The sequence below is a fragment of the Kiloniella laminariae DSM 19542 genome (assembly GCF_000374005.1).
In the GTDB taxonomy this organism is placed as follows: domain Bacteria; phylum Pseudomonadota; class Alphaproteobacteria; order Kiloniellales; family Kiloniellaceae; genus Kiloniella; species Kiloniella laminariae.
This window is the reverse complement of the sequence record NZ_KB893146.1, coordinates 173,015-403,700: the sequence shown is the minus strand read 5'-3', so window position 1 is coordinate 403,700 and position 230,686 is coordinate 173,015. Positions and strand designations below refer to the sequence as shown.

The 230,686-nt window shown below is 52.5% G+C and carries 197 protein-coding genes and 1 other RNA gene (1 of these 198 only partly in view); 105 read left to right on the top strand and 93 right to left on the bottom strand.

Annotated features, from left to right (window positions below; all coding sequences use genetic code 11):
- A protein-coding gene (locus B152_RS23575; RefSeq protein ID WP_020592786.1) for an acyl-homoserine-lactone synthase crosses the window boundary here: on the bottom strand, positions 1-516 show its 5' portion. It extends 150 nt beyond the left edge of the window; only the first 516 of its 666 coding nucleotides appear in the window; it begins with the start codon at positions 514-516; the stop codon falls past the left edge of the window.
- A 90-nt stretch (positions 517-606) separates the two neighbouring features.
- Entirely contained in the window at positions 607-1,278 is a 672-nt protein-coding gene (locus tag B152_RS0112575; RefSeq protein WP_218044374.1) for a DUF2306 domain-containing protein, read from the bottom strand.
- A 128-nt stretch (positions 1,279-1,406) separates the two neighbouring features.
- Here B152_RS0112575 and B152_RS0112570 point away from each other — a divergent pair, with 128 nt between their 5' ends.
- On the top strand, positions 1,407-2,312 hold the full coding sequence (locus tag B152_RS0112570) for a LysR family transcriptional regulator (RefSeq protein WP_020592784.1): 906 nt from the start codon (positions 1,407-1,409) through the stop codon (positions 2,310-2,312).
- A gap of 46 nt (positions 2,313-2,358) precedes the next feature.
- On the opposite strand, the gene B152_RS0112565 is transcribed toward B152_RS0112570, so the two are convergent.
- Entirely contained in the window at positions 2,359-3,939 is a 1,581-nt protein-coding gene (locus B152_RS0112565; RefSeq protein ID WP_020592783.1) for an ABC-F family ATP-binding cassette domain-containing protein, read from the bottom strand.
- A 221-nt stretch (positions 3,940-4,160) separates the two neighbouring features.
- On the opposite strand from B152_RS0112565, the gene B152_RS0112560 reads away from it, so the two are divergent.
- Positions 4,161-5,876, top strand: a complete 1,716-nt coding sequence (locus tag B152_RS0112560; RefSeq protein ID WP_020592782.1) for a vWA domain-containing protein — start codon at positions 4,161-4,163, stop codon at positions 5,874-5,876.
- 168 nt (positions 5,877-6,044) lie between these two features.
- Here B152_RS0112560 and B152_RS0112555 read toward each other — a convergent pair whose 3' ends face one another.
- Positions 6,045-6,620: a GNAT family N-acetyltransferase gene (locus B152_RS0112555; protein WP_020592781.1), complete on the bottom strand. Its 576-nt coding sequence runs from the start codon at positions 6,618-6,620 to the stop codon at positions 6,045-6,047.
- Positions 6,610-7,218 (bottom strand): TetR/AcrR family transcriptional regulator, encoded by a 609-nt coding sequence (locus B152_RS0112550; RefSeq protein WP_020592780.1) that lies wholly within the window; start codon positions 7,216-7,218, stop codon positions 6,610-6,612. Before B152_RS0112550 ends, B152_RS0112555 begins: the two co-directional genes overlap by 11 nt.
- A gap of 241 nt (positions 7,219-7,459) precedes the next feature.
- On the opposite strand from B152_RS0112550, the gene B152_RS0112545 reads away from it, so the two are divergent.
- The 3 genes from B152_RS0112545 to gloA are packed head-to-tail and all read left to right on the top strand — an operon-like array spanning position 7,460 to position 8,812.
- The gene (locus tag B152_RS0112545) at positions 7,460-7,888 is read left to right on the top strand and encodes a hypothetical protein (protein WP_020592779.1); all 429 of its coding nucleotides are present in this window, start codon (positions 7,460-7,462) and stop codon (positions 7,886-7,888) included.
- 46 nt (positions 7,889-7,934) lie between these two features.
- Positions 7,935-8,318 carry a tautomerase family protein gene (locus B152_RS0112540; protein ID WP_020592778.1) on the top strand — a complete coding sequence of 128 codons (384 nt, stop codon included), beginning with the start codon at positions 7,935-7,937 and terminating at the stop codon, positions 8,316-8,318.
- A gap of 44 nt (positions 8,319-8,362) precedes the next feature.
- Positions 8,363-8,812 (top strand): lactoylglutathione lyase, encoded by a 450-nt coding sequence (gene gloA, locus B152_RS0112535; protein WP_051083053.1) that lies wholly within the window; start codon positions 8,363-8,365, stop codon positions 8,810-8,812.
- A 24-nt stretch (positions 8,813-8,836) separates the two neighbouring features.
- Here the strand turns inward: gloA and B152_RS0112530 are convergent, their stop codons facing one another.
- Entirely contained in the window at positions 8,837-9,595 is a 759-nt protein-coding gene (locus B152_RS0112530) for a substrate-binding periplasmic protein (protein ID WP_020592776.1), read from the bottom strand.
- A gap of 245 nt (positions 9,596-9,840) precedes the next feature.
- The gene (locus B152_RS0112525) at positions 9,841-10,731 is read right to left on the bottom strand and encodes a LysR family transcriptional regulator (protein WP_020592775.1); all 891 of its coding nucleotides are present in this window, start codon (positions 10,729-10,731) and stop codon (positions 9,841-9,843) included.
- A 124-nt stretch (positions 10,732-10,855) separates the two neighbouring features.
- On the opposite strand from B152_RS0112525, the gene B152_RS0112515 reads away from it, so the two are divergent.
- From B152_RS0112515 to B152_RS0112490, 6 genes are all read left to right on the top strand, one after another.
- Positions 10,856-11,386, top strand: coding sequence for a DUF2000 domain-containing protein (locus B152_RS0112515; RefSeq protein ID WP_020592774.1), 531 nt, complete (start codon positions 10,856-10,858; stop codon positions 11,384-11,386).
- A gap of 310 nt (positions 11,387-11,696) precedes the next feature.
- On the top strand, positions 11,697-13,277 hold the full coding sequence (locus B152_RS0112510) for an ABC transporter substrate-binding protein (RefSeq protein ID WP_020592773.1): 1,581 nt from the start codon (positions 11,697-11,699) through the stop codon (positions 13,275-13,277).
- 167 nt (positions 13,278-13,444) lie between these two features.
- Positions 13,445-14,386, top strand: coding sequence for an ABC transporter permease (locus B152_RS0112505; protein WP_020592772.1), 942 nt, complete (start codon positions 13,445-13,447; stop codon positions 14,384-14,386).
- Positions 14,383-15,240 (top strand): ABC transporter permease, encoded by an 858-nt coding sequence (locus B152_RS0112500; protein ID WP_020592771.1) that lies wholly within the window; start codon positions 14,383-14,385, stop codon positions 15,238-15,240. The genes B152_RS0112505 and B152_RS0112500 overlap by 4 nt, the downstream gene beginning before the upstream one ends.
- A 1-nt stretch (position 15,241) precedes the next feature.
- Positions 15,242-16,309, top strand: coding sequence for an ABC transporter ATP-binding protein (locus tag B152_RS0112495; protein WP_020592770.1), 1,068 nt, complete (start codon positions 15,242-15,244; stop codon positions 16,307-16,309).
- Positions 16,306-17,340 carry an ABC transporter ATP-binding protein gene (locus B152_RS0112490; protein WP_020592769.1) on the top strand — a complete coding sequence of 345 codons (1,035 nt, stop codon included), beginning with the start codon at positions 16,306-16,308 and terminating at the stop codon, positions 17,338-17,340. Before B152_RS0112495 ends, B152_RS0112490 begins: the two co-directional genes overlap by 4 nt.
- An 8-nt stretch (positions 17,341-17,348) precedes the next feature.
- Here B152_RS0112490 and B152_RS0112485 read toward each other — a convergent pair whose 3' ends face one another.
- The gene (locus B152_RS0112485; RefSeq protein ID WP_026261527.1) at positions 17,349-17,711 is read right to left on the bottom strand and encodes a diacylglycerol kinase; all 363 of its coding nucleotides are present in this window, start codon (positions 17,709-17,711) and stop codon (positions 17,349-17,351) included.
- Between the two features lie 151 nt (positions 17,712-17,862).
- On the opposite strand from B152_RS0112485, the gene B152_RS0112480 reads away from it, so the two are divergent.
- Entirely contained in the window at positions 17,863-19,122 is a 1,260-nt protein-coding gene (locus B152_RS0112480) for a cation:proton antiporter (RefSeq protein ID WP_020592767.1), read from the top strand.
- A gap of 91 nt (positions 19,123-19,213) precedes the next feature.
- On the opposite strand, the gene tenA is transcribed toward B152_RS0112480, so the two are convergent.
- The 6 genes from tenA to cysE all read right to left on the bottom strand — a co-directional run bounded on the left by tenA (position 19,214) and on the right by cysE (position 24,271).
- Positions 19,214-19,894, bottom strand: a complete 681-nt coding sequence (tenA, locus tag B152_RS0112475) for a thiaminase II (RefSeq protein WP_020592766.1) — start codon at positions 19,892-19,894, stop codon at positions 19,214-19,216.
- A 53-nt stretch (positions 19,895-19,947) separates the two neighbouring features.
- Positions 19,948-20,262: a ferredoxin family 2Fe-2S iron-sulfur cluster binding protein gene (locus B152_RS0112470; RefSeq protein WP_020592765.1), complete on the bottom strand. Its 315-nt coding sequence runs from the start codon at positions 20,260-20,262 to the stop codon at positions 19,948-19,950.
- 105 nt (positions 20,263-20,367) lie between these two features.
- A complete protein-coding gene (locus B152_RS0112465; protein ID WP_020592764.1) occupies positions 20,368-21,585 on the bottom strand; it encodes an aminotransferase class V-fold PLP-dependent enzyme in 1,218 nt (405 codons plus the stop codon).
- A gap of 55 nt (positions 21,586-21,640) precedes the next feature.
- Complete coding sequence (locus tag B152_RS0112460) at positions 21,641-22,777, bottom strand: cysteine desulfurase family protein (protein ID WP_020592763.1); 1,137 nt, start codon at positions 22,775-22,777, stop codon at positions 21,641-21,643.
- A 167-nt stretch (positions 22,778-22,944) separates the two neighbouring features.
- Positions 22,945-23,415, bottom strand: coding sequence for an Rrf2 family transcriptional regulator (locus B152_RS0112455; protein WP_020592762.1), 471 nt, complete (start codon positions 23,413-23,415; stop codon positions 22,945-22,947).
- A gap of 94 nt (positions 23,416-23,509) precedes the next feature.
- Positions 23,510-24,271 carry a serine O-acetyltransferase gene (gene cysE, locus B152_RS23570; protein ID WP_020592761.1) on the bottom strand — a complete coding sequence of 254 codons (762 nt, stop codon included), beginning with the start codon at positions 24,269-24,271 and terminating at the stop codon, positions 23,510-23,512.
- Positions 24,272-24,522: 251 nt separating this feature from the next.
- On the opposite strand from cysE, the gene B152_RS0112445 reads away from it, so the two are divergent.
- From B152_RS0112445 to B152_RS0112435, 3 genes are all read left to right on the top strand, one after another.
- Complete coding sequence (locus tag B152_RS0112445) at positions 24,523-25,173, top strand: alpha/beta hydrolase (RefSeq protein WP_020592760.1); 651 nt, start codon at positions 24,523-24,525, stop codon at positions 25,171-25,173.
- Positions 25,174-25,328: 155 nt separating this feature from the next.
- Positions 25,329-25,583: a ParB N-terminal domain-containing protein gene (locus B152_RS0112440; RefSeq protein ID WP_020592759.1), complete on the top strand. Its 255-nt coding sequence runs from the start codon at positions 25,329-25,331 to the stop codon at positions 25,581-25,583.
- A 111-nt stretch (positions 25,584-25,694) separates the two neighbouring features.
- Positions 25,695-26,255: a DinB family protein gene (locus tag B152_RS0112435; protein ID WP_020592758.1), complete on the top strand. Its 561-nt coding sequence runs from the start codon at positions 25,695-25,697 to the stop codon at positions 26,253-26,255.
- A 61-nt stretch (positions 26,256-26,316) separates the two neighbouring features.
- On the opposite strand, the gene B152_RS0112430 is transcribed toward B152_RS0112435, so the two are convergent.
- A complete protein-coding gene (locus B152_RS0112430) occupies positions 26,317-27,396 on the bottom strand; it encodes an anhydro-N-acetylmuramic acid kinase (protein WP_020592757.1) in 1,080 nt (359 codons plus the stop codon).
- Positions 27,397-27,775: 379 nt separating this feature from the next.
- Here B152_RS0112430 and tyrS point away from each other — a divergent pair, with 379 nt between their 5' ends.
- A complete protein-coding gene (gene tyrS / locus B152_RS0112420) occupies positions 27,776-29,044 on the top strand; it encodes a tyrosine--tRNA ligase (RefSeq protein WP_020592755.1) in 1,269 nt (422 codons plus the stop codon).
- A gap of 116 nt (positions 29,045-29,160) precedes the next feature.
- Here the strand turns inward: tyrS and B152_RS0112410 are convergent, their stop codons facing one another.
- Complete coding sequence (locus B152_RS0112410) at positions 29,161-32,463, bottom strand: YhdP family protein (protein ID WP_020592753.1); 3,303 nt, start codon at positions 32,461-32,463, stop codon at positions 29,161-29,163.
- A gap of 116 nt (positions 32,464-32,579) precedes the next feature.
- Between B152_RS0112410 and B152_RS0112405 the strand changes: the two genes are divergently transcribed.
- Together B152_RS0112405 and B152_RS0112395 are read left to right on the top strand one after the other, a co-directional pair.
- On the top strand, positions 32,580-35,540 hold the full coding sequence (locus B152_RS0112405) for a bifunctional [glutamine synthetase] adenylyltransferase/[glutamine synthetase]-adenylyl-L-tyrosine phosphorylase (protein WP_020592752.1): 2,961 nt from the start codon (positions 32,580-32,582) through the stop codon (positions 35,538-35,540).
- Between the two features lie 185 nt (positions 35,541-35,725).
- Positions 35,726-36,211: a PAS domain-containing protein gene (locus B152_RS0112395; RefSeq protein ID WP_083921884.1), complete on the top strand. Its 486-nt coding sequence runs from the start codon at positions 35,726-35,728 to the stop codon at positions 36,209-36,211.
- A 16-nt stretch (positions 36,212-36,227) separates the two neighbouring features.
- Here the strand turns inward: B152_RS0112395 and B152_RS0112390 are convergent, their stop codons facing one another.
- The gene (locus B152_RS0112390; RefSeq protein ID WP_157231066.1) at positions 36,228-36,809 is read right to left on the bottom strand and encodes a hypothetical protein; all 582 of its coding nucleotides are present in this window, start codon (positions 36,807-36,809) and stop codon (positions 36,228-36,230) included.
- Positions 36,810-37,260: 451 nt separating this feature from the next.
- On the opposite strand from B152_RS0112390, the gene bcp reads away from it, so the two are divergent.
- From bcp to B152_RS25380, 8 genes are all read left to right on the top strand, one after another.
- Positions 37,261-37,725 carry a thioredoxin-dependent thiol peroxidase gene (gene bcp / locus B152_RS0112385; RefSeq protein ID WP_020592748.1) on the top strand — a complete coding sequence of 155 codons (465 nt, stop codon included), beginning with the start codon at positions 37,261-37,263 and terminating at the stop codon, positions 37,723-37,725.
- A gap of 59 nt (positions 37,726-37,784) precedes the next feature.
- Positions 37,785-38,594 carry a ferritin-like domain-containing protein gene (locus B152_RS0112380; RefSeq protein ID WP_020592747.1) on the top strand — a complete coding sequence of 270 codons (810 nt, stop codon included), beginning with the start codon at positions 37,785-37,787 and terminating at the stop codon, positions 38,592-38,594.
- A 190-nt stretch (positions 38,595-38,784) separates the two neighbouring features.
- Positions 38,785-40,143 (top strand): MATE family efflux transporter, encoded by a 1,359-nt coding sequence (locus tag B152_RS0112370; protein ID WP_020592745.1) that lies wholly within the window; start codon positions 38,785-38,787, stop codon positions 40,141-40,143.
- Between the two features lie 190 nt (positions 40,144-40,333).
- Positions 40,334-41,878, top strand: coding sequence for a PAS domain-containing sensor histidine kinase (locus B152_RS0112365; RefSeq protein WP_020592744.1), 1,545 nt, complete (start codon positions 40,334-40,336; stop codon positions 41,876-41,878).
- Between the two features lie 144 nt (positions 41,879-42,022).
- Entirely contained in the window at positions 42,023-44,572 is a 2,550-nt protein-coding gene (locus B152_RS23565; protein WP_020592743.1) for a cation:proton antiporter domain-containing protein, read from the top strand.
- 62 nt (positions 44,573-44,634) lie between these two features.
- On the top strand, positions 44,635-46,056 hold the full coding sequence (locus B152_RS0112355; RefSeq protein ID WP_020592742.1) for an MATE family efflux transporter: 1,422 nt from the start codon (positions 44,635-44,637) through the stop codon (positions 46,054-46,056).
- A 48-nt stretch (positions 46,057-46,104) separates the two neighbouring features.
- Positions 46,105-47,514 carry a bifunctional metallophosphatase/5'-nucleotidase gene (locus B152_RS24775; RefSeq protein WP_051083032.1) on the top strand — a complete coding sequence of 470 codons (1,410 nt, stop codon included), beginning with the start codon at positions 46,105-46,107 and terminating at the stop codon, positions 47,512-47,514.
- On the top strand, positions 47,504-47,734 hold the full coding sequence (locus B152_RS25380) for a 5'-nucleotidase C-terminal domain-containing protein (protein ID WP_020592741.1): 231 nt from the start codon (positions 47,504-47,506) through the stop codon (positions 47,732-47,734). The genes B152_RS24775 and B152_RS25380 overlap by 11 nt, the downstream gene beginning before the upstream one ends.
- Before the next feature lie 18 nt (positions 47,735-47,752).
- Here B152_RS25380 and B152_RS0112345 read toward each other — a convergent pair whose 3' ends face one another.
- Positions 47,753-48,622, bottom strand: coding sequence for a LysR family transcriptional regulator (locus tag B152_RS0112345; protein ID WP_026261524.1), 870 nt, complete (start codon positions 48,620-48,622; stop codon positions 47,753-47,755).
- A gap of 353 nt (positions 48,623-48,975) precedes the next feature.
- On the opposite strand from B152_RS0112345, the gene B152_RS23555 reads away from it, so the two are divergent.
- Entirely contained in the window at positions 48,976-49,122 is a 147-nt protein-coding gene (locus B152_RS23555; protein WP_157231065.1) for a DUF1127 domain-containing protein, read from the top strand.
- Between the two features lie 149 nt (positions 49,123-49,271).
- On the opposite strand, the gene prfB is transcribed toward B152_RS23555, so the two are convergent.
- The 3 genes from prfB to B152_RS0112320 form a co-directional block, all read right to left on the bottom strand.
- A protein-coding gene (prfB, locus tag B152_RS0112335; RefSeq protein ID WP_157231064.1) for a peptide chain release factor 2 occupies positions 49,272-50,412 on the bottom strand; the annotation gives its coding sequence in 2 pieces (ribosomal slippage) (positions 49,272-50,342 and positions 50,344-50,412; 1,140 coding nt in all).
- 73 nt (positions 50,413-50,485) lie between these two features.
- Positions 50,486-52,879, bottom strand: coding sequence for a penicillin-binding protein 1A (locus B152_RS0112330; protein ID WP_425402029.1), 2,394 nt, complete (start codon positions 52,877-52,879; stop codon positions 50,486-50,488).
- A gap of 446 nt (positions 52,880-53,325) precedes the next feature.
- Positions 53,326-54,555, bottom strand: a complete 1,230-nt coding sequence (locus B152_RS0112320) for an N-acetylmuramoyl-L-alanine amidase (RefSeq protein WP_020592735.1) — start codon at positions 54,553-54,555, stop codon at positions 53,326-53,328.
- Positions 54,556-55,196: 641 nt separating this feature from the next.
- Here B152_RS0112320 and B152_RS0112315 point away from each other — a divergent pair.
- Positions 55,197-58,349, top strand: a complete 3,153-nt coding sequence (locus B152_RS0112315; RefSeq protein WP_020592734.1) for an Rne/Rng family ribonuclease — start codon at positions 55,197-55,199, stop codon at positions 58,347-58,349.
- A 110-nt stretch (positions 58,350-58,459) separates the two neighbouring features.
- Here B152_RS0112315 and B152_RS0112310 read toward each other — a convergent pair whose 3' ends face one another.
- On the bottom strand, positions 58,460-59,608 hold the full coding sequence (locus B152_RS0112310) for a pyridoxal phosphate-dependent aminotransferase (protein ID WP_020592733.1): 1,149 nt from the start codon (positions 59,606-59,608) through the stop codon (positions 58,460-58,462).
- Positions 59,609-59,711: 103 nt separating this feature from the next.
- Complete coding sequence (locus B152_RS25375; RefSeq protein WP_169337419.1) at positions 59,712-61,319, bottom strand: gamma-glutamyltransferase; 1,608 nt, start codon at positions 61,317-61,319, stop codon at positions 59,712-59,714.
- A 64-nt stretch (positions 61,320-61,383) separates the two neighbouring features.
- Between B152_RS25375 and B152_RS0112300 the strand changes: the two genes are divergently transcribed.
- The 6 genes from B152_RS0112300 to aat all read left to right on the top strand — a co-directional run bounded on the left by B152_RS0112300 (position 61,384) and on the right by aat (position 66,758).
- Positions 61,384-62,751 carry a M48 family metalloprotease gene (locus B152_RS0112300; protein WP_020592731.1) on the top strand — a complete coding sequence of 456 codons (1,368 nt, stop codon included), beginning with the start codon at positions 61,384-61,386 and terminating at the stop codon, positions 62,749-62,751.
- Between the two features lie 91 nt (positions 62,752-62,842).
- On the top strand, positions 62,843-63,640 hold the full coding sequence (locus B152_RS23545) for a DsbA family protein (RefSeq protein ID WP_020592729.1): 798 nt from the start codon (positions 62,843-62,845) through the stop codon (positions 63,638-63,640).
- Between the two features lie 143 nt (positions 63,641-63,783).
- Positions 63,784-64,230 carry a type II 3-dehydroquinate dehydratase gene (gene aroQ / locus B152_RS0112285; protein WP_020592728.1) on the top strand — a complete coding sequence of 149 codons (447 nt, stop codon included), beginning with the start codon at positions 63,784-63,786 and terminating at the stop codon, positions 64,228-64,230.
- Positions 64,231-64,237: 7 nt separating this feature from the next.
- A complete protein-coding gene (locus B152_RS26295; protein WP_020592727.1) occupies positions 64,238-64,678 on the top strand; it encodes an acetyl-CoA carboxylase biotin carboxyl carrier protein in 441 nt (146 codons plus the stop codon).
- Between the two features lie 20 nt (positions 64,679-64,698).
- Positions 64,699-66,048 carry an acetyl-CoA carboxylase biotin carboxylase subunit gene (gene accC, locus B152_RS0112275; protein ID WP_020592726.1) on the top strand — a complete coding sequence of 450 codons (1,350 nt, stop codon included), beginning with the start codon at positions 64,699-64,701 and terminating at the stop codon, positions 66,046-66,048.
- A 41-nt stretch (positions 66,049-66,089) separates the two neighbouring features.
- Positions 66,090-66,758 carry a leucyl/phenylalanyl-tRNA--protein transferase gene (aat, locus tag B152_RS0112270; protein ID WP_020592725.1) on the top strand — a complete coding sequence of 223 codons (669 nt, stop codon included), beginning with the start codon at positions 66,090-66,092 and terminating at the stop codon, positions 66,756-66,758.
- Between the two features lie 18 nt (positions 66,759-66,776).
- On the opposite strand, the gene B152_RS0112265 is transcribed toward aat, so the two are convergent.
- From B152_RS0112265 to B152_RS23540, 6 genes are all read right to left on the bottom strand, one after another.
- On the bottom strand, positions 66,777-67,163 hold the full coding sequence (locus tag B152_RS0112265) for a DUF2155 domain-containing protein (protein WP_020592724.1): 387 nt from the start codon (positions 67,161-67,163) through the stop codon (positions 66,777-66,779).
- A 14-nt stretch (positions 67,164-67,177) separates the two neighbouring features.
- A complete protein-coding gene (locus B152_RS0112260; RefSeq protein WP_020592723.1) occupies positions 67,178-67,417 on the bottom strand; it encodes a hypothetical protein in 240 nt (79 codons plus the stop codon).
- Positions 67,418-67,474: 57 nt separating this feature from the next.
- Positions 67,475-67,927: an outer membrane lipid asymmetry maintenance protein MlaD gene (mlaD, locus tag B152_RS0112255; protein ID WP_020592722.1), complete on the bottom strand. Its 453-nt coding sequence runs from the start codon at positions 67,925-67,927 to the stop codon at positions 67,475-67,477.
- Between the two features lie 95 nt (positions 67,928-68,022).
- Positions 68,023-68,403, bottom strand: coding sequence for an NADH:ubiquinone oxidoreductase subunit NDUFA12 (locus tag B152_RS0112250; RefSeq protein WP_020592721.1), 381 nt, complete (start codon positions 68,401-68,403; stop codon positions 68,023-68,025).
- A 168-nt stretch (positions 68,404-68,571) separates the two neighbouring features.
- Positions 68,572-69,411, bottom strand: coding sequence for a hypothetical protein (locus B152_RS0112245; RefSeq protein WP_020592720.1), 840 nt, complete (start codon positions 69,409-69,411; stop codon positions 68,572-68,574).
- A 108-nt stretch (positions 69,412-69,519) separates the two neighbouring features.
- Positions 69,520-69,939: a GFA family protein gene (locus B152_RS23540; RefSeq protein WP_211212192.1), complete on the bottom strand. Its 420-nt coding sequence runs from the start codon at positions 69,937-69,939 to the stop codon at positions 69,520-69,522.
- A gap of 224 nt (positions 69,940-70,163) precedes the next feature.
- Between B152_RS23540 and B152_RS0112235 the strand changes: the two genes are divergently transcribed.
- The 5 genes from B152_RS0112235 (at position 70,164) to B152_RS0112210 (ending at position 78,906) form a co-directional block, all read left to right on the top strand.
- Positions 70,164-71,069 (top strand): DMT family transporter, encoded by a 906-nt coding sequence (locus B152_RS0112235; RefSeq protein WP_020592718.1) that lies wholly within the window; start codon positions 70,164-70,166, stop codon positions 71,067-71,069.
- 579 nt (positions 71,070-71,648) lie between these two features.
- Complete coding sequence (locus B152_RS0112225) at positions 71,649-75,314, top strand: vitamin B12-dependent ribonucleotide reductase (RefSeq protein ID WP_020592716.1); 3,666 nt, start codon at positions 71,649-71,651, stop codon at positions 75,312-75,314.
- 388 nt (positions 75,315-75,702) lie between these two features.
- On the top strand, positions 75,703-76,170 hold the full coding sequence (locus B152_RS0112220) for a RidA family protein (protein ID WP_020592715.1): 468 nt from the start codon (positions 75,703-75,705) through the stop codon (positions 76,168-76,170).
- 128 nt (positions 76,171-76,298) lie between these two features.
- On the top strand, positions 76,299-77,483 hold the full coding sequence (locus tag B152_RS0112215) for a GNAT family N-acetyltransferase (RefSeq protein WP_020592714.1): 1,185 nt from the start codon (positions 76,299-76,301) through the stop codon (positions 77,481-77,483).
- Positions 77,484-77,631: 148 nt separating this feature from the next.
- The gene (locus tag B152_RS0112210; RefSeq protein ID WP_157231062.1) at positions 77,632-78,906 is read left to right on the top strand and encodes a M48 family metallopeptidase; all 1,275 of its coding nucleotides are present in this window, start codon (positions 77,632-77,634) and stop codon (positions 78,904-78,906) included.
- Between the two features lie 45 nt (positions 78,907-78,951).
- On the opposite strand, the gene B152_RS0112205 is transcribed toward B152_RS0112210, so the two are convergent.
- Positions 78,952-79,617 (bottom strand): DUF1287 domain-containing protein, encoded by a 666-nt coding sequence (locus B152_RS0112205; RefSeq protein WP_020592712.1) that lies wholly within the window; start codon positions 79,615-79,617, stop codon positions 78,952-78,954.
- Positions 79,618-79,866: 249 nt separating this feature from the next.
- Here B152_RS0112205 and creD point away from each other — a divergent pair, with 249 nt between their 5' ends.
- Complete coding sequence (creD, locus tag B152_RS23535; protein ID WP_020592711.1) at positions 79,867-81,345, top strand: cell envelope integrity protein CreD; 1,479 nt, start codon at positions 79,867-79,869, stop codon at positions 81,343-81,345.
- A gap of 112 nt (positions 81,346-81,457) precedes the next feature.
- Here creD and clpA read toward each other — a convergent pair whose 3' ends face one another.
- The 4 genes from clpA to B152_RS0112180 all read right to left on the bottom strand — a co-directional run bounded on the left by clpA (position 81,458) and on the right by B152_RS0112180 (position 86,328).
- The gene (gene clpA, locus B152_RS23530) at positions 81,458-83,767 is read right to left on the bottom strand and encodes an ATP-dependent Clp protease ATP-binding subunit ClpA (protein WP_033406258.1); all 2,310 of its coding nucleotides are present in this window, start codon (positions 83,765-83,767) and stop codon (positions 81,458-81,460) included.
- A 441-nt stretch (positions 83,768-84,208) separates the two neighbouring features.
- A complete protein-coding gene (gene clpS / locus B152_RS0112190; RefSeq protein ID WP_020592709.1) occupies positions 84,209-84,535 on the bottom strand; it encodes an ATP-dependent Clp protease adapter ClpS in 327 nt (108 codons plus the stop codon).
- Between the two features lie 235 nt (positions 84,536-84,770).
- Positions 84,771-85,211 carry a phasin family protein gene (locus B152_RS0112185; protein WP_169337418.1) on the bottom strand — a complete coding sequence of 147 codons (441 nt, stop codon included), beginning with the start codon at positions 85,209-85,211 and terminating at the stop codon, positions 84,771-84,773.
- 433 nt (positions 85,212-85,644) lie between these two features.
- The gene (locus tag B152_RS0112180) at positions 85,645-86,328 is read right to left on the bottom strand and encodes a hypothetical protein (RefSeq protein WP_020592707.1); all 684 of its coding nucleotides are present in this window, start codon (positions 86,326-86,328) and stop codon (positions 85,645-85,647) included.
- Positions 86,329-86,585: 257 nt separating this feature from the next.
- Here B152_RS0112180 and B152_RS0112175 point away from each other — a divergent pair, with 257 nt between their 5' ends.
- Positions 86,586-87,839 carry a D-alanyl-D-alanine carboxypeptidase family protein gene (locus B152_RS0112175; RefSeq protein WP_020592706.1) on the top strand — a complete coding sequence of 418 codons (1,254 nt, stop codon included), beginning with the start codon at positions 86,586-86,588 and terminating at the stop codon, positions 87,837-87,839.
- Positions 87,840-87,943: 104 nt separating this feature from the next.
- Here the strand turns inward: B152_RS0112175 and pgmG are convergent, their stop codons facing one another.
- From pgmG to B152_RS0112145, 6 genes are all read right to left on the bottom strand, one after another.
- Positions 87,944-89,317 carry a phosphoglucomutase/phosphomannomutase PgmG gene (gene pgmG, locus B152_RS0112170; RefSeq protein ID WP_020592705.1) on the bottom strand — a complete coding sequence of 458 codons (1,374 nt, stop codon included), beginning with the start codon at positions 89,315-89,317 and terminating at the stop codon, positions 87,944-87,946.
- 49 nt (positions 89,318-89,366) lie between these two features.
- Positions 89,367-90,692, bottom strand: coding sequence for a UDP-glucose dehydrogenase family protein (locus B152_RS0112165; RefSeq protein WP_020592704.1), 1,326 nt, complete (start codon positions 90,690-90,692; stop codon positions 89,367-89,369).
- 71 nt (positions 90,693-90,763) lie between these two features.
- The gene (gene galU / locus B152_RS0112160) at positions 90,764-91,633 is read right to left on the bottom strand and encodes a UTP--glucose-1-phosphate uridylyltransferase GalU (RefSeq protein ID WP_020592703.1); all 870 of its coding nucleotides are present in this window, start codon (positions 91,631-91,633) and stop codon (positions 90,764-90,766) included.
- 64 nt (positions 91,634-91,697) lie between these two features.
- Positions 91,698-92,426, bottom strand: coding sequence for a DnaJ domain-containing protein (locus B152_RS0112155; protein ID WP_020592702.1), 729 nt, complete (start codon positions 92,424-92,426; stop codon positions 91,698-91,700).
- Positions 92,427-92,497: 71 nt separating this feature from the next.
- Complete coding sequence (locus B152_RS0112150; RefSeq protein WP_020592701.1) at positions 92,498-93,109, bottom strand: hypothetical protein; 612 nt, start codon at positions 93,107-93,109, stop codon at positions 92,498-92,500.
- A 264-nt stretch (positions 93,110-93,373) separates the two neighbouring features.
- Positions 93,374-94,225 (bottom strand): division plane positioning ATPase MipZ, encoded by an 852-nt coding sequence (locus B152_RS0112145; RefSeq protein ID WP_020592700.1) that lies wholly within the window; start codon positions 94,223-94,225, stop codon positions 93,374-93,376.
- Between the two features lie 203 nt (positions 94,226-94,428).
- Here B152_RS0112145 and B152_RS0112140 point away from each other — a divergent pair, with 203 nt between their 5' ends.
- On the top strand, positions 94,429-95,346 hold the full coding sequence (locus B152_RS0112140; RefSeq protein ID WP_020592699.1) for a DMT family transporter: 918 nt from the start codon (positions 94,429-94,431) through the stop codon (positions 95,344-95,346).
- A gap of 64 nt (positions 95,347-95,410) precedes the next feature.
- Here the strand turns inward: B152_RS0112140 and B152_RS26290 are convergent, their stop codons facing one another.
- Positions 95,411-97,624: a methyl-accepting chemotaxis protein gene (locus tag B152_RS26290; protein ID WP_157231061.1), complete on the bottom strand. Its 2,214-nt coding sequence runs from the start codon at positions 97,622-97,624 to the stop codon at positions 95,411-95,413.
- 145 nt (positions 97,625-97,769) lie between these two features.
- Here B152_RS26290 and nth point away from each other — a divergent pair, with 145 nt between their 5' ends.
- The 4 genes from nth to B152_RS0112110 all read left to right on the top strand — a co-directional run bounded on the left by nth (position 97,770) and on the right by B152_RS0112110 (position 101,267).
- Complete coding sequence (gene nth / locus B152_RS0112130; protein WP_020592697.1) at positions 97,770-98,423, top strand: endonuclease III; 654 nt, start codon at positions 97,770-97,772, stop codon at positions 98,421-98,423.
- A gap of 192 nt (positions 98,424-98,615) precedes the next feature.
- Positions 98,616-99,176, top strand: coding sequence for a LemA family protein (locus tag B152_RS0112125; RefSeq protein WP_020592696.1), 561 nt, complete (start codon positions 98,616-98,618; stop codon positions 99,174-99,176).
- Between the two features lie 157 nt (positions 99,177-99,333).
- The gene (locus B152_RS23520) at positions 99,334-100,365 is read left to right on the top strand and encodes a M48 family metallopeptidase (RefSeq protein ID WP_020592695.1); all 1,032 of its coding nucleotides are present in this window, start codon (positions 99,334-99,336) and stop codon (positions 100,363-100,365) included.
- Between the two features lie 134 nt (positions 100,366-100,499).
- Positions 100,500-101,267: an SDR family NAD(P)-dependent oxidoreductase gene (locus B152_RS0112110; protein ID WP_026261518.1), complete on the top strand. Its 768-nt coding sequence runs from the start codon at positions 100,500-100,502 to the stop codon at positions 101,265-101,267.
- Positions 101,268-101,406: 139 nt separating this feature from the next.
- On the opposite strand, the gene B152_RS0112105 is transcribed toward B152_RS0112110, so the two are convergent.
- On the bottom strand, positions 101,407-102,501 hold the full coding sequence (locus B152_RS0112105; RefSeq protein ID WP_157231060.1) for a hypothetical protein: 1,095 nt from the start codon (positions 102,499-102,501) through the stop codon (positions 101,407-101,409).
- Between the two features lie 435 nt (positions 102,502-102,936).
- On the opposite strand from B152_RS0112105, the gene B152_RS0112100 reads away from it, so the two are divergent.
- Complete coding sequence (locus tag B152_RS0112100) at positions 102,937-104,328, top strand: aldehyde dehydrogenase family protein (protein WP_020592692.1); 1,392 nt, start codon at positions 102,937-102,939, stop codon at positions 104,326-104,328.
- 102 nt (positions 104,329-104,430) lie between these two features.
- Here the strand turns inward: B152_RS0112100 and B152_RS0112095 are convergent, their stop codons facing one another.
- From B152_RS0112095 to B152_RS0112065, 7 genes are all read right to left on the bottom strand, one after another.
- Complete coding sequence (locus B152_RS0112095) at positions 104,431-105,354, bottom strand: NAD-dependent epimerase/dehydratase family protein (protein ID WP_020592691.1); 924 nt, start codon at positions 105,352-105,354, stop codon at positions 104,431-104,433.
- A complete protein-coding gene (locus tag B152_RS0112090) occupies positions 105,351-105,884 on the bottom strand; it encodes a dTDP-4-dehydrorhamnose 3,5-epimerase family protein (RefSeq protein ID WP_020592690.1) in 534 nt (177 codons plus the stop codon). The genes B152_RS0112095 and B152_RS0112090 overlap by 4 nt, the downstream gene beginning before the upstream one ends.
- Positions 105,881-107,113, bottom strand: a complete 1,233-nt coding sequence (locus B152_RS0112085; protein ID WP_020592689.1) for a class I SAM-dependent methyltransferase — start codon at positions 107,111-107,113, stop codon at positions 105,881-105,883. The genes B152_RS0112090 and B152_RS0112085 overlap by 4 nt, the downstream gene beginning before the upstream one ends.
- Entirely contained in the window at positions 107,110-108,168 is a 1,059-nt protein-coding gene (rfbG, locus tag B152_RS0112080; protein ID WP_020592688.1) for a CDP-glucose 4,6-dehydratase, read from the bottom strand. The genes B152_RS0112085 and rfbG overlap by 4 nt, the downstream gene beginning before the upstream one ends.
- Before the next feature lie 28 nt (positions 108,169-108,196).
- Positions 108,197-108,967, bottom strand: a complete 771-nt coding sequence (rfbF, locus tag B152_RS0112075) for a glucose-1-phosphate cytidylyltransferase (RefSeq protein WP_020592687.1) — start codon at positions 108,965-108,967, stop codon at positions 108,197-108,199.
- Between the two features lie 20 nt (positions 108,968-108,987).
- Positions 108,988-109,893 (bottom strand): glycosyltransferase family 2 protein, encoded by a 906-nt coding sequence (locus B152_RS23515; protein ID WP_157231059.1) that lies wholly within the window; start codon positions 109,891-109,893, stop codon positions 108,988-108,990.
- A gap of 103 nt (positions 109,894-109,996) precedes the next feature.
- A complete protein-coding gene (locus tag B152_RS0112065; protein WP_020592685.1) occupies positions 109,997-110,974 on the bottom strand; it encodes a GlxA family transcriptional regulator in 978 nt (325 codons plus the stop codon).
- A 116-nt stretch (positions 110,975-111,090) separates the two neighbouring features.
- Here B152_RS0112065 and B152_RS0112060 point away from each other — a divergent pair, with 116 nt between their 5' ends.
- The 3 genes from B152_RS0112060 to prfH all read left to right on the top strand — a co-directional run bounded on the left by B152_RS0112060 (position 111,091) and on the right by prfH (position 113,827).
- Positions 111,091-111,660 carry a cysteine hydrolase family protein gene (locus B152_RS0112060; protein WP_033406239.1) on the top strand — a complete coding sequence of 190 codons (570 nt, stop codon included), beginning with the start codon at positions 111,091-111,093 and terminating at the stop codon, positions 111,658-111,660.
- A 336-nt stretch (positions 111,661-111,996) separates the two neighbouring features.
- A complete protein-coding gene (locus B152_RS0112055) occupies positions 111,997-113,175 on the top strand; it encodes an RNA ligase RtcB family protein (protein WP_020592683.1) in 1,179 nt (392 codons plus the stop codon).
- Positions 113,168-113,827 carry a peptide chain release factor H gene (gene prfH, locus B152_RS0112050; protein WP_020592682.1) on the top strand — a complete coding sequence of 220 codons (660 nt, stop codon included), beginning with the start codon at positions 113,168-113,170 and terminating at the stop codon, positions 113,825-113,827. Before B152_RS0112055 ends, prfH begins: the two co-directional genes overlap by 8 nt.
- A gap of 24 nt (positions 113,828-113,851) precedes the next feature.
- Here prfH and B152_RS0112045 read toward each other — a convergent pair whose 3' ends face one another.
- Both B152_RS0112045 and putA read right to left on the bottom strand, forming a co-directional pair.
- Positions 113,852-114,385 (bottom strand): hypothetical protein, encoded by a 534-nt coding sequence (locus B152_RS0112045; RefSeq protein ID WP_020592681.1) that lies wholly within the window; start codon positions 114,383-114,385, stop codon positions 113,852-113,854.
- Between the two features lie 151 nt (positions 114,386-114,536).
- Positions 114,537-117,719 carry a bifunctional proline dehydrogenase/L-glutamate gamma-semialdehyde dehydrogenase PutA gene (gene putA, locus B152_RS0112035; RefSeq protein ID WP_020592679.1) on the bottom strand — a complete coding sequence of 1,061 codons (3,183 nt, stop codon included), beginning with the start codon at positions 117,717-117,719 and terminating at the stop codon, positions 114,537-114,539.
- A gap of 120 nt (positions 117,720-117,839) precedes the next feature.
- On the opposite strand from putA, the gene B152_RS0112030 reads away from it, so the two are divergent.
- Positions 117,840-118,319, top strand: coding sequence for an Lrp/AsnC ligand binding domain-containing protein (locus B152_RS0112030; protein ID WP_020592678.1), 480 nt, complete (start codon positions 117,840-117,842; stop codon positions 118,317-118,319).
- Positions 118,320-118,437: 118 nt separating this feature from the next.
- Positions 118,438-118,878, top strand: coding sequence for a PaaI family thioesterase (locus tag B152_RS23510; protein WP_020592677.1), 441 nt, complete (start codon positions 118,438-118,440; stop codon positions 118,876-118,878).
- Between the two features lie 27 nt (positions 118,879-118,905).
- On the opposite strand, the gene B152_RS0112020 is transcribed toward B152_RS23510, so the two are convergent.
- A complete protein-coding gene (locus B152_RS0112020; protein WP_157231058.1) occupies positions 118,906-119,427 on the bottom strand; it encodes a PAS domain-containing protein in 522 nt (173 codons plus the stop codon).
- A gap of 205 nt (positions 119,428-119,632) precedes the next feature.
- Positions 119,633-120,574, bottom strand: a complete 942-nt coding sequence (locus tag B152_RS0112015) for a LysR family transcriptional regulator (RefSeq protein WP_033406230.1) — start codon at positions 120,572-120,574, stop codon at positions 119,633-119,635.
- Between the two features lie 144 nt (positions 120,575-120,718).
- On the opposite strand from B152_RS0112015, the gene B152_RS0112010 reads away from it, so the two are divergent.
- Positions 120,719-121,723: a zinc-dependent alcohol dehydrogenase family protein gene (locus B152_RS0112010; RefSeq protein WP_020592674.1), complete on the top strand. Its 1,005-nt coding sequence runs from the start codon at positions 120,719-120,721 to the stop codon at positions 121,721-121,723.
- An 80-nt stretch (positions 121,724-121,803) separates the two neighbouring features.
- On the opposite strand, the gene B152_RS0112005 is transcribed toward B152_RS0112010, so the two are convergent.
- Entirely contained in the window at positions 121,804-122,616 is an 813-nt protein-coding gene (locus tag B152_RS0112005) for an enoyl-CoA hydratase/isomerase family protein (protein WP_051083028.1), read from the bottom strand.
- Positions 122,617-122,935: 319 nt separating this feature from the next.
- Positions 122,936-123,553 carry a DUF3885 domain-containing protein gene (locus tag B152_RS0112000; RefSeq protein ID WP_020592672.1) on the bottom strand — a complete coding sequence of 206 codons (618 nt, stop codon included), beginning with the start codon at positions 123,551-123,553 and terminating at the stop codon, positions 122,936-122,938.
- 243 nt (positions 123,554-123,796) lie between these two features.
- Between B152_RS0112000 and B152_RS0111995 the strand changes: the two genes are divergently transcribed.
- Positions 123,797-124,468 (top strand): orotate phosphoribosyltransferase, encoded by a 672-nt coding sequence (locus B152_RS0111995; RefSeq protein WP_026261514.1) that lies wholly within the window; start codon positions 123,797-123,799, stop codon positions 124,466-124,468.
- A gap of 78 nt (positions 124,469-124,546) precedes the next feature.
- Here the strand turns inward: B152_RS0111995 and B152_RS0111990 are convergent, their stop codons facing one another.
- The 4 genes from B152_RS0111990 to B152_RS0111975 form a co-directional block, all read right to left on the bottom strand.
- Positions 124,547-125,452, bottom strand: coding sequence for a LysR family transcriptional regulator (locus tag B152_RS0111990; protein WP_020592670.1), 906 nt, complete (start codon positions 125,450-125,452; stop codon positions 124,547-124,549).
- 275 nt (positions 125,453-125,727) lie between these two features.
- Positions 125,728-126,672: an AEC family transporter gene (locus tag B152_RS0111985; RefSeq protein ID WP_020592669.1), complete on the bottom strand. Its 945-nt coding sequence runs from the start codon at positions 126,670-126,672 to the stop codon at positions 125,728-125,730.
- 203 nt (positions 126,673-126,875) lie between these two features.
- Positions 126,876-128,483 carry an ABC transporter substrate-binding protein gene (locus tag B152_RS0111980; RefSeq protein WP_211212190.1) on the bottom strand — a complete coding sequence of 536 codons (1,608 nt, stop codon included), beginning with the start codon at positions 128,481-128,483 and terminating at the stop codon, positions 126,876-126,878.
- Between the two features lie 66 nt (positions 128,484-128,549).
- Positions 128,550-129,869, bottom strand: a complete 1,320-nt coding sequence (locus tag B152_RS0111975; protein ID WP_020592667.1) for a response regulator — start codon at positions 129,867-129,869, stop codon at positions 128,550-128,552.
- 275 nt (positions 129,870-130,144) lie between these two features.
- On the opposite strand from B152_RS0111975, the gene B152_RS0111970 reads away from it, so the two are divergent.
- The 3 genes from B152_RS0111970 to B152_RS0111960 all read left to right on the top strand — a co-directional run bounded on the left by B152_RS0111970 (position 130,145) and on the right by B152_RS0111960 (position 133,713).
- Entirely contained in the window at positions 130,145-131,533 is a 1,389-nt protein-coding gene (locus B152_RS0111970; protein ID WP_020592666.1) for an aspartate aminotransferase family protein, read from the top strand.
- 323 nt (positions 131,534-131,856) lie between these two features.
- Complete coding sequence (gene hemA, locus B152_RS0111965; protein WP_020592665.1) at positions 131,857-133,068, top strand: 5-aminolevulinate synthase; 1,212 nt, start codon at positions 131,857-131,859, stop codon at positions 133,066-133,068.
- Between the two features lie 114 nt (positions 133,069-133,182).
- The gene (locus tag B152_RS0111960; RefSeq protein ID WP_020592664.1) at positions 133,183-133,713 is read left to right on the top strand and encodes a hypothetical protein; all 531 of its coding nucleotides are present in this window, start codon (positions 133,183-133,185) and stop codon (positions 133,711-133,713) included.
- A gap of 69 nt (positions 133,714-133,782) precedes the next feature.
- Here B152_RS0111960 and modC read toward each other — a convergent pair whose 3' ends face one another.
- The 6 genes from modC to pdxH form a co-directional block, all read right to left on the bottom strand.
- Positions 133,783-134,910 (bottom strand): molybdenum ABC transporter ATP-binding protein, encoded by a 1,128-nt coding sequence (modC, locus tag B152_RS0111955; protein WP_020592663.1) that lies wholly within the window; start codon positions 134,908-134,910, stop codon positions 133,783-133,785.
- Positions 134,907-135,572, bottom strand: a complete 666-nt coding sequence (gene modB / locus B152_RS0111950; RefSeq protein WP_020592662.1) for a molybdate ABC transporter permease subunit — start codon at positions 135,570-135,572, stop codon at positions 134,907-134,909. Before modB ends, modC begins: the two co-directional genes overlap by 4 nt.
- Before the next feature lie 46 nt (positions 135,573-135,618).
- Positions 135,619-136,419 (bottom strand): molybdate ABC transporter substrate-binding protein, encoded by an 801-nt coding sequence (gene modA / locus B152_RS0111945; RefSeq protein ID WP_020592661.1) that lies wholly within the window; start codon positions 136,417-136,419, stop codon positions 135,619-135,621.
- A 30-nt stretch (positions 136,420-136,449) separates the two neighbouring features.
- The gene (locus B152_RS0111940) at positions 136,450-137,223 is read right to left on the bottom strand and encodes an SDR family NAD(P)-dependent oxidoreductase (protein WP_020592660.1); all 774 of its coding nucleotides are present in this window, start codon (positions 137,221-137,223) and stop codon (positions 136,450-136,452) included.
- Positions 137,213-138,160, bottom strand: a complete 948-nt coding sequence (locus B152_RS0111935; protein ID WP_020592659.1) for a cation diffusion facilitator family transporter — start codon at positions 138,158-138,160, stop codon at positions 137,213-137,215. The genes B152_RS0111940 and B152_RS0111935 overlap by 11 nt, the downstream gene beginning before the upstream one ends.
- Before the next feature lie 67 nt (positions 138,161-138,227).
- Positions 138,228-138,860 carry a pyridoxamine 5'-phosphate oxidase gene (pdxH, locus tag B152_RS0111930; RefSeq protein WP_083921877.1) on the bottom strand — a complete coding sequence of 211 codons (633 nt, stop codon included), beginning with the start codon at positions 138,858-138,860 and terminating at the stop codon, positions 138,228-138,230.
- 312 nt (positions 138,861-139,172) lie between these two features.
- On the opposite strand from pdxH, the gene B152_RS0111925 reads away from it, so the two are divergent.
- The 3 genes from B152_RS0111925 (at position 139,173) to B152_RS0111915 (ending at position 141,318) form a co-directional block, all read left to right on the top strand.
- Positions 139,173-139,637: an RT0821/Lpp0805 family surface protein gene (locus B152_RS0111925; RefSeq protein WP_020592657.1), complete on the top strand. Its 465-nt coding sequence runs from the start codon at positions 139,173-139,175 to the stop codon at positions 139,635-139,637.
- 292 nt (positions 139,638-139,929) lie between these two features.
- Positions 139,930-140,865 (top strand): DnaJ C-terminal domain-containing protein, encoded by a 936-nt coding sequence (locus tag B152_RS0111920; protein WP_020592656.1) that lies wholly within the window; start codon positions 139,930-139,932, stop codon positions 140,863-140,865.
- 132 nt (positions 140,866-140,997) lie between these two features.
- A complete protein-coding gene (locus tag B152_RS0111915; RefSeq protein ID WP_020592655.1) occupies positions 140,998-141,318 on the top strand; it encodes a chaperone modulator CbpM in 321 nt (106 codons plus the stop codon).
- 66 nt (positions 141,319-141,384) lie between these two features.
- On the opposite strand, the gene B152_RS23505 is transcribed toward B152_RS0111915, so the two are convergent.
- On the bottom strand, positions 141,385-142,641 hold the full coding sequence (locus B152_RS23505; protein ID WP_020592654.1) for a YihY family inner membrane protein: 1,257 nt from the start codon (positions 142,639-142,641) through the stop codon (positions 141,385-141,387).
- A gap of 183 nt (positions 142,642-142,824) precedes the next feature.
- Here B152_RS23505 and fabI point away from each other — a divergent pair, with 183 nt between their 5' ends.
- The 3 genes from fabI (at position 142,825) to B152_RS0111890 (ending at position 147,304) form a co-directional block, all read left to right on the top strand.
- A complete protein-coding gene (gene fabI, locus B152_RS0111905; protein WP_026261510.1) occupies positions 142,825-143,664 on the top strand; it encodes an enoyl-ACP reductase FabI in 840 nt (279 codons plus the stop codon).
- A gap of 125 nt (positions 143,665-143,789) precedes the next feature.
- Positions 143,790-144,872: a chorismate synthase gene (gene aroC / locus B152_RS0111895; RefSeq protein ID WP_020592651.1), complete on the top strand. Its 1,083-nt coding sequence runs from the start codon at positions 143,790-143,792 to the stop codon at positions 144,870-144,872.
- Between the two features lie 107 nt (positions 144,873-144,979).
- Complete coding sequence (locus B152_RS0111890) at positions 144,980-147,304, top strand: spermidine synthase (RefSeq protein ID WP_020592650.1); 2,325 nt, start codon at positions 144,980-144,982, stop codon at positions 147,302-147,304.
- 16 nt (positions 147,305-147,320) lie between these two features.
- Here B152_RS0111890 and B152_RS0111885 read toward each other — a convergent pair whose 3' ends face one another.
- Both B152_RS0111885 and hemH read right to left on the bottom strand, forming a co-directional pair.
- On the bottom strand, positions 147,321-147,851 hold the full coding sequence (locus B152_RS0111885; protein ID WP_020592649.1) for a cysteine hydrolase family protein: 531 nt from the start codon (positions 147,849-147,851) through the stop codon (positions 147,321-147,323).
- A gap of 29 nt (positions 147,852-147,880) precedes the next feature.
- Positions 147,881-148,924, bottom strand: a complete 1,044-nt coding sequence (gene hemH / locus B152_RS0111880; RefSeq protein ID WP_020592648.1) for a ferrochelatase — start codon at positions 148,922-148,924, stop codon at positions 147,881-147,883.
- Positions 148,925-149,040: 116 nt separating this feature from the next.
- Between hemH and B152_RS25365 the strand changes: the two genes are divergently transcribed.
- The gene (locus B152_RS25365) at positions 149,041-149,688 is read left to right on the top strand and encodes a hypothetical protein (protein WP_020592647.1); all 648 of its coding nucleotides are present in this window, start codon (positions 149,041-149,043) and stop codon (positions 149,686-149,688) included.
- Here B152_RS25365 and rlmD read toward each other — a convergent pair.
- Positions 149,685-151,046: a 23S rRNA (uracil(1939)-C(5))-methyltransferase RlmD gene (gene rlmD / locus B152_RS23495; protein WP_020592646.1), complete on the bottom strand. Its 1,362-nt coding sequence runs from the start codon at positions 151,044-151,046 to the stop codon at positions 149,685-149,687. The genes B152_RS25365 and rlmD overlap by 4 nt on opposite strands.
- Before the next feature lie 275 nt (positions 151,047-151,321).
- Between rlmD and sppA the strand changes: the two genes are divergently transcribed.
- Complete coding sequence (gene sppA, locus B152_RS23490; protein WP_020592645.1) at positions 151,322-153,130, top strand: signal peptide peptidase SppA; 1,809 nt, start codon at positions 151,322-151,324, stop codon at positions 153,128-153,130.
- Between the two features lie 97 nt (positions 153,131-153,227).
- Here the strand turns inward: sppA and B152_RS26625 are convergent, their stop codons facing one another.
- From B152_RS26625 to B152_RS0111830, 7 genes are all read right to left on the bottom strand, one after another.
- A complete protein-coding gene (locus tag B152_RS26625) occupies positions 153,228-154,025 on the bottom strand; it encodes a sensor histidine kinase (protein WP_425402028.1) in 798 nt (265 codons plus the stop codon).
- Between the two features lie 990 nt (positions 154,026-155,015).
- Complete coding sequence (locus B152_RS0111855) at positions 155,016-155,756, bottom strand: TlyA family RNA methyltransferase (protein ID WP_026261509.1); 741 nt, start codon at positions 155,754-155,756, stop codon at positions 155,016-155,018.
- Between the two features lie 10 nt (positions 155,757-155,766).
- Positions 155,767-157,191, bottom strand: coding sequence for an MATE family efflux transporter (locus tag B152_RS0111850; RefSeq protein WP_157231057.1), 1,425 nt, complete (start codon positions 157,189-157,191; stop codon positions 155,767-155,769).
- Between the two features lie 228 nt (positions 157,192-157,419).
- Entirely contained in the window at positions 157,420-159,369 is a 1,950-nt protein-coding gene (dxs, locus tag B152_RS0111845; protein WP_051083026.1) for a 1-deoxy-D-xylulose-5-phosphate synthase, read from the bottom strand.
- A gap of 121 nt (positions 159,370-159,490) precedes the next feature.
- Complete coding sequence (locus B152_RS0111840; RefSeq protein WP_020592640.1) at positions 159,491-160,390, bottom strand: polyprenyl synthetase family protein; 900 nt, start codon at positions 160,388-160,390, stop codon at positions 159,491-159,493.
- Between the two features lie 30 nt (positions 160,391-160,420).
- Entirely contained in the window at positions 160,421-160,684 is a 264-nt protein-coding gene (locus B152_RS0111835) for an exodeoxyribonuclease VII small subunit (protein ID WP_020592639.1), read from the bottom strand.
- Between the two features lie 123 nt (positions 160,685-160,807).
- The gene (locus B152_RS0111830; RefSeq protein ID WP_020592638.1) at positions 160,808-161,743 is read right to left on the bottom strand and encodes a histone deacetylase family protein; all 936 of its coding nucleotides are present in this window, start codon (positions 161,741-161,743) and stop codon (positions 160,808-160,810) included.
- Between the two features lie 403 nt (positions 161,744-162,146).
- Between B152_RS0111830 and B152_RS0111825 the strand changes: the two genes are divergently transcribed.
- Positions 162,147-163,307 carry an efflux RND transporter periplasmic adaptor subunit gene (locus B152_RS0111825; protein ID WP_020592637.1) on the top strand — a complete coding sequence of 387 codons (1,161 nt, stop codon included), beginning with the start codon at positions 162,147-162,149 and terminating at the stop codon, positions 163,305-163,307.
- Positions 163,307-166,516, top strand: coding sequence for an efflux RND transporter permease subunit (locus B152_RS0111820; protein ID WP_020592636.1), 3,210 nt, complete (start codon positions 163,307-163,309; stop codon positions 166,514-166,516). Before B152_RS0111825 ends, B152_RS0111820 begins: the two co-directional genes overlap by 1 nt.
- 104 nt (positions 166,517-166,620) lie before the next feature.
- Here B152_RS0111820 and B152_RS0111815 read toward each other — a convergent pair whose 3' ends face one another.
- Genes B152_RS0111815 through B152_RS25355 form a run of 3 tightly spaced genes read right to left on the bottom strand, consistent with a single transcriptional unit; the run spans position 166,621 to position 168,535 of the window.
- A complete protein-coding gene (locus B152_RS0111815; RefSeq protein ID WP_020592635.1) occupies positions 166,621-166,848 on the bottom strand; it encodes a sulfurtransferase TusA family protein in 228 nt (75 codons plus the stop codon).
- Positions 166,849-166,850: 2 nt separating this feature from the next.
- Complete coding sequence (locus B152_RS0111810) at positions 166,851-167,258, bottom strand: DUF423 domain-containing protein (protein ID WP_020592634.1); 408 nt, start codon at positions 167,256-167,258, stop codon at positions 166,851-166,853.
- Between the two features lie 53 nt (positions 167,259-167,311).
- Positions 167,312-168,535 (bottom strand): O-antigen ligase family protein, encoded by a 1,224-nt coding sequence (locus B152_RS25355; protein ID WP_020592633.1) that lies wholly within the window; start codon positions 168,533-168,535, stop codon positions 167,312-167,314.
- Positions 168,536-168,752: 217 nt separating this feature from the next.
- On the opposite strand from B152_RS25355, the gene B152_RS0111800 reads away from it, so the two are divergent.
- From B152_RS0111800 to queG, 4 genes are all read left to right on the top strand, one after another.
- Positions 168,753-169,391 carry a hypothetical protein gene (locus B152_RS0111800; RefSeq protein WP_020592632.1) on the top strand — a complete coding sequence of 213 codons (639 nt, stop codon included), beginning with the start codon at positions 168,753-168,755 and terminating at the stop codon, positions 169,389-169,391.
- Between the two features lie 195 nt (positions 169,392-169,586).
- On the top strand, positions 169,587-170,639 hold the full coding sequence (gene queA / locus B152_RS0111795; protein ID WP_020592631.1) for a tRNA preQ1(34) S-adenosylmethionine ribosyltransferase-isomerase QueA: 1,053 nt from the start codon (positions 169,587-169,589) through the stop codon (positions 170,637-170,639).
- Positions 170,636-171,778: a tRNA guanosine(34) transglycosylase Tgt gene (tgt, locus tag B152_RS0111790; RefSeq protein WP_020592630.1), complete on the top strand. Its 1,143-nt coding sequence runs from the start codon at positions 170,636-170,638 to the stop codon at positions 171,776-171,778. The genes queA and tgt overlap by 4 nt, the downstream gene beginning before the upstream one ends.
- Before the next feature lie 112 nt (positions 171,779-171,890).
- Positions 171,891-173,066: a tRNA epoxyqueuosine(34) reductase QueG gene (gene queG / locus B152_RS0111785; protein ID WP_020592629.1), complete on the top strand. Its 1,176-nt coding sequence runs from the start codon at positions 171,891-171,893 to the stop codon at positions 173,064-173,066.
- On the opposite strand, the gene B152_RS0111780 is transcribed toward queG, so the two are convergent.
- From B152_RS0111780 to B152_RS26550, 3 genes are all read right to left on the bottom strand, one after another.
- The gene (locus tag B152_RS0111780; protein WP_157231056.1) at positions 173,027-173,401 is read right to left on the bottom strand and encodes a hypothetical protein; all 375 of its coding nucleotides are present in this window, start codon (positions 173,399-173,401) and stop codon (positions 173,027-173,029) included. The two genes, queG and B152_RS0111780, sit on opposite strands and share 40 nt — an antisense overlap.
- Positions 173,401-174,330 (bottom strand): DMT family transporter, encoded by a 930-nt coding sequence (locus B152_RS23475; RefSeq protein WP_083921876.1) that lies wholly within the window; start codon positions 174,328-174,330, stop codon positions 173,401-173,403. The genes B152_RS0111780 and B152_RS23475 overlap by 1 nt, the downstream gene beginning before the upstream one ends.
- A 150-nt stretch (positions 174,331-174,480) precedes the next feature.
- The gene (locus tag B152_RS26550; RefSeq protein WP_020592626.1) at positions 174,481-174,843 is read right to left on the bottom strand and encodes a methyl-accepting chemotaxis protein; all 363 of its coding nucleotides are present in this window, start codon (positions 174,841-174,843) and stop codon (positions 174,481-174,483) included.
- A 384-nt stretch (positions 174,844-175,227) separates the two neighbouring features.
- On the opposite strand from B152_RS26550, the gene B152_RS25350 reads away from it, so the two are divergent.
- Entirely contained in the window at positions 175,228-177,096 is a 1,869-nt protein-coding gene (locus tag B152_RS25350; protein ID WP_157231055.1) for a sensor histidine kinase, read from the top strand.
- Positions 177,097-177,196: 100 nt separating this feature from the next.
- Here the strand turns inward: B152_RS25350 and B152_RS0111760 are convergent, their stop codons facing one another.
- The 4 genes from B152_RS0111760 to B152_RS0111745 are packed head-to-tail and all read right to left on the bottom strand — an operon-like array spanning position 177,197 to position 182,458.
- The gene (locus tag B152_RS0111760; protein ID WP_020592624.1) at positions 177,197-177,796 is read right to left on the bottom strand and encodes a sarcosine oxidase subunit gamma; all 600 of its coding nucleotides are present in this window, start codon (positions 177,794-177,796) and stop codon (positions 177,197-177,199) included.
- Positions 177,789-180,809, bottom strand: coding sequence for a sarcosine oxidase subunit alpha (locus B152_RS0111755; protein WP_020592623.1), 3,021 nt, complete (start codon positions 180,807-180,809; stop codon positions 177,789-177,791). The genes B152_RS0111760 and B152_RS0111755 overlap by 8 nt, the downstream gene beginning before the upstream one ends.
- Positions 180,809-181,195 carry a sarcosine oxidase subunit delta family protein gene (locus tag B152_RS23465; RefSeq protein WP_020592622.1) on the bottom strand — a complete coding sequence of 129 codons (387 nt, stop codon included), beginning with the start codon at positions 181,193-181,195 and terminating at the stop codon, positions 180,809-180,811. The genes B152_RS0111755 and B152_RS23465 overlap by 1 nt, the downstream gene beginning before the upstream one ends.
- Before the next feature lie 12 nt (positions 181,196-181,207).
- Positions 181,208-182,458, bottom strand: a complete 1,251-nt coding sequence (locus B152_RS0111745) for a sarcosine oxidase subunit beta family protein (RefSeq protein ID WP_020592621.1) — start codon at positions 182,456-182,458, stop codon at positions 181,208-181,210.
- A gap of 173 nt (positions 182,459-182,631) precedes the next feature.
- Between B152_RS0111745 and B152_RS0111740 the strand changes: the two genes are divergently transcribed.
- Complete coding sequence (locus B152_RS0111740; RefSeq protein ID WP_020592620.1) at positions 182,632-183,711, top strand: GlxA family transcriptional regulator; 1,080 nt, start codon at positions 182,632-182,634, stop codon at positions 183,709-183,711.
- Between the two features lie 94 nt (positions 183,712-183,805).
- On the opposite strand, the gene B152_RS0111735 is transcribed toward B152_RS0111740, so the two are convergent.
- The 5 genes from B152_RS0111735 to B152_RS0111715 form a co-directional block, all read right to left on the bottom strand.
- A complete protein-coding gene (locus tag B152_RS0111735; RefSeq protein WP_020592619.1) occupies positions 183,806-184,654 on the bottom strand; it encodes an ABC transporter permease in 849 nt (282 codons plus the stop codon).
- Positions 184,655-184,659: 5 nt separating this feature from the next.
- The gene (locus B152_RS0111730; RefSeq protein ID WP_020592618.1) at positions 184,660-185,919 is read right to left on the bottom strand and encodes an ABC transporter permease; all 1,260 of its coding nucleotides are present in this window, start codon (positions 185,917-185,919) and stop codon (positions 184,660-184,662) included.
- Positions 185,920-186,072: 153 nt separating this feature from the next.
- Complete coding sequence (locus B152_RS0111725) at positions 186,073-187,167, bottom strand: ABC transporter substrate-binding protein (RefSeq protein ID WP_020592617.1); 1,095 nt, start codon at positions 187,165-187,167, stop codon at positions 186,073-186,075.
- 87 nt (positions 187,168-187,254) lie between these two features.
- Positions 187,255-188,352, bottom strand: a complete 1,098-nt coding sequence (locus B152_RS0111720; protein WP_020592616.1) for an ABC transporter ATP-binding protein — start codon at positions 188,350-188,352, stop codon at positions 187,255-187,257.
- Between the two features lie 585 nt (positions 188,353-188,937).
- Positions 188,938-190,332, bottom strand: coding sequence for an FAD-binding oxidoreductase (locus B152_RS0111715; protein ID WP_020592615.1), 1,395 nt, complete (start codon positions 190,330-190,332; stop codon positions 188,938-188,940).
- Positions 190,333-190,527: 195 nt separating this feature from the next.
- Between B152_RS0111715 and B152_RS0111710 the strand changes: the two genes are divergently transcribed.
- The 31 genes from B152_RS0111710 (at position 190,528) to yddG (ending at position 226,505) form a co-directional block, all read left to right on the top strand.
- On the top strand, positions 190,528-191,223 hold the full coding sequence (locus tag B152_RS0111710; RefSeq protein ID WP_211212189.1) for a DUF2161 domain-containing phosphodiesterase: 696 nt from the start codon (positions 190,528-190,530) through the stop codon (positions 191,221-191,223).
- Between the two features lie 132 nt (positions 191,224-191,355).
- Entirely contained in the window at positions 191,356-192,240 is an 885-nt protein-coding gene (gene yghX / locus B152_RS0111705) for a YghX family hydrolase (protein WP_020592613.1), read from the top strand.
- 140 nt (positions 192,241-192,380) lie between these two features.
- A complete protein-coding gene (locus tag B152_RS0111700; RefSeq protein WP_020592612.1) occupies positions 192,381-193,190 on the top strand; it encodes a DUF3750 domain-containing protein in 810 nt (269 codons plus the stop codon).
- Positions 193,191-193,363: 173 nt separating this feature from the next.
- Positions 193,364-194,101 (top strand): TerB family tellurite resistance protein, encoded by a 738-nt coding sequence (locus B152_RS0111695; RefSeq protein WP_020592611.1) that lies wholly within the window; start codon positions 193,364-193,366, stop codon positions 194,099-194,101.
- 14 nt (positions 194,102-194,115) lie between these two features.
- On the top strand, positions 194,116-195,963 hold the full coding sequence (locus tag B152_RS0111690) for an ABC-F family ATP-binding cassette domain-containing protein (RefSeq protein WP_020592610.1): 1,848 nt from the start codon (positions 194,116-194,118) through the stop codon (positions 195,961-195,963).
- A gap of 24 nt (positions 195,964-195,987) precedes the next feature.
- Positions 195,988-197,148 carry an NAD(P)/FAD-dependent oxidoreductase gene (locus B152_RS0111685; RefSeq protein ID WP_020592609.1) on the top strand — a complete coding sequence of 387 codons (1,161 nt, stop codon included), beginning with the start codon at positions 195,988-195,990 and terminating at the stop codon, positions 197,146-197,148.
- A gap of 198 nt (positions 197,149-197,346) precedes the next feature.
- On the top strand, positions 197,347-198,342 hold the full coding sequence (gcvA, locus tag B152_RS23460; protein WP_157231054.1) for a transcriptional regulator GcvA: 996 nt from the start codon (positions 197,347-197,349) through the stop codon (positions 198,340-198,342).
- Positions 198,311-199,024, top strand: a complete 714-nt coding sequence (locus tag B152_RS0111675; protein ID WP_026261505.1) for an N-acetylmuramoyl-L-alanine amidase — start codon at positions 198,311-198,313, stop codon at positions 199,022-199,024. Before gcvA ends, B152_RS0111675 begins: the two co-directional genes overlap by 32 nt.
- 19 nt (positions 199,025-199,043) lie before the next feature.
- An RNA gene (gene rnpB, locus B152_RS25385) (RNase P RNA component class A) lies at positions 199,044-199,485 on the top strand.
- Between the two features lie 429 nt (positions 199,486-199,914).
- A complete protein-coding gene (locus B152_RS0111670; protein ID WP_033406191.1) occupies positions 199,915-200,385 on the top strand; it encodes a division/cell wall cluster transcriptional repressor MraZ in 471 nt (156 codons plus the stop codon).
- Complete coding sequence (gene rsmH, locus B152_RS0111665; protein WP_020592605.1) at positions 200,385-201,410, top strand: 16S rRNA (cytosine(1402)-N(4))-methyltransferase RsmH; 1,026 nt, start codon at positions 200,385-200,387, stop codon at positions 201,408-201,410. The genes B152_RS0111670 and rsmH overlap by 1 nt, the downstream gene beginning before the upstream one ends.
- Positions 201,407-201,757 carry a cell division protein FtsL gene (gene ftsL, locus B152_RS23455; RefSeq protein ID WP_020592604.1) on the top strand — a complete coding sequence of 117 codons (351 nt, stop codon included), beginning with the start codon at positions 201,407-201,409 and terminating at the stop codon, positions 201,755-201,757. The genes rsmH and ftsL overlap by 4 nt, the downstream gene beginning before the upstream one ends.
- On the top strand, positions 201,754-203,523 hold the full coding sequence (locus tag B152_RS0111655; RefSeq protein WP_020592603.1) for a peptidoglycan D,D-transpeptidase FtsI family protein: 1,770 nt from the start codon (positions 201,754-201,756) through the stop codon (positions 203,521-203,523). Before ftsL ends, B152_RS0111655 begins: the two co-directional genes overlap by 4 nt.
- Positions 203,510-205,024 carry a UDP-N-acetylmuramoyl-L-alanyl-D-glutamate--2,6-diaminopimelate ligase gene (locus tag B152_RS0111650; RefSeq protein WP_020592602.1) on the top strand — a complete coding sequence of 505 codons (1,515 nt, stop codon included), beginning with the start codon at positions 203,510-203,512 and terminating at the stop codon, positions 205,022-205,024. The genes B152_RS0111655 and B152_RS0111650 overlap by 14 nt, the downstream gene beginning before the upstream one ends.
- Positions 205,021-206,445 (top strand): UDP-N-acetylmuramoylalanyl-D-glutamyl-2,6-diaminopimelate--D-alanyl-D-alanine ligase, encoded by a 1,425-nt coding sequence (locus B152_RS0111645; protein WP_020592601.1) that lies wholly within the window; start codon positions 205,021-205,023, stop codon positions 206,443-206,445. The genes B152_RS0111650 and B152_RS0111645 overlap by 4 nt, the downstream gene beginning before the upstream one ends.
- Entirely contained in the window at positions 206,445-207,533 is a 1,089-nt protein-coding gene (gene mraY, locus B152_RS0111640; RefSeq protein WP_020592600.1) for a phospho-N-acetylmuramoyl-pentapeptide-transferase, read from the top strand. Before B152_RS0111645 ends, mraY begins: the two co-directional genes overlap by 1 nt.
- 7 nt (positions 207,534-207,540) lie before the next feature.
- Positions 207,541-208,977, top strand: a complete 1,437-nt coding sequence (gene murD / locus B152_RS0111635; RefSeq protein WP_020592599.1) for a UDP-N-acetylmuramoyl-L-alanine--D-glutamate ligase — start codon at positions 207,541-207,543, stop codon at positions 208,975-208,977.
- Complete coding sequence (locus B152_RS0111630; RefSeq protein WP_020592598.1) at positions 208,974-210,098, top strand: FtsW/RodA/SpoVE family cell cycle protein; 1,125 nt, start codon at positions 208,974-208,976, stop codon at positions 210,096-210,098. Before murD ends, B152_RS0111630 begins: the two co-directional genes overlap by 4 nt.
- Positions 210,095-211,285 carry an undecaprenyldiphospho-muramoylpentapeptide beta-N-acetylglucosaminyltransferase gene (gene murG, locus B152_RS0111625; RefSeq protein ID WP_020592597.1) on the top strand — a complete coding sequence of 397 codons (1,191 nt, stop codon included), beginning with the start codon at positions 210,095-210,097 and terminating at the stop codon, positions 211,283-211,285. Before B152_RS0111630 ends, murG begins: the two co-directional genes overlap by 4 nt.
- On the top strand, positions 211,282-212,718 hold the full coding sequence (gene murC / locus B152_RS0111620; RefSeq protein ID WP_020592596.1) for a UDP-N-acetylmuramate--L-alanine ligase: 1,437 nt from the start codon (positions 211,282-211,284) through the stop codon (positions 212,716-212,718). The genes murG and murC overlap by 4 nt, the downstream gene beginning before the upstream one ends.
- Positions 212,719-212,721: 3 nt before the next feature.
- Positions 212,722-213,660: a UDP-N-acetylmuramate dehydrogenase gene (gene murB / locus B152_RS0111615; protein ID WP_020592595.1), complete on the top strand. Its 939-nt coding sequence runs from the start codon at positions 212,722-212,724 to the stop codon at positions 213,658-213,660.
- Positions 213,657-214,589 carry a D-alanine--D-alanine ligase gene (locus B152_RS0111610; protein ID WP_020592594.1) on the top strand — a complete coding sequence of 311 codons (933 nt, stop codon included), beginning with the start codon at positions 213,657-213,659 and terminating at the stop codon, positions 214,587-214,589. The genes murB and B152_RS0111610 overlap by 4 nt, the downstream gene beginning before the upstream one ends.
- Positions 214,586-215,443: a cell division protein FtsQ/DivIB gene (locus B152_RS23450; RefSeq protein WP_020592593.1), complete on the top strand. Its 858-nt coding sequence runs from the start codon at positions 214,586-214,588 to the stop codon at positions 215,441-215,443. The genes B152_RS0111610 and B152_RS23450 overlap by 4 nt, the downstream gene beginning before the upstream one ends.
- A gap of 100 nt (positions 215,444-215,543) precedes the next feature.
- Positions 215,544-216,815 carry a cell division protein FtsA gene (gene ftsA / locus B152_RS0111595; protein WP_020592591.1) on the top strand — a complete coding sequence of 424 codons (1,272 nt, stop codon included), beginning with the start codon at positions 215,544-215,546 and terminating at the stop codon, positions 216,813-216,815.
- 93 nt (positions 216,816-216,908) lie between these two features.
- Positions 216,909-218,621, top strand: a complete 1,713-nt coding sequence (gene ftsZ, locus B152_RS0111590) for a cell division protein FtsZ (protein ID WP_020592590.1) — start codon at positions 216,909-216,911, stop codon at positions 218,619-218,621.
- 168 nt (positions 218,622-218,789) lie between these two features.
- Positions 218,790-219,743, top strand: coding sequence for a UDP-3-O-acyl-N-acetylglucosamine deacetylase (lpxC, locus tag B152_RS0111585; protein ID WP_020592589.1), 954 nt, complete (start codon positions 218,790-218,792; stop codon positions 219,741-219,743).
- 222 nt (positions 219,744-219,965) lie between these two features.
- On the top strand, positions 219,966-220,805 hold the full coding sequence (locus B152_RS0111580) for an outer membrane protein assembly factor BamD (protein WP_020592588.1): 840 nt from the start codon (positions 219,966-219,968) through the stop codon (positions 220,803-220,805).
- 33 nt (positions 220,806-220,838) lie between these two features.
- Entirely contained in the window at positions 220,839-222,509 is a 1,671-nt protein-coding gene (recN, locus tag B152_RS0111575; protein WP_020592587.1) for a DNA repair protein RecN, read from the top strand.
- 5 nt (positions 222,510-222,514) lie between these two features.
- A complete protein-coding gene (gene ligA / locus B152_RS0111570) occupies positions 222,515-224,635 on the top strand; it encodes an NAD-dependent DNA ligase LigA (RefSeq protein ID WP_020592586.1) in 2,121 nt (706 codons plus the stop codon).
- Between the two features lie 64 nt (positions 224,636-224,699).
- Positions 224,700-225,449 carry an AraC family transcriptional regulator gene (locus B152_RS0111565; RefSeq protein ID WP_020592585.1) on the top strand — a complete coding sequence of 250 codons (750 nt, stop codon included), beginning with the start codon at positions 224,700-224,702 and terminating at the stop codon, positions 225,447-225,449.
- A 153-nt stretch (positions 225,450-225,602) separates the two neighbouring features.
- Positions 225,603-226,505, top strand: a complete 903-nt coding sequence (gene yddG / locus B152_RS0111560) for an aromatic amino acid exporter YddG (protein ID WP_020592584.1) — start codon at positions 225,603-225,605, stop codon at positions 226,503-226,505.
- A 35-nt stretch (positions 226,506-226,540) separates the two neighbouring features.
- Here the strand turns inward: yddG and B152_RS0111555 are convergent, their stop codons facing one another.
- Positions 226,541-227,347 carry an alpha/beta fold hydrolase gene (locus B152_RS0111555; protein WP_020592583.1) on the bottom strand — a complete coding sequence of 269 codons (807 nt, stop codon included), beginning with the start codon at positions 227,345-227,347 and terminating at the stop codon, positions 226,541-226,543.
- Positions 227,348-227,717: 370 nt separating this feature from the next.
- Here B152_RS0111555 and B152_RS0111545 point away from each other — a divergent pair, with 370 nt between their 5' ends.
- Positions 227,718-228,608, top strand: a complete 891-nt coding sequence (locus B152_RS0111545; protein ID WP_033406119.1) for a LysR substrate-binding domain-containing protein — start codon at positions 227,718-227,720, stop codon at positions 228,606-228,608.
- A gap of 90 nt (positions 228,609-228,698) precedes the next feature.
- On the opposite strand, the gene B152_RS0111540 is transcribed toward B152_RS0111545, so the two are convergent.
- Complete coding sequence (locus B152_RS0111540; RefSeq protein WP_020592580.1) at positions 228,699-230,516, bottom strand: aminopeptidase P family protein; 1,818 nt, start codon at positions 230,514-230,516, stop codon at positions 228,699-228,701.
- Positions 230,517-230,686: the final 170 nt, after the last annotated feature.

Genomic DNA, 230,686 nt, shown 5'->3' with positions numbered 1-230,686 from the left:
TCCATCCATCTGTTGCTGCGGCTCCCCCAACCGTTCATAGGGCCAATTTGCCCGCTTCACCAAGCGCTCAACCCTCAGATCGGTCACGGTTATGATACTGCTCAACCCCCGCCCGAGCCCAAACTCGATCATGGACAGAAACAGTTCATAAGTCGTTTTCGACAACTCTGCTTCTCCCCGGCTGCGGAGCAACGAAGTGTCCACTGCAAAGCGACTGGATTCCATAATATCAGAACTTGCAGGACAGGCTTTACCTTCAAGCAGGGCCGGAAAGGTATCCCGCAGCATATTTGCCCCCATCGAAGGCAGAAGCCTGACACAGGCAGAGACTGTACCGTCTCCTTCCTGTTTGATCAGATAAGTCGGAGACTGGTCATCGTAACTGTCTCGCTCCATCTGGTTTTCCCCAGGTACCCAGCCGAGCCTTTCGCAAAAAACCCGGTAGCGCAACTCGAACATCGAGTTGATCTGGCTTTTAAAGTTATTGTGTTGTTGAGGATCAATTTGAAAAAACATTTTTCTCTCCTTTGGTTTACAGGAGAGAAAAATATACTGCGAATTAAACCAGAGGTTACATCCAGATAAACAACAACACTTATTTTCGATCTAAACGGATACCTCATCACCCTTGGAAGCTGTTCGCGACAGCTCCCGGTAAAGATAAAATTCGGCCACAGCCAGGTTGATTAACCAGGCCGCCCAGGTCTGGATGATATAACCCGTCATAAAGTCATAACCCAGTGCCGGGGCAATCGGCAGACCAAGGCGCAGAGTAATCGCTGCGGCAGTTAAGGCATAAGAACGGATCATCCAGCGACGGTGCTCAACATAGCGTCCCGCCCGCACCGTCTGATACCCCTTGCCAGTAACATAAAGCCAAAGTACCGACAGTGTAGCAAAACCGGCGACAGCAACAGGCCCCGCCAGTGTTGTCCAGGCGACAATAAAGCCCCCGACACCCCCGACCAGCACGGCCAGCATATAAAGCCTGCCTGTCCAACGGTGCAGCCCCGGCCAACGGTTCCGCAACCCGCCGATAAATTGCCATGGTCCGATCAACAGGGCGATCAGGCTGCCCAGCACATGGGCGAGGAACGTCGGTTTATGGGCAATGAAGTTCGCCATGATCTCGGGGCCGACATGCGGTGGATCAGGCAAGAGAAAGCGGGTCGACATCAGGGCTATCACAGTCGCAGCCAACATCAAAAGCAGCCAGCCTCCTTTTTTCATCAGCCCCCGCGCCGACAAAGACACTTCCTGTTTACTCTTTCCAGCCATCCCGATAATCCCTCTGATTTCCAATATAAATCCCTGGTATAAATCCCTGGTATAAATCCTTGGCTTTAGAAATCGGTTTGTTTTCAACATTATTCCAGATCATAATAAATATAATTAACATGAACTAAATGAATAACATGATTATTGATCTGAATTTACTGAAGGTTTTCCAGGCAATCTATACCCAGCGCCATATCACCCGTGCCTCTGAACAGCTGGGCATGAGCCAATCCGCCGTCAGCCACGCCCTGCAACGTCTGCGCCACAGCCTCGACGACCCGCTGTTTATCCGCTGTAAAACTGGCGTAGAGCCCACTGCGAGAGCAGAGGAAATCGCCGGGCCCCTGCAACACTCCTTGCGGCAGATTTCTGAAACGCTCAGCCAACCGCCCCGGTTTGATCCTGCGACCTCACGACGGCATTTCCACTATGGTCTGCCTGACCACGCCGTCGCCCGTTACGCCCCGCTGCTCCTGAAACGCTTTGCCGAACAGGCTCCGGGGCTTGCGCTGAGCCTCTATCATGAACCCCTGCCAAGACTGCTGGATATGATCGAAGAGCAACGTATGGATATGGCCGCCTGTGTCTGCCGCGATCTGCCGCCACGCTTTCGGGCCACCCGTCTGTTCAAAAGCCGACATCTGGTCATTGCCGCCCACAACCACCCGTTTATCCAGGGCAGCCTCAGTCTGGAGCAGTATCTCGCAGCCCGCCATATCATCTATTCCGGCAACGGCAAACACGACAGCTATGTCGATGCGATTTTACAGACAAGAGGTCTGAAGCGACAGGTGGCCGCATCGGTCGCCAGTCACATGGCCAGCCCGGTGATGGTCGCCGACAGCGAACTGATCGCGACCACGACCAGGGAGTTGGCGGGACCCTTTCTGCAACGCTACAAGCTGCAGCATTTCGAAGTCCCCTTCCCCATCCCCGACATTGATGTCCAACTGATCTGGCATCAGCGCCACGACCGCGACCCCGGCCACAAATGGCTGCGTGACCTGACCGTCGAGCTGACGCAGGACGTATAGGCCGGATAGTCTGGTCAGCCCGACATAACCGGAAACAGCGCCCTTATCACTGCTCATTTAAAGCAGAGGAGAAAAAGTCCTCCGGATCGTCGATTTCCCGCAAGCGCTTGCCCTCGATCAGCCAGTAGCGGGTGCCGACATTACGGACAAATGTCCTATCGTGGCTCACCAGAAGGCAGCTGGCATTATGCGCCTGCAGTTCTTCTTCCAGGGCTTCCTGCCCCTCAATATCCAGATGGTTGGTCGGTTCATCCAACAGATAGAAATTCGGATTGCGTAACCTGAGCTCCAGCATGGCCAGACGGGATTTTTGCCCGCCTGAGAGAACCGCTATCGGCCGACTTTGCAGGTCAATAGACATCCCGGCCGCGGCAAGCAGTCCGCAGGCGCGTTGATCGCCGACATCAAACTGGCTGGTGATAAATTCTATTGGGCTTTTGCGATCATCCAGTTGGGACAACTGCTGATCCGAGTAGCCCATAACCACAGTTGGCGCCGCCCGGACAGAAGCATGCTCACTGGTTATGGCCGCCTGGACCATACGGATCAACCGGGTTTTGCCTGTCCCGTTTCGCCCGAGCAGCACAATACGGTCGCCGCGTTTGATCCAGAGCTTACCTGTTTTGAACAGCACCTTCCCGTCCGGCGTCGTGACCTCTGCATCATCCAGCGTGACCAAAGCCTTGGCATGGGTATCGGAATTGACCAGACGGATCGCCCCGGCTGAACGTTCCTGATAGGCCGATTGCGCCTGATTTTCTATTTTCTCGGCGCGATCTTTGAGCTGTTTGGTTTTGGTGATCAGCAAATCGCTGCCGGAATTAATTCCGATATTTTTCAACTTGGCTGCCTGACGGCGGAGCTGCTGCGCCTTGCGTGTGTCATTTTCATACTGCCGCTCTTTCGCAGCATCACTTTCATCCAGTGCAGCCCTTGCCTCGCTATAGGGCAGGGAAAAGATCTGCGAATGCTCTTCGCGCAAGAACAGGGTGCGGTTGGTCACCGCGTCCAGAAAGGCCCGGTCATGGCTGGCAACCAGTACAGGTGTATCCCGCGCCACCGTCCCGAGCCAATTTTGCAAAAACCCGATGCGGGAAAGATCAAGATGATTGGTCGGCTCGTCCATCAACAGCATATCAGGCTCGCTCACCCACACCCTGGCAAGCAGCATCACCCGTTGCCAGCCACCCGACAGCTCCCCAACCAGACGGGTATGCAGATCAGTCGGGACGGCCAGATCGTCCAGAACAACATCCACCCGCCAGTTTTCATATTCCGCCTGCTCAACTGGGAGCGCCGACAGCACCGCGTCGTAAAACGAAAGCGCCATCAATTCCGCCGGAACATTCTGTTCGACAAACCCCACACGCAAGCCGCGCACCCTGGTAATATCCCCAAACGTAGGCTCCAGCTGATCCGCCAGACAGGCCATAAGCGTTGACTTCCCTCGCCCGTTGGCCGCGACAAGACCAATGTGGTCCGCCTTGTTGATCGTCAAATTTAGGTTTTTGAACAGGGGCATTCCAAGAGTGATACCAAGATCCTTGGTATTAAGCAGTGTCATGACAATCTCGATTAATAACGTCTGGATAAAAACGGCTTGATACAAGCTGCTGCTGGCCAACATTTCCCGGGCTCAAGGAATGCGGTCCAGCGACTGGAAAATGACATTTTCCCGGCAGAGTGCAACCATGCCAAAGATATTTCAAGCGAAGTCTAAACTCTTAATGAAAACATCCCTATTTCCACCCGCCGCAAAATTACCTTATTCCTGCCCTGATGCGCGCCAGGGGTGCTTTTAGGCTCTCCTGCAACAGAAACAAAACCTATCAAAAGCAGGGAAAAATCATGGCCGCCAATCAACACAAAACCGCAAGTCACCGTTCCATCCGCATGCAACTGCTGCGCAGTTCTGCTTTTTCGGTGTTACTGTTCGCGGCTGCCTGCAGTCCGGGGGAACAGAATGTCGCCGGGCGTGATACCTCCGCCCTCATGCCTCCGCCACCCATTGGCAAACTCAGTAAACAGTCTTCCGAGCCCTTGCAGGAGAGTGAAGCGGGACGAGTCCTGAGCGTCGCGCCGGGACAAGATTTTTATGACAGCGCCTTTCCGGCTCCGGAACCCAACCGCGAAAACTATGACCGTCCGCAAGACAACCCGGTCAAACAGGTCGCCAGTGATCCGGTATCGACCTTTTCCATTGATGTCGATAGCGGCGCCTACGCCAATACCCGACGCTTTATTGAGGACGGCTACCTGCCCCCGGCCGATGCGGTGCGGGTCGAGGAGCTGATCAACTATTTCTCCTATGACTATCCGCTGCCTGACAGCCGCGAACAGCCCTTCAGCGTCACGACCGAGGTCGCGCCGACGCCGTGGAATGCCAAGACCAAACTGGTCCATATCGGCATCAAGGCCTTTGATATCCCTGCCGAACAGCGTCCCGCCGCCAATCTGGTGTTTCTGGTTGATGTCTCTGGTTCCATGCACGCACAGGATAAACTGCCGCTGCTACAATCCTCGCTGCGTCTGATGGTCAACAAGATGACGGCAGCGGACCGGATTTCTCTGGTGACCTATGCCGGATCGACCGAGGTTGTCTTGCCTGCAACATCAGGGGCAGACAAAGCCAAAATCATGGCCGCGATTGACCAGCTGACTGCCGGGGGCAGCACCAACGGCGGTGCTGGTATCCGTCTTGCCTATGCCGAAGCACAGAAGGAATTTATCGAGGGCGGGATCAACCGCATCTTGTTGGCAACCGATGGGGATGTGAACGTCGGCACAGTTGACTTTGATGATCTGAAAAAGCTGGTAGAAGGCAAACGCCGGGGTGGTGTCTCCCTGACCACGCTCGGCTTTGGTACGGGCAACTATAACGATCATCTGCTGGAACAGCTCGCCGATGCGGGCAATGGCAATCACGGTTATATCGACAGTCTGTCCGAAGCCCGCAAGCTGCTGGTCGAGGAGCTTTCCTCTACCCTTATCACCGTGGCCAAGGACGTGAAGCTGCAGGTCGAGTTCAATCCTGCCGTGGTCGCGGAATACCGCCTTGTCGGTTATGAGAACCGCTTGCTCCAGCGCGAAGACTTCAACAACGACAAGGTCGATGCCGGAGAAATCGGAGCTGGCCATACCGTCACAGCACTTTATGAAATCGCGTTGGTTGGCTCGGAAGGGCTCAGTATTGATCCGCTACGTTATGGACAAAAGCCCGCAGACACCCCTCAGAGTGTCCCTGCCGATCTGAATAAAGAGCTGGCTTTCCTGCGTGTGCGCTACAAGGAACCGGATCAGGACAAAAGCAAGCTGATGGAATTTCCGATCCATCGCGCCGATATACTCTCAGCAAAACAACAGCCCAGCGAACGCTTCCGCTTTTCCGCCGCTGTCGCCTCCTTTGGTCAGATCCTGCGCGGCAGTCCCTACATTGGCAACATGACCCTGAACGATACCACCAAGCTGGCTAAATCAGCCCTGGGCGATGATCCCTACGGCTACCGCCGCGAGTTTCTGACTCTGATCGATCTGGCCAACTCACTGGAAGTCGCAAGGAAATAGGCCTCGCCTTCCCCTGACTGAAACAGCCTGAAAGTATCCCTCTCCGGGTTCCTCCAGCCCGGACCTCCGCCCTGCTCCCGTTTTTCATAACGCTTGCGGGGCGGCTTCTTTTTTACACACCCTAAAAATTCACGGCCCCAAAAAGTCATTTGAAAAAACTAGATGGCCTTACCCCGGCAAGGTCGTATCACCGCCGTTCAGCGGGCGTTGCAGGATCACGCTGTCCATCCAGCGGCCAAATTTGAACCCGATTGACTTGATCACCCCGGCCTGCTCGAACCCCATAGCAAGATGAAAATCGATTGACAGTCTGTTGGCGGAATCTCCGACCACGGCGATCATCTGACGATAGCCTCTGGTCTCGCATTGCCTGATCAGATCCTCCAGCAGCAAACGACCAACGCCATGCCCACGGGCTTCTTTCCGCACATAGATCGAGTTTTCCACCGTATAGCGATAACCCGGGCGCGGGCGATAGGACGAGGCATAGGCATAACCCAAAACCCGGGGTTCAGCCTCTGCTGCATCCAGTTTCCCTACCGCGACCCGATAGGGAAACCCGCCAGCCAGGATCGCATCGCGCCGGCTGCACATTTCCTCAAAATCCGGCGGGACTTCCTCCCAGCTTGAAACCCCGGTCAGAACCTGGTCGGCATAGATCCGCTGGATCGTCGGCATATCGCTGTCCCTGACATCCCGGAGCGTCCGATCATCACGCAAAACAGAACATCCTTCAGCACTCATCCTTCTTCCCCTCTGCTGGTTCAGCTGCACTTGCCACCGCTGTCATCTTGATCGCGCGAGCAAGCATCTCTGCTGTTTCCCTGTGTTCCATCGCCCGGGACATTGTCAGCCCCCCAATCAAGGTGGCGAGGAAAGCCCAGGCCCGTGCCAGATGCTGCTCATCACTCCCCCCGGAAAGACCCGCCGCGATCAACTGGGCAATCCGGAGCATTTTTGTCTCGTAGAGGTGATGCAGTTCCTCTCCAGCACGGACGATTTCAGGGGTCAGACTGGTCATGGCACAACCACAGGCCAGATCATCCCGGTGGGGTTGTCCAAGATAATAGTCAGCAAAGGCCTGGAGCCATTGCGCGCCATGTTTGTTCTGAAAATACGGAATGCCTTCAATAACCTCATCCAGCCCGGCAATAACCGCTTCAGTAAAGGCAGCGTCCTTCGATCCAAAATGGGCATAAAACGCCCCCGAAGTTACTCCGGCAGCCTTGGCAATCCCATCGACACCAATGCCGGCATAGCCATTGCTGCGAAAGCTGCGCCCCGCCGCCGCCAGCATGCGCAAGCGGGTTTCCTCTTTTTTGGTCAATTTTTCTTTAGCCACGACTCGCGCTTTCACTTTCCAAATATTCCAGTCCGATTTTCACTCCATCCTCACGGGCATGCCCGGGTTTCCTGGAGTTTACCGAGCGATCCTTTTGTATAGAGAGAAAAAAATATATCGATCACTATATTTTCACATTGACGAATAGCGATCGTTACATATATTCAAAAATATATCGATCGTTATATTTACTATTAAAGCTTGCTCAAGACAAATCCACAACACAAACAGGAGATACCCCATGCCAGTACAGATTATTGCCACCGAAGGACTGTTTACTACCGCAGCAGAAGAGAAGCTTTTTGCTGATCTGACAGAACTACTGCTCGAGCTAAACGGGCTCAGCGACAGTGCTTTCATGCGCCCCAACGTCATTGGTGAAATTACTTCGGTTAACAATGGCCGGACCTTCTCTGGTGGGAAACCTGCCAATATTGTCATTTTTGAACTGAAAGTTCCCTCTATCGTTCTGCCAACACGCGATTTGCAACTGGCCTGGATCAGCCGCGGTACGGACCTGATACTGGCAGCCGCTGCAGGAAAAATTACCAAAGACCGGATTTGGGGCAATGTGGTTCATGCTGTTGACGGTCTTTGGGGAATCAACGGCCATGCCTACAGCAATGAAGATCTAGGCGCCGTTCTCAGCGGCCAACGCGCCGCTTTCTAGAAAGCCCCCTCAACAGCATCTCCCCCTGCTCCTGAAGGAGAAACCCATGCCACTGGTTCGCATATCCCACGTTCAAAACAAACCTTCAACTTACAGTGATGCTCTATCCAATGGTGTACATCAGGCCTTGATCACTGCCTTTGACATTCCTGAAGATGACTATTTCCAGATCATCACGGAACACCTGCCACAACAGGGTCTGCGATTCCCGGAAGCATTTCTGGGGATTACGCATGGGAAGGAAATGGTTTTTGTCCAGATCACCGCAGCGGCAGGACGTACGCTTGATCAAAAGAAAGTCCTTTATCAGGAAATCGTTGCTCGCATTCACGCCACAACAGGACTGCGAAAAGAAGATGTCTTGATCAATCTGGTTGAAACCAGTCGGGAGAACTGGTCCTTCGGCCTCGGGCAAGCTCCTTTTGCCTGATCCATTGGTGCCTTAACATCCCTCAGGCAATGAAGTTTTTTATCATGACAGAAAACATAACTGGAGGAGCTTCGGCTCCTCCCCCCTTCCCAACCCGCGTCCTGCATTCCATGCTTCGGGTCGGAAATCTGGAACGCTCTCTCGCCTTTTATCGCGATCTTCTGGGCATGCAATTATTCAGAAAGGAAGATTACAGTTCTGGTCGCTTCACCCTGGCCTTTCTTGGTTACGAAACCGAGGCCTCTGCCACAGTGCTGGAGTTGACCCATAACTGGGACCAGGCCAATTATCAGCCCGGGGCCGGCTACGGGCATCTTGCCCTGGCCGTAGTCGATATCCACGTCACCTGCCAATATCTGCAATCCCGGGGCGTAACACTCCTCAGAGCAGCTGGTCCCATGTCATTTCAGGCATCGGAAAATACAAGTAAAGACATAATCGCCTTCATTCAGGACCCTGATGGCTATCAAATAGAGTTAATTGAGAAAGACTGATGGAGAAATGACTCTATCCAATAACTACTCTGGCATCGGTGAATGCCCAAGGATTTTGAAGTACCCTTTATAGATATTCTCATATTCACCGCTGTCCCGAACCTGTTTGAGAGCTCTGTTAAAATCCTGACACAGCTGGGCATCATGAAACCCCATCCTGCTATAGGTCACGGGCAGAATATCGTGAAACCGAAACCCTGTGGGCTCTGATTTGTTTTTTGTCATCTTTTGAAGACTGTTAAGAAAAATAAAAAGATCACCAATGCTGACCTCTACCCGACGGTCAACCAAAGCCTGCGCCTGAAGGCGTGGTTCTGAAACCTCGGAATAACTGCTCTGTTCTGCGACAGCGGAAAATTCCGGGCCAAAAAAATCTTTCGCCCCTTGAAAGGCAATGATTTTACGTCCTTGCAAATCGGCGATGTTCTTCAACGTAATCCCGGAGATTTTCTGGGTCACGGCCACATCCCTAAACCGGAAAACCGGGTCAGAGCGACAGCCCTCAACCTCGACAGAATCAAACAGGTTAGAAACCGCATCAACCTTGCCCCTCTTGAAATCCTGCCATAACCGATTGTTGGGACTACCAAAAACAAACTTCGGCTCATGATCAGGCAAGCGCTTGAACACCGCCGTGATGATATCGGCAAAGATACCTGTCTGGCCCTTGGCGATATAATAGGGTTCGAAATTCCCCATGCCTATTGTGATTTCCTTGGCAGAAACGGCTGAACCAAATACAGCACCTAACACGGTCAAAACCACAGATATCTTAAGGCGCATAACGTTCAAATACCTACATTCTTTCTCGTCGGGACAATCTAGACTATCAGATGAACCTTAATCAAATTACACAAAATTAATGACATTTATTTCATTTCTTTTTTTTCGCTACAGATTCGGCGGCTTTCACATCCCCTCAGGTTACTCCCGTCAGGATACGATCCTTAGCCCAAAGCAGAAAATCGCTATTCAACCACAGAAAAAACCGGCCTTGTGTTGGCTAATCCCTGATAATATTGCCAATATCAGTTCCTCTCTTTCACCCTTTCTTCCAGAAAAGCCATACAGCGAAATGTCAGGCTCCTGCGCGGTGCATTTGGGGGCCAGATCGCATAGACAGGCAGGCTTTCAACCTGCCAGCCTGGCAATAGCTCGACCAGAGTTCCCTGGTTCAATTCCTGTTCCACCAGATAGTCCGGAGGCGTTGACAGGCCCACTCCGGCAAGCGTGAGCTGACAAACCGCATGGATATCATCAACGACAAGTCTCGGCACATAATCAATCCGCTCGTGTTTGCCGCTGTTATCCATCAGATGTTTGTTATTCGGGCGCATGCGCAGGCCGATAAAATCCCACGACTGCAAATCCGACGGCTGTTTCGGTACAGGTTTTCCTGCACAATACCCCGCTGCCCCCACCAGTTTCCGCCCAAGATCAAAAAGCTTTTTCNATTTCAGACTGCTGTCCTGTATCGTTCCGGCACGGATAGCCAGATCAATACCCTCCCTGATCAGATCTTGCTGGTGATCACTAAAACTTATTGCCAGCTCAACCCTGGGAAAGGTCAGGGCAAAGGCAGCGAGATCATCAACCAGAGGCCCTCCGATAAAGCCTGCTGGCATGGTAATGGTCAGTTTGCCCGATGCGTCCCCCACACCACCCGCCACCGCATCCAGCCCGCTTGCAGCTGCCAGCATCATTTCCCGGCTTGCCTCGAACATTTTCTCTCCTGCAGAGGTCAGGGACAGACGCCGGGTCGAACGATAAAGCAAAGCCACTCCCAAACGGGTTTCAAGCTGGGAGACATGGTGGCTAACCACAGAGGGCGAGAGGCCCAGCAACTTTGCTGCGGCCCGAAACGATCCTGTTTCAACCGTTTTTGCAAAAACCGCAATGGCGCGCAGGTCATCAATCATTAGGCATCATTTCAGAACAGTGAGAAACATCTGTTCTATATTATCAACTTCCAGAATGAAGGCTAGGCTGATTTCGGCAATCCGCATCTGCTGTATAAATCACAAGTAACAGAAAGAGCCTCTCATGGAACAGCCTGAAAACCCCAAACGTTCTGAAGACACCCCTGCATCCGGAATACTTTCACTCAATCGTGAAACCGCCCGCCCGGATGAAGTCGACAGAAAATGTGTTCTGGTCATAGATAAGGACCTCCCGCTGGGTGTGATCGCCAATACCGCAGCCGTTTTAGCTCTATCATTGGGTAAACAACACCCCGAGATGATTGGTCCGGATCTGCTTGATCAGAAAGGAGACTCTCATCTTGGCATCACAACCCTGCCTGTTCCCATCCTCAAGGGAACCAGAGATTCCTTGTTGGCCTTGCGCGAAAAAATCAGAGCCAGTGAATTAGATCTGCCTGAATCAGATCTGCCTGAATCTGGCCTGACAGTGGTGGATGTGATCAGTGCGACCAGCTCAACCCGCAGCTATGATGAATACGCCCGGGTTCTCGCAACCACCCGAACATCGGAACTTGCCTATTATGGCATCGCCCTGCTGGGCAGCAAAAAATTGGTTACCCGCTTGACCGGCAATCTGGGTTTACTGCGATAACTTCCTCCTGAGCCCGATCTTGCTGCTGCCCGATCTTGCTGCTGCCCGATCTGGTCAAGGTGAAGATCGTTCCAAAGTCCTGTTCCTGCCGTTTTTCACACTGGTCGGCACACACTCTCAACCTGTAATTCACCTCCCCGCATAAATTTATAATTGACAGTAATTATAAATACGTCACACTTCTTTGCATATTGGATACGATATCCAATATGCAATAATTCAGCAAGATGAGAACGGAAAACTCCGCACAGATTGCTTTTTACCAAACCAAAACAAATAAATAGCCAAGAAGCCCTGGGAGGCGACGTCTATGAAGAATGCACTGTTTGCTGCTGTTGCGGCACTTTCAGTCACAGCCATGACTCCGGTTCAAGCTGTCGAGCGTGGCGGTACTCTGACCTTTGCCCGCTACGATGACTCAACCCTGATTGACCCGATCTATGCCGATCGCAACCCCGACATCTGGATGGTGTCTAACCTTTATGACACCCTGTTGCGAACCGAAGCCGATGGAAAAACTGTCATCCCGGGACTGGCTTCCTCTTACAGCTTGTCCGAAGATGGGCTTGAATTGAAGATGACCTTGCGCGAAGGAATTCAGTTTTCTGACGGCACCGCTATCGAGGCACAGGATGTAATCTTTTCCCTTGAGCGGGCCAGAAACCCGGACCTCGGCCCCTGGTCAGGCCTTCTCGGTTCTGTCGAAAATGTTACGGCTGAAGGCCGGGACATTACCATTACCCTGAAAAATCCTGACCCGACCATCGTCCTGATGCTCGCAACCTTCAACACGGCAATTGTATCTAAAGATGCTTTTGATGCCGCAGCTGGCGCTACAGACCAGGAAAAAGCCCAGGCCTTGAGCACAGCATCCCCGGTAGGTTCAGGCCCCTTTGTACTCACGGATCATCAACGTGGCGCCTCGATGAACTTTGTCGCCAACAAGCACTACTGGCGCCAGGGTGAAGATGGTCAGCCCCTGCCTTATCTTGATGCCATCGATTTTCTCGTCATCCCTGATGATGCAACCCGGATTCTGAAACTGCAGGCAGGCGAAGTCGATGCCGCAGAATTCATTCCTTTTGCCCGGGTTGCCGAACTCAAGGACGATGCAAACATCAACATGGAGCTGTTCCCTTCGACCCGGATTATCTATAGCCCGATCAACACCCGGGAAAAAACCGCCAACGGCGAGAATAATATTCTCGCCAGCAAGGAAGCACGTCAGGCACTCAACTATGCCACCAACAAGGAAGCCCTGATCCAGCTGATTTTGCACGGTGCTGGCAAACCAATGACTTCCGGCCTGATGGCCTCAACAACCCAGCTGGCAACCGGAACCGAGCCCCTGTACCAATACGATCTCGACAAAGCCAAAGCTCTGGCTGCAAAGGCAGGGATCCAGCCAGGAACAGAAATTTCCCTGACCACCCTGGCCGGATCGGCTGATGACGCCATTATCTTTACCGCCCTGCAGCAGATGTGGTCCCAGATCGGGATCAAGCTTTCGGTCGAACAAGTAGATGGCGCGACCCGTGGGGCCAAAAACCGTTCGGGCGAATTCGATATCCACACCTATGGCTGGGTCAATGATGTCAATGATCCAGCCCAGGTCGCCGGATGGCTTGGCTACTATCCAACCCGCAAGGCCGTCGGTACAGACTGGAACAACGCCGAATTCAACAGCCTCTACGAGGCCTCGAACAAGGAAATCAATCAGGAAAAACGGGCTGAGCAATACGCAAAAATGCAGACGCTCTATGCCGAAGAAGCACCCTTGATTTTCATGTACGAGACACCTTTTGCCGTCGCTCTGGGCAATAGGGTGCAGGGATACATCCAGACACCCCTGGGCAGTAATGAATTCTCCTCTACCTGGATAGACCAGTGACCAGTAACCAGCAACCCATCAATGACGGGGCTACATTCGATCGTTCAGAGCTCAAGAGTTACTGATCCTTTCCTCTAACTCCCGGCGGAGTTTGCCCTTTCCCGAAGCAAGATCCCTTTTGCGGATACCTTCAGGACGGGGCAGACATCTGCACTGCGAGACAAACAGTGTCTTCTCTCACCTATCTTTTCTCCCGCCTGTTACAGATGATTCCAACCTTTATTCTGGTGATGATCATCATTTTCCTGCTGGTCAGGCTGTTGCCCGGTGATCCGGCGATTGCCATGGCCGATGCCAAGGCAACGGAAGCCCAGCTCGAAGCCCTGCGGCAGCGCCTTGGTCTGAACGAACCGCTCTGGACCCAGTTTTTTTATTTTGTCCGCAATGTCCTCGCGGGGGACCTCGGACAATCAATCCTGCTCAAGGCGCCTGTTGCAGACGTAATACTGGAACGCTTGCCTGTCACAGTATTTCTGACACTCTACGCCGTGCTCTTTTCCATCCTGATCGCAGGCCCCCTCGCTGCGGTAGCTGCGCTGAACAAAAACCGGCGGGCGGATATCATCATTCGCGGGCTGTTCCAGGTGGGTCTCTCGACCCCTGTCTTTTATATCGGCCTGCTGCTGCTGACTTTTCTGGCTGCATTTCTTCGCTGGTTTCCGGTCGGCGGTTATGGTCAGACCTTCTGGCAACACATGTATCATTTACTGCTGCCAGCCCTGACAGTGGCTCTCTATACCTCGGCCATTATCATGCGCAACCTGCGGTCTGCGATCATTGAAGTCATTGATGCGGAATATGTCCAGTTTGCCCGGGCCAAGGGCTTGTCAGAAGGACTGATCCTTCGCCGCCATGTGCTGCGCAATGCTCTGGTTTCGACCGTGACACTTCTTGGCCTGTCGATTGGCAATCTCATGAGTGGGACCCTGGTGACTGAAACGGTTTTTGCCGTTCCCGGTGTCGGTCGCCTGATGCTTGATGCCATCTTTGCCCGCGACTACCCCCTTATCCAGGGACTGACCCTGACTTTTGCCGTGCTGGTGTCGCTTGTTTTTCTTCTCACAGACATGATCCAGTCCTGGCTGGACCCGAGGCTTCGCCCATCATGACAAACGCTTCACTTTCACTGAAAAAGCGCTTCAGCCATTACAAATATCTACGGGGACTGCAGTCCGGCTTTATCGCTGGCCTGACCATTCTCGGTTCCTCCCTGATACTGGCTTTTTTTCCGACCTTTTTTGCCCCCTATGACCCCAACGTTTTTGATTTCACCGCCCTGCAGTCACCGCCGACAGCACTGCACCCCTTTGGCACAGACAATCTGGGCCGCGATACACTATCGCGGGTTATCTGGGCCTATTCCGTTAACATGCAGATGGCCCTTCTCGCCACAATCTTCTCGCTGATAACCGGCGTTCTGGTCGGGGCGATGGTTGGTTATTACCGCGGGCTTGCCGATATCATTTTCGGGCGCTGCGTTGATGCCATCATCACCTTTCCCTTTCTTGTTCTGGTTATTGCCGTTGTCGCGGTACTCGGCCCAGGCCTGATCAACATGTATATCGCCATTACTCTTGTCGGCTGGGTTTATTATGCCCGCTTGATGCGGGCTGAAATCATGGCCCAAATGGCCAATGACTACGCCTCTGCCGGCAAGGTTATGGGCTATTCAGACAGCCGGATTATCTTCAGGCATCTTCTGCCCAACGCCATCACGCCGGTAATTGTTTACTGGATGACCGATATGGCTCTGGCGATCCTGCTTGGGTCCTCGCTTGGTTACCTGGGCCTTGGTGCCCAACCGCCAGAAGCTGAATGGGGCGTCCTCATTGCCGAAGGCAGGAACTTTATTACCACGGCATGGTGGCTCAGCCTGATGCCTGGCATTGCCATTGTCATCACCGGATTTGGCTTCTCGCTGGTTGGTGACGGTATCGCCGACCTACTCAGACCAAGAGGATAACATGCGCCACTATTCATCAGACCCAGCCACAGGGGCCGAGCAGACACAAAACAGAACGGCAGCAACCAACCCAGAAATTGCCAATCCCCCCGCGTTACTCGAAGTCCGCAATCTTTCCATGTCTTTTGGTCTCGGCCAGTCAGGTCTGCTGGCGATTGACAAGGTATCCTTTGCGGTAAAACCCGGTGAAATTCTTGGTCTTGTGGGCGAAAGCGGCTCAGGAAAAAGCATCACGCTGCGGTCTGTTCTCGGCCTGACCAGGCGTTATGGACGCGTCAACGGTGAAATTCTCTGGAAAAACCGGGATCTAAACAAACTGAACAACAGGGATTTGCAGAAGATTCGGGGCCGGGAAATCGCCATGATCTTTCAGGAGCCGATGTCTTCGCTCAACCCGCTCCTGAGTGTTGGTCTGCAGATTACGGAAAACCTCAGGGCCCATACAGGCCTAGGCCGGGCAGAGCGCAGGAAAAAAGCCATAAAACTTCTGGATCTGGTCGGCATTCCCTCCGCCGCGGCTCGTCTGGGGGACTACCCGCACCAGTTCTCCGGCGGCATGCGCCAGCGTGTCATGATCGCCATTGCCCTCGCTTCCGAACCGGAACTGCTGCTGGCAGATGAACCTACCACAGCCCTGGACGTTACAATCCAGCAGCAAATCCTTGATCTCATCCTCGCGCTCTCTCGCGAAATGGGTATGTCGGTCATCATGGTAACCCACGATCTGGGGGTGGCTGCGCAGACCTGTGATCGCATCGCGGTTATGTATGGCGGGCGGCTAGTCGAGGTTGGCCCGGTTCGGAATATCTTGCGCAATCCCCAACACCCCTATTCGATTGGCCTCTTGCGTTCTGTGCCCGAAAATGTGCCCCCGCGCAGCGAACTCTATTCTCTCCCCGGCATTCCCCCAGGGTTGGGTAATCGACCCTCCGGTTGCTGTTTTGCGCCACGCTGCCCGGTGGCGACAGCTCGTTGCGCAGTAGAAAAACCGGATCTTTTCCAGAGCGGTGAAAAGGTCTCCCTCGCCTGTTTCAACCCCCAAAACCTTCTTTCGGGAACCCCACAGTGACTGACAAACAGCCTCTGCTCCAGGTCAGGAACCTGACACATCACTTCAAGACAAATCCTCCCCTTGTTGATCTGCTGTTGCGCCGTGCCCCCCGCTTTATCAAGGTGCTCAACGGCATCGATCTTCATCTTGAACGGGGAGAGACGCTTGGTATCGTCGGTGAATCCGGTTGTGGCAAGTCAACACTGGCCCGTTGTCTCGTCGGGCTCTATCCCCCCCAGGGCGGGGAAATTCTGTTTGATAACCAGAATGTATCCAACAAAACCAGAGCTGAACAACGGGATTACAACCGCCGTGTCCAGATGATGTTTCAGGACCCCTATTCATCCCTCAACCCCCGCATGTCAGTCGGGCAGGTTTTACATGAAGCCCTCTCTGTTCACAAAATGCGCCCGGAAGCTGAAATCCAGAACAGGATCAACGAATTGCTGGATCTGGTCTCTCTCCCCCGGGATGCAGCCGGAAAGTTGCCCCATGAGTTCTCCGGAGGACAACGCCAGCGTATTGCCATCGCCCGGGCGTTGAGTGTTGAACCGGAAGTTCTGATCGCGGATGAACTGGTCTCCGCACTGGATGTTTCGGTCCAGGCCCAGGTGGTCAACCTGCTGCTGGATCTGCAAAAACATCTGGGTTTGACAATCTTGTTTGTTGCCCACGACCTTCGGCTGGTCCGGCATGTGTCACATCGGGTCGCGGTAATCTATCTTGGCTCGATTGTCGAGATTGGTGACTCTGACAATGTCTTTTCCAGCCCTGTTCACCCCTATTCCCGGGCGCTGCTCAATGCTGCCCCCTCGATCGATCCCGATCACAAAAACAGCATGCCGCCGCTTAAGGGAGAATTGCCAAGCCCGCTGAACATCCCGCCGGGCTGCGCGTTCCACGGACGTTGCCCGCACGCCACAGAAATCTGTCGCCAGGACAAACCGCTGTTAAAAAAACGGGAAGGACATGGAGAAATCGCCTGTCACCACACAGAATCACTCATGGCAACACTCGCCGAAGCAGGAGAGCAGGCACCACAGGATTAACAGCCCCCCTAAAAAAAGCGCTCGAACAGGAAAACAGCCCAAACCAGCCCGGCCAGCAGCATGGAAAGCAGAACAGCGGCCGAACCACAGTCCTTGGCCAGCCCGGAAAGTTCATGGTGTTCTGGGCCGATACGATCGATTGCGGCCTCAAGCCCGGTATTCAGCACCTCGACAATCAGGATCAGGATCAGCGGAACGGTTAACAGCAACCAGTCCCATGCACTCGCGGCCAGAAAACCCGCGACCAGCGTAAGCGGGATAAACAGGATAACCTCCTGCTGGACCGCACGCTCGTACCGAAGACAATGTAACAGCCCCTTGCAACTGGCCTGAAAAGCGCGCCCAACCGCTGCGAAATCTGTAAGAGCCATGTCCCGGTTCCTGTTTTTGTTATCTGTTAGGTCAAACCAGATAGGCGGAAACAATCCCCCCTGTCCAGCCAAAGCTTCTGTACAGGAAAAACTTCTGCTATAAGCCAGAACTCGGTTTCCCCACCTGTTTTTCCGGATTTTCATCGCCCCAATGCAGACACTGTCCCTTTTTAACATTGCCGCTATCACCATTACTCTCGCCGCGTTTTTTGGGTATATCAATCATCGCTGGCTCAAAATGCCGATCTCGATCGGCCTCGTGGTTATCGCTCTTGTCGCCTCGATTATTGTCATGCTGGTGGATCAGCTTTTTCCGTCTCTGGGTATTCAGCCAGCCGTACACATCTCCCTCGCCCAGATTGATTTCCATGACACCCTGATGAAAGGCATGCTCAGCTTTCTGCTGTTTGCCGGGGCGCTGCATGTTGACATTGATGATCTGCTCCAGCGCAAGTACGCCATCACTTTGATGGCCACGCTGGGTGTTCTGATTTCCACCTTTGTCATCGGTTTTGCCATGTTTTACCTGATGCCGCAGATCGGACTGGAACTGCCGCTGATCTACTGCCTGATCTTTGGCAGTCTGATCGCCCCGACTGATCCCGTTGCGGTACTCGGCATTCTCAAGACCGTCTCGGTTCCCAGATCCCTCAAGGCCAAAATCGCCGGAGAAAGCCTGTTTAATGATGGCGTTGGTGTAGTGGTCTTTACCATTCTGGTTGCCATAGCAACCCAGTCCTCAAGCAGCGGGGAAAATATCGGTGCGGCAGAAATCGCCCAGTTGTTCGTTCTCGAAGCAGGCGGCGGTGCTTTTCTCGGCCTGCTGCTGGGCTGGATTGCCTATCGCGCCTTGAAAAGCATCGATGAGTATTCGCTGGAGGTTCTGATCACCCTGGCCCTGGTTATGGTCAGCTACAGCCTTTCCTATGCCCTGCATTTTTCCGGCCCCATTGCCGTGGTGGTTGCAGGCCTGCTGATCGGAAACAAGGGGATGCACTTTGCCATGAGCGAGGAAACCCGCGATCACGTTAACAAATTCTGGACCCTGCTGGATGAAATCCTCAATGCAGCCCTGTTCCTGATCATCGGTTTCGAAATTCTCGCCATCACCGAAACATCGGGCACAATCATGGCCACCCTGATCATGATTCCCCTGGTTCTCCTGGCCCGTTTTATTTCAGTCGGCCTGCCGATCAGCCTGCTCAGTCTCAGGGAAAAATATACACCCGGCGCCATTGCGGTTCTGACCTGGGGCGGCCTGCGCGGTGGTATCTCCGTTGCCCTTGTGCTTGCCCTGCCCAACGTCCCGGAAAAAGAACCTCTGCTTGCCATCACCTATGGCGTGGTGATTTTTTCCATCATTGTTCAGGGGCTGACAGTGAAAAAAGTGGTCGAGATTTTTGTGAAGTAACGCATTGCATTGCCCTGCAACGAAGTAAGGCAGCCCCCGGCTGCCTTACTTCGTTTTCATTGCTTTGCTTCTCTGTCTGCGCGGCCAGCGATTACCTACTTCTGGTCAGGCCCATTTCCCAAAACCCGGCTTCGAGACGGGTCGCAGTGGCAAAGGTCTTGCACAGCTGCTGCCAGCGGCCAGAGGAACGGTAATCCTCTCCCAGACGAGCCAGGGCAATACGTTCCAGTCGGCCATAGGAGTTTCCGGCGACCTGTTGATAGTCACTGCCGGAATAGGTTTCGACCCAGGGGCGATAGGGGTTGTTTTCCAGATCGGCGATATGTTCCTCGAACAGCCGCGAACCGATTTCAGCATAACCAAGCACACAAGGGGTTAACGCCACCAACAGGTCGAGAAGATCCCCGGAGAGCCCCTGATCGATTACAAAGCGGGTATAGGCAAGGTTCGCCGTTGCTTCCGGTTCGGCCTCAAGCGCCTCCTGATTGATGCCCCACTGGGCACAATAGCCGACATGAAGCTCCATTTCCTCGTTGAGCAAGGCATTCATGGTTGCCGCTGCCTGACGCATATCTTCCAGCGTGTCACTTTTGAACACGGCCAGCGCATAAGCCCGGCTGAAGTGTTTCAGAAAAAGATAATCTTGCGTCAGGTAATGACGAAAAGATTCCCGGGGCAGGGAACCTTCACCCAGCGCCTGGACAAAGGGATGATAGACAAAGGACGCCCATTCATCCGGGCAGGCAGCTTTCAGATCTTCATAGAAGGACATCGCAGGGTATTCTTCTCAGCAGGTAGGGCGTAACAGACGAGGACAAAAGTGGATCAGATTGCTTCCGGCAATTTGACTTTCAGTCCGTCAAGTTCTTCGCTCATGATCAGCTGACAGCCCAAACGGGAAGTCTGGGTCAGATTAAAAGCAAGATCGAGCATGTCTTCCTCGTCTTCGGACACAGCTTCGAGCTTGTCAAACCAGGACGGGTCAATCACCACATGGCAGGTGGCACAGGCGAGCGAGCCTTCACAGGCCCCTTCGATATCCACGTTATTGCGCTGGGCAATCTCCAGAACTGACAATCCCAGAGGCGCATCAACTTCACGCTCTGCACCATCACGCTCAACAAAAATCATTTTTGGCATTGGCCATCTCCCGACAAATACAGCAAAAAACCGGCTGGTTCGGTGTTGCCGCCTATATACGCAGCCAAAGGGCGGCTTGTGAAGCGCTTTTTCTTTGCCAGTCAGTCAGTTTTTTGCACGCAATCGCCCGACGGCCTCGACCAGCAATTCAATTGCCTGTCCCACCTCTGCATCCGTCGTGAAGCGCCCGAGACCGATACGGAGGGAAGAATTCGCCCGTTCCTCATTTAATCCCAAAGCTTTAAGCACATAAGATGGTTCAAGCTCTGCCGAAGAACAGGCCGATCCCATGGACAGGGCCAGTCCGGGAACCTCTCTGATCAGATCCCCGGCAGAAATTCCGGCAAGAGAGAGATTAAGATTTCCCGGAATACGCTGTTGACGGTCACCATTGATCTGAACGCCGTCAAGTTGGGCCGAAAGCCCGGCAAGTAACTGTTGAGACAAAATATCCAGACGGTTGCTTTCCTCGGTCATCTCTTCAGCAGCAAGAGCAAAAGCTTTGCCAAGGCCGACACACAGCGGTGTCGGCAATGTCCCTGACCTCAGGCCGCGTTCCTGCCCGCCGCCATCCATCAGGGCCTCAAGACGAACCCGGGGGCGCCGTCGGACATAGAGCGCCCCGATACCTTTGGGGCCATAGATCTTGTGGCCGGAAATACTCATCAGGTCGATGTTCATCGCCGCCACATCCAGCGGGATCTTGCCCACAGCCTGGGCGGCATCACTGTGAAACTTTGCTCCGGCAGCACGGCAGATCTCGCCAATGCCCTGCAGGTCCTGGATCACACCGATTTCGTTGTTCACCGCCATGACCGACACCAGCGCCGTCTGATCCGTTACAGTCTCGGCCAGAAGATCCCGATCAAGCAGCCCATTCACGCCGACAGGAAGCCGTATAACCTCAAAACCTTCCCGCTCAAGCCGGGCAACGGATTCCAGAACGCATTTATGTTCGATCGCCGTCGTGACAATCTGGTTTCGCACGGGGGTTTTCTGCCCCCCTGCCGGATTGTTGCGCAGAAAATGTGCCACGCCCTTGATGGCCAGATTGTTTGATTCAGTTGCACCGGAAGTAAAGACAACCTCGCGCGGGTCGGCCCCGATCAGACCTGCTATTTCCTGTCGCGCGCGATCCACCACCTCTTCGGCTTCCCAGCCATAGGCATGATCGACGGAGTGGGGATTACCAAAGCTTTCATAAAAATAGGGCAGCATCGCCTCGACCACTCTTGGATCGGTCGGGGTGGTTGCCTGATAATCCAGATAGATCGGCCGCACAGTCCGGTTGGCTTTTCTGTCTTTGTTACTGTTCGTGACCATTTTGCCTGTACCCGCCTCTGAGCTTCTCTTTTTGCAGTGTTACAATTCCAGAAACTCAAGCCTTTCCGACGGACGCCTGTATATTTGAACGCGTGCCCTTGCGTTTAAACAGATTAATCCAAGCCTCTGTGAAAAGCTCCAGATCTTCCTGCCTACTGGCCCAGCCGGTGCTGATCCGGATGGCTTCACCCGCTGTTTTTTCGTCCGCCCCCATAGCCTGAAGAACATGCGATGCCTGTACTTTCCCCGACGAACAGGCCGAACCCGAGGAAACGGCAAAGCCTTCCAGATCCAGCACCATCAACTGGGTATCAGATGGAACACCCGGCATCGTAATTGTCGTGGTATTGGGAACGCGGGGCAGATCACTGCCAAAAATACGCGCATCCGGTGCTGCGGCCAGAAGCCTCGCTTCCATTGCCGCGCGCCAGACTGCTTTTTCCTGCATCCCCGCAAGCCCCTCCAAAGCCAGGCGTGCCGCAAGGCCAAAGCCGGCAATCCCCGCCACATTCTCTGTCCCGCCGCGTCGCCGGCGTTCCTGCCCGCCCCCGAGCTGCTGGGGTAGAACCTCCAGTCCCTTGCCGAGGATCAGCGCACCAGCCCCCTGGGGGCCGCCAAGTTTATGCGAGGAAACTGTCAGATAATCCACCCCAAGTTCTTCACAGTTGATGGCAAGCTTGCCTGCGGCCTGGACTGCATCACAATGCACTCGCGCTCCCTTGGCATGAGCCAGAGCGACAATTTCTGTTACGGGCTGAATCACACCGGTCTCGTTGTTTGCCATCATGACCGAGACCAGCACATCACTCCCCTCCTCACCCAACAATTCTTCAAGCGCAGCCAGATCAATCCGGCCTGCTCTGTCTACCGGAATTTCCACAACATTGGCCCGGGCCCGAAGCACAGAATCATGTTCAATCGCGGATACCAGCACCCGCTCACGACCCGCCCCCCTGATCGCCAGATTGTTGGCTTCTGTTCCACCACTGGTAAAAACCACGCGGGCAGGTTTGCTGCCCACCAGTGTTGCGATCTCGGCACGGGCATCTTCGACCAGACGTCGGGCTGCACGGCCAAATTCATGGATTGAAGAAGGGTTCCCCGTGCTGGTCAGGGCAGAGGTGACAAGCTCTATCACTTCCGGCCTGACCGGGGCCGTGGCATTATAATCAAGATAGACAGAACCGCGCATATACAAATAACCCTGGTACGGGGGAGCCCAGAACAGGTCCACAAAGCAAACTCAGTGAACAGGTTCAGGCTTCTGATAATGATAAATCCAGCCAGTCGTTACACGATACTACAAAAATCACGCAAGACAGTTCTGACACCGACAGTAAATTATTGAACAGCTACAAGCTATTGCGCAGCAACCCCGTCACTGGGGTCCGGAAAGAAGAACCCTTCCGATGCAGGATCAATCCGGCGATCGATCACATCTGCCAGAGAAACACTGCTGAGATAGCGATAAATATGGTTCGATAAACCAAGCCAGAGATTGTGCGTGATGCAGCGACTCTTGTCGCTGCGGCATCCCATCGGGCTTTCCGGATCACAGGCATTGGTGTTGATCGGCTCTTCAACCGCATCAAAAATTTCAGAGATCAATGTTTTTCCCGCATCCTTGACCATCATGTAACCACCGCCGGGTCCTCTGACAGAGCGGACAAGTTTGCTCCGCCGCAGCTTGGCAAAAAGCTGTTCAAGATAGGAAAGTGAAATCTCCTGCCGCTCGGCTATTTCAGCAAGCGATACAGGGCGCTTGCTGGCATAAAGCGCCAGATCAACCATGGCCATAACGGCATAGCGACCCTTTGTACTCAGTTTCACAACCTTTTACTCCCAACATTCCTCGATCAGACGTTCACACGACCAGGATTTTATCGTCCCCCCCTGATCCAAATGCAACGGTCGAATTTCCCGCTCACTTGCCAGAGGTCTTGTCTTTAACCAGCTCTTCAGTTTTCGTTGCATCACTTTTTTTGTGCAACAGGTTTTTCTGATAATCCTCCTGCCCTTCCAGCGTGTTGAGACGCTGCCGCAAGGACTGGACTTCATTCAACAGGCCTTCCAGGGTCCGCGCAACGGGATCAGGGATATCCCCTGTTGGTGTACCGTAAGCCACAAACGGCTGATCATCCACCACTGAAGGTTTCGGGTTCACCACCTTCCCCGGAATCCCCACAACCGTTGCACAGCGAGGCACATCCTTGGTCACCACGGCATTGGCCCCAATTCTGGCACATCTTGCCACCGTAATCGGCCCCAGAATTTGCGCACCAGACCCGACAATGACGCCACACTCGAGAGTCGGGTGTCGCTTTACCCCGCGCTGGGCATCAGAATCCACACTAGGGGCTACCCCGCCCAGTGTCACGCCGTGATAGAGCGTCACATTGTCGCCGATAATACTGGTTTCTCCGATAACCACCCCCATACCATGATCGATAAAAAAATCTTTGCCTATCGTGGCTCCTGGATGAATTTCGATACCGGTAACAATCCGCCCAATATGGGATATGCTGCGGGACAGAAGGTGCCAGTCTCTTTTCCAGAGCCGATTGGCAAGGCGGTGCAACATCAAAACCTGAAAACCCGGATAACAGAGAACAACTTCGAGGCGGGAACGGGCAGCAGGATCACGCGCCATTGTCGCATCAATCTCTGCTTTTATTCTGTCGAACATTGTTCGTCCTTTACTGTCCTTTTCACTTTCTCGCAAAAAGGTATTTGGCTCAGAGCGGGTGCTGGATTATATACAAGAGTGAAAAATGACACTTTTCCTTCCAAGCGATATAATTATCCAGATCGCCGGGGTCAAGTGAAGCCCGGATTCCGACCGTGAACCTTCCACCCGTATGGGTACGGCTCCACAAGTCTAGACGGGTCGAGAAGTGAAATAAAGCCTGGAAGTCAACAAAGGGAAACCGCGACTGCATGCCTGATATTATATTGAATGGTCCGGAAGGACGGCTGGAAGGACGCTACTTTCACAATCAGACACCCAATGCACCGATCGCATTGATGCTGCACCCTCACCCGCAGCACGGTGGCACCATGAACAATAAAATCGTTTATACGATGTTCAACTCCTTCAAAGCCATGGGCTTCTCTGTCCTGCGTTTCAACTTCCGTGGTGTTGGTCGATCCCAGGGGTCTTTTGCGGATGGCGAAGGTGAACTTTCAGACGCCGCATCTGCGCTCGACTGGCTGCAGAGTGTCAATCCGAATGCCCGTCAGTGCTGGGTTTCCGGTTTTTCCTTTGGCGCCTGGATCAGCATGCAGCTTTTGATGCGCCGCCCGGAAATCGATGGTTTTGTCTCCATTGCCCCGCCCGCCAACATGTTTGACTTCAGCTTTCTGGCCCCCTGTCCTTCTTCGGGGCTGGTGATCCAGGGTGACCGTGATGACGTGGTTCCTGAATCTGCCGCGGCCAAACTGGTTGACAAACTCAATGCCCAGAAAGGTATCAATATCGACTATCGTATCGAGCAGGGTGCTGGACACTATTTTGAAAACCATATGGAAATCATCGACAGCCATATACAGGATTATGTCAGCCAGCGCCTGACGGCCCCGGTGGAATAGTGATCTCCTGACCACTTCAAAAAAGGCCGCAACGAAGCGGCCTTTTTTATGCCTTGTCACTAGAAAATCGTGACATCTGTATCCTCTTATCACAGGATAACGGATGTACCCGTGACCCGGAAAAGATGAACTTGTTTTATTGAAAGAGATCCACCGTGCTGAAGGCCGTTGCTATAAAGATTGATGAAATCTATATCCCCGCAGACCGTCGCAAGGAACGAGACCCGGCCAGAATAGAAAGCTTTGCCGAAAATCTTATTGATGAGATCGAAGTTGAACCCATCCAGGTGCGCAAGGGCAAAGACAAAAACAAGTATGTTCTGGTCAGAGGAATCAACAGGCTTGAAGCCAGAAAAGAGCTTGGGGATGAAACCATCTTCGCTTATGTGGTCCAGGCCCTGCAACGTTAGTGTGGTGGATTTGAACTTCGCCACCTTCTATTCGGCTACTCTCTAGGCGAATTTCGGATTCGAGACACTCGTCTCTCTGACCCATAAATAATTCGAAAAGCGGTTTTTAATATGCCACTTATTCAGCCCTATCGCAGCAGTGCCTACAATAATGCCTGGACCAATTACCGACTTCTGAAAGCCTGTGAACAACTGGATCAGAAAGAACTTGTTGCAAAACGTTCCGGATTTTTCCCTTCAATCCTTCACACACTCAACCATATTCTCACCGTAGACAGGTTTTATATTTCAGCTCTTGAGGGTAGTTGCATTGGACACAGTGCTTTTGATCCGGAAATTTCCTGTCAGCTGCTTTCAGACCTGAATCGGGAACAGAGGCTCGCAGACACCAGGCTTCTCGCTTTTTGCAAACAGCTTACTGCTGAACAGCTTTCCCAGAGAACGGTGCTGGTTCACGGGGAACGCCTGCAACATGAACGGATCGACAAAACGCTGCTCCATCTTTTCCAACATCAGATTCATCACCGAGGCCAGGTTCATGCCATGCTCGCAGGGACCAGTGTCTCTCCTCCGCAACTGGATGAATTTTTTCTTGATGATGAAAGTGAAAAAGCCTCCCGCAGAGATGACTTCCTTGCCCTCGGGTTCAGTGAAGAAGAGATCTGGGGCTAGGTCTTCGCTGAAAAGCTCAACAACTACTCAAGTATCAAAAAGTATCTGGTCTTCTTTCCCGTCATGAAACGGGATGCAATACGCCCCCTTTACAAGGCGTGGCAACACGCGTGGTTGTCGGCAGTGACAAAGGCAACCCCAGTTGGCTGCGCCGGGCAAGAAAGGCAAAGGCCTGGGCCTCGAGCGCATCCCCGTCCCAGCCGACGACTTCGACCGGCTCAACCGGCATATTCAGCTCTCGCGTAAGCAGATCCATCATAAAAGGATTGCGTCGTCCCCCGCCTGTCACGAGACACCGGCTGGGGCGTTCCGGCAGGAAAGGCAATACCTTTGCCACCGCCGCTGCGGTGAAGGCCGTCAAGGTCGCCGCCCCGTCCAGCGGATTAAGAGCCTGGAGCAGTTCCGGGGAAAAATCATATCGGTCCAACGACTTGGGGGGAGCCTCGGAAAAATATCCATGATCAAGCAAACCAGCCAGGACCAGGGGATCAAGTATCCCGGAAGCACCAACCCTGCCGCCTTCGTCCATCGCCATATCAAAGTGTTTTACCATCCAGTCATCCAGCAATCCGTTACCGGGCCCGGTATCACAGGCGAGAACAGTTTCATCCTGTCCAAGGAAGGTGATGTTGGAAACGCCCCCGATATTGAGAACCATCAAAGGTTTTTCCAGATCTTTTGCCAGCGCCCGGTGATAAAGCGGTGCCAGAGGCGCTCCCTCTCCCCCTGCGGCCACATCGGCCGAGCGGAAATCATTCACAACAGGTATCCCGCAGAGTCTGGCAAGCAGGGCGCCATCCCCGATCTGCCGGGTGATCCCTTTTTTCGGATCATGAAAGGTCGTCTGTCCGTGGAAGCCGATCAAGGAGACATCGGCGGCTCGAAGTCCTGCCTGATCCAGCAACCGGGAAACAGCAGCATGGTGCCACTGCGTGAGGGTAGTTTCCACTTCCTGACAATCCCCGACCTCCCCCATAACACTTTCCAGCAGAGCCCGTTGGGATGCATCATAAGGAAAGGTTATCCGGGGTCCCTGCTCCAGAACCCGGGATCCGTCACTCTTGATCAGTGCAGCGTCAATACCATCCATGGAGGTACCGCTCATCAGCCCCAATAACCAGTCATCACCACCAAGCGTCATAAAATTCTCTTTCTCGTATTTCGGGGCCAATCGTCGGGCAATTTCAAGACCATCCTACTATAATCCCGAGCCTGCCCCCAGCTATTTCGAGATCATTTTTCCGGCCCGGACAACCGTGGACAACAGGATATTTTTTGCTCCGGTTTTGGCGGGGCTTTATCCGAAGACGAAATATTTTTCCACCCCAGATTTTATGTATCTGTCGTTTTTACTTTTGTTTCTCAGCTCCTGACAGGCTTTAAATCTTTGCTTCGTTGTCTCCTTTCTGTCTTTGTGCTAAATCCCTGCGGCGACGGTGACAGCAGCAAGGACAATGGCTTGCTCTCGATCGCTGTCGCTTGTGTAACCGAAACCTTTTCCAGAACCAGACGAGATTGCCATGACTGCGCCCCAGACTTCCCACCTCCGTTCAGACTTTCTGCGTGAGCTGAGTGCGCGCGGTTATATCCATCAATGTACGGACATGGACAGCCTCGACAGCAAGATGACAGATGGCCCTGTCGCCGCCTATATCGGCTTTGACTGTACGGCTGATTCGCTTCATGTCGGCAGTCTGGTTCAGATCATGATGTTGCGCTGGCTCCAGAAAACCGGGCACAAGCCGATCGTTCTCATGGGGGGCGGCACCAGCAAGGTTGGCGACCCTTCTTTCAAGGATGAAGCCCGCAAGCTGATTACCGTTGAAGAAATCCAGCACAACATGGACGGCATCAAAAAAGTCTTTGCCAAGTATCTGACCTTTGGTGACGGACCAACCGATGCTGTCATGGTCAACAATGCCGACTGGCTTGATAACATCAACTACCTCGAATTCCTACGGGATTACGGTGTGCATTTCTCGGTCAACCGGATGCTTAGCTTTGATTCCGTCAAGCTGCGCCTCGACCGCGAGCAGTCCTTGTCGTTTCTGGAATTCAACTACATGATCCTCCAGGCCTATGATTTCATGGAGCTGAACAAACGCCAGAGCTGCCTGTTCCAGATGGGTGGATCTGACCAGTGGGGCAACATCGTTAACGGGGTGGATCTTACGCGACGCATTAACCAGAATGAAGTCTTTGGCCTGACTTCCCCTCTGCTGACCACCTCCTCCGGCGTAAAAATGGGCAAGACTGTCGGCGGCGCGGTCTGGCTAAACGAAGAACGGCTTTCAGCTTTCGATTTCTGGCAGTACTGGCGCAATACAGAAGACGCCGATGTTGGACGTTTTCTGCGGCTTTTTACCGAACTTTCTCAGGACGAGATCTCCCGCCTTGAACAGCTCGAAGGGGCTGAGATCAACGAAGCGAAAAAGATCCTCGCCACCGAAGCAACCAGACTTTGCCACGGCGAACAGGCCGCTCTTTCTGCAGCAGAGACAGCCCGCAAGGCTTTTGAAGAACGCAGCATGAGTGCGGATTTACCAAGCTTTGAAATTGAGAAAAACAAACTGGCAGAAGGCCTGCCCGCCTTTGTTCTCTTCAAAGATGTCGGGCTCTGCAGCAGCAACAGCGAAGCACGCAAACTGATTGCTGGCGGAGGCGCCCGTCTGAACGATGCCCAGATCAAGAGCGACCAGATTTCGATTTCCCTTGCAGATCTTAATGCAGAAGGATCGATCAAGCTTTCGGCAGGAAAAAAACGGCACATCCTGGTTAAACCTGTCTAAGCCCTCGCCCTCTCTCGGGCCTGAACAAGGTCTTTTCCAGTACAAAATAGTTTATAAAAAAAGAAGGCTGCTTGTTTCGCAGCCTTCTTTTTTTGTCTACTCATCAGGTATAATATTTATTTTTCTGGGGTTACTGGCGGTTTTACAGTCTCACCCTCATCCTGCTCTTTTTCAGTAGTCGGGGTCGCAGTGCCAAAGATATTGCGCAGGAAACCAGGAGTAAGACCTGAAAGCGGGTTGATCGAAACTTTCGGGTTTTCCAAAGTCCCGTCCAGGCTATAGTTAAAGGCAACAATGCCTTCGCCTTCGCCCCCGGTTAAGAGTGTTCCCAGAAGCGGAATTCCACCCAGAATTCGGTTGATGGTGTAAGCCGGAACAATTGTCCCCCTGGCGGCCACAATATCCCGGTTGGTATCAACCTCTCCCTTTGCTGTCAGGCCAATGGAAGAAGAATAAAGCTTGATCAGGTCGCTGCGCAGCAACCCATTTTGCACGGTGAAATCACCAACCAGTTCGTCAAAGGCAATGCCTTCCGTTGACAAGGCCGTCACAGGTCCGGTCAGAGAGGCAACAGAGAGCATCTTGGCCAGAACCGGGGCTTTAACCAGTCTGAGTTTCTGGACGTCAAGCTTGCCTGACAGCAGATCAGCACTGCGGTAACTTTCGGCATCTCCTGTAATTGTCAGGCTCCCGCCCTCTACAGTATCAAGCACATCAAGGGCCCGCAGCATTGCACCAAAATCATTTGATTCAGCCCGAAGTCCCTGACGCCCGCTCTCCAGAGGCAAATAGTCAATCCGCGCGGTACGCTTGACCTTGTTTTCCGGGTCAAGAACCTTGCTATCAGGAACATGCCAGAGCTCTTCAGGCACTTCCCCGGTAAACTGCAAGTGCTTCAGGCCATCACTTTCCCGGTCCACCACCAGGGATACATTGCGGAAAAACCGTTTGTCTCCCATGTACATTGCATCAAGCTGCTGTGCCGTCACCCTGATCGGCTTGACCGATTCTTCCTGTAAAGGATCTGTGACAGGCACGCTGGGCACAACCTGCTCGATCCCCGGATCAGGAGTAACTGTATCAGTAGCCTTTGCGACTTCCGGTTCTTTATCACCACCAATAAACCGGGTTGTATCCAGGACGCCCCCACCAATCGTAATTTCGGGTTTTTCATCATCCAGGATTACCGCCACATCACTGAGCAGTGTTTTTTCCAGCTGGAACTGCCGGACAAAAGCCTCTCGTACCTTGCCATCGTTCAGTTCCGCCCGCCCCTCCTTCAGCTCCAGCTCCCCGGCGGCAAGGTCAAAACTGTTGATCTTCACTGCTTTACCATCCTGCAGGATAACAACGGCTTTGAAGTTTCCGGCTGTCCCTTCGGGCTTTTCAAAAGCAAGCCCCTCAAGGTTCAGCTTGGCATCCTTCAGGTTTGCAGCCAGCTGCACCACACCATTTCCATCCGGACGATTTTCCAGTGCCAGCGACAGGGAAACAGGACCAGCCAGATAATCGGTAACGGGAATCCCAAGCTTGGACAGCCCCTCGGGGTCGATCGAGGCAAAATCGGCTTTCAGCTTTGTCCTCACCTTTGGGTTGCTGCCAAAGTTTTCATCCCAGGCAATGTTTACAGGAATTGCTGCAAGCTTGACCGGGCCAGTGACCTCCATCCCCTTGCCGGTGACTTTAAGTTTAAGATCCCCTTCTGTCACATCCAGACCGTCATAGATTTTGCCGATCCGGGCGTTTTTCACGGCAGCAGAAACATCAATGGTTATGTCTTTAAGCTTGAGGTCTTTCAGCAGAAGGAAATCAAAATCAACCGCAACAGCAGCATCCCCTGCCGTTTCCTGTGGGTCGATATTCAGTTCATCCACCAGTCGCAGATTTTCACTGTTGAGAATTTCCAGAGCTGTCCTGACCGGGCCTTCGACGGCAGTCTGGATTGATATACTTTCATTGGCCACATCCAGACCGGAAACGGTGATGGTCGAAGGCAGCACAGACATATCCTCAATGACACCGCCGTCAGCAAAAAGTGTCAGCCCGTCGGCACGAATATCTGCAGTACCCGACACCTGCCGAACCGGTGGCAGCGGGCGCAGGTAATGCACATCAAGGTCACGGTATTTCATACTGCCATCAAGTGAGACCAGCTTCGCGTTATCAAAGTTTCCTTCGGGAATTTCCAGTACAGCCTTGATCACAGCTTCTTCCGCCAGGCCGGTTTTTATATTCTCGGTCACCCATTCCCGTGCATCGGTCGCCATGATCTCTGGCCAGTAAAGTGCGAGATCATCGACTGGCACAGCCACTGCACGCACACCGGCCAAAATCTGCATATCACTATCCAGCCCCGACACGCTTCCGGCGACAGAGAGCTGGGGTCCGGGCACGCCTTCTTCACCAAAATTAATCGCCGCATTATCGACGACAAGCTTTTGGCTTTCCTTGCTGTAGCTTCCTTTGAGGAACATGCCCTGCACAGGCAGTTTGGGAACCGACAAACTCGCCAGAGCAATAGAGCCTGGTCCGCCGGAAATCTCGAAATGGCTGCGCCCAAACTCCCCTGCAAGATTAAGGGATGTCGAGACCGAAGCCGCCAGAGGAATATCAACCTCGGACAGATCGGCCAGACCTGAATCCAGCTTGGCCAGTGTCGTCGGACGGATCCCTGTCACCTGGAACGCCAGGTCAACAATTTGCAGATCCTTGTCATAAACAAAGGCACCGTTCAGCGTTGCTTTTTCTTCAGCAACATCAACCAGGAAATCCAGTTCACCGGACAACCCCAGTTTATCCCTGCGGATGGTCATATCGGCATTGGGCACGGTAAAAACCAGCCCCAGTTTTTTATCCTGGACCCGGATGCGGGCTCTGAGAATCTGAAGCTGATCCAGATAGGCCAGAGGGTGCCCCTCTGTTCGCTCGGCCATCAGATTTTTCAGGGCATCCGGCAGAACATCACCGAACCTCGGCTCGGCTATCGAGGTATCCGCACTGGCGCGATCACTGCCAATCTCAATTCTACCGTCGAGATCGCGCACCAAATTAAGCCGGGGACCAATGATCTTGACCCCTGTCGGGACAACTTTCCCACGCGCCAGCGCCCCGACATTGAGATCTATCCCCATCAAGGGGATAGCAGCAATCGCCCTGTCCGTCTCATCCAGTATCCGGACACGTTCAACCTGAAGCGCCACAGCCCGCTCTTTCGGCAACCAGGCCAGCTGGGTTGTCGCGACATCCAGTCTCAGCCCTTTTTCCTCATCGACAAAAGCCTCTTCAACATAAGGAGTCAGAAAGTCCAGAGTTACCGGGCCGGATGACAGGCGCCAGATCAGTATCCCGACCATAACCGCAGAAAGCACGAGCAGGGCAGCAAGAGCTTCAAGAAAGAACAGGGATGTTTTACGAATCATACGAAACGGTGCTCCGCGCGCCTTGAGAAAGTGAGTACGGCATTGTTTTATTCACGGTAACCCTTGACCAAATTCTGTAGCCTTTGCACTGTACTCGAAACAAGGTAGCGGCACTCATGATACTGTCATTTTCTTTTACTGAAGAAACATTACCAAAAAGCATCAACCCTGACCGGGTGAGCCTGGGCTTCATCAATTGGCAGGAACGTCTTGAACGTGTCGAAAATAGCGATTTAAAGCAAGATCTTATCGAATTAGAAGCTACCCCGAAAGTTAAATCACTCCTCACCTGTCTCTTTGCCAACAGCCCTTATCTTACCCAGTGCCTACTGGGGGATATGGCGTTCTTCTCTCGCCTTTTAAAGCAGGGCGCTGAAAAAAGTCTGACTGGCATTCATCAATATCTGCAAGAGAGCCTTGCTCTTTCCACCGACCGGAATCAGGTCATGGCGGGGTTACGTCAGGCGAAAAAGCAGGCATCCCTGGCAATAGGTTTGGCTGACATTACAGGTGAATGGACAGATCGCCGGGTCGTCGAGGAATTGACCGTTTTTGCCTCTTCTGCAATTTCTGCCGCCGTCTCGCATCTTTTGCTTGAGCTGCACAACCGCGGGCAACTTGAACTAAAAAATCCGGCTGTCCCCGAAGAAGACTGCGGTTATGTTGTGCTTGCCATGGGCAAACTCGGTGCCTGGGAGCTCAACTATTCTTCCGACATCGATCTGATTCTGCTGTTTGATCCGGAAAAGGTAAACTATCTCCATGACCGCGGGCCACAGGAAGGCATGGTTCGCCTCAGCCGGGACCTGGTGCGCTGTCTTGATGACCGGACAAGGGATGGTTATGTCTTCCGCACCGATCTGCGCCTGCGCCCTGATCCCGGTGCAACTCCACTGGCCTTGTCGTTCAACGCCGCGATGACCTATTACGAAACCACAGGCCTGAACTGGGAACGCGCCGCCATGATCAAGGCCCGCCCCGTCGCCGGAGACAAGGAGCTCGGGCAGCGTTTCCTTCAGGAAATCAAACCCTTTATCTGGCGCAAGCACCTCGACTTTGCCGCCATCAATGACATCCATGCCATCAAGCGTCAGATCTATGCCCATAAAGGAGGGGCACGAATTGCGATCAAAGGTCACAACATCAAACTCGGGCGCGGCGGCATTCGCGAGGTCGAGTTTTTTGCCCAGACCCAGCAGCTGATCTGGGGGGGGCGCAATCCGGACCTGCGCAGCAGTTCAACTGTCTTTACGCTGGAGCAGCTCCATCGCGCCAGGCTGATTTCTCTCAAGGCAGAAAAAGACCTGACGGAAGCTTACTGGTTTCTGCGCCGACTGGAAAACCGTTTGCAGATGATTGATGACCAGCAGACCCAGACTCTGCCGGAAAGTGATGAAGGGCTGGCGGCTGTTGCGGCATTTCTCGGTTATGATACGGTTGAGGACTTCCGCGAGGAACTCGCGCACCAGCTTCATGTGGTCGAAGACCACTACGCGACCTTGTTCGAAGATGAGCACAGCCCGCCGCAACAGACAAAGAACCTGGTTTTCTCAGGCCAGGAAGCCACCCCGGAACTGGTTGCATCCCTGCAGGAAATCGGCTTTACCGACGGCAACAGGGTCTTTCAGCTGATCACCCAATGGAAACAGGGCCGCTATCGCGCCGTGCGCTCTGACCGCTCGAGAAGCCTGATTGCCGAAATCGTGCCACAGCTGCTTGAGGCCTTTGGCAAATCCGCAGCACCGGATATTGCCCTGAACAAATTTGATGAATTCCTCTCCGGCCTGCCCACCGGGGTTCAGCTTTTTTCCATGTTGCAGGCCAATCCGAACCTGCTTGACCTTCTCGCAGAGATCATGGGCAGCGCTCCCGCACTCGCCGATCGTCTGAGCCAGTCTCCCGGTTTGCTTGAAGCTGTTTTGGGTCGCAATTTCTTTGAACGCCTGCCAGATAAAAACGTGCTGAAACAGCAGCTCGATCAGGCCCTGGATCAGGCGCGGGATTTTCAGGATGTACTGGACTTCAGCCGCAGCTGGGCCAATGACCAGCGGTTTCGGATCGGCCTTCAGATCCTGCGCAGCACCTGCAGAATTGAAAATTCCAGCCGGGATCTTGCCCACATCGCCGAATGCATCGTCGAAGCGCTCTTGCCGCTCACCTGGGAAGAACTCAAACTGCGACACGGCAGGATCGACCAGAGCAACCTCGCCATACTGGCCATGGGCAAGCTGGGCAGTCAGGACATGACGGTTACTTCTGACCTTGATCTGATCAGCCTTTATGAGCTGACCGGAGAGGTGCAGGAATCTGACGGAGACCGCCCTCTTGACCCAACCCAGTATTTTGCCCGTCTGACCCAGCGTTTCACCAATGCCCTGACCGCTCTCACTCCCGAGGGGCGGCTCTATGAAATCGATATGCGTTTGCGCCCCTCGGGCAATGCAGGTCCTCTGGCCACCACGCTGGCTGCATTTGAGCGCTATCAGTTAAACGAAGCCTGGACCTGGGAACATATGGCCCTGACCCGGGCACGAGCGATTGCAGGCCCAGAAGATTTTTGTGCAAAAATCAACAACACCATCAGATCTATTCTCTGCCAGAAACGAGACCCGCAGAAACTGGTCAATGACATCGCCAGCATGCGCGAAAGAATTGCCAAGGAAAAACCGCCCGCAGGACTATGGGACATCAAGCTGATCAGGGGAGGTTTGATTGATCTCGAATTTTTAGCGCAGTATTTGCAACTAAGACATGCCCATGAAAACAACGATGTTCTGCATCTCAACATCCGCCCCTGTTTCCAGATGCTGGGCGAATTTGGCTTCCTGTCATCGGCAGATACGGCAGATCTGATTGACGCGACAGATCTGCTGCATCAATTACAGAACCTGCTGCGCCTGACCACCGGGGAAAAGCTGAACGAAGAAACGACAGCTCCCTCGGTTCTCAGACGATTGGCCACAACTGTCGGCGAACCCGGTTTTCCAGAACTCAAGGCCCGGCTTGAACTGACGACAAAACGGGTTCAGGAAATTTATATAAAGACAATTACACAGTTTGTTACTTCTGAAAATTAAGTCAGGGCTGTAGCCCCAGACCCGCATTATTTTCTGCAAAAAAAACAAAATGATCAATCTAAAGAGAGAATTGGTCTTAAATGATCGTTTACCTGCCGGAAGCGAAGGATGATTTCCCCTGTCAATAGAGTTATACTCTCGTAAAGAGTAATCTGAAAAAGCAGTCTGTTGCCGGGAAACCCTATATGTATCAACTCGAGCGAGAGGAACGTCTCGACCTGAAGGATATCCCCGATATCCGATTGAAGAGGGTCCATAACTACTGGCAAGAGCTCCGTAGGAAACGCCGGATGCCCGCCCGCCCAGAAATTGATCCGCTTTGCATCTGGGATGCTCTGGGTCGTGTCAATCTGATCGATGTGGAAGCTGCAGCCAGTATCACAGGAAAAAGGCACTACCGACATCGCCTCTTTGGCAGCTTGATGGGCGTCATAGAAGGCAAGGATTTCACCGGGAAGACCCTGGAAGATCTGCCCTATCCCCAATATAGAGAGCTACTTTACAGACACTATGACGAGATCGTTGAGCAACGGCTGCCAAGCTACTACATCATCAAAGGCGTGCTCGACAACAAGCGTTACAGCTATGACCGCCTCGCTCTGCCTCTATCCGATGACGGAGAAAACGTAACCGGGATCATGGTCGCGTCCTTCCCTCATCTGCTGCCCTGATCCGCGTCAAGCGAGGTTATTCCAGAAAAATTTCAACAACCTGGTTCACATACAGGTTGGACTTCTCTCCCTGATGCTCCAACGGCATATCAATCAGAAGCTCACTATAGCTCCAGGCACCCGTGGCAACATCCATCAAGCCGTATCCTTTAATAATTCCCTGGATATTTGTGCCCTCAAAATCAAAAGAAGCTGTACTTTCGTCAAAATCAACCACAAGCGTTTCCCGGCTTCGAAATTCGGTTTCCCCCAGGACCCTGCCAACCGACTTCATTGTGCCGATCCCCAGATCAACCGAGTTTTCAAACTTGTGTCCCTTGTTGATTCCTTCTTTCGGGAAAGCAACAAGGGACTGTTTGACCACATTCCCCAGCAATTGTTTTGTTTGCAGGAATTCAGCAGGAGAAAGTTCCGGTGCGGCAAAATCCATATCCAGAACCTTGCCGTGAGGGGTGACTTCCATTGAGATCTTCATCTCAGGCGAGGATTTCTGTTGCTGGCCGTTCGCGTTCATAACCAGCTCATCAATAGAAACCTCTATTAATAAATTATCGCCAGACTGCTTTACCTGACTTGTACCTTTCGAAAATGTCCTCATTGAGAGGCTCTGCCCGTTTACTTTACCGAATGTCTTCGAAGTATTATGGGTTGAGCTCAGCGGATAAGGCCTTACCACCATCACTACTGGTTCAGTGATCAGGTGAACAGCACCCTTATAAATAGGGATTTCTGGGGCCTGGTTATCAGCAAAAGCTGGAACACCGGATACCCCCAACAGTAACAGCCCTATGATTACAAATCTCATACCCCGAAACATTTTCCCGCCCCAATATCATAAATTGAAAATTATTCGCCCCCACATTACTTGAGCAGAAACACACTTAACAAGTGCATTTTTACTATACCAATCAACAATTTGATTATGATCTCGTGAAAACAAGTTGCCCTGCAGCTTAAGACTGTTCTTGCTTGGGCTTTGGGAAATAGCCTGATAACGTCCCACGAAAGAAGACGAGACAGCAAAAAATTTCAAAAAAGGATAACAACTGATGAGCCTTGAAACTGGCGATAAAGCCCCTGATTTTACAGCTCCGCTCAACGGGGGTGATGAACTGTCCCTCAGTTCCCTGCGCGGCCAGATCGTTGTTCTTTATTTCTACCCCAAGGATTCAACACCGGGCTGTACCACCCAGGCCTGCGACTTCCGCGATGCCCTGCCCGATTTTTCAAAACTCGACGCCCGGGTTATCGGGGTCTCAAAGGACTCTGTAAAACGGCACGACAATTTTATCGCCAAGAACGAACTGAATTTCCCCCTCGTCTCCGATGAAAGCGGGGCCATCTGTGAAGCTTATGGCGTCTGGACCCTGAAAAAACTTTACGGCAAGGAATACATGGGGATTGAGCGGGCCACCTTCCTGATTGATGCCGAAGGCGTCATCCGACGTATCTGGCACAAGGTAAAGGTTTCCGGCCACGTCAAAGAGGTCCGAGAAGCTGTCGCCAGTCTGTAGTTTTTCACAGCTAAACAGTCGCACAACCAGAACATCCCTCTCCTTGTTGGACATTCCTCATGAGCTCCTTGCCCTCGACCCTGGCTGAAGCCGCAGCACAGGCACTTTGCATCGCCAACTCACAGGAAAAAGCGGAATTTTCCCGTCTCTCTGCCCGTGCCTGGCAGGAGGGAACAATCTCCGGGGTAGGACTTGCTGAAATTCCCTCCGAACCTGCCAGGGAAGAACACCCCGTTCTGGTTCCCCCGACAGAGGTTCCCCGGCGCAAGGTGACGCAGGCTGCTGAAGGACGCATTGCCCTGCTGCATGCTCTGGCCCACATCGAACTCCACGCCATCAACCTCTGCTGGGACATTATTGCCCGCTTTGCCCGGACCCCGATGCCCAAAGGATTTTACGACGACTGGGTTGCCATTGCCGATGATGAGGCCCGTCACCATCTTTTGCTTTGTGAACGCCTAGCCCAGCTTGGCTCATATTATGGCGCCCTTCCTGCTCATGCAGGTCTTTGGCAGGGGGCAGAGGTCACCGAACACAACCTCAAAGCCAGACTGGCTGTCGTCCCGATGGTGCTTGAGGCCAGAGGGCTGGATGTTACTCCGGGCATCATTGTCAAGCTCCGTGCCGTAAAGGACTTTGAAAGCGCAGAGCGTCTTCAGATTATCTATGACGATGAAATTTCCCACGTTGCCCGGGGCAAGCACTGGTTTGAATATCTCTGCCAGCAGGATGGGGAAGACCCGATTGAAAGCTGGCAAAACATCATCCTGACTCTCTTCAAGGGCAGAGTCCGCTCCCCTTTTAATATTGAAGGCCGCAATCAGGCCGGTTTTCCAATCGATTATTACGGTCCGGTTGCCGATCTCTAGGACCTTCCTAACATTATGCCTTAAGGTGCATTGACACTTTAAGTTGTAGATGCAAAATCTACACTCCAAGGTTTACTTTTATCTACCCCCCTTCGCAAAGACATCTTTGTCATAACCAGCGCCAAAAGCCCGGAAAGAGGGAATAAAAGAGGGAATATCCGTGTCTGCTCGAACATCTCCACCCGAAAACATGTTTCTCGCCGGATCGTTACCAAGGCTGTTTCTCAAGACCGCAGCACCGATTATATTGGTGATGCTTGTCAGTGGATTTTTCACGGTTGTTGATGCCTATTTTCTAGGGGCCTTTGTCGGACCCGAAGCGCTCACAGCCGTGACCATGATGTTTCCGGTTTTCATGTTGATTGTTGCACTGTCCACTTGGGTCTCAGGTGGCTTTTCAAGTGTGGTTGCACGCTTGCTGGGAGCCAGGAAACATGACGAGGCAAATGCTGCTCTGGTCAGCGCCATTCTGCTTTCTGCCGCAGTCTGCCTCCTGCTGATTACCTTATTCTTGTTCGCCGGGACCGGGCTGATTTCCTGGGTGACCAAAGGCTCAGTTCCCCTCAGTGAAATGGGCTACAGCTATATCTCGCTCCTGATCTTTTTTTCTCCACTTCAGTTTCTTCTGACGATCAACTTTGACGCGCTGCGTTGCGAAGGCAAGATGGGTTTCATTGCCTTCCTTTCCCTGCTTTCAACCCTGTTGAATATTATTTTCAACTACATCCTGATCGTTAAGCTGGACCAGGGTGTCGCCGGCTCTGCCTATGGCACGATACTGGCCCAGTTCCTGTCCATCACCGCTGTGGGGCTTTATCATCTGAAAGCACGTTCCGCTTTCACCTTTTCCCTCGCCGCTCTCCCCAACCCGACCCGCTTCTGGAAGCGGTTTCTTGCCCTTGGCGCNCCAGCCAGTCTGGGATATCTCGGTGTCTCGATCAGTTCTGCTGCCATACTCTATTCGCTCCAGCAGTGGGGGCATGAACATTACGCAGCAACCGTTGCGGCCTATGGCATCATCACGCGGATAATGACCTTCACTTTTTTACCGCTGCTCGGGCTGAACATCGCCTTTCAGACCGTCGCAGGCAACAATCAGGGGGCAAAGCTTTGGCCCCGGGTCAACGACAGCCTCAAACTCGCGTTGCTCTCGGCCTTCCTCTACTGCGGCAGCCTTCAGATTCTTTTCAATGTTTTTGCCGAGCAGATCGCTTTTGTCTTTGTTGAAGACAGCATGATCGCAGGCGAAACCCAACGTATCTTGCCGCAGATCACCCTGTTTTATTTTGCCTTTGGCCTCAGCATGGTCCTTTCCGGCTTTTTCCAGGCGATCGGAGATGCCAAACGCTCTGCAATCCTTGGACTTTCCCGAACCTATCTCTTTTCCCTGCCCCTGATTTTCACCCTCCCGTTTTTCTTTGGCGAACCGGGAATCTGGTTTGCCGCCCCCATGGCCGAATTCCTCATGATACTTTTGTCGCTGCTTGTTCTCTTTCTCAATGCGGGAACCAGCGGCATGAAAATGGGACTCTTCCGCCAGACAATATAAAACTGCAAAATAATCCTGGACAAGCAGGACCTCAGACCGTTTGCCTGTCGGGACTTTTTCCTGTTAAGTTGTTTCCCGTTTTACGAGCCACCTGTTTCCAAAGCACTTTTTACATTATCTCCTGCCATCCCACACGTCCCCTATTCCTATACTCCCCTAATGCGAGCCGAAGATTGGAAAAGGACCAAGAATGCCAGAGTTGCCAGAGTTTAGTGCCATCTTTGCCGAACGTGCGCTTGATGCAGATGATCTGTTACTTGCACTCGTTGGTGCCTCTGGAACCTATCTTGCGATTACGGAACAGCATGACGGAAAAATCTTGCTCATCAGCGATGCCTGGCTTTCCATCCTTGGTTATAGCCGGAAAGAACTCGCTGGGAAAACCGTCCAGGGGCTGAACATCTGGGTCCAGCCAACCCAGCGTGCCAAGCTGATCCGGCAGTTTAAAACCGACCAGATCGTTGACCGCTTCCCGGCAAGATTACGGGGCAAGGACGGTACACTGCATGATTTTTCCATTGCTCTTCAGTCTATCACCATCACTGGCAAGAACTACTTTCTCTTCACCGGGCACGACGTTACCGAAAACAAGCTGGCCGAACATGCAGCACTTGCGTCACGACAAATTCTGGTTGATGCCCTTGAGGCCATGAGCGAGGGCTTTGTTCTTTATGGTGTTGATGGTCGTCTGATAATCTGCAACTCGAAATTCAAGAAATTTTACGGCTATAGCGATGAAGAAGCCGCTGTGGGTGCCCATCGCCGTTATTTGGGGGAGCTCGATGTAAACCGGGGCACAGTTCTGGTCAGTGACGACAGCCGGCAGGCCTACATCGAACGGCGTGAAGATCTGGTCAAGGGTCCTCCAAAATCCTTTGGCATCCAGCTGCGGGACGGGCGGTATCTGCTGCTCAGTGACAGACGGACCGAAGATGGCAGTATTGTCAGTATCCATAAAGACATAACTGAACTGAAACTGGCAGAAATTTCTCTGGTTCAGGCCAAGGAAGACGCTGACATTGCCAACAGTGCCAAGTCAGAATTTCTTGCCCATATGAGCCACGAGCTGCGCACCCCGATGAATTCCATCCTTGGCTTTACCCAGCTGATGCGCGACGAGTTTTTCGGGGCACTGGGGCACCCCAAATATCAGGAATACATTACTGATGTGCATCGTTCAGGTGAACATCTGCTCAACCTGATCAATGATGTCCTCGATATTTCCAAGGTCGAGGCCGGCGAATTCACACTGCACGAAGAAGAACTCGACCTGAAAGAGACAGTCGCTTGCTGTTTACAGATCCTCCGCGGTAAATCCACCCGCGACACAGGCCAGATCTGCATTGATGAACCTGAAGCAGATCTCTTTCTCCTCGGTGATGAGCGTATTATCAGACAGATCGTCCTCAATCTGCTCTCAAATGCCCTCAAGTTCACAACCAGTGGAGACAAGATTATTCTTTCTCTTGGTCAAACAGCCGAGCAGAAAATCTATATCGAAGTTATGGATACGGGTTGTGGTATTGCCCCGGATGATCTCCCCAGAATCATGGAACCCTTTGGTCAGGTTCGGGCTAATGCCAGGACAGCCCACGAAGGCACCGGGCTTGGTCTTTCGCTCAGCAAGCGGTTTACCGAGCTGCACGACGGTGTGCTTTCGATCCAGAGTGCTCGCAACGAAGGTACTACCGTCACGGTCACTTTTCCAGCAGACCGGACAATCAAGACACTCTAGGAACAGGCAGAAAGACAGAGCCTGGACGTAAAGGCTCTAGACAGGAAGACAGGACAAATTCTTGCCATCTTGTCCCGCTAAACCTTGCCCAAACCGATCAAAGCTGTCCCAATGGCTGTTGCTAACTGATCACGGACGTCCATAGTGCCCATCTCAGATATTGTTCTCACAATTGCGGCTCTTCTGGTCGTTATTGCCTGTAGTCAGCCTCTTGCCAGGCGCAGCGGTCTGCCCTTCACCGTCGTGCTCGCCATGATCGGTGTTCTTTTGGCTCTGGCGGCCAAGTGGCTGCTTTACACAACCATTACCGATCAGTTCAATGAAGTAGCCTCGCTGGTCGTGGATATTCCGGTTTCCTCGGCAACTTTTCTCGATATCATGCTGCCAATCCTGCTGTTCCAGGGGGCAGTCACCATTGATGTACGCCGACTGGCAAAAGATACCGCCCCTGTGATCCTGCTCGCGGTTCTTGGGGTTGTTGTTGCGCTGGTGATTATCGGCGGTGCCGTTTCCTTCGTTTCCTCTGCTCCTCTGGTTGTCTGTTTGTTATTCGGGGCCATTGTTGCCACGACAGATCCCAGTGCGGTTATCGCGCTCTTTCGCGATCTCGGGGCACCCGCCCGCTTGACCCGGCTGGTCGAGGGGGAAAGCCTGCTTAACGATGCCACGGCGATTGCAGCTTTTAGCGCCTTTCTTGCACTGACTATCTCCGGCGGAAAGTTTGATCTGTTAAACGTCAGCAGCGAGCTGTCGATCTCTCTTGTAGGTGGTATCGTCGTCGGGCTCATTGCAGGCCGCCTGACCGTCCAGATCCTTGCCTGGCTTCGGTCCTTCCGGGCAGCCCAGGTTACCATCACCGTTGCACTGCCCTATCTGATTTACATTCTGGCCAATAACTATATTCATATTTCCGGTGTTGTCGCCGTGGTCACTGCCGGTTTGGTCCTCAGTGCCTTTGCCCGGTCACGGTTCCAGAGCGAGACCTTCCGGTTTTTTCAGGACACACTCGACCAGTTGTCCTGGTGGGCAGGCAGTCTGGTTTTCATTCTTGCAGCCCTCCTGGTGCCCGGCCTGCTGGCCGATGTCCAGCTCTCGGATCTCTGGATTACCCTCGTCGCGGTTTTCGCAGCTCTGGTTGCCCGGGCGGTTATCCTCTTTGGTGTTTTTCCGATTTTATCGGCAACGCGCCTGACGCAAAGTATAACCACGCCAACCAAAACCGTCATCATCTGGGGGGGCTTGCGCGGGGCTGTTACCCTGGCGCTGGCTCTGGCTGTGACCGAGAACCCGCTGGTAGATGGTGAGACCAAACGCTTTATTGCCATTCAGGCGACAGGCTTTACCCTCTTTACCCTGTTGATCCAGGGAACAACCCTGACAGCCCTGATGCGCTGGCTTGGGCTGGACCAGCTTTCTCCGATAGAGCGCGCTTTCAGGTCCCAGGTTCTCGGGCAGTCGCTCTCAACAGTCAAGAGCAGCCTGCGTGGCTTTGCCGGACGGTATCAACTGGATGACGAACTGGTTGAAACCGCCATGTCACCCTACAGCGAACGCCTGTCCAAGGTTGCCGAGGACAAGGCCTTTGAAGAAACAATCAGCGACAGGGAACGCTTGACCCTGGGGTTGGTTGCTCTCGCCAATCAGGAAAAAACCCTGCTCTTTGACCCGCGCTGGAGTGCAGGGGTTCCCCATATCCTGATCGATCAATATCTGCTTGCCGTTGATGCCATGATTGACGCCGCCAGAGAGGATGGTCGTCTGGGCTATCTGCGCGCGGCCCGCAAACCACACAAACACAGTTCCGCTTTTCGTATCCTGGGCTGGTGTCACGCACGCCTGGGCATAAACCGTCCCCTCGCCAGTTATCTCGGGCGACGTTTCCAGCTGCTCTTGATCAACCGGATCATGGTGTTGGAACTGGGAATCTTTCTTGACACAAAACTTAAAACTCTGCTGGGAGACCGTCCAACAGAAATCCTGGGTGAAATCTTGCGACAGCGTCAGGAAGAAATAGAACGTCATCTTGCAGGTCTCAGACTGCAATACCCGCGCTTTGCCCGCACACTGGATCATGCCCTGCTCGAGCGCTTTGCTTATAGGGAAGAAGTTGAGCAGATCGATAACTTGCGGGAAGCAGGCATCATCAGCGAAGATCTCGCCCGCAGCCTGATCGGGGAAGCGGAGTCAATTCATGCCGTGGTAAAACCGCGCTCCCAGGTCGATTTTCGGGCAACAACCTCGGAATTGCTCGCCTCCTTTCCAGTTTTCTCGGAACTTAGCCAAAACGAACTGGATGAACTCACGAAGAGCCTGCGCACCCGCGTTTTTGCCGATGACGCCTTTATCTTCCGCAAGGGAGACAAGGCGGACGGGCTCTATTTCATTGCCAGCGGCGCGGTAGAAATTCGTATCGGAGAGCGGGTGGTGCGTCTTGGGCACGGCGATTTCTTTGGCGAGATGGCTCTTTTGGCTGAAACCCGGCGCAGCGCAGATATCCGCTCCATCAGCTACTCGCATCTGCTGTTGCTCGAAGCCAGCACCTTTCACAAGCTGGTCAAGGCACATCCGCACTGGCGTAGCCGACTGGACGAGGTTGCCAAACAACGCCGCGCCATGAATGAAGCAGAAAAACTGGCAAAAGAACAGGAACTCGCCCAACTTGTTGCCATCGTCACAAAACCCAGCGACATTTAGTCGGTTCCTGAACAACAAACACCCGTGAACTAACCATCCCTGAGCTGACAAAAGGCAAGTCCTTGGCCAGAAAACCCGGAAAATCTCGAGAAAGAGACCTGACGCAAGGAAGCCTGCCCGGACATTTCCGGGCCCTGGCTGTTCCGGCCAGTATCGGCATGCTTTTCAACACGCTCTACAACGTGGTCGATACTTTTTACGCCGGGCTGCTTTCAACCGAGGCCCAGGCTGCCCTTTCCGTTTCCTTCACGGTATTTTTCATCCCTATTGCTTTTGGCATCGGGCTGGGGCAGGGAATCTCTGCCCTGGTTGGGACGGCAGTCGGCAAAGGAGACAGAGAGCTTGCCCGGACCTTTGCTGCCCAGGGTCTGAGTTTTGCTGCTGCCTTTTCACTCTGCCTGGCTGTTGCGGGATATTTTTCCATTCCCTTTCTGCTTGATCTTCTTGGCGTCCCGGACAGCTTTCATCCTCTTTCCACCGCCTATCTCCAGATTATCATGCTGGCAACACCAGCTTTCCTGATTGCCTTTTCCGCCAACGGCATCCTCAGTTCACAGGGTGATACCGTCTCGAACCAGCGGGCGCTGATTGGTGGATTTCTGGCCAATTGTCTGCTCAATCCCCTGTTTATTTTTGGTGCCTTCGGTATTAAGGGCATCGGTTTTGACGGACTGGCGGTATCTACCCTTGTGATAGAATGGTGTGTTGCATTCTTTCTCCTGTATCAGGCTCTCGGGTCTCGCGTTCTTTTCGGGTGCCGATCAGCTGATTTCCTCCCCTGCTGGAAGACCATATCCGAACTTTCCGGTCAGGGGCTCCCTGCCACGTTTAATTTTCTAACCATCACACTGGGTGTACTGGTCATCCAGTTCTTTCTCCAGCCCTTTGGCGCGACAGCCGTTGCCGCCTATGGCATTGCCCTGCGCATCGAACAGCTTATCCTGCTTCCCGGTCTGGGTTTGACCATCGCGCTGTTGCCGATCATCGCCCAGAACAATGGTGCAGCGGCTCATGACCGCATCCGCAAGGCCTTCTGGTGGTGTCTGGGCACGGGCGGAGCCATGATGCTGGCGGGCGGGGTGATACTTCTCCTGAGCGGAAACTTTCTGCTGGGGCTTTTCACTTCGGATCCGGCGGTCATTACCGTTGGCTTTAACTATCTTCTCCTTGCGGCACCCATGCTGCCCGCCTATCTGATGCTCTTTGCCATGATGTCATTTTTACAGGGTGTCAAACGTCCGATCTGGACGGTCTGGATCGGGATCTATCGCCAGGTTATCGCCTCGGCCGGATTTGCCGCCCTCTTTATTCATCTGTTCGGCTGGGGCAGCTGGGGTGTCTGGGCCGCTGTCTTTGCCTCTGTCTGGAGCGGACTGCTTCTTTCAAGCCTGATTGTCCGCTATGTTGCCAGAAAAGAAATCGGCGGACTGGGCACGCCATTCTCCTCCGCAAAGCAATCTCTCTCGGGAAAGCAAAAGCAATAACAGCTTAACCAATCCATGGTATGCTTCCGCACTGGAGCAGGAAAACGGATGAGATATCTGGGAACTGGTTTAACAGCTTTATTCGCCATCATCTTGATACAGTGGATCAGCGTGACTGCTGTCCTGGCTGACTATTCCCTGACTGTTCTTCATGTTAACGACCTTCACTCCCGGCTCCTGCCCCTCAACCGGCAGGATTTCCCCTGCAGTAAAAAAGAGCTGGCTGCCCAAAAGTGTTTCGGCGGCTACGCCCGCCTGGCCAAAGCTCTGGAAGACCGCCGCGAGGTTCTCACCAGCCAGAAAGAAAATACCCTGCTCTTGCACGCCGGAGATGAGTTCGAGGGATCGCTTTTTTATGCCCATTATCAGGGTTTGGCATCTATTGTCCTGCTCAATGAAATGAAGATCGACGCCATGGCTCTTGGCAATCATGAATTTGACGGTGGCCCCGGCGTGCTTCGGCGCCTCATTTCCAAGGCCAAGTTTCCACTTCTTGGGGCCAATATTGCAATTGATGACAGCTCTATTCTGGCCGGACAAATTCCCCCGCACCTCATTCTTGAACGGGACGGTGAAAAGATTGCGATTATCGGGGTGATAACCGAGCGAACAGCCGAAATCTCTAATCCCGGGGATCAAATAGAGTTTGAGGATGCGCTTGAAACTGTCCGGGAAGAAGTCGACATGCTTACAGCCCGGGGGATCAACAAGATTATCCTTCTCTCACATCTTGGACTTGCCCAGGACAAGGAACTCGCGGCTCAAATACCTCATATAGACCTCATTGTCGGTGGCCATAACAGAACGCTCTCTCCCGCCCGTCTGGGCAGGGGCGACGAGGCTTATCCTTTTGTCGTCCTGGATCCCCTCGGCCAAGCTGTTCCTCTCGTCCGCACCTACGGCTATGGAAAATACTACGGCGAAATCACCCTTGTTTTTGATGAAAAAGGGGTGGTTCAACACTTTGATGGCGACAGTGTGCTTCTTGATCAATCCTTTGCTGAAAACGAAGCTGTCCGAAGCCGGATCGAGAAAATCGATCAGGAACTTCAGAAGATGCGGCAAATTATTGTCGGTGAAGTGGCAACGTCCCTAAACGGCACCAGAGATGCTTGCCGGTCAGGGGAATGTACCATGGGCAATCTCGTCAGCGATGCCCTGTTATGGCGTTTTGAAAAACGCAAGGCAGAGGCAGTCATCCTGAATAGTGGGGGCATGCGTGCATCCCTTGATGCCGGACCTGTAAGCTGGGGCGACATTCTGACCGTCTTGCCTTTCAAAAATTCCGCTGTTTTACTCAACCTGAAAGGCAGCGAAGTGCTCCTCGCCCTCGAAAACGGATTGTCAAAGGCCGAGGAAAGTGACGGACGCTTTCCACAGGTATCCGGGATGCGGGATGCGGATTATCTGGGATTCTTCACAACAACCAGGACAACGGATTGTTTCTGTGGCGATTAAGGACCAGCATCAAGGTTATCTTCCCCTGCAACCGGACCGAAGCTACAGGATCATTGTCAATGACTATATGGTCCAGGGCGGCGATGGATATAACCTCCTGACAAACCAGTCTCAAAAAACGTTCACCCAAGGCCCCAGAATGGATGATATTCTCGCAGATTACATTGCAGCTTTTGGTCCAGTCTCCGTCGAACTTGAAGGCAGGATCGCTCAGAAATAACCTCTCCCGCCTTTTATTCTATCCCCGGAAAGCACGCCGAACATAGACCGCCAGCTCTTGAGCCAGTTTGTGGTTTGGCCCCTCTGTAACATACAGATTGATACTGCATTTAGGCAGGAGAGGAAGCTCGCCCCGGTGATCAATTGCTTCAAGGCCGGGATAATCGAAACTCGGCATCTCGGCCCGAACTGCAAAATCTGCCGCTGTGGTCACCGACGTTGGCTCATGACTTTCGCTATCAACCGCATCAAACCAGCTGATCCCGGCTTGCTCCAGTGCAGAGATGGTTGGCTGCCTAAAGACACACCAGCGTACAAACGCCAGAGGCAGAGGACGTGCCAGCCAGGCCCGGCCACCAACCGCTCCGGTCCAGACCAGCTGTTCAACTGCCAGTCGTTCCGCATTGGCAGGAAGTTTCTCGTCTTTTGTAAAAACTTCTGTTGTCAGAACCAGATCATGTTGCCCGCGATCAACACCCGCAATCAGATCCAGCGATCCTGCCGTGGTCAGCTTCACCTTTACCCGGGGGAAATCGCGATTGAACTGACGCAGAATATTGGGTGTATGCGGCCTGATAATATCCCCCGGCACCCCAAATGACAGTGAACCTTCAAATTTAGGTGCTGTAAGGCGCCCCCAGACCTCATCATTCATTTCCAGCATGGAACGGGCATATCCCAACAGCTGTTCGCCTTCTGCTGTCGGGCGAATGCCCCTGCCGCTATTCCGGTCAAACAACGACAGTCCCATTCCTTCCTCCAGACGCTTGATCTGCATGCTTACTGTTGACTGGGTCAGGTGCAGCCGGTTCGCTGCTGAGGTCATTCCCCCAGTATCTGCAACAGCAACAAAACTGCGCAGGGTTCCCAGATCAAGATTCCGGTTCATATCTTTGCCTTTCATCAGGACAGACCAACTGGCTCATAAAAAATAATACTCCCGGTGCACGACCTAAGCCCCACTCCCCAGAGGCATCAAAATCTGTGATACCTGCGATCAAAATAATTCGTTTATATAATACCAATTCAGCTGCCATATATCAATAATATTGATTGAAATAGAATCAATCATCACAAAATTCACTGGAGGAAAAAATGTTCAAACAACCCTGTAATGCTTTAGGAACTTCCCAATCCTGCAGTAGCTCTTACATCCCGTCTTCTATGGCACCCCTGACGAAGTCGGCAAAAAACCGGTGGGAGAACACTGGCCTCGGGTATCTTTTTAAACAGATCAGCCTGATGTTTGACATTCAGCAGGAACGCAGATCCTTGAGAGGTCTCACCCGTGAACAGCTTGCTGATATCGGGATCAATGATGAACAGGCAAAAAAAGAGAGCCGCCGTGCTTACTGGGATATACCAGCTCCGCGCCAGCAATGGAATTGATCCCCGGAAGGCACCAAAGACCTTTGGGTTTTAAAGACGCGGCTCATCAAATGTATCATCAAAAAAGCCCTGGAAATAATTATCCAGGGCTTTATCTTCATTCTTGGAAAGCGAACAAAACTCACGCCACGGGAGTCACCTCAAGGGCGTTAGAGTACAGTATCGCCCTCTTCATCATCACTGCTGGTTCCGCCTTTCAGACGGGACGCCAGTGATGCTTCGAGAAACAGATCGATGTCCCCGTTCAGCACCGCATTGCTGTTGCTGGTCTCTACTCCTGTGCGCAGATCCTTGACCATCTGATAGGGCTGCAGAACATAGGAACGGATCTGGCGACCCCAGCCAATTTCGGTTTTCGAATCAGCTTCTGCCTGGGCAACAGATTCACGTTTTTGCATTTCGTGTTCATACAGACGTGACTTCAGCATGCTCATGGCCGTCGCCCGGTTTTTATGCTGCGAGCGGTCATTCTGGCACTGGACCACAATTCCAGTGGGTTCATGGACAATACGGATCGCTGAATCCGTTGTGTTCACATGCTGTCCCCCGGCACCGGAAGCCCGGAAAGTATCGACCCGCAAATCCTTGTCGAGGATCTCGACCTCGAAACTGTCATCAATAACAGGATAAACCCAGGCAGATGAAAACGATGTATGACGACGGGCCTGGGAATCATAGGGCGAAATCCGGACCAGGCGATGAACCCCTGCCTCGGTTTTCAGCCAGCCATAGGCATTATGCCCCTTGATCACCACGGTCGCTGACTTCAGCCCGGCTTCTTCACCGCTGCTCTCTTCAAGCCATTCAACCTTGTAACCATGCTGATCGGACCAGCGGGTATACATGCGCAGCAGCATCTCGGCCCAGTCCTGGGCTTCGGTTCCACCAGCACCCGCGTTGACCTGAAGATAACAATCGTTGGCATCGGCTTCCCCGGAGAGCAGGCTTTCCAGCTGTTTTTTGGCAGCCAGTTCTTTCAGGGCCAGAATCTGGCTTTCGCCTTCTTCAACCGACTCCTTGTCACCTTCGTCATCCCCCATTTCGATCAGAAGAATTGCATCTTCCATATCGCTGCTGATCTTGCGCACAGCTGTGATCGACTGATCCAGCTGGGTGCGCTCGCGCATCAGGGTCTGGGCCATTTGCTGGTCATTCCACAGCGTCGGGTCTTCGGCTCGGACGTTCAGTTCATCCAGTCTTCGTAAAGCGGCATCCCAGTCAAAGATGCCTCCTTAGCAGGGCCAGCGACTGCTTGATGTCGCTTACCGCTGCTTCGATCTCGGCGCGCATCGCTTTACGGCCTCCTCGTCAGCTAGAGTGTACAAAGATAATTTCGGGGCTTCTTCTACCTGCTTGTCAGCCGTTAGTACAGCCCGTCTGTGGTCAGCAGGTCATTTCCTGACAAGAGAGGATTGTCATTCTCCTCACCACTGCCACTATAATCTGCCGAAGGAACCGTATCCGGTTTGAAAGCTTCGACAATAACGTTGCGGTCATTCGGGCTGGCCAGGCGCCCGGTTTCTGCATTGATTCGCACCAGCCGGATGCCTGATGGCACCCGGAAGGGTGTTGCCGGAGCATCTTTAAGAGCCTCTTCCATAAAGGACTTGAAGATCGGAGCCGCCACACTGGCACCCTGCTCTTTTCGTCCCAGAGTTTTGGGATTGTCAAAACCAACATAGACCCCGACGGCTAGGTCAGGAGAAAAACCAAGAAACCAGGCGTCCTGACTGTCGTTGGTCGTCCCGGTCTTCCCGGCAAGGGGTTTGCCAATGCTGCTGATCCGGCGTCCCGTTCCTCTGATGACCGCGCCCTCAAGCATGGAAACGACCTGATAGGCTGAGGCCGGATCAACGATCTGCTCGCGGGTATCTGGTAGCTCTGGCACAGACTGCTGATGCCAGCCATCATTGGCCACACACGGCAGACAATTACGCTGGTCATGTTTGAAAACAGTCCTTCCCCGACGATCCTGGATACGGTCAATCAGGCTCGGAGTGATTTTCTTGCCGCCATTGACCAGCATGGCATAGGCCGTGGTCATCTGGAGAAGAGATGTTTCTCCCGCGCCAAGTGACATCGACAGGACCGGCTCCATATTGTTATCAATCCCGAAACGTTTCACGTATTCGACGATCGTTTCCATCCCGACGTTCTGCGCCAGACGGACAGTCATAAGGTTTTTGGAATCTTCCAGCCCAACCCGCATTCTGGTTGGTCCGTAAAACTTGTTGGTATAGTTCGACGGCTTCCATTTACCCAGTCCAGCGCCCTGATCCAGAGAAAAAGGTGCATCCTGAATAATGGTCGCCGGTGTATAGCCATTATCGAGCCCCGCCAGATAGATAAAAGGCTTGATCGCCGATCCCGGCTGGCGCACGGCCTGGGTTGCCCGGTTGAATACACTCTGGCTAAAGGAGAATCCTCCTGACATGGCCAAAACACGTCCCGTATGCGGATCCATGGCAACAATGCCGCCATTCACATCCGGTATCTGCCGCAAGGCAAAGGTATCTGCCGGATAATCCTTGTCCTTGGCGTCCTTCTGGACAGCTTCCACCAGGACCACATCCCCGACAGTCAGAACATCACCGGGCGATCGAGGAACCTCGCCATAACGCTGATCCTCAATCCATTTGCGCGCCCATTTCAGTTCCGCCATGGGGATCGTGCCCCTTGTTCCGTCAACAAAGCCGACAGCAACAGCATCATCCCCAACCTCAAGAACAGCGGCTTGAACCCAGGGCTCAACACCGCGTGGCGCCTCTATTGCTTCCAGCTGTGTCTTCCAGCCATCAGGAGAGTCAGGATCGTAACGTGTCAAAGGTCCGCGCCATCCGTGTCGGCGATCATATTCAATCAGTCCGGCCTTCAGACTGCGCTGGGCAATATCCTGATATTTTGGCTGCAGGGTGGCTCTTACCGAGAAACCATCTTCGTAAAGCTTCTCCTCGCCGTATAGATCCAGTAGTTCCCGACGGACTTCTTCGGCAAAATAAGGAGCATTGACGACTTCGGTATCATCCCGGCGGATAATCTGCAGGGGTGACTGCCAGGCGATCTCGGCTTCTTCTGCCGTGATCTTGTTGTTCTCCAGCATCCTGTCGATGACCCAGTTACGCCGTTCCAGCGCAGCTTCATGACGACGGACGGGATGATAATTTGAGGGGGCTTTGGGCAAAGCAGCAAGATAGGCAGCCTCGGCAACCGTCAGTTCATCCAGAGATTTGTTAAAATAGTTCAGGGCTGCAACAGCCACGCCATAGGAACGATACCCAAGGAAAATTTCGTTGAGATAAAGATCAAGGATACGTTCTTTGCCAAAGGATTGTTCAATCCNGAAAGTCAGGATGGCTTCCTTGATCTTGCGCTCATAGGAAACTTCATTGGTCAGGAGAAAGTTTTTTGCGACCTGTTGGGTAATGGTTGAAGCCCCGATCAGGCGTTTTCCCGACCCCACATTCTTGATGTTGGTCAGCATCGCCCGGGCAAGCGAGAAAAAGTTAATTCCGGGATGCGTGTAGAAATCCTTGTCTTCTGCGGAAAGAAACGCGTCTTTCACCCGATCCGGGATTGCTTCTATCGGAACATAGATACGTTTTTCGCGGGCATATTCTTCCAGCAGGCGTCCATCACCCGCATGTACCCGGGTAACAGTCGGCGGATCATAGTCAACCAGTTCATTGTGATCCGGTAGGCCCCGGCCATATTCATAAAAAACATAAATAGCGCCTCCTGCCCCGGCAATCGCGAGCACGACCCCAACCGCAAAGAGATAACCTATGATTTTCAGAAACTTCACGCTATTTCCCAACCCGTCAATATCATCTGACTAAACCCGGAACACCCGGCTTTGTCTTTCATCCCGTAAAGTAAAAGGGGCTTTCACCAACAGTGTGCCCCCATACTGCTTCAATTTTACCCTGCCCGGCCAATCACGGCAAGCCACGCCGACAAGTTGCAACAGAACTGTGACATCCTTATGGCAAGATTTTAGGGCGGATTTTCTTTCCGCTTTCTACAGCAGATTTTATTTCTGAACTATTGCCTGCCCCGCAACCCTGCCCTGCAACATTGAGGGGCAACATTGAGGGGCAACATTGAGGAGCAAAACCAGCCGATAAAACCGGGCGACAAAACTGGGCAATAAAATCAGTGGATACTTCCCCCATTTCCCTGATTTGGCCGCTTTGAAAAACATCCTTACTGACTGTTAAAAGTCTCCAGCTTGCCAAAATATTCATCGACGGCCCGGGTTATCGCCCCGACCAGTTTTTGGCGATGTTTGCTGCTTTTCAGGATTTTTTCCTCATCCCGGTTCGACATATAGCCCAACTCAATCAGAACAGACGGGATAACGGGAGATTTCAGAACCGCAAATCCGGCAGAGCGATGCGGCCGCCCCAGCAAGACAGTTTCCCGCTTGAGCTCTCCCACCAGAACATTGGCAAACTGTTTGCCCTGGTTATTGGTTTCCCGCTGCGCCAGATCAATCAGGATTTTGCTGACATCGGGGGACTGATCACTGAGGTCAAATCCGATAATGATATCAGCCTTGTTTTCCTTTGCAGCCAGTGCTTCTGCTTCCTTGTCCGACCCGTTTTCCGAGAGACTGTAAACCGAAATCCCCTTGACTGTACCCGAAGGATGTTTGTTGGCGTGTAAGGATATAAACAGGTCACCGCCTGCATCCTGGGCGATCCCCACTCTTTGCCGCAACGCCAGAGTCGTGTCATTATCACGAGTCATAACTACGCTATAGCGCCCGCTTTTTTCCAGGGCTTCCTTCAGACTTTGCGCATATTCCAAAGCAAGGGTTTTCTCCAGAATTCCGGTTACGCCTGTTGCTCCGGGGTCCNCCCCGCCATGCCCGGCATCCACAACAATAATTTTCCTGCCCTTGTCTTTCTTGGGGCTGGCAGGAGCAGACAGATCAGGTTCAGGCGGTTTTGAAGCCAGCACAGTGTTCGACCCCAGAGGCGGATTCGAAACACGCTGTTTTTGCTGTTCACCCGAAGTTTTATAATTCGCATCGGTTACCCTGATCATATCAACAACCAGACGATGCTTGTGCCCTTCTTTTGGTGGCAGCAAAAAAACGGAAGAGATTGACACAGGATGCTTGGCATCAAGAACCAGACGGCTGACCTCTGGTTCAAAGAGACCAAACCTCAACGCCTCGACAACACCTGTCGGCTTGGGCACATCGCTTTGCGGAACTTTCCAGTTCAATTTTGGCAAATCGATCACGACCCGGTAAGGATCGGGCAGGGTAAACACCCGATAGGCAGGGGCTTCTGAAAGCTCCAGAACAAATCTGGTTTTCTCGGGGTGCTGTCCGATTCGGATGGCAAGCAGATCTTCTGCCCAGGAGAAACTGCTCGACAAAAGCAGAAGCGGGATTGCAACAAGTCCCAGAACCAGCCTCTTCATGGGAAAACTAATAATCATAAACCCCGTCACTCACTATCTGCTGCCGAAACGCCCTAAAACTGCAGGAAAATCTCTGAAAAAATCCATTTTTCTTGCCCCATTCTCTGGCGAGACAATAGACTGAAATTTGCGAATTTCCGCTTTCTTTACGGCAGATTACAGAACAATTCTACCGACTTAAAACGACTTGTCGCTTAAATATTCAAATTGAATCGCCAAAATTGAAATTACCTTCTAGCACAGAGGGAACGCTCCTGTTAATCTACAAGCAGAAAATTCTACGCTGGCCGTGGAGCATATGCTCATGACGATCAGCGTGCGTTGATGCCCCAGATGGCTCTTCCGTCAAAAACGGCAGATTTCGGTCCTTATAGGAGGACGCACTGGGAGGCAAGCGCTCCGAAGCCAAAACCGGCGGGACAAGGTTTCTAGGAACAACTATCCCTTCGGACATTTTAAACCTAATCGAACCGCAACAGCGGTTCACCAGCGAGAGCGTTCCCGTGGTTTCTGCGGCGACGCAGGACAAAAACCGGTAATGAACGCTCTTGATCCCATAATTTCATCTACAACGATGTTCCGTGCGCCGCCTTCGATATGGCTTTTCGAAGGGACTGGCCGCACGCTGGAGTTACTCACGTATGGCAAAGCGTATGTTGATCGATGCCACTCACCCGGAAGAAGTCCGGGTTGTGGTGCACAACGAAAACAAACTTGAAGATTTCGATTTTGAAACCCTCTCCCGAAAACAACTAAAAGGAAATATCTATCTCGCTCGTGTAACCCGTGTAGAACCGTCGCTTCAGGCCGCATTCGTAGAATACGGCGGAAATCGGCATGGTTTTCTGCCTTTCAGCGAAATCCATCCGGATTACTATCGCATCCCCGTCGCTGACCGCGAAGCAATGCTTGCGGAAGAAGCCGAAGGCAAAGATGATAGTGAAGACAGCAGCACGGCCAGCGACGTAGAGGAAGATGTTTCCGCCACAGCGTCTGGCAATGGCGCTTTGGAAAGTGTTGCAAAACAGCAGGATGACACCATTGAGGAAATTGCCGGTGAAACCACCGTCGACAGCATCAATGAAGATGAGTCCGACTTCGAAGAAAGTCCCAAGCCGCGCATAAACCTCATGAAGCGCTACAAGATTCAAGAGGTTATCAAGCGTCGCCAGGTCCTGCTTATTCAGGTAGCCAAAGAAGAGCGCGGCAACAAGGGCGCGGCTCTAACTACCTACTTGTCCCTCGCCGGCCGTTATTCTGTCCTGATGCCGAACACCAACAAAGGTGGCGGAATCAGCCGCAAGATCAGTACCCCGAATGACCGCAAACGTCTCAAGGAAATCCTCAACGAACTGAAGATTCCTGAAGGCATTGCAGTGATTGTCCGTACAGCGGGCAGCCAGCGAACCAAGGTGGAGATCCGTCGCGACTATGAGTATCTGATGCGCTTGTGGAACGAGATCCGCGAGACAACACTCAAGTCTGAAGCTCCCTGTCTGGTCTATGAAGAAGCCAACCTGATCAAGCGCGCCATGCGTGACCTCTATACTAGCGACATGGAAGAAATTCTGGTCGAGGGCGAAGACGGTTACAAGGCAGCAAAAAGCTGTATGCGCTCACTGATGCCAAGCCATGCCAAGAAAGTCAAAAACTACAAGGGCATGCAGGTTCCGCTTTTCCACCGCTTTCAGGTGGAAACCCAGATTGATGCTATGCACAACCCGATTGTGCAGCTGAAATCTGGCGGATACATCGTGATCAACCCGACCGAAGCACTGGTTGCCATCGACGTAAACTCGGGCCGTGCCACCAAGGAACGGCATATCGAGGAAACAGCTTACAAAACCAACCAGGAAGCGGCCGCGGAAGTGGCCCGCCAGGTGCGCCTGCGCGATCTTGCCGGACTGATTGTGGTCGATTTCATCGATATGGATGAACAGAAGCACAACCGGGAAGTCGAACGTCGCCTCAAGGATGCCATGCAGGCGGACCGGGCCAGAATTCAGCTTGGGCGCATCAGCCCCTTCGGTTTGCTCGAAATGTCCCGTCAGCGCCTGCGTCCAAGTATTGTCGAGAATTCGACTGTTACCTGCCCGCATTGCAATGGCATTGGTACAATACGGACGACAGAATCTACAGCGCTGCATGTTCTGCGCGCCCTGGAAGAAGATGGTATCCGTCGCGGCAGTGGCCAGATGCAGCTCTTTGTCCCCAAGGATGTCGCCCTCTATATCCTCAACCAGAAGCGCAGCCGTCTGATCGAGATCGAGCAACGCTACAATTTTGAAGTTCAGATCAATGCGGATGACGACATTGTCATTCCGAACTTCCGTCTGGAGCGTGTTGTTTCCAACAATGACGGTCCGATTGAAGAAATCCTGCCACAGGAAGCTCCCAAATCACCGGCTTCCCGCTCAGGGCATTCTTCTGGACGCGAAACCGGCGGACGTCATTCCAGAGACAATCGGAATGACAGCCGGAATGACAGCCGAAATGATAACCGTAACACCCGGGAAGACCGGGATGTTCAGGAAACTCGTGACCCTGCGGAAAACCGTTCCGATCGGCCAGAGCGAGGAGAACGTGGGGAACGGCCCGAGCGTAACGAGCGGCCGGAAAGAAATGAGACTGGGGGCGAACGCCCGGAAGGTGATAAGAAACGTCGCCGTCGCCGTCGCCGTCGCAAGGACCGGCCGGAAAGTGGGCTGGAAGGCGAAGAAAACCAGATTACCGCAGTAGTTGGTGAATCAGAAGAAGCGTCAGATACCGCCGAATCAGCGCCAGAGGAACGTTCGGAAGAACTCGACGAAGATGGTCGTCCTCGCAAACGCCGCCGTCGGGGTAAACGTGGCGGACGCCGTCGTGCCCGCCGCCCAGAAGATGAGGCTGGCCACGACGAGGCGGGTCAAGATGAGACTGGCCAAAATGAGGAAGCCCAGAATCAAAACGATTCGAGCAACCATCAGGCTCAAGAGACAGCTGTCCAAGATACTCCTGCCGCAGTTTCTCCAACGGCAGCCCCGGTAGCAGTAGAACCAGGTTCGACTGAAGCCAATGCAACAGAAGAGAAGCCAGCAGCTCGCCGCGCTCCACGTCGGAGAAAGCCTGCTGTTGCCAAAAAGGAAACAGCAACAGTCCCGCTGGAAAGCGGAAGCGGGGAAACTGTTGAGGCAAAAGTTGCTGTACCAGCACCGCAGACGGACACAGCCACGGCTGTGTCTACAACAGAGCAGGTAAGCGACACGGCTTCTACGCCCCCTGAAGCAGACAAAAAACCTGTGCGGGCTAAACGTGCGGCAGCTCCCCGGAAAAAAGCTGCGGCAACAACAACAACACGTCGACCAAGGAAAAAGGCAGAAGAAGCCTCTACCGAAGAAACCGTGACAGAGCCAACCGATGCTGCGGCAAAGGCAGCTGACGTAAAAACAGCTGCCAAGGCTAAACCACGGGCACGAACCCGTGCGAAACCAGCCACCGCAAAGGCCAAAGCATCAGAAGCCAAGGTCGGGGAGACAGCAACCCGTACGGCAGCTTCCCCCGCCACCGACAGCAAGATGGCTGAAAAACCTGCGCCTGCAAGCGCACCTGCAGTCAGCGCAAAGACAGACAACCCGGTTGCTGCAAAACAAGCGAGTTCTCCAGCTGCTAGTGAGAAACCCGTTGCGGCTCCCAAGGCTGTTTCAACTCCCCGGCCAACAACTGTTGGGGCCACCGCTCCTCAGACTGCATCGGCAGAAGGCGAGAATGACGGCCCCAGGAAAAAGGGATGGTGGAGCCGTATCACTGGCCAATAAAGCCAGCACGTCCATCTGACAAAAAGCCCCGGTCAAGAAATTGACCGGGGCTTTTCTGTTTCCTGTTCTCTCAAAAGAACATCACGTTTAGCTATAAAATTAACCGCGGCTCAGCGACGCCAGTTCCGAAGGCGTTTAACCGCCTGAAGCATGGTTTTTTCAGAACCTGCAAAAGAAAATCTCATAAAGCGGTTGCCGTTATAGGGATCAAAATCCACCCCCGGGGTCGCAGCAACGCCTGTCTCTGCCAGCATTTTTTGACAAAAATCCTGGCTGTCATTTGTCCGGTGTCCGATATCAGCATAGATATAGAACCCGCCATCCGCAGGGGCCAGTTCACCAAACCCTGCCCCTGGCAGCTCATTCAACAGAATTTCCCGGTTCCGCGCATAGCGCTCGACATATTCTTCCAGCACCTCATAGCAGTCAAACACCGCTTCTCCCGCGATTTGCGACAGCGTCGGCGGAGAGATAAAGAGATTCTGTCCAAGGCATTCTTGCGGCCGACACATATCAGCAGGCAAAACCATCCAGCCAAGACGCCAACCCGTCATGGAAAAATACTTGGAAAAAGAGTTTATCACAAAGGCATCATCACTGTATTCGAGGGCCGTTTTGGCCTCGGTACCAAAGGTAATCCCGTGATAGATCTCGTCTGAAATCAGACGAATGCCTTTTCCTTTACAATAGCTGACCAGCTTTTCAAGCGCGGCTCCATCAAGCATTGTACCTGCCGGATTTGACGGACTCGCCAGTATCAGACCATCCAGATCGACCTCGAGCGCCTCGAGCAATTCGACAGAAGGTTGGAAACGTTCTTCTGCTCCCGCGGAAACCAGCACGGGTTCAATATCCAGCGCCCGGAGAATATTGCGGTAGGCAGGATAGCCCGGTGCAGCCAGCGCGACCTTGTCGCCCGGATTAAAGGCAGCAAGAAAAGAAAGCAGAAACCCTGCTGAAGATCCTGTGGTCACCATAATACGCTGCGGGTCAACATCCTGCCCATAGCTGTGGCGATAATGTTCCGCAATCCGCCGGCGCAACGCCACTCGCCCCATAGCATCAGTATAACCGATGGCTTCACGATCAAGTGCCTGCTTCACCGCCTTCAGCACCGCGGGTGGAGCCGGGGTTTCCGGTTGCCCCAGTTCCAGGTGCAGGACGTCCTCCCCTGCAGCCGCACGTTCGTTTGCAGCCCGCAGTACATCCATAACAATAAAGGGGGGAATATCCCCCCTTGCTGACAGTTTTAAAGCCATAAAATCACGATCCAGTTTTTTAGGAAGAACGGGCAGCCCCCTGCCCGTTCTTCGGTCTTTCCCTAACAGACCTCTCCTCAAAGAGGGTACAGAGACGAGAGTTTTATTGCGCCAGACGGCTCAGCCCAAAACCGCGATTATCCGATGCCGAAGAGCAGCTTTCCGGCTGAAATTTAAGACTCTGGGCACAGTAAGCCGCATTCACCCGTCCATATTCAGGTGCAGGCCGGGCGTCATGGCCCCGGGCCTTGAGCGACGAAACCACGGAAGCAGAGGTGTTTTCTTCATAGAACACAACATCCGGCTGCCCGCTATGATGCAGGCGCGGGGAGGTTATCGCGTCTTTGAGAGCCACCTCACCCAGCAGAGTATCGGCCATTACCTTACTCAAAGAAGAAGCTCCGACAGCCCCTTCCGAAGCCGTCCCGGCAAACCGGCTGAACGCGGTAGGTTCATTGGCGACAACCACGGCAACGACCGTATCAAGACCATCCGCAGCAGAACGTGGAGGAGCAGGCAGAACCACCCCCAGGTCCTGGGCCATCCGGCCAGAGCCGAACAGGCCGTTCAGGGTAAAGCTGCAGGCAACCGAGTTGTTATAACGATCGATAACAGCAAAACCGGCAGCATAGGGATTTCCCGAAGCAGGCATTGGCTCATGCAACAGTGAGGAAACGGGCGTTGCCCGCTTTTCATCAAAGGCCGAAAAGTCAGCGTCGAGCGCTTCCGTCGAGAGGCTCTCCTGCGCAGAAATTTTACCTGCCATAACCCCGCTGCGGATCGCCTGCGCGCGCTTCAGGGCTTCGGTAAAGAGATGCGCCTGCTCTCCGGCTTCGGCACCGTTGTAGTCGTCACTCACATTCAGCTGTCCGACCAGGTGGGCCGCGACCAGCGCCGCTCCAGCGTAATCGCCTGAGAAATAAGCTTTATCAACGCCCACCTCAACCGTAAGCGGCGTTTCCATGTTTGGCAGATAATCCCGAATATCCTCTACTTTGAGCGGCAAGCCTTCGGCTGTGGACGCCTCGGCAAAACGTCGGGTCAAAGGCCCCATATACAGATACCCGGCGCCTTGCGCCCGCAGTCCGGCCAGCACACCCGAGAGTTCCGGCTGAACCAGGATGTCTCCCTCACTCGGAAGCTTCCCGTCGCTGCGGGTGAACTTTGACAACATTTCCGCATTTACCCCCAGACGGCTGTTGGCCAACGCCAGATCATAGGCAAAGGAACGGCTGACCGGGTTGCCAAAACGCGCCAGTCTCTCGCCATAGGTCACAAGCTGTTCCCACCGCAAAGAGCCGTACTTTGCATGAAGGGCTGCCATGGCCCGGGGTGTCTTGGGGACGACTCCACCCGAAGAGGACGCAGAGGGAAGAAAGTTCAGAGCAGTCGCCGAATTACTTTCCTTATCGTAATAGGAACAGGCGCCTCCGCCGGCCACACCAACACGTGAGGGCATGGTCACCGTCATCGTAAAATACATGGCCACTGCCGTATCAGCAGCTGTTGCACCATTACCAAGCAGTTCACGACCGATCTGCGCGGCCCGGGGTTCGTCAGCCGAGACCAGTCCGGCGAATCCTTTCACGGTCTGAAGTGTACCCTGCGCCTGATCATCCGCACTCTCGCAAGCGGAAAGTAGTAATCCTCCCAGACATGCTGTTATGATCGCGGAACGGACTTTGGACTTCCTGAAAAAGGTTTCTTGCATTACCGACGCTTTGCCCCCAATTGAATAACTTGTAACTCTATATTTTACCTGTGAGTACTGAACGTTGAAAAAACGCCCAGCCCGCCTGATCTTACGCATTACCACCCTTATTGCCACTCTTGCTTTTGCTTTGCCAGCAAAAGCTCAGGGTTTGAACCTGATCCGGGATGCGGAAACAGAACAGGCGATCCGCAATTATGCTACACCGGTCCTGCAAGCTGCAGGGATCGCGCCACAGAGTGTAGATATATTCATCGTCAATGACAAAAGCCTTAATGCCTTTGTTACCGTTGGCAACAGAATGTTTATTAATACCGGCCTGATTATGAAAGCCAACACGCCTTCTGAAGTGATCGGGGTCATCGCACACGAAACCGGCCATATCGCAGGCGGTCACGTCGCCTTTCGCGGAGACAGTGTTGACAAGGCGATCGGCACCAGTATTGCCAGTTATTTGTTGGGGATCGGGGCTGCCATCGCAACGGGCAAGGGCGAAGCCGCTGCCGTTATCATCGGCGCAGGACAGGGTCTTGCCCTGCGAAATTTCCTGAGCTACACACGTCAGCAGGAAGCCGCCGCTGATCAGGCCGCGGTGAAATATCTCCAGGCGACAGAACAGTCCCCCGTCGGCTTGCGGGACTTTATGTCAACCTTGCGCGGCCAGGAAGTGCTGCTAAGCGAAAATCAGGACCCCTACCTGCGCAGTCACCCCCTGACCCAGGAACGTATCAACTTTCTCGACAATGCTGTCTCACAGTCGCCCTATGCCACAAAACCGGATTCTCCCGATGCTGTCTATCTCCACAGCAGAGTACGGGCAAAGCTGATCGGCTTTCTGGAAAGCAGTAACCAGGTTGCCCGCAAATATCCCGATGAAGATACTTCAATCCCGGCACGCTATGCCCGTGCCATTTCCTATTACAGATCCACCAATCTGGAAAAAGCGACAGATGAGCTCGACAGCCTGCTGGCCGAACTTCCTGAAGACCCCTATTTCCTCGAGTTAAAGGGGCAAATACTGTTCGAATTTGCCAAAGGTCATGAAGCGCTGCCCTATCTGGAAAAAGCCATCGAGAAAGCACCCGAGGCAGACCCCATCCGCATGCTGCTCATCCGGGTTCTGGTAGAGGAGAATATCCCCGCTGAAGATGACAAAGCCCTGGAGCATATCGAAAAGGTGTTGCTGGCGGAACCGAACAACGCCAGTGTCTGGCGCCAGGCTGCAATCATCTATGGCCGCCGGGGAGACAAGGGGATGACCCACCTTGCGCTGGCCGAAGCCGCCTTTGGACGTGGGAACTTTACAGAAGCCATGCTCCAGTCCGGACGCGCCAGTGAACTCCTGCCCAAAGGATCTCCAGCTTGGCTTCGGGCATCAGACCTCAACATTACCGCTGACCGCAGAGACAAACAGCGTAAAAAAGATTCATGACCGGGCCTCTTCATCTTCAAATGAAGCGCCCCCTGTCTGTCCTAACGCACCTTATTAACAAACAAATCAAGATCAAGAGATACTTTTACTGATGAACCATCACGCCAAACTCTTCAAACTTCCCCTGCTCGCTTCCGGATTGCTCCTGGCGACCCTGAGCTACTCGCCCCCCCTTCAGGCCGAGAACGTTGTCCCGACAGCAGAGCCGACAACAGAACAGACAGAAGAACAAACCCGGGCTTTTGAAGAAGCCGTCCGCAAATATTTGCTGGAAAACCCGGAAGTTATCATTGAATCTCTCACCCGCTATCAGCAACTCCAGGCTCAGCGCGAGTCAGAACTCAAAGATCAGGCAATCAGCAAGAATGCCGAACAACTCCACAATGATCCGGCCTCTCCGGTTTTGGGGAATCCTGACGGGGACGTGGTTCTGGTTGAATTTTTTGACTATCGCTGCCCCTATTGTCACAAAGCATCAAAAATTATCCAGGCACTGATTGAAGACGACCCCAACCTCAAGGTTGTGATGAAGGAGTTTCCAATTCTCGGCCCAGAATCCGTTATCGCTGCCCGAGCAGCACTTGCCGCCCAGAAACAGGGTAAATACGCCGAATATCATTTTGCCCTTATGGAAAATGCCAAAGATCTCTCCCAGAACCGTCTTCTCGATCTGGCAGCAGATCTCGGCCTGGACAAGCAGCAGTTCGAAGCAGATATGAAATCAGCAGAAATCGGCGAAACCATTCTGAAAAACCGATCTCTTGCTGAAAAAGTCGGCGCCGAGGGCACACCCGCCTTTATTCTTGGAACCCGCAGCCTTTCCCCCGGGACAAGCTTTGAGACTTTCCAACAGATGATTTCGGATCTCAGGAGCAGCGGCAACAGCTGAACCAAGACAGATGCAAGACAGATGATTAAGAACAAACCCTTTCTGACGGCGATAAAAACGCAAGAAGAAGCGCGGCAATGATTGCGCCATCTCCGGGGCTATGATAGGGCTAGTCAATTCATTTGAACTGAAATGAGTGGTGAATGTCCTTGCCGTCGGTTTTACTGTTAAACGGCCCCAACCTGAATTTGCTGGGAAGCCGTGAGCCAGAAATTTATGGCGCAGAAACCCTGGATGACCTTCATGGCCTCTGTAACCGGAGAGCCAAGGCACTGGGACTTTCTCTGACGTGCCAGCAATCGAACTGGGAAGGACAGTTGCTCGACTGGATCCATGCAGCGCGTGGTACCCATGATGGCATCATCATAAATCCGGGTGCACTCACCCATACCTCTGTTGCCTTGNTTGATGCTCTTAAAGGTGTCGCGCTCCCGGTTATTGAGGTACATATTTCTAACATTCATCGACGGGAAAGTTTTCGCCATCAATCCTATGTTTCCCAGGCTGCCCTCGGGGTGATCTGTGGTCTCGGACTTGAAGGATACCTTCTCGCGCTGGATGCCCTGGCAAACGTGATAAACAGCAAATAAGAATCATATGTCCAAGCTTGAAGTAAATGAGAAGGTTATTCGCACTCTGGCAGGCTTGCTGGATGAGACAGACCTGACTGAAATCGAATACGAAGCCGAAGGTCACCGTATTCGCCTGGTACGCGGCCATACCGTTGTCCATGCGCCTGTTGCCGCAGCTCCCGTTGCAGCAGCTCCCCTGGCAGCACCTGCTGCAAGTGAAGGCGGCGTTCCGGCTAATGCCATAACCTCGCCCATGGTCGGCACAGCCTATCTTGCTGGCGAGCCTGGCGCGCCCTCTTTTGTCAAGGTTGGTGACACGGTTCGCGAAGGTCAGACCCTGATGATTATCGAGGCCATGAAAGTCATGAACCCGCTGCCAAGCCCCAAAGCCGGGGTGGTCAAGCAGATCCTTGTCTCAGACGGTATGCCGATCGAATTTGGCGAACCGCTGATGGTAATAGAATAAAGCAGGCCCAAGAAGGTTCCATGTTCAAAAAGATCCTCATTGCCAACCGCGGTGAAATTGCCCTCCGAATTCTGCGGGCCTGTCGCGATATGGGCATCGAAACCGTTGCGGTTCACTCCACCATTGATTCCGATGCCATGCATGTACGCCTGGCGGATGAAGCTGTCTGCATCGGGCCTGCGCCCAGCAAAGACAGCTATCTGAATATTCCTGCGATCCTTTCTGCGGCCACCATTACAGGCGCAGATGCCATTCACCCCGGTGTTGGCTTTCTGTCCGAAAATGCCGCTTTTGCGGAAATGGTCGAAGAGCATGGCTTTGCCTTTATTGGCCCGTCTCCCGAACATATCCGCATTATGGGCGACAAGGTTATGGCCAAGGAGACAGCGATCAAACTGGGCATCCCGGTTGTTCCTGGATCCGATGGAGCACTTGAAAGCGCTGACCAGGCACAGGAAACCGCTGATCGCATCGGCTATCCTGTCCTGATCAAGGCTCGTTCCGGTGGCGGAGGTCGCGGCATGAAAGTTGCGACACATGCTGGCGAACTTAAAGATGCCTATCGCCTCGCCCGTCAGGAAGCCAAATCGGCTTTTGGGGATGACGTTGTCTATATGGAGAAGTATCTCAGCACGCCACGCCACATCGAGATCCAGTTGCTTGGCGATGGCCAGGGCGGTGCGATCCACGTTGGCGAACGCGACTGCTCCTTGCAGCGTCGTCACCAGAAAGTTCTCGAAGAAGCTCCGTCACCAGCCCTGACCGAAGAAGAGCGTAATCGTATCGGCCAGATCTCTGCTGATGCCATGCTCGGTTTTGGGTACAAAAGTGCCGGAACAATCGAATATCTCTATGAAAACGGCGAGTTTTATTTCATTGAAATGAACACCCGTATTCAGGTGGAGCACACCATTTCCGAAGCAATCAGCGGCATTGACCTGATGCGGGAAATGATCCGGATTGCCGCGGGAGAAAAACTCTCGGTTACCCAGGAAGAAGTGAAGCTCAAGGGCCATGCTATCGAGTGCCGTATCAACGCTGAACACCCTTTCACCTTCATGCCATCGCCCGGTACGATCAAGGGATATCATGCTCCTGGTGGTCTGGGTGTTCGGGTCGATTCCGCGATCTATGCCGGCTACAAGATTCCCCCGACCTATGACAGCATGATTGCCAAATTGATTGTTCATGGTGATGACAGGGCCGACTGCATCATGAAAACCAAGCGGGCCTTGCGGGAATACGTCATCGACGGCGTAAACACCTCGATCCCCCTCCATGTTGAACTGGTACACAACGACAAGTTCAATGAAGGTGTCTACGATATCCACTGGCTGGAAAAATTTGTAGACAGCCTGAACAACCAGTAGGAAGCTATACAAGAGAAAAACACACGCGGGCATAGGTGTTCATGGAGATCACGGCAGATCTGCTATTAAAAGCTTATACCATCGGGGTGTTTCCCATGGCTGAAAGCCACGATTCTCCTGATCTGCATTGGATCGACCCGGAGAATCGTGGCATCCTTCCCCTGAAAAAAGTCCATATCCCGCGCTCCTTGCGGAAAATCCTGCGCAATCCCCCTTATCAGATTCTCTGTGATACGGTTTTTGAACAGGTACTGGACCTTTGCGCCCAGACAACTGTCCGTCGCCCGGACACCTGGATCAATCCCCTGATCAAAAGCCTCTATCTCCAGCTCTATGAACGTGGCTTCGCCCATTCGGTCGAATGCTGGCTAGACGGTAAACTGATTGGAGGACTCTATGGTGTCTCTCTTGGCGGGGCCTTCTTTGGCGAAAGCATGTTCAGCCGACACAGTAACGCCAGCAAAGTCGCCCTGATCCATCTCGCGGCGCGTCTGTACAAAGGAGGTTACAAGCTCCTGGACACACAGTTCACCACCCACCACCTGAGCCAGTTCGGCACTGTCGATATTGGACGCGAAGACTACAAGGCCCGACTGCTCAAAGCCATCCAGGTTCCCGCATATTTTCCAATGGAGCTTTCTAAAAACGAGCTGGAAGATTTTATTGAGCTGAGCCGTCACAACCGGCCTGCGATCTATAGCGGAGATTAACCCCGCTACACCTTTGCTTCAGGGCTTGGTAGCTGGGCGGCAATCCAACACCCAGACATCGTAAACCGGATGCTCCAGCGCCGAAATCGCCGGAGAAGACGCAAACATCCAGCCGGAGAACATCGGCTTTCTCTCCCCGTCAGAACTCACATCGGAAATTTCAAGAAAAGATGTTGCTTCCGGTGCTTCTTCCGGCGGGCTTTTACGGCAGGACTGAGCCGTAATTTCCAGCGATCCAAATAAAACCGGCTGGTTCAAGGGGACCTCAAATTCAGAAACCCTGGCTGTTACCTTGTTCAACCCCTGCAACACAGCAACAGCATAGCTGTTCATTTCCGCCTGAGCAGGTACGAAGGGGATCATTCCTCCGACCAGGAGGGCACCAGCAACAAACAGCTTTTTCATGACAACTTTCCGGTTCAATGTTTACCAGTTCCCTTGGGATAATAAGGATTAACCAGCTTCTCGACGATCTGCTCCAGAACCTGCCTTACCTGGGCTTCATCTGCCCCCATCAGAATGGCATCTTCAAGCGCATCCTGGGACAGCTCGCGAATCTCTTCGAGATTTTCATTGAGAACTTTGATCTTTTCAAGGCAGGAAAGCGGCGATCCATCAGGTTCACGCCAGATTATCGCCTGGGTATCTTTATCAGCCATCGGTCCAGCTCTTATTCAGTATCCCTTGGGACAGACTGACAAACACTCTGGCGAAAATTATTCAGCTTCACCAGAAGAGAAAACAAAGCGGCCAAGAAGATCCATCAGATTAACACTGCCCTGGGTATCCTTGATATAACCGCCCTTGTCGATGTAGCCGTCTTGTCCGCCGGGCTCAAGGCTGACAAAGCTGCCCCCCAACAGGCTCTCGGACAAAATCCGCGCCGAGGTTCCTTTCGGCAGTTTGATATCATCATTGATCTGAAGCGTCACAACCGCAAAATAGGTTTCATGATCAAGCGTCTGTCTCAGAACCGTACCAACCTTTACTCCGGCAATCTTGACATCTGTTCCCGAGACCAGACCGCTGGCATTATCAAACTCGGCGATAACTTCATATCCCTGTCCCGAACCGTTGGCATCTCCATTATTAAAGGCATAAAATCCGAAGGAGATTGCGACGAACAGAACCAGCGCACCAATAAGTGTTTCGACGATACTTCTGTTCATGCAGGCACCTTAATAAAGAAAATATATCAGCAGTTAAAAAAACACTGAGCTTCCGGGAAAGAAAGCTCAGGACAGAGAATCAGGAGATCGCCAGACTATTCTGGCTGCCAGGCATCATAATCACTTGAAACCCGTGGCCGTTGCCCGGTTTTCAAGCTGCTGCCAGCCGGGCGGTAGGCATCGGCGGTCCCGGTCTGGTTCGCCTTGTGCTCAAGCTGCCATAGATGTTTGGGATAACCACCTTCAGGAGGGCGCTCATTGGTTGTGTGATGTAACCAGGCATGCCAGTCAGCCGAAACACGGCTTGCTTCTGCTTCCCCGTTATAAATTACCCAGCGACGCTCATTGCGCAGGCTGTCCTTATGTACTTCACTGCCACCCTTGGTGCGATAAAATTTGTTACCCTGGCCATCCTGACCAACAAGTTCGCCCTTAAGCCAGGTAAAAAGACGGGTTCCAAGAGGCGTTCCAGCCATATCTCATCCTTATCGGGCAGCGCCCTAACAGTTGTTTTTATTCAGATTTCAGCTCTGCCTTCACCGACAGTCACCAAAGTATCATGGGGCTGAATATTACACCGCAGGCCCCGGCAGTCCAGCCCCAACAACATAATTTGACGTAATATTCGCCTCTTTATATCCCCTTTATACCTCAGCAGTCCCCTCGGGTGGCGGCAACAGCCCCTCTTCCTCAGCCAATATTTGCCATTCCTCTTCATCCACCTCGAAGCCATCTTCCGAGACCTCAAGGCTCCGGGTACTCAGCTCAGCAGGATAAAAAAGTCGGGCTGGGGCCTCTTCAACCCCCGCTTCCAGACCCTTGATCAGATCGTCATAAAGATCCGGCAGATCGAGACAGAGTAAAGTACAACCGGGTACCAGGCTCTTGCCTTCCGACAGTGTACTGACCACCAAATCACCAAGATTGGTCGGGGCGTTCCCTCTCATGAAATTACCATGACTGGAGGGCAATCCGTGAAGTTCGGTTCGGATGCTGTTGCTGCTTCCGGCAACGGCTGCAATGCCGCGTATATGGCCATATACCTCGGTCAACACCGTTCCTTCTTCCGAAGCCGGATCAACGACATAGGTCGCGAAACAGGCGTGTCCCTCAGCCAGAGCCTGCTCAACCAGCTGCCCAACCCCGATCAAGTCACAAACATTCGAGATCACAGCCAAACCAATACCGCTTTCACGGGCGGTGAGCATGGCCTTTTCCAAAGCCTGCGGTCCGGCCACAGCCAGTGACTGTCCCCCCGCATCCAGAAAAGAGGCATTGCCTTTTTCTATCTGCAGCTTGACCGCGTTGATATCCAGTTTGCTATAGGCATCCCGCTTCTGGGCAAGATAGGCAACACCGCAGCGGTGTACTCTCTCTGCCCACTGAACCATAGCAGAGGCCTGATCCAGGGCGATGTCCTGTGCCCCACGGGCTTCTAGGCAGTCTTCGAGTTTGTCCCGGAATTCGGGTAGTGCCACTTTCATATCGTTTCCTTCGGGCGCTCTTGCAGATCTTCTGCGAACGCCGTTTGTCTGTTCCTGTGCGTTTAGGCCAGAGAACCTTTATCTACTACCTTGTCTCCCAAACTGGTATCAGTTCAGGAAACGCCAGCTGTCGTGGCCATCGAAAACCCGGACCGACAGCTTTTCCAGGTCAATTCCATCCACACAACCAAGGTTAACCCTGAATTCGCCCTGGAGTTCAATCTCCTCATGATCCTGTTCGCGCCCCATCTGGTGAAAAATATAGATCCCGCAGTTCGTACAGAAATGATGTTTCACCTTGCGGTCACCAAAGAGATAGGTCCCCAGACAGTCTTTGCCAGTTACAATTTCGAAAGCGTCTCCGCTATAACACCCCGTCGACATGACAGCATTCTTGCGACGACACATGGAGCAATTACATCTGATCGCAGCGTTCACAGGCTCTCCCCTGAATTTGAAATGCACCTTGCCACAGTGGCACTTCGCCTCGTATGTCTGCCGAATATCTGTCATAGGGGTCTCAGTCATGCGGTTTCCCTCTGCTCTTTTGGCAAGTAGTAGCTGAAGCTGTTATTTCCGGAAAATATAAAGCCCTTCCCGCTTCGAACTGTCAAATGGTGAGCGGCTATCGCGCCGTCACGCCGCTGCCGTATCACTGCGCTCTCGATTTTTTTCCTGTTGTTTCCATCTCATGCCCTCTAACGTTGGCAAAAGAGGCACGTCATGTCTCCTGGAACGGGTACAGTCAATCCATGGATAATCTGACAGAAACTAAAATCCCCTCTGGTGGAATCCTCAGCGGTTTGCTCGCGGGTATCTCCTTCGGACTGATCACACCAATTTCTCCGGCTGTATACGACGCGGGGGCAACCCCCATGACAGTCACGCTTTTCCGTTTTATCCTGGGCAGTCTTGCGATGCTTGTTATTCTCGGGCTGACACGAGGGAGTTTCCTTGTCCCAGCGAAAGGGCGTCTTCCTCTCCTTTCCATGTCCTTCTTTATTTTTTGCGTTACAATTTTCTATCTCTCCGCGGTTCAGTATATTTCCGTCGGTCTGGCCGCCATTGTCTTTTATACCTTCCCGGTGATCGTCACCATTATTGACCCCCTGTTGCAAAAGCGTACACCAAGCCTACTCCAGCTGGGGCTTTCCCTTCTGGCTTTCACGGGCATTACAATCGCCCTAGGTCCTTCGCTTGACAGCCTGGACTGGCGCGGTCTGGGTTTCCTCTGCCTGACCTCTTTTTCCATGTGCGGGGGGCTGATTTGCGGGCGGAAAGTTGTTCCTCTGGTTCCAAACCTCACCTCCCTTTTTTATGTCAATGTGATCGGGATTGCCCTTTCCTGCCTCTACCTTCCCCTGGATAACAGCTTGCATATTCCAGACAATCTCACCGAATTCTCGCTGACAGGCCTTATTGCCGGGCTCTATCTGCTGGCTATTCTTGCCCAGATCACCTCAGTTGGAATAATTGGTCCGTCCCGTACTGCAATGTTTCTCAACAGCGAACCTGTTGTCACCATCGCCATGGCAGTTCTTGTGCTGCATGAGGCCCTCGGTATTTCTCAGGTTATCGGTGCCCTCTTTGTCATGTTGGCGATCGCTGGCACCTGCTATCGCCCTGTCACCCGCCCAAAACAGCAATCTGCTTCCTGAAGTATCCCTCTGCCGCCATCCCTCTTTTGCCCTGTCCTGCAAACAACCTGTTGTTATTCCTGTTTTTTCAAAGACGAGATACAAAAACTCTCCAATTCCCCCCCGAAATACTGTGTTTTGGTCTCGAGACTTTTATCTTTCTGACACGAATCGGTAACCTTTTTCCTGTCTGCTTTACCTGATTCTGTTTCATCAGATTCTCGGATAAAAATTACCCGGTATTTTTCCACCAGCTTAAAAGAAAACATTAATTTTAGAGACAATGAAAAGCTCCTTATTTTTCCGCAACTTTTCCCGTTCATACAATTTTGTTCTCGGATAACTCACAGATTTATCCACAGGCTTAACGGCTATTGCCGAGCTACAAAATCTGGTGTCAATACGCAAAATACGGGTGACGAAAACCAAATATTGTGGTTAAATCACTTCAGATCAACAAAATGTGCTTCTTTCGCAGAAAAACCGCAGAGTCATCCGACTTGCGGACCTTGTTGTTTGAGTGAGCTTTGGTACAGGATATCAACATCCTTTATCCAGAGCTTTTCTATTGAGTTTTGTTTTAAATAAAGGGGATACGGCATGCGCATCGCACGTCGCTTTACGGAAACCGGAAAAGACGTCTATGACGCCATCGCGTTTCGCACAACAACCAGCGAAATTCGCAACCCAGATGGCTCAGTCGTTTTTCAGGCCAAAGACATCGACGTTCCTGCGAGCTGGAGCCAGGTTGCCTGCGACATCATCGCCCAGAAGTATTTTCGCAAGCGCGGCATCCCTCTTAAACTGAAACGTATAGAAGAAAACTCTGTCCCGTCATGGCTCTGGCGTTCCGAGCCTGATCACGATGCCATGTCCGATATCCCCGAGGACGAGCGCATTATCGGTGAAACCAGCTCCAAGCAGGTTTTTGACCGTCTGGCCGGTGCCTGGACCTATTGGGGCTGGAAAGGCGGTTACTTCGACAGCGAAGAAGACGCCCGCACTTATTTTGACGAAATGCGCTACATGCTGACCAATCAGATGGCAGCACCGAACTCTCCACAGTGGTTCAACACCGGCCTGCACTGGGCCTATGGTATTGATGGCCCCGGTCAGGGCCACCACTATGTCGATCATGAAACCGGCAAGCTGGTTCGTTCAAAATCCGCTTATGAGCACCCGCAGCCTCACGCCTGCTTTATCCAGTCTGTTGGCGATGATCTGGTCAATGACAACGGCATCATGGATCTCTGGGTTCGCGAAGCCCGCCTGTTCAAGTACGGCTCCGGCACCGGGACCAACTTTTCCAAAGTCCGTGGTTCCGAAGAACCTCTTTCCGGCGGCGGCAAGTCCTCCGGTCTGATGAGCTTCCTGAAAATCGGGGATCGCGCTGCCGGCGCAATCAAGTCTGGCGGCACAACCCGTCGCGCTGCCAAGATGGTCACCGTTGATCTTGATCACCCGGATATCGAGGAATACATCAACTGGAAGGTTGTTGAGGAACAGAAGGTTGCTGCACTGGTTGCTGGCTCCAAGATCTGTCAAAAACACCTGAAGAGCATCATGGCGGCCTGTAACACAGACGCTCTGGATGACAAGGACCGGGTCAACCCGCGCAAAAACACCACCCTGAAAGCCGCGATCAAAACAGCCCGCGCTCACGAAGTACCCATGAGCTATATCCAGCGTGTGCTCCAGTTCGCGGAACAGGGCTACACCGAGATGGAGTTCGATACCTATAACACCGACTGGGATTCAGATGCCTATCTGACGGTCTCCGGCCAGAACTCCAACAACTCGGTCCGTGTTGCCAACGGTTTTTTCCAGAGCCTCGAAGACGACGGCGACTGGAACCTGATCCGCCGTATCGATGGCAAGGTGCACAAAACCCTCAAGGCACGCGATCTCTGGGACCAGATTTCCTACGCGGCCTGGGCCTGTGCCGATCCCGGCATCCAGTATGATACCACCATCAACGAATGGCACACCTGCCCGCAGTCTGGCCGGATCAACGGGTCCAACCCCTGTTCCGAATATATGTTCCTGGATGATACCGCCTGTAACCTGGCCTCCATGAACCTCATGACTTTCCAGCGCGCTGACGGCAGCTTTGACATTGATGCCTACATTCACGCCAGCCGTCTCTGGACCATCACCCTGGAAATATCTGTGCTTATGGCCCAGTTCCCCTCCAAGGCGATTGCCCAGCTCAGCTACGAATTCCGGACCCTCGGTCTTGGTTATGCCAACATCGGCGGCCTGCTGATGTCCACGGGCGTATCTTATGACTCTCCCGAAGGCCGCGCGATCTGTGCGACTTTGAGCGCGATCATGACCGGGACCGCCTATGCCACTTCTGCTGAAATGGCAGGTGAACTCGGTTCGTTCAAACGCTATGAGCTGAACAAGGACGACATGCTGCGGGTTATGCGCAATCATCGCCGCGCTGCTTATGGCGAAGAAGGCGGCTACGAGGCCCTCGAAGTTCAACCTGTGCCGATCTTTGCCAAGGACTGCCCAGATCAGGCGCTTGTTGCTGCGGCAACCAAAGCCTGGGATGAGGCCCTCGAACTCGGCGAGAAACACGGTTATCGCAATGCGCAGACCACGGTTGTTGCCCCGACAGGCACCATTGGTCTGGTTATGGATTGTGACACCACAGGGATCGAGCCTGACTTTGCTCTCGTCAAGTTCAAGAAACTTGCGGGTGGTGGTTACTTCAAGATCATCAACCGCACCGTACCCGGTGCGCTGAAATACCTCGGCTACAGCGAAAGCCAGATCGAGGACATCATCAAGTTTGCCGTGGGTCACGGGACGCTGAAAAAAGCACCAGGCATCAACCACGACAGTCTGAAGAAAAAAGACTTCACCAATGATGCCCTTGCCGCACTGGAAGAAAAACTCGCCAGCGCCTTTGATATCAAGTTCATCTTTAACAAATGGAACCTGGGCGAAGATTTCTGCATCAAGACACTTGGCTTCACCGAAGCCCAGTTGAATGACCCGGCCTTTGACATGCTGGCCGAGCTTGGTTTCAGCCGCAAGGAAATCGACGCCGCGAACATCTTCTGTACCGGCGCCATGACCCTTGAGGGTGCACCGCACCTTAAAGAAGAGCATCTGCCGATCTTCGACTGCGCAAATCCCTGTGGGAAAACCGGGAAACGTTTCCTCTCTGCTGAAAGCCATATCCGCATGATGGCGGCTGCCCAGCCGTTTATTTCCGGGGCGATTTCCAAGACCATCAACATGCCGGCGAATGCCGTGATTGATGACTGTAAAGATGCCTACATGCTGTCGTGGAAACTCGGCCTGAAAGCCAACGCGCTTTATCGTGACGGTTCCAAGCTGTCCCAGCCACTTTCTTCCGGTGTTCTGCTGGAACTCGAAGAAGAAGACGACGATATCGCGGAAGCACCAACTGCCAAACGGGTCGAGATTGTTGCCGAGCGCATCATCGAACGCGTCATCGAAAAGGCCGTTACCGAGCGCAAAAAGCTACCATCCCGTCGCAAGGGCTATACCCAGAAAGCCATCGTTGGTGGCCACAAGGTCTATCTGCGAACAGGTGAGTACGAAGACGGTGCCCTCGGCGAGATCTTCGTCGATATGCACAAGGAAGGTGCCGCTTTCCGCAGCCTGATGAACAACTTCGCCATCGCGATTTCCATCGGCCTGCAATACGGCGTTCCACTTGAGGAATATGTAGAAGCTTACACCTTCACCCGCTTCGAGCCTTCAGGCATGGTCGAAGGCAACGACGTGATCAAGATGGCAACTTCCATCCTGGATTACCTCTTCCGCGAGCTGGCTGTTTCCTATCTCGGTCGTAACGACCTTGCCCACGTTGAGCCCGCCGATATGCTGCCGGACTCTCTCGGGAAAGGCTCTGGCGAAAGTGACCTGCCGGAAAGCCGGAGTGCTGTCGCAGAGACCGTCCGCCGTGTGGCTTCTACAGGCTATGTTCGGAACAAGCTGATGGTTGTAAACGGCGGGCAGGATATTGGGGACACTTTGGCCTCAGCCTCTGCGGCCATTTCCCAAGCCAATCAGGATTTCGTGGGTGTCACTGACACCCAGACCGCCGTCGCTGCAGAAACGACCGTCGTAAAGGCCGTGGACAAGCGTATGGAAAAGGTCCGCGAAGCCCGCATGAAAGGATATGAGGGGGATTCATGTCCTGAATGCGGAAACTTCACTCTGGTGCGCAACGGCACCTGTCTGAAGTGTGATACCTGCGGGGGTACAACTGGCTGTTCCTAAGCCAAGGTTTCCGTTTCTTTGCTATAGACAGGGCGGCTCAGGCCGCCCTGTTGCTTTATGGCGGGCTATTCTTCTACCTGTGGAAGCGCATTCTTTACCCGTCAAACGCAGGGATATGTCGTCAGGAACGTACTCCGCATAATGATATTGCACTGCAGCAGGCTCAAACATTCAGAATATTGTCGCATTTCTCCCCAAGACTTGACTTGCACTCGCCGTGGATCCGGCTAAAATCCGCTCTGTATTTCTACAGATAAAGGCAGGGTACGAGGGCGCAACCGCTTTATATCCTCCCCTTCGGTTTGGACTTGTTTCTCTCATGACGCCCTAGGGGTAGTGGGAACAAAGTCCGTGACAGCAACAAGTAATAAAAACAAAGGATAGAGCTATGGCTGGTACTGTTGACGCCCGTTTGAAAGAACTCGGGATCGAAATTCCTGAACCTGCAAAAGCCGTTGCCAACTATGTTGGCTATGTTACCTCTGGCAATACAGTGTTTGTTTCTGGACAGATCACTGCCAAAAATGGCGAGATCCTTTACAAAGGCAAGCTGGGTGACAACATGTCCATTGAAGAAGGCCAGGAAGCGGCCCGCCTTTGTGGCATCAATATTATCGCCCAGTTGAAAGTTGCCACAGGCGGCAATCTTGATCGTGTAAAACGTATCGTCAAACTCGGTGGCTTTGTCAATTCCACCTCCGATTTCACCGATCAGCCAAAAGTCATCAACGGCGTATCCGACCTGATGGTCGAAGTCTTCGGCGACAAGGGTGTCCACGCCCGCGCAGCCGTTTCTGCTCCAAGCCTGCCACTCGGCATTGCTGTCGAAGTCGATTGCGTCGCGGAAATCGACTGACCCTCTCGGGCTTCTTATGTATAAAGGCAGGCCTTAACGCCTGCCTTTTTCATTTGCTATCCGGCTGACGGCTTCCTATTTCTTGTGGTGAACTCTTTATCTTCTTCCCAGTTGCTCCGAGGAGCCAGATGAGCCAACTCCGTGTTGAAGTCCATCCCCGGATCAGTGGCATCGCCCCGACAGACTGGGACCGCTGTGCTGGCGTTGACAATCCCTTTGTCTCCCATGCCTTTCTCCTGGCTCTTGAAGAAAGCAGAAGCGCCTGTGCCGAAACCGGCTGGCAACCCCAGCACCTGACCCTGAAAGATACAGAAGGACAGGTCCTCGCCTGCGCCCCGCTCTATCTCAAAAACCATTCCTATGGCGAATATGTTTTTGACTGGAGCTGGGCCAACGCCTTTGAACGCGCAGGAGGACGCTACTATCCCAAGCTCCAGTGTGCGGTCCCCTTTACACCTGTTACTGGCCCCCGGCTGCTCATCGCGCCAAACAACAAAGAGGGCAATAAAACAGAACAGCAAGATCTCAGACTGGCCCTGATCAATGCCATGTTGCAATTGCTCCAACAGTACCAAGCCTCATCCCTGCACCTGACCTTCACCAGTGAGGAGGAATGGCAATCTCTGGCTCAACCGGGGCTGCTCCCCCGGACTGGCGTGCAGTATCACTGGGAAAACCGGGAGTATACTTGTTTTGATAACTTCCTGTCCGACCTCAGCTCACGCAAACGCAAGGCGATCAGAAAAGAACGGCGCGAAGCAAACAGCCACGGCTTAACCCTGCAAACACTTGAGGGCGAGAGCCTGACACCGGTAATTCTCGAACAGTTTCACGCGCTTTACCTCAACACCGTCGACAAGAAACATGCCCACGATTACCTGACACGAGATTTTTTCTCCCGGCTAGGGCAACAGCTGGCAGAAAAGGTCGTCCTGACCAGCGCCTGGAACGGCGAGAAACTGGTTGCCGCCGCTTTGAATTTGCGCGGCAGCAATACCCTCTACGGCAGGAACTGGGGATCAACGGGCCATTACCCCAGCCTGCATTTTGAACTCTGTTATTATCAGGCCATCGACTATGCCATCACCCACGGTCTCAAGCGCGTAGAGGCTGGCGCACAAGGCGAGCACAAGATCCAGCGCGGCTACCTGCCCTCCCGGACCTACAGCCTGCACGCCATCGCCGATCCAAACTTCCGCGATGCCATTGCTCGTTTTCTCGAGGGTGAACAAAGAGCTTTGGAGCAGGATATGGACTACCTGAAAGAACTTGGACCTTTCCGGAAGGCCACCGATATCCAGACTGGCCTCTAGAGCAGCTTCAAGATTAACCCACCTCAATCAAAAGCAGATATTATTAAGGGATCGGCAAACCCTGATTGAAAAATACCATTGGGCATGACAATGTTCCTAACCAAATAATCCCATGAGGGAAATGTTGGTTATTCATGGGGGAAAAAGAATGACCAGTACAACACTCCAATCCGAAGAAAAGAATAAAACCTGTCCGGACTGCGATTCTATCACCCACTCTCACAAGGGTTTCCGACAATGGTGCCCCCAATGCAACTGGAATCTAGGCTCAGATGATTTTGTAAATACTCTTGGCTACACAGCCAAAATTTATCGCAAGATTGGCATTACGCAAGGCGATAGAGTCTTTCAATCAATTCTCTCCGAGAAACCTGAAGATTTACGGCCTCGTTGGTCCCTTTCAAAGATACTGGCTTTTGCTTTCGCATCTACCATCCACCTAGCTTCAATAGCGATGGCCGCGCTTGGACTTTACGCACTCAGTTTCGGCTGGCCAGCAGTATTACTTATCGTTATCGGCATATTACTGCTCGCACTCTCATGGTTCATTCGACCAAGATTGGGAGCAATGCCACAAAATTGTTTAAAAAGAGCAGATGCCCCTGCTCTTTTTGCTGTGTGTGATCGTATTGCAGATAAAGTCGGTTCTCCCCGAGTTGACGGAATAGAAATAACTCCAGATTACAATGCCGCATTTGCCCGCGTGGGGATCTCAAGAAAAGTTCTGATAGTAATTGGGCTGCCATTGTGGTTGGTGCAAACTTGGCCCGAACGTCTGGCTATTCTTGCTCACGAATTTTCCCACGGTGCCAATGGTGATTCAACAAGAAGCCTGATTATTGGATCAGCACTTAACACCTTGGACTATTGGATTTACATCCTGAGGCACAAATACGATCAAGATTCCACAATAATACAGATGATTACACATTATTTATTGTGGATTTTATCCTGGTTTATCGAGCTTCTGTACATAGGATTGTCCCACCTTGTTTGGCGCCAATCCCAAAAGGCTGAATTTCTTGCTGATTATTTAGCAACTACCGCGTCCGGTACAGAAGCGATGAGAGACGCTTTAAAGAAATTTTCGTATGGGGAACATCTTCAGACATTTGCAAACAGGACCATTTTCAGCGCAAAACAATCTCAAAAACAAATCCTTACCAAGTTCGTTTCTTATTTCAAGGCCCTGCCGAAGAGTGAAACAGAGCGTCTTGACCGAATAGCAAATCAGAAAAACGCCCGTCTGGATGCGACCCATCCACCCACGCGGCAGCGTATGGCATTCATCACAGCCCACCCCATTGCAGATGCTTCAATTACAGTATCAAAAGAAGAACAACACCTGATAGAGTCTGAACTTGAAAAATTAGAAGAGACAATTGGTCAGCAACTGATTTCTTACTGGGCACCGGAGAGGTAGAGGTTATACCTCTATCCTAACTTACTTTAGATCCGTTCGGACGACCTAGGGATTAGAACCTGTTCCGCCATAACGATAGTGACCAGTGATTTCATAGTCGAACAGCATATCTTCAAGCTCCGGACCCATCCCGATGTTGTGAACCACCAGCGGCACACCGTCCGAGCTTTTCTCATCACTAATAATACCGATGTGCGGCAGGGAGCCACCCGGGCGCAGATTCCAGCTGACCAGATCTCCAGCCTGATAGGCTGCCGGATCTTGCGAAGAGGGTAATGACTGTCCATGGCGGGAGAAAAACACCCGCAGGTTCGGCACCCGACGGTGATCAATATTGCTGTCCGGCTTTTTTAATCCCCAATAGGCAGGATAGGCAGAAAAATTGGCGCGCATGTCTTCGTGTACCAGCTTCTGAAGGTCCAGCCCCAGACCGCGATAACTTCGGATGACCACGTCACTGCACACCCCGCTGTTTTCCGGCACATCCCCGCCGGGGTAGCTGATCCGGTAATAGCTGCTGTCATAAAGCACAAAAGCATCAGTTCGTTTGAGGGCTTCTTCTGCCAGCTTTTTGCCAAATGTTGCGTCGGCGAATGCGGATGTCCCGCTTAGAAAAAACAACAAAAAGGGGGCGATCCAGAAAACCTGCCCCTTGCGGTACAGATTCTGTACAAGAACGGGAAGTCGCAATTTGTTTCCAAGCCGATACATAATATTTTCTCCATAGCCTATTGCTACAGATCACCAGCATTCTGTGCCTTTTTCCGGGTCAGAGTAAGGCAAGACTATGACCGTGGGACAGATGAGAAACTCCCTGCCCCTTCTCTGACCCGTTTTGCCTTATTGGCCGCAAATTTCCTTCTTATTTTTCCACCATCATTGCTATCTCTTCATTCACAACCTGTTCCGCACCGGAAAACAGAACAGCTTAACAAAACCTCCAGGGGGGAGGATTTCACCATGATGGACCTTACAACAGTGTTTCTCATACTCGCCGCAGTCATTTTTCTTGGAATCTGTATCATCGTCGGTCTCGCCTGTTTACGGTGGTTAACCAACCGCTACGCTGAACAGACCAACGGATTGGGTGGCCGCATCGCCAACAGCAATCCTCTGATGATCAAAGCCGTGATCATCGGCTTTCTAACCCTGCTCATGCTGATCCCGACAGCGCTTGTTCATGATCTGATGAACGAACGGAATGATCTCTATCATTCGGTATTATATGAAACAGACAACGAATGGGGGCGGGAACAGACAGTTGCGGCACCTGTACTTGTGGTTCCCTTTATCACCGAGACCCGAGTTACAAGCGATCAGGGGAAGGAAAAAATAGTTATCGGTCATGACAAGCTGATTGTTCTTCCTGACCAGCTCTCGCTTTCTGCCGATCTGAAACATGAATTTCGCGAACGCAGCATCTATCGCAGTCTTGTTTATACGGCACAGATCGAGGGATCTGCAGATTTCAGCTTCAACCCTCCATCAATTCAGAATTTACAAAAAATCCTCTATGATCAGGCCTATGTCACCATCGCTCTAAGCGATAACAGCGGCATTGCCGCCTCTCCCACAGTTACAGTCGACGATAGAAAGCTGGAACTAATGCCCGGAACTGGTCTGCGAACCAACCAGCTCGGGAGTGGTTTTAGTGCCCGCATGGCTCCTGGACAGGACCTGAGCCACTTCTCGGTCAAATTTGACAGTCTCCTGCGCGGCAGCAGGAATATCAGCGCCATTCCCCTAGGCATGAACACGGAAATCAAAATATCCGCGGACTGGCCCCACCCGAGTTTCCGCCAATTCCTGCCCAAAGGACATGAAATTGATAACGACAGCTTTACAGCCAGTTGGGAAATAAGTCATCTATCCCGCAATTACCCCCAGATTTTCACCGATAACAGTGGCGTCAATCTGCAAGAAGTGATTGCCGAAGCACGCCTGTTCGAACCAATTTCCCACTACGGCACATCAATCCGCGCAGCCAAGTACGGAATTATGTTTATCGCCCTGACCTATCTGATGCTGCTGGTGTTTGAGTTCACCCGCAACGTACGTCTACACCTTGTCCAATACGCTCTTGTTGGGGTTTCCCTATCGGTTTTCTACCTGCTGTTACTCACGCTTTCCGAACACCTCAGCTTTGCTTTCTCCTACGGCCTTGCAGCGGGAACCACCGTATTGTCAATCGCCAGTTACGTTACTGTTGCAAGCCACAGCAAGCAAAATGGTCTGGCTGTTGCCGGCTTGCTTACCGCTCTCTACGGATTTCTCTATTCAATCCTGCAGATGGAAGACTATGCCCTGACCATGGGAAGCGGTCTGGTTTTACTTGTTCTGTTACTCTTGATGTATCTGACCCGTAACCTGAACCGGACGTCACGGGAAAACCCCGTAGCAACAGAGACTCGAAAAGCCGAAGAAAGCATTGAAATTTAAGAATATAATCAGCAAAAAAATAATCTGTCTCTGAATTTCTCTTTGGACAGACAAAAACAAAAAGGCCTCGCATCTGCGAGGCCTTTTCTATGTAACAGCTCAGACGTCGGGCTTAAGCCGGTTCTTTGCTCTTCGTCCCTTTTTTGCTGCTGCCCCCGGAAGCATCGGGATAGCTGAAGCTTGGTGCGTTATCTTTAATATCAATCCGCACCAGACCACCGCGGGTCAGCTTGCCAAAAAGAAGTTCTTCAGCCAGCGGTTTCTTGATCACGTTCTGGATCACACGCCCAAGCGGACGCGCGCCATAAAGCGGATCATAGCCTTCCGCTGCCAGCCACTTGCGGGCTTTGGGCGAAAGTTCGATGGTCACATGGCGGTCTGCCAGCTGGGTTTCCAGTTCCATAATGAACTTGTCCACCACCTTGGTCATCACACCCGTCGAGAGGTTACGGAATGGAATAATCGCGTCCAGACGGTTGCGGAATTCCGGTGAAAAAGCCTTGTTGACGGCTTCCTCATCATCGCCAATCCGGACTTCCCGACCAAATCCGATCGCAGGTTTGGCCATATCCGCCGCCCCGGCATTCGAGGTCATGATCAGAATAACATTGCGGAAATCAATGGACTTGCCGTTGTTATCGGTCAGTCGGCCATTATCCATCACCTGCAGCAGGATGTTAAAGATATCAGGGTGCGCCTTTTCGATTTCATCCAGCAGCAACACACAATGCGGTGTCTTGTCGATGGCATCGGTCAACAATCCGCCCTGATCAAACCCGACATAGCCCGGTGGGGCACCGATCAGGCGGGAAACCGCGTGACGCTCCATATATTCAGACATATCAAAGCGGGTCAGCTCGACCCCCAGTGAATGGGACAGCTGTTTTGCCACTTCGGTCTTCCCGACACCAGTAGGACCGGTGAAGAGATAACAGCCGATCGGCTTTTCCGGGGTGCGCAGACCTGCGCGGGCCAACTTGATTGCCGATGACAGGGCAACGATTGCCTGATCCTGGCCATAGACCATGGTCTTGAGATCACGATCAAGATTTTTGAGGACAGACTTGTCGTCCTTGGAAACCGATTTGGGCGGGATGCGCGCAATTTTGGCCACCACAGCTTCGACTTCCTTGACCCCAAGCGTTTTTTTGCGTTTGTTTTCCGGCAGAAGCATCTGCGATGCACCGACCTCGTCGATCACGTCGATTGCCTTATCCGGCAATTTCCGCTCACCAATATAGCGGGCGGAAAGCTCCACCGCCGTGCGCAAGGCTTCATTGGTGTATTTCACCTTGTGGTGTTCTTCATAATAGGGCTTGAGACCACGCAGGATCTTGACCGCGTCTTCAATTGAAGGCTCCGCCACGTCGATTTTCTGAAAACGCCGGACCAAGGCGCGGTCTTTTTCAAAGTGGTTGCGATATTCCTTGTAGGTGGTCGAACCGATGCAGCTCAAGCTGCCGTTCTGCAAGGCTGGCTTGAGCAGATTGGACGCATCCATTGATCCGCCAGATGTTGCCCCGGCACCGATCACCGTATGAATTTCATCGATGAACAACACCGCACCTTCCATGGCCTCTACTTCCTTGACCACGCCCTTCAGACGCTCTTCAAAGTCGCCACGATAGCGGGTCCCCGCCAGTAATGAACCCATATCAAGAGAAAAGATAATTGTATCTTTCAGGACGTCTGGAACCTCGCCGTCGACAATCCGCTTGGCAAGTCCTTCGGCAATGGCCGTTTTACCAACACCAGGGTCCCCGACATAAAGCGGGTTGTTCTTGGTCCGGCGACAGAGCACCTGAACAGTACGTTCCAGTTCGGATTCCCGGCCAATCAGAGGGTCGATCTTTCCGGCCTTGGCCTTCTTGTTCAGATCGACACAGTAGGCATCAATCGCCTCGCGTCCTTTATTACTTGGCGTTTCTGCCCCGCCTTCCTCGCGGCGGTCTTCCGCGCCATGGATGGTACGGGTTTCTTCCAGACCTTCAACTTTGGCAATGCCATGGCTGATATAATTCACCGCATCCAGTCGGCTCATTTCCTGCTCCTGCAGGAAGAAAATGGCATGGCTTTCACGTTCAGAGAACATCGCAACCAGGACATTTGCGCCAGTGACTTCTTCCCGGCCGGAAGACTGGACATGGATGGCCGCACGTTGCAGAACCCGCTGGAAACCAGCGGTTGGTTTTGCATCACCCAGATGGATTGTTGCCAGATTGGACAGATCGTTATCGATGTAATCCAGCAGATCTTCCCGCAGAGTTTCCAGTGCGACGCCACAGGCTTTCAATACAGCTATGGCATCCTGGTCTTCTGTCAGGGACAGTAGCAGGTGTTCAAGTGTGGCATATTCGTGCCGGCGCTCATTGGCGTAGGCCAGAGCCCTGTGCAGTGTCTGTTCCAGATTATTTGACAGCATTGCCATGTTATCACACCCCTTTAACCATCGTGGCCAGATCACCCGGTCAACTGCAGGAGCCCTAACTCCTGACCCTGTGTCTTTGACCACCCTCTTTTACCAAACCTAGGGCTTTTACTATACCTAGGGAGCAAAAACTGAATCAGCAAGAGATAGTAGAAAATAGATTTTCCTTGAATATCAGCTCCCTCTTTCTACCGAATATTCCCGGCGGAACCGAATTCACTCTACCTCTGTGCTTTGCCAGTATCTCCCGGCATAATCCTGCTTTTTCCATTAGAACATGCAGGACGTTTAAAGCGGCTATCGACTGTTGTGTTGAGTCATTTTAAAAGGGAAATAGAGAAGAAAGAGTAAAAATACACCAACTCTTTTACAAAACCTGGTTCTTATACAAAACAGTGCGCAGAGTCGTAAAAAGTGGAAAGCTCCGGCTTCAGGTTACTCTTTTTCGATCACACACTGCAGCGGATGCTGGTTCTTGCGGGCGAGATCAACCACTTGCGTCGCCTTGGTTTCAGCAACATCATAGTTAAAAACCCCACAAATTCCGACGCCCTGTTGATGCACCTGTAACATAATCCGGGTCGCGTCTTCCTGATCTTTGCCAAAAAACTGCGTCAGAACATGGATGACAAACTCCATCGGCGTATAGTCATCATTCAGCAGAAGAACCTTGTACATAGACGGGCGTTTTGTGCGTGTGCGCGGCTTGACAACAACGCCCTGCTCTTCATCGAAATCATTATTGCGGTCTGATCCACTCATCCACTACTACCTGATCATCTTTTTGCGGTTCGACAACCGAGGGGCTGCGACGACATTAATGCAAACAGCGCCCCAATCGGGACGCATACTCAAGGCTATATATTATAGTATCAACCTTGCGTTTCTTCAAGAAGCTGGCGTTGAAATAGCCGTTCTGCGACTCTTGGAGAAAAACGACAAAAGCCCCGTAAAATACGGGGCTTTTGTCTTAACCAGTCAAACGGATGCCTCAAGCTTAGGCAGCTGTTTTGGACATCTTTTCAAAAGTCTGTGTCACCTGCTGACGAATTGGCTCGGCAACTTCTGTTGCGACCTTGGTTGTCAGCTCAGTGATTTCTGTGCCATTTTTCACCAGCGCATCAAAAGACTCACGCGCGAATTTTGTCTGAATGTCAGAAACTTCGTTGATGTCTTTTGCAGCCAGGAAAGCTTCGGCAACGGCCATGTTCTTTTTAATCGCTGTCTGCGCCATATCGGTAAACAGCGTGCTGAACTGCTGATAGCTTGCAGAAAGGCTGTTACCAGATTTGGTTGCAAGATCAGCTGTTTCCTTGCTGATTGCAGCAGCATCTTCATACTGCTTGTAAAATGTAGTCATTACTTTTTCAGCCTGGGCCTGAGAGAAAGTAAAAATTTGTTCATAGCCTTTTGCGGCAGATTCAATACCAGTTTTCATTTCGTTCTCCACGGTAACTGTTTTGTTAACTGTTTCGTTTACAGAGGTTGATTCGACTTTAGTCTTCGGCCCGTTCGTACCGGAGACTGTTTTCTCGGTAGTATCTGCCGTCTTCTTTTTAATCGTGGTTGTCATATGTATCTCCTAAAATTCATCTCAATTTTGGAGCGAGTTCTTCACCTTGGCCCCGCAGGCTTCATCTAGTAGGGCGAAGATCGTCACTCTTTTGACAACACCCTCATGCTGCGATGCAACATAATTGTGAATATACATCGTTTCGGGAAAATTTCAAGAGCAATGCTGCAATGCAACAAACACATAACGCAAGTGAAACTAAAATGTCATCCGAACCCCTATGGTTGCAGATGACATTTAGAGAACTCCACATCCGGAAAGAACAGTCCGGGTTCGGCCTGAAACGATAATCTTTATGCTAAAAAAGCGCGTTGTTGGTCAGGCCGTTATTGCCAACACGCAATTCGAAGTGTTTATGTTTCTCTGCTTTTGATTGCCCCATACGCGCTTGCAATGCTGTCCCCATATCCCGGATCGGGTTTACAGCAACACCAGTCTGGTCCTGGTTCAGCAAATAGGGAACAAAAGCCAGATGGTCAAAACTCTTGTCCTTCAGCTTCCAGCCATTGAAAACAAAATTTCCATCATGGCACAGCGCTGAGGTCCAATAGAAATCATCCGAACGCAAGCGGTCCCCCTCCGTCTGAAGCTCCCCGGCGCCACTTTGCTGCAACATCTGCTCCAATTCCGCCAGTTCCTCCCGCGAAAGACTGCGCTGGGATTTTTTCCACCCAAACTGAGCAAGGGGATCAGACAGAGAAATGTGATTAACCCGAACCCCGCTTCCCTCCTGCGCTCGTGAAATCAACTCGGCGGTGTCCCCGGGGACTCCCGTGACCTCATAGGTCCTGATCTGTTCATCATACACCGCATTATAGACAAAGCGGTATTCAGTCATGCCCGGTTGACAGCGCTGACGGATATCTTCGCCGCCAACATAACTGAACCAAGTCGCCTTCTGGGTATGGGGTTTATCTATGTTGCCCTGGTAAGAACAGCCCGCAGCCCAGAGACACAGGGGGAGAAGAAAGAGTTTATGCATTGTTCCTCGCTCAAGATGAAATGCAAGCAGCCTCGTAAAAGTCGAGTTTTTTCATCTTTTTATCAAAAATTTATCTTTAGCTCTGTTTGTTCACTATTTCTCAAGATAAATATGGCAAGCTAATGGCGACTGGACAGAGGATTCATCTTTATGTAGAATCCTTCAGTATTAAACGCTTAGATCAATAAGCTGAGTCTCAACTTTGGAAACACGCGTTAAGGTGTTATTCAGGAAGCCCGTCTGGTAAGGGGAAGTTAATGAATCTAGGACTGAAGCTCATCTCAACAATGCTTCTGACCCTGCTTGTGCTTATGGCACCGGCACAGGCCAAATATGCATCGATTGTTCTGGATGCAGAAACAGGCGAGATTCTCTATAGCAGAAATGCTGATGTTAAAAACTATCCGGCTTCCCTGACCAAGATGATGACCCTCTACATGGCTTTTGACGCTCTGGAAAAGGGTAAACTGAAGATAGATCAAAAGCTTCCAGTTTCAAAAAGAGCTGCAGGCATGGCCCCCTCAAAACTGGGGTTGGCTTCTGGCAGTACGATCACAACTGAAGATGTCATCATGTCACTGGTCACAAAATCAGCGAATGATGCCGCTGTGGTTATGGCAGAAGCTATCGGCGGCAAAGAAACCACCTTTGCCACGATGATGACCAAACAGGCTCGCAAACTGGGCATGAGCAATACCACATTCCGCAATGCTTCCGGTCTGCCCAACAGGGGCCAGCTCAGCACCGCCAGAGATATGGCAACCCTTGCCAAAGCCCTGATGCGTGACTTTCCTCAGTATTATGGCCTCTTCTCAACCCAGAGTTTTTCCTACAAAAACCGCAAATACAACAATCACAACAAGCTCCTCGCCAGTTATCAGGGTACAGACGGAATCAAAACCGGCTACACCAATGCCTCCGGCTTCAATCTGGTCGCTTCCGTCCTGCGCAATGACCGCCGTCTTATCGGCGTTGTTTTTGGCGGAAAAACTGGCCGTTCCCGTGATCGGCACATGAAAGATATTCTCGACAAGAGCTTCAAACAGGTTGGTGTTACCAGAGTTGCCAAACTCCCTGCCGTGCCGAAACCCAACCCGCTTCGGGAAAGTGATGTCGCCGAACTTGCGCCACCACCCGCAACACCGGCACCACGCCCCGTTCTGGTGAATGCCGCCTCAACGGCACCTGCTCCGGGACAGATTGCATCACTTGGCACACCGACAGATCTCGCGGTCGAAGAAACCGGTAATGTCAGCGATAACAGCTGGGGCATCCAGGTTGGAGCCTTCAGCGATTACGAACCGGCAAAGATGGCAGCAGCCCAGGCGAAGGCCCAGATCACATCCCATAACGATGCGACACAGGTTCACATTCAGCAGGTCGACAAAGCCGACGGCTCTCTTTATCGCGCGCGCCTTAAAGGCCTTGACGAAGTTGCCGCCCGCAACGCCTGCCGGGAACTCAAGGAAAAACGCATGTCCTGCGTTGCAGTTCCACCGGGGCTGTTCTGATCCCCTCCCGCTGACAGTATAAAGTCATCAAAAAAAAATAGCCCGGTTTGATCCGGGCTATTTTTTTATCTCAACAGGCGCTTGTTTCAGGCTGGGAAAATCGTTCAGCCTGGCAGGTCAACCTTGCTCTCTGCCAACTGGGCAGCAAGCTGCGCTTTTAGGCGATCAAGACCTTCAGGTGTCGAGGCCTCGCAGCGGGCAACAAGCACAGCCTGTGTATTGGAAGCCCGAAGCAGCCACCAGCCGTCAGCCGTGTTAACGCGCACGCCGTCAACAGCAACCACATCTGCTTTTCGGGCGGCAAGGCGTTCGGCGACCTCTGCCACAACAGCAAATTTGCGCTCTTCCGCACAGTCAAAACGCAGCTCGGGGGTGTTGACAACAACGGGCAGTGACTTGCGGAACTCGGCAAGCGACTGCCCTGTTCCTGCAACAATATTCAGAACACGGACAGCAGCATAGAGTGCATCATCATAGCCATAGTACCGGTCGGCAAAGAACAGATGAGCAGACATCTCTCCGGCAAAGGGAGCACCTGTCTCAATCATCTTCGACTTGATATGTGAATGGCCGGTTTTCCACATGATCGGGTTTCCGCCGGCCTTCTCGATCTCGCTGAACAGAACCTGGCTCGCTTTTACATCCGCAATAATTGTTGCCCCGGGTTTGTCCTTGAGAATGTCCCGTGCCAACAGCAACATGATCTGGTCACCCCAGAGGATTTCGCCCTCGGAATCCACCAGACCAATACGGTCTCCGTCGCCGTCAAAAGCAATCCCCAAGTCAGCTCCCATCTCGGCCACTGCCGCCCGCAGATCCACCAGGTTCTCCGGTACTGTCGGGTCCGGGTGATGGTTGGGGAAGGTGCCGTCAATATCGGCAAACAAAAGCTTGTGCTGCCCGGGAAGGGCGGCACAAAGTGTTGTCATTGCATCCCCAGCCGCACCGTTTCCGGCATCCCAGACAACTTTCAGCCCTGCATCCTTGAACTGGACCTCTTCAAGCAGTCTGGCAATATAGTCATCAAAAATCGGGTGCTCGACCAGATCGCCAACGCCGCTTTCAAGATCACCGCTGCTGGACAGCTTGGAGATTTCCTTGATCTGTTCCCCAAAGAAAGCCTTGCGCTTGTGGACAATTTTGAAACCGTTGTGATTACCCGGGTTATGCGATCCGGTGATCATGATCCCGCCGTCAACCGGCAGTGTATAGGCCGCAAAATACAGCATCGGCGTGGGGCCGAGGCCCACGGCATAGACTGTCACACCTGCCGCACGGAGACCTTCGGCAACCGCAGCAGCCAGCAGCGGAGAAGAGACACGTCCGTCATAACCGACAGCAACCTTGGTGCCTCCGGCGCGGCGGACAATCGTGCCGAAAGCCTGCCCTATGGCCCGGGCATCAGCCGGAAAGAGGGTTTCGTCAATAATACCGCGGATATCATATTCGCGGATGATGCTCGGGTGAAAAGTATGCACGTCAGTTCAAGTCCAAAGGTTAAACAGGGCCAAAAGTCGGGAGATGGTTTTATATATCCATAAAAGCAGACAGGGGACGACCGATACTCAGATAGTCAAAGCCGTCCTCAGCCATTTCTGCCGGGCTATATATATTACGCAGATCAACAATCAAGGGGGCTGCAAGCAAGGCCTTCACTTTATCCAGATCCAACCGCCGGAATTCATTCCACTCCGTAACAATGACCAGCGCATCAGCCCCGTCCATGGTCTGATAGGCCCCACTGCAATAGGTCACGTCAGACAGCAGTTTCTTTGCTTCTTCCATACCCTCCGGGTCATAGGCGCTGATTGTTGCCCCTTGGGCCTGGAGAATCGGAATAATATCCAGACTTGGGGAATCCCGCATGTCATCCGTGTTCGGCTTGAAGGTCAGGCCCAGCACGGCAATTTTTTTACCCGCAACCGAACCGCCACAATGGGCAATGATCTTGTCAGCCATCTTCCGCTTGCGGGCGGCATTGTAAGAGATCACATCCTCGACCAAACTCACCGGAGCACCATTTACACGGGCCGTATAGGCAAGAGCCTGTGTATCCTTGGGGAAACAGGAACCGCCATAGCCCGGTCCGGCATGCAGAAATTTCCGTCCGATCCGGCCATCCAGCCCAATCCCCTTGGCGACCTGGTGCACATCGGCACCGACCTTTTCACAAAGATCCGCCATCTGGTTGATAAAGGAAATCTTGGTCGCCAGAAAAGCGTTGCCCGCATACTTGATAAGCTCGGAAGTTTCCAACTTGGTGAAGATGATCGGTGTCTCAATCAGGTAAAGCGGGCGATAAAGCTCGGCCATAACATCTTGAGCCCGTTTGCTTTCCGCCCCGATGACCACGCGATCCGGACGCATGAAATCGTTGATCGCCGCCCCTTCACGCAAAAACTCGGGATTTGAGACCACATCAAAATCAGCATCGGGACGGGCTTCACGGATAATCCGCTCCACTTCACGCCCCGTTCCAACCGGGACGGTCGATTTGGTGATAATCACCTTATAGCCGTCCAGAACAGCGGCAATTTCCCGCGCAGCCTGATAGACATAGGAAAGGTCAGCCTGGCCATCCTGCGGTCCCGGAGGCGTACCAACGGCAATAAAGATAGCATCCGCGTCCCGGGCAGCTTCTGCCAGATCGAGAGAGAAGCTCAAACGCCCCGCTGCCGCATTCTTTTTCACCAGCGTTTCCAGGCCCGGCTCAAAAATGGGGATCACCCCGTTTCTCAAGCCTTCGATCTTTGCTTCATCCTTGTCGACACAGACCACATCTGTCCCGAACTCTGAGAAACAGGTTCCAGATACCAGACCAACATAGCCTGTCCCGAGCATCGCAATACGCATATTTTTCTCCTACGCCGTTTCAATCAGCAGACAAAGCACAGCTGTCGCCTGGCCGTTTGAAACCGGTTTACCTATACATACTTGTTGAGGATATCCCGCATTCGGACACCAAGGTCTTCCCGCTCCAGAGCAAAAGCAATTGTGGCCTCGAGGAAACCCGCCTTGCTTCCACAGTCGAACCTTGTTCCTTCAAAACGCAATCCATGGAAGGTGACATCGTCCAGTGTCTTGGCCAGTGCATCTGTCAGCTGGATTTCACCCCCCGCACCCCGTTGTTTCTTGTCCAGCTCTCTGAAAACAGAAGGGTCAAGAATATAACGGCCGATAATCGACAGGGTAGAGGGGGCTTCAGCAGGATCAGGCTTTTCAATCAGGGTCCGCGCCCGGGCCAGAGGCCCTTTTTCCTCGACCACATCAAGAATACCATAACGATTGGTATGCTCTCTCGGGACATCCATGACCGCCACAAGGTGGCCGCCAACATCCTCATAATGTTCGACCATCTGTTTCAGACAGGGTTGATCGGACTTCACCAGGTCATCTGCCAGCAAAACAGCAAAAGGCTCATCGCCAATCAAATTTCTTGCACACCATACAGCATGCCCCAGCCCCAAAGGTTCCTGTTGCCGGGTATAGGTGACACTGCCAGCCTCAAGCAACAAGGAAGAAAGATCCTCCAGTTCCTTGTGCTTGCCACGTGACTGCAATACGGCTTCAAGCTCGTATTCCCGGTCAAAATGGTTCTCTATCGCGGCCTTCCCTCGACCCGTGACAAAGATGAACTCTTCAATTCCTGCAGCCTTCGCCTCTTCAACCGCATACTGGATCAAGGGTTTATCAACCACAGGAAGCATTTCTTTCGGCATGGCTTTGGTCGCTGGTAAAAATCTTGTGCCAAGACCACCAACAGGAAAAATCGCTTTACGAACGGGTCGGCGCATCTGGGCCCCCACTCCTTATTCTAGAATTAAACAACACACCTCATGCCATAGAGACACGGTGAACTCAACCCGGGCCTTTCAAGAGCACATCTTTCGCCCTGTTGATCTGGGTTGCCAGAAATGTGCTCCCCCCGTGATCGGGATGCAGCTTTTGCATCAGGGAGCGATGAGCCTCCCGAATTTCCTCAGCAGAGGCACCTTTTTTCAACCCCAGGATCTCCAGCGCCTGCTTTTTATCCATGACAGTATCAGACATCCCTGCCTTACCTTCTCTGAAATCTTGAGCAGATGCCCCTTCTTCTTCTTGCATCCAGTCACTGCCAAACCTGCGTTGGGCATATGCCAGGATAAGATCAGCAGATTCAGTGTCCTCCAGCCGATAATCGCGATAGAGCTGGGCAACCATCTCGGAAGACAGATCAGACAGGGATTTCCCCTCCTGCGCACCAGAGATGACCTGACCGCTCATCTCACCGCTTGTATGGTCCAGCCTCATTTGCAAAAACCGGGTTACTACTTCTGAAAACTGCCCCGGAACCGGACCTCTTGCCATCTTCAGCCGCTGCAGGATTCCACGATATCGCAGAAGTAGAGGGAGCAGCAAAGGCAAGGCCCCCAAAACCAATAAAACGCGGCCAGTTAAAATCAGAAACAAGGCAACAAAAAGGCCAAGCGAGATCGCAATTCGCTTAAGGGTTTTAATAATAGTCGAAGGAGAAGCCTGACTGTACCACTGAGCCAGGAAAACCAGGGCCAGAAGCAGGGCCACCCCGGCCAGAAAATAGGCAATCACAGCATCATTCTCCTCTCCCCATTTTTATATACAATCCAGGTTTCAAGTCCGTTTAAACAAGAGCAAAAACCCTATTTCCCCAGCTGTGATAACAACAGGGTCGAGCCCCCTTTTTTACCTTTGCTAAAATCAGACAGGGCACGTCGTCCTCCTGCGGCAAAAACGGCAACAGCCGAAAGCAGTTCTCTCAGCTGTTGAGCAGCGCCTTCATCAAAGGGGCAGTAGGCCCCTCCGGAAAGACGGGCAACCTGTCGATAAACATTTTCCACCAGAGGGTCGCGCCCTTCGTGAAACATAAAACAGGGCACAGCATGCAAGCCCAGCTGTCCAGCCAGGTGCCCAAGTTCGTCCACATCTTCTTCCATGGCATCCCCGACAAAAACCAGGGCATTCACATGTTTTTTCTGGGTTTCATCCAGTGTCTTTTTCAGAACCTTGCGGATCTGTGTCTTGCCCGCCAGACATTGAACTGACGTCATTAATTTTTGTAACTGCTGTGCAGAAGAGATCCAGGATGTTGACTTGCACTCCCGGAAGCCACGAAAAAAAATCAACTGGATATCCAGCCCACCAACTCTTCCGGCTTCCTCGAACATCATCGCTTGAATATGGCAAGCCTGATCCCAGGTGAACTGACGGCTTGCTGTCGCATCCATGGCAAATACAAGACGACCTCTTTCCATCCCCCTCGCCGGGGTTTGTTCCAGCCTCGTCAAAAAAGCACTCACTTCATCTTTCGAAGATCGAAGTGCTATTTTTTGCTTGGATGGTCTCTGCTCTGGCACGCTGCTTCCTTCAAGAGATCAAAAGCTTCTGGAATGAGGTATTTCCAGTGTAAAGGCAATTACCACCAAAATATATAATCATCGCTACGCCCGCACAAAAGCCCCCTCAAGGATTTTTGTCGCTCCGGCTTTCATTAAACAATACCTGTAGATACAGGAGGTTTAAATTGTTTCAGGGTGTTCTATAGCCATTTCTCCGCTCAGGCCGATTGCCTGTAGCAGGCTCCTCACTTCCTGACGTGCAGCAACATGGCTCATACTCAGAGATATCCCGGCGTCTTCTGAATCAAGATCCAGTAGCGTTAAACCTTTAGGGAAAAGCTCTCGAAAAATCACCCTCTCCCCAAAGCCCGGAGCCAGACGGAACTGCAGCCGTTTGGCCAGATGCTCCAGCAGCAGCCCCATGTCACGCTTGTTCTTGGCATCGATATGCGAAAGCCTGTTCCGCATTACAACCCAGTCAATCGGTCGTTTCCGCTGAATAGCCCGCTGCTGGCGCTGTTCCCAGACCATCTGGCTATAGGTACTGGGTGTCAGTTTCAGATCGTCATCAACAACTTCTATTTTTGCCAGCATATCCATGTCGAGAAAGCTGTCATTAAGCGGGGTGATCAGAATATCTGCATAACTATGACCAAGTCGGGAAAGATGGTTGTCACTACCGGGTGTATCAAACACCAGATAATCCCGATCCCACAGCTCTTCCATCGCCCGTTCCAGGTTCTGGCGATCTTCCTGCTTGCTGATCTCACTGTCTTCAACGGCTGAGCGATAGACCCTTCGATGCTCGGGAACAGCGATCTGCGCATTGGTCGTCTGAACAAAATGTTGACGGTTTTCGATATAACGAGACAGGGTCCCCTGCCGGGCATCCAGATCAATCGTCCCAACAGTGAACCCTTCCCTGAGCAGGGAGACAATCAAATGCATGGAGGTGGTCGACTTGCCAGAGCCGCCTTTTTCATTACCGACAACGATAATACGCGGGCGATGCTGTTCTTTGATCTCGGACATCCTGGAGCACTACTTTATTATTAAATCTAAAATTTTCTGCATCTTTCAAGGGCTTTAACAGTCCGAAGAACATCGGCGTCACCTTACCGCCCTATCCCTGCCACAGCAATCTTGCATTCAACCGTCGAAGTCATTTTTCCTTGCCAGGACAATGAATTTAACGATATCACTCTAGCCAGAAGAAGGAACAGAAACGGAACAAGATGCGAAACCCTACCTTCAAAGATACTTTTATTCTGATCCTGCTTGCAGCGATATGGGGGTCCGCTTTCCTTGCCATCAAAATCACTGTTCACGAGGTTCCTCCAGCAACAATCGCGGCTTCCCGGCTGCTGATCGCGACAGTGATCATCTACGGCTATATGCGCAGCCGTGGTCTCTCTCTCCCGCGCAGCAAAAAATTCTGGATACAGATTTTCTTCGTCAGCTTTTTCACCATGGCTGCCCCTTTTACCCTGATCAGCTGGGCCGAGCAGTACATTGAATCTGGCTTGACCGCGATCCTGATGGCGACCGGCCCCTTGCTCGCCCTCGTACTTTCCCACTTTTTCAGTACTGATGACCGCTTTACCCTCTTCAAGCTCCTCGGTGTTATTATTGGCTTTTCCGGTGTGTTGCTGATTCTGGGTTTCGACAGCTTTTCCGAGTTCGGAGATGATGTTCCAGCCCAATTGGCTACGATGGTTGCCGCCATGTGTTACGCGGGTTCCGGGCTTCTGGTCAAACGTGTCCGCGAGAAATCAAACACCATCACCACCGCTTCAATCCTGCTTGTGGCGACACTACAGATCCTGCCCTTCAGCCTGCTCCTTGATGCCCCCTGGCAGAGCCTCCCGGCCAGTAGCCTGTCAACGCTGGCCGCCCTGGTCTATCTCGGCGCTATTCCGACAGCCTTGGCTTTTATACTCCGCTTCTATCTGATCAGGGAAGTCAGCTATACCTTCGTCTCTTACGTCGGCTATCTCGTTCCGGTTTTTGGTGTAATCTGGGGAACAGTATTCCTCGGCGAGCGCCTTCCCGCAGAAACACTCCTGGCCCTCGCCATGATCCTTTCCGGGATTGCTGTCAGCCGTTTGTCACTTGGCTGGTTTCTTGCTCTGAAAAACAATTATAAAAAGTGATCAAAAAAATGGAGAGCAAGACCCTTGTCCTGCTCTCCGTCAAATCAAAAAACCAAATTTTAGTTTAGGCCGACTTGATTTCCCGCAGGAAATCCCGAACCTGACCATTGAGACGGTCACCCTGGGATTTAAGGTCTCCCACTGCATTCTTCACTTCCTGAGAGGCTTTCCCGGATTTCTCGGCAGCCATACTGACTCCGGAAATATTCGACGAGACCTCCTGGGTACCACGCGCAGCTTCCTGGGTATTGCGGGCAATCTCCTGCGTTGCAGCTCCCTGCTCCTCAACCGCGGCAGAAATCCCCGAAGCAATTTCGTTTACCTGGTTGATAATCTTGCTGATACCCTCAATATCGGTCACAGCAGAGCCGGTCTGACGCTGCATGGTCGCTATCTGTTCAGAAATTTCTTCCGTCGCCTTGGCGGTTTGGTTGGCAAGGGATTTCACCTCGGACGCCACCACGGCAAAACCCTTGCCTGCTTCACCAGCCCGGGCAGCTTCAATGGTTGCATTCAAGGCCAGCAGATTGGTCTGTTCAGCAATATCATTGATCAGATGCACAACCTCGCCAATTTTCTGTGCTGCTTCTGAAAGTTGCTGCACCGTCTGGCTGGTCTTGCTCGCTTCAGAAACCGCACGGTTCGTGACATTTGCAGATTCCATCACCTGGCGACTGATCTCGTTGATCGAAGCAGACAATTCCTCTGCTGCAGATGCCACAGTCTGAACATTGGTCGAGGCCAGATCCGATGCCGAAGCAACAGCAGCAGACTGGGCTTTGGTTTCTTCAGCCACATCAGACATAGTATTCGCTGTATCGCCCATCCGTCCTGTTGAATTCTGCAAGGCAGCCAGCACATCACGAACATCGCTGTCGAAAACCTTCGCCAGCTCCTCCAGACGCAGAGCACGAGTCTCTCTTTCCTTACGCTGCACTTCCTGTTCTTCTTCAATTCGCTCGCGCTCGATCAAATTTTCCTTGAACACCAGAAGTGCCCGAGCCATTTCACCGACTTCGTCCAGGTTATCCACCGCCGGAATATCAACATCCTTGTTCCCTTCCGACAAGCGGGTCGTAACGTCGGTTATCAAACGGATCGGGCCGGTCAAACTCCGGAGCACGACGACTCCAATACCAACCATAAGGATAAAAATGACGATGCCAGCACCGATAATCAGATTACGCACAGCCGTCGCATTATCAGCAGCTTCAGCTGAAACGCTTTTGACATCGACCGAAATGGCTTCGACAGTTGACGAAACATTGCTCACCCGCTCAGCAATGGCTGCCAGCTCATCTTTGCTGTAGGCCCCCATTGCTTCAATCGGAGCATGAAGGGTACCAAAGGCCTGGACCAATTGATCCGTCCCGCCATCAAAGCTGAGTGTCGTTGAAGCAAATTTCTCAAAATCGCTCAAATAAGTCTCAACCAGCGTCTGTATGTTCTTTTTCTCGTCTTTGGAAAGCAGCGCGTACTTCACATTCCGAAGAAATTTTTTCCCCTGATTGAGGACATCATCCATGTCTTCTTGTTCGTGAGAGATGATAAAGCTTTTTTCAACAGTGCGGATCGTTGTCATCTCGCCCGCAAGCTTGATCAGGTAAGGTGCTTTAAGGCTGTCTTCGATGGCGAAGGCTGAATTATTTAAACGCCCCTTCAGACCAGCATTTTTTGTCAGCCCGAGCGTGTTCTTGTCTTCAACAACCTTGCCAAAGCTCTCTTCAAAACTTCTCAAATTGGCTCTGAGCCCGGAAATCCCTTCGGTTAATGCGGGGACTTCTGCCAATGTTTCCAGCTCTTTGAGCTTGGCGTTCACAACATCCATTGCCACAAAAAACTGATCTTCGTATTTGAGATCACTTTTGAGAAGAAAATCTTTTTCGCTCAGGGCAAGACGATTAATTCCGACATCAATCTCATCGACAAGCTTCTGAATTTGCTGTGCATTTTCGAGCTTTTCCTGATCCGCCGACAAGGCAACCTGGCTCTCTTCAAGCCGGGACTGATTTTCTGCCAGCTGTTCCTGGCTTTTGGCCAGCATCATATCTCCGACAAAAAAGATCGAGCAAATCACTGCCAGGGCAACAATACCCAGCAACATCAACGCATAGATACGCGTTGATACAGACAGGTTTCCCAGAAAAGTGGTCCGGCTGACCTCTGTTTCGATCTCGGCATCTCTATATGTATCAAGCGATGCTTCTTCCAGCACCTCTGCCTCAACAACAACCTCTTCCGGTTGCTCATCAAGGGTGTTCATTTTTGTTTCTGACACGACTTAACCCGACCTTGTTAGATATTGCTCTTTGCGAGACAATAAGATGTTGCTTTTATAGCTTCTGATCTGATTATTCGGTCCGAGCGTTAAAATAAGGTAACTGCCAAAGAAAAATATAAAGAAATTTGAGACATATTTCAGAATGCTTAAAAAACAACGTGTTGAATATATCGACCGACGATTGAAAGAACTTTATCCGATCCTTCCAATTCCGCTCGATCATAAAGATCCCTACACTCTTCTGGTCGCGGTTTTACTCTCGGCTCAATGTACGGATGAACGGGTCAATAAAATTACTCCCGCCCTCTTTTCACGAGCTGATAATCCTTTTGACATGATGCTGGTTCCTGTCGAGGAAATCCGCGCCATCATCCGCCCCTGTGGCCTGTCTCCCAGAAAATCCAGTGCCATTTCCGAACTCTCCCGGATCTTGGTCGAACGATATGATGGCGAGGTACCTCAGTCATTGGAAGCCCTGGAAGAGCTGCCCGGAGTTGGACACAAAACAGCCAGCGTCGTAATGTCACAGGCTTTCGGTGTCCCGAATTTCCCCGTCGACACCCACATTCACCGGCTGGCCCAACGTTGGGGGCTGAGCAGTGGAAAAAATGTCGAAACCACCGAGAAAGATCTGAAAAGACTTTTCCGCCGGGACCGCTGGAACGATCTGCATCTCGAAATTATCTATTATGGACGTGAATATTGTTCAGCACGCGGCTGTGATGGTACCAAATGCGAAATCTGCTCGACCTGCTACCCGGAAAGAACCAAACCTCTAAAAACCAGAAAATCCTGATCCAAAACCCTTATCCCCCTGGCCTTTAGACTCCTCCCCTGTTTTAGATGAAACAGATACGCTTATGAAAAATGGGTTGTTCATTTTCCCAAGGCAAAGCTATATAAAAAGAACAAACACACCAATGAATTGTTTATCCCGATAACTTTTCTCTCTTCATCAGGAACAGAGCTTCAGCTGACAGGACAAGTGATGATCGAATATATTCTTCTGGGCCTCGTCGTCCTCGCGGCACTTTATGCCATCATGACATACAACAAACTGGTTTCGGGACGCAATTCGGTTGAAAATGCCTGGCGGCAGATTGATGTCCAGCTCAAGCGTCGTATTGATCTGATCCCTAATCTTGTCGAAACCGTCAAGGGCTTTATGGCCCATGAAAAGGCCGTGCTGACCGAAGTCACCGAAGCGCGCGCCCGTGCCGCATCCGCTGGCAGCCGAAGCGAAGCCATTGAGAGTAACAACCTTTTGTCCAATGCCACAGCCAACCTGCTTGCTGTCATGGAGAACTACCCGGACATAAAATCTCAGGGCAATGTCAGTAATCTGACAGAAGAACTGGCAACAACCGAGAACAAGGTCGCTTTTGCCCGTCAGCATTACAACGATATTGCGACAGAACAAAACAACCAGGTCCAGCAGTTCCCCTCCAATATTTTTGCAAATATTTTCAAATTCAAGATGGAAGATCTTTGGGAACTCGATGACGTCACCCGGAACTATCTTCAGGATGCACCGACCGTCTCCTTCTAGTCACGGTTATTTCCCCGTAAAGCTTTTTCCTTTTGATCGGAAACAATCAAAAGAGAAAAAAACGCGACAAACCAGATAGCCAAAGAATTTTTTCCGTTTCTGATTAAACAAAAAGTGCTTTGGCTCCTTCCAATTTCATTCAGGAAATGGTCTTTGCATGAGCACTGCTTCCCTTGTGATCCAGTCCACTGATTTCAAAGGTGCCCAGGCCAGAAATAGGCGTAATTCGTTTGTTCTCTGTCTGGTCATGATCATCACAGCCATAGGACTGGGTTTTGTATCGGGTTGGGCTGCCGAGATTCTAAGTGGCGCACATCCAGCTCTTGCAACAATTGGCTCACGCAGCGGAACACTTGAGATTTTGCAACGTACCCTGAACAGTGAATGGGGGCTGGTCGGGGCTGCGGGCATGTGTACCTTCTCTCTTCTGTCACTCTGTTGGACCTGGTTTTTTGCAGACAGGACACTGCTCAGCCTCAACAGTGCTGTTAAGGCTGACACAGAAGAATACAGCAGACTGCACAATGTGATTGAAGAGATGGCAGTCGCTTCCGGTCTCCCGAAACCTGCCGTCTATATTATCCATGACGAAGGAATGAATGCCTTTGCCACAGGCCTGCGTCCGGATCTTGCTGCCGTCACCGTGACATCCGGGCTCTATAACGAACTCTCTCGCGAAGAGTTACAGGGTGTTGTTGCCCATGAAATGGCCCACATCCTCAACCGGGATGTCCAGTATGCAGTGCTGGTTGCTGTCGGGGCGGGCCTTATCGCCCTGTTTGCTGAACTAATGCTCCGCCTGTCTCGTCTGTTCTTTTCTCCCCGATCCTCCCGAGCAAAAGACAGCGATTCAAAAGGAGCTGGCATGATCATGCTTATTGCCGGAGCGGTTTGGTTACTGGCTGCCATTCTTGCCCCGATCGTAGCGTTGCTCGTACGTATGGCAATCTCCCGCGAAAGAGAATATCTCGCCGATGCGACGGCCGCTCAGCTCACACGCAACCCCAAAGGGCTGGCATCTGCCCTGTTAAAAATCAACGACCATGCACATCTGGCACAAAAGAACAGCGCTACAGAACATCTCTTTATCATCAATCCCAACCGGGCCTTCAGTGAAACTGCGGGGGACCTGACGTCGACTCACCCCGCAACCTCGTTGAGAATCAAGCGGTTGATGAATCTTGGCTAAAGCTTTTCCTTTTGATCCGCATTGATCAAAAAAGCTGTGTTTTAAAAAATTAAATTCCGGCTATGATCCTGAAGAATACCACTTGGCCTCTTGCACGACAGGTGACAGGACAGGCCCGCTTTCAGGAACATCATATGAGTTTTTTAGATACAAGTTTTTCAGGGAAAACCGCCATCATCACCGGTGCCGCAGGGGGCATGGGACTGAATATTGCTCTGGATCTGGTTCGAGCTGGTGCCTATGTCGTCCTGATTGATATCAAGGAACCTGGAACCGATCTTGCGACCTGGGGACCGGGACAGGCTGTCATGGCCAAAGGAGATATCACCGACGATGTTTTTATAAACCAGGTTATGAACGATGCTTTTATCCGGACAGGACGGCTGGATTATCTGGTCAATGCCGCCGGAGTACTCTGGTTTGACCGGGATCGTTCGACCGAAGAAGTCAACCTTGATGCCTGGGACCAGATTATGAATATCAACCTTAAATCTATGGTCATCACCTGCCGCCATGCCTTGCCATTGATGCGCAAAACCGGGGGGGGTGCCATGGTCCATGTTGCCTCTGTCCAGGCCCTGCGCGGCGATGACAAGCCCCAGGTTGCCTACCAGGCCTCAAAAGCCGGCATCATATCCCTGTCAAAGACCGTTGCCATGGAAGGGGCTGCCGATGGCATCCGCTCCAATTCACTTTTGCCCGGGCCAACGGTCTCTCCGATGCAGGATCGCTGGGTCAAGGATCCTTCTGTTCAAAAAAACACAGAAAAAGTAATTCCCCTGGGACGGGCGGGCACAACCCAGGACATGGCAAACGCCACTCTCTTTCTGCTGTCTGATCTCGCCAGTTACATAACCGGAACAGAGTTGATTGTCGACGGCGGGCTCCTGGCACGCCCCTGATCACGAAGAAACCCGGGGGCTCGGATAAAGCCCCCGGGTTCCAGCTACAAACACATTTTCTCTGCACTCTGCTTTCCGGAGGCATTCCTCCGAAACCTTTTGTCGCCACAAACACCGTACGACAATCAAACCTCTATCTTCAGGCGTCCACACCAACACGCGGCGCAAAATCAGCCAGCCCTTCACGCAGCAAATGCCGAACGCCCTGGCGGTCCTCCAGTACCGGACCATCTTGCCCATTGAACAGCTGTCCCAAGGACACAAGAAGATCAGCCCGGAAACGGGTAAAAGAATCTTCGCCTTCGCCACGAGCCGGAATTTCTTCCCGTTCACGCAAGGAGATCAGTGGCTCTTCTATCGGTAATCCGATCAGCGGTATCCCTTCCAGAGCAGGGCTCGTCTCCTCGGCAGAAGTGTTCTGTTTGCGCTGACCAACAAGCTGGTTCAGGATCTCGTCGATCCCCTTCCCTGCCTTGTCCAGTCCCAGACCATTACCTGCATCCAGCAAAGAATCATTCCCGAGCGCCTGGAATACATTACCCAGGGCAGAGGCTGCGCCCGCAGCAGAGGACGATTGGGCAACGGCTGTGGTTTTTGTCACTTCGGCCTGTACAGAAGCAAAGTTAAAGGAAAACTCGCCGGTTTTGTTGTTCACATAGATATCCAGCGACTGAACGGCAAGATAGGCCCGCTCAGTAACCCCCGAACCAGTTCCATCAGCCCCGCTGTAGGAAACCGCCTTGCGGGAGTTGATTGAAACCGCCTGCTCAAAGGAAAAACTGAACTCGTCCGAACTGCTGGCTCCCTGTTTAATGGAATTAACCAGGCCCTGTGCAAACTCAAGCGCGGCTTCTTTGGTACTGCCAAGGCGCTCAAAGACTTCTGCCAGTGTACCAACAATAGCATCAAGTGCCGAGCCGAGAAGTTTTTGGATTGCTTCACTCGGACTAACGGCGACATCCGCTGTTTGTTTCTTATCACCCTTTTCGACATCCCCGGCCCTGTTCTTCAAAAGGCTGGCCGGAACGTCGACAGCATCCTTGAAGGGGCGGCGCCCGGATTTACCCGAATTCGCCTCTCCTGCCAGGGAATTTTGCCCGTTGGCACGCGCTTGCCCACCTGCCTGCCCTGTAGCATTGGCATTCTGGGGAAGGGTTTTATCTGAAGATTGATCAGGGAATCCGCGCAGCCTGTCGAGGCCCTGCTGCAGCAGTCCCAAAGCGGAAAGTGCCATTTTTTCCTCCTCCTGAGGTCCCCACATGATCGCCTGACAAAAGAACTTTCACAGTTCTTTCTGACTATCCGTGCGGTTGAGCTACGTGCTCTGATAAAAATCTGGTTATAACATAGTTTATTCTCTTAATCTTAACGAGTCCTTAATTAAATAAAGCTAGGGACGCGAGAGGATTTTTTTGTACAGGTACAATATATTAGCCTGGATATTAGCCTGGATAGTAGACCTGGATAGTAGACCTGCCAGTGCAGATGAATTAAAGAACAAGTCACTCTTCCAGGATGCAGAAGCAAAAGATCTAGCTATGCATTTTTCGCTTACAGCCATGCATAATTTGCATAGCTGGGCTTCCTTCTGCCTCTCTTGTCGCCTTCTCTGCTTCAGTTTAAGACTATCGCACAAAAACACTCCACAACACCAAGGAGAGCCCCTTCCATGAGCGAAATTTTAAAATGCATCTCACCTGTTGACGGTTCCGTTTATGTGGAACGTCCACTGGCCAGTGACCGTGACATCCAGGCCGCCCTGGACAAATCTGTCGCCGCCCAGAAAAGCTGGCGCAAGGTTCCTTTGAGCGAGAAACAGGCCCTGATCAGCAAGGCCGTCGATTACTTTGTCGCCAATAGCGCCGCGATTGCCGAGGAGATCACCTGGCAGATCGGCCGCCCGATTTCCCAGTCCCCCGGTGAAATTCGCGGTTTCGAGGAACGCGCCCGCTACATGATCCAGATCGCCCCGGAATCCCTTGCTGACCGGAATGTGGGCGACAAAGAAGGCTTCACCCGCTTCATCCGCAAGGAAGCACTGGGCGTTGTCTTCGTCGTTGCCCCCTGGAACTTCCCGCTGATGACCGCGGTCAACTGTATTGTTCCTGCCCTGCTTTCCGGCAACACAGTGCTCCTGAAACACGCGGCCCAGACCCCGCTTTGCGCCGAACGCTTTACCGAAGCCTTCAAAGCTGCGGGTTTGCCGGATGGCGTATTCCAGCATCTGCATATGAGCCACGATGGCGCTGCCCGCCTGATCGGCACGGATGGTGTTGATTTTGTCAACTTCACCGGTTCCGTGCCCGCAGGTCATGCGATCCAGAAAGCCGCATCCGGACGCTTCATCGCAACAGGTCTCGAGCTTGGTGGCAAAGACCCCGGTTATGTTCGTGCTGATGCAAACGTTGCCTACGCTGTTGAAAGCCTTGTTGATGGAGCCATGTTCAACTCCGGCCAGTCCTGCTGCGGTATCGAGCGGATCTACGTTCACGCCTCCGTCTATGACGATTTTGTCTCCGGTGCTGTAGATCTCATCAAACAGTACAAGCTCGGCAATCCGACAGATGCCAATACCAACCTCGGTCCAGTTGTCAAAACCAGTGCCGCCGACTTTGTCCGCAGCCAGGTTGCCGATGCCGTCAAGGCTGGTGCCTCTGCCCTGATCGATCCCGGTTTCTTTGCCGCAAACAAGGAGGGAACCCCCTACCTTGCACCACAGCTGGTCGTGAACGTCGATCACTCCATGCGCGTCATGAATGAAGAGAGCTTTGGCCCTGTCGTCGGCGTGATGAAGGTTTCTTCCGACGAAGAAGCCATCAAACTGATGAACGACAGCGAATTCGGCCTGACCGCGTCGATCTGGACCAATGATGTCGAGGCTGCGCTGGCCATCGGCGACAACATTGAAACCGGCACCTGGTTCATGAACCGCTGTGATTATCTCGATCCCGCCCTGGCCTGGACCGGCGTCAAAAATTCCGGCCGCGGCTGTAGCCTCTCAGCTGTTGCCTACGAGCACCTGACCCGTCCAAAGTCCTTCCACCTGCGTACCAAAATCTGATAGGCAGATAAGTTCCAATAAAAAACCCGGCTCTGAACGAGCCGGGTTTTTTTATTTAATCGAAAATCAGAGATCGTTTCGACTAGCAGATAAATTTTGCCTTTATAAATCCATCTGATGCTTCCAGTAGGAAAGGCTATGATCAAGCCCCTGCTCAAGTGAATATCGGGAGCTAAAGCCGACTTCACCTATCAGTTTTTTATTACATCCCACCAGACGATGCGGTTCGCCTTCCCGGTCAGGATAAGTACCTGGTCGTAGCAAATCCCGGTTGCCAAGTTTGTCTGCAATCATCCGGGCAACTGACAGAAGGCTCCGTCCCTCTCCTGACGAGATATTCACCGCACCTTCTACTTCGGATAAAGCAAGCGCCGCAAAAGCTGCACCGACATCCCTGCTGTCAAGAAAATCACGCACCTGCTTCCCCGAAGACATGGGCGCTTCCTTGTTCGCGAGCAAGGCCCGCATTATAGAAGGAATGAAACGGCCCGGGGTTTCTCCTCGTCCAAATAACAAGAAAACCCGCCCCCATGCCAATGCTCCAGCACCCGCAACACTTTTGTCGTTCAGAGTCTTAAAACAGGAAAACTTGCTCTGCCCATAGAGCGTCGCAGGAACAAGGGAAGAGTCCTCTTCATCGAGATCCTTATTTGGCCCAAGGGCGTTCCAGTCATATTCAGCACAGGTGCCGGCACAAACCGCTTTTATCCCCCCTGAATTCCAGAAAGCCTCGACAAGACGGACCGACTGGGTTTCCCAGCGCCTGTTGATTTCGGCGTGCCAGAACTGACCGTGTTCCGTTTCCCAGGCCAGGTGCACCAGCAGATCTGCTCTGACATCACGGGCGATCCGTTCCGGCTCACCGTCACGGAGCAAATCTCCGACAATGATGCAGCCCGTTTTCTCATCAGCAGGACTGGGTGCGTTTCGTAGAAGCCGAATTACTTCGTGCCCTGCGGTTTGCAGGGCTGTAACACTGTGCTGGCCGATAAATCCATTGCCACCTGTTACAAGGATCCTGCTCATGGCAGAACATAATCCGGGTAATTTGCATCGCGCTCACTAATCACCAGCGGTTTTTCCGGCCATTCAATCCCAAAGGCGGGGTCATCCCAGCGTTGGCCTCGGGCCAGTTCTGGAACAAAATCTGCCCCCATCAGGTAGAGCAGTTCACTGTTATCTTCGAGAGTCAGAAAACCGTGTGCACAGCCGCCGGGAATCACAAAGGCCTTGCGGTTGTCAGCCGTAAGTTCTGCCCCGATCCACTTGAGATAGCTCGGCGAATTCTGGCGCAAATCAACCACCACATCCCAGACCGCGCCACGAATGCAGCGAACCACCTTGGGGTCGGGGACAGGTACTCCCTGATAATGCAATCCCCGGAGTGTTCCCCGGTTCACATTGCCAGAAAGGTTGATTTGGGACACGGTAAAGTCGGTCGCCTTTTCTGAAAATTCCTTGCCACAGAAGGCGCGTGAAAAAAAACCTCTCTCATCACTTATCGGCTCCAGTTCGCAGAGGAACAGGCCTTTGATATCTGTGGAGAGAAACTTCACGCAAGAACCTCGGTCGATGGTACAGGAATGACAAAGTGACAACCCCAGTCCCGGACGTAAGCTAGAGAGCTCGAAATTTCCACTTTGAGATTCCACGGCAGAATAAGAATGTAATCAGGCTTGAGATTAGAAATTTCGTCCGGGGAAATCACAGGAATCCGGCTGCCCGGAAGCAGGGTATTCTGCTTGTGAGGATTCAAGTCAGCCACATGCGAAATCAACTCCGAATCAATCCCGCAGTAATTTAGAAGTGTGTTTCCCTTGGCTGCAGCACCATAACCGATGACCCGTTTACCATCTGCTTTAGCCTGCTTGAGAAAAATCAATAAATCGTCGCGCAATTTCTGTACCCGGGGCTCAAAGTTCTGATATCCGGCAAGAGAATCAAGTTTGGCAAGTTGTTCACCCTGTCTGGTTTTCACCAGCTGTTCTGTCTCTGCCCGATCTGCATCCCTCTTGCAGGCCCAAACCCTGTAGGAACCGCCATGTGTGGAGAGCTCTTCAACATCAAAGACCTTCAGTCCATTGCGCGAGAAACATTTCTCAATCGCAAAGAGCGAGAGATAGGAAAAATGCTCATGATAAATCGTATCAAACTGGACATTCTCGATCAGTTTGAGCAAACTTGGAAATTCAAAGCTGACAACCCCTTTATCACTGAGCAGAGTCTCAAATCCGGCTACAAAGTCATTGATATCGGGAACATGTGCCAGGACGTTGTTTGCGGCCATCAGATCGGCAGGTCCGTGATCCGCGCGCACCTTCAGAGCGGTTTCCCGACCAAAGAAGGCAACCGTAGTTGGTACTGATTTTTTACGTGCTTCCACCGCTACATTCGCTGCAGGCTCAACCCCCAGAACCGGGATTGACTGCTTTACAAAATGCTGGAGCAGATAGCCATCGTTCGAGGCAACCTCAACGACAAAGCTCTTCTCAGTCAGATCGAACCGCCTGATTGCATTGTCTGCATAGCTTTTTGCATGCTCAACCCAACTTGATGCGTAGGACGAGAAATAGGCGTAATCGGAAAAGATATCCTCTGGAGGTACCACGTCCTCGACCTGAACCAGAAAACAGCTATGGCAGACCCGTGCGTGTAGCGGATACTGTTTTTCAGCCGTTTTTTCATTTTCTTTTTTTATGTAAGAATTCGCCAGCGGGGTCTGCCCGAGATCCAGAAAAGTGTGTTTAAGTTCCGTTCCACAAGAACGGCAATGTAGACTGCTCATGATCCCGCCAGTAAGCTTTGAAAGGTAGAAATTTGCGCAAGGGTCATTTTTTTGACATCCCCGCCATCTTTATGTGTCTTGTGCCAGGAAACAATCCACTGCAGCGTTTCCTCAAACCCCAATAAAGGTCGCCAGCCCAATTTTTCAGCTGCAAGGTTCACATCCAGCGCCAAAGCATGGGCTTCCGCAGGCTGTTCGGCCTCATCCTGCACCCAGCGGCTACCACCACCCCAGAGGCAGCAAATTTTTTCAACAACAGCTTGAACAGTGGCAGAACCCTCTGGCCCGAAATTAACAGCCGGAAGATTAACTTCTTTCTTCGCAAGCTTCTGCGCAAAAAGCAGATAACCGCCCAGCGGTTCCAACACATGTTGCCAGGGTCTGGTTGCCAGGGGATTGCGCAGGATAATGTCTTTTCCGTTGTATAGAGCCGCGATCACATCTGTCATCAAACGATCATCAGACCAGTCACCTCCTCCGATAACGTTGCCTGCACGGGCGGTTCCCACCGGAATGGATTTGCCTGAAAAGAAACTGCGAGCGTAGCTATGCGTGATGATCTCCTGACAGCCTTTTGACGCACTGTAGGGATCCTTCCCTCCCAATGCGTCACCCTCACGGAAAGGGACAGCACGCTCGTCGTTCTCATAAGCCTTGTCACTCGTGACGACCAGAACCGCTTCAAGCGAAGGACAGTCGCGCAAAGCCTCCAGCAGATTGGCTGTGCCCATCACATTCGTCGAGAAACTTTCCAGTGGATCCCGATAACTTCTGCGCACCAGCGCCTGTGCCGCAAGATGCAGAACAATTTGTGGCTGATGTTGTGCAACGACTGATTTGACCATGCGAAGATCACGAAGATCCCCAATGCAGCTTTTCTCCTCAGAGAGGTCAAGCAAATCATGTAGATTGGGATTGGTTTCCGGTGCAAGGGAAAATCCAAGAACATCCGCCCCCATCAAACGAAGCCACTGGTTTAGCCAAGCCCCCTTAAAACCCGTATGCCCGGTCAGCAGAACGCGTTTGCCGCGCCAAAAATCGGGATTCAGCCCCATCAAATCCTCGCTGTCATCAAGATGATAATCACCAGATCTTCCAAGGAGCTTTCCCGCTGGCCCACAAAGCTTCCAGCTCGTTTTTCTCTCGCAGGGTATCCATCGGTTGCCAGAAACCGTCATGGCTGTAAGCCGTCAGTTCGCCCTGTGCCGCCAGCTTCTGCAGTGGTTCTTTCTCCCAGACTGTTGTGTCCCCATCAATCAGGTCGATAACCGACGGATCACAGACAAAATATCCCGCATTGATCCGGCCCTGTTCCCCGTGCGGTTTTTCTGTAAAAGCCGAAACCCCGTCTCCCTCAATAATCGCAGCACCGAAACGGCCGGGAGGAGTGACAACGGTCATCGTCGCCTTGCGGCCGGATTTTTTATGCAGGGCAATAGCCTCACGCACATTCACGTTTCCGACACCGTCTCCGTAAGTCAGACAGAAAGGTTCGTCCTTGTCCAGATACGGCGCAACACGGCGGACACGCCCCCCCGTCTGGGTCATCGGGCCTGTATCAACCAATGAGATTTTCCAGGATTCAGCTTTTGACGCGTGATATTCCAGCTGGTTATTGGCCAGATCAATCGTCACATCCGCATTGTGCAGGAAATAGTTGGCAAAATATTCCTTGATCACATAGCCCTTGTAACCAAGGCATATGACAAATTCATTGATCCCGTTGCTGCTGTAAATTTTCATGATATGCCAGAGAATAGGCATGCCGCCAATCTCGACCATCGGTTTGGGTTTCAGATCTGTCTCTTCTGAAATCCGGCTTCCCAGTCCACCCGCAAGGATCACTGCTTTCATTGTCACTTACTTTCTTTTTATCAAGCTGTAGCCACTGGCATGACCGAGGCCCGCTTACCAAACAGAAAACCAAGAGCACCTGCACAGCGGGCAGCATCTCTCCAGGCTTTGGTTTTATTCCAGACCAGCATGTAGCCAACTGCTTTCAATGCATACCGTAAGGCATAACGCCAGCCTAACCGCCGGGCAGAGCTGGTTCCATGATATTTTTTCTCGAAATAAAGCCGGGACCAGGAAATATGCCAGAATTTTTCCCAATAATACGCCTGATTTGGTCGCACCGACCCACCGCCGATATGCGTAATCACCGCCGAAGGAACCAGAATAACACTATGCCCCGCCTGACGAAGGCGGGTACAAATATCATCATCCTCATAATAAAGAAAAATTTCCGGATCAAAGAAACCAACTTCACGACCTGCAGCCATACGCAACAGCACCACAGCGCCAGAAACAAAATCTGCACTGATTGGCCCTTCGGGAGAAACTTCCCCTACTCTTTTCCCAAGAGCAGAACGGGCAAACATGTTTACATCATGCGAAAGCTCGATGGAACCATCAGGGTTGAGAACAGTCGGCCCGAAAAGACCGCCTTCCGGGAAACGGTCCGCCGCCTCGATCAAAGCCGTGATTGCTTCTTCTGTCAGAACTGAATCAGGATTTACCAGCAAGGCAAACTCGGTTTCTACGACCTGGAGACCACAATTCATCCCGTTGCCATAACCAAGGCCGATTTCATTGCAGATCAACTTCGCCTTTGGCGCTAATGATCGCACGATATCAAGAGTATCGTCAGTCGAAGCATTATCTACCACAATCAATGAAGCTTGAGCTGGTATAGTTTTCAACATATTGCCAACCACCTCCCCCCCATTGTGGGTGACAGTCAGCACAGTCAATCGGGACCAGATGTCTTTGCTTGCCATAGTCTTAAAAAGATCCGAAATAAAGTTGAGCGCCAATTTAGAAACCTTGCCCTGCGATAGCAAGACTATTCCCCTATTTGTCTGTATTTACAATATGGCGGACTTATCTTGAAAAACGCTTTCGGTATTCACTTGGCGTCAAGCCTGTTTCACGTTTAAACAGCTTGCGAAATGAACTCTGGTCTTCATATCCAACCTTCCAGACGATTTCATCAACTGTCATACGGCTGACCTCAAGGTATTCCCGTGCCTTTTGCAACCTCAACTCCATTACGTAGATTGAGGGGGAAAGGCCTGTTGCCTTGGTAAAACGGCGCTGCAATGTACGTTCGCCCATCTGGGCAATCCTTGCCATTTCACCAATGTCGACGCCCTCGTTCCAGTTCGCCTGCAACCAGCGCTGCAGGTTCAATACCTCCTGGTCGCCGTGAGAGAATTTCGGAGAAAAGTTCTGATAGCACCGCTGATCCCGCTGCCCTGTATCAACCAGAAAATATTTACCCAATTCCAGAGAAAGAAAAGGGCTGGCAAAACGCTCCACCAGTCGCAAAGCCAGATCCATCCAGGCCATCATCCCGCCAGCAGTAATGATATCGCCTTCATCCAGTAACAGTTCCTGCTCACACAGGTTAATTTCAGGATAGAGCTCTCGGAACTCCTCTGCCAGCCCCCAATGGGTTGTCACCCGACGACCCCTGAGCAGACCAGCATCAGCCAGAAGAAACGCTCCTGCACAGGCTGAGGCTAAAATAGCGCCCTTGCCATGTTGTTCTTGAAGCCAGTTTCGACAGTTTCCATCCCCGGGATTCCAGTCCGTCTTTGTCGTGCGGGGCGGCAGAATAACCACATCATAAGCCGCGATCTCTTCAGAGGCCTGGTCGATTGTTTTTTCCTGCCCAGATTTTACTTCTGACAAAGCCGGTTCGACATTCTGTATCCTACAGCGAAAGATCGGCCAGTCAGAATCCGGATGTGCAGTGACCAGACTGTTGGTTACATCAAAAAGCTCGGTCAAACCGTGAAGAGCTGATTGCATCACCCCGGGATACGCCAGTACAGCAAGATGAACCTCTTTACTCATTTGTCAGATTTCACCTCTTTTTTGTCATATCCGCCTATACCTTCCTAACATGGAAAAAGCTTTATTGCGGTATCAGAAAATTTCACCGCAAATTTTACATGCAGAGGGAAAACATCATGCATCCAGAAAATACCACCAGAACTGCCCTGATCCTTGTTGATATCCAGAACGATTATTTTCTGGGTGGAAACTGGCCGCTGCAAAAACAGGAACAAGCTGCTGAAAAGGCGCAAAAATTGCTGGAACATTGCCGTTCACGCTCTCTTCCGGTTATTCATATCCAGCATATTTCCGATACGGCGGATGCCCCGTTCTTTGCTCCTGGGACAGGAGGGGCAGCTATTCATCAAGCCGTCACCCCCAAAGAAAACGAAACAGTGGTGATCAAATCCGAAATCAACGGCTTTAAAAATACGGAATTGCTTGAAATATTGAAGAAACAAGGATTTACAAAGCTGGTCATTGCAGGCTCGATGAGCCATATGTGCATTGATGCCCTGACCCGCGCTGCATCCGACCATGGCTTTGACTGTGTTGTGGCTGAAGACGCCTGCGCCACCCGCGACCTTGAATTCAAAGGGGTTACTATTCCCGCTGAACAGGTTCATGCCGCCTTTATGTCAGCACTTGCCTTTGCCTACGCTAAAGTAACCCCCAGCGACGACGCCCTGAACCATCTGGTGTAATAGAACAAACTCGCGGCAACCTCCACAAAACAACTGGTGCAAAAATATCACAGACAGATGCTTTTATACAACACAACAAGAGATTTATCTTGAAGCGATAGAGAGCTAAAGGTATTTCAACGTTGAAGATAGTATCTTTTCTTCCTTGGGGAGAGGCTCCCATATGAGCCCCCTAAACCTTTGAAACTTTAAAAACAGGAGCAAAAAATGCGTGATTTTGACCGTTTGCCCCTTGAGGCAATTCTCCCAAACTAGGCTGAAATTTCGGCTTCGTCTGGGACGTCTCCTGAAAGTCTCTCTTTCAGGTGCGTACTCCTGTTTTTAAAGGCCAATTACATGGGCACTTCAAAAACGAACGCCCCCCTGCACACAGAATGGCAGGGTGCTCCCGTTCGAAAATTTTACTCCCCAGACGTCTGGATTGAAGGCAAGGCTGAAGAACAACTTCATCGCGTCGCACAAATGAGTAATGTGTTACAGGTCGCAGCTTTTCCTGATCTTCATCCAGGAAAATATGGACCTGTCGGCACAGCAATTCTCTCTAACTTGTTGCACCCTCAACTGGTTGGAAACGATATTGGATGTGGCATGTCGCTTTTCATACTTGATCTTCCTGCAAGAAAGATACGAGCAGAAAAGGCCGCCAACCGACTTAGATCTCTTGAGGGCATCTGGGAAGGTGATCCTTTTCCCCTTCTCGAAAAATGGGGCTTACCATTAGATGCATCCCCCACAAGTCTAGGCACGATTGGTGGTGGCAATCACTTTTGCGAACTACAGATTCTCGACAAAGTTCATAATCAAGAGCTGGCGGAACAATCAGGCCTCATCAGGGGCGCCTCTTATCTCCTTATTCATTCCGGTTCCCGGAGTTTTGGAACTGCAATTTTTGAAGAGATCTGTTCTCAAGGTCCTGCTGATCTGTATCCCGACCATCCCCAGGCCATCGACTATCTGGCCCGGCACGATCAAGCTGTCGCCTGGGCCAGTCTAAACCGCCAAATCATCGCCCAACGCGCGGCTAAGGCTCTTCGGAGCGAAGCAAGGCTTCTTTCAGATTCACCTCATAATCTGATCGAAGGAATGAAAGGTGCTTTCCTCCACCGAAAAGGAGCAGCTAAAGCAGATATCCCCTTTGTACCACTAGCTGGCTCAAGAGACTCCCTAAGCTACCTCTTGAAACCAACCAACAGTAATGAGGAATCCCTCTTTTCTATCTCCCATGGGGCTGGGCGAAAATATGATCGGAGCTCAATGCATGGACGCCTGAAGAACAGAAAATCTGACCAGCTCAGACTAAGCAGAACCTCTTATGGAGGACATGTGGTATGCGAGGACAAGCATCTTCTTATAGAAGAGGCTCCTGATGCCTATAAAAGCCCTGTACAGGTTTTGAAAGAACTGACAGAGAAACAACTGGCGATCACAGTCGCTGCGTTCAAACCTATCGTTACTTTCAAGAAAGCCAGACCAGAAAAAAATAAACCAACAAGCAGGAGAAACACTCATGAATAATTTTCCTGCTTCGTTGCGCCTTCTGGTCACCAGTGGAAATGGCCCAACAGAATGTAAAGTCGCCGTACGTCATGTGTTGAAAAAGATCTCAGATGAGGCTGATGATCGGGGCATAAATTGCGAAATCGTTTTTGATAAAGCCACAGGAAAATCAGCACATGGAGAAAATCTTCCTGCTTCAGCCATTGTTCTCCTTTACGGAGATTGTGCCAAAGCTTTTGCCAACAGATGGCTGGGAACGATCCAATGGATTTCCCCAAGCACATCCCGGCCGGGTCATCGGCGTCAAAACTGGTTTGTGGGCGTCTTCAATATTGATCATCAACCGGATCTGCCACAAGAAATTGAGCCGTCCGATGTGAAATTTGAAACCTTTAGGGCTGGTGGTCCCGGAGGCCAGCACCAAAACACAACGGATAGCGCAGTTCGTGCCATCCATCAGCCCACAGGGCTAACAGCAATTGCCCGTGATCAAAGATCACAACACCGCAACAAACAGCTCGCTCTTCAACGTTTATCTGAACAGTTATCGGTTCAGCATTCTCTTTTCCACGCCGGGGCCCAGCGAGATGAAAACCTCAAGCATCATCAACTGGAGCGAGGAAACCCTGTACGCTGTTTCAAAGGAGAAAGGTTCATAGAAAAACTTTAGAGTATATCCCAGGTAATCCTCACCTTACGGTTTAAGTCCAGGACAGAGGTCGAAAAGTTCCCTCTCAAACTCTTCGACCTCTGGGATGCACCAAAGGCCATCCGTCGTGTCATTCCCGTATGCATTTCTTGGCTGGATCGAGAGAACAATGTTGCTTGAGCCATCGTTGTTCTCTTCCCGGTCAATCTTGCTGATCTGGCTAAGCAAATAGCTTTTATATTCAATGGGTCGGCCAGCCTCCAGCAGGACAAGCAGGCGCTTAGATGTCAGGGCGTAGGTCAGGCGCCGCGACAGATAATAAATCCAGATAACGCGGAGGATCAGGGCACCCGATGCAACAAGGAGCAGGATGAGCAAGGGTATGGTCGCAGACTGCGCGAGGCTCATCAGCCCACAAAAAAACAGTAAAACAGCCCAGATCAAAACCAGACTTCTGCTCAGTGCCGTTGCCCTTTCGTGTTTCCACAGCGGTCCGGCTTTCGGTTGAGCAAACCAGCGCAAAACTTCATTTGCCCGCAAGGCCTCCAGAACAAATTCCCGGTTATCTTCCCGCTCCACCTATACACTCCCGCTGCTTTTCAGGCCTTATGTCCTTCGATAACAAGACTTACAGCAAGCAGCCTTGGCACGCCATAGCCATGAGCAGGCAACAGCAAACCCGGTTGCTGATGGCAACCGGGTTTGCTTTTTTTAACCATATCAGTCAGGACTAGAGCGTCATCAACGAGGTGTTTCCACCTGCCGCCGTTGTATCAATACTGACCGCATATTCCGTGGCAAAACGGTGCAGATAGCGCGGACCGCCTGCTTTGGGTCCTGTGCCGGAAAGCCCGGTACCACCAAAAGGCTGGACCCCGACAATCGCGCCGATCTGGTTGCGGTTGACATAGGCATTGCCCACGCGCACCCGCTGACAGATGTGATTGACGGTTTCGTCAATGCGGCTGTGAATACCCAGGGTCAGGCCAAAGCCGGAGTTGTTGATCTGGTCAATAATGCTGTCGAGCTCGGAGGCCTTGAAACGGATAACGTGCAGCACGGGGCCAAAGATTTCCTTTTGCAGCACATGAAGCCCCGCAATCTCAAAGGCCGCAGGCGCAACGAATGTCCCCTTTGCGGTAGAGGCTGGCAAAGGCAAGTCCCGAATAACCTTCGCTTCCTTGCGCATGCGTTCGATATGCGCTGTCAGCATGGCCTGGGCATCTTCGTCAATCACAGGACCAACATCCGTTGCCAGATCCGCCGCATCCCCGATGGTCAACTCGTCCATGGCCCCGCCCAGCATGGTCAGAACTTTATCAGCCACATCCGACTGCAGGAAAAGCACCCGAAGCGCTGAACACCGCTGCCCTGCACTCTGGAAAGAGGACAGCAACACATCCCGTACCACCTGTTCCGGTAGCGCCGTTGAATCCACGATCATGGCGTTCTGCCCGCCCGTCTCGGCGATCAAGGGCACAATCTCGCCATCACGCGCCGCAAGCGCCCGCTGGATCAGCTTGGCGGTTTCGGTTGAGCCGGTAAAGGCAACCCCCTTGATCCGCTCATCTGATAACAGTGGTCCGGCAACTGTCGGGCCATCCCCTGGCAGAAGGTGTAATACATCCCCCGGTACACCTGCACGGTGGAACAGCTTGATTGCTGCAGCAGCAACCAGCCCGGTCTGCTCAGCCGGTTTGGCAATGACAGCGTTCCCGGCAGCCAATGCCGCACTGACCTGCCCAAGGAAAATCGCCAGCGGGAAATTCCACGGGCTGATACAGAGGAAGACACCACGTCCCTGCAGGGACAACTCGTTGCGCTCTCCAGTGGGGCCAGGCATCACCATCGCATCTCCAAATTCACGGCGACAGCGCACGGCATAATAGCGACAAAAATCAACCGCTTCACGTACTTCGGCAATTGCATCCGCCGTGTTTTTTCCGGCTTCCCGCATACACAGCGCCATCAATTCCGGGGTATTTTCTTCCATCAGATCGGCCATGCGTTCAAGACATTCCGCCCGCTTGGCAGCCGGTGTCTTGTTCCAGCCCCACCAGGCGCGATCCGCGCGGGCGACTGCTTGCTCAGCCTGCTCGCTTGAGGCCCAGGCCATTTCACCGACCTTGTCCTGGCGATCAGAAGGTGATGTCACCTTTTGCTTGGCACCTGGAACTTCCAGACCACCAATGATCGGGCCTCCACTCCAGCCCGTCGAAGCAAAAGCTTTCATCTTTGTTCCCAGATCAACCAGTTTTGGCGCATCTGACAGGTCCAGTCCGAGGGAGTTCTGACGCTCGGTTCCATAGAGATTGAGCGGCAAAGGAATCTGCGGGTGCGGAATATTAAACAGAGAGCGCGCCTTCTGGATCGGATCGGCAATAATCTCGTCAATCGGCAGTTTTTCATCCTGAATACGATTGACAAAGGAAGAGTTTGCACCGTTCTCCAGCAAGCGCCGGACCAGATACGCCAGGAGATCTTCATGACTGCCAACCGGCGCATAGATGCGCACGGGATATCCCTTGCCCTCTTTACCGACGACCTGCTCATAAAGGGCTTCTCCCATACCGTGCAGGCGCTGGAATTCAAAGTCCTGTCCGACTTTGGCCATCTCTAGAATGGAGGCCACGGTGTGCGCGTTATGGCTGGCGAATTGCGGATAGAAAGCTTCTGGATCAGCCAGCATCTTGCGGGCGCAGGACAAATAGGAAACATCGGTAGAAATCTTGCGGGTATAGACCGGATAACCATCCTGGCCTTGTTCCTGGGCAACCTTGATTTCCGTGTCCCAATAGGCCCCTTTGACCAGCCGGACCATCAGACGGCGCCCGTGACGATGGGCCATATCAGCCAGCCAGTCGATAACAAAAGGGGCGCGTTTCTGGTAAGCCTGAACCGCCAGCCCAAGGCCGCTCCAGCCTTTTAGATCAGGATCGCCAGATACTGCTTCGAGTACCGCGAGGGAAATTTCCAGACGGTCGGCTTCTTCAGCATCAATCGTCAGACCGATGTCATATTTTTTTGCATCAAGAGCCAGAGCTTTCAAACGCGGAACAACTTCGTTCATGACCCGGTCCAGATGACTGAACTGATAGCGGGGATGAATGGCGGAAAGTTTAATTGAAATACCAGGAGAGCTGATTACACCACGCCCCTTGGCCGCAGCACCGATCTTTTCAATCGCGGCCCGATAAGCCTCGAAATAGCGGTCCGCATCCGGCATGGTCCGGGCACCCTCGCCCAGCATATCGTATGAATAGCGATAGCCTTTTTTCTCTTCCTCAACAGCGCGAACAAGAGCTTCTTTAATGGTGCGGCCCATGACGAACTGCTTGCCCAGAATCTTCATTGCCTGGCGTACAGCTTTGCGAATGACAGGCTCACCACTTTTTTGCACCATTTTGTGCAGCAGATTGGAAAGATCGCGGCTTTCTTCTTTTTTGATCGTCACAACCCGACCAGTCAGCATCAGCGCCCAGGTCGAGGCATTTACAAACAGGGATTCACTATGGCCGAGATGCGCTTCCCAGTCAGCCGAAGTCAGCTTGTCACGGATCAACTTGTCGATGGTTTCACTGTCCGGCACCCGCAGTAAAGCTTCGGCTAGGCACATCAGAACCACACCTTCTTTAGAAGACAATTCAAACTCGTGCATGAAAGCATCAATGCCGCCCTGTCCAACACGGGATTTGCGAACTTCCTTGACCAGATCCCGGGCACGGGCAGAAATCCTGTCCAGGGCCTCACTCGGAAAATCGACAGAGGCAATCAGGGCCTTTACAGCTGCACTCTCATCCATGCGATAGGCGCTGCGTAGCGCTGCCATCAAAGGGGTCGCATTGGCCATTTCTTTATCAATGATCATCTTTTCAATCCCGGAAACCGCGTTGTCAAAGCTCACCTCCAGCATCCCGATGATAACCAGAGCACAAAGAGAGTATCGCACAATCAGCGATATGTGCTGCCATTTATCAAAAATACACGATATTTTCTCTAGTAAATTAGCATTTTTATAGTTATATATTCCGATATGACAGAACGAACCCTTGATCGAATTGATCGCAACATTCTGCGCGTCCTCCAGGAAGATGGCCGCATCTCCAATGTTGAGCTGGCCCGCCGGGTCAACCTCAGCCCGACCCCCTGCCTTGAACGGGTACGGCGGCTGGAGCAGAGCAACTATATCAAGGGGTATATGGCGACGCTTAACCCGGCCAAAATCAACGTCAATCTGCTGGTATTTGTTCAGATTACCCTCGAAAAAACCACCTCTGCGTTTTTTGAAGAATTCAAAACCACCATTATGCAAATCCCGGAAGTACTGGAATGTCATATGGTCTCTGGCGGATTCGACTATCTAATCAAAGTTCGGGCAGCAGATATGACTGAATATCGGGGAATTTTGGGCGACAAGCTGGCTGCGGCTCCCGGTGTCTCCCAGACTCACAGCTATGTGGTCATGGAAGAAGTCAAGAACACCAATATCCTGCATGTAAAAGACAATTTCTGATCCAGCGAGTGCCTTTCTCAGTGCAGAGCCTCCGGCGTATCCACAGCTTGCTCCGCTGAACAGGTCATCCTATGCTCCTGGGGAGCAGCAGACTATTTCAGCAACGGGAACAGCCTGAATGACCGACAAGGACAACAAGAACCAAACTTCCTCACAAGTCAGGCCTGGGGACAAGCCCGAGGATAAACTCAGCAACTTTGGCCAGCATATGGGCTATGAACTGGGGCAATGGTCTGAAAACCGGGCAACCGTTATCCTGACCATCGCTGAGTGTCATCTAAACCGGGCAGGCATCATGCACGGCGGCGTTCTGGCGACCCTGATTGACACCGCCTGCGGTTACGCAATTATCCACAATCCCGATCCGTCCAAACAGCGCCGCGCAGTAACACTCTCCCTGACAACTCTGTTCACAGCTCCTGCCAATGTCGGCGACACACTTTATGCTACGGGCATTTACAAGGGCGGGGGGAAAAGTACCAAATTCCTGTCTTGCGAAGTCTTTAACCAGCACAAACAGTTGGTCGGACAGGGCGAAGCTGTGATGAAAATATTCTAGGAGCATTTTGCCAAAAGCAATTGCCTCCTAAATCAAGCCATCCCTGACGGGAGCAACAACGACAAGAAACCTGCTCACCACGCCTTCCTCATCACAAAAAGGAAAACAGCCGCGAAAGATCTCGATAAAGGATCGATTATCCCGGGGAACAGGGCTTCGGGTATAAGACACGCTCCGGCTTTTCGAAACCTGGTCAAGTTCTTGCCACTTGATTGCTGCCACCTCGGCGTCAAAAGCCTCAGCAAGACTTTTGCCCATGGAGTTGACACCTGAAAGCTCGACAATACGATTGCCTTCCAACTTGATAACATGCCCTTCCGGCCCAGGTCCCACGCGCTGGATCACCATCACCCAGGGCAAAATTTTTCGCACTTTCAGAGGGTCAAAAGAAGTCCATAAAGGCAGTGTAAAGTCAGGGTTATCATCAATTTTATCCGGTAAAGGCATCAGTCGGGACAAAGCTGCTCCGGTCAAATTGGCGTAAAATGACGCCATGACAGACACCGGGTTCGTCACTGGTATCCCGGACAGACTTATCGTCTGATGCATACATTCACCTGATAGAAAGGGGGAAAACCAAAATTCAACCAGAGAGTAAATTTCTCAGGCTATCCGGTCAATAGATCAAGTATTTGAAACCATATCAAAACGCAGAAATGCTCCCTGAGAAATTTTGAAAACAAATCAAGCAGCACCTGCTCCCGGCACGCCGTTTCTCTTCCCCGGTGAAGCATCACTCAAGCCAGTTCATCTCTTACCCCTGCAAAAAATAATCAGCCAGCCGTCTTGATTCCGTAGTTGCGAAGTCTGAAATCAGTTTCCGCATCCAGATGCTGCCGGGATCCCTGTCCTGTCGGCTGTGCCAGACAAGTGAAATCGGTGCGGGTTCGATCTCGAAGGACAAGGGGACGATAATCAGATCCCCGGCCTTGACTGCCCGGGCAACAACAGCCTGAGGTGTCACGCAGACCAGATCCGTCTGCATAAGCAACGGCGGTATGGCAGCAAAATGAGTTACAGTCATTGCTACGCGACGGACAAGACCCTGCCTGCGCAGAATAGTGTCCACATTGGCACTCGCCGCCCCGGTGAGCGACACCATCAGATGATCCGCGGCGAGATAGTCTTCCAGCGGCAGCATATCGCCAGACTTCAAAGACTGGATCATAGGATGGTCTGGCCGAACCGCACAAACGAGATGGTTATTAAACAGCCAGGAAGAGCGAATCTGCCTGTGCCTGCCCACATAATAATGGATCACCAGATCAACAGAGGCATCAAGCAACAGTTCTTCTGTGTTCCCATGCAAGGGAACAGAATGCAGCGACACTCCCGGTGCCTCCTGCTCGAGAAGCTTGCGCAAGGGCAACCAGAGCATGTCCACGGGATATTCAGTTACACCAATTCGGAAAACCCGGCCGCTTTTCCCCGGGTCAAACTGATCACCAGAAGCTGCATCCCTGATTTCCAGCAGGGGAGCCCTGGTTTTTTCCCACAGCCGTTCTGCATAGGGGGTTGGCCTGATCCCCCGCCCCTGCTTGACAAAAAGCGGATCATTCCAGACCTGCCGCATGCGTGCCACAGCATTGGATACGGCTGGTTGCGTCATGCCAATCCGCCGGGCTGCCCCGGTCATCGAGCGTTCCGTCATGATGGCTTCAAACACCACCAGAAGATTCAGATCGAGGTTTTGCATTTCCGCCTCAACACATTCACAAACTGAATGAATATCATACAAATAATAAATTAGTCGAATGTATATTTCTTTCCTAACTATTCAGGCAGCGGACGGGAAAGCAACCATCCTGATCTCGATAAACCCTTTCAACTGGAGAAAATCATGAAAGCCTGGAAAGTTATCCCAAACACAGAAAAACTGGACTTGCAGCAACAGGAAATCAGCATTGGCAACCCCGGCCCAGGCGAGGTCCGGTTGCGTATGCACGCCACGTCGCTCAACTATCGTGATCTTCTCGTGGCCAATGGCAGCACCCCGCAAACCAAAGAAGGCGGCTTGATCCCGCTTTCTGACGGGGCAGGTCAAATCATTGCGATTGGCGAAGGTGTCACAGACTTTGCCCCAGGAGACCGCGTTGCCAACATGTTCTGGCGCGACTGGCAGAGCGGGGCCTTTGACCCGCAGTACACCGCCATGGGAGCATCAATCGACGGCGTGCTGGCCGAAGAGGTCATCTTGCCGACCAAAGCTCTGGTCAAAATTCCCGATTTTCTCAGCTATGAAGAAGCAGCTTCCCTTCCCTGTGCGGCCCTGACGGCCTGGAATGCCCTGATGGAAACAGGGGATCTTAAACCCGGGCAAACGGTTGTCACTCTTCGTACAGGCGGGGTTTCCCTCTTTGCCCTGCAGTTTGCTAAATCACTGGGGGCAAAGGTCATTATTACGTCAAGCAGCAACGACAAACTGGCCCGTGCAAAAAAAATGGGGGCAGATCATCTGGTCAATTACCGCGAGACACCCGACTGGGCTGCAGAAGTTCTGCGCTTGACCGATGGCGTCGGCGCTGATGTTGTGCTCGACACAGGGGGTCCCGGCACACTTGAACAGTCGCTTCAGGCTGCACGCTTCAACGGGCGAATCACCATGATCGGGGTACAGGCTGACCCCGGCCATAATATCTCACCGTTACCGATCCTGTTTAAAAAACTGCGCCTGCAAGGCATCATGGTTGGCAGCCGCGACATGTTTATCAACATGCTGGCCCAGATGACCCGTCACCAGATCCGCCCGGTGATCGATCAGGTCTTTGATTTTAACGATACCCCCAAAGCCTTCGAAGCAATGAAAACAGCCGGACATTTTGGCAAAATCGCCATCGCTGTCTAAGAGCAAGAAGATCCCCGGAATCATATCCGGTTTTACAAAAGCACCGGGGCAGAGACTTGAAACACTCTGCTCCGGCTCTTTCACTTTCCCCTGAAAACGGGCTTGCGCTTTTCAAGGAAGGCTCTGATGCCCTCTTTATAATCGTCGGTATCACAACAGAGAAATGGTTCTCTGTGTTCCTCTGAACTCAAGGGTTTTGGATCAAGAGCGCGCGTTGCATGCCTCTTGTGCCAGCGTGCCGCCAAAGGAGCCCCTTCGGCAATTCTCCCTGCAGACTTGTATACTTCTTCTTCCGCGACCTCATCCTCGACAACGCGACCGACAAGCCCCTTTATATAGGCCTCTTCCGCCGTAAAAATCCGCCCCTCCAGCAACAATTCAAGCGTTGTACTTCTGCCAACCAGATCGACCAGCGCCAGCATCGCCGGGGAAGGCAGAACATTGCCGATCCGGTTGATTGGAATTCCGAACTTTGCCGAAGCATTGGCAATTCGAAGATCGCACTGCGCCGCCAGCTCCAGCCCACCGCCCATACAGGCGCCTTCGATAAAGGCAAGGGTGGGATGGGGGCAGTCCCGGATTGCCTCCGCCGCCCGATCCATCGGCTTGGCATATTCTTCCGCCTGAGATGACGAAAAACGCACCTGCTCAAACTCAGCGATGTCTGCACCAGCCGCAAAGGCACGCCCTCCTGCCCCTCGAATGACGATGCAGCGCAAGCCATCATCTTCGGAAACCTCCTGCATCACATCGCCCAACCGCGCCCACATCGCGAGATTGAAGGCGTTCCGCTTTTCAGGTCGATTCAGGATGACCGTTGCAATGGCCCCATTGCGTTGAAGCAGGACAGAGTTCTCTTTATCTGTTCCCTCCACGGTTTCTGGTTTTGTCATATAGGCCTCGATTGAGATAAGATCTTCAAAAAATCATCGCAGCAAAGCGTGCCTTCTTTCCCCCCGCTTGTAGCAAGAAGAATGAATTAAGTCCTGACCCAGGTTCTTTAAAACCAATCACCTTATATCATGGACGTTTATAGATCACCGTCGAAACGCCCTTTTTTGTAATGTCCGATGCTTACTTAGGTATCGTTGAAAAACGTGTCTCTGAGTGTTGTATTTAACTATCATTCGAAATCTTGAAGGCTTGTTGGAAAAGGCGAGTTAGTTATAAAACACCAAGGATCTTGGAACAGATCTCAGATAAACAACGGGTTTAGGCCTTAAATACCCTATCCATTTCTTTTCTGTCATAGTCGAAAAGAAGATGGTTTAAGTCGTGGTAAATGGGGGTGAGTTTATCAATATTGGGACTGATCAGATCAATACCTTGGTTATCATAGGGATGAGCGAGTATCTGTTTTTCAAGGTCGAATATGTAAACCTCTCCATGTATATCAGGACGTATACCCAAAGATTTTGCCAAAGAAATCCAAATCAGCGACTTGAGATCTTTACAGGGAGCATCATACAAAATGAAGTGGCGATACAAATAATATTCATTCCCTTCATTTTCTTCCTCCAGTATAGACCAATACTCACGATCTCTAGGGATATTAATACCATTACATTCCAAGTCATATATTTGTTCACGGATAGAATATGTAGATTTTCTATCGCTCTCTAGGGCTAAACAGACACCTATACAGCTTTCAGAATTAAACACTCGTTGGATAATGGTTTGTGCGCGTTCCCAAGAGTAAAGGAACTCTTCATGAAAAGCGCCTTTATGGGGAAGCTCAAGCTCAAAGCGAAGGGCGATGTTGTGCTTATAAAAAAGGTCATATGATAAAGCCTTGTCGCCAAAAATATTTTCAAACTGTGCTCTTTTCATGAACTTCTTCACTGTAGCACCACTTCATAACCCATGTTGCTTTAGAAAATGTTGCACGTATTGCTCGCCGCCGAGGAGCCGACGCAGATAACGATCCTACCGGAACGTTTCATTAGACTGCAAGGCTCCTTATTGTTGCGCTGCAGAGCTTTCTCTCAAATTTCATTGCAGAAAAGCGTGACAAAAGCTAAACAAGGCAAAATCAATCCGCAGCCCTCACAGACGATAGAGATGGGAACCGAGATGAGCCAGATCACCGACACCGCACGTACAACCGCCTCCATTCTTATGGAGATCGAAGCCGTGCTTTTCCGCCCGGAAGATCCCTTTACCTTTACCTCGGGCCGCATCAGCCCGGTCTATGTTGACTGTCGCAAGATCATTTCTTTTCCGCGAGCCCGGGCCAAACTGATGGATATGGCAGTCGAGCTGATCCAGCGTGATATCGGATATGAATCACTTGATGCCATTGCCGGGGGCGAAACAGCGGGCATTCCCTTCGCTGCGATGATCGCCGAACGGATGGGCCTGCCTATGCTGTATGTACGTAAAAAACCAAAAGGTTTTGGACGTGATGCTCAGATCGAAGGCTACATGCCCGAAGGCAGCCGGGTGCTTCTGGTTGAAGACCTTGCGACAGACGGCGGCTCCAAGCTCAACTTTGTCGAGGCCATCCGCAAGGCCGGGTCAAAATGCGATCATACCTTTGTTTTCTTCCATTATGGCATTTTCCCCCAGTCGATCAGTGATCTGGCAAAAGAAGGCGTCACCCTGCACGCCCTGGCAACTTGGTGGGATGCCCTGCAGGTGGCGGAGGAAAAAGGATATCTCGCCGATGAAGGTCTGGAACAGGTTCGCTCCTTCCTGAACAATCCGATCGACTGGTCCCGCGAACGCGGCGGCAAGGCAGATTAAATACGCCCCTGCTTTTCAAAATGGCGGCACTCTATCCGGGGCCGCCATTTTTATGCCCGGTTTGGAAAGTGAAATATTTTATTTCCGGTAATCTGTCTCCCAATAGGGAGGATTCCCGTACTTTTCCTGTAAAAAATCTATAAGAGTCGATATCTTCGGCGGGGTGAATTTCCCTGGAGGATACACAGCCCAGATATCCCCCGCCCTGGCGACAGGATAATTTTCCATCACGGCGACAAGCCGGCCAGATCGTAAATCTTCCCATACATGCGCAACTGATTTGACCGTCAGTCCCAGACCAAGCAACGCTGCGTCATAGGCGTAGTCACCACTGTCACCCGTCAGAGCCGAAGTAACTGGCACAGCAATTTCTCCCTTCGCGCCTGAAAAATACCAGACAGGCAAAAAGCTGGCCCCGATGCAATCATGCACAGCCAGATCTGCCGGACACTCGGGCACTCCCTTCCTCGCCAGATAAGAAGGAGCAGCACAAAGTACCCGGGGATTACCACCCAGCCTCCGGGCTCGCAGAGTTGAATCCGGCAGGGCAGCAGCACGTATTACCATGTCAAAACCTTCTCCGATCAGGTCAACCAACCTGTCTGAGAAACTCATTTCCAGTTTAACTTGCGGGTAAAGCTTTATAAATTCATTGAGATAGGGCAAAACATGTTTCCGTCCAAAAAACATATTGCAGGATATTCGTACCGTTCCGCTCGGGACATCAGTGGCTTCGTTGAGCAGGTTAATTCCGGTGGATATTTCCTCAAGCCCCGCCTGAACATGCCCAAGTAGTACCTTGCCACTTTCAGTCAGGGCCAATTGACGGGTTGTGCGGGAAAACAGTTGAGTTCCAAGTTTTCTCTCTAATGTGGCCAGGCGTGCAGAGGATGCTGAAGGGGATAAGCCAAATTCCTTTCCTGCTGCTGACACATTGTTCAGCAGAGCCAGTCGAACAAAAAATTTTAAATCTTCCAGCCTCATTATTCCAAACTTTGGTATAGAGTTGCAAAAATATCCGCCATTATACCAAACATCTTTATGTGGGATAGTCATTTCACCAGCAACAGGAGTTTTGACATGCTACACACAAGAGATCTGTATGAAACCCGCGCCCGCACAATCAGAAGTCAAACTGCGATAGATCTTGTCGGTCAGATTTTGGCTCGATTATCCTGGCTCTGGCCAATAGGGCAGAGACAAGCTATGCGACCTGAAATAACAGACTGTCAGAATACTGGAATATCTGTATCCAAAACCTAGGTTGCGCCAAAAAAGGACTTACCCAACCACAGAATCATGGGAATTGAGAAGAAGGAAACCACAGTCTGAACCGTGGAGGTCGCAGCATAGAGATCGGCATCACCACCCATTTTTTTGGCCAGCAGATACCCGTTCATCGCCGTCGGCACGGAAGCACAGACCAGAAGCACCGAAAACGACAAACCACTTACCCCGAACCAGAGCGCCCAGAAAGCCATAACAGCCGGGGTTAGAAACAGCTTCCCGACCAGACCGACCAGCAACTCTTTTGAGGGTTTAAGGGCTGCTTTCAGGCTCAAACCGGCACCAAGAGCCAGCAGGGATATGGCAAGCGCCGAGCGCCCCAACAGATCAACCATCGTCATGATGGGCGACCAGACTGTGATCTGGGTCAGATTAATTACCAACCCGGCAGAAACACCCCAGATCAGAGGATTCTTCAGAATGATTTTTACAATTTGTGCAACAGGCGGGCGGTCATTTGAGGAAAAGGTCGCCAGTACAAAGATATTCGAAACCTGGAGCGTGGGCACCATCACAGCAATGGCCACGGCAATAAGCGCAGCCCCGTCATCACCATAGAGTTTGAAAACGATCGCCAAGGCGATAAAGCCGTGCCAACGGGTCGTCGTCTGGAAAATGGTCGAAAACTGTCCGCGTTTTGTTTGCCAAAAGCGATCAAGAAACGGCCAGGTCAGAAGAGTCAGGACCGCCATGGTCACAAGCATGGCCAACAGCGTAAAGACATAGGGACCAAGTGCAATAGATTCCAGGTCGGCCTTGATCAGGGTCTCGGCCAGAAGCGTCGGGAAGAAAACCCAAAAACAGAGCTCTTCAACCACACGCCAGTGATCAGCCGGAACAAAATTCGACTTCCGCAGGCCAAAGCCAAGCATAACAATGGCGAAAATCGGAAGAATACTTTCGAAAACCGTGAGCATGATAATCCGGACTGTAACAGCTTTCCGAAAGCAGAATGCCTGGATCGCTGGAGAGGTAGCACAAGACAAGGACCAAGATTTCAGCCCTGTTTGCGAAGTGAGGTTGCTGCAATACTACTCCCCCAAACCGAGAAGGCCACCTTTATCACAATTCAATCAGGCTTTCCTTCTCGCTTATCGTAGCAGGCAATCTCCTCCTTACTCTAGCGGGCCTTTGTAATCGTGTAGAGCATCAGGCTGTCATCCGCCCTGCTCCGAACTTCGATACCACGACGAACACCCCAGACCACCCCCTGTTGGTGTAGCGGGATATAACCAACATCCTCGGCGAGAATCTGATAGGCCTGGGTAATCAGTTCGTTCCGTCTGCCCTGATCAATCTCAACCAGGATTTTTTCAGCCAACTGATCAATGCGGGGATTGCTGTAACCCCCGAAATTAAACCCGCCCCGTTTCAATTCTTTGTCCGGACTGCCGATCACATTCTGGATCACGTTGTAACTGTCCAGGCTCCCGGGGGTCCAACCGAGAAAATAGAACGAGGTATCCTGACCCAACAGACGTTTAAAGAACTGTGATTTAGGGATGGCTTCAACCTTGGCTGTAACCCCGATTTTGGCCAGGAAAGCCGCTACGGCGAGACAGATTTCTTCATCCTTTAGATAGCGGTCATTGGGACAAAGCAACTCCAGTTCAAACCCTTTTTCATAGCCGGCTTCTTTTAACAGATTCCGCGCCTTTTCCGGATCATAATCTAATCGCTGCATATCTTTGGCAGGAGCAAACAACAGAGGGGAAATCATCGTCGCAGCTGGCATCCCGATGCCATAGAGGACTTTTCTGTTCAGAAGTTCCACGTCTATGGCCCGGTAAAATGCTTCACGCACCCTGCGATCTGCCAAAGGATTTTCACCCATCACATTGGAATAGAGCAGCTCGTCGCGCATTTGATCCATGCCCAGAAACATTGTTCTGACTTCCGGTCCGGCAACAACTCTTGTTTCTTCCAGCGCCTCAATCGCGGCCATATCCTGTAGTGGAACAGGATAAATCAGATCCATCTCACCTGAAATCAACGCGGCAACCCTTGTCGCATCTTTGCCTATTGGGGTAAAAATCACGCGGTCCAGGTTATGTTTTTTCTCGTCCCACCACTGGTTATTGACTTCCAGTTCGGCAGCTCCGCCCTCTACCCGGGAAAGCAGCCGAAACGCCCCTGTGCCATTGGCGTGGGCAGAAGCAAAACCTATACGTCCTTCAGCTACTGATGCCGGAATTTCGGCCCCATTTGCCTCGCTCCACTCCCGGTCCATGATCAGAAGGTTTGGCCATTCGTGAAACAGTATCGGATTGGGAGTTGCTGTAATGAAATCGATCGTAAAATCGTCAACTACTTCAATTTCCAGGCCCGCCGGGATATAACTCTTGGCATTCGCGTCCTTATGTAAAGCCCGCTCAAAGGTAAAAACCACATCGCTTGCTGTAAAAGGATTTCCATTGTGAAAGACAACGCCTTGTCGCAGATGGAAACGCCACCGGGTCGGCTCAAGTTGCTCCCAGCTTGCGGCCAGGGCCGGTTCAATTCCGAGATTATGATCCCGGCGAACAAGCCCTTCATACACGTTGGAGAGAAATCCCAGGGTAAAGCTTTCATTCAGAACGTGGGGGTCGAGAGACTGGATATCTCCCTGATAGGCCCAGCGAAAGGTACTCTCAGCAGCAACAGTGTTGTCGCGCCCTGCAAAGAACAAAAACAGTACCGAGAAAACCAGCAATGCTTTCCCGATCCTGTATTGGGAGTTCTTTTTCACGTTGTCACCTTTTCCACATAAATATTGCACAGACATGCCTTACAGATTTTTTTAATCTCTGCCTCTTCAGCCCCTTTCAGGGCCTGGACGACCCACAAGGCTGTTGATCATCTCTGCCAGTGCCGTTGGATCAATTGGTTTTCCAATACAGCCGTTCATGCCTGCTTCCCTGTAGCGCAAGCGATCTTTTTCAGTATCATCTGCCGTAAGGGCGATAATCGGCACACTCCCGGCCCAACTATTTTCCAATCCCCTGATTTTCCCGGTGGCTTCAATCCCATCCATTTCAGGCATTATGACATCCATCAACACAACATCGAAAGCTTGCCTGCGGCAGCATTCGACCGCTTCGATACCATTTTCAGCAAAGGTCAGATCAAAAGGCCGTTTTTCAAAAAAGCTCTGAATAAGAACCCTGTTAATCTTGTTGTCTTCCGCGACCAACACTTTCAGGTTGCCGTATTTTTCCTGCTGCTCCTGTCCCGCGCTATTCTCTGGCCTCCGGGGCGAACCTGCTTTTTTTACAGTCGCGGTTAATGAAGCTTTTTCATCTCCCAGAAGCCTTTTCTGTTTTGGCGTCCGAGATGCCACAGTATTTTTTGCTGCCGCAGAGAAGCATTTGGAAATCCTGAGTACATCTTCAGAGAAGCTGGAACCCGTGCTGATAAATTCAATCCGTTCTGGTAACCCTGAAAAATGAACATCATCTTTTCTCCGGCTTGTCAGAAGCACGAAGGGTATGCTGCGAACACGATCAAGTATTTGAAATATGCGCCCAAGGTCTATACCTGAAACCTTTGGCATCTCCCCAGAAACGATAACACCATCCGGTGGGCTGGCCAGGGCATTTTCAAGCAATTCCAGTGTATTGCCAAAAGAAATCATCCGCCATCCCGGTCGATTCAGTTCCTGAGCCAGCCGATGAAGATGCAACCGACTGGAAATAGAGACCATCACCTCAACTTCTTCGACCGTACCGGTTTCCGGGTCGGGCTGTCCCTGTGACGAGTCGAAGGCCTGGGGAAGAGAACGCAGCAGCTGTGCCGCGTCAGCCTGATCCAGTATCCGATTAACATTAGCCAGCTTACCGATGTGATCCAGATACACATTTACAGCATCGATATTTTCTCCACCCAAACTGTTGGTTTTCGCCAGATAGTCTTCCAGCCTGTGTGCAATCATGGCAATCACGGAAAACCCGAACACTGTCCCCTGGCCTTTGAGATTATGCGCTTCTCTGCGGATGAGTTGAATCGCTTCAGTCTCGCTCATCTGTCCGGCGTAGACCTGATTGAGGCGATCTTCAAGATCTTCAACAACACTGTGGCACTGGTCGACAAAATCTTGTTGCAACAGCTGATAAGATTCATCTTCCCTGGAACTCATTCCGTCACAATCCTTGAAACAATTTATCAAACGTCATCCAATGACAGCCCCCCGATCCTAAAGGGAAATCATTGCCATATTAATAAGAGATCGGAACCTCCCTCCCTTCATTGAAAATACGGTGAGCAAAGTACAAAATTGCTTGCCCCTTTTCTCTCCTTGAAGAAAGCCTGACACTCGGGTGTAATTGCCTGGTTCTCAGGGTCTGCAGGTCATTTCACCCTATGATCCAACCTCACCAATAAACGCATTTTGTGACCAAACAGGAAAATTTCATGAGCCCCAAGCCTAATTCGATTGCCCGTCGCGACATCGCCTATTGCCTGCACCCCTATACAAATGCCAGGGCCCACGAGAAAAAAGGTCCGCTTGTGATGACCCACGGCAAGGGCATTGAAGTCTTCGATGATCAGGGAAAATCCTACATCGAAGGCATGGCAGGACTTTGGTCCACCTCTCTGGGTTTCAGCGAGGAACGTCTGGCTGAGGCTGCTGCCAAACAAATGCGCGCCCTGCCGTTTTACCACGGCTTCACCCACAAGACACCGATCCCTCCCGTCGAGCTTTCAGAGAAACTGATCGCCATGGCTCCCGTGCCCATGTCCAAAGTGATCTTTGCCAATTCTGGTTCGGAAGCCAACGACACGATCGTCAAACTGATCTGGTACTACAACAATGCTCTGGGCCGTCCCGAGAAGAAGAAAATCATCAGCCGGATAAAGGGGTATCACGGCGTCACAGTTGCAACAGCAAGCATGACAGGTCTGCCCATCAACCAGACCGACTTTGATTTACCGATCAAAAACATTCTCCATACTTCCTGCCCCCACTACTGGCGCTTTGGGAAAGAAGGAGAAAGTGAAGAAGCTTTTGCCAGCCGTATGGCCCAGGAACTTGAAGCAATGATCCTGGCCGAAGGTCCTGACACCATCGCGGCTTTTATCGGGGAACCTGTAATGGGAGCCGGCGGCGTAATCGTTCCGCCAGCAACCTACTGGGAAAAGATCCAGGCCGTGCTCAAGAAACACGATATCCTGTTGATTGCGGATGAAGTAATCTGCGGGTTTGGCCGTACAGGCAATGCCTTTGGCAGCCAGACCTTCGGCATAAAACCCGACATCATGTCCATGGCCAAAGCACTCAGCTCTTCCTATCTTCCGATCTCAGCCGTGATGATGAATGACAAGTTCTATCAGGTCATTGCCGACAATTCTGACAAAATCGGCGTACTCGGTCACGGCTTTACTTATTCCGGGCATCCTGTCTGCGCTGCGGTCGCGCTTGAAACCCTGAAGATCTACGAAGAACGTAACCTCTTTGCCCAAGCGGCAGAAACCGGAGCACATCTTCAAAACAAACTTTCTGTCTTCAAAGACCATCCTCTGGTGGGGGAAGTCCGGGGTGTCGGGCTTATTGCCGGTGTTGAACTTGTTCAGAACAAACAAACCAGGGAAAGCTTTTCGCCTGCAGGCAAGGTCGGCACCTATTTAAATGAGCGGGCCGTTGAGGAAGGACTGATTATCCGCAACATGGGCGACACCATTGCTTTCTGTCCTCCTCTGATCATCACTGATGATCAGATAGATCAAATGATCGAACGCTTTGCAAAAGCGCTGGAAAGAACATTGGACTGGACAAGACAAGAAGGGCTGCTGCCCGCCTAGTTTATGCGATAGAAGGTGACACATCACCACCTTCTATCATTTATCCCCGCGGGTATCCCGGTTTCATAAAATTCACGGACTCTTGACATCGATCAATGCAGGAGCAGTGCAAAGAGGTAACATCCTTTTGTGCAGACCTTGTTATCTTAATGCGTCGTTCAGTCGCGTTGGTGATAGTATGATGACGCAATAGACTGCCAATTGTTGTTGATTTGGGGTACACTATTCATTAATTCAGCAACTGATAAGCTTGTTTTGGGGAAGCCTTGCAACAAGCAACAACAAGCCGGATTTAAACGGCCCACGTTAGGCGAGAAGAGCAGATGGATTACGAAAAGTTTTTCAGCACCGCGGTAGCTGACCTCAAGGAAGAAGGACGCTATCGGGTATTTGCTGACCTTGAACGTAAGGCCGGCCAGTTTCCCAGTGCAACCCATTACAGCGACAAGGGCAATCGTCCGGTCACTGTCTGGTGTTCCAACGATTATCTGGGTATGGGGCAAAATCCGAAGGTTATCGCTGCCATGCATGAAGCACTCGACAAGTGTGGTGCTGGCGCAGGCGGCACCCGCAATATCTCCGGCAACAATCACTATCATGTGCTTCTGGAACAGGAACTGGCAGACTGGCATCACAAGGAAGCCGCTCTGCTTTTCACCTCCGGCTATGTATCCAACTGGGCTGCACTGAGTACACTGGCTGGAAAACTACCCAACTGTGTGGTTCTGTCAGATTCCATGAACCATGCCTCCATGATCGAAGGCATCCGGCACAGCAAGGCCGAAAAGATTATCTTCAAGCACAACGATGTGGCTGATCTTGAAGCCTGCCTGAAGGAAATTGACCCGGCTCGCCCCAAAATCATCGCGTTTGAATCCGTCTATTCGATGGATGGGGACGTGGCACCGATCGAGGCTTTCTGCGATCTGGCAGACAAATATAACGCGATCACCTATCTGGATGAAGTACACGCTGTCGGCCTCTATGGTCCCCGTGGAGGAGGCATTGCCGATCGGGATAATCTCTGTCACCGGCTGGACATTATCGAAGGCACCCTCGGCAAGGCCGTTGGTGTTGTCGGAGGCTACATCACAGCAACAGCAAGCCTGATCGACTTTATCCGGAGCTATGCCTCAGGCTTTATCTTCACAACCTCCTTGCCGCCCGCTGTTGCCGCAGGAGCTCTGGCCAGTATCCAGCACCTCAAGCAGAGCAGCTTTGAACGTTCCCGCCATCAGGATCGTGCGAATGAAACACGCCGCCTGCTCAAGGAAGCTGGCCTTCCGGTTCAGCATTCAGAGACCCATATCGTTCCTGTCATGGTTGGCGATCCGGTTCTCTGCCGCCAGATTACCGACACCTTGATGACCCGCTACGGAATTTATGTCCAGCCGATCAACTACCCGACAGTTCCCAAGGGAACCGAGCGCTTGAGGCTGACGCCGTCCCCGGTTCACAGTGATGAAGATATCTCCTATCTTGCCCAGGCACTTAAAGAGATCTGGCAGGAACTAAAACTTCAAATTGCGGCATAGCCCTCTTAATTTGCGAATCATTCTCATTTGACTGGACAAGAGGAACGCGGCACGATAGGTTCCCTGCAGATGATTATTCATCTGCCCTAGAGTCTTCTTTTCAGGAGCGAACCGATGTACCGCGACAATACTCTGGTCCCTGCCGAAGCCACGCGCCTTCTTGCGCTGGGACTTTTGCTGGAAAAATCCATGAGTTATGGCGAATTGGCCCAGACCGTTCGCGGCTTTACCAGCCTTGTTGTCGGTCCATCCCTCGACCTGATAGGTACCCCTCTGGAAGTTCTGAAGGTTGAAGGGCTCGTCAAGAAAAGCCCTGATAATGAAACAGAACTTTGTCTGACCGAGACAGGCAGGGAAGAATTTAACGAGCTGATGGCTTCCAATCTTCGCGCGCCAGTCACAGATATGAGCAAGCTGATCATTGCCATTAAAATGCGGCTTCTGCATCTTGCTGACGAGAAAACCCGGAATATGCAGATCAACCTGCTGGTTGATATCCACGAACGCCAGCTCAACAGATTACTTGAACTGAAACAGGGCTATACCCCGGCCAAAGGCGAGTTCAGTGGCTGGCTGGATCAGGATATCACACATACCCGGGAGCAGCTTGCTAGTTACGAAGCCATGGCCGCAAGCATCGAATAACCCTCAGGCGATTTTCACCTACTAACCAATCACGCGATCTTTAGTCTTTTTCCAGTAAAAACTTTGGCCTCAACTATCGGCTCTTCGCCCTTGGCGGTTGAGCATTGAGACAGATTTGACCTGGGCATAGATATCCTGTCCGACTTCGAAGGCAAAATTCCGAAGCGAGCGACGGGTAATACGGGCAATAAACCTGACCCGCGGTTCCCCATTATCCGCTGCTGAGCCCCCGTGCCCTGCAGAAAGCAGGACATTGACCCGTGCTTCATCAAGGGAATGAATTGTCAAAATTCTGACCGGCAAGACGTTTAATATCGTCGTACGTGACGGTTTTTCACGCGCCAGACTGACATCATTGGCCGAAATTCTGATCCGTTGCAGCGTGCCGATCTCGCCCAATTTTCCCGGCACCAGAATTTTGCCTCCGGTTACGCTCATCTCGCTGAGAAGATCTTCCGGATCGAACCCGGTTACTCGCCCTTCGACAACAGAGGCCGTCTTGGCTCCCCGGGCAATAAAGAGTTCAGGATCGGACAGAACATCCCCCAGAGGCCCGGAAGAAAGCACCCTTCCCTTCTCCATCAACACCATCCAGTCCGCCAGACGCTCCACCTCGTCGGTATCATGCGAAACAAAGATCATCGGAATATCCAGCTTCCTGAAAAGTGTTTCCAGATAAGGAATAATCTCGTCTTTACTGAACCGGTCCAATGCAGCCAGGGGTTCATCCATGAGCATCAGTTCAGGCCCACAAAGCAGCGCCCGGCCGATCGCGACCCGCTGACGCTCTCCCCCTGAGAGGGTTAAGGGCGAACGCCCAAGAAGATCGCCCACCCCCAGTAAAGCGACGATATCGTCAAGCCGCAACAGTTCACCTCGTTCCCCCGCACGTTTCTGCCCAAAAACTAGATTGTCTTTAACTGAGAGGTGGGGAAAAAGGCTTGCCTCCTGAAACACCACGCCCACAGGACGTTGATGCGTAGGAAGAAAACTTGTTTCATCCTGCCAGACCTGCCCCTTGACCGAGAGGAAACCACCGGGCTGGCGGTTTAGTCCCGCCAGACAACGTAATACAGAGGTCTTGCCACATCCCGACTGCCCAAAAAGAGCAGTAACACCTTTCGCTGGAATGGTGAATTCACTGTCCAGATCAAAATCATCCAGTGGACCCGAGAAGCGGGCAATAATCTGGCTCATCTCAAGCGTCGCCCCATTTTCTTTTCCAGCAGGATCATGCTGAGAATAACAAGGAAAGAAAAAATCAGAAGCCCGACTGAGAGCACATGGGCCTGCCCCCATTCAAGGGCCTCGACATGATCATAGATTGCAACAGACAGAACCCGCGTTTCCCCCGGAATATTGCCGCCGATCATCAAGATCACACCAAACTCACCAACGGTATGAGCAAAGCCGAGAACTGCACCGGTAAGAAACCCCGGGCGTGCCAGTGGAATAGCGACAGCAAAAAATGTATCCAGCGGACTGGCCCGCAGTGTCGCAGCTACTTCCAACGGCCGTTCGCCAATTGCCTCGAAGGCATTGCGGATCGGCTGGATAACAAAGGGCATGGAATAGATTACCGAGCCAACCACCAGTCCGGCAAAGGTAAAGGGCAAAGCACGACCAAAAAGCTGTGTCGCCAACTGCCCCAAAGGACTATCAGGTCCAAGGGCAATCAACAGATAAAAACCAAGAACTGTCGGAGGCAAAACGATGGGGAGCGCAACGACAGCAGCCACCGCTTCTTTCCACCAGGATCTGGAACGTGCCAGCCACCAGGCCACAGGTGTCCCCAGCACCAGGAGAACCATAGTGGTAATGAAGGCCAGTTTGACCGTGATCCAGATCGGATCCAACATCCCCTCAGAACTCCCGAAACAAATTCAATAAACTGAATGCCATTAATTATGGTTTGACTGTAGCGTAGCCGAAACTCTGAATGATTGCAGCCGCTTCGTCACTTTTTAAATAACCTATAAAAGCTGTCGCAGCAGGATTGTCTTGCCCCTTAACCAGGAGAACTGCCTGCTGGTCAATCGGCTGATGTAAATGCTCAGGAACCACCCAAGTAAATTCGTCAAGCTTGCCATCCTGATCGGAGCCCTCTTTCTCCGGGTGAACAAGCTGAGATAAAGCAACAACTCCGACTTCTGCATTTCTGCTGTAGGCAAACTGGTAGGTCTGGGCGATATTTTCCCCCTGAACAATCTTGTGCTTCACCACCTCATAGAGTTTCAGCTTTTTCAACATCTCTATCGCGGCCTGGCCATAAGGTGCCGTCTTGGGGTTGGCAATGGCCAGACGGGTTACTGTATTTCCCTTGAGATAATCCGGGCCGAGTCCGGCCAGATCAGGCATCCGGCTCCAGAGAGCAATGCGTCCCCTTGCGTAGGTAAAACGGCTCCCGGTGACAGCCAGCCCGTTCTTTTCACTCAGCGCCGCACGCAGGGAATCAGCGGCCAGAAAAACTTCGAAAGGAGCTCCGTTTTTAATCTGGGTGTAAAGTTTACCTGTCGAGCCGGAACTCAACACAACGTCATGGCCGCTTTTTGCAGAAAAGGAGCGCGAGAGCGCCTCTGCCGTGGTTTTGAAATTGGAGGCCACAGCAACACCGACTGTCTCGGCCTGAACAGAAAACGCAACAACCAGATTGACAACAACAGCACTCAGGATACTCAGGAATAACCGCTTCCATCCGCGAACCATCAAAGTTATTCCCTGTATCACAGTATCAGCCTAAAACAGATGTTGTCCGCCCGTCACAAAAATCTCGGTTCCGGTCACATAGCCAAAATTGGGTGTACAGAGCTGGTAAACCGCTGATGCGACCTCGGCAGGTTGCCCCATCCGGTTCATGGGTATCCGTGGAATCAGAGCTTCATATTCCTCGCCGATCATGTCTGTTTCGATTTCCCCGGGTGCGACAGCATTCACCCGCACCCCAAAACGGGCAAACTCCACAGCCAGCTCGCGCGTCAGTGCCGAAAGAGCAGATTTCGAGGTGGAATAGGCAGAACCGGCAAAGGGATGAACCCCGTGCCCAGCAATAGAGGTAATGTTAACGACAGCCCCTTCTCCTCGCCCCAAGGCAGGAGCAAAACCACGACACAACATAAGCGGAGCAAAAAAATTGAGTTCAAAGACCTCGCGCCAGGTTTCCACATCCCCGTTCAGACAGCCCAGACGTTCCTTGTAGGTTGTCTTGGGTGATACCGCCGCATTGTTGACCAGCGCATGCAACGGGGCATCACCCAGAATTTCATTGGCCCTATCAATGAATTTTTGTGTACTTTCCGTGTTGTTCAGATCCGTGACGATATGTTCGGTCCAGTTTGGATCACGGCGACAGTGATCCGGGATATTCTCGCGCGAACAGGTAATCACCCGCCAGTTTCGCTGACTGAAATACTGGACAGTCGAATGACCGATCCCTCGGCTGGCACCGGTCAGGACCAGTGTCTTGCGCTGTTCAGGATCAACCTCGTGATTACCGGACCTTTCACCTTGCATTCTTTTTCTCCTCGTCCCGTTGAGCACGCACGATCTTGCTCACTTCAATTCCATAAGGTTCCTGCAACACTATAATCTCTGCATGGGGGTAAATCACACAGATCTCCCGATCAACTTCCTCGGCAATGGCATAGGATTGCGCCAGGGCAATATGCCCATCCAGTTCCATATGAAACTGGATAAAAAGATCAGGCCCGGAAATCCTGGTTCGCAAGTCGTGCAGCCCGAGAACTTCGGTATGCGCCAGAACCAGTTCTTTGATCTTCCGGCGCTCGTCATCGGGGAGCTCCCGGTCCATCAGCATATCCAGCGCCTTTTTGAAGATACTCCAAGCATAGCTGAGGATATAGCAGGAGATCAGCAGAGCAAAAAGCGGATCAATCCAGGGCAGATCAAGATATTTTCCCAGTAGCAGGGCCAGAATAACCGAGGCATTAACAACCATATCACCAACATAATGGAGAGCATCGGCCTGAATCGCGACAGACCCCGTCTGTTTCACAACCCTGTGCTGATAACGCGTAAGAATAAATGTTGCGAGGATAGAAAAAACCATCACAGCAATTCCAAGGTTGCTGTTGCTGATCGGCTGAGGAGACGCAAGACGCTCCCCCGCCTGCAGCATAAGAAAGACGGCTGATCCTGTGATAAAGGCAGATTGGGCCAGAGCGGCCAGTCCCTCGGCCTTGCCATGGCCGAAACGATGTTCCTTATCAGCTGGAGTGAGCGCATGATGGATCGCCAGTAAATTGAGCAGAGAAGCTCCTGCATCCAGCAGAGAATCGACCAGAGTCGTCAAAATTGAAACCGAACCAGTGTAAGCCCAGGCAGATAACTTTGCTCCAATCAGAACCAGAGCAGTCAAAACAGCCGCATAAGCCGCCCGCTTCATAAGCAGTGCAGTCTGCTCTCTGTGATTCAAAGTATTTTCGCTCATCCAGTTATCCCGTCTGATGGCCAAACTGTTCGTCGAGATTTTCTCACAAGACGGTTAAAACCGTACCTCAGGGATAGAGACGTTCCGTTGTCCAGCGTTTCTCAGATCCACCGGAAACACTGTGGTAAACCAGACGGTCGTGCAGCCGGAAAGGACCGTCCTGCCAAAATTCAATCCGCTGCGGCCGAACACGAAAACCGGACCAGTGTGGCGGCCGCGGCACGGTTCCCAATCCGTATTTGGCTGCGAATTTTGCGACTTTTTTCTCCAGTTCGAATCTTCCCTTCAAAGGACGGGACTGATCGCTGGCCCAGGCACCGATCTGGCTCTGTTTCGGGCGACTGGCAAAATATTCATCTGCCTCTTCCGCAGTGACCTGCTCGACCATCCCTTCTATCCGCACCGACCGACGCACTGATTTCCAGTGGAACATCAAAGCTGCCTTGGGATGGGCCAGCAGCTGTTCACCTTTCCGGCTTTCAAAGTTTGTATAGAAAATAAATCCCTCGTGATCCCAATCCTTGAGCAAGACCATACGGGCTGAAGGCATGCCGTCAGCATCTACAGACGCCAGGCACATGGCATTGTGGTCATTGAGCTCTTTTTCTTCTGCCTCTTTCAACCAGGCAGCAAAAACGTGATAGGGATCTGACGGTGTCGTGTCGCGGATCATGGTATTTCCCGGTATTTCCGGCCTCATTTTATTTGCTATAAATATACAGAGACATCAGAGGGGCTAAACAAGAACATAACGCTACCTGAAGGCGTAACAGATTGCGGGAAAACGAACAACCGTTCTGACTGCGACAGTTTTGCAAAACCAGACAGGAAATCAATCTTTTGAAAAAACGCGCATCCGGACACATAAATGTCACAGGATCATGGTTTAAGCCATAAAACGGCCTCAATTTCTCTCTATCGATAGTGTTGATTTAGGATGGTTCGGATTGGGTACAAGGCATGTGTTATACTTTTCCCCGACCCGGCAAAACAACTGCAAGAGAACAAGAAGATGAAACTCAAAACGAGTATAGCTGTTCTGATGATCGCTCTTATGACCACAGCCTGTGCTGATCGCGGCGTAAAACAAACTGTTGGCGGACTTGGCGGCGCAGTTGCTGGTGGACTTCTTGGTGCCCAGTTCGGCAAAGGTAACGGACGGATTGTTGCAGCGGCAACAGGCGCTGTTCTCGGCGGACTTCTTGGCAGCGAGGTTGGTCGCTACATGGATGATGAAGACAAGAAAAAGGCAGATGCAGCCTATACCCGGGCCCAGACAGCTCCGGTTGGTCAGACCATCGCCTGGAACAACCCTGACACAGGACATTCCGGCACAGTCACCCCGGTACGTGACGGAAAATCCTCCTCGGGTGCCTATTGCCGCGAATACCAACAAACTGTTGTTGTTGGTGGAAAAACTGAAGAAGCCTATGGGACAGCCTGTCGCCAACCCGACGGCTCCTGGGAAATTCAGTAATCACTCCTGTTAATCACCCCGTTACCCGATTAAGCCCTGATGATTTTCATCAGGGCTTTTGCGTCTTCGCTTTTCGCTCTATGACAGCTGTTTTTCGTTTCCGTGACAAACTGGCAAGATAACAAAGCCACTGCAAAGCTATTACATTCCTTGTAGAACCGGGCTTGTCTCTTTAAAGTTATGTTTAATCTATTATATTATTTTGTGTCTGCCACAGGCAGCTGTCCCGGCAATTAAAAGACAGCACTGTCGGTGACTTTCTGTAACATATGACTGAGTTTCATCACCCATAATGCAAGATCTCTACAAAACTCTCGGGGTCAGCAAAACCGCTTCGGATGCGGAAATCAAGGCTGGCTATCGCAAATTGGCGAAACAATATCATCCGGACCTCAATCCGGATGACAAGGCCATTGAACAGAAGTTCAAGGAAATCTCGCAAGCTTATAACATTCTCGGTGATGCCAAGAAAAAGCAGCAATATGACCGGGGGCAGATTGATGCTTCCGGACAGGCCAGCAATCCCTTCCACGGCGGATATACACAACGGGGACAACCGCGTGGTGCTGCAGCTGGCGGGGCTGGTGGTGGTTTTGACTTTGGTAGCGAAATGGACATCGGGGATATTTTTTCCGATCTCTTTGGCGCAAGGAAACGACAGACAAGAACAGCTCCCCCTCAACGCAAGGGCAGTGACGTCAAGTACTCCTGCTCTGTGAACTTCGTTGAAGCAGCGGCAGGAGCCGTCAAGCGGATTGATCTGGCAGACGGCAAATCCCTGAACATCACCATCCCGCCTGGCACCGAAGACAAGCAGGTTCTACGCCTTAAAACCAAAGGTCTTCCCGGCATGGGCGGCGGTCCCAATGGGGATGCCCTGATAGAAGTCAAAATTGAAAGCCATCCCCTTTTTTCTCGAAAAGGACGCGACGTCTATCTCGACTTACCAATATCACTGGCAGAAGCGCTGGAGGGAACCACGCTGACAGTGCCGACAGTCACTGGTCGTGTGAAGGTAAGAATTCCGCCGGACTCCAATACCGGCACCACCTTGCGTCTCAAAGGCAAAGGCATAGATGACATCAAGGGGGTTAACCGGGGCGACCAGCTGATCCGCCTGCAGGTTTACCTGCCGGAAGAAACCGACAAGGAATTGCGGGAGTTCTTAAGGAACTGGGCCAAGACCAAAAACTACGACCCACGCAAACACACCGGTCTTTTTGATTAGACCAGAGCTGCTCTTTTTGAACTGCTAAGGTTGATCACCTCTTGCGTCCGTCCTTCAGAGCGCCTAGGTAGGGCACATAATGTCTATCCCAGAATATCTATCACAGAATTTAATCCGGAGACGGCGACAGTCATGAAGAGTTTTGACGAAATTGTTGATGATCTGAATATCAGCGGCTCCGAGCTTTCGGAATGGATCGAACACAACTGGGTTCTGCCGACCCAGGAGGATGGAACGATCCTCTTTACCGATGACGATGAATCCCGCGTCAGGCTGCTCAACGAAATGATCAACGACATTGGTGTCAACTACGAAGCCATGCCGATCATTTTGCGCAGTATGGATCAGGTCTATAACCTGCGGACCCTGCTAGGACATCTCGCCACGGCGATTCAGGCTCTGCCCGCAGACTCACGACAGGAACTGGAAGAGATTATCCGCAGCAGGGGGTAGCTCCTGTCTTGTTTGCCAGTCTGTAGTCTGTAGTAGCGCGTTTTGTAACAAGCCTACTCCGCAAACCTATTCCGACTGGCGAAGAATTTCTTTCAGCGATTTTTTTCGAACTTCAACCGGGTTCTCTTCCAGTGCCCTGAGGACATCCGCGATGCCTTCGGGCCAGTTGCGCCGGGGCAGATAATCCAGATCCAGTTCTTTTAACAGATCCTCCAGCGTAACAGCCGAGAGATCCCGGCAGAGAATCCATCGCCCTCGTCCGGTCCGGTTGGCAATGCGCAACCGTTTCAGATCATAAAGAACTTCACCTGTTGCCCGCAGATCAGCTGGCAAGCCCTTCATCATGACAGTCTCTTTCAGGGACGTTCCGTGATGCCCGGCCTTCTCAAGCTTACGAAGCAGGGCAATCATCAGGGAAAGATAATCGCCGATCCCCTCCCGCCTGATCCCCCGGCGGAGAACAGCCCGGCGCTCGGGCAAGGCTGCCGCAATTTCCGCACCCAACAGCACAACCACCCAGGAGAGATACATCCAGATCAGGAAAATCGGGATCGTTGCCATCGCTCCGTAAATCGCCTGGTAAGAGGGAAAATAAGAAAGGTAAAGGCCAAAACCGCGCTTGAGCAGCTCGAAGAGAGTTGTTGCCGCCACGCCACCAGCCAGAGCGTGCTTGAAAAGGACTGGTCGGTTGGGGACCACCAGATAAAGCAGGGTAAAAGCTGTCCCGCCAAGAACTATTGGTAGTATCCGGCTTACAAATGACCGGGTGTAACTGCCCCCGCCGACGAGCTCTGCCATAGCAAAACCATAGCTGGAGACAGTAAGTGAAGCCCCCAGCAACAAGGGGCCAAGTGTAAGCAATGCCCAGTAGACCAGGATTAAATTGAAAAGAGGGCGCCGTTCCTGCACGCACCAGATTGAGTTGAAAGAATGTGAGATTGTATAGAGCAGCATGATAGCCGTCACAGCCAGCGCCAGAACGCCGATCGCCGTCATATTCTGGGCATTGGCGACAAAACTGTTGAGCTGCTCTGCAATTTCCAGTTCGGCGGCCGGAAGAATATTTTTCAGCAAGGAATTCTGGAGCGTGCTGCGAGAATCCTCGAATCCCGGAAAAGCTGACATCAGGGCCAGGGCAATAGTCATCATCGGAACGATCGCCAGCAAAGACGAATAGCTCAGCGAGGCAGCAACACGCGTCCCCTTGTCCTTATCAAACCGCCGCAGGACATAACGAAGAAATCGCCCCGTATTGATTAGTGTTTTTCGGTCTGCGAGCTGTTTCAACATGACCAGCAGTCTTTTTAACGTCGAATCTGTCACCAGATCGTCCCCCTGAACCCTACCAATTTCGCATTTGTGGTTAACTATCGCTGGCGCGAAACAAATTTCCCAGCTAAAAAGTCAGAAAATGCACTCTAGACGTCGCCATTTCTTTGACCAATCCCGGCAATGTTGTAGGATGCTGCACCTTTTTATCAGGACAATCTCACAGCGAGGAACCCTATGTCCAACCCACAACCGATAATGGCTGGCAAACGTGGCCTTGTAATGGGTGTTGCCAATGACCGCTCTATTGCCTGGGGGATCGCCAAAGCGGTTGCCGACCAAGGCGCGGAACTGGCATTCACCTATCAAGGCGATGCTCTGAAAAAACGTGTTGAGCCTCTGGCTGCTTCAGTCAACTCCGACATTCTGCTCCAGTGTGATGTGACCGACGACGCCAGCGTCAAGGCAACTTTCCAAGCAATCGAGGAAAAATGGGGCAAACTCGACTTCCTCGTTCATGCCATTGCCTATGCTGACAAGGAAGAGCTAAAAGGCAAGTATCTCAACACCAGCCGCAAGAACTTCCTGCAGAGCCTGGATATCTCCTGCTATTCCTTTACCTCTATTGCTCAGCATGCAGCACCTTTGATGACGGATGGTGGCAGCCTTGTCACCCTCACCTATTACGGTGCCGAACAGGTTATGCCGCATTACAACGTAATGGGAGTTGCCAAAGCCGCACTGGAAGCATCTGTGCGCTATCTCGCTGCTGACCTTGGTCCGGATAACATCCGGGTCAATGCGATCTCTGCCGGACCGATCAAAACACTTGCCGCTTCAGGTATTGGTGACTTCCGCCACATCCTGAAATGGAACGAGTACAACTCTCCGCTGCAACGCAACGTCAGCATCGAGCAGGTTGGCGGCGCAGGCCTCTATCTGCTTTCAGATCTGGCAGGTGGTGTTACCGGCGAAGTTCATCATGTCGATTCCGGCTATCATGTTGTTGGCATGATGAACGTTGACAAAGCCAAGGACCTGTCCGAACTGCTGGCAAACTTTAACCCGCAGGGCTAATTGACCTCTGCTCATATGGCAGGCCTGAAAAGGCACGAACAAACAGGGGGAGCGCGGCAGGGCTGCTGCTCCCCCTGAGTTCAAAATAGAGATAAAAAACAAAACCCGAACCCCGAGAGAGTATCATGGCCGGTAATTCCTTTGGCGAGATCTTCCGTTTCACGACCTGGGGCGAAAGCCATGGTCCGTCTATCGGCTGTGTCGTTGATGGTACACCACCGTTGATCGACCTGTCAGAAGCCGATATCCAGGGTTATCTCAACGCTAGGAAACCCGGGCAGAACCGCTTCACCACCCAGCGACAGGAAGCTGACCTTGTCAAAATCGTCTCCGGGGTCTTTGAAGGCAAAACCACAGGAACGCCCATTGGTCTGATTATTGAAAACACCGACCAGCGCTCCAAGGACTATGGGGATATCGCCAAAAAATTCCGTCCCGGTCATGCCGATTATACCTATTGGGAAAAATACGGTATCCGGGATTATCGCGGTGGCGGACGATCTTCTGCACGCGAAACCGCCATGCGGGTTGCCGCTGGCGCAATCGCGCGCAAGGTTCTTGATACCCAGATCGAAGGCGGCGTGCAAATCCGTGGGGCGCTGGTCCAGATGGGCCCGCACAAGATTGATCGCAGCCGATGGGACTGGGACGAAATTAACAAGAACCCTTTCTGGTGCCCGGACCCGGTCGCGGCAAAAGAATGGGAAACCTACCTTGATTCTGCCCGCAAGGCTGGCTCATCCCTTGGGGCTGTTATCGAGGTGGTCGCCAGTAATGTTCCTGTCGGACTGGGGGATCCGGTCTACGACAAGCTTGATTCTGATCTGGCCAAGGCCATGATGTCGATCAATGCCGTCAAGGGTGTCGAAATCGGCGACGGCTTTGATACTGCGGCCTATAGCGGTGAGGAAAATGCCGACGAGATCCGGATGAAAGACAGCAAACCCCACTTCACCAGCAACCACGCTGGTGGCATACTCGGTGGTATTTCCACAGGGCAGGACGTGGTCGTCCGCTTCGCCATCAAGCCAACCAGTTCGATTTTACAGACCCGCAAGACAATCACCAGTGATGGTGATGAAACCGAAATTTTCACCAAGGGACGTCACGATCCCTGTGTCGGCATCCGGGGGGTTCCTGTGGGAGAGGCCATGATGGCCCTGACCCTCGCCGATCACTGGCTGCGCCACAAGGCACAGTGCCGCTGAGCCTGTTACCCATTTGAACTGCAATAGCTATTCTTTTCTCGCCAGCAGCTTAAAGCTGTCTTAAGACAGCTGGCTCTATGATCCTGTAAGCAACTCAGGATCTATTCATGCAGAAAACCAATATTGCCGCCACGGCTGCGTCCCGGCACAGCAACCAGCAAGCTCATCTGGTTCGAGTTCTCTTTGTCCTCACGCTTTGTCTCAGCGCCTTTTTGCTGTTTCTTATCCAGCCCCAGTTTACCAAGCTTGTCCTGCCGCTGCTTGGGGGTGCTCCGGCAATCTGGAACACGGCAATGGTCTTCTTTCAGGCCCTGTTGCTCGCGGGTTATATCTACGCCCATTTTCTTTCCGAGACATTCTCGCTGAAACGTCAGATCCTTATTCACCTGGCGATTATGCTCATAGCCGCAGCGGCTTTGCCAATTGCAATCTCGCAGTATTTCACCTCTCCCTCGGAAGACTGGCCAATTGTCTGGCTGCTCGGATTGTTTATGGTCTCGATTGGCGCGCCGTTTTTTATTATCTCGGCCAATGCTCCCCTGCTGCAAAACTGGTTCAGGTCTTCCGGTGATCCCTCTGCCGCAGACCCCTATTTTCTCTACGCTGCCAGCAACATCGGCAGCATGGCTGCCCTCTTCGCTTACCCCCTGTTTATCGAAATCCGGTTCGGCCTCTCGTCCCAGGGCATTCTCTGGTCGGGAGGTTTTGCCCTGCTGTTTGGCCTTATCCTGATCTGTGGACTGTTGCTAAGGCGACGCCCGGTATCACTCACTTCAGATGAGCCTGAAAGCACCGATCTTTTGCCGTCGGCCAAACCAACAACGACAAATTATCTGTCCTGGATATTACTCGGACTGATCCCCTCTGCCCTGCTCCTGAGTGTCACCAACAAAATCACCACAGACCTGATTGCCATGCCCCTGCTCTGGGTAATCCCGCTGGCGCTCTATCTTCTGACCTTTGTAATTGCCTTTGCCCGAAGACCATGGATTTCCAACAAAGCCATCAATCTTCTGGCCCCCTACTTTCTGCTGGCCGCAGCGATCTACAATATCATCGCGCTTTCTGTTCAGACGATCCTGTTTTTTCTGGCCGGAAACCTTGTCTGCTTTTTCATCATTGCCCTTTACTGCCACAGTCAACTTGTTACCCGGCGCCCCGATGCCAGATACCTGACCCGCTTCTATATCGCCATGTCCCTGGGCGGGGTCCTTGGTGGCATTCTTGTCGGCATCCTTGCTCCGCTCCTCTTTTCCGATATCTATGAATATGCCCTGCTTTTGATTGTTGCAGCTTTGCTTATGCCTCAATCCGATAGCCCAAAGATGATCATCTTCAACAAATTACTTGGGAAAAAAGCCGAAACGCTGGTTGCAGATATTGGGCTTCCTGTTCTTGTTCTTGTTTTCCTCGGCCTGGTCAACCTTGTCAAAACCCGGATCGACTTTGGTCTTGAGCTGATTACCTTTGGTCTTTTCACCCTGATTATCATTCTTTTGGTCGAAGGTATCGGTCGGCCCATCCGCTTTACTTTAGGGATCGTCTTTTGCCTGTTTTACAGTGGACAGCTGGGTCTGCAGGGCGATCAACGCATCTTTCATGAACGCAGTTTTTTCGGCGTCTATTCGGTTATGGAAAAATTATCAGATGACAATTCCGGGGAATTTGTCCGCCTTGCCAAACACGGAACCACTGTTCATGGAATCCAAATTACCAACTCGCTTGAACCTTTGAGTTATTATCACCGCAATTCTGGTGTCGGTCGTTTGTTTGAGTCCTATGAAAAAGAGAACTTGCAACCGCAAAAGGTTGCCGCGATAGGTCTCGGAGCAGGCACGGTGCTTTGTTATGGCCAGGAACATCAGCAGTGGACTTTTTTTGAAATTGATCCTCTGGTTGAACGCCTTGCCCGCGACACCAGTATCTTCACTTATCTGGAAAACTGCCCTGCCCGCGCCGGGGTTGTCATTGGCGACGGACGTCTTTCTCTTCAAAATATCCCGGACAGTTCCTATGATCTTCTGATCGCCGATGCCTTTTCATCCGATGCCATTCCGCTTCATCTCCTGACCAAAGAGGCCTTTGAGATTTACGGAAACAAGGTCGGCTCCGGCGGCATTATTCTGCTCCACATTTCCAACCGCTTTTTCGATCTGGAGTCCGCAGTTGCCACGACGGCACAGATCACCGGACTGCACAGCAGAATCTATCGCTACGTTCCAACTGCAGAGCAGGCGAAGGACAAGCCATACCATTTCCTCTCGTCATGGGTGGCCCTGTCAAAAGACAGGAGCAAACTGGATCGGCTCATTCCTCTGGAAAGTTCTGGATCAGGCGAAAAGACACCCAACATCTGGAGGGAACTTGCAAGCGATCCGGACACAAAAATCTGGAGTGATGACTACTCCAACATCCTCTCGGCGTTGAAATAACCGTCTCTTTACAAGCTCACAGCTTGAAACACTCTACAGCGGGCAACAAAGAAATTTCATGCTCCGGGTTGGTCATATTGGGCCAGATCCAGTTGTGGTGTTTTTTGATCTCAATCGCCGAAAGATGTTCACGGTCGCGGGTCGTGTGCCCGTCTTGCATGACCAGCGTTTTATAACCCCGGCTCGCCGCTGCCCTGATCGAGGTATCGATACAGAATTCTGTCGCATAGCCGCCGATTATCAGGGTATCGGCCCCCAGAGATTGCAAGACCTCATCAAGCTCAGTATGGCGAAAAGCATCACAGGATGCCTTTTCTACAACTGCTTCCCCTGCAAGCGGAGCAACATCATCAAAAAAATTCCATCCCTCAGTATTGCGTTCAAATGAAGTACCCGCTTCGCCATGCTGGACAAAAACAACAGGAATCCCTTCATTTCGCGCGCTCTCCAGGGCCCTACGCAATACATCGCGGGTTTCCGCCAACGCATGCGCCGCCGGATCAAAGGAAATCCCTTTTTGAAAATCGATAACAAGCAGTGCCTTCATAATCCCTCCGGAAGGTTAACAGCAGCGAATCAGATCCAGCCCTGTAACTCTTGCAATGTTATGTCGTGAATAACCTTCATTCCCCCCTCATCCGCATTCAAGCAGGGAATAAAAGCAAAGTTCGCCCCACCATTCTCAAGAAATGCTTCGCGCACACCAATGTCGATTTCTTCCAGAGTTTCGACACAGTCAACCGAAAAGCCCGGTGTCAGAATCACCAGATTTTTCACCCCGTTCCTGGCCATTTCCTCCACTGTCGGCTGGGTATAGGGCTTAAGCCATTCCTTGGGTCCGAAGAGCGACTGGAAACAGAGCTTCAGCTTTTCATCCGGCCAGCCGAGTTTTTCCCGCAGCAATCTGGTGGTCTTGGCACAGTGGCAATAATAGGGATCGCCTTTTTCATGGTACTCGATCGGCAGTCCATGAAATGACGCGATCGTCACATCCGGCTTCCAGTCGAGTTTGGCCAACCCTTGCTCAACAGAGTTTGCCAGCGCGTCAATATAGACCGGATGGTCATGGTAAGTGGGAACACAACGCACCGCGGGCTGCCAGCGCATGGTCTTCAGGGCATCAAAACACTTGTCATAGGCGGTCGCTGTAGTGGTAGCCGAATATTGCGGATAGAGGGCAAACAGCAAGATACGATCGCAGCCCTGTTTCTGCAGCGCTTCAATCCGTCCCTTTACCGCCGGATTTCCATATCTCCAGCCCCAGTCGACAACGACATTCGGGCGATTTTCCGCCAGCATCACCTGAAGCTGTTCCGCCTGGTCACGAGTAATAGTCCGGAGAGGAGATTCATCTTTATCCCGGTTCCAGATTTCCGCATAAGCCTTGCCACTTTTGCCTGGTCTTGTTGTCAGAATGATCCCCTGCAGGATAATCTGCCACAGCCATTTCGGCGCCTCGATCACGCGCTGGTCACTCAGGAACTCTCCCAGATATCGGCGCATAGACCAGTAGTCCGTCCCATCCGGTGTCCCAAGGTTCATCAGGAGAACCCCCACCTTGGAAGCAGGAATTTCAGGATGATCAACAGGACAACATTTTTCAGGTTGTGCAGTAGGCATAAGGTCCTCTGAAGGGCTGGAGGCAAGACATCATTCTTGCAGGGAAATATAGGCGGACAGCACCGTCATGCAAAGTCCCCAGTTCCCAGTTTCCCTCCTCCGCGCTACAATGTCTCATGCAAGCCATTCTCTATCGTTGGGAACTTATACCCTCCAGAGAGGCCGATTTCATTACGGCCTGGAGAGAAACCACACTTGCCTTGCGAAAAAATGCAGGTGCATTTGGCTCCCGGTTGCACAGATGTGACGACGGCAGTTATCTGGCTTATGCCCTGTGGGAAACCCTGGAGCTGAGATCGAAAGCCTTTGCCGCTGGCGATCTGCCCCGGCACCCTGTCCTGCAGATGCAAGAAGCCATCCAGGAACGTTTTCCCGAACAGACACTGAAGATAACAGACGATCTGCTCCTGCCGCTTGCCGAAGAAGATCCTGATATTTTCGCCGTACTTTACAGCTGGCAAATCAATCCTTCCCTGATCCAGCCGTTCAAGGAAATCTGGCATCGTGTCACACTGGAGCTACGTTCCCGTTATCGATTCCAGGGGTCACGGCTGCATCTGGGCAGCGACGGAAGCTGGGTAGCCTATGCGATCTGGCCCAGTCAGGAGATGCGCGATCATGCCTTTTCTCACCCCGTGGTTACGGAGGAAGAAAAGGCCGTGATGCGCAGCTGCCTTACCCGTGAGCAGCAGGAAACCAGGATGCGGTTGATCGAAGATCTGTTGCTCCCCTTGCCTGACCATGAAGCCAGAGCTACCCTTTAGGAGCCTGCTACAGTATCCAGATCAACAGAATTATCGTCTGCAGAATCATCATCTGTGTCATATTCTGCTTCAAAGCGAGCCACCAGCTCGACATGCTCGCTCCAGATAAACTGGTCAACCGGTGTCACTTCCTGAAGGCTATAGCCGCCCTCTACCAGAATGCGGGCATCCCGGGCAAAGGTACTCGGGCTACAGGATACATAGACAATGGTCTTGATGTCCGATTTTGCCAGTTCGTAACACTGCTCCCTTGCACCGGTGCGAGGCGGGTCAATTACCACACAGTCTCCGCCCTCCAGCTCTTCCTCGGTGATCGGATCTTTATCAAGATCGCGACAATCGCTGGTAATCCGGTGAGCCGTTTCATTGCGTCTGGCTGAGGTCGTCAAGGCCATCACCGCCCGTTCATCACCTTCCACCGCATGGACCTGGGCGCGTTTTGACAAAGGAAAGGTAAAGGTTCCGCAGCCGGAAAAAAGATCTGCAACGGTTTCAAAAGTGTCCGGCAGATACCCCATGACCAGATCAGTCAGAACCTGCTGTCCCTCGGTACTTGGCTGTAAGAATGCTCCTTCTGGCGGAAGAACCGGAATATCGCCAAAAACCTGTATCGGCTTGTCCCGTATCGCAACAGGTTCTGGTTCTTCTCCCGGCCGGTTCCAGGCAAAGCGTGCAACTGCATTTTTCCCGGCAAAGTCCGTGATGGCTTCACGCCCTTCAAGCGTCAGTTTTGCTGTGCTGACAACCAGAATATCCAGACCTGCGGGTGAAGAAATCGCCGTGATATCGGCTTTTTCCTGTTCTGGCACCAGCAGAACCACCAGAAGCTCGCGCAGAGGTGCAATCATCCCGGCCAGACTGCTGTTCAGAAGTTTACAATCGGTGACATCCACAACCCGGTGGCTTTCCCGCTCGTGAAATCCCAGGGAGACTTTCTTTCCCCGGGCAAGAGCAGAAAAAACAGCTCGGCGCCGCGTGCCTGCCTCGACCTGGACCATTTCGGCAACTTCACCGCCACTAAACCCTTTACGGGTCAGGGCCTGAACAACAATATCCCGTTTCCAGCGACGATAAAATTCCGGTGCGACGTGCTGAACGTTACAGCCACCACAAACACCATAATGCTGGCAAGGTGCATCGACATGACTGTCGCCCGCTTCCAGCAATTCAAGGATCTCTGCCTTAAAGCCGCCAGACCTTTCGCCGACCAGTTTTACCCGCAAACGATCCCCCGGCATGGTGCCGGGCACATAAACAGGGCGACCTTCATGTTCAGCAACACCATCTCCTCGTGCGCCAAGACTGTCTATCACCAGCTCAAGCTGTTTACCGCCACCCGGGCGCGCTTTGCGTCGCATCTTCCTGACTACCTTCTTATGAATTTATGTCACCCGGTTTGCGGATGAATTTGCGCCAATCTAGCAGCTTTTTTACACACCGCAATCACAAGCAGCCACCCTGTACCACATCCCTGCCCTGCAAAATGACAAGACTTCGGACGTTTTGAGTTTCATTCTCGTCTTGCTTCCCCATATATCTGGACAAAGTTGCCAACCTGCACTTGCAATAGAGCAAGGGTGTCATACTCTGCCTCTATTAAGGTTTTTCCATATTAACATCCGGATTTCTGCTCATGTCATTCCTGCGCTTTCTGTTCAAGGGCATTGTCGGTATCTTTGCCGCACTTGGTCTTCTTGTTCTTCTCCTCGGGCTGCTGATCGGGACATTTCTCAATAATGCTGACGACCTTACCCGACGGGCAGCAAAGCAGGACCTGCCTGCAGAAATAATCCTGACCATTGATCTTTCCGAGGGCATCTGGGAAGGCCCGGGGCAGACGTCTTTCCTCAGCAGTTCGCTGCAACCTGGACTGCCCCTGCACGACGCGATAGACGCACTCTACCGGGCTCAGGGCGACGACCGGGTCAAGGGCTTGCTTATTCGTGCCGGACAGGGCTCTCTGGGCCTTGCACAGGCACAAGAGCTGAGACGGGCAGTGCGCGACTTTACAAAATCAGGCAAATGGTCTGCTTCTTTTGCCGAAACTTATGGCGAAGCCGGGCACGGCACCTTGCATTACTATCTTGCCAGTGCAGCTGAAAACATCTGGATCCAGCCCTCGGGAGATCTAGACATTTCCGGCTTCAGCATGGAGATGCCCTATTTGCGGCCTGTGCTGGATGAAATTGGGGTTCAGCCACAATTCAGCCAGCGCCACGAATTCAAAGGCGTGATGAATACCTTTACTGATAAGGCCATGCCGGAACCCGTCCGCAAAAATACAAAAGCAGCCCTTGATTCCATCCTGGAGCAAATTGCAAACGAGATCTCCATCAGCCGTGAAAAACCGGGCGAGATTATAGCCTTTATGAATCAGGCCCCTTTCAGCGCCCTGCAGGCCCTTGATAATGACCTGGTCGATCGGGTTGGCTATTGGGATGAACTTCTGGCGGAAGCACAGGTGGAAGATCGCGAATTTGTGCATCTGAGCGACTACACCTTCGCCAGCCAGCCAACAGTGCCTGAAAATGCGCCTCGTATTGCCGTGATATACGGTCAGGGCGAAATCCATCTGGGTGACAGCCAGGGTGATCCCTTTTTTGGCGGCGGGATGTCAATGGGTTCAGACACCATTGCCGAAGCTCTTTCTGATGCAATCGACGATGATACCATCAAGGCCATTCTTCTTCGTATTGACAGCCCCGGCGGTTCCTACGTCGCTTCGGATGTTATGTGGCGGGAAGTCAAGCGAGCCAAAGAACTTGGCAAACCGGTGATTGTGTCCATGGGAGAAGTCGCGGCCTCTGGCGGATATTTTATTTCTGCGCCTGCTGACCGGATATTTGCCAATCCCGTCACCATCACAGGGTCAATCGGGGTTGCCGGCGGGAAAATGGTACTCACAGGATTGTGGGATAAAATTGGCGTCAAATGGGATGGCGTGAAAGCCGGAGAGAATGCCGACCTTTACAGTGCCAACAAACCTTTTGACAGCGAAGGCTGGACACATTTGCACGACTCACTCGATCGGGTCTACGAAGACTTCACTCTCAAGGTAAGTGAAGGCCGGGGCATGAGCCAGCCAGCAGTACACACTGTTGCCAAAGGCCAGATCTGGTCTGGAGCCCAGGCCAGGAAAAACGGTCTTGTGGATGACCTTGGGGGGTTCCGCGAAGCCCTGCAGGCCACGCGTGAAATGGCGGCAATCGACGCGGGAACGCAGCACGAACTTGTTATTCTGCCAACTCCCAAAGATCCGCTGGAGGAACTTCTTGAGGGGCTATTGGGCAGCTCAATGATCCTGAGTGATCCTGCAGTCATAAATTCTGTGAAAGAAGTTGTTCGGGTCGCTTCTCCCCTCCTGCAGGAATTTGAACAAACAACCCGGGATCGCAGGGCTTCGGTTCTTCATTCCGGCCTTGCCCCTCTGGGTCACCAGTAACCCAGGCCCGCAGCAATCAAAACACAGCCTGCCATATTTTTATAATTGGCAGGCTGTGTTCAGCTTCATAGATAAGTGTTATTTTTTGGGTTTCTCACTAGGCCGTTTTGGCTTTGCCCAAGAGCAATTCTGAACGTTCAACCAGACGGTCTACCGGGAAATTGACCGTTACTGTCGTCCCCTTTCCCAGTTCACTTTCTATCGACAAACGTCCTTTGTTTCGTTCCGTAATCGACTTGACAATGCTCAGACCCAGCCCGCTGCGTTCTTCATTCCCATCGGATGTTTTCCAGAAGGGATCCGTCACGAGAGGCAGGTCATCTTTGGCGATTCCAACCCCCGTATCTGCCACCCGGATCGTCAAGCCGTGGTGTGCATCATAAAGTGTCGAGATTTCAACCTGCCCGCCACGCGGGGTAAAGTGGATAGCATTACTCAAGAGATTGACGACGATCTGTTTGAAACCTTGCGCGTTGGTGCGAAGGTAGGGAATATTNGACTGTAGCGAATACTCAAGCTCAACGGCCCCGTCTCCAGCCCGGAGTTCCAGCGCCCTGACACAGCTTCGGATCTCGTCCTCAACATCGAGTTCTTCATCCTGCATTCCTGCTTCACTCGACTCAAGCCGCGAGATCTGCTGTATGTCGGAAACCATCATCATCAGACTAGAGCCAGCCTCGAAAATATACCCCAGATATTCGGAACGTCTCGCTTGGTCGACCTTGTAATCGTCTTCCTTCATCAGAATCTCGGCAAACCCGATGATCGCGTTGAGCGGGGTTCGAAGTTCATGGCTCATATTCGCCAGGAATGACGTTTTGGCCCGGTTGGCAATTTCAGCAATTTCCTTGGCTTTGACCAGATCCTTTTCATGCTGCTCGATTGTGATCAGCATGTTGTTATAAGCTTCGACGGTCTGCCCCAGCTCATCTTCGGAACGCCACTTGACCAATACAGGTTTTTTCTGGGTCGCCATTTCATCAATGGAGTGGGACAACATGGCAAGCGGACGACCAATAATACGATTGATCGCCAAAGCAGCTCCGCCACCCAGCGTCAGCAAAATGCACAGGAAGATCACCCCGTCGAGAAGTACCCTCGTCGCAACCTTGTCATAAGCCTGAACCGTGGTGTAACCCACCTCCAGATGACCGAGTATTTCTTCATCCTCAAAGGCAACATAGGTCAGAGGCACCCGGATAAAACTGATGTCTTCCTTTGCGACGGACAGCTCATCATTTTCGTCCAGCGGATGAAATTCTCCTGCGCCTTCGGGAAGAACTATCCTGACCCGGACAAGATCCGGATCCCGGATCAACGTGTCGAGAACCAGTAAAACTGTGCTCTCGTCATAATCCCAGAGAGAACGGGAAAGCGGGACTGCGACCTTGTTAGCCAGGTCAAGTGCCCGCTGGGAGATCCGCTCTTCTTCCTGTTGCAGAAACCTGACTTCAAAGAACAGGAAAGGGACCAGTCCGGTCACGAGGACTGATAAAATACAGATAGTCAACAGCTTGGTGCGGACAGATTTAAAGGCCATTAAAGTTCGAAAACCTATCTGTTAATTTCAATCCGGCTTCATCAAGTGACCGTTCTTCCCACAAGCCTTCTGCAACAAACAAAGCAGTCCGGTATCACAACTCCATTCCCGGTGATCATCGTACAGGCCATAAGTAAAACCAACTCGACAGCAGGATATCAGCCCACTCCCTGGAAAGTATCAGGATCTGGCGTCCCTGCCTCTTTCCTTCAGCCGTTTTGTGTATTTATATCACGGATTACACGATAGCGCTGGAGAGGTTAACAGGTCATAAACAAAAGCAGGTAATCCGCTCTATCTGTTGTGTTTCTGGAACATTTATACAACGCGTATGCAGTCTCGTGCCTAAATAAATTTCCGGGCGCCAATCAGAAATTCGATGTTTCCTTCTGGTCCCTTGATCGGGCTTTCTGTGATCCCGAGAACGGCCCAGTCCGTTTCCTCATTCAGCCAGCTTTCGATCCGGTCACAGACCTCCTGATGGAGCTCTGGTTCACGAACCACGCCCCCCTTACCAACGCGTCCCTTGCCAACCTCAAACTGGGGTTTGATCAGGGCCACCATCAAGGCACCGGGTGATGCCAGAGCCATTGCAGCTGGCAAGACCGTTTCCAGACCGATAAAGCTGGCATCGCAGACAATAAGATCAATTGCTTCCGGTATTTGCTCCGCGTCCAGATGACGGGCATTGGTGCGCTCCATCACCACAACCCGCTCGTCCTTGCGGATTTTCCAGGCCAACTGACCATGCCCCACATCAACCGCATAAACCTTGGCCGCGCCTCCGGTCAGGAGAACATCGGTGAAACCTCCGGTAGAAGCCCCCACATCCATACAGACTTTACCGGTTGGATCTATGGCAAAGGTGGCAAGGCCTTTTTCCAGCTTCAAACCCCCGCGACTGACCCAGGGATGATCTTCTCCCTTGAGGGTCAACTCCGCATCTTCAGGCAACGTCTGCCCGGGCTTGTCAATTCTTCGGGTATCGGAATACACCTGACCAGCCATGATTCTGGCCTGCGCACGGGACCGGCTTTCCACCAGTCCCCGGTCGACCAAAAGCTGATCCACGCGTATTTTTCCGATTTTTGCCACGTTATATGCTCTTGTAATTGACCAGACCAAGGCGTTCGCGCAAGGCGAAGCGTATAACAAAAACAACTGCCACAAAAGCAAGCCCTGCGGCAAGACCTAACCAGATCCCCTGACCACCCCATCCGAGAACAAATCCGCAGAAATAGGAAATGGGTAAACCAAGCCCCCAATAGGCAAAGATAGCCATAAACATTGGTACTTTGGTGTCACTCAGCCCACGCAGAGCACCGGAAGTAACCACCTGCCCCCCATCAACCAGCTGGAACAGGGCCGCAACCGCGAGATAGGATACAGCCAGTTGCAACGGTATCTGGTTTTCCGGCAGAAGAGGATCAAGATAAAACCCGACCAGCACTTCAGGGATTAACCAGAAGGCCAGACAGGTTGTTCCCATAAAGCCGGTTCCCATAATAATCGAAACCCAACCGGCCTTGCGAATACCTTCGCTCTTTTTAGCTCCGTAGGCCAGGCCAACCCGGATTGTCGCTGCCTGACTGATCCCCAGCGGGATCATAAAGGCAATGGAGGCACATTGCAGCGCAACTGCATGGGCTGCCAGTTCGTTGGTGCCCAACCACCCCATCAGCAAGGTCGCAGCCGCAAACAGACCGGTTTCAGCTGTGAGCATACAGCCAACGGGGAGCCCGATCCGGAAGATTTCGAAAAATCTGTTCCAGTCCGGTTTCCACAGGCGCACAAGGATTGCGTAGCGTTTGAAACGCCGGTGGGTCAGGATATAGCCCAAGGCAATCAAAAACATCACTGTATTCACAAAAGTCGTGCTGATCCCCGCCCCCATCAATTCAAGGCGCGGGAAGCCCCAGTTCCCGAACATCAGCGCATAGTTACCCAGTCCATTGACCACAATCCCGGCAAGCGTGATGACAAGAATGACCTTGGTTTTCCCCTGTGCCGAGAGCAGGCAGCGCAGGACCAGAAACAAGAAAGAGGCAAAAAGATGCCAGATTGCATAGCGCACATAAACCTGCGCCATCACGGAACTTTCTTCGGTCTGGCCCGCGAAAAGGAAAATGGCCTCCGCATTCCAGATCAGCGCCACCAGTATGGCGGCAAGTAGAACCGCGACCCAAAATCCTTGACGAACTGTACGGCGAACAGATTTGAAATCCCTTGCCCCGATTGCCTGAGCAATCATCGGAGCAACCGCTGAAACCAGACCAATTCCAAAGAGATAAAAAGGGCTCATCAGACTGCTTGCCAGTGTTCCGGCAGCCAGAAATTTCGGGCCAAGCCAGCCCATCATGATTACGTCGGTTGTCACCAGTGCCATCTGGGCAACCTGGGCAATGACCAGTGGCCAGGCCAACAGGAAAGTAGCCTTTATCTCTTCACCCCAGCGCCATACAGACGGCAAGGACTGGTCAGAAGCCTCGGAGGCTCTGTCCTCTGCAAGGTTGATCGACATGTACCGGATCCCAAAAAGAAAATCACCGATGGACGCAACCAAAAACGGCTGTTCGCCATAGTGTCAAAATGAATATCAGTTCACCCTAACGGGTAATCTCATAGTTGTATAGTGCAACAAGATAAAGCAGACACCATACACCCCTGCTCTGAAAATTACGGAAAGGGTGTAAATATGGTTCTTTTTCGGGTATGACAGCTCAATCCGAAGATCCGCTGTCACCCGGGATCAGGCAATAGAGGAAGAGGGTCGGGCGATCTCCTGCCCCAGCGCAGCAAGCGCTCGGTTAAAGATCCCTTCGGCGTCCAGCCCAGCCTGTGCCAGCTGTGTTGCCGGGCTTTCATGATCAATAAAGGCGTCCGGCATACAGACAGGGCGGAACTTCAGTCCCTTGTCAAAAAAGCCTTCATTCGCCAGATAATTTGCCACCAGTGCAGAAAATCCGCCGATAGAACCTTCTTCAACCGTGAGCAAGACATCGTGTTTATTTGCCAGATCCCGGATCAGATCAACATCCAGCGGCTTGGCAAAACGGGCATCTGCAACGGTTGTTGTGTAGCCTCTCGCAGCCAGCTTCTCAGCTGCCTTGAGGCAATCGTCCAGTCGGGTTCCCAAGGCAAGAATAGCGACATGTTTGCCCTCGCGGACAATCCGGCCTTTCCCGATTTCCAGCACTGTTCCACGCTCGGGCAGCTCCATGCGGCCTGTTGCCTCTCCCCGGGGGAAGCGGATGGCACTTGGGCCATCATTGATCGTGATCGAGGTAGCAACCATATGCATCAGCTCCAGCTCGTCCGATGGCGCCATAAGCACCATATCCGGAATACAGCCCAGATAAGCCAGATCATAGCTCCCCTGATGTGTAACGCCGTCTGCGCCGACCATGCCAGCACGATCAATAATGAAACGCACGGGAAGGCTTTGAATGGCCACGTCGTGGATCACCTGGTCATAGGCGCGCTGTAAAAAGGTCGAATAGATTGCTGCGTAAGGTTTATAGCCTTCACAAGCCATTCCGGCACAAAAGGTTACGCCATGCTGTTCTGCAATACCGACATCGAAGGTTCGATCCGGGAATTCCTCTTCAAAGAGATTGATCCCCGTACCCGAAGGCATGGCAGCCGTCATCGCCACGATTTTCTCGTCTTCGCGAGCTTCAGCAATCAGTGCCTTGGCAAAAACGTTTTGATAAAGTGGCGCCTTGGGTTGTGATTTTTCCTGCTTGCCACTAACCACATCAAACTTTGAAACACCGTGATACTTGTCGGCTGCTTTTTCGGCTGGCTCATAGCCTTTGCCTTTTTGCGTCACCGCATGGATCAGAACAGGGCCATCATAATCACAGTCACGCACGTTTTTCAGAACTGGCAGCAGATGGGAAAAGTCGTGCCCATCAATCGGACCGATATAGAAGAAACCCAGTTCTTCGAACAAGGTGCCGCCCGTTAAAAATCCACGGGCGTACTCTTCTGCCCTTTTGGCAGCCGTTTCCAACCGGGGGGGGAGTTTGCTGATAATTTCCTTGGCCATATGGCGCATCGACTGATAGGGCTTGGCCGAAATCAGGCGCGACAGATAGGCACTCAATGCCCCCACAGGCGGGGCAATCGACATGTCGTTATCGTTCAGAATCACAATCAGGCGCGAATTCATCGCCCCGGCATTGTTCATGGCCTCATAGGCCATACCCGCCGTCATCGATCCGTCACCGATCACGGAAATCACATTATTGTCTTTGCCGGCAAGATCACGGGCCACGGCATAGCCAAGACCCGCTGAAATAGAGGTCGAGCTGTGAGCCGCGCCAAAGGGGTCGTAAATGCTTTCCTTGCGGGTGGTAAAACCGGACAAGCCGCCTCCCTGACGTAGCGTACCAATACGGTCACGGCGTTCGGTCAGGATCTTGTGCGGGTAACACTGATGTCCCACATCCCAGATCAGCTTGTCATCAGGTGTATTGAAAACATGGTGAATGGCAACCGTCAATTCGACGACCCCCAGACCTGCGCCCAGATGCCCCCCCGTACGTGACACAGCATTGATCATGTCCATGCGCAGTTCTTCAGCCAGCTGCGGCAGCTGGTTTTCTTCCAGCGTGCGCAAATCTGCCGGGTTCTTGACCGTATCCAGCAGAGGGGTCTGGCGATTATGACCGTACTGACTCACCCTACTCTCCATCACTTCTGTTTCCAGTTCCCTAACGGGCGTACATTTTCTTTATCTCTGGCAGCCAATCTCACACTATACGCCGGGTTTCCCCATCGGGTCGAGCGGGGCTTACACCCGAAAGCAAAAAAACTTACGACCTACGCTCCAGTACAAATGTGGCAATCTCGCGCAGTAACTGCGCCTTTCCTGAGAAAATATCAAGTCTCGATTTTGCCGAAGCTACCAGTGCCTCAGCACGGGCGCGGGCCTTTTCCAGACCAAGCTGCCCGACAAAAGTTGCTTTTCCGGCGTCAGAATCAACACCCGTAGGCTTCCCGGTTTCCTCTGGTGTTGCCTCATGATCCAGCAAATCGTCAATAATCTGAAAGGCCAGCCCCAGATCCTCTGCATAGAGACGCAGTGCCGCTCTTTCTTCTTTCTGTGCACGACCCAGGATGGCCCCGGCTTCGCAGGCATAACGAATAAGGGCCCCGGTTTTCAACGCCTGAAGTCTGGTAATTCCCGCCAGATCCAGTTTTGACCTATCTGGAGAAAGGTCAATCATCTGGCCGCCAACCATGCCAGCCGATCCAGCCGCTGTTGCAAGCTCAGCAATCAGTTCAAGACGAATTTCTGCATCCGGGTGGCTCTTTGCCGAGGCCAGAACAGCAAAGGCTTCTGTCAGCAAACCATCTCCGGCCAGAATAGCCGTGGCATCATTCCATTTTTTATGAACCGTCGTCCTTCCCCGGCGCAGATCACTGTCATCCATCGCGGGAAGGTCATCATGTACCAGACTGTAACAGTGTACCATCTCGAGCGCCGCTGCGACCTGCAGCGCCTGTTCAGGATCGACATCGAACAGAGCCGCGCTTTCCATGACCAGAAAAGGTCGCAAACGTTTCCCGCCTCCAAGAGCAGAATAGCGCATGGCCTCAACAACCTCGCCCTCGGCTGTCGCAACAGGGGGCAGAAGTTTATCAAGACGTGCCTCAACTGCGTCCGCACGATTGCTCAGGGCCAGTATAATATTCTGGGTAATATCCTGCATGAAAGTTAGATCTCCGGCAGAAGTGCGTTGTTATGCAACTTCAAAGGGTTCAGTCCGGGGTTCACCGTCTGGTCCCATGGTGATCTTCTCGATTTTTTCTTGGGCTTCGCGTAATTTGCTCTCGCAATGCGCCTTCAGCTTGGCTCCACGATCATAGGCCTCGATCGCCTCGTCCAGCTTGCCCTCCCCCTGCTCAAGCCGACCAACGATCGTCTTGAGTTCAGCAAGAGCTTCTTCAAAACTCATCTTCTTGATATCGGCAGGACTGGTTTTGGACTGCGAAACGTCGGTCATGGGAACCTCAACTGTTAATTCTTGCGGCACTCTACGTTGTCAGTTTGCATCAGACAAGACCCCGCCCGGGCAGGAGAGAGTATATTTCCCCTCCCCCGATCAGCTAAGCTGCAAAGCAGCTGCTTAATCTGTTGCATTCATCAAGGCCATCACATGGAGGGCAACAGATCGGGCCAGAGCATCCGTATTGTAACCGCCTTCAAGGATTGAGACCAAACGTCGTTCGCAAAGTTCATCTGCCAGTTCGACAATCCGCCGGGAAACCCAACCAAAATCCTCGTCTTCCAGATTAATAGAAGCAAGCGGGTCTTCCCGGTGCGCATCAAAACCGGCTGACACGATAATCAGGCCAGGTTTGAAACTCTGTACCGCCGGAAAGATATAATCATCCATCGCCTTGCGAAACTCATAGGACCCTCCGCCGGAAGGCAGGGGGCAATTGAGAATATTGTTGGCAACACCGGTTTCTCCAACACTCCCGGTTCCGGGAAAAAGAGGGGATTCATGGCTGGAACCGTAAAACATGTTCGGATCATCCCAGAGAATATCCTGGGTCCCATTTCCGTGATGGACATCAAAATCAATCACAGCAACCCGTTCAACCCCGTGTTCATATCTCGCCTGATAGGCACCAAGAGCCGGATTACAAAACAGACAAAATCCCATTGCCCGATGTCGCTCGGCATGATGTCCCGGCGGACGGCTGAGACAAAAGGCGTTATCCACGTCTTTATTCATGACAGCATCAACTGCTGCACAAATTCCCCCCGCAGCCCGAAGAGCAGCCTCTCCCGAGTGTTTACAGACCACCGTGTCTCCATCAAGCGCCACGTATCCCGTCGCAGGGATCGCCCTCATGATCTCGCTTACATGCTCTTCCGTATGCGCCCAGTGGAGCTTTTCCCGCCCGATTTCAGGAGATTCTCGGCGATCCAGCTCGTCAAACACTGGCTCGGACAAGGCCCGCATAATCGCTTCAAACCGATGAGGAGATTCCGGGTGATGAATCCCCGGGTCATGCAACTGGCTGGCAGAATGGCTGAAAAGCGCAGTGGTCATTTGGTTTCCTCCGGATGCGTAACATCGAACCAGATCGTGAAGGACAGCAGGTTAACCACGAGCATTTCAGTCGCCCCGTCCTTAGTAACCCTCAGGTCAGCTAGATAATGTCATTATTTTCACAGCCCGCCGACGGATAATTTTATTTTTTTCGTTCAATAGCAAAATCAACCGGGTTAGTTTTCTTGAAAAGAGATGGTATTTCTATAATTATAGGCAGACTTTTCTTCAGGCGATCCCATCTGGTATGCTACACGAAATAAACGGCAGCGTATAACAGCACGACTGCCGCTATTTCTTTTTCGTTTTACACTTTGGAACCGGGTTCACCCCGTTCTTTGGCGTTTATCAAGAGTTTCACCAAAGAGCAGACTTCGGTTGACTATGATTTCAGGAGGCCATTTTGCGCCAGCTCTTTGCACCTTTTACCCTTGTTGCTGCTTTGGGCTTGATGGTCCCTGCATTCACGGTTCATGCGCAACAGGCCGCGCTTGTACGTGTTGACGAGGTGCGTACGGAACAGATGAAACAGACCGTTCCGGTGATCGGAAGGCTTGTCGCACGCCAAACCGGGAATGTCGCAGCCAAGATTGCCGGACCTGTTGAAGACTTCAAGGTCGAGATCGGGGACAAGGTCACAACAGACCAGGTGATTGCCCTGCTCAACTCGGCAACCCTCCGGGCTGACCGGGACCTTGCTGCCAGTGAAGTCAAAGCCTCACAAAGCCGACTGGGTACATTTCAGGCCCGCCTGACACTGGCAGACCAGGAACTTGAACGGCTGGAGAAACTGCGTTCGTCGGCTGCCTTTAATAAATCCCGCTATGAGGATGCCGTTCAAAACAGTGCGATTGCCAAAGCTGAAGTTTCCCAGTCCCGGGCCGATATCGAAACCGCCAAAGCTCGCCTTCGCCGGGCTGAAATCAACCTGAGTTATACGGAAATCAAAGCCCCTTATGACGGGGTTGTTCTCAGTCGAGAAACCGAAGTTGGCTCCTATGTTCAGACGGGCGATCCTGTGGTTACCCTGTTGTCACGAAACAGTCTTGAAATTGAGGTCGAAGTTCCCTCACAAAGATTGATCGCCCTTAAAGAAGGCATGGAATTCAGCCTGAGCCTGAGCGATGGCACGCCCTTGCAGGCCATGATCAGGGCTATTCTGCCAAGGGAAAATCCTCTGACACGGACTCGGCCCGTGCGTCTTTCGGCCGACCTGCCCAATAAAGACAGTCTTGCCGACAACCAGAGTATTACCCTTCTGGTTCCGGCAGGGCCCGAGCGCGACGCCGTTACAGTACACAAGGATGCTGTCATCCAGAGCCCCAATGGACCAATGGTTTACCTGAATGTAGAGGGAAGAGCACAACCCCGCCCGATCCAGCTTGGCCAGCAGATCGGGGAACGGATTGAGGTTGTTTATGGTCTGGCTGCAGGGGATCAGGTTGTCACCCGGGGCAATGAACGTCTTTTCCCGGGCATGTCTTTGCAGATCAATGGCGATGTTCCTGCTGAAGTGGCCCCTGTGACAGAAGAACAGACCGAGAAAAACGGGGAGGCTTCCTGATGAACCTGATCAAGGTTTCCATCGAACGACCAATCGCTATCATTTCTGCCGTGATTATGGTGGTGCTCTTTGGTGCCGTCGCCCTGCAGATGATCCCCATCCAGCTCACCCCGGATGTCAATCGCCCGGTGATTTCCATTCGGACAAACTGGCCCGGCGCCGCCCCTGCAGAAGTGGAGCGCCAGATTGTTAATGAGCAAGAAGAAAAGCTGAAAGGCCTCGAAAACCTCCACACCATGACCAGTGAAGCGGAGTTTGGCCGGGGACGAATTTCTCTGGAATTCAATGTCGGGACAGATATGGGCAAAGCTCTTCTTCTGACCGCAAACAGACTGGACCGTGTCAGCGGGTACCCGGATGAGGCCGATGAACCCACACTTGATACAGCAGGATCGGAAGACAGCCCGATCGCTTGGTTTATTTTGACCCGCCAAAAAGGGAACACGACACCGATTTACCACTACGGCGACTTCGTCGAAGATATCATCAAAGACCGGATAGAGCGCGTTCAAGGCGTCAGCGGTGTCAACATCTATGGCGGCAGCGAGCAGGAGATCGAAGTTGTAATCCAGCCACAGCTTCTAGCCCGCTATGGTTTGACCACTGCCTCGGTTGTTTCAACGCTGCGCCAGGCCAGTGCCTCTGTTTCTGCCGGGGATGTGGATGAAGGCAAACGGCGTTATATTGTCAGGACTGAAGGAGAGCTCAATACGGTTGAGGCGATCCGGCAAGTGGTTCTGCGGAGTGCCCAGGATCCTTTCACCGGGGGCGTATCAAGGGTAACTGTCGGTGATATTGCCCAGGTAGGTTTTAGTTACAAGGAACCGACATCCAACATCAGAATGTTTGGTGATGCTGCTCTGGCCTTCAATGCGACCAGAGAAACCGGGGCAAACGTCATCGAGACGATGAACGGTATCTATGAAGCCCTGGAAGAACTCAACAGCAGCGCTGTTCCCCAGGCCGGTTTAAAACTTCAGCAGGTCTACGATGAAACCATCTACATCACTTCTGCGATAGACCTGGTCCAGCAGAATATCTGGTATGGTGGTCTTCTTGCTGCTGTCATTCTTCTGATTTTTCTGCGATCGGTCCGGGCGACAATCATTATCTCGATGGCTATTCCTGTCTCTGTCGTCGGTTCTTTCGTGGCGATGGCCGTCCTTGGAAGATCAATCAACGTGATTTCCCTTGCGGGACTGGCCTTTGCCGTGGGGATGGTCGTCGATGCTGCGATTGTTGTCCTGGAAAACATTTTCCGCTTGAAAGAACAGGGGAAATCACCAGCGGTTGCCGCCTATCAGGGTGCACAGCAGGTTTGGGGCGCAATTCTGGTTTCTGCCCTGACTACCGTAATGGTCTTTATCCCTATTCTGGTCATGGAACTGGAAGTCGGGCAGCTTTTCCGGGATATCGCCGTTGCAATCTCGGTGTCGGTCGTCCTCTCTCTCGTCGTTTCGATCACCGTCATCCCTGCCCTGTCCCGAAAATTCCTGCGCGACCACGACACCGACGGAAGTGATACAGTCAAACGTATCCCGCTCCCCGGGATTGATCAGTTTGGCTCCGGTTTTGTTGCCTTTATCATGGCATCCCAGGCACGCGTAGTAAGGAAAAAACTGGTTGCGATCGCCCTTGTCAGTACAGTCACCGCCATCGCAGCTTTTGGAACATGGCAGTTTTTACCCAAACTGGAATATCTACCAGAAGGAAACCGGAACCTTGTCTTCGGTGTCATTATTCCTCCCCCGGGTTATAATCTTGATACGATGACCTCCATCGCCAAAGAGGTTGAAGACTCAGTCCGCCATCTCTGGGCGACGGAAACCGGACCGGAATCTGATCCTGGCGCACCGCCTAAAATGGAACGTTTCTTTTTTGTCGCGACCCAGTCGAATACTTTTCTGGGGGCGACTGCGATTGATGGCAGCCGGGTTGCAGAGCTTATTCCCATCCTGCAGGAGCCGGTTTTCAAAGAACCGGGAACCTTTGGCTTTATCAACCAACCCTCGCTCTTTGGTCGGGGCATTGGTGGCGGAAGGAAAATCGACCTCGACATCTCCGGCTCTGACCTTAACCAGATTCTGCAAGTTGCAGGTCAGGCCACAGGCAGAATATTTACCTTTTTCCCGAAAGAAGCCGGAAACCAGTTTCGCCCCCGCCCTGGCCTGGAACTCGGCGCACCGGAAGTAAGGGTTTTGCCGGACCGTGTTCGCCTTGCCGACAACGGCGTCACGGTCAATGAACTGGGCACTGCAATTGATGTGTTCAATGATGGCTTGCGCGTTGACGAAGTGACTGTCGGCAGCAAAAGGCTTGACCTTACCCTGAAAGGTCCAAAAGACAGCGTGACCCAGACACAGGGTATTGCAAGCTTGCCGGTCGTTACATCAGAAGGGCTGATTGTTCCGGCTTCCAGTCTGGCAGAAATTATCCTGACCGCAGGACCAACCGAGATCCGACATCGCGAACGCCTGCGAACGATCACTCTTGAAATTCGCCCTACAGCAGGGATTCCCCTTGAGGAAGCTCTCGAAACCCTGCAAAGAGACGTCATCACTCCCCTGGAAGAAGCAGGGCTGCCCGGCGATATCAAAATAAGCCTCAGTGGCACAGCCGACAAACTGGCACAAACCTGGGATGCAATGATCGTCAATCTGTTGCTTGCCGTTGTGATTGTCTATCTGGTCATGGCTGTTTTGTTTGAAAGTTTCCTCTATCCCCTGTTAATTCTGCTGGCCGTCCCGCTGGCGGCAGCAGGTGGGGTCGCGGGCCTTGTCTTCCTGAACAGCTTTGTTTTCCAGCCACTCGACATGCTGACACTTCTCGGATTTGTCATTCTGGTCGGCATTGTTGTCAACAACGCCATTCTGGTGGTTCACCAGACGTTATATCACCTGCGCGAAGAAAACATGTCTGCACAAACAGCCATACTGGAAGCCACGCGCAACCGGATACGACCAATCTTTATGTCGACCTTAACTTCGGTTGTCGGCATGCTGCCACTTGTGCTGGTTCCCGGTGCAGGATCAGAGCTTTACCGGGGACTGGGATCCGTTGTGATTGGGGGCCTGTCACTTTCCGCCGTGCTCACCCTGCTGATTATTCCACCCATGCTGTCTTTGATGGAGGGTACTCTGGAAAGGGATCGCAAACGCAGTCAGGAACTTAAATCACGTCCGGGGCTGACGGCTGAAGCAGCAGAATAGTCATCACAATCTCCATTGTGATGTAGCTACAAAAATGGCCCTCGCGTGATCACGTGAGGGCCATTTTATTTAGCCGTTTTATTGACAGGCAGAGATTTGTGCGTTCAGTTTTTCCTGATGCGAAATACCATCACATCATCCTCCCTGACCTCAGAAGACAGCAGCTCATCGCCTGTCGCCTCACAGAAGTTTTTAAAATCCAGCAGAGCACTTGGGTCCGTCGCATGAATCACCAGTTCATCCCCCGCAACAAGGGGTTTCATAGATTTGCGGGCACGCAACACCGGAATAGGGCATTTCAGCCCGGTTGCATCGAGAAAATGTTCCGCCATGTTCAAACCTCCTTTTGCCTGTAGGTAAAGCCGAAAGCTGCCGTAAGCAACCAGCCCAGAACAAAAAGGCTGCCACCAACAGGAATATAAGGACCATTGAGCGACAGACCACAAAGTGCCTTGAGGAACAGCCCGCCGCTAAAAAACAGCAAACCAAGAGCAAAACAACCGCTGGCAAAAACCCGCGCGCGGGAACATCCGGACCCGGCAGTTCCGAGCGCTGTCAGAACCAGTAAAACCAACGTATGGACTAAACCGTACGAACTCCCCGTTTGAGCCCACAGCACCCGCAACTCGTCTCCCTCAAAACCATGTGCCGCATAAGCCCCCACCGCGACAGACCCCGCCCCCCAAAGACCTGCATAGACAATCCAGAACTTCGGCCAGAAAGTTGTAATTTTGCCCACCATCTTAACTTTTCCTGTCTTAATCCTATCGGTTCATAGCTGTTAAAAAACCACCTTCAGCTATCAACCTGTTTGTTTTTTTCAGCTTGTTTTGCTGTTTCCACCAGAGAGACCAGAGTGGCAAAGATAAAGAACATCACAAACCAGCGGTTTTGCCAGATCCCATAGCCCAGCAGGGCAACAATAAAGAGTGACACCAGCATGGCCTGTATCGCCGGATCTTCATCCAGACCTTTTTTCTTTAGCTGGGCAAACAGCAGCCAGATAATCAGACAAACCAGCAGCACACCGATCACGCCCAGTTCAAGCCAGATCTGCAAGGCAAAATTATGTGGATGTAACGAAACAATCCGCCCCCCAATTGCTCGTGTTGTCCCGTCAGCCTGATGGTGAACATAATTCTCCACCCCATTGTTGGGATAGTCACGCGCACTGTCAAAACCATATCCGATCAATGGATTATCAACAATCTGAGCCCCGACAAAATCCCAGATAAAGAAGCGGTGCTTGGCCGAGAATGGAATGGATTGTGAGGATTCAGGGCCATAAAGGGGTTCAATTTTCTGTACAATCCACGGCATAAGCAGGATCGATGTGATCATCAGGACCGGGAGCAGACGGAACCCCAGCCGTGGTTTCAGATAAAACATCAGATACCACAAACCACCAAGACTTACTGCCAGCAACGAGCTTTCACTCGGGGCAAAATAAAGCACTCCAACCGGAAGTACGGGGAGTATGACCCGCAGTAACCGTGGCAAATGAGCCCTGTAGATGGCAAAGAGTGCCCAGCAGGCAATGCCCAGAAAACTTGCACCGCGATTAAACCGCGAAAGGTTCATCGCCTCGTCAAGCGCTTTGCCTTTTGCCAGTTTGGTGAGCGGGGCAGAGAGATTTGATTCCACCAACAACAATACTGCTCCCAGGATACAGCCCCAGAGCAAAGCCTTTGCGTATTGTTTCTGTACCGCTGCAGACTGGACTTCGACTGCTGTTATCAGCAACAGTCCGCCCAGCGTCAATGCCAGCAAACGCAAGGAGAGCTGGAAGGAGTTTTCCGGATTAATCGCCCAGACACTTGACACAATGACCCAGCCGAAAAAGCTGCCCAGCAAAGCAAGCTGCAGCTTGCTCAAACGCGGTAGCTGCCGGGTCTCATAGAACTGGATTGCAGCTGTCACCACAGCAACACCCCCGACAAGGGGAACAAGGGCGTTTGAACTGAAGACACTGAGGCCGGGAACAAGAAAGAAAAATAATCTCAGAAAAGGGCCGTTCATAGAAACAACAACTTGGGATAAATGAATTGGAAAAACACCTATAGACGGCTTTGCCGATACTGTACAGAAGCAGAAGACATCACCCATCACCTCCTTTGCGGCAAAAGCAACTCCTTACGACGGCTTTTCAAAACAGGTCATCGCCAACAGAACATTGCCCTGTGTTAAACTCTGCTTATATTCAAAAGCAGTTTTCTGAATTCACGAGCCACCAGCCATGCCAAATTTTGCTTCACACCTGTTGACACCCCCCGCAGTTCTGGCCGCAGAGATGGCACGGCTCCCACGTGAAGGGGCGGTTGCTTTCCCGCTGGTCGATGCTGCGGGTTGTCAGAAGATGCTGGCCGCGACCGAGGGCCTCTCCTTCAGGGACGGAACACCCGTTGTTGGCTCTCCCGGCAATGAGGTGACACAGGATTTCAGAATTTGCATGAACTTTAACGACACCTCTGCACTGGATGACTATCAAGAGAGTTTTGAGAAACTGCTCAACCAGGCTTTCCAGCTCATGCAACCTCAACCCTACCCTACCCCTTTTGCCTTTAACGATCGGGCGGTGCTGCACTATGCCAAGGGGTCTACAGGAATTTCTCCACATCGGGATCTGGTATTTTTTGAGGCTGTTATAGCCATACTTACCCTGAAAGGTGAAGCCGGGTTTTATATCTGCGATGATCGCGAAAAAACCAATGCCCGGCGCATGAAGGCCGAAGCAGGTGTCATGATCTTGATGCGTGGCAAAAACTTTGCCGGGCTTGAAGACCGCCCCTACCATTATGTTGAAGGCATTACCCGGGACCGGGTTGGCTATGGCCTGCGCTATAATGTTCGGGAACCTGAAGAAAAAGCCCGATGAAGCTCGGCACTGTCACTTTGAGTAATCTGACCTGACAGAACCTTTCCTATTCCGGCTGTGCATAGCAGATAAAAGTCTTCCTCCCTTTGCCTCGAGCCCGGAGTTCTGCTACCAATCGCCAGAAATCCGCCATGAGCATGCTCCTCCCTGATCCAGTATCGGTGAAGTGCAGGGCTGGTAACAGGACAAGAGTAGATGAAAACCGACCTTTTTGATTTCGACTTGCCGCGTGAGGTTATCGCTCAACGCCCGGCAGATCCGCGCGACATGGCACGACTCCTGTCCATTGGCGCCGCTTTCGAAGACCATCATATGATCGATCTGCCAGACCTCATTCAACCTGGTGACCTGCTGGTCTTTAACGACACGAAGGTGATCCCCGCACGCCTGAAAGGCAAACGCGGTGAAGCCGGGGTAGAGGTCACTCTGCACAAGCAGGAACCTCCAGCTGTAACAGGCGGAGCGCGCTGGTGGACCTTTGCCAAGCCTGCCAAGAAACTCCGGCCAGATGATATCGTCAAATTTGCAGACGGTTTTAGCGCAACCGTCGAAAACAAACTTGATGGCGGCGAGGTTCTGCTGGCTTTTGACTTGTCGCCGGAAGAGCTCTATCCCTATCTCGAACAATACGGCAAGATGCCCCTTCCGCCCTACATCCAGCGAGATGGCGGCTCTGATCAGAACGATGCAGAAGACTACCAGACCCGCTTTGCCCGGCATAAGGGTGCTGTCGCCGCCCCGACAGCCAGTCTGCACTATACCGACAGGCTGATGGCCGCACTTGATGTCAAAGGTATCGAACATCTGACACTTACCCTGCATGTCGGTGCCGGGACTTTCCTGCCTGTGAAGGTAGATGACATCAGTGATCACAAGATGCACAGCGAGATTGGTCAGATCAGCCCGGAAGCAGCAGAAAAAATCAATGCGGTGCGCGCTCGAGGCGGTCGCATCATTGCCGTTGGCACAACGGCTTTGCGCCTGCTGGAAAGTGCTGCCGAAGAAGATGGTACGATGAAAGCTTTTGACGGGGAAACCGACATCTTTATCAGTCCCGGTTATCGTTTCAAAATTGTCGATCTGCTTTTGACCAATTTTCATCTGCCCCGCTCCACCCTTTTTATGCTGGTATCCGCCTTTGCCGGGCTGGACCGCATGCAGGCGGCCTATCAATATGCCATGGATCATGGTTATCGTTTTTACTCCTACGGAGACTGCAGTCTGTTGCAGCGTGAGGATCGTCTATGAGTACAGCAGCACCCAAATTCGGTTATGAACTGAAAGCAACCGAGGGCAAGGCCCGCCGCGGGGAAGTCACCACGGCACATGGCACTTTCCAGACCCCCGCCTTTATGACCGTTGGCACCGCTGGAACCGTCAAGGGACTCACCCCGGACCAGCTCAGGAAAACCGGTGCTGAAGTGGTGCTGGGCAACACCTATCACCTGATGCTCCGCCCAACCGCCGAACTGGTTGCCCGACATGGTGGTTTGCATAAATTTATGAACTGGCCACACCCAATCCTGACAGATTCCGGCGGATACCAGGTCATGTCCCTGTCAGGCCTGCGCAAGATCACCGAAGAGGGTGTGAAGTTCCAGTCGCACATCGATGGCAGCAAACACAATCTGACGCCGGAACGTTCCATGGAAATCCAGGACCTGCTCGATTCCAATATCACCATGGTTCTGGACGAATGCACCCCCTATCCCGCCACGCACAAGGAAGCCGCAGATTCCATGCGCCGTTCCATGCGCTGGGCCGAGCGTTGCCGCAAAGCCTTCCGCAACCGCGACGGTTATGGCCTGTTCGGGATTGTTCAGGGCTCAACCTATGAAGACCTGCGCAAGGAATCAGCCGAAGCCCTGATCAATATCGGCTTTGAAGGCTATGCCGTTGGAGGCCTCGCCGTTGGTGAGGGGCAAGAGGTTATGTTCGAGGTTCTCGATCATACCGTCCCGCATTTGCCGGAAGACAAGCCCCGCTACCTGATGGGGGTTGGCAAGCCCGCAGATCTGGTCGGGGCAGTCGCCCGTGGCATTGACATGTTTGACTGTGTTCTGCCAACCCGATCCGGACGGAATGCCCAGGGCTTCACCCGTCGTGGGGCCATCAACATGCGCAACAAGCGTCATCAGGATGACCATCGTCCCATCGACGACCAGTGCAGCTGCATGGCCTGCAGCCAGTTCAGCCGGGCCTATCTGCGCCACCTGTTTATCGCCAAGGAAATGCTGGGTCCCGTACTCTTGACCATTCACAACCTGGCTTATTATCAGGAATTGATGGCCGGAATGCGCGAGGCCATTGCAACAGGAACCTTCGCGGCCTTTCAGGAGGAATTTCACCGCCTGCAGGCCGGTGGTGATATCGAACCCCTGAATTAAGATCGTCGGGGTAATATTCACGCTCGATCTCATATGATAATATGACCATTGGTAATATGACCGGAGCACTTTACGCGCATTCCAAATGCTATCTCGCCGGAGGAGGTTTAACATGAAAAAAAAATCTCCTCCGCCTGATATCACGGATCCGGCTGCCGCCATTCGCGCGCAGGCTCTGTCCCTCAAATTTGATGCCGTCGGCTTCTCCCCGGCCGAAATCAATGAACAGACCAAAGAAAACCTGCGCACTTTTCTTGCCCGGGGATATCACGGTGATATGGGCTGGATGGAAAATCGGCTCGAATGGCGCGAAAATCCGACCGCCATGTGGGAAGATGCAAAAAGTATCATCGTCCTCGGCGTCAACTATGGTCCGGCGGAACCGCCACTGGCCAATCTCGCCTACGACGAACGGGGCAATATTTCTGTCTATGCCCGCAACAGGGATTATCACGACTTCATCAAAAAAAGGCTGAAAGCCCTGGCCCGCTGGATGGTCGAAAATCTGGGGTGTCAGGTCAAGGTCTTCGTTGATACCGCCCCGGTTCTGGAAAAGGTCGCCGCCGCCCAGTCCGGTATCGGCTGGCAGGGAAAAAACACCCACCTGGTTTCTCGCGAACACGGTTCCTGGCTGTTCCTTGGCGAGATTTATACTGATCTCGATCTCAAACCGGAGCAAAAGGAAGAAGATCACTGCGGCTCGTGCAATCGTTGCCTGACAGCCTGCCCGACCGATGCTTTCCCGGCCCCCTATGTTCTGGATGCCAAACGCTGTATTTCCTATCTCACCATCGAATATCACGGTCATATTGCCCAGGAATTCAGGGCCCCGATGGGCAACCGGATTTACGGCTGTGACGATTGCATCGCGGTTTGTCCCTGGAATAAATTCGCCGCGCCAACCAGCGAGGAGAACGTCTATCCCCGGATTGAACTCACAGCGCCCCGACTGGCCGATCTTGCCGAACTGGATGACGCCAGCTTTCGTCAGATTTTTTCCGGCTCACCGGTCAAAAGGATCGGGCGGGATCGCTTTATCCGCAATGTTCTAATCGGTTTGGGAAACTGTGGTGACGCTGCAATTACACCAAGAATAATTCCCCTGCTGTCCGACCCCTCCCCCTATGTCAGGGCTATGGCTGTCTGGGCAGTGGGACGCCTCCAGAGCAGTGAGCATTTTTCAGAACTGCGTCATCAGCATCTTTCGGGCGAAACAGATCCCGATGTTATTGAAGAGTGGAAAAACCCTCAGCTACCAACAGAGGAACGTTTGGGCCCTTTGGGGTAACAGACAAAAGAAACCTTGGCCCCCTGAAACATGGGACAGCCATTCCAGAGCAAATCTTCTGCACGTGGTTCCAGACGACCAGTCCCGCAGATTTCCTGCGCGAACTCCAAGACCTCCTGCGGCGTGTTAAGCTGACTGCCATAACAGACACCAAACCCCCAGGGACTGTATTCATTTTTTCCATAGGTCTGAAGGCTTTGACCAACGGCAGCCTGAACTTTCCTTGAAGCCTCCACCTGGATTGGCTCATTTGCACAGGCACTGACCAAAAGCAGAGCGCCCCCCGCAAACAAGACCGTTTTCAGGCGAACAGAAAAAAGAAGACTTTTGAACATCACACAGCCTCCGGACATGGTCTGGCTTCCTGTTTTTTTTGTCTTCGGCCAAATTGCGAAACAACAATGCCGATAAAGATAACCAGTAAAGCAGTAAAGGCTTCGGCATCATACCGCTCTGACAAAAACAGATATCCCCACAACATTCCTGCCACAGGGACGATATAGTTGTTCAGGGCAGTATAGGTCGCCCCGGCAGTCGACAGAAGATAATAAAGAATCGTATAGGCAATCGCTGTCGAAAGCACGGCAAGAGCCAGTAACGCGAGAAGACTGCGCCCAGACGGTTCCAACTGAAGCGGGGTTTCAATCGCAAAGGCCAGCGGTATCGCCATCAAAGAAGCCAACAAAAGAATTGAGGCACCGTTCACCATCGGATCCTGTTTCGTCAAACCACTCTTGCGGGCATAGACAGAGGTAATACCATAACTGAAGGAAGCCACTGCAACAGCCAACTGTCCCAGAACAGAATCGCCCAACCCGCGCAAGGCTTCCGGTCCCACCAGCAAAACCACTCCCGCGAACCCGATAGAGGTTCCAGCAAGCTTCGGCAGGGACAGTTTTTCATCATCCGTCCAAAAGTGAGCAACAACCAATGTAGAAAGTGGAATTATCGCCATCAAAATAGCCGCAAGACCGGATTCTATATGTAATTCCCCCCAGGAAATCAGAATAAAGGGCAGGATATTACCCGAGATTGCAACGACAGCGTATTTTCGCCAGATATGAAATCCTGTCGGAAACTTTTTTCCCAAAGCAAAAACAAAGGTGATCATCACCAAAAAGGCCAGGAGCAGACGAAAAGCTGTCAGCGTAACCGGGGTGATGCTTTCAAGAGAGATTTTGATAAAGAGAAAAGAACTCCCCCAAATCGCCCCCAATAGAAGCAGTAACAGGTATTGACGCAATCCAGGTTTTTGTGGCGACATCTCTTGAGAACAGTCCAGAAAGTTGTGGCATCGCCCGCCAAACGGGCGGGCGTCACTGTTTCAAGAATTTTGCCCGGATGCAATGCCTAACTGGAAAACAAGTGTTTGCCCCGGTATCTGCCAAAGAAAGCAGGTTATAGGCTCCCCCCGTCAACCCGCCTGTTCAGCTGCATTCTGGGAATCTATATTGGTCTTGGCTTCGTTACTGATAACCTTGAGTTGATCAACATGCGAAGAAAGGGACTGGACGATAGCCCCGATTTCAGTCGTTGCCTGACTGGTTTGCCCGGCAAGTTGCTTGACTTCTCCAGCCACGACAGCAAACCCCTTACCAGCATCTCCTGCCCGAGCGGCTTCGATTGTGGCGTTAAGGGCGAGCAAGTTTGTCTGACGCGCAATGGCATCAATCTGCTGGGCAACCTGACCGACCTTCTCGATTTCGATACCAAGCTGGGCAATTTCTTCAAAAATCTTGGTAATACTCTTCTCGAAAACACTGGTGTTAGAATTCATAATCTATAGCTCCCGTTGGTCAGGACTAAAGTGATAACAACCATGCCCTTAACGCCAGATTAACCAACGTCCAAAATTTGATAAATCGGCATTTATTTTTCGATTGCCTGCCTCAACCAATTACCATTATCCAGGTATCAGCAACCAACCAGAGTAAAAGAGCACAAAAACGCGCAGGAAGCGATAATTTCAGTGATTACGCTATCTGAAGGTTGATAGACATCGGCTTTACAATCTATGCTCTATATTGCTCTGGCTTCTGCCGGGGTGCTATTCACCTTTATTTAAGGGGATAGTGTTATCTTCAGCGTCTGAACCAGGCGAATAAATCCGCTCGCAGGAGCAATAGAGAAAATCTTTGATCGAGAGGGTGTGGGTCTCGGAGTGATTTTAAATATACGCAACTCCATCTGCGGCAAGCTGCTGTCGATATACATTCCTTTGATCAGCATCAGTCTGTTGCTGCTTTTTACCGTTCTCGAAAGCCGGAATATTCACAAACTGAATTCCGAACTGGGAACCCGTCTGGAAAAGATGGTTGATATACAGGGAACAGCCCTGTCGACCCCCGTATGGAACTATGACCTTGATTCCATTCAGGCAATTTTGCTGGCTCTTTCCCGAAATCCGGAATTCCACTCCGCACAGGTTTACGATACAGACGGTCTGGTTTTGGCTGAACTGACCAGTGAAACGTCAACGACGATAGAGGCCGCCTTAACCCGTGAAACGGCAATAAAACACAATTCGTTTGATCGTCTGGAAACCATTGGATCCGTCAAGGTCAGTTTTCATGACGCGCTGATCTCGGCAGAAATCAGAGAACGGCTGATCTTTGATGGGCTCGTGATGGTTGTCACCATCCTGGTCCTCTCAGCTCTTACTTTTCTTGGCGCCAATTCCTATATCGGGGTCCCGCTCAAGCTCTTGCTGGAATCAATTCAGACTGAAAAACAACACAAGAATCGCGCTGCGGTTAACTGGACGTCAAACGATGAACTCGGTGCCGTGGTCACAGCCTATAATGATCTGCTCCAGAAACAATCCGCCTATGAAGCCGCTGTAAAGGCCAGTGAACTCAGGGCCAAACGTTCCGAAGCCCAGCTCACCCAGGCGATCGAAACCATGTCAGAGGGTTTTGCCCTTTATGACCAGGACGACAAACTGGTTCTCTGTAACAGCAACTACAGAAACATTTCGGCCAAACGGGCCCGGATCATTACCCTCGGTTCGCGCTTCGAAGACATCATCCGCGAACTGGTTTACGCGGGTGATTTTGTCGGTACAGAAGGGCACGAGGAAGAGTTCATCCGGGAAACCTATAACAGTCACAAATCCCTGCAGGAACGAATGATCCTGCACCTGAGCAACGGGACCTGGCTGCAATACAATCATCGGCAAACCCCTGCCCGCGAGATCGTGGTGCTTGCAACCGACATCACGCCTTTGAAAAACCAGGAACGGGAAATCCGCCGCGCCAAGGAAATTGCCGATCAGGCCAATACAGCAAAATCACAGTTCCTTGCCAATATGAGCCATGAACTGCGTACCCCGCTCAACGCAATTCTTGGTTTCTCCGAGATCATGAAGAGTGAACTGATGGGCCCGCTTGGTTCACAACACTACAAATCCTATTGCCAGGACATCCATTCTTCAGGAACCCATTTGCTGGATCTGATCAATGACATTCTGGATCTTTCCAAGATCGAGGCCGGAGCTTTTGAATTACATGACGAGACTGTTGATCTGACGCAAACGGCCCGTGCCGCCCACAAACTGGTTGTCGGCCAGTCCTCTTCAGATCATGTCCCTGTCACCCTGAATATGACCTTGGACCTGCCTTATGTAAGAGCAGATCTCAGGGCGGTTAAACAGATCCTGCTCAACCTGCTTTCCAACGCGGTCAAGTTCACTCCTCAAGGTGGCGAGGTCGTGCTTTCTGCAGAAGAAAACTCTGACGGCAGTCTTTCCATTGCGGTCAAGGATACCGGGATCGGCATCCCCTCACATGAACTTGAACGCATTCTGGAGCCGTTTATCCGGGCGGACACCCCTATGACCCGAGCCTTTGAAGGGACTGGCCTGGGCCTCCCGCTGGTTAAATCCCTGATGGAGCAGCATGGTGGCACCCTGAAACTGGAGAGCAAAATCAACAAGGGAACAACAGCAACGATAACCTTCCCGGCCAACCGCGTTATCAAGAACGAGGGCAATCCTATTCGTGAAGGCAAGTCTGCCTTGACCCGGGTCTGATGCCTTACGATCCGGTTAGATCTGTTATCGACGATAACACCAAAGGGCCCGTAACAGCTGTTACGGGCCCTTTGGTTATTTAACTTGGTACAAATGGCTCTTAAGCAGAGTAACGATACTCGCTCATTGCATCCAGCAGCCAGTCCACCAGATATTCCGCAAACGAGGGACGGACAAACATGCGGAACACAGGTTTGTCATCAACCATCTGCAGAATAACCGGCGCCTTGGCAACGCGGGTCTGAACAACCTGTCCCGGCGCAAAAGACTGAGGGTCCATATCCAGGCGACAGCCCTTCTTCATCACGTTCCGGGCCTGGGCGCCACTGAGTTCCAGCGCCGTCCGGTTTCCGGAAACATCGATAACAGCCACATGCTGTCCAGAGAGGGCATCCCGCAGTTTGGCAACCAGATCGTTCTGGGCATCTACCGGACCAATAACCTGCCATTCATCCGGGCTGAGCCAGAAAATGGTTAGATCCCCTTTACTGACATAGCTGTTTGGTGTGGTGGGAACAGCCAGTCCAGTAGCTGACTTGACCCCGGCAACAAACTTTTTGTCTTCACAATTGCCCCGAATATTAACCTGGGCCAGAAATGGAATTTCTGTCAGGACAACACCGTTGTCGCCCGTGACTGAACCGTTGATCATCGCTTCTGCTTTGTTAGCGATGATGCTGCGGCGGAAATTATCAACCATCACGACGTTCCCCTTTCTGATCATAGAAAACCGGGCTGACAATCTTGACTTTTGTCACCTTGCCACGGTCGTGCGCGTAGATCCATTGTCCCATCCTGTTATGACCATCCTTGACCATAGCCATGGCGATGGAGTGATCCAGATTAGGGCTCCAGTAAGCTGAAGTCACATGACCGACCATTGGTGCCGGGGTCGGGTTCACCCGCTCATAGGTAAGCTGGGCACCCTCTGCCAGGACTTCTTTCGGGTTTTCGGTCATCAGGCCGACAAGCTGTTTGCGGTCTGAGCGTTTCGTATCCTCGCGAACGAAGGAACGCCGTCCGATAAAGTCGGCTTTGCTTTTGGCAATAATCCAGTCCATGCCCAGATCCTGCGGTGTCTGCGTGCCGTCGGTATCCTGACCGATAATGACAAAGCCCTTTTCCGCACGGAGGACGTGCATCGTCTCGGTGCCATAAGGGGTGATGTCATACTTCGCGCCCAGTTCCATACATTTTTCCCACATATGAAGCCCGTGCCAATTGCGCACGTTGATCTCGTAGGAAAGATCCCCTGTGAAGGAGATGCGGAAAACCCTTGCCGGAACCCCGGCAACATCACCTTCGCGCCAGGTCATGAAGGGGAACGCCTCGTTGGAGAAATCCATCTCCGGTGCCAGTTCTTCCAACAATTCGCGAGCTTTGGGGCCACCGATTGAAAGTGTCGACCATTCTTCCGTCACAGAAGTACAGTAAACTTCAAGATCGGGCCACTCGGTCTGCAGATATTCCTCGAGCCAGTCGAGAACTCCGGCAGCCCCGCCTGTTGTGGTCGTCATATGGAAGTGATTTTCCCCCAGTCTTGACGTCACACCGTCATCAAAGACCATACCGTCTTCCTTGAGCATAAAGCCGTAACGACAGGAACCGACCGGAAGCTTCAGCCAGGCATTGGTGTAGATCATGTTCAGGAACTGTGCAGCATCCTTGCCCTGAATGTCGATTTTCCCAAGCGTCGAAGCGTCAAGAATACCAACCCCATCACGCAACGCCTTGCTCTCGCGGGTCACGGCTGCATGCATGTCTTCCCCGGCTTTCGGGTAATACCAGGCACGCTGCCACTGACCTACTGGCTCAAAGGTTGCCCCATGTTCAAGATGCCAGCTGTACATAGGTGTCCGGCGGACAGGGTCAGCCAGATCGCCGTTAATCCCCCGTCCGGCCAGAGCCCCAAAGGTCACTGGTGTGTAAGGAGGGCGGAAAGTGGTTGTCCCAACCTGCGGGATCGCCTTGCCCAGCTGGGCCGAGAGAATAGCCAGACCATTGACGTTGGAGAGTTTACCCTGGTCTGTCGCCATACCTGTTGTGGTAAAGCGTTTCATGTGCTCGACAGAGTGCATGCCCTCGCGCGCTGCCAGCATGATATCTGCGGCTGTGACGTCGTGCTGGTAATCGACAAAGTGTTTGCGAGGTCCCTGCCCGACCGGATGATCGGTTGGCACAACCCAGATAGCTTTGAGCGGCTTTTCGACGACAACAATTGCTTTCGGCGCAGCTGGTGCTTTTCCTTTGCCAAAACCACTGTCCTGAGCAGCAAGCGCCCCGGCAGCCATCCCCTCTTCCAGCGCAGACTGCAGATCAAAGGTTCCCTTACAGGCACCAACAGTCCGTTCTTTCTGCGAAGAAATATTTGGCAGGAAGCAGGCTTTTTCCTCGTCGTAACGCAATTTCCCGATCGACTGGGAGAACAGGTGAACAGCTGGGTTCCAGCCACCGGACATCAGGATTGTGTCACACTCGATCCGACGCTTGGCCCCGGTGATTTTCTCGCCATCAGAAGAGATCTGTGCAATCTCGATTGCCTTCAGGCGCTTGCGTCCTTCTGTGGCAACGATACCTGCGCCCGTAACAACCTCGATCCCTTTCTGACGCGCTACGTTTGGCAATTCGCCGTCTGCAACTTCACGCAGATCAATCACCATCGGAATGGCCATACCTGCATCAACAAGGTCAATCGCAACCCTGTAGGCGCTGTCGTTGTTGGTGAAGACAACACCCCGTTTGCCTGGCAAAGCCCCATACCTGTTGGCATAGGCCTGACCGGAAGCCGCCAGCATAATACCCGGGCGATCATTATCGGCAAAAACCAGAGGACGTTCGTGAGATCCTGTTGCCAGAACAACCTGTTTGGCACGGAAATGCCAGACGCGGTGACGCGCCAGTTCCGGCTTTGCCCCCGGGCCGAAGTGGTCGGTCCGGCGTTCATGAACGGTAATGTAGTTATGGTCGTAATAGCCAAAGGCATTCGCCCGTTTCAACAGGCGGACATTGTCCATGGCTTCCAGTTCAGCCACAGCAGAAGCGACCCACTCAAGCGCCGGGCGACCGTCAATGATTTCCTTGCTGTTGAGCAGGGAACCACCAAATTCCACCTGCTCGTCACAGAGAACGACACGTGCACCGCTTTTCCCGGCGGCAAGGGCGGCGGCCAGACCAGCAGGCCCTGCACCGATAACCATGACTTCACAGAACTCGTTCATGTGGTCATAGGTGTCCGGATCTTTTTCCCGTGGCAAAACCCCGAGCCCGGCCATCCGGCGGATCATCGGTTCATAAACCGTCATCCACATGGATTTCGGGTCCATAAAAGTTTTGTAATAGAAACCGGCAACAAAAAGACGAGACGCCAGGCCGTTCACTGCCAGAACATCAAAGTTGACGCTCGGCCAGCAGTTGACTGATTTGGCGATCAACCCCTCATAAAGCTCGATCTGGGTTGCGCGCAGGTTTGGTTCGCTGCGGGGACCCGTTTCCAGCTGGATGATGGCATTCGGTTCTTCCGAACCACAGGTCAGTATCCCGCGCGGACGGTGCGTTTTGAAGCTCCGGCCGACAAGATGAACACCATTGGCAACCAGTGCAGATGCCAGGGTATCGCCTGCGACACCTCGATAGGCCTTACCATTAAAGGTAAAATTGATCACGCTGGAACGGTCGACCCCGGTTCCATGCGATGTGCGGAATTTCTCGGTCATCACGCACCTTCTTTCTTGTCGACAGCAGCTTTTTTGACAGTTGCGGGCTTTTTGGCAGGTTTCTTCGCTGGCGCTTTTTTGGTTTCGGCCTCGGCTTTCACAGCCTCCGCTGCAGGCAGTTCCAGCTTTTCACCAGCCTTGTAGACAGCAACAATCTCGTTGGTTACGGTGTTCCGCGCAACGTTAAACCAGCGGCGGCAACCATCTGAATGGACCCACCGCTCACGGTGAACACCCTTGGTGTTTGTACGCATGAAGACATATTCAGCCCATTCGGCATCCGTCAATTCATCCGGATTTTCCGGCCGGGCAATGTGTGCCTCGCCGCCATAGTGGTATTCGGTTTCGTCGCGTTCACCACACCAGGGACATTTGATATAAAGCATCGAAAAAACTCCTTAGTGAGCCACACCGGCGGCGCCGTGTTCATCGACCAGCGCACCTGTGATAAAGCGATCAATCGAGAAAGGCGCATTGAGAGGGTGCGGTTCGTCCTTGGCAATCGTATGGGCGTAACAGAATCCGGAACCCGGTGTTGCCTTGAAACCACCAGTCCCCCAGCCAGCATTGACATAGAGGTTTTTGACCGGGGTCTTGCCAACAATCGGCGAGGCATCAGGACAGGTATCGACAATACCGCCCCAGGAACGCATCAGACGCGTCCGGCTGAACAGCGGGAAAAGCTCCATTGCTGCCGCCAACTGGTTTTCGATCACATGAAGCGACCCGCGCTGGCTATAGCCGACATAAGGATCAATCCCCGCGCCCATAACCAGTTCACCCTTGTCTGACTGGGATACGTAGACATGCACCGCATTCGACATGACAACACAGTCGATCACCGGCTTCATCGGCTCAGACACCAGTGCCTGCAGCGGATGAGATTCAATCGGCAAACGGATCCCGGCCATATCAGCAACCACTGAAGTATGCCCGGCACAGGCCATAGCAACTTTCTTTGCCTTGATTTCACCGCGGCTGGTGCGCACACCCTTGATCACACCACCTTCAACCATCAGGCCCTGAACTTCACAGTTCTGGATCACATCAACGCCCATGGCATCAGCCCCGCGGGCATAACCCCAGGCCACAGCATCATGACGGGCGGTCCCGCCGCGGCGCTGCAATGTTGCCCCCAATACGGGATAGCGGCTGTTTTTCGAGATATTGATAATCGGACAGAACTCTTTGACCTGTTCGGCATTGAGCCACTCCGCGTCAATTCCGTTCAGGTTATTCGCATTCACACGACGAACCGATTCACGAACATCCCCCAGATTATGCGCAAGGTTCATCACCCCGCGTTGGGAGAACATCACGTTGTAGTTCAGCTCCTGGGACAGATTTTCCCAAAGCTTCATCGCGTTTTCATAAAACAGACCAGACTCATCCCAGAGATAGTTGGAACGCACGATGGTCGTGTTCCGACCTGTGTTCCCTCCGCCGAGCCAGCCTTTTTCGATCACGGCAACATTCGTGATGCCATGTTCCTTGGCAAGATAGTAGGCCGTAGCCAGACCGTGGCCACCAGCACCAATAATGACGACATCATATTCCGGTTTGGGTTCCGGGCTGCGCCATTGACTGGGCCAGTTCTGATGCCAGCTCATGGCATTGCGGGCCAGGCTGAAAATCGAAAAACGGGACATGCCGTCAATACTCCTCTGTTAGTTGCCGGTATCCTACGCCGAGTTGAACCGCGCGACCATGTACAACGAAGACAAGATGATTGAATACTTGCGACATTCTGTTACCCTGTCTGTCTGATAACGACACTAAATATCCTCTTGTTTAATCAAGCCAGCAAAAGGCCTGAGAGCCAGTGAATACACCAGTCAACACAAGCCTGAACAAAAACAAGCTTCCACTCGAAGCTCCGTCGGAGAGCCCAGACAAGAAGATTTCCCTAAGTGTCGCATTTATACTCCTGCCAAACTTCACCCTGACACCTTTTTCATCCGTAATCGATGTCTTGCGCCTCGCGGCAGATGAAGGAGATTTCAGCCGCCCCCTAAAATGCCGCTGGTCTCTGATCAGTCCAAAACCGGGAAAACCTGTCAAATCCAGTTGCGGAATAGAAATCACTCCAACACAGGATATAGCAGATTTGGGCCAGTACGACTATCTCGTCGTGGTTGGCGGCCTTCTGCACAAGGGGCCACAGGCAGATGCCGAGACCATCAAGGTACTGCAGCAGGCTGCTGCACTTGGCGTCAGCATTGTCGGGCTTTGCACAGGCAGCTTTGCCATGATCAGGGCTGGTCTGATGAACGGGCGAAGATGCTGTGTCAGCTGGTACCATCACAACGATTTTCTTGAAGAGTTCAGCGATGTGAAACCGGTCGCAGACCAAATGTATGTGATTGATGGCAAGCGCATTACCTGTGCGGGGGGTGCCGGAGCACTCGATCTTGCTGCCTGGCTGGTAGAACGCCATCTGGGCAAGACCATTGCCCAGAAAAGCCTGCGCATCCTGCTGGTCGAAAAGGTCCGTTCTGCCAATGCGCCCCAGCCTCAGCCACCGACCATCAAGCTTTCACGCAACGACAGGGTCAGGAAGGCTGTGCTGACCATGGAACAGAATATGAGCACACCCCTCTCGGTCGAAGACATTGCCCGGCGGGTAAATATTTCGAAACGACAGCTTGAGAGAATTTTCAGTGAACATCTGAGCATGAGCCCTCAGGCCTGTTACCGCGAACTCAGACTGCGTTATGGTCTCTGGCAGCTGCTGAACACAGAAAAGGCCATCAGCGACATTGCCGCCGACTGTGGTTTCTCAGATGCCTCCCATTTTTCCCGTCACTTTAGCAAGACCTTCAAACGCCCCCCTTCTTCGATCCGAAACTCTCCGGACGAAGGCCAACTGATTCTACAGGCTCTCGTCGCGGAAGGTATTTAACGAAGAGCTTCAGCCCCTGCGCTGAACAACAAAAAAACAGGCCCCCGAGAGAGCCTGTTTTTTTGTTGTTCAGCAGTGTCTTCTCTGACAGGGATCAGGAGATAATCCCGCGGATACGGTCAGAACGACGACGCAGGATCTCCACCGTCGCCAGCATGATGACCGAGAAAGTGATCAAGATTGTCGCAACCGCCAGAATGGTCGGGCTGATCTGCTCGCGAATACCAGACCACATCTGCATTGGAATGGTACGCTGCTCGACCCCGGCAATAAAGATCGCCACGATAACTTCATCAAAAGATGTCATCAGAGCAAAAAGTGCCCCTGAAATCACACCTGTCATAATCAGCGGCATGGTGATCTTGAAGAAGGTATAGGTCGGTGTGGCCCCCAGGTTGGCAGCAGCCTTGACCAGATTGTGATCAAACCCGCTGAGCGTTGCGGTTACCGTGATCACAACAAAAGGGGTTCCCAAGGCTGTGTGCGCCAGAATCAGGCCAACATAGCTTTGAGAAATTCCGAGTGACGAATAGAAAAAGAACATCCCGGCAGCGGCAATAATCAAAGGTACGATCATCGGCGAGATCAACAGTCCCATGATCAGTCCCTTGTAGGGCAGCTCGGAACGGCTCAATCCCAGAGCCGCCAGAGTACCAAGAGAAGCAGCAAGGAAAGTCGAGAAGAAAGCGACAATCACCGAGTTCTTGATTGATTCCAGCCATCGATCACTGGTGAGGAATTCCTCATACCAGCGGGTTGAATAGGCATCAGGATCGAGGGTCAACATCCCCTGTGTAAAGCTGAAGTAGGGTTCGGCATTAAACGACAGAGGAACAATCACCAGGATCGGTGCAATCAGAAAGATAAATACGGCCGCACAGAAAACGCGAAAGGCATAGTACCATGTACGTTCGAGTGGGCCAGCATAGGAAGGAACAGACATATCTCTTACCCCAGCTTGACGTTGTTAACACCGACAAAGCGGCTATAGAGACCATAGATACCCATCACCAGAACCAATAGCATCACGCCAAGTGCAGCAGCCATACCCCAGTTGAGAGAACCCTGCATATGATAGGCAATCAAGTTACCGATAAACTGTCCGGACTGACCACCGACAAGAGCCGGGGTGATGTAATACCCAATCGCCAGAATGAAGACCAGAATAGCTCCGGCAGAAATCCCCGGGATCGTCTGGGGTAAATAAACCTGCCAGAAAGCCGTCCAGGGATTAGCGCCCAGTGACCGGGCCGCACGCAGATAACTTGGTGGCACTGTTTTCATAACGGAGTATAGCGGCAGTATCATGAAAGGCAGCAGGATATGGGTCATCGCAATCACAGTGCCCAAAGCATTGTAGATCATCTGCAACCGCTGTTCGTCTGCAATTATGCCCATCCAAACCAGCAAATCATTCAAGATACCTTGCGATTGCAACATGGCAATCCAGGAGCTCGTTCTCACCAGAAGAGACGTCCAAAACGGCAGCAACACCAGAATCATCAGCACATTTGCTTTTTTCACCGGCAGGGATGCCAGGAAGTAGGAAACCGGATAGCCCAGAAGAACAGTCATGGCTGTGATCAGCATGGACATCCAGAGTGTGCGCCAGAACAGTTTCAGATAAATCTGCTGGTTTTCAGGTACAAAAGACACTTCACCATCAGGCGAGGTCTCCATATCGAGTGCTGCGACATAATAAGACGAAGTATAAGAAGAGCTCAGACGTTTGATAATTTTCCAGTTATCAATATCTGCCCAGTCTTTATCGGCTTCGATAAGCGCTTCTTTATAAGGCGGTTCGATACGTGAAATCTTTCGCGCGGATCCCATGATCAGGCTGCGCATGCCACTGCTTTCATAATTCAGCCGAGTGGCAGCTTTACCAATTTCCTTACTTTCTCTACCCGCGATTAGGTCTTGAGCAAGCGCCGCAAAAATCGTTTCGTCTGGCAGCTCCTGACCATCCCAGTCCTGAAGGGCTTCAGACGTCAAGGGCATGTATTCGTTGACTTGGGGATCTTCCACACTCCGGATCAGCATATTGCCAATCGGGGCGACAAAAGTTACCAAAATAAACACGACAAGAGGAGCTACGAGCAGACATGCTCTGACCTTGTTCCGAAAAAGAGAACGATGCAGGTCAGCCTTGAGTCTCTTCTGTTCTTCCGGGCTCAGATCACCCGAGGCATCGACTGTTATTGCCATGAATTTTTCCCAGACGCACCTTGCTTGTAAACCGCTTATATGAACCGGGTCTGTACAAGGTTTTATTTCTCCTGACAGATGTCAGGAATCATTAATCAGCTGTCTTGTATAATACGGTTGAGGGAGCCCGTAGGCTCCCTCCCGTAAACTGGCTTATTGAGCCAACCAAGCGTTGAAACGCTCTTTCAGATCATCGCCGTTATCTGCCCAGAACGCAGCATCCTTCTTGATTGGTGTCTTGAAGTTAGCTGGGTTTGTTGGCATATGCGGGTTCATGTCCACACCGGTAGAAATGTGTGTGGAAATCAAAGGCGCAGAAGACTTACGTGCAGGACCATAGGAGATATATTTCGCCTGATCAGCAAGACGCTGTGTATCTGTAGAGAAACGCAGATAGTCCATTGCAGCTTTTTTGTTTGGTGCGTTCTTTGGAACAACCCATCCATCAAGCTCGAACATCTGACCGTCCCAGATAATGGTGAACGGCTGATTTTCAACAACCTGAGCGTTGAAGATACGGCCATTGTATGCGGAAGCGATTGTCACTTCGCCATCAGCAAGAAGCTGTGGTGGCTGTGCGCCAGCTTCCCACCAGATAACAGAGTCCTTGATGGTGTCAAGTTTGGCAAAAGCCCGGTCCACACCTTCGGGTGTATCCAGAACTTCATATACTTCATCATAAGGAACGCCATCTGCAACCAGAGCCCACTCGAGGTTCGCGGCTGGAATTTTCTCCAGAGACCGTTTCCCAGGGAACTTTTCAAGATCAAACACATCAGAAATAGTCTGAGGTGCTCCATCCGGGAATGCAGTGTTGTTATACGCAAAGAGAGTCGCGTATACGATTGTTGGGACAAAACAGCCTGTCAGTGAACCGGCAACAAAATCGTCCAGCGGTGCAGTACCGTCAGCACCCTGCTCCAGATCATTGTTGTAATCGATTTCCTGGGCGATGCCTTCGTCACAAGCTGTCAGCGCATCACCTTCAAGAATATCAACAATATCCCAGGTGCCATTACCAGCTTCAGCCTGGGCACGCATCCCGGCGAGAGCGTTTCCGGACTTGTCTTCATCAAGAACAGTAATGCCTGTTTTTGCAGTAAAAGGATCACTGTAAGCGCCACGCTGGCTGGCGGTGTATGCACCGCCCCAGGATACAACAGTGATGCTTTCAGCAGCCTGGGCAACCGTTGCAACTGCGACGGAACCCAAGATGATTGCAGTGGAAAGTTTCAAACTATTCTTCATTCGTATATGCCTCCCTAAGGCTTTGTGACCATGTGTCAAAAAACACGTTGGTATCTTCCGCCAAACCGGCGAGAAGATGGTCGATTGTCAGGCATCAAGTGCCCGACAGTCATCAATACTCCAGCCGACAGGAATGGTATCGCCTTTTGCGAGACCTTTTTTATCGGAGGAATTTGGAACCTTGACGATAAAATCATTGTGACCGCAGATATTCATGCGGACGCGGATATGATCACCAAGATAGATTACTTCTTCAGCCAGGCCAGAGAACATATTCTGGCACTGCCCTTCTGCAGGATTGAGGAACACACGTTCCGGACGCAGGGACAGAGTGGTTCCATGACCCGCACCGTCCGTGTTGATATCAAGCGCCTTTACGCGGTCTCCATTATCAAGAACCACTTCACAAATACCACCCGCTACGGCATCAACCTGGCCTGTCAGCGTATTGTTTTCCCCGATAAACTGGGCAACAAAGGCGTTCTCGGGCTTTTCATAAAGTTCTGTTGGCGGAGCCAGCTGCTGGATACGACCATCTTCGAACACGGCGATCCGGTTCGACATGGTCAGGGCTTCGGATTGATCATGCGTCACATAGACCACTGTCACACCCAGCCGCTCGTGAATATGCTTGATTTCATACTGCATCTGTTCACGCAGGTTCTTATCAAGCGCCCCGAGAGGCTCGTCCATCAACACCAGATCCGGTTCAAAAACCAGCGCACGGGCAACAGCCACGCGCTGTTGCTGTCCACCGGACAGCTGTGCAGGGCGGCGATTGCCAAACACACCCAGCTCGACCATATCAAGCGCTTTTTGAACGCGTTCCTTAACCTCGGCCTTTCCCATCTTGCGCACCTGAAGCGGAAACGCCAGATTTTCAGCAACGGTCATGTGAGGGAACAAAGCGTAGTTCTGGAACACCATGCCGATACCCCTTTTATGGGGTGCCACATTATTAATGGATCGGCCATTGAGAAAGATGTCACCATGTGTTGCGGTTTCAAATCCGGCAAGCATCATCAGTGAAGTCGTTTTGCCAGACCCGGAAGGGCCAAGCATCGTTAGNAATTCGCCTCGTGGGATATCGACATTCAGGTCTTTAACAACCAGATTAACGCCGTCGTAACTCTTCTGGACCCCATCAAAGCGCACAAACGCCTCGCTGGATACGGGACTTGTCATTGCGCTTTCGCCTCGCTACCTGTTCAAAATTAGCTCGCAGTGCGCGAATTATTAATTGCACATCATTAGAACCACTTATCCCTTAGAAATCAAGCGCCCCAAAAAAAACAGGGCGCAATCTTTCAGGAAAAGTGTTCCTAAAACTCGTCTTTTTAAGGCTGGATCTTGGAAAAAATAAACCTGCTCATGACCTGCCTCCATAAGTCAGCGCGACTTCGAGGTCGCGCATGTTTTTATAATTCTTTATCGAGTAAAAACCGTCAGCCTCTGATCGGGCTTTCATAGCGACCGCCCTTCTTTGCGAGAGCTGATCTGGTTCTCAATCGACTTAATACTGCCATAACCACCCTCACGATGACTGATGTTCTCGCAAGTGTCATGAACGGATGTGACATTAACATGAATAATTGAGACAAATCGACCAAAATTTTACTGATCTGCGACACAATCAACTTTTGAAACGAACCTCTGTAAAATAAAATAAGCTACCCCCCAGGATTACCGCCACTTTCACGATAGCTCCCCCCAGGAGTTACAGCCCTGATCTGAGAATCGCAAAGCAACGAGCAGAGCCAGACTTAATGTTCATGCGCTTTCTGGCAAAATTTTTCCTGGGTTCAAAAGCCCCTTGGGGTCCAGCGCCAGCTTGATCCGCCGCATAACTCCGACAGCACCTTCACCGTGCTCTTTTATCAAATACTTTCTTTTTCCCAGCCCCACACCGTGTTCTCCGGTACAGGTTCCGCCAAATTTGATCGCCATCTCGACCATTGCTGTGTTTACCCTTGCTGCCCGGGCCATCTCTTCCTGATTATCTGTATCGACAATAAAAAGTACATGAAAGTTCCCATCGCCAACATGACCGACCATCGGCGCAATCAAGTCCTCCTCTTCAATCAGGCGCCGGGTTTCGAGAATTGCTTCGGCAAGACGGGATACAGGCACACAGACATCTGTCGGCCAGCCCCGGCATCCCGCCCTGAGATTAATCGCTGCATAGAAGGCATCGTGTCTGGCCTGCCAGAGCCGATTGCGATCCTCGGGGCGGCTGGCCCATTGAAAATCACCTCCCCGATACTCCTGGGCAATTTCACCAACACGCGTAGCCTGCTCTTTGACGGAAGCTTCCGAGCCATGAAATTCAAAGAACAGGGTCGGCGCAACGGGGTAATCAAGCTTTGAATAGCGATTAACAGCATCCATTTGCACAGCATCAAGCAACTCAATGCGTGCAACCGGAATACCAGACTGGATTGTCAGCATAACCGTATTTACCGCAGCTTCCAGATCGTCAAAGGAACAAACAGCAGCAGATATCGCTTCGGGAATACCATACAACCTCAGCTGAAGTTCTGTAATAATTCCAAGCGTCCCTTCCGAACCAATCATCAAGCGAGTCAGATCATACCCAGCAGAAGATTTACGCGCACGACCACCTGTTCGGACAACCTCTCCATCGGCGAGGACTACCGTCATCCCCAACACATTGTCCCGCATGGTTCCATACCGCACTGCATTGGTTCCGGAAGCCCGCGTCGCTGCCATACCGCCCAGGGAGGCATCAGCACCGGGATCAATAGGAAAGAATAGTCCTGTATCCCGTAGATGCTGGTTGAGCTGCTTTCGGGTGACACCGGCCTGAACCCGGCAATCCAGATCCTCATCATTCGTTTCGAGGATCGCTGCCATCTCGGATAAATCGATACAAAGTCCGCCGGCAACCGCTGCGGTATGCCCTTCAAGGGATGTCCCGGTCCCGAAAGGCACCACCGGACAATCATGGGCATGGCAAAGACGCATAATGGCAGAGACTTCCTCTGTTGTTTTCGCAAAAGCAACCCCTTCCGGCGGCATGCCGGGGTGGTGCGCCTCCCCCTGTCCGTGACGCTCACAGATAGCGGTCGACAGGTTCAGGCGTTCACCAAGAAGTTTGGCCAAGGCATCTTTCAAAACGGGCGTAAGGCGTGGGGAAACAGTCATCGGGGCACATCCACAAGCAAGGTTATTTTCTGATTTCTCCGGGCGCTACCTGATCACACAGACAGTCAACCCATGCTGGCGAAGAGAAAACCAAAGCGCAAGCAGGCAATTGCAGACAGCTTGATCTTGCCTAGGTCAAAAGGCAGGATGCCCGGGACATCACAAGCCTTGCCCTTTTTATCCCGGGACAATATTTTGCGCGAAACAGACCTCTACCCCCCCCTTAAAGCCTACCTTGAACGACAGGGCTATGAGGTAAAGTCGGAAATCCGGGGATGCGATGTTGTCGCCTGCCGTGGCGATGAACCTCCTGTGATCATTGAGTTAAAAACCGGAATTACACTTCCCCTGTTTCTGCAAGGCATTGAGCGACAAAGCCTGAGCGACGATGTCTACCTTGCTTTTGCAGTACCGCATCGCCTGACAAAGAATAATCTCTGGTTTCGCTACAGGAAAGACATCATCAAGCTTTGCCGCCGCCTTGGACTGGGGCTGATCACTGTGCGCATCAGCGAGAACCTCAGCCCGGATGTTGTCGTGCAGCAGGACCCGGCCCCCTATGTTCCGAGAAAAAATAAACGACGAAGTGGTCTGTTATTGCAGGAATTCGAACGGAGAGTTGGAGACCCCAATCTGGGCGGCAGCAACAAACGCCCGATTATCACCGCCTATCGGCAGGATTCCCTGCGCTGTGCCGCCTTTATCAAGCTTCACGGCACAGCAAAAGCTGCGGATATCCGAAAGAACACAGCTGTCGCAAAAGCCTCTGCCATCCTGCAACGTGATGTTTATGGCTGGTTTCACCGCACAGAGCGCGGCATTTACGGTCTTTCACCAAAAGGTGAAGAAGCCCTGACAGTTTTTTCTGATGTCCTAGACACATTGCGCTAAACTACCCCCTTACGCATAACAAACAGGGGAACAGGGTTCGACGAAAACAGCCCGAAACAACAACCTCTCCAAACAGGTATAGATTTCTGCACGCCTTATTCTTAATCAATTTTGATATAAGGAAGACCCGAAATGACACGCAAAAAAGCCAGTGATTTCAACCAGGAACTGCTTAACCTTTATGATCACTATGCCCACGGACTTATCGGTCGCAGGGAATTCATGGACAAAGCTGTAAAATACAGTGTCGGGGGACTTACCGGTGCTGCTTTGCTCAAGTCCCTTTCGCCCAACTACGCCCTGGCGAAGCAGGTAGAAGAAAACGACCCGAGGATCACAGCTGAAACAATTGAATATGACTCACCTGACGGACACGGGAAAATCAAGGGGTATCTGGTTCGTCCAACAGAGGGCGGCAAACGCGGCAGCGTCGTTGTTATTCACGAAAACCGGGGCCTTAATCCCTATATCGCCGATGTCGCACGACGTGTAGCTATCGCAGGTTTCACGGCCCTCGCACCCGACGGCCTCACCCCTCTGGGCGGTTATCCCGGCACAGATGATGAGGGTAAAGAACTCCAGAAACAGCTTGATTCAGATAAACTCACAGAAGACTTTATCGCCGCTTATCATTTTCTGAAGGCAGACGATAATTCCAATGGCAAGGTTGGTGCAGTTGGTTTCTGCTACGGCGGGGGCGTCTGTAACAAAATGGCAGTTCGCCTTCCGGATATGAGCGCCAGCGTGCCTTTTTATGGTCGCCAGGCAAGTGCAGAAGAAACAGCACAAATCCAGTCCCCGCTGCTGCTGCACTACGCAGCCCTGGATACCCGGGTCAACGAAGGCTGGCCCGCTTATGAAGCCGCCTTGAAAGAACACGGCAAGGACTACACAGTCCATATTTATGACGGGGTCAATCACGGCTTTCACAATGACACCACGCCCAGATATGACGAAACCGCCGCGGAACTTGCCTGGAAGCGAACCATAGAGTTCTTTGCCGACAAGCTCAGTTAGGAATGGCAAAAAGCCACAAACGTCAACCCTTTCCCCTTGATCGAGGAAAGGGTTGACCTTCCTGATACTCTTTAAATCTGACCTGGGGCAGATCGGCTTTTTTCTGCCATTAACCTGCCTTATTCAGGAGGCATGAAAAGATGATGATATCTTCTTTCTTCAAATGCCTCGGCGTTCTGGCAATCACCCTGATGCTATTGCTTATCGGGCCAATCTTTGTCGTATCCTCGGATGAGATCGATCTTTCCACACCCTGGGGCAAGGCCAATAATGATCGCAGCGGCCTTGCCCCAGATCCCGCGACATCCCGCGAAGCAATTGTTCAGGTTTATGGAGCGAGAACCTTCAGCTGGCGTGGCGCCTTTGCCGTCCATACATGGATCGCCGTAAAAGCGGAAAATGCAACAAGCTACACCCGACTGGAAGTCATTGGCTGGCGCAAACGTCGTGGACTTCCCGTTACCTCGGCCACCACAGGTTGGCCGGATCGTAACTGGTTTGGCTCCAGACCAGAGCTCTATTACGAGCTTCATGGCCCTGCTGCAGAAAAAATGATTCCCGAAATTTTGGCAGCGGCACAGAAATATCCCTATCCTGACGAATACGAAGCCTGGCCGGGCCCCAATTCCAATACCTTTACCGCCTTTGTCCTCCGACGCGTCCCCGAAATGACCGTAGATCTGCCACCGACGGCTATCGGCAAAGACTATCTCGACAGCAGCAATCACTTTGTTGCCATGGCTCCCAGCAATACAGGCATACAGATATCTTTCTTCGGCCTGATCGGCGCAATTGCTTCAAAGGCTGAAGGGCTGGAAATCAATCTTCTTGGACTGGGCTTTGGGCTTGATCCTGACAATCTTGCCCTTCGATTACCCGGGATCGGCAAGGTCGGATTCATCAAGGATACAATCCCCCTGCCAGAAGATACCGCTGCACCGGAAAGCTAGATCAAGCTTTGCATGAAAACATCCAAACCAGAACAAAAAGGGATCAAATATACCTTCCGGGATTGACTCCCCTGTCTGGGCAGGCTAGTGCAAAAAGATCAGAATCAAGGTCCTGCTTCCTGATCACGATCAAACGCAGGAAAGCGTAAACAAACCAAGAGAATGTGCTGGACATGAGTATCTGGGGAAAAATAGTTGGGGGAGCTGCCGGTTTCGCCTTTGGCGGTCCAATCGGAGCCTTTCTTGGCGCGTTGGCCGGACATGCGGTTGACCGGATGCGCGCTGAAAGCGAAAGCGGTCCTGACGGCATCAAGGATGATGGCACCAAGCAGATTGCCTTTACGATCGGGGTGATTGTTCTGGGCGCCAAGATGGCCAAGGCGGACGGCGTTGTCACCAAGGATGAAGTCGCAGCCTTCAAACAGGTATTTCGTATTCCCCCAGAAGAAATGAAGAATGTCGGCCGCCTTTTTGATCGCGCCCGGCAAGACGCCGGAGGGTTTGAACCCTACGCTGAACAGTTGAGCCGTACTTTCCGCAACAATCCCGCCGTGCTCGAGGAACTCCTCAACGGCCTGTTTCATATTGCCAAAGCCGACGGCACGGTTTCACCCGAAGAAATTCAGTATCTCCGCAGCGTTGCCGAAATTTTCGGCTTCAGCGAGCAACAGTGGGATCGGGTCAATGCTTCAAACGTCGGCGCCGATAAATCAGACCCTTACCGTATCCTCGGGGTTCAAAGAAGCGACAGCGATGCGGAAATCAAAACCGCCCACCGCCGTCTGGTTCTGGAAAACCACCCGGATCGTCTGGTCGCCCAGGGCATGCCCCAGGAGTTTGTTGATCTTGCCAACGAAAAACTGGCTGCGATCAATGCTGCTTACGACCAGATCAAACAACTCAGAAAATAGAACAACAGTAAAAAATGGCCCCTCCCTCACATCTCGTGGCACTGAACGGTGCCGCACTGCGTTTTGGTACAAAAACCCTTTTTGAAGAGCTGTCTTTTGGACTGGCGCGTGGGGAAAAGGCCTGTCTTGTCGGGCGGAACGGCACGGGTAAATCCACCTTGCTGAAAATCATGGCCGGGCAACAGGAACTGGATAGCGGCCAGCGTTTCCTCCAGCCCGGGATTACCGTCGCGTATCTGCCACAGGATCCGGTATTCGAGCAGAACGCCACTGTATTTGACCATGTTAAAGCCGGACTGCGGCCTGATGCAGGCGAGGCAGACTACCTTGTTGATGCCATGCTGCACCACGTCCAGCTTCCGGGCGATAGATTGCTGCATGGCCTTTCCGGTGGCGAAGGCCGAAGAGCTGCCCTGGCCCGGGCACTGATCAGTGAACCTGAAGTCCTGCTGATGGACGAGCCAACCAACCATCTGGATCTGCCAACCATCCAGTGGCTTGAAGAAGAACTCTCGCGTTTTCGCGGCGCCCTAATGGTTATCAGCCATGACCGCGCCTTCCTGAACCACCTGACCAAGCAGACTTTCTGGCTGGACCGCGGCAGCATCTATCGTCTCGATAAGGGTTTCGAACACTACGAAGCCTGGGCCGAAGAACTGCGCGAAAAGGAAGAGCAGGAACTCTATCGCCTGAAAAAACAGATCGCGCGTGAGGAACACTGGCTCCAGCGCGGCGTAACCGCCCGCCGAAAACGCAACATGGGCCGCCTGCGCAATCTTCAGGACCTGCGTCAGAAACGTTCGGAGTGGATGAAAGAAACCGGTTCGGCCAAACTGGAACTGGAAACGCTTGATACTGGTGGTGACAAGGTGATCACCGCTGAACACATCAGCAAATCCTATCCGCTGAAAGACGGAGGAACCCGGGAAATCATCAAAGATTTCAGCACCAAGATCAAACGGGGCGACCGCATTGGCATCGTCGGCCCCAATGGTGCCGGAAAATCCACCCTGGTCAAGATGCTGGTCAATAAAATCGAGCCAGACAGCGGAACAGTCAAGCTCGGCACCAACCTGACCATGCACTATTTCGACCAGAAGCGGGAAGATCTCGATCCCAACAGCACCCTTTGGGAAACCATGGCCCCCGGCGGTGGCGATTCAATTATGGTCCGGGGCGTGCAAAAACACGTGGTCAGCTACCTCAAAGACTTTCTCTTTGATGAAGGTCAGGTGCGCCAGCCCGTCTACACCCTTTCCGGTGGGGAGAAAAACCGGCTGCTGCTTGCCCGGATGTTTGCCCAGGCCAGCAACCTTCTGATCCTCGATGAGCCGACCAACGATCTCGACATGGACACCCTCGACCTGCTCGAAGAAGTACTGGACGAGTATGAAGGCACCCTGCTTCTGGTCAGCCATGATCGTGATTTTCTCGACCGCCTTGCCACAGCCATCTATGCCGTCGAAGGCGACGGCAGCGTGATCGAATACGCCGGGGGTTATAGTGACTATCGACGCCAGAGAGCCCTCGGAAACGTTACAGATTCTGAATTGACCAAACAGTTCACCAGCGACAAGAACAACAAGGCAAGCAAAAAAGAAACACCCGCCAAAGGCAAAACCAGTGGCAAGCTCAGCTACAAGGAACAGCGCGAACTTGATGCCCTGCCGGAGCTGCTTGAAAAATTCGCGACAGAGATCCAGAAGCTGGAAGTTGAAATGGCGGACCCCAAGCTCTACAGCAAAGACCCCGACAGATTCCAGAAGGTCAGTGACCTACTGGAAAAAACCCTGACTCAACAGGCCGAAGCAGAAGAGCGCTGGCTTGAACTGGAAGAGAAACAGGAAAGTTTCAAAATCTAGGCGCAGGAAGGACCAGAAAGATCTATGTTCTTTCTGGTCCTTCCTGCTGACCCAAGCACGAGTGAACTGATGACGGCAGTTGAACAGGTCGACGCAATCGTAATTGGCGCAGGCGTTGTAGGCATGGCTTGCGCCCGAGCTCTTGCCCTGGCCGGGCGCGAAGTCATTGTCATAGAAAAAGAGTCCCAGCCCGGCACCGGGATATCAGCCCGCAACAGCGGCGTCATCCACGCCGGGATCTATTATCCCACCGGAAGCCTGAAGGCACAGCTCTGCCTGCGCGGCAAAGAGCTGTTATATGGTTTTTGCAGGGATCACGCTGTACCGCATCGCCAATGCGGCAAGTTGATTGTTGCCACATCTACAGCTGAAGAAACTGCGCTTGAAAAGATTCTCAAGCTTGCTTGCACCAATGGCGTCGACGATCTCTGCTACCTTTCCCCCAAGGAGGTTACCGAACGCGAACCAGCTTTAGTTGTAACCAAGGCACTGCTGTCCCCCTCAACCGGTATTATTGATGTTCACAGCCTGATCCTTGCTTTTCAGGGGGATCTGGAAAATCACGGCGGGATGATTGCCTTCAACACGCCGGTTTTAAGTGGTCAGGCCACAGATTCCGGCATTGTTCTGGAAACCGGTGGGGACAGCCCCATGGTTTTATCGGCAAAGACCGTGATCAATGCTGCCGGGTTGGGGGCGATGGCCCTTGCCCAGAAACTAGAAGGGCTACCGGAACAATTTGTACCTGAACTTTATTATGCCAAGGGCAACTATTTCAGCCTGCCGGGCAAACCGCCTTTCCAGCATCTGATCTATCCTGTGCCTGAACAGGCCGGATTGGGGGTACATGTGACACTGGATCTGGAGGGGCAGGTTCGTTTTGGTCCTGATGTGGAGTGGGTCAAGGAGCTGGATTATCCGGTCAACCCGTCCAGATCAGCGCCCTTTTACGCCGCGATCAGGCGCTACTGGCCAGATCTGCCAGACGATGTGCTGGTTCCTGACTATTCCGGCATCCGCCCCAAATTACAGGCTCCCGGAGAAGCAGCGGTCGATTTTGTGATCCAGGGGCCTGCAACACATAAGGTTCCGGGGCTGATCAATCTTTTCGGCATTGAGTCCCCTGGCCTGACTTCGGCGATGGCCATCGCTGAGGATGTCCTGATCCAACTGGACCGCGACTGATCGGGACAAAAAATCTGTCGGCTGCTGACGACCGTCAGGAAGTTCCAGGAAAGGTCGGGCCAACAGCTCACGCCATATCTGCAATTTTCTCATTACAAACCTGAACATTGCCTACCTCTTTAACTCATATTATTGAACTATATTTACAAGATAGCCCTTATTTTTCTTGCCTTTCAAACCGTAAATACTCATAGTGATATGAGTATTTCTCATATCACAGCTTCCAACACACCCATGCAGCGACAGCTCCCGCCCCTCAACGCCCTGAAGGCATTTGAAGCCGCAGCCCGCCATCTGAACTTCACAGAAGCCGCAGAGGAGTTACATGTCACCCAGGGCGCTATAAGCCGACAGATCAAAACTCTGGAAGAGCATTTCCAGGGGCCCTTGTTCCAGCGCCACCATCGCCACCTCACGCTGACGGACGACGGCAAAAAACTGCTCCCTGTCCTCAACGAGATTTTTGACCGGATTCAGGCTATTTCAGAGGAAATCAGGGGACGTTCCGAAGATTTGACGATAAAGGTCCTACCCTCTTTTGCCATACGTTGGCTCATTCCCAGACTCCCAAAATTCCAGGAGGCCTTTCCCGAAATCAACGTACGCCTGACCACCGCATGGCATACCGTTGCGTTCGACCGGGAGCATTTTGACGCGGGGATTGTTCACAGTACAAAAATGCGTCTGGGCGGTCCGCTGCACAAAACCATCATCACCCCAGAATGGATGACCCCGGCTTGCTCCCCAAATCTGTTAAACAGGGAAACAGGATTACAAAACACGAACGACCTCAAAAGCCTGACATTACTGCACTGCGGGCACGAATCTGACGAGTGGATACAGTGGTGCAAGGAAGCAAAGACTACAGAAATAAACCCGAGATCAGGTCAGGTCTTCGATTTGATGGATACGGCTCTGAGAGCAGCAGCAAGCGGTTTTGGCGTTGCCCTTGCCGACCTAATGATGATTTCCGATGAGCTGGAAAGCGGCCAGCTGGTGACGCCTTTTCCTGACATCGCCTCCCTGATCGGGGTTTATTATCTGATCTGCCCCCCCGGCAAGGCGAATAAACCAGCCCTGAAACATTTCCGGAAATGGCTCACGGATGAATGTCGCGCCACAATAGACAACAGCCCAGACCTCCAACGACTAGAGGCCCGCGATGCAGATCTCCTGCAACACTACGTCACCTAATTTCGGACCACGCCCCAAAGGGCAAAAACCCGACATGCTTCTGCTTCACTATACCGGCATGAAAACCGGAGGCGACGCTCTTCAGCGACTGTGTGATCCTGCCGCTCAGGTCAGTGCCCACTATCTGGTTGAGGAGAACGGGGACATTCTTCGCCTGGTCGAGGAAGATCAGCGCGCCTGGCATGCCGGAGTTTCCTGCTGGGCGGGCGACAGCGATATCAATTCCTGCTCTATTGGTATTGAAATTGTCAATCCGGGCCATGAATGGGGCTACCGTGCATTTCCGGCCCCCCAGATGCGCGCAGTCACACAGCTGTGTCTCGCTATTCTTTCCCGCCACCAAATCCCTGCTGAAAGAATACTTGCCCATTCGGATGTCGCCCCCCTGCGCAAGGAAGATCCGGGTGAGCTGTTTGACTGGGCAGGTCTCGCCAATGCCGGCATTGGCCTCTGGCCTCGAAACACCCCGGACACAACAGAGGTTACAGCAGACTCCTTCCTCGCAGCCTTGCAAAGATACGGCTACGATACCGACCTCACCACCCCCGGCGCCGCTAAAAACAGAGCCGCTGTCGTTGCGTTCCAGAGACATTTCCGGCCAGGACTGTTTGATGGCGCAATCGACAAGCAAAGCTGCCAGATTCTCGGTTCGTTGCTTTCACAGCTTGACGCCCGCGCCTAATCCTCCTAACTGTGAGCCGTCAGACGGTCCGACAGGCTGCTCTTTCCGGCAGGTTCGCCTGAACCGGAAAGGGAGGAAAGTCCGGGCTCCACGGGAATACGGTGCCGGATAACGTCCGGCGGGGGCGACCCTAGGGAAAGTGCCACAGAAAGTAAACCGCCTGTAGGTCAGGGTTTCTTCGGAAGCCTGACAGGCAGGTAAGGGTGAAAGGGTGCGGTAAGAGCGCACCGCGCGGCCAGCAATGGAAGCGGCATGGTAAACCCCACCGGGAGCAAGACTAAATAGGGTCGACAGAACCACAAGGCTCCGGTTTTGCAGGTTCAGGTGTTTTTCCGCACCGTCGACCGGGTCAGTTGCGCGAGGTGTCCAGCAATGGACATCCCAGATGAATAGCCTTCCGTTGGCACAGGACTTCGGTTCTGTGACAAGCGACAAAACCCGGCTTATGACCGTCTGACATTTTCCTCTTGTGGCCTTTTCCTCGATGTTTCCGGTGTGAATGTCCCTCTCCTGCTCGACTCCTTCTCAAAGGAATTGGCCAGATGCACCTTTGCCCAAACCCCTGTCTCATGAAACAGCAACAAGCTCCGCGGCGCCTCCCCCTCCTTGCCGCAATCAACTGATTGAAAAGCAAGTCGAATGTTCCAAAAATTCCCTTGAAATATAAACAGTTAACGATGTTTTAACCATAGAGATGCCACACCCCAAACCATTGACACCCATTAAATCCCATGATATCCCATAAAAACCCATTTGAGACCCAGATACACCCAATCTGGATCAAACAGGGAACACTTCAGGTTCAGGAAAGCGGGGGCGTTTTCCAGCGAACCACAAACAGAGATCTCATCGGGATCTCTTCGGGCGGCATCATTCAGGGCGGAATTCAGGTGACCTTCTTTTTAGGCACATTCGAAAACAAGGTAGACAAGAAGGGACGCGTTTCAGTTCCGGCTACCTTTCGCCAAATGCTCACCGATCAACCTTTTCAGGGAATTGTTGTCTTCAGGTCCTACCGCGCCCAGGCCCTGGAAGCCGCTGGCATGGATTTTATGCGCCGCCTGCATGAAAGCATGAGTTCCAGCCTTGATCTTTTTTCTGATGAACATGACGACCTCGCGACCGCCATTCTGGCTGACGCCCACCAGCTTTCCTTTGATGGCGAAGGCCGTATTCTGCTGCCCCCTGCCCTGATCGAACACGCCCACATTACCGATCGTGCTGCCTTTGTCGGCAAAGGGGATATTTTCCAAATCTGGAACACCGAGACTCTGGAGCAGAAAAAGCTCGAAGCCCGTGATCGTGCCCGCGACAAGAAACTCAGCCTGTCCCTCTCCCCTGCCAGAAAGGGGGATCTGTGATGACTTCCCGCCCCCCGATCATTGCACAGCAGGAGGGACACTATTCCGTCATGCTGCCGGAAATCATCGCGGCACTCGCCCCCAAAGAAGGCGAATGTTTCGTTGATGGCACTTTTGGTGCTGGCGGCTACAGCCGGGCGATCCTGCAACAGGCACCCTGCAAGGTTTTTGGTATAGACCGTGATCCGACGGCTCTGCAACGTGCTGCAGAATTCGAAGAAACCAAAGCTGGGCACCTTGTTCCTCTAGCCGGTTGTTTTGGTGACATGCAGCAGTTGCTGGAGAACATTGGCATTTCCTCCGTTGATGGTATCGTCCTTGATCTCGGTGTTTCTTCCATGCAGCTTGACCAGGCAGAACGCGGTTTTTCCTTTCAGGAAGATGGCCCGCTGGACATGCGTATGGATGGGCCAGAGTCAACTTTGCGCCAACCAGTCTCCCATGTTGTGAATACATATGGCGAAAAAGAACTGGCTGATATTCTCTACAAATACGGAGAAGAAAAAAAATCCCGCCTGATCGCCCGCGCCATCGTCACCGACCGGGTTGAGAAGCCTTTCGAGACCACCCTGCAGCTCGCCGGTTTGATCCGCCGCCTCCTCAAAACCAAACCCAACAAGGATGGCAAGTCGATCCACCCTGCAACACGTTCCTTTCAGGCCCTCCGGATTTTCGTCAATGACGAACTCGGGGAACTGGAGCGCGGGCTGGCAGCAGCAGAGCAATTACTTGCCCCCGGTGGCAGACTCGCGGTTGTATCTTTTCACTCCCTCGAAGACCGCATCGTCAAAAACTTCTTACGCGAACGCAGTGGGGGAACGCCGCAGGGCTCCCGTCATACTCCGACGGTCGAGCCCTCGGCGTTGCGTAAAGCCCCGTTTGACCTGCCAACAAAAAAAGCCATCCCCCCTTCAGATGACGAGTGTCGCGAAAATCCGCGCTCTCGCTCGGCCAAGCTGCGGGTTGCCATACGAACAGATGCTCCGGCCAGTGATCTTCCCTCTACCGCTGGAGGCCGCGCATGAAGAATCTCGGCATTATTATCTGGATCGTTGCCGGTACGGCCTGTGCAATTGTCCTGTTTCAGGTCAAGCAGGATGTAACAGATCTGGAGCTGCAGCTTGCTGTAGTTGAACGGAAGATCGCCAATGACAAGGAAGCAATCCGGATTCTTCAGGCAGAGTGGAGTTATCTGAACCAGCCGGACAGGCTGGAGAAGCTTGCAACACGCTATCTGGATCTGAAGCCGCTTTCTTCCGGCCAGATTGTCACTTTTGATGACCTGCCCCGTCCGGGAGAAGAGGCCAGCCAGAGCACTGGTATCAGTTCATCAGGAACAGCGACCCTGACCAGCGGGGAGATTTATGAATGAGTGACTGGCGCGAAGATCGCAAGCAGGGCCTCCTGACCAATCTGCGTAATCCGCAATCTCCCAAGGCGGTTATCTCTCTTGACGGCAGAATTCGCCAGGCCCTTGAGGTCGGCCGGACCCGCCTGATTGTTGCCGGGGCCCTGATGGCCATGGCCTTTGTCATCATCGGTATTCGCCTTGTCGACTTGACCCTGCTGCAGGGGAGCAGGAGCAACACGACCTCCACCGCTCAGGAAATTGACGAAGCTCCGCCAGTACAAACCCGCCGGGCCGATATTGTCGACCGTAATGGCATCGTTCTGGCAACTACCTTGCCGACAGCCTCTCTCTATGCCGAACCAAAAAAAATTCCGAACCCGGAAATCGCGGCCCGCTTGCTTGCCGATATCCTGCCCGAAATCTCCCAGGACAAACTTTTAAAGAAACTGTCGTCTGACCGGGCCTTTATCTGGATCAAACGCAATCTGACCCCCCGGCAACAGTATGCCATCAATGGCCTGGGCATTCCCGGATTGAATTTCGAGCAGGAACAGCGCCGTTTTTATCCGCACGAAAATCTCTCGGCCCATATCGTCGGCTTCACAGACGTGGATAACAAGGGGTTGGCCGGGGTAGAACAGTCTTTCGACACGGCCCTTCGCGAAAATGACGCGCCTTTGGAGCTCAGCATTGACCTGAGAGTCCAGCACATTCTGACCGAAGAAATGTCTGCTGCTATGCAGGAATTCAGTGCCATTGGTGCCGCCGGGCTGGTCATGGATGTCAACACCGGCGAGGTCATCTCTTCCGTCTCTCTGCCCACTTTTGACCCGGACTCTCCAGGTGATGCCCCGGATGATGCCCGGTTCAATCGCGCAACCCTCGGCATTTACGAGATGGGCTCTACCTTCAAGCTTCTGACCGCAGCCATGGCACTCGATGAAGGTGTGGCCTCGGTTTATGATGGTTATGATGTCAGCAAACCGATCCGGATATCGCGTTTCAGCATCACCGATTACAAACCGATGAAACGCTGGCTCTCGGTGCCGGAAATTCTGATCTATTCAAGCAATATCGGCACAGTTCAGATGGCGCTTGAAGTCGGCACGGAATCCCAGCGCAAATATCTGTCCAATTTCGGATTGCTGCGGACGGCCTCGACAGAACTGAGCGAAGTTGGTACGCCTCTGGTTCCCTCCCCCTGGCGGGAGATCAACACCATGACCATCTCCTATGGACATGGAATTGCTGTCAGCCCCCTGCAGATGACCACAGCCGTATCAAGCCTGGTCAACGGCGGAGTTATGAAGCCAGCAACCTTTATCAAACGCGACAAAGATTATGTTCCGGCAGGACGGCGCATTCTCAATGAAAAAACTTCGATCCTGATGCGCGATATGATGCGCCTTGTCGTGCTGCACGGATCAGGAAGAAACGCCGATGCTGAAGGCTATCTCGTCGGTGGAAAAACCGGAACAGCCGACAAACTGAAGGGCGGACGTTACGTGACCAATTCCCGCGTTTCTTCCTTTGTCGCAGCCTTTCCAATGAACAATCCCCGCTATGTCGTTTACGTAATGGTGGATGAGCCGAAAGGCACAAAAAAAACCTATGGATTTGCTACAGGCGGTTGGGTTGCCGCCCCTGTAGTCAAACGTGTTATTGAGCGTATGGCGCCTCTGCTGGGGATCCAGCCCGTACACATCGAAAGCGCTGATGATTCCGGGAACTCGATCCTGAAGAAAGCAAAAGCCCGCATGGAAGGACGTAAGATTGCGGCTCGTTGATCTGCTGACACAGTTACCTGAAGATCTTCGCCCCCGGAGTGGCCCTGGTGTCAATCCCGCCGGGGCATTGGAGCTGCTGGAAATTTCCGGACTGGCGCTCGACAGCAGAAAAGTCCAGAAGGACCATCTCTTTGCCGCCTTGCCAACAAGCAACCCCAAAGGTCTGGATGGCTGTGATTTTATCCCGCAAGCCCTGAAAAACGGTGCAACTGTTCTTCTGGTTCCCCTGGGGCGAAATCTTGAAGCTTACAAAAACAAAGCGGTAATTCTTGAAAGTGCCAATCCGCGTCAGGCTATTGCTCTTCTTGCCGCGGCCTACAACTCTGTCCAGCCTCAAAACCTGGTTGCCATCACCGGCACAAATGGCAAAACCTCGATCGCAACCTTCACCCGCCAGATCTGGGAACTGCTTGGCCACAAAGCGGCAAGTCTGGGGACGCTTGGTCTCTTCCCACCGCTCCCCAACGCTCCCGCTGCGCTGACCACTCCCGACAGCATAGGGCTTTTTGCCTGTTTGAAAGACCTCGACCGGGAAGGTTTTACCCATTTGGCACTCGAAGCTTCCAGTCACGGGCTGGATCAGTATCGCCTCGACGGCCTGAAGCTGAAAGCAGCCGCCTTTACCAATCTGACCCGTGACCATCTCGATTATCACGGGGATATGGAAAGCTATTTTCAGGCCAAGGCACAGCTTTTCAATCGTCTGCTTCCCAAAGGCGGTACAGCTGTACTCAACGCAGATATGCCTGAATACACCAAGCTTGCCCCGCTATGCCTCAAACGGGAACAGAAAATCATTTCCTATGGCCATGGCGTTTCAGACCTCCAGGTGGTCAAGCAAACTCCCGGTCTGGAAGGCCAACATCTTGTTCTGTCACTCTTCGGTCAGACCTATGAACTGGATTTAAGCCTTGCTGGTAGTTTTCAAGCCTCAAACATCATGGCTGCTCTCGGTCTAGTTCTCTCCTGTGGGGCAAAGCTTGAAGATATTCTTGCCGTTCTCCCCGAGCTGAAGGGCGTGCCGGGACGGGCTGAAAATGTTGGCAGCACCCCCGCTGGTGGCGCTGTTTATGTTGACTATGCGCACACACCCGATGCCCTGGAGACTGTAATCAGAGCCCTGCGCCCTCACAGCCAGAACAAGCTTTCGGTTATTATCGGTTGTGGCGGAGATCGCGATCCGGGCAAACGCCCCCTGATGGGCGAAATTGCCGCTCGCCTGAGTGACAAAGCCTATATTACCGATGACAATCCCCGCACTGAAGATCCTGTCCTGATCCGTGCTGCCATGATGGCAGCTGCTCCGGGGGCGATTGAAATTGACGATCGCCGCAAGGCCATTTTTCAGGCCGTTGCCGATCTTCAGACAGGAGATCTCCTTATTGTTGCCGGAAAAGGTCATGAAAGCGGCCAGATTGTTGGCGATAAAGTATTTCCTTTTGATGATCGCAAAGTTGCCCGCGAGGCAATTGCAGCCCTAACCAGTGGAGGTCCCAAATGACGCGTGCGGTTCTGTGGACAGCCGAAGATGCCGCCAGTGCCACTGGCGGACAAAATACACGGGACTGGCAGGCCACGGGTCTGTCCCTCAATACCCGAACCCTGGAAAAGGGCGATCTGTTCTTCGCGCTGCAAGGACCAAATTTTGATGGTCATGATTATGTCGCCCAGGCCTTCGAAAAGGGTGCCGCGGCTGCTGTCGTGCACAATCGCCCGGAACACCTTGGTGACGATGTCAGTCTGCTGCTGGTTGATGATACTCTTGGTGCCCTTAATCGCCTTGGTGCGTCTGCCCGCTCGAACAGCTCGGCCAAATTCATTGGGGTGACGGGGTCGGTAGGAAAAACCAGTATCAAGGAAGCGTTGCGTCACTGTTTGAGCAAACAGGCAATGACCGTAGCGAGTGCCGCCAGTTTTAACAACCACTGGGGCGTGCCACTCAGTCTGGCACGGATGCCCCGTGATTCGGTCTATGCCATCAATGAAATGGGCATGAACAGCAGCGGAGAAATCCGTGAACTGACCAAACTCGTGCGTCCTGATGTTGCAATTATCAGTACCATCGAAGCAGCTCATTTTGAGTTCTTTAAATCGCTTGAAGAAATTGCCCGGGCCAAGTGCGAAATATTCGAATCCATGTCCGGCAACGGCGTCGCGATCCTGAACCGTGATCACCCGCTTTATGATCTAATGGCGGAAAGTGCCCAAAAAAACGGGCTCACCAATATCATCGGCTTTGGCGAAAATTCTAATGCTCAAGCCCGTCTTATCGGCTATGAGCTTTTTGCGGAATACAGTCGGGTTGAGGCCGATATCTGTGGCGAAATCCTTGATTTTACCATCGCCAACCCCGGATTTCACTGGATCATCAACAGCCTCGCCGTCCTCGCGGCGGTCAAATCTGTCGGTGCCGATGTTCAGCAGGCCGCCACAGACCTCAGCAGCATCAGCGGGCTCCCCGGCCGAGGTGAAAAAACCCTGCAGACACTGGACAGCGGTGAAAGTTTCGAGTTGATCGACGACAGTTACAATGCCAATCCGGCGTCAGTCCGGGCCAGCATTAATGTTCTGGCCAACTCAACACCCGGACCAGACGGTCGCAGGATTGCAGTCCTGGGCGATATGCTGGAATTAGGAAAGAAATCCCGAAAATTACATGCTGATCTGGCCGGCCCCATAAATGATTCAGCCATTGATCTGGTATTTACTTGCGGGCAGCAAATGAAAGCCTTACACGATGCCCTGCCGGCGGAAATACGCGGTGTTCACAAGGATAATTCCGGAGAACTGGCCTCCTGTATAGCCCAGGCTTTACGTGCCGGAGATGTCGTTTCTGTCAAGGGATCCTTAGGAAGCCGAATGTCGGTTATCATCGAAGCCCTGAAATCCCAACCTACCCCTGACAGGGGAGGAAATGTCTGATGCTATTTGAACTCCTGTTTCCCCTTGCCGATGACTTCAAAATCTTCAACCTGTTCCGCTATATCACCTTTCGAAGCGGTGGAGCGGTTCTGACGGCGCTGCTGATTTCCTTCATCTTTGGCCCCATGATTATCCGCTGGCTCAAATCCAAGCAGGGGGAAGGTCAACCGATCCGGGACGATGGCCCTGAAAGCCATCTCTTGACGAAAAAGGGAACTCCGACGATGGGGGGGTGCCTGCTCCTGCTGGCTCTTTCTGTCTCCACTCTTCTCTGGGCTGATCTTCGAAATCCCTATATCTGGATCACCCTTCTGGTTACTGTCGGCTTCGGCATGATTGGTTTTGGCGATGACTATCTGAAACTGACCAAACGCAATACCAAAGGTCTGCCCGGAAAAGCCAAGCTTCTGGCCCAGGTGCTGATTTCGGTTTCAGCCACCTGGGGCATTATCGCTGTCAGCCCCGAAAACATGGACACGCATCTGGCAATTCCCTTCTTCAAGGGCCTGCTCGTCAATCTTGGCCTGTTCTATATACCGTTTGCCGTTTTCGTAATGGTTGGTGCCTCCAACTCTGTCAACCTGACAGACGGACTGGATGGCTTGGCAACAGTTCCCGTCATGATCGCCGGTGCTTGTTTTGGCCTGATTGCCTATCTGGTCGGCAACACGATTTTTTCAGATTATCTCCAGATCGGATACGTACCGGGGACCGGAGAACTCACAGTATTTTGTGCCGCACTGGTTGGCGCCTGCATGGGTTTTCTTTGGTTCAATGCACCGCCAGCCATGGTTTTTATGGGCGACACCGGCTCTTTGAGCATGGGGGGCGCGCTCGGAGCCATCGCCGTGATCACCAAACACGAAATCGTTCTTTCGATTATCGGCGGACTTTTTGTTCTGGAAACCGTTTCCGTCATTGTCCAGGTGGCCTCGTTTAAAACCACGGGGAAACGGGTCTTCCGAATGGCTCCACTGCACCACCATTTCGAAAAGAAAGGCTGGGCAGAGCCAACGGTTGTGATTCGTTTCTGGATTATCTCGATGATTTTGGCCCTGCTCGGGCTTGCGACCCTGAAACTGCGATAGGCAAAGCATGATCGATCTGCGTCCCTATATCAGCACCACAAATGGTAAAGCCTTTGCTGTCCTTGGCTTGGGACGCTCGGGCTTGACTGCTGCCTGTGCCTTGGCACAGTCCGGTGCTGATGTGTGGGCCTGGGATGACAACGCTGAAGGTCGTGCCAAGGCTGCCGATGCAGGACTGAAACTTGTCGATCTGGGCAACTGCGACTGGACAGCGGTTCAGTCTCTGGTGATGTCGCCGGGCATTCCCCTGACTCATCCCGTCCCGCATCAGGTTGCCCTTGCGGCGCAAACCGCCGGGGTCGAGGTGATTTGCGAAGTCGAGCTGCTTTACCGTGCCTACCCCGATGCAATCTTTGTTGGTATCACCGGCACCAATGGCAAATCCACCACAACCAGCCTGATTGCACACATTCTTTCTCAGGCAGGACGTCCGGTTGCGGTCGGCGGCAATCTGGGCACCCCAGCGCTTGAATTGCCTTTGCTGGGCAGCGATGGTGTCTATGTCCTTGAAATGTCCTCGTATCAGCTGGATCTGCTCAGCCAACTGCGCTTTGATGTTGCCCTTCTGCTGAATTTCAGTCCCGATCATCTTGATCGCCACGGCGACATGGCAGGCTATATCAAGGCAAAACTGCATATTTTTGATCGCCAAAGAAAAGACGATACCGCCATCATTGGCATGGATGACCCCGACAGCCGCAGGATTTTTGACCAGATCAATGCCTTGGGGAGCTGCAAAGCTATCCCGATTTCAGGCAACACCCGTCTGGCCGAAGGTGTCTTTGCCGCCCGGGGGCAGTTGATCGACGACTGCTTTGCCCGGAAAGAAGCAATCCTTGACCTGCTGAATATTGAACGCCTGCCCGGAGATCACAATCATCAGAATGCAGCTGCTGCTTTTGCCTGCTGCCGCAGCCTGAATTTGACGAATGATGTGATTCTTGCCGGAATGCAGAGTTTCCCCGGCCTGGCCCATCGCCAACAGCTTGTCGCCCAGCAAGGAAACATCCGTTACATCAATGATTCCAAGGCAACCAATGCCGATGCAGCTGCCCGGGCAATCGGCAGCTATGAAAATATCTACTGGATTGCAGGGGGCCGCGCGAAAGACGGCGGGATCAACAGTCTGAAACCCCTCTTCTCCCGCATCAGAAAAGCTTATCTGATCGGGGAATGCGCCGAGGATTTTGCCCAACAAATCGGGGATGACCTGCCCTATACACAATGCCAGACCCTTGATCGGGCCGTTGTGCAGGCCACCAAAGATGCCCGGCAGGACAACCTTGAGAACGCTGTCGTCCTGCTGTCACCGGCCTGTGCGTCCTGGGATCAGTATCGCAGCTTCGAGATCAGAGGCGATCATTTCGGAGAGTGCGTCCAGAAACTCATCTCGGGCAACTGCAGTGAACAATCCGACATGACCAGCGGGAGTGAGGCATCATGAGTACCTTTGCCCGAACTGATACCTCTGTTGTTGGCCGCTGGTGGTGGACGGTTGATCGCTGGAATCTTGCTGCCCTCCTTGCCCTGATGGCTTTTGGCGCCTTGCTGGTACTTGCCGCGTCACCTGCAGCAGCTGACCGGATTGGTGTTGGTACTTTCCAACTAGCAAAGCGCCATTTCACTCTCCTGCCTGCCGCAGCCTGTATGATGATTAGTATATCGCTCCTTTCCGTCAGGAAAATCAGACGTTTTGCTGTTATAGGTCTGGGGATTACCGTTGTCTTGCTGCTTGCTACACTGGTTCTCGGGGTCGAAATCAAGGGGGCCACACGCTGGGTAAATCTGTTGGGTTTCTCTCTGCAACCCTCAGAATTTGCCAAACCTTTCTTTGCCGTGACCATCGCCTGGATGCTTGCCAGCGCCAAAACCGAAGAGGGTATCCCGGGAACCTGGATCGCCATTGGCATCTGGTTGGTGGTGATCAGCCTGCTTATGATGCAACCGGACCTGGGGCAGACAGTGGTCATCACTGCCATTGGAGGTGTCCAGTTGTTTCTGGCCGGTCTTCCCATGATGCTGGTTGGTGTCTTTATCCTTCTCGCAGCTCTTGGCCTGATCATTGCCTATTATACCCTGCCGCATGTGACAGCCCGAATAGACGGTTTTCTTGACCCGGCTACCGGGAACAGCTTTCAGGTTAACCGCTCGATGGAAGCTTTCAAAAATGGCGGCTTGCTTGGCCAGGGCCCCGGTGAGGGAACAATAAAATCCCTTCTGCCAGACGCCCATTCCGACTTCATTTTTTCTGTCGCTGGTGAAGAACTTGGCCTGATTGCCTGCTTGATCATCGTCTGCCTTTTTGCTTTTGTTGTGCTGCGGGGTTTCAGTCGTCTACTCCATGAAAACAATCTTTTTGTTCTGCTGGCCTGTACCGGACTTCTGACCCAGTTTGGCCTGCAGGCCATCATCAACATGGCCTCGACACTGCATCTTATTCCAACCAAGGGAATGACTCTGCCTTTTGTCAGTTATGGCGGATCTTCCCTGCTGGCTCTTGCCGTCGGTATGGGGATGGTTCTTGCCCTCACCCGACGCCGTCCGCACGGAGGGTATGAGGCATGAGCCAGACACCAAATAAAACACCGAAGAAAATCATGAAACGGCAACACATCGTCCTGGCTTCCGGGGGAACGGGGGGGCATATGTTCCCCGCGCGTGCGCTGGCCGAGGAGCTTATCGAACGTGGACACAAAGTCAGCCTCGTCACTGACCAGCGAGGACAAGGTTTTGGAAATGATCTGCCACAGGTGACCGTTCACAAGGTTTCCGCAGGCGGAATTGCCGGTGGCAGCCTGTTGCACAAGGCACTCAGTGCAGCCAAGCTCGCTATGGGGATCTTGCAGGCAATGAAAAAACTGCGGGGCATTAAAGCCGATGCTGTTGTTGCCTTTGGTGGATATGCCTCCGTACCCGCCGGGCTGGCAGGCAGTTTTCTGGGTATTCCGGTCTACCTTCATGAACAGAATGCGGTTTTGGGACGGGCCAATCGCTTGCTGGCTACCCGGGCCAAAAAAATCTGCACCTCCTTTCGCAAGGTCAGTCACATTCCCGCAGGGTGCGAGAATAAAGTTACACTGACAGGAAACCCGGTTCGCCCGGCAATTATGGGTCTGAGAGACACTCCCTACCCTATTCCGGCGGAAAAGAGCCCGCTTTATCTGCTGGTGACCGGTGGCAGTCAGGGTGCCTCTGTTTTTAACGGTCTGGTTCCCGAAGCTCTGGCCCTTCTGCCTGAAGACCTGCGCCAGCGTATCCATATCAGTCAGCAGGTGCGTCAGGACGGCGAGAGCGCAGAAAGCGTGTCAACAATTTACAAAACCGCTGGCATCACCGCTGATCTCAAATCTTTCTTTGATGACATGCCCGAGCGCCTGTCCTCCGCCCACCTTGTTATCTGCCGTTCCGGTGCTTCGACAATCACTGAACTTGCCGCAGCGGGCAGGCCTGCCATTCTTGTGCCTTATCCGCATGCAACAGATGATCATCAGAATGACAATGCCCAGGACTTTGCCGATGCAGGTGCAGGCTGGCTCATGTCACAATCAAGCCTTACTGCCCGGGATTTGTCCAACCGGCTGATTTCACTCTTTTCAAACACCCAGCTTTTGCAAAGAGCAGCATCCTGCGCGCGGTCACACGCGATCACCGCTGCTGCCAGCAACCTTGCTGATCTGGTCTGCGGATCACCCGAAAAAATTGGAGACACACCATCAACAAGCACGAACGTTTCAAACGGGGCGGCAGCATGAGAGGCATGCCCCTCGATATTGGCCCCCTGCACTTTGTCGGCATTGGCGGCATTGGCATGAGCGGAATCGCCGAAATCCTGCACAACCTGGGTTATCAAATCCAGGGCAGCGATATTGCCGAATCTGCCAATGTCTCCCGCCTGCGCAAAATGGGTATAAAGGTGATGATCGGCCATCAGGCAGAAACCGTCACCAATGCCCGTGTCGTTGTCGTCTCTTCCGCAATCAAGCTGGACAATCCGGAAATTGCCGAAGCCAGAAACAATCTGATCCCTATTGTTCGTCGCGCCGAAATGCTGGCTGAACTGATGCGGTTCAAATCCTGTGTTGCTGTCGGGGGCACACACGGCAAAACTACAACCACTTCGATGATAGCTGCCTTGCTTGATGGCGGTCATTTTGACCCGACTGTCATCAACGGGGGGATCATCAATGCCTATGGCACCAACGCCCGTCTTGGCGAAGGTGACTGGATGGTGGTCGAAGCTGACGAGAGTGACGGCACCTTTATCAAGCTTCCTGCAACCATTTCGGTCATCACCAACATCGACCCGGAACATATGGAGTTTTATGGCTCCATCGAAGCCCTGCACGATGCCTTTGCCACTTTTGTGAAGAACATCCCTTTTTACGGCTTCTCAGTACTGTGTATCGACCATCCGGTCGTACAGTCGATGATCGGCCGGATTCAGGATCGCCGGATTGTAACCTATGGCCTCAGCCCCCAGGCAGGTGTCCGCGCCACAAACATTCGCACAGAAATCACTGGAAATCTTTTTGACGTAACCATTTCGAGCCGCGGTGGAGACGAAAGCCGCATCATCAAGGATTGCCACCTGCCCATGCTCGGCAATCACAATATTCTCAATTCCCTTGCCGCCATTTCCGTTGCAAGTGAACTGGGCATGGACGACGAAGCAATCCGCAAGGCACTGTCAAACTTCAGTGGCGTCAAGCGACGCTTCACCAAAACTGGCGAAGTCAACGGCATCACCATTATCGATGACTATGGTCACCACCCCGTAGAAATCGCCGCCGTACTTCAGGCCGCAAGACAAGCGGTTAAGGGAGAAAGCCGGGTTATTGCTGTAGTACAGCCCCATCGCTATTCACGCCTTTCCGATCACTTCGAAGGTTTCTGCTCCTGTTTCAACGATGCTGATCAGGTCATCGTTGCAGATGTCTATGCAGCAGGCGAAACCCCGATCGAAGGCGCCGACAGAGACAGTCTGGTAACAGGTCTGCGGACCCGCGGTCACAGAAATGCTGTTCCTCTGCCCAATCCAGACGATCTGCCCGGCCTGATCGCAGATTACGCTGAACAGGGGGATCTAGTTGTCTGTCTTGGTGCAGGGAACATTTCCGCCTGGGCTCATGCCCTGCCAGAACAGCTGGAAAAGCTTCTGTCCCCGCTAAAAAAGGAGCGTTCCTGACCGATGACTGAAGCCGCCCTCTCTCCTGACCATCTGGTCTATCGCCTGCCAGCAGTCCGCGGGACCTATAGTCCTGACGCACGCCTGGGCAAGATCACCTGGTTCCGGGTCGGCGGTCCGGTTGATGTTCTCTTTACCCCGGCAGATCAGAATGATCTCGCCAGTTTCATGCAGAACAAACCTACTGACCTGCCTGTTATGGTGATCGGTGTCGGGTCAAACCTTCTGGTACGGGACAGTGGTGTGGCAGGGGTCGTCATCAGGCTTGGCCCTGCCTTTTCCCACGCAGAAACCCGGGAGAACCAGATTGTCTGTGGCGCGGCAACACTGGATGTCAAGGTCGCAAAAACCGCTCTCAAGGCTGGCTTAACCGGTCTGGAATTTCTCTGCGGTGTTCCCGGGACCATCGGCGGAGCCTTGCGGATGAACGCCGGAGCATATGGCCGGGAAACCAAAGATATACTGGTTTGGGCCGAGGCAATGGACCCGCAGGGTAAGATCCACAGACTGACATCAAAGGAACTGGGATTTGATTATCGCCACTGCGCCCTGCCAGCCGACTGGGTTTTCCTGAGCGCCTGTTTTACAGGGGCCCCGGGCGATCCCGAGATCATTGCTCAGAAGATGAAAGAAATTCAGAACGCCCGTGGCAGCAGCCAACCGATCAAGTCACGTACCGGTGGCAGTACTTTCAAGAACCCGGAAGGTTACAAAGCCTGGGAGCTGGTTGATCAGGCAGGCTGCCGGGGGCTGAAAATCGGTGATGCCCAGGTATCGGAACAACATTGCAACTTTCTTATCAATACCGACAAGGCCAGCGCCAGTGATCTGGAAGAACTTGGCGAGACAGTCCGCCGGAAAGTCAAAGAGACTTCCGGGGTCGAGCTCCAGTGGGAAATCAAACGCATTGGCGAGATTACAACAAGGAACCAGAAGTCATGAGCCGCAAAGTCGCACTGTTAAAAGGAGGCGTTTCCGCTGAAAGGGAAGTATCCCTCTGGAGTGGAGAAGCCTGTGCCAAGGCATTGCGCGAAGCAGGCTATGACGTTACTGAAATTGATGTCAGCAAAGATATCCCCCGGTTGATTAAACAATTGCAGGATGCTGAGCCCGCTGTTGTCTTTAATGCACTTCATGGCCGCTGGGGTGAAGACGGTTGCGTCCAGGGCCTGCTTGAGCTCCTCGGGCTGACCTATACCCACTCAGGCGTTCTCAGCTCGGCCCTGGCAATGCACAAAGAGCGCGCCAAAATGATCGTGTCGCAGGTTGGCGTCAGGGTCTCGGAAAGTCTGACAATCCAGGCCAGCGCACTGGCAAAGGGCGACCCCCTGCCTCGCCCTTATGTCATCAAGCCGCTCAGTGAAGGCTCGAGTGTCGGAGTGCATATTGTCTTCGAGGGAGACAACCATATTGCGACCACCCGTGCCGAACTCGGATTTGATGGTGACATCATGGTTGAACGCTATATTCCTGGCCGGGAACTGACCGTCGCCGTGATGGGGGGCAAGGCTCTCGCCGTTACCGAACTGGCCCCCAAACAGGGTTTTTACAGCTATGAAGCCAAATACACTGATGGCAAAACCGAGCATATTGTGCCTGCCCAGATCCCTGAAGAAGTTTATCAGGAAGCCCTGGATGCAGCAGAAAAAGCCCATCAGGCTCTAGGGTGCAACGGTGTCAGCCGAAGCGATTTCCGCTATGACGATACTCCAAAGGGGGACGGCAAGCTCTATTATCTCGAAACCAACACCCAGCCGGGCATGTCCAGCCTCAGCCTTGTTCCTGAACAGGCAAGGTATCTCGACATGTCCTTCCCCGAGCTTTGTGGCTGGATGGTCGAAGATGCTCTCCAGAGCAGGGAGGAGTCATGAGCGAGCCGAAAAAAACACGTCGACGCAAACGGATACAAAAGCGCCGGAGTTTTCCCTTCGGGGATACAAACTGGCGCCGGGTTTTTATCGGAACAGCAACTGTTGCCGTCTGTGCGACTGTTGCCGTAACGACCGTGCTCTGGACCAATGGCTGGATTCCGGAACAAATCACCCGGGCACAAGAAAATCTCTATGGCATGACGGCTGACGCCGGGCTCAAAGTACAGGACGTACTGGTTGAAGGGCGCAACCGCACCAAAGCTGCCGCCATTCTGACCAAGCTTGATGTTGAACGCGGCACGCCCATACTTGCCTTCTCACCAGAAGAAGCAAAACTCAAAATTGAATCGCTTCCCTGGGTAAAGCAGGCCGTGGTGGAGCGACGTCTGCCCAATGTTATCTATGTCAATCTGGTTGAACGTGAACCCCTGGCCCTGTGGCAACAAGGAGGTGTGCTTCATGTCATCGATCAGGAAGGTGACGTCATTGAATCCTCCAAGGCCAGTAACTTCACCAAGCTTCCTCTGATTGTAGGTTCGGATGCCCCAAGCCACGCGCGGGAAATTCTGGCACTTCTCGAGAGTGAACCAGAACTGGGTGGCCAGGTTGAAGCTGCGGTCAGAGTCAGCGGCCGCCGCTGGAACATCCGCCTCAACAGTGGTGTTGATGTCCAGCTCCCCGAAGAAGACCCGGAAGATGCCTGGTCCTTCTTTGCCCGGATTGAACGAGAAGAAGGTGTATTGGAACGCGATGTCGTGCTGGTTGACCTCCGCCTGAGAGATCGTCTTATCGTCAGAACCTCCAGTGGCACCGCCAAAGACAAAGGCCAGGTCGTAAAAGGAGAAAAAACCTGATGCCGTTTTCCTGCCTCCAGTTCTGGCATATCATCTGGCATATCAGATTCAGGCACGTCAGTCCGCTTGCCCTTGGTCCAGCCGAAGAAAGCTGTCGATCATGAAGCGTCCTCTTAGCGCCATCAAACATGGAACAGTCGCCGTTCTCGATGTCGGGAGCAGCAAGATCTGCTGTTTTATTGCCCAGATGGACGGCGATAACCTGCCCAAGGTCATCGGGATCGGCCAGCAGGCCAGCCATGGCATGAAGAGCGGGAACATCGTCAATATGGAAACCCTTGAGGATTCCATCCTTAATGCAGTTCATGCAGCTGAACAGATGGCTGGTGAGACAGTTCATTCTGTCTTCGTTAATCTTTCCGGTGGCACCCCTTCATCCCACAATATCAACCTCGAAATCTCGATCAACGGCCATGAAGTCACTGAAAGTGATCTGACCCAGGCCCTTGAACATGCCAGCCAGGTTCAGGGCCCGGCCGGGAATCCTGAACAGGGACGACAGCTGATTCACTCCATGCCAACAGGCTACACCCTTGATGGCAACCGCGGGATCAAGGACCCACGGGGTATGCATGGCGAAACTCTTGGCGTCACCATGCATCTTGTCACGGCGGCATCCAATTCCCTGCGCAATCTCAAGACCTGCATCAAACGCTGTCACCTCGACCCACTGAGTTTTGTGCTCTCTCCTTTTGCCTCCGGGCTTGCCTGTCTGGTCGAAGACGAGATGGAACTGGGCGTTACTCTGGTTGATATGGGAGGTTCAACAACCTCTATCGCCGTCTTCAGCGAAGGCAAACTGGTTTATTGCGACGTCATTCCTGTTGGTGGACATCACGTGACCAACGATGTGGCCCGGGGCCTTTCTACGCCTGTGGTTGAAGCTGAGCGAATGAAGACACTTTATGGCCATGCTGTAGCAACAGTCACTGATGAGCGCGAAATGATCGACGTGCCACAGGTCGGAGAAGCTGCAGGCAGTCAACCCCAACAGGTCCCCCGCTCACTACTGGTTGGAATTATTCAACCTCGCCTTGAAGAAACCTTTGAAATCGTCAGATCCAAACTGGAGATGAGCGGATTTGACAAAGTCGGCGGGCGCCGTGTCGTTCTGACAGGTGGCGCCAGCCAGTTACCCGGTCTTCCGGATCTCGCCAGTCTGATCCTCGACAAGCAGGTCAGGATTGGACGTCCCATACGTGTCACAGGTCTTGCTGATGCCACTGGCGGCCCCAGTTTTGCAACCTGTGCGGGTTTATTAACTTATGCCACCATCGCCCATAATGACGTTCAGGGCGAAAAAGTACCCGAAGTACACCACCCACAGAACTTCGTCGGAAGATTCGGAAGATGGTTTCGGGAAAATTTTTAGATAAAAGTTTGGAAATCGCTCGACTGATTCCCTGACTTTATAGTACAACTTGACAAACGAATTCGCCGAGTCGGCGATCAACGGAGGTTAGTGATGGCTTTAAATTTAGATGTACCACCAGTTGAATCCGAACTGACTCCCCGGATCACCGTGATCGGTGTCGGCGGTGCAGGCGGAAATGCTGTAAACAACATGATTCAGAGCAATCTGGAAGGTGTTGAATTCCTCATTGCCAACACAGATGCCCAGGCAATTGCCCAGTCGTCCTGTGAACGCACGATTCAACTTGGACGCAACATCACCCAGGGCCTTGGCGCGGGCTCCAGACCAGACATTGGTCATGCTGCTGCCGAGGAAGCCATGGACGAAATTCTCGGCCACCTCGAAGGCTCGAACATGGTGTTTATCACTGCCGGAATGGGTGGTGGTACCGGGACGGGTGCAGCGCCGGTTATTGCCAAGGCCGCCAGAGATGCCGGCATTCTGACCGTCGGTGTTATCACCAAACCTTTCCATTTCGAAGGGGTGCACCGTATGCGCCTGGCCGAAAAGGGAATTGAAGAGCTGGCCCAGTATGTCGATACACTGATCATCATCCCGAACCAGAACCTTTTCCGTATCGCCAACGAGAAAACCACCTTCGCCGACGCCTTTAAAATGGCTGACGACGTGCTCCGCTCCGGTGTGAGCGGCGTGACCGACCTTATGGTTATGCCTGGCCTGATTAACCTCGACTTTGCCGATATCCGCGCCGTGATGACCGAAATGGGCAAGGCGATGATGGGAACAGGCGAGGCCAGCGGCGAGACCCGTGCAATGGATGCTGCCGAAGCCGCGATTTCCAATCCTCTGCTTGATGAAGTCTCCATGAAAGGTGCTCGTGGCGTTCTGATCAACATCACCGGTGGTCCTGATCTGACCCTCTTTGAGGTTGACGAAGCTGCCAACCGCATTCGGGACGAAGTCGACCCTGAAGCCAACATCATCTTTGGATCAACCTTCGATCCGAACATGGATGGCACAATGCGTGTGTCTGTTGTCGCGACAGGTATTGATGCCGAATCAATCCGGAATATCCGTCCTGCAGCTCAGTCTTTCCAGACCCCGCCTGCTCCTCTGAACGTTTCTCCGGAACCAAAAGCAGAACCAGCTGAAGAAATGGTTGCCCGCGCAGAACCCGCAGGCTCACAGGGATCTCCTGTAACTGCGCCTGCAGCAGCCATGGCGCCACAGCCAGCCGCAGCTCAGGCAACGGCCAGCAGCCAGCCAATTATCGAAAGTGGCCCGGCCCACACCAGCATCGAAGCTGCAATCACGCGCAGTGAAGCTGACGGGCAGAACCACCAGAACCCGCAGCAGATGGCACCACAGGCGGAAATCAGGAATGACAGCTTTGTCGCTCCGCGGCCCGCTATGGCAAGCAATCAGAAACCGGCAGCCCCTCAGGCCACGCCTCAGAAAGCTGATCCCTTTGCCGCCGCCGCCATGGCTAACGGTACGGACAAATATGAAGAGTCCAAAAAAAGCAAAGGACTGTTCGGCCGGATCACCGGTGGTGCAGCCCGTGCCCTTCAGGCTGCAACCCAGGCTGACGAACAAGAAGAGCTGCGGGTTGGCAGAGCCACAGCGGCCGCAGCTCCTGCTCCTGCTGTCGCAACTGCAACAGCACCTGTCGAATCGGCACCAGCAGCCCCTGCGCAACAGCCTCGTCTGACGGGCCTTGATCCCCATGACCGGATCCAGTCCCCCTCCGCCGACGAAGACCTGCTGGACATCCCAGCATTTCTGCGGCGTCAGGCCAATTAAGCAAGTACACAGGTAATTGTTTCAGTTTGTTTCTGACTTCGTAACATACTGAAACAAACAGTGATTTGTTAGAGACAGGGGGACGGGCTATCGTTCCCCTGTTGCATTATGTCGATCGGAGCAGTTCCACTGCCTCCGGGGGGATTAACTAACAAACGAAGTGTCATCATGAAAACTGCTACTGCCGCCACACGCGTTCAGAAACAGAAAACCCTTAAGAGTGCCATTAATTGTTCGGGGGTTGGACTGCACTCTGGTGATAAGGTCATCATGACACTGCACCCTGCTGCACCAGGAACCGGAATTGTTTTCCGCCGTACCGACGTTGCTGGCAAAGGCGCCGTTATCCCCGCGACCTGGAAGTACGCTGTTGAATCCCCACTCTGCACCACACTGGTCAAAGACGGCGTCAAGATCGCAACCATCGAACATCTTATGTCTGCCCTCGCCGGTTTCGGTATCGACAACTGCACAATAGATATCAGTGCAGGCGAAGTTCCCGTGATGGATGGCAGTGCAGCTCCCTTTGTTTTCCTGATTGAATGTGCTGGAGTTCTGGAGCAGAACGCCCCGAAAAGAGCGATTCGCATCCTTAAAGAAATTCGGGACGATGAAGAAAACCGTTCCGGCATTCTCAGCCCGGGCGAAGATTTTTCTGTCAGCTTCTCGATTGACTTTGAAAGTCAGGCCATTGGCCGCCAGGAACTCTATATGGAAGTCCGCGCCAACCGCTATAAACAGGAAATCAGCCGCGCCCGGACCTTTGGCTTTCTGCATGAAGTCGACCAGATGCGGAAAATGGGCCTGGCCCGTGGTGGCTCCCTCGACAACGCCATCGTCATCAACGGCGACGAGATCATGAACGAAAGCGGCCTGCGCTATGCGAACGAGTTCGTGCGCCACAAGATCCTCGATTCCATCGGTGATCTCTATCTCGCTGGCGCTCCGATTATTGGTCACTATCACGGTATCCGGACAGGACATGCCCAGACCTATCGCCTGGTTCATAAACTGATGAATGACAATTCAGCTTGGGAATGGGCGACATTGCCAATACAGGCAGTCACAGCATCACGTTCAAGCTTCACGGTTCCAGAACGGGCGGTTGCCGCCACGGCCTAAGCTGTTTTTGTATCGACAAGCTCTTTCAGAAAAGCCCGGTTTTGCCGGGCTTTTTGTTTTTCTGTTGCTTCGGGATATTTTTTTCACCCTATTTAATTGCCAGAAGCTCTCAGTTGGCTTGAGGCCGGGTTTATGAAGCCCTATAGTGCTGTGAGAATTCGATCTGTCGCCTTGAAAAAAGCTCACGACCAGAAGTATGGCTCACGAAAAGAGAATTACAGAATGATATCCGGTCTTTTCCGACACTTCAAAAAAACGCCCCTCCAGCGCGCGGGACTTGCCCTTGCCATGGTTGCAACTCTTGCTGCCTGCAGTTCGGACGACAAGCCAGAGTACGTCGAAAGACCAGTTGAAGAACTTTACAGCAGTGCCAACAATGCTCTGAAAGCGGAAGAATACAAGGATGCGGCCCGGCTGTTCGATGAGGTTGAGCGTCAGCACCCCTATTCGGTCTGGGCTTCCAAAGCTCAGCTTATGGCCGCCTATGCGCATTATTCAGACAACAAGTACGATGATGCCATAGCCGCGCTTGATCGTTTTATCGAACTCCATCCCGGGAACCGAGACACTCCTTACGCCTACTATCTCAAGGGTCTGTGTTATTATGAGCAGATCTCTGATGTAACCAGAGATCAGAAAATGACCCGCGAGGCCCTGACTGCCCTGCGCGATGTCGTCCGCCGTTTTCCCGAAACAGAGTATTCCCGCGATGCCCAGCTGAAGATTGACCTCGCGACCGATCACCTTGCCGGTAAACAGATGACCATCGGACGCTATTATCTCCAGCGCCAGGAATACCTTGCCGCAATCAACCGCTTCCGCACAGTGATCGGTGAATACCAGACCACCACACACGTTCCCGAAGCCCTGCACAGACTGGTAGAAGCCTACCTCGCACTTGGGGTGATCGATGAGGCCCAGGCAACTGCTGCCGTTCTCGGACACAACTTCCCGGGGGATCGCTGGTATCAGGATAGCTACGCCCTGCTCAACGGACAGGATCTTGAGCCAGAAGAAGTGGATGGCTCCTGGATTTCCCGGACCTGGAATTCTATTCTCTGATGAAAACAGCCCTCTAATGAAAACAGGTGTGCCGTGCTGCTGACCCTTACTATCAGCAACGTGGTCCTCATTGACCACCTTGAGCTTGCATTCAAAGATGGACTTTGTGTGCTCACCGGAGAGACCGGCGCAGGTAAATCGATCCTGCTTGATTCACTCGGCCTCGCCCTTGGCGCCAGGGCAGAATCCCGCCTGGTGCGACAAGGCGCGGACAAAGCATCCGTCAGTGCAGTGTTTGCCCCGGCAGCCGGACACCCGGTTTTTGCCTTTCTCGAAGAACATGATATTACCCTGGAAGACGACACACTGGTCTTTCGCCGGGTCGTCAATGCAGATGGCCGCAGCCGGGCCTATCTAAACGACTTGCCAGTTTCGGCCAATCTCCTGCGTCAGGCCGGAGACCTCCTCGTTGAAGTCCAGGGTCAGTTTGAACAGCGCGGCCTGCTCGACCAAAGCAACCACCGCAACCTGCTTGATGCTGTCAGCCATACCGATCCGCTGGTAAGGGAACTCTCGGGCATCTGGGATCAGTGGCGCGCCGCCGTCAAGGAACGCAAAAGCGCAGATGAAAAGCTGGCCCAGGCCCAGCGGGAAGAAACCTTCCTTCGTCATGCGCTGGAGGAACTCGACGCCCTTTCCCCTGTCGAAAGGGAACTCGGAGAACTGGTCACCCAGCGACAGTTTATGATGCACAGCGAGAAGCTGATCAGCGCCATGAATGCCTCTATCGTGGATCTTACCGGGGATAACGGGGTCGGTGGTGCAGAAAATGCCCTGGTTGATGCTCTGCGGCATCTTGGGAATGTCGCCGACCGTGCCGGAGACAAACTCAAGCCCGTCATTGATGCACTGGATCGTGCCAGCTTCGAAATTCAGGATGCTCTGGCCGGGTTGCAATCTCTGTCTCAGGATCTCGATATTGATCCCTCGCGGCTTCAGGAAATCGAAGAACGCTATTTTCTTTATCAGGACCTTGCCCGTAAACACCGGGTTGAGCCTGAGACTTTGCCCCAGCTTCGGGACGAAATCGCAACCCAGCTTGATCTGATTGATACGGGTAACGCCCACCTCGAAAAGCTGGACAAACGCTGCGAAGAAACCCGCAAGCTTTATGCCCTGACCGCGGAGAAACTGAGCCAGGCCCGTCACAGAAAAGCGCTTGAGCTGGATGCCGAAATCAACGCAGAGCTTCCACCGCTGAAACTGGAACGTGCCACCTTTAAAACCGAAATAGAGAATCTCGAAGAAGACCAATGGAGCCGCCAGGGCTGGGATCAAGTTTCTTTTCTGGTTGCAACAAACAGCGGGTCGGCACCGGGACCCTTGGGCAAAATCGCTTCAGGCGGAGAGCTCGCCCGTTTCCTCCTGGCGCTAAAGGTGGTTATGGCCAAGGTCAGTCCCATCGGTTGTCTGGTGTTTGACGAGGTTGATGCCGGGATCGGAGGCGCAACCGCCCATGCTGTTGGTGAGCGCCTGTCGCGTCTTGCCGGGGAACGCCAGATCCTGGTGATTACACACAGCCCGCAGGTTGCCGCCAAAGGCAGTCATCATCTGAAAGTCGCCAAGTCGAGTGATGGCAACCAGACAACAACAACGGTTTTCACCCTCTCGCCTGAAGACAGACGGGAAGAGGTCGCACGGATGCTCTCGGGTGCCGAGATCACCAACGAAGCACGCGCTGCTGCTGACAGCCTATTGGGATAAGTACCTTGACGATATCGAAAGAAATTCTGGCGTTCCTTGATCAGCCGGTTGAAGAACTGTCTCCGGTCCAAGCCGAAAAACAGCTGGCCGCGCTGGCACAGGAAATCGCCAAACACGATATTCTTTATCATCAGCAGGATGCACCGGACATATCGGATGGTGACTATGATCGCCTGCGTCGCCACAACGAAGCCCTGGAACAGGCGTTCCCCGAACTGATCAGATCCGACAGTCCCAGCGTGACAGTCGGCGCGGCACCTTCTTCCGGTTTTGGCAAGATCCGCCACAGCATCCCCATGCTCTCGCTTGGCAATGCCTTTGCCGATGAAGATGTCGAGGAATTCCTGAACCGGATCAGGCGGTTTCTCGGTCTGGGTAAAGACGAAAGAATATCAGTCTTTGCCGAACCCAAGATCGACGGCCTGTCCTGCTCGATCCGTTATGAAAAAGGGCAGCTGATCCAGGCAGCCACGCGGGGCGATGGTGCTGAAGGCGAGAACATTACCGCCAATGTCAAAACCATTGCCTCCATTCCTCATCAATTGTCGGGCAGCGATTATCCCGACGTACTCGAGATCCGCGGCGAAGTCTATATGCGGCGTGACCGTTTCCTTGAACTGAACAGTCGTCAAGCCTCCACAGGCGGCAAGACCTTTGCCAATCCCCGCAATGCCGCAGCAGGTTCCCTGCGTCAGCTCGATCCCTCCATCACTGCCGCCCGCCCGCTTGATTTTTATGCCTATGCCTGGGGCGAGACATCAGCCCCTCTGGGCGCGAACCTGATCGAAGTTCGCGACCGGATGCAGAGCTGGGGGCTGCCGGTAAACCCGGGGCAACTCTGTGATTCCAGTGAAGGGCTTCTGACTTATTACAGAAGCATCATGGTCGATCGCCCGGATATGGATCACGAGATTGACGGGATTGTTTACAAGGTCAACCGCCTTGACTGGCAGGAAAGGCTCGGCTTTGTCAGCCGCGCTCCCCGCTGGGCCATCGCCCACAAATTCCCTGCCGAACGCGCTGTTACCCGTCTTAACCAGATCACCATTCAGGTCGGGCGGACCGGAGCCCTGACACCTGTAGCCAACCTCGAGCCCATATCTGTCGGCGGCGTCATGGTTTCCCGCGCCACCCTGCATAACCGCGACGAGATCCTTCGCAAGGATGTCCGTGAAGGAGATGCTGTTGTTATCCAGCGCGCGGGTGATGTCATCCCCCAGGTGGTCGAGGTCCTGCTCGACAAACGCCCGGAGACTTCCGTTGCCTTTGCTTTCCCCGACCACTGTCCCGAGTGCGGTTCACAGGCTATTCAGGAGGCCGGGGAAGTTGTTACCCGCTGCACTGGCGGGCTGATCTGCCCGGCACAGGCAGTAGAGCGCCTGAAACACTTTGTCAGTCGCAATGCTTTTGATATCGAAGGACTGGGGGACAAACAGGTCCGTTTCTTTTTTGAACAGGGCCAGGTCAAGACCCCCGCAGATATCTTTACCCTTTCCGAACGCGATAAAAAAAGCCTCACGCCCCTGCGCAATCAACCTGGCTGGGGGCGGCAATCTGCCGATAACCTTTTTGCCGCCATAGAAGCCAGGCGAACAATCGGGTTGGACCGCTTTATCTATGCCCTGGGCATTCCCCAGGTCGGGCAGGCCACCGCCAAACTGCTGGCCAAAACCTATGGCACACTTGACCGGGTCGAAGAAGTTATGCGCCTTGCCCATGATCCGGACAGTGATGCGCTGCCAGAGCTTCTCTCCATCGACGGGATCGGCGCCTCCATGGCGGGTGACCTCATTGCCTTTTTTGGCGAACCGCATAACCGGGAAGCCGTTGCCGCCCTCCGCGCCCGGATAACCATCGAGGAATTTGTTCTTGAAATTAGCAGTGTTTCTCCTGTAACGGGCAAGACGGTTGTTTTTACGGGCAAACTGCTGACCATGTCCCGCGATGAAGCCAAGGCAAAAGCTGAAAGCCTGGGCGCCAAGGTCGCGGGGTCAGTTTCGAAAAAAACCGACTATGTTGTTGCCGGTGCCGATGCAGGTTCCAAGCTCAAAAAAGCAGCAGAGCTGGGGGTCACAGTCCTCAGCGAGGAAGACTGGCACACACTTGTTGCCAAGCCAGCACCATAGGACATAGAGATAAGCAGCACTGTTTTTACTGGGTAGGCAATAGCCGGACTGCTAGGATGATGCGATGAAAGCTGAATTCCGAAGTTATGACAGTGAAGAGCGTCGCCATAGTCACAGTGACTTTCACCAGCTTATCTTGCCCGGGTCAGGCAAGCTTGAACTGGAAGTCGAGACGCTAAGCGGCCTCGTCGGTGAAGATTGCGCTGCCCTGATCAGCGCCACCGACAGTCATGCCTACAAAGGATCAGGGATTAACAGCTTCACGGTCGTCGACTTGCCAGTCCTGCAATTCCAGCAGGACCAAACGCTTGCAAACCTTTGGGATCAGGCGCATCAGAAGGCCTTCTTCCCTCTTGATGACCGCCTGCACCACCTGGCCCGTTATACCTCTTTGGAACTGGACAAAACAGGGCTGGGGCTTGCAGCTGAAAAGGCAATCCGGCTGCTGCTTTTATCTCTTGCCGAAACAGGTAAAGGCCCCCAGAAAAACCTTCCCGAGAAACTGGAAAAGGCACTGGCCTTTATCCGCCAGAACCATGCACGCAAGCTGGCATCCGCAGATATCGCCGCGGCGGCCTGCCTCTCGGTAAGCCAGCTGCACAATCTTTTCAGGACAACCCTCTCCCTCACACCCGGGGAATATCAGACCCAGGTTCGCCTTGAGAGGGCGAAAGAGCTGATCAACCGGAGTTCCCGATCTTTAGCGGATATCGCCCTTGCTGTCGGCTATCCGGAACAGAGCAGTTTCAACCGCGCCTATCGTAAGTTCTTCGCCGAATCACCCGGGCAGAAGCGTAAAGACAACCGTTTCTAAAGCCGCTCTCGTACGAGACAAACGATAAACGGAACAGCGGCCAATTTTTTCGGAATACAGATCAAGACCCGAGGCCTTTTTTCAGACTATCTTGCCCTTTCCTCCCTAAGGAAACAGCCGAAATTACCCCGAAATTACATAGAAAAAAAACCAATGACTGACGCGATTTTATCCCCGGTTTCTGATGGCAAAACCCTTCGCGCAACCATTATTGGGGGCATAGCCATTTTGCTTTGGGCCTCTCTCGCCCTGTTCACGACATGGGCCCAGGGCATCCCGACCTTTCAGCTGCTCAGCCTCTCCTTCGCGATTGCTGCCCTCTCCGGCTTTATTGTCCTGACCTGCAAAGGCAAGAAAAGCCTTGGCAAACTGAAACAACCCCCTCTTGTCTGGTTGTTATCTGTCGGGGGTCTGTTTGGGTATCACCTGCTTTATTTCATCGCCCTCTCCAACGCTCCAGCGGTTGAAGCCAGCCTGATCGCCTATCTCTGGCCGCTGCTGATCGTGTTTTTTTCCGCTCTGTTACCGGGCGAACGTCTCTGCTGGTTTCACATTGCCGGAACGCTGATGGGACTTGGCGGGGCGGTGTTGATTGTCACCAAAGGCCAGTCCCTGGCCTGGGAAGCCGAGCACTACATCGGTTATCTCGCGGCTGTTGCCTGCGCCCTGACCTGGTCTGGCTATTCTGTTCTCAACCGGCGTTTCAGCAGCGTTCCCACCGAAGCAGTTACAGGGTTTTGTGCGGCAACAGCCCTGCTGGGTCTTGTCTTTCACCTGACAACAGAAAACTGGGTGATACCCGACGGCGTGCAATGGCTGGCTATTCTCGCATTGGGTCTTGGCCCTGTTGGTCTCGCCTTTTTTGTCTGGGATTATGGCACCAAGCATGGAGATATCCAGGTTCTCGGCGCTCTGTCCTATGGTGCGCCCCTGCTCAGCACTCTCGTGCTGGTTCTTGCCGGGAAGGCAGAGCCAAGCTGGATACTGGCAGGTGCCTGTCTGTTGATTGTTGGCGGGGCACTCCTTGCCTCGATCAAGCTGTTACGCAAGCATTGAGATCATTTACGTTGAGACCCCAAAGTTTCGCTCTGCTAAGCAAGCATGGCTGCAACAATTGCTTCCGGGCAATCTTCCTGCATGAGATGGCCTGAACCCGGAACAACGTGAAACTCCTCAGCCTCAAGTAATTTAGCCAATCTCTGCCCCTGTTTAACCGGGATCCAGCGATCTTCTTCTCCCCACAGGATTCTGACCGGGCAGTCCATCTTTCCATAAAGAGGTTCGACCTCGTCTGTATAGCGTAGATCCATTTGCGAAATCTGTCGATAAAAGGCCGGGCGACCAATATCACCCTGCCACGGGGTTTTATATATCTGCAGCGTTTCTTCACTCAACACATTATACGCCGCTCCCTGCAGATACGCAGCCAAGAGCGCTTCATGCGCATAATCGGGAAGTCCGGCAAAGGCGGCTTCATATGTTCGCACATGCTGAACAAAAGGGGACCCCCAGGGGGCCAGCGCGACAGGGTCAACAAGTGTAAGCCTGCTGTAGCGCACATGATCAAGATAATAGGCTCGTAGAGCCGTTGCGCCGCCAAAGTCATGACAAAGGATCTCCGGCTTCTCCAGCTGCCAATAGTCTAGGAGACTGCTCAGGAGACGGTTCTGAATACCAAGAGAAACATCGGTTTCCCCCGTTTTATCCGATTGCCCATAGCCAAGCAGATCAAAATAATAGACCTGCCATTTCTGTGCCAGCAAAGGAGCAATCTTGCGCCATACTTGTGAAGAAAAGGGGGTGCCATGGATTAGGACAAGAGGATCACCCTGCCCCATAACACCCCATGCAACCTCACGCTCGGCAAAAGAAAAACGACGGCTCAGTTCCAGCATCATACCTGTCTCGACAAACCCATTAGTTAGCTTCTGATCGAATAAACCGGGTTAGCCCGTTACCCGTGGCAGATTGTCGGAACAGATTGCAGTAAAGAAATCTTTTCCCGTTTCTGAGAAGGCACAACCTTCTTCTGTGCAGGAGTACTCTTATGCTCAGGAATATGCGCCGTTGTTTTTTTCGGCCCGTTTGAGGCAGATGTTTCCAGATAAAAAACCCGGTCCATCCGTGCTGCGATAATGTAAGATTTAGCTAGAATATTTAACATTGCCACTCTCCTAATGACGAATTATCCTTATGAATATCAGCCATCTTTGTGGAATATCAAAATCAGGAAAAATCTACATATGTTAGATTTTATTACATATAGAGATGCGTAAATTTCCACCACTCTCCGGATTACGTGCCTTTGAAGCTGTCGCACGCCACAAGAACCTCAGCCATGCCGCTCGGGAGTTGAACGTGACACACGCTGCAGTCGCACAGCAGATCAAGCGTCTGGAGGAGTGGTTTTCCACCCCGCTGACTCGTCGCGAAGGGCGAGGAGTAGCCATCACCGAAGCAGGAATTAAACTCGGCACGGCCCTGGGCAACAGCTTTGATATCATTGACGAGGTTGTGCAGGAACTGCAGGAAAGCGACAGTGAACGCCCCTTGCGAATTACCATGACCCCGTCCTTTGCCACCTTCTGGCTTTTGCCCCGGTTGACTGAATTTCGCAATCTCCACCCGGAAATCGAGCTCCTGCTCAACGCCAATAGTGAGGTCATTGACATCAAACGCGAGGAATATGACCTCGGAATCCGCTATGGCAGCGGCGACTGGGCAGGCTATGAAGTTGAAAAGCTGATGCAAAGTTACACCAGTATTGTCGTTTCTCCAGTCTTGCTTGAAAAAACGCCTGTTTCCACCCCCCAGGACATCACAAAACTTCCCTGGGTCTGTGACATTGATGACTATCATGCTGAATGGGACTACTGGCTCGAACAAAATAACATCAACCCCAAAAAACATTCTGCCCGTATCCATCTGCCTGGACATCTCATGCGCGATGCCATCCGTGATGGTCAGGGGGTCGGCACACTTCCTTCAAATTGGGTCACCCAGGACATCACTGCAGGGCGCCTCGTCGAGCTTTTCTCGCTGAACAGCAACAAATATGCTGGGTATTATCTCGTCTACAAATCAGGAGTGATTCCAAACAACCTCAAGATTTTTCTCTCGTGGCTCCGTAAGCAGAACCCCGAAGACGCCCGCTTCTGACCCTAGCCACCAGATAAAAAAGATCCGGACACAAAAAACGGGGGCAGCTTAAAAGCCACCCCCGAAAACAATTCTCTTTTTTTACTGGATCTAGACTGGACGTGTCACCTCTTCCAGCCAGACCTTGTGCTCATCATCCAACAGAGGTGTCAGTTCCCTGCGAACGCGGGCATGATAGTCATTCAGCCAGGACACCTCTTCCTCAGTCATGATCGAGGGATCAACCAGCCGCAGATCAATCGGACAAAGAGTAACTGTCTCGAAATCATAAAGTGGAATATCCAGCCCGACCATTTTTCCGGATTCCCGGACAATCATCAGGTTTTCAATCCGGATTCCATATTCACCCGCCTTGTAATAACCAGGTTCGTTGGAGAGGAAAACACCAAGATCAAGGGGAGCAGGAGAGACGTTCTTGCCAATCCGCTGAGGCCCTTCGTGTACCCCCAGGAAACAGCCCACACCATGCCCTGTACCATGATCATAATCCAGCCCGGCATCCCAAAGAGGCCTTCGCGCCAGACTATCCAGCTGCATTCCGCTCGTCCCTTTCGGGAATTTCGCTGTCGCCAGGGCAATATGCCCTTTAAGTACGCGGGTGAAACGGTCTTTCATTTCGTCATTGGCCGTACCAATAATTACCGTCCGGGTAATGTCAGTTGTTCCATCCAGAAATTGCCCCCCGGAATCGATCAAAAAGATCTCGTCCCGGTTAAGCGGCAAAGAGCTTTCCTCTGTCACCTTGTAATGACAGATTGCTCCGTTCGGCCCTGCTCCTGAAATTGTATCAAAGGAAAGATCGCGAAACAGTGGGACTTCCTGACGGAAGGACAACAACTTGTCAGCGGCTTCCATTTCAGTCACTGGCGCATCTGTTCCTGCACGAGCCAAAGCGGTTTCCGTTACCCACTTAAGAAACCGCACCATCGCCGCACCATCACGAACATGCGACGCCCGAAGGCCGTCAAGCTCTACCGGGTTTTTACGGGCTTTGGGTCTCTGGCAGGGGTCCATGGCACGCACCAGCTTTGCCCCGTTCAACTCCAGAACAGTTGCCACCCGCTCGGGACAGGTCGCCGGGTCAATCAAAACTTTTTTACCCGCCCTAGCAAAGCCTGCGAGGCGCTCTTCCAAAGCACCCGGCTCTGCAATCTCGACCTGGTTATCCAGGGCAGAAAGGGTCTCGCTGGTAATCTTGTCATTATCAACAAACCATTGGACGTCACCATCAGCATGAACAATGGCAAAGGAAAGAACCAGCGGGGTATGCGCAACATCCTCTCCCCGAACATTCAGCAGCCACGCGACAGAATCCGGAAGACTGAGCACGGCACAGTCAGCACCGCTGGACTTCAGGCTCCGGCCAATCTCATCGCGTTTCTCTCGCGAACTGCAGCCTGCATGTGCCATATCATAGGGCATCGACTTGCTGCTTGGGCGGGCCGGCTGATCGGTCCAGACTTTGTCCAGCGGGTTCTCCAGCGCTGCAACCAGCTCACCGCCTGCTTTTTCGACTCCCTCACGCAAGGTCTTCACCTGGGCCTCACTCTGCAACCAGGGATCATAGGCAATTCTCATGCCCGGCTTCACCTCGTTCTCAAGCCACTCCGAAGCCGGCTCTTCAATCAAATGCTTGTAAGTAAAGAGGTTTTGGTCCACCTCCTGGCGAACCTGAATTGTATAACGTCCATCAACGAAGATTGCCGCCTGATCTGCCAGAACAACGCCCAGACCTGCTGACCCTGAAAAGCCGCTCAACCAGCGCAAGCGCTGCGCCTGTGGGGGAACGTACTCGCCTTGATGTTCATCAGTACGGGGCACAATAAAGCCATCAAAGCCTGATTCTGAGAGCTGCGCGCGTAAGCTTTTAAGCCGGACAGCGTGATCACTGTTCGTCGCCTTGGGCATTTTCAGTTCCTTTATACAATATACAATGTTGTTTTTCGAAGATTATCCGAGCTTCTAACCGGGAGCAAGAAATGCTTTAACATGGCTAAAAATAAATAAATATCAATTAGTTACCGATAAATATTCACAAAATGCATGGCTGAAGTGCAGAATCACCGCTAGCGAAAACA

Excerpts from the sequence above, each read along its gene's own strand:
- B152_RS0112575 (WP_218044374.1), bottom strand. The coding sequence starts at position 1,278 with ATGGCTGGAAAGAGTAAACAGGAAGTGTCTTTGTCGGCGCGGGGGCTG.
- B152_RS0112570 (WP_020592784.1), top strand. The coding sequence starts at position 1,407 with ATGAATAACATGATTATTGATCTGAATTTACTGAAGGTTTTCCAGGCA.
- B152_RS0112565 (WP_020592783.1), bottom strand. The coding sequence starts at position 3,939 with ATGTTGGCCAGCAGCAGCTTGTATCAAGCCGTTTTTATCCAGACGTTA.
- B152_RS0112560 (WP_020592782.1), top strand. The coding sequence starts at position 4,161 with ATGGCCGCCAATCAACACAAAACCGCAAGTCACCGTTCCATCCGCATG.
- B152_RS0112555 (WP_020592781.1), bottom strand. The coding sequence starts at position 6,620 with ATGAGTGCTGAAGGATGTTCTGTTTTGCGTGATGATCGGACGCTCCGG.
- B152_RS0112545 (WP_020592779.1), top strand. The coding sequence starts at position 7,460 with ATGCCAGTACAGATTATTGCCACCGAAGGACTGTTTACTACCGCAGCA.
- B152_RS0112540 (WP_020592778.1), top strand. The coding sequence starts at position 7,935 with ATGCCACTGGTTCGCATATCCCACGTTCAAAACAAACCTTCAACTTAC.
- gloA (WP_051083053.1), top strand. The coding sequence starts at position 8,363 with ATGACAGAAAACATAACTGGAGGAGCTTCGGCTCCTCCCCCCTTCCCA.
- B152_RS0112530 (WP_020592776.1), bottom strand. The coding sequence starts at position 9,595 with ATGCGCCTTAAGATATCTGTGGTTTTGACCGTGTTAGGTGCTGTATTT.
- B152_RS0112515 (WP_020592774.1), top strand. The coding sequence starts at position 10,856 with ATGGAACAGCCTGAAAACCCCAAACGTTCTGAAGACACCCCTGCATCC.
- B152_RS0112510 (WP_020592773.1), top strand. The coding sequence starts at position 11,697 with ATGAAGAATGCACTGTTTGCTGCTGTTGCGGCACTTTCAGTCACAGCC.
- B152_RS0112500 (WP_020592771.1), top strand. The coding sequence starts at position 14,383 with ATGACAAACGCTTCACTTTCACTGAAAAAGCGCTTCAGCCATTACAAA.
- B152_RS0112495 (WP_020592770.1), top strand. The coding sequence starts at position 15,242 with ATGCGCCACTATTCATCAGACCCAGCCACAGGGGCCGAGCAGACACAA.
- B152_RS0112485 (WP_026261527.1), bottom strand. The coding sequence starts at position 17,711 with ATGGCTCTTACAGATTTCGCAGCGGTTGGGCGCGCTTTTCAGGCCAGT.
- B152_RS0112480 (WP_020592767.1), top strand. The coding sequence starts at position 17,863 with ATGCAGACACTGTCCCTTTTTAACATTGCCGCTATCACCATTACTCTC.
- tenA (WP_020592766.1), bottom strand. The coding sequence starts at position 19,894 with ATGTCCTTCTATGAAGATCTGAAAGCTGCCTGCCCGGATGAATGGGCG.
- B152_RS0112470 (WP_020592765.1), bottom strand. The coding sequence starts at position 20,262 with ATGCCAAAAATGATTTTTGTTGAGCGTGATGGTGCAGAGCGTGAAGTT.
- B152_RS0112465 (WP_020592764.1), bottom strand. The coding sequence starts at position 21,585 with ATGGTCACGAACAGTAACAAAGACAGAAAAGCCAACCGGACTGTGCGG.
- B152_RS0112460 (WP_020592763.1), bottom strand. The coding sequence starts at position 22,777 with ATGCGCGGTTCTGTCTATCTTGATTATAATGCCACGGCCCCGGTCAGG.
- cysE (WP_020592761.1), bottom strand. The coding sequence starts at position 24,271 with ATGTTCGACAGAATAAAAGCAGAGATTGATGCGACAATGGCGCGTGAT.
- B152_RS0112445 (WP_020592760.1), top strand. The coding sequence starts at position 24,523 with ATGCCTGATATTATATTGAATGGTCCGGAAGGACGGCTGGAAGGACGC.
- B152_RS0112435 (WP_020592758.1), top strand. The coding sequence starts at position 25,695 with ATGCCACTTATTCAGCCCTATCGCAGCAGTGCCTACAATAATGCCTGG.
- B152_RS0112430 (WP_020592757.1), bottom strand. The coding sequence starts at position 27,396 with ATGACGCTTGGTGGTGATGACTGGTTATTGGGGCTGATGAGCGGTACC.
- tyrS (WP_020592755.1), top strand. The coding sequence starts at position 27,776 with ATGACTGCGCCCCAGACTTCCCACCTCCGTTCAGACTTTCTGCGTGAG.
- B152_RS0112410 (WP_020592753.1), bottom strand. The coding sequence starts at position 32,463 with ATGATTCGTAAAACATCCCTGTTCTTTCTTGAAGCTCTTGCTGCCCTG.
- B152_RS0112405 (WP_020592752.1), top strand. The coding sequence starts at position 32,580 with ATGATACTGTCATTTTCTTTTACTGAAGAAACATTACCAAAAAGCATC.
- B152_RS0112395 (WP_083921884.1), top strand. The coding sequence starts at position 35,726 with ATGTATCAACTCGAGCGAGAGGAACGTCTCGACCTGAAGGATATCCCC.
- B152_RS0112390 (WP_157231066.1), bottom strand. The coding sequence starts at position 36,809 with ATGAGGACATTTTCGAAAGGTACAAGTCAGGTAAAGCAGTCTGGCGAT.
- bcp (WP_020592748.1), top strand. The coding sequence starts at position 37,261 with ATGAGCCTTGAAACTGGCGATAAAGCCCCTGATTTTACAGCTCCGCTC.
- B152_RS0112380 (WP_020592747.1), top strand. The coding sequence starts at position 37,785 with ATGAGCTCCTTGCCCTCGACCCTGGCTGAAGCCGCAGCACAGGCACTT.
- B152_RS0112365 (WP_020592744.1), top strand. The coding sequence starts at position 40,334 with ATGCCAGAGTTGCCAGAGTTTAGTGCCATCTTTGCCGAACGTGCGCTT.
- B152_RS24775 (WP_051083032.1), top strand. The coding sequence starts at position 46,105 with ATGAGATATCTGGGAACTGGTTTAACAGCTTTATTCGCCATCATCTTG.
- B152_RS0112345 (WP_026261524.1), bottom strand. The coding sequence starts at position 48,622 with ATGAACCGGAATCTTGATCTGGGAACCCTGCGCAGTTTTGTTGCTGTT.
- B152_RS23555 (WP_157231065.1), top strand. The coding sequence starts at position 48,976 with ATGTTTGACATTCAGCAGGAACGCAGATCCTTGAGAGGTCTCACCCGT.
- B152_RS0112315 (WP_020592734.1), top strand. The coding sequence starts at position 55,197 with ATGGCAAAGCGTATGTTGATCGATGCCACTCACCCGGAAGAAGTCCGG.
- B152_RS0112310 (WP_020592733.1), bottom strand. The coding sequence starts at position 59,608 with ATGGCTTTAAAACTGTCAGCAAGGGGGGATATTCCCCCCTTTATTGTT.
- B152_RS25375 (WP_169337419.1), bottom strand. The coding sequence starts at position 61,319 with ATGCAAGAAACCTTTTTCAGGAAGTCCAAAGTCCGTTCCGCGATCATA.
- B152_RS23545 (WP_020592729.1), top strand. The coding sequence starts at position 62,843 with ATGAACCATCACGCCAAACTCTTCAAACTTCCCCTGCTCGCTTCCGGA.
- B152_RS26295 (WP_020592727.1), top strand. The coding sequence starts at position 64,238 with ATGTCCAAGCTTGAAGTAAATGAGAAGGTTATTCGCACTCTGGCAGGC.
- accC (WP_020592726.1), top strand. The coding sequence starts at position 64,699 with ATGTTCAAAAAGATCCTCATTGCCAACCGCGGTGAAATTGCCCTCCGA.
- aat (WP_020592725.1), top strand. The coding sequence starts at position 66,090 with ATGGAGATCACGGCAGATCTGCTATTAAAAGCTTATACCATCGGGGTG.
- B152_RS0112265 (WP_020592724.1), bottom strand. The coding sequence starts at position 67,163 with ATGAAAAAGCTGTTTGTTGCTGGTGCCCTCCTGGTCGGAGGAATGATC.
- B152_RS0112260 (WP_020592723.1), bottom strand. The coding sequence starts at position 67,417 with ATGGCTGATAAAGATACCCAGGCGATAATCTGGCGTGAACCTGATGGA.
- mlaD (WP_020592722.1), bottom strand. The coding sequence starts at position 67,927 with ATGAACAGAAGTATCGTCGAAACACTTATTGGTGCGCTGGTTCTGTTC.
- B152_RS0112250 (WP_020592721.1), bottom strand. The coding sequence starts at position 68,403 with ATGGCTGGAACGCCTCTTGGAACCCGTCTTTTTACCTGGCTTAAGGGC.
- B152_RS0112245 (WP_020592720.1), bottom strand. The coding sequence starts at position 69,411 with ATGAAAGTGGCACTACCCGAATTCCGGGACAAACTCGAAGACTGCCTA.
- B152_RS23540 (WP_211212192.1), bottom strand. The coding sequence starts at position 69,939 with ATGACTGAGACCCCTATGACAGATATTCGGCAGACATACGAGGCGAAG.
- B152_RS0112235 (WP_020592718.1), top strand. The coding sequence starts at position 70,164 with ATGGATAATCTGACAGAAACTAAAATCCCCTCTGGTGGAATCCTCAGC.
- B152_RS0112225 (WP_020592716.1), top strand. The coding sequence starts at position 71,649 with ATGCGCATCGCACGTCGCTTTACGGAAACCGGAAAAGACGTCTATGAC.
- B152_RS0112220 (WP_020592715.1), top strand. The coding sequence starts at position 75,703 with ATGGCTGGTACTGTTGACGCCCGTTTGAAAGAACTCGGGATCGAAATT.
- B152_RS0112215 (WP_020592714.1), top strand. The coding sequence starts at position 76,299 with ATGAGCCAACTCCGTGTTGAAGTCCATCCCCGGATCAGTGGCATCGCC.
- B152_RS0112210 (WP_157231062.1), top strand. The coding sequence starts at position 77,632 with ATGACCAGTACAACACTCCAATCCGAAGAAAAGAATAAAACCTGTCCG.
- B152_RS0112205 (WP_020592712.1), bottom strand. The coding sequence starts at position 79,617 with ATGTATCGGCTTGGAAACAAATTGCGACTTCCCGTTCTTGTACAGAAT.
- creD (WP_020592711.1), top strand. The coding sequence starts at position 79,867 with ATGATGGACCTTACAACAGTGTTTCTCATACTCGCCGCAGTCATTTTT.
- clpA (WP_033406258.1), bottom strand. The coding sequence starts at position 83,767 with ATGCTGTCAAATAATCTGGAACAGACACTGCACAGGGCTCTGGCCTAC.
- clpS (WP_020592709.1), bottom strand. The coding sequence starts at position 84,535 with ATGAGTGGATCAGACCGCAATAATGATTTCGATGAAGAGCAGGGCGTT.
- B152_RS0112185 (WP_169337418.1), bottom strand. The coding sequence starts at position 85,211 with ATGAAAACTGGTATTGAATCTGCCGCAAAAGGCTATGAACAAATTTTT.
- B152_RS0112180 (WP_020592707.1), bottom strand. The coding sequence starts at position 86,328 with ATGCATAAACTCTTTCTTCTCCCCCTGTGTCTCTGGGCTGCGGGCTGT.
- B152_RS0112175 (WP_020592706.1), top strand. The coding sequence starts at position 86,586 with ATGAATCTAGGACTGAAGCTCATCTCAACAATGCTTCTGACCCTGCTT.
- B152_RS0112165 (WP_020592704.1), bottom strand. The coding sequence starts at position 90,692 with ATGCGTATTGCGATGCTCGGGACAGGCTATGTTGGTCTGGTATCTGGA.
- galU (WP_020592703.1), bottom strand. The coding sequence starts at position 91,633 with ATGCGCCGACCCGTTCGTAAAGCGATTTTTCCTGTTGGTGGTCTTGGC.
- B152_RS0112150 (WP_020592701.1), bottom strand. The coding sequence starts at position 93,109 with ATGGAAAGAGGTCGTCTTGTATTTGCCATGGATGCGACAGCAAGCCGT.
- B152_RS0112145 (WP_020592700.1), bottom strand. The coding sequence starts at position 94,225 with ATGTCCGAGATCAAAGAACAGCATCGCCCGCGTATTATCGTTGTCGGT.
- B152_RS0112140 (WP_020592699.1), top strand. The coding sequence starts at position 94,429 with ATGCGAAACCCTACCTTCAAAGATACTTTTATTCTGATCCTGCTTGCA.
- nth (WP_020592697.1), top strand. The coding sequence starts at position 97,770 with ATGCTTAAAAAACAACGTGTTGAATATATCGACCGACGATTGAAAGAA.
- B152_RS0112125 (WP_020592696.1), top strand. The coding sequence starts at position 98,616 with ATGATCGAATATATTCTTCTGGGCCTCGTCGTCCTCGCGGCACTTTAT.
- B152_RS23520 (WP_020592695.1), top strand. The coding sequence starts at position 99,334 with ATGAGCACTGCTTCCCTTGTGATCCAGTCCACTGATTTCAAAGGTGCC.
- B152_RS0112110 (WP_026261518.1), top strand. The coding sequence starts at position 100,500 with ATGAGTTTTTTAGATACAAGTTTTTCAGGGAAAACCGCCATCATCACC.
- B152_RS0112105 (WP_157231060.1), bottom strand. The coding sequence starts at position 102,501 with ATGGCACTTTCCGCTTTGGGACTGCTGCAGCAGGGCCTCGACAGGCTG.
- B152_RS0112100 (WP_020592692.1), top strand. The coding sequence starts at position 102,937 with ATGAGCGAAATTTTAAAATGCATCTCACCTGTTGACGGTTCCGTTTAT.
- B152_RS0112095 (WP_020592691.1), bottom strand. The coding sequence starts at position 105,354 with ATGAGCAGGATCCTTGTAACAGGTGGCAATGGATTTATCGGCCAGCAC.
- B152_RS0112085 (WP_020592689.1), bottom strand. The coding sequence starts at position 107,113 with ATGAGCAGTCTACATTGCCGTTCTTGTGGAACGGAACTTAAACACACT.
- rfbG (WP_020592688.1), bottom strand. The coding sequence starts at position 108,168 with ATGGGGCTGAATCCCGATTTTTGGCGCGGCAAACGCGTTCTGCTGACC.
- rfbF (WP_020592687.1), bottom strand. The coding sequence starts at position 108,967 with ATGAAAGCAGTGATCCTTGCGGGTGGACTGGGAAGCCGGATTTCAGAA.
- B152_RS23515 (WP_157231059.1), bottom strand. The coding sequence starts at position 109,893 with ATGGCAAGCAAAGACATCTGGTCCCGATTGACTGTGCTGACTGTCACC.
- B152_RS0112065 (WP_020592685.1), bottom strand. The coding sequence starts at position 110,974 with ATGAGTAAAGAGGTTCATCTTGCTGTACTGGCGTATCCCGGGGTGATG.
- B152_RS0112060 (WP_033406239.1), top strand. The coding sequence starts at position 111,091 with ATGCATCCAGAAAATACCACCAGAACTGCCCTGATCCTTGTTGATATC.
- B152_RS0112055 (WP_020592683.1), top strand. The coding sequence starts at position 111,997 with ATGGGCACTTCAAAAACGAACGCCCCCCTGCACACAGAATGGCAGGGT.
- prfH (WP_020592682.1), top strand. The coding sequence starts at position 113,168 with ATGAATAATTTTCCTGCTTCGTTGCGCCTTCTGGTCACCAGTGGAAAT.
- putA (WP_020592679.1), bottom strand. The coding sequence starts at position 117,719 with ATGCTGGAGGTGAGCTTTGACAACGCGGTTTCCGGGATTGAAAAGATG.
- B152_RS0112030 (WP_020592678.1), top strand. The coding sequence starts at position 117,840 with ATGACAGAACGAACCCTTGATCGAATTGATCGCAACATTCTGCGCGTC.
- B152_RS23510 (WP_020592677.1), top strand. The coding sequence starts at position 118,438 with ATGACCGACAAGGACAACAAGAACCAAACTTCCTCACAAGTCAGGCCT.
- B152_RS0112020 (WP_157231058.1), bottom strand. The coding sequence starts at position 119,427 with ATGCATCAGACGATAAGTCTGTCCGGGATACCAGTGACGAACCCGGTG.
- B152_RS0112015 (WP_033406230.1), bottom strand. The coding sequence starts at position 120,574 with ATGCAAAACCTCGATCTGAATCTTCTGGTGGTGTTTGAAGCCATCATG.
- B152_RS0112010 (WP_020592674.1), top strand. The coding sequence starts at position 120,719 with ATGAAAGCCTGGAAAGTTATCCCAAACACAGAAAAACTGGACTTGCAG.
- B152_RS0112005 (WP_051083028.1), bottom strand. The coding sequence starts at position 122,616 with ATGACAAAACCAGAAACCGTGGAGGGAACAGATAAAGAGAACTCTGTC.
- B152_RS0112000 (WP_020592672.1), bottom strand. The coding sequence starts at position 123,553 with ATGAAAAGAGCACAGTTTGAAAATATTTTTGGCGACAAGGCTTTATCA.
- B152_RS0111995 (WP_026261514.1), top strand. The coding sequence starts at position 123,797 with ATGAGCCAGATCACCGACACCGCACGTACAACCGCCTCCATTCTTATG.
- B152_RS0111990 (WP_020592670.1), bottom strand. The coding sequence starts at position 125,452 with ATGAGGCTGGAAGATTTAAAATTTTTTGTTCGACTGGCTCTGCTGAAC.
- B152_RS0111985 (WP_020592669.1), bottom strand. The coding sequence starts at position 126,672 with ATGCTCACGGTTTTCGAAAGTATTCTTCCGATTTTCGCCATTGTTATG.
- B152_RS0111975 (WP_020592667.1), bottom strand. The coding sequence starts at position 129,869 with ATGAGTTCCAGGGAAGATGAATCTTATCAGCTGTTGCAACAAGATTTT.
- B152_RS0111970 (WP_020592666.1), top strand. The coding sequence starts at position 130,145 with ATGAGCCCCAAGCCTAATTCGATTGCCCGTCGCGACATCGCCTATTGC.
- hemA (WP_020592665.1), top strand. The coding sequence starts at position 131,857 with ATGGATTACGAAAAGTTTTTCAGCACCGCGGTAGCTGACCTCAAGGAA.
- B152_RS0111960 (WP_020592664.1), top strand. The coding sequence starts at position 133,183 with ATGTACCGCGACAATACTCTGGTCCCTGCCGAAGCCACGCGCCTTCTT.
- modC (WP_020592663.1), bottom strand. The coding sequence starts at position 134,910 with ATGAGCCAGATTATTGCCCGCTTCTCGGGTCCACTGGATGATTTTGAT.
- modB (WP_020592662.1), bottom strand. The coding sequence starts at position 135,572 with ATGTTGGATCCGATCTGGATCACGGTCAAACTGGCCTTCATTACCACT.
- modA (WP_020592661.1), bottom strand. The coding sequence starts at position 136,419 with ATGGTTCGCGGATGGAAGCGGTTATTCCTGAGTATCCTGAGTGCTGTT.
- B152_RS0111940 (WP_020592660.1), bottom strand. The coding sequence starts at position 137,223 with ATGCAAGGTGAAAGGTCCGGTAATCACGAGGTTGATCCTGAACAGCGC.
- B152_RS0111935 (WP_020592659.1), bottom strand. The coding sequence starts at position 138,160 with ATGAGCGAAAATACTTTGAATCACAGAGAGCAGACTGCACTGCTTATG.
- pdxH (WP_083921877.1), bottom strand. The coding sequence starts at position 138,860 with ATGAGGCCGGAAATACCGGGAAATACCATGATCCGCGACACGACACCG.
- B152_RS0111925 (WP_020592657.1), top strand. The coding sequence starts at position 139,173 with ATGAAACTCAAAACGAGTATAGCTGTTCTGATGATCGCTCTTATGACC.
- B152_RS0111920 (WP_020592656.1), top strand. The coding sequence starts at position 139,930 with ATGCAAGATCTCTACAAAACTCTCGGGGTCAGCAAAACCGCTTCGGAT.
- B152_RS0111915 (WP_020592655.1), top strand. The coding sequence starts at position 140,998 with ATGAAGAGTTTTGACGAAATTGTTGATGATCTGAATATCAGCGGCTCC.
- fabI (WP_026261510.1), top strand. The coding sequence starts at position 142,825 with ATGTCCAACCCACAACCGATAATGGCTGGCAAACGTGGCCTTGTAATG.
- aroC (WP_020592651.1), top strand. The coding sequence starts at position 143,790 with ATGGCCGGTAATTCCTTTGGCGAGATCTTCCGTTTCACGACCTGGGGC.
- B152_RS0111890 (WP_020592650.1), top strand. The coding sequence starts at position 144,980 with ATGCAGAAAACCAATATTGCCGCCACGGCTGCGTCCCGGCACAGCAAC.
- B152_RS0111885 (WP_020592649.1), bottom strand. The coding sequence starts at position 147,851 with ATGAAGGCACTGCTTGTTATCGATTTTCAAAAAGGGATTTCCTTTGAT.
- hemH (WP_020592648.1), bottom strand. The coding sequence starts at position 148,924 with ATGCCTACTGCACAACCTGAAAAATGTTGTCCTGTTGATCATCCTGAA.
- B152_RS25365 (WP_020592647.1), top strand. The coding sequence starts at position 149,041 with ATGCAAGCCATTCTCTATCGTTGGGAACTTATACCCTCCAGAGAGGCC.
- rlmD (WP_020592646.1), bottom strand. The coding sequence starts at position 151,046 with ATGCGACGCAAAGCGCGCCCGGGTGGCGGTAAACAGCTTGAGCTGGTG.
- sppA (WP_020592645.1), top strand. The coding sequence starts at position 151,322 with ATGTCATTCCTGCGCTTTCTGTTCAAGGGCATTGTCGGTATCTTTGCC.
- B152_RS0111850 (WP_157231057.1), bottom strand. The coding sequence starts at position 157,191 with ATGTCGATCAACCTTGCAGAGGACAGAGCCTCCGAGGCTTCTGACCAG.
- dxs (WP_051083026.1), bottom strand. The coding sequence starts at position 159,369 with ATGGAGAGTAGGGTGAGTCAGTACGGTCATAATCGCCAGACCCCTCTG.
- B152_RS0111840 (WP_020592640.1), bottom strand. The coding sequence starts at position 160,390 with ATGCAGGATATTACCCAGAATATTATACTGGCCCTGAGCAATCGTGCG.
- B152_RS0111835 (WP_020592639.1), bottom strand. The coding sequence starts at position 160,684 with ATGACCGACGTTTCGCAGTCCAAAACCAGTCCTGCCGATATCAAGAAG.
- B152_RS0111830 (WP_020592638.1), bottom strand. The coding sequence starts at position 161,743 with ATGACCACTGCGCTTTTCAGCCATTCTGCCAGCCAGTTGCATGACCCG.
- B152_RS0111820 (WP_020592636.1), top strand. The coding sequence starts at position 163,307 with ATGAACCTGATCAAGGTTTCCATCGAACGACCAATCGCTATCATTTCT.
- B152_RS0111815 (WP_020592635.1), bottom strand. The coding sequence starts at position 166,848 with ATGGCGGAACATTTTCTCGATGCAACCGGGCTGAAATGCCCTATTCCG.
- B152_RS0111810 (WP_020592634.1), bottom strand. The coding sequence starts at position 167,258 with ATGGTGGGCAAAATTACAACTTTCTGGCCGAAGTTCTGGATTGTCTAT.
- B152_RS25355 (WP_020592633.1), bottom strand. The coding sequence starts at position 168,535 with ATGAACGGCCCTTTTCTGAGATTATTTTTCTTTCTTGTTCCCGGCCTC.
- B152_RS0111800 (WP_020592632.1), top strand. The coding sequence starts at position 168,753 with ATGCCAAATTTTGCTTCACACCTGTTGACACCCCCCGCAGTTCTGGCC.
- queA (WP_020592631.1), top strand. The coding sequence starts at position 169,587 with ATGAAAACCGACCTTTTTGATTTCGACTTGCCGCGTGAGGTTATCGCT.
- tgt (WP_020592630.1), top strand. The coding sequence starts at position 170,636 with ATGAGTACAGCAGCACCCAAATTCGGTTATGAACTGAAAGCAACCGAG.
- queG (WP_020592629.1), top strand. The coding sequence starts at position 171,891 with ATGAAAAAAAAATCTCCTCCGCCTGATATCACGGATCCGGCTGCCGCC.
- B152_RS0111780 (WP_157231056.1), bottom strand. The coding sequence starts at position 173,401 with ATGTTCAAAAGTCTTCTTTTTTCTGTTCGCCTGAAAACGGTCTTGTTT.
- B152_RS23475 (WP_083921876.1), bottom strand. The coding sequence starts at position 174,330 with ATGTCGCCACAAAAACCTGGATTGCGTCAATACCTGTTACTGCTTCTA.
- B152_RS26550 (WP_020592626.1), bottom strand. The coding sequence starts at position 174,843 with ATGAATTCTAACACCAGTGTTTTCGAGAAGAGTATTACCAAGATTTTT.
- B152_RS0111760 (WP_020592624.1), bottom strand. The coding sequence starts at position 177,796 with ATGGTTGATAATTTCCGCCGCAGCATCATCGCTAACAAAGCAGAAGCG.
- B152_RS0111755 (WP_020592623.1), bottom strand. The coding sequence starts at position 180,809 with ATGACCGAGAAATTCCGCACATCGCATGGAACCGGGGTCGACCGTTCC.
- B152_RS23465 (WP_020592622.1), bottom strand. The coding sequence starts at position 181,195 with ATGCTTTATATCAAATGTCCCTGGTGTGGTGAACGCGACGAAACCGAA.
- B152_RS0111745 (WP_020592621.1), bottom strand. The coding sequence starts at position 182,458 with ATGTCCCGTTTTTCGATTTTCAGCCTGGCCCGCAATGCCATGAGCTGG.
- B152_RS0111735 (WP_020592619.1), bottom strand. The coding sequence starts at position 184,654 with ATGTCTGTTCCTTCCTATGCTGGCCCACTCGAACGTACATGGTACTAT.
- B152_RS0111730 (WP_020592618.1), bottom strand. The coding sequence starts at position 185,919 with ATGGCAATAACAGTCGATGCCTCGGGTGATCTGAGCCCGGAAGAACAG.
- B152_RS0111725 (WP_020592617.1), bottom strand. The coding sequence starts at position 187,167 with ATGAAGAATAGTTTGAAACTTTCCACTGCAATCATCTTGGGTTCCGTC.
- B152_RS0111715 (WP_020592615.1), bottom strand. The coding sequence starts at position 190,332 with ATGACTGTTTCCCCACGCCTTACGCCCGTTTTGAAAGATGCCTTGGCC.
- yghX (WP_020592613.1), top strand. The coding sequence starts at position 191,356 with ATGACACGCAAAAAAGCCAGTGATTTCAACCAGGAACTGCTTAACCTT.
- B152_RS0111700 (WP_020592612.1), top strand. The coding sequence starts at position 192,381 with ATGATGATATCTTCTTTCTTCAAATGCCTCGGCGTTCTGGCAATCACC.
- B152_RS0111695 (WP_020592611.1), top strand. The coding sequence starts at position 193,364 with ATGAGTATCTGGGGAAAAATAGTTGGGGGAGCTGCCGGTTTCGCCTTT.
- B152_RS0111690 (WP_020592610.1), top strand. The coding sequence starts at position 194,116 with ATGGCCCCTCCCTCACATCTCGTGGCACTGAACGGTGCCGCACTGCGT.
- B152_RS0111685 (WP_020592609.1), top strand. The coding sequence starts at position 195,988 with ATGTTCTTTCTGGTCCTTCCTGCTGACCCAAGCACGAGTGAACTGATG.
- gcvA (WP_157231054.1), top strand. The coding sequence starts at position 197,347 with ATGAGTATTTCTCATATCACAGCTTCCAACACACCCATGCAGCGACAG.
- B152_RS0111675 (WP_026261505.1), top strand. The coding sequence starts at position 198,311 with ATGCAGATCTCCTGCAACACTACGTCACCTAATTTCGGACCACGCCCC.
- rsmH (WP_020592605.1), top strand. The coding sequence starts at position 200,385 with ATGACTTCCCGCCCCCCGATCATTGCACAGCAGGAGGGACACTATTCC.
- ftsL (WP_020592604.1), top strand. The coding sequence starts at position 201,407 with ATGAAGAATCTCGGCATTATTATCTGGATCGTTGCCGGTACGGCCTGT.
- B152_RS0111655 (WP_020592603.1), top strand. The coding sequence starts at position 201,754 with ATGAGTGACTGGCGCGAAGATCGCAAGCAGGGCCTCCTGACCAATCTG.
- B152_RS0111645 (WP_020592601.1), top strand. The coding sequence starts at position 205,021 with ATGACGCGTGCGGTTCTGTGGACAGCCGAAGATGCCGCCAGTGCCACT.
- mraY (WP_020592600.1), top strand. The coding sequence starts at position 206,445 with ATGCTATTTGAACTCCTGTTTCCCCTTGCCGATGACTTCAAAATCTTC.
- murD (WP_020592599.1), top strand. The coding sequence starts at position 207,541 with ATGATCGATCTGCGTCCCTATATCAGCACCACAAATGGTAAAGCCTTT.
- B152_RS0111630 (WP_020592598.1), top strand. The coding sequence starts at position 208,974 with ATGAGTACCTTTGCCCGAACTGATACCTCTGTTGTTGGCCGCTGGTGG.
- murG (WP_020592597.1), top strand. The coding sequence starts at position 210,095 with ATGAGCCAGACACCAAATAAAACACCGAAGAAAATCATGAAACGGCAA.
- murC (WP_020592596.1), top strand. The coding sequence starts at position 211,282 with ATGAGAGGCATGCCCCTCGATATTGGCCCCCTGCACTTTGTCGGCATT.
- murB (WP_020592595.1), top strand. The coding sequence starts at position 212,722 with ATGACTGAAGCCGCCCTCTCTCCTGACCATCTGGTCTATCGCCTGCCA.
- B152_RS0111610 (WP_020592594.1), top strand. The coding sequence starts at position 213,657 with ATGAGCCGCAAAGTCGCACTGTTAAAAGGAGGCGTTTCCGCTGAAAGG.
- B152_RS23450 (WP_020592593.1), top strand. The coding sequence starts at position 214,586 with ATGAGCGAGCCGAAAAAAACACGTCGACGCAAACGGATACAAAAGCGC.
- ftsA (WP_020592591.1), top strand. The coding sequence starts at position 215,544 with ATGAAGCGTCCTCTTAGCGCCATCAAACATGGAACAGTCGCCGTTCTC.
- ftsZ (WP_020592590.1), top strand. The coding sequence starts at position 216,909 with ATGGCTTTAAATTTAGATGTACCACCAGTTGAATCCGAACTGACTCCC.
- lpxC (WP_020592589.1), top strand. The coding sequence starts at position 218,790 with ATGAAAACTGCTACTGCCGCCACACGCGTTCAGAAACAGAAAACCCTT.
- B152_RS0111580 (WP_020592588.1), top strand. The coding sequence starts at position 219,966 with ATGATATCCGGTCTTTTCCGACACTTCAAAAAAACGCCCCTCCAGCGC.
- B152_RS0111565 (WP_020592585.1), top strand. The coding sequence starts at position 224,700 with ATGAAAGCTGAATTCCGAAGTTATGACAGTGAAGAGCGTCGCCATAGT.
- yddG (WP_020592584.1), top strand. The coding sequence starts at position 225,603 with ATGACTGACGCGATTTTATCCCCGGTTTCTGATGGCAAAACCCTTCGC.
- B152_RS0111555 (WP_020592583.1), bottom strand. The coding sequence starts at position 227,347 with ATGATGCTGGAACTGAGCCGTCGTTTTTCTTTTGCCGAGCGTGAGGTT.
- B152_RS0111545 (WP_033406119.1), top strand. The coding sequence starts at position 227,718 with ATGCGTAAATTTCCACCACTCTCCGGATTACGTGCCTTTGAAGCTGTC.
- B152_RS0111540 (WP_020592580.1), bottom strand. The coding sequence starts at position 230,516 with ATGCCCAAGGCGACGAACAGTGATCACGCTGTCCGGCTTAAAAGCTTA.